At 67.2% G+C, this 223,313-nt stretch carries 200 protein-coding genes, 1 tRNA gene, 1 other RNA gene and 1 pseudogene (2 of these 203 only partly in view); 104 read left to right on the top strand and 99 right to left on the bottom strand.

From position 1 onward, the window contains the following. A protein-coding gene (locus ACZ5MJ_RS16020) for a GGDEF domain-containing protein (protein ID WP_464220659.1) crosses the window boundary here: on the bottom strand, positions 1-679 show its 5' portion. Its footprint begins 494 nt before the window's first position; 679 of the gene's 1,173 nt are visible here — the first part of the coding sequence; the start codon lies at positions 677-679; its stop codon lies off the left edge, out of view. 416 nt (positions 680-1,095) lie between these two features. Between ACZ5MJ_RS16020 and ACZ5MJ_RS16015 the strand changes: the two genes are divergently transcribed. Then, positions 1,096-1,431, top strand: coding sequence for an RcnB family protein (locus tag ACZ5MJ_RS16015; protein WP_464220658.1), 336 nt, complete (start codon positions 1,096-1,098; stop codon positions 1,429-1,431). Positions 1,432-1,509: 78 nt separating this feature from the next. Here ACZ5MJ_RS16015 and ACZ5MJ_RS16010 read toward each other — a convergent pair whose 3' ends face one another. Then, on the bottom strand, positions 1,510-1,758 hold the full coding sequence (locus ACZ5MJ_RS16010) for a hypothetical protein (RefSeq protein WP_464220656.1): 249 nt from the start codon (positions 1,756-1,758) through the stop codon (positions 1,510-1,512). 565 nt (positions 1,759-2,323) lie between these two features. On the opposite strand from ACZ5MJ_RS16010, the gene ACZ5MJ_RS16005 reads away from it, so the two are divergent. The 3 genes from ACZ5MJ_RS16005 to ACZ5MJ_RS15995 all read left to right on the top strand — a co-directional run bounded on the left by ACZ5MJ_RS16005 (position 2,324) and on the right by ACZ5MJ_RS15995 (position 5,618). Next, positions 2,324-3,544 carry a collagen-like protein gene (locus ACZ5MJ_RS16005; protein ID WP_464220655.1) on the top strand — a complete coding sequence of 407 codons (1,221 nt, stop codon included), beginning with the start codon at positions 2,324-2,326 and terminating at the stop codon, positions 3,542-3,544. 455 nt (positions 3,545-3,999) lie between these two features. Beyond that, the gene (locus tag ACZ5MJ_RS16000; protein ID WP_464220654.1) at positions 4,000-4,353 is read left to right on the top strand and encodes a hypothetical protein; all 354 of its coding nucleotides are present in this window, start codon (positions 4,000-4,002) and stop codon (positions 4,351-4,353) included. Positions 4,354-4,673: 320 nt separating this feature from the next. After that, positions 4,674-5,618 carry a glutamate/aspartate ABC transporter substrate-binding protein gene (locus tag ACZ5MJ_RS15995; protein WP_464220652.1) on the top strand — a complete coding sequence of 315 codons (945 nt, stop codon included), beginning with the start codon at positions 4,674-4,676 and terminating at the stop codon, positions 5,616-5,618. A 26-nt stretch (positions 5,619-5,644) separates the two neighbouring features. On the opposite strand, the gene ACZ5MJ_RS15990 is transcribed toward ACZ5MJ_RS15995, so the two are convergent. Next, positions 5,645-6,538 carry a MurR/RpiR family transcriptional regulator gene (locus tag ACZ5MJ_RS15990; RefSeq protein ID WP_464220651.1) on the bottom strand — a complete coding sequence of 298 codons (894 nt, stop codon included), beginning with the start codon at positions 6,536-6,538 and terminating at the stop codon, positions 5,645-5,647. Between the two features lie 665 nt (positions 6,539-7,203). Continuing rightward, a pseudogene (locus tag ACZ5MJ_RS15985) lies at positions 7,204-7,357 on the bottom strand (transposase); the annotation flags it as partial. A gap of 151 nt (positions 7,358-7,508) precedes the next feature. On the opposite strand from ACZ5MJ_RS15985, the gene ACZ5MJ_RS15980 reads away from it, so the two are divergent. The 6 genes from ACZ5MJ_RS15980 to ACZ5MJ_RS15955 all read left to right on the top strand — a co-directional run bounded on the left by ACZ5MJ_RS15980 (position 7,509) and on the right by ACZ5MJ_RS15955 (position 14,517). Continuing rightward, positions 7,509-7,940 (top strand): type IV pilin protein, encoded by a 432-nt coding sequence (locus ACZ5MJ_RS15980; protein WP_464220650.1) that lies wholly within the window; start codon positions 7,509-7,511, stop codon positions 7,938-7,940. Between the two features lie 2 nt (positions 7,941-7,942). Beyond that, positions 7,943-8,488: a GspH/FimT family pseudopilin gene (locus tag ACZ5MJ_RS15975; protein WP_464220649.1), complete on the top strand. Its 546-nt coding sequence runs from the start codon at positions 7,943-7,945 to the stop codon at positions 8,486-8,488. Further along, positions 8,482-9,279 carry a prepilin-type N-terminal cleavage/methylation domain-containing protein gene (locus ACZ5MJ_RS15970; RefSeq protein WP_464220648.1) on the top strand — a complete coding sequence of 266 codons (798 nt, stop codon included), beginning with the start codon at positions 8,482-8,484 and terminating at the stop codon, positions 9,277-9,279. Before ACZ5MJ_RS15975 ends, ACZ5MJ_RS15970 begins: the two co-directional genes overlap by 7 nt. Further along, positions 9,276-10,571 carry a pilus assembly PilX family protein gene (locus ACZ5MJ_RS15965; protein WP_464220646.1) on the top strand — a complete coding sequence of 432 codons (1,296 nt, stop codon included), beginning with the start codon at positions 9,276-9,278 and terminating at the stop codon, positions 10,569-10,571. Before ACZ5MJ_RS15970 ends, ACZ5MJ_RS15965 begins: the two co-directional genes overlap by 4 nt. A 27-nt stretch (positions 10,572-10,598) precedes the next feature. Beyond that, entirely contained in the window at positions 10,599-12,950 is a 2,352-nt protein-coding gene (locus ACZ5MJ_RS15960; protein ID WP_464220644.1) for a type IV pilus modification PilV family protein, read from the top strand. A 370-nt stretch (positions 12,951-13,320) separates the two neighbouring features. Then, positions 13,321-14,517: a pyridoxal phosphate-dependent aminotransferase gene (locus ACZ5MJ_RS15955; RefSeq protein WP_464220642.1), complete on the top strand. Its 1,197-nt coding sequence runs from the start codon at positions 13,321-13,323 to the stop codon at positions 14,515-14,517. On the opposite strand, the gene ACZ5MJ_RS15950 is transcribed toward ACZ5MJ_RS15955, so the two are convergent. From ACZ5MJ_RS15950 to ACZ5MJ_RS15930, 5 genes are read right to left on the bottom strand one after another with little or no spacing between them, the layout of a single operon-like run. Continuing rightward, a complete protein-coding gene (locus ACZ5MJ_RS15950) occupies positions 14,504-15,997 on the bottom strand; it encodes an efflux transporter outer membrane subunit (protein WP_464220641.1) in 1,494 nt (497 codons plus the stop codon). The genes ACZ5MJ_RS15955 and ACZ5MJ_RS15950 overlap by 14 nt on opposite strands. A gap of 11 nt (positions 15,998-16,008) precedes the next feature. Continuing rightward, positions 16,009-17,154 (bottom strand): ABC transporter permease, encoded by a 1,146-nt coding sequence (locus ACZ5MJ_RS15945; RefSeq protein ID WP_464220640.1) that lies wholly within the window; start codon positions 17,152-17,154, stop codon positions 16,009-16,011. After that, positions 17,151-18,134 carry an ABC transporter ATP-binding protein gene (locus ACZ5MJ_RS15940; RefSeq protein ID WP_464220638.1) on the bottom strand — a complete coding sequence of 328 codons (984 nt, stop codon included), beginning with the start codon at positions 18,132-18,134 and terminating at the stop codon, positions 17,151-17,153. The genes ACZ5MJ_RS15945 and ACZ5MJ_RS15940 overlap by 4 nt, the downstream gene beginning before the upstream one ends. Next, positions 18,131-19,138: an HlyD family secretion protein gene (locus ACZ5MJ_RS15935; RefSeq protein ID WP_464220637.1), complete on the bottom strand. Its 1,008-nt coding sequence runs from the start codon at positions 19,136-19,138 to the stop codon at positions 18,131-18,133. Before ACZ5MJ_RS15935 ends, ACZ5MJ_RS15940 begins: the two co-directional genes overlap by 4 nt. A 32-nt stretch (positions 19,139-19,170) precedes the next feature. Beyond that, the gene (locus ACZ5MJ_RS15930; protein ID WP_464220636.1) at positions 19,171-19,881 is read right to left on the bottom strand and encodes a TetR/AcrR family transcriptional regulator; all 711 of its coding nucleotides are present in this window, start codon (positions 19,879-19,881) and stop codon (positions 19,171-19,173) included. A gap of 206 nt (positions 19,882-20,087) precedes the next feature. Here ACZ5MJ_RS15930 and ACZ5MJ_RS15925 point away from each other — a divergent pair, with 206 nt between their 5' ends. Next, positions 20,088-21,470, top strand: coding sequence for a carbohydrate porin (locus tag ACZ5MJ_RS15925; RefSeq protein ID WP_464223739.1), 1,383 nt, complete (start codon positions 20,088-20,090; stop codon positions 21,468-21,470). Positions 21,471-21,485: 15 nt separating this feature from the next. Here the strand turns inward: ACZ5MJ_RS15925 and queF are convergent, their stop codons facing one another. Both queF and ilvA read right to left on the bottom strand, forming a co-directional pair. Beyond that, the gene (queF, locus tag ACZ5MJ_RS15920; protein WP_115013364.1) at positions 21,486-22,319 is read right to left on the bottom strand and encodes an NADPH-dependent 7-cyano-7-deazaguanine reductase QueF; all 834 of its coding nucleotides are present in this window, start codon (positions 22,317-22,319) and stop codon (positions 21,486-21,488) included. Between the two features lie 32 nt (positions 22,320-22,351). Further along, complete coding sequence (ilvA, locus tag ACZ5MJ_RS15915) at positions 22,352-23,890, bottom strand: threonine ammonia-lyase, biosynthetic (RefSeq protein WP_464220633.1); 1,539 nt, start codon at positions 23,888-23,890, stop codon at positions 22,352-22,354. 333 nt (positions 23,891-24,223) lie between these two features. Between ilvA and otsB the strand changes: the two genes are divergently transcribed. From otsB to ACZ5MJ_RS15895, 4 genes are read left to right on the top strand one after another with little or no spacing between them, the layout of a single operon-like run. Next, on the top strand, positions 24,224-25,009 hold the full coding sequence (otsB, locus tag ACZ5MJ_RS15910; RefSeq protein WP_464220632.1) for a trehalose-phosphatase: 786 nt from the start codon (positions 24,224-24,226) through the stop codon (positions 25,007-25,009). A gap of 13 nt (positions 25,010-25,022) precedes the next feature. Beyond that, on the top strand, positions 25,023-26,888 hold the full coding sequence (locus ACZ5MJ_RS15905; protein WP_464220631.1) for a glycoside hydrolase family 15 protein: 1,866 nt from the start codon (positions 25,023-25,025) through the stop codon (positions 26,886-26,888). A 49-nt stretch (positions 26,889-26,937) separates the two neighbouring features. Further along, entirely contained in the window at positions 26,938-28,329 is a 1,392-nt protein-coding gene (otsA, locus tag ACZ5MJ_RS15900) for an alpha,alpha-trehalose-phosphate synthase (UDP-forming) (protein ID WP_464220630.1), read from the top strand. Positions 28,330-28,363: 34 nt separating this feature from the next. Continuing rightward, a complete protein-coding gene (locus ACZ5MJ_RS15895; RefSeq protein WP_464220628.1) occupies positions 28,364-28,708 on the top strand; it encodes a 4a-hydroxytetrahydrobiopterin dehydratase in 345 nt (114 codons plus the stop codon). Positions 28,709-28,733: 25 nt separating this feature from the next. On the opposite strand, the gene ACZ5MJ_RS15890 is transcribed toward ACZ5MJ_RS15895, so the two are convergent. The 8 genes from ACZ5MJ_RS15890 to ACZ5MJ_RS15855 all read right to left on the bottom strand — a co-directional run bounded on the left by ACZ5MJ_RS15890 (position 28,734) and on the right by ACZ5MJ_RS15855 (position 36,880). Continuing rightward, the gene (locus ACZ5MJ_RS15890) at positions 28,734-29,339 is read right to left on the bottom strand and encodes a nucleotidyltransferase family protein (protein ID WP_464220626.1); all 606 of its coding nucleotides are present in this window, start codon (positions 29,337-29,339) and stop codon (positions 28,734-28,736) included. A 19-nt stretch (positions 29,340-29,358) separates the two neighbouring features. Then, positions 29,359-30,396 (bottom strand): XdhC family protein, encoded by a 1,038-nt coding sequence (locus ACZ5MJ_RS15885; RefSeq protein WP_464220624.1) that lies wholly within the window; start codon positions 30,394-30,396, stop codon positions 29,359-29,361. Then, complete coding sequence (locus ACZ5MJ_RS15880) at positions 30,369-30,923, bottom strand: CoxG family protein (RefSeq protein ID WP_464220622.1); 555 nt, start codon at positions 30,921-30,923, stop codon at positions 30,369-30,371. The genes ACZ5MJ_RS15885 and ACZ5MJ_RS15880 overlap by 28 nt, the downstream gene beginning before the upstream one ends. Then, entirely contained in the window at positions 30,914-32,170 is a 1,257-nt protein-coding gene (locus ACZ5MJ_RS15875) for a vWA domain-containing protein (protein WP_464220620.1), read from the bottom strand. The genes ACZ5MJ_RS15880 and ACZ5MJ_RS15875 overlap by 10 nt, the downstream gene beginning before the upstream one ends. Before the next feature lie 2 nt (positions 32,171-32,172). Continuing rightward, positions 32,173-33,069, bottom strand: a complete 897-nt coding sequence (locus ACZ5MJ_RS15870; protein ID WP_432259185.1) for an AAA family ATPase — start codon at positions 33,067-33,069, stop codon at positions 32,173-32,175. A 97-nt stretch (positions 33,070-33,166) separates the two neighbouring features. After that, positions 33,167-33,967 (bottom strand): FAD binding domain-containing protein, encoded by an 801-nt coding sequence (locus ACZ5MJ_RS15865; protein WP_432259186.1) that lies wholly within the window; start codon positions 33,965-33,967, stop codon positions 33,167-33,169. Positions 33,968-33,994: 27 nt separating this feature from the next. Then, positions 33,995-36,370, bottom strand: a complete 2,376-nt coding sequence (locus ACZ5MJ_RS15860) for a xanthine dehydrogenase family protein molybdopterin-binding subunit (protein ID WP_464220617.1) — start codon at positions 36,368-36,370, stop codon at positions 33,995-33,997. A 12-nt stretch (positions 36,371-36,382) separates the two neighbouring features. Further along, positions 36,383-36,880 carry a (2Fe-2S)-binding protein gene (locus ACZ5MJ_RS15855; RefSeq protein WP_432259188.1) on the bottom strand — a complete coding sequence of 166 codons (498 nt, stop codon included), beginning with the start codon at positions 36,878-36,880 and terminating at the stop codon, positions 36,383-36,385. Between the two features lie 281 nt (positions 36,881-37,161). Between ACZ5MJ_RS15855 and ACZ5MJ_RS15850 the strand changes: the two genes are divergently transcribed. Together ACZ5MJ_RS15850 and ACZ5MJ_RS15845 are read left to right on the top strand one after the other, a co-directional pair. Next, positions 37,162-37,740: a YqaA family protein gene (locus ACZ5MJ_RS15850; protein ID WP_464220615.1), complete on the top strand. Its 579-nt coding sequence runs from the start codon at positions 37,162-37,164 to the stop codon at positions 37,738-37,740. A 180-nt stretch (positions 37,741-37,920) separates the two neighbouring features. Continuing rightward, positions 37,921-41,895 (top strand): DUF3683 domain-containing protein, encoded by a 3,975-nt coding sequence (locus ACZ5MJ_RS15845; RefSeq protein ID WP_464220613.1) that lies wholly within the window; start codon positions 37,921-37,923, stop codon positions 41,893-41,895. A 122-nt stretch (positions 41,896-42,017) separates the two neighbouring features. On the opposite strand, the gene ACZ5MJ_RS15840 is transcribed toward ACZ5MJ_RS15845, so the two are convergent. Further along, the gene (locus ACZ5MJ_RS15840) at positions 42,018-43,046 is read right to left on the bottom strand and encodes a fimbrial protein (protein WP_464220612.1); all 1,029 of its coding nucleotides are present in this window, start codon (positions 43,044-43,046) and stop codon (positions 42,018-42,020) included. Between the two features lie 392 nt (positions 43,047-43,438). On the opposite strand from ACZ5MJ_RS15840, the gene ACZ5MJ_RS15835 reads away from it, so the two are divergent. The 15 genes from ACZ5MJ_RS15835 (at position 43,439) to ACZ5MJ_RS15765 (ending at position 58,748) form a co-directional block, all read left to right on the top strand. Then, positions 43,439-43,876 carry an HIT family protein gene (locus tag ACZ5MJ_RS15835; RefSeq protein WP_464220611.1) on the top strand — a complete coding sequence of 146 codons (438 nt, stop codon included), beginning with the start codon at positions 43,439-43,441 and terminating at the stop codon, positions 43,874-43,876. 123 nt (positions 43,877-43,999) lie between these two features. Then, positions 44,000-45,865: an ABC transporter ATP-binding protein/permease gene (locus ACZ5MJ_RS15830; protein ID WP_464220609.1), complete on the top strand. Its 1,866-nt coding sequence runs from the start codon at positions 44,000-44,002 to the stop codon at positions 45,863-45,865. 72 nt (positions 45,866-45,937) lie between these two features. After that, complete coding sequence (locus ACZ5MJ_RS15825) at positions 45,938-46,360, top strand: gamma-butyrobetaine hydroxylase family protein (RefSeq protein WP_464220607.1); 423 nt, start codon at positions 45,938-45,940, stop codon at positions 46,358-46,360. A gap of 34 nt (positions 46,361-46,394) precedes the next feature. Continuing rightward, positions 46,395-47,126, top strand: coding sequence for a bifunctional demethylmenaquinone methyltransferase/2-methoxy-6-polyprenyl-1,4-benzoquinol methylase UbiE (gene ubiE / locus ACZ5MJ_RS15820; RefSeq protein ID WP_464220605.1), 732 nt, complete (start codon positions 46,395-46,397; stop codon positions 47,124-47,126). 63 nt (positions 47,127-47,189) lie between these two features. Beyond that, positions 47,190-48,173: a Tim44 domain-containing protein gene (locus tag ACZ5MJ_RS15815; RefSeq protein WP_464220604.1), complete on the top strand. Its 984-nt coding sequence runs from the start codon at positions 47,190-47,192 to the stop codon at positions 48,171-48,173. A 128-nt stretch (positions 48,174-48,301) separates the two neighbouring features. Further along, entirely contained in the window at positions 48,302-48,982 is a 681-nt protein-coding gene (locus tag ACZ5MJ_RS15810; RefSeq protein WP_464220603.1) for a ubiquinone biosynthesis accessory factor UbiJ, read from the top strand. Positions 48,983-49,054: 72 nt separating this feature from the next. After that, positions 49,055-50,632, top strand: coding sequence for a ubiquinone biosynthesis regulatory protein kinase UbiB (gene ubiB / locus ACZ5MJ_RS15805; protein ID WP_464220601.1), 1,578 nt, complete (start codon positions 49,055-49,057; stop codon positions 50,630-50,632). Between the two features lie 31 nt (positions 50,633-50,663). Continuing rightward, complete coding sequence (locus ACZ5MJ_RS15800) at positions 50,664-51,281, top strand: methyltransferase domain-containing protein (RefSeq protein ID WP_464220600.1); 618 nt, start codon at positions 50,664-50,666, stop codon at positions 51,279-51,281. Positions 51,282-51,735: 454 nt separating this feature from the next. Beyond that, positions 51,736-53,172: a high affinity choline transporter 1 gene (locus tag ACZ5MJ_RS15795; protein WP_464220599.1), complete on the top strand. Its 1,437-nt coding sequence runs from the start codon at positions 51,736-51,738 to the stop codon at positions 53,170-53,172. A gap of 164 nt (positions 53,173-53,336) precedes the next feature. Continuing rightward, complete coding sequence (locus tag ACZ5MJ_RS15790) at positions 53,337-53,675, top strand: FmdB family zinc ribbon protein (RefSeq protein WP_464220598.1); 339 nt, start codon at positions 53,337-53,339, stop codon at positions 53,673-53,675. A 14-nt stretch (positions 53,676-53,689) separates the two neighbouring features. Beyond that, positions 53,690-54,403: a DUF502 domain-containing protein gene (locus ACZ5MJ_RS15785; protein WP_464220596.1), complete on the top strand. Its 714-nt coding sequence runs from the start codon at positions 53,690-53,692 to the stop codon at positions 54,401-54,403. A 65-nt stretch (positions 54,404-54,468) separates the two neighbouring features. Next, a complete protein-coding gene (aspS, locus tag ACZ5MJ_RS15780) occupies positions 54,469-56,277 on the top strand; it encodes an aspartate--tRNA ligase (protein ID WP_464220594.1) in 1,809 nt (602 codons plus the stop codon). A 220-nt stretch (positions 56,278-56,497) separates the two neighbouring features. After that, the gene (locus tag ACZ5MJ_RS15775) at positions 56,498-57,409 is read left to right on the top strand and encodes a hypothetical protein (protein WP_464220592.1); all 912 of its coding nucleotides are present in this window, start codon (positions 56,498-56,500) and stop codon (positions 57,407-57,409) included. A 77-nt stretch (positions 57,410-57,486) separates the two neighbouring features. Next, positions 57,487-57,969, top strand: a complete 483-nt coding sequence (nudB, locus tag ACZ5MJ_RS15770; RefSeq protein WP_432259205.1) for a dihydroneopterin triphosphate diphosphatase — start codon at positions 57,487-57,489, stop codon at positions 57,967-57,969. Beyond that, positions 57,966-58,748 carry an endonuclease/exonuclease/phosphatase family protein gene (locus ACZ5MJ_RS15765; RefSeq protein WP_464220591.1) on the top strand — a complete coding sequence of 261 codons (783 nt, stop codon included), beginning with the start codon at positions 57,966-57,968 and terminating at the stop codon, positions 58,746-58,748. Before nudB ends, ACZ5MJ_RS15765 begins: the two co-directional genes overlap by 4 nt. Before the next feature lie 2 nt (positions 58,749-58,750). Here the strand turns inward: ACZ5MJ_RS15765 and mobB are convergent, their stop codons facing one another. After that, entirely contained in the window at positions 58,751-59,281 is a 531-nt protein-coding gene (gene mobB / locus ACZ5MJ_RS15760) for a molybdopterin-guanine dinucleotide biosynthesis protein B (RefSeq protein WP_432259207.1), read from the bottom strand. Between the two features lie 94 nt (positions 59,282-59,375). Between mobB and clsB the strand changes: the two genes are divergently transcribed. The 7 genes from clsB (at position 59,376) to ACZ5MJ_RS15725 (ending at position 69,147) form a co-directional block, all read left to right on the top strand. Then, positions 59,376-60,728 carry a cardiolipin synthase ClsB gene (gene clsB / locus ACZ5MJ_RS15755; protein WP_464220589.1) on the top strand — a complete coding sequence of 451 codons (1,353 nt, stop codon included), beginning with the start codon at positions 59,376-59,378 and terminating at the stop codon, positions 60,726-60,728. 347 nt (positions 60,729-61,075) lie between these two features. Beyond that, the gene (locus ACZ5MJ_RS15750; protein WP_209768496.1) at positions 61,076-61,666 is read left to right on the top strand and encodes a TetR/AcrR family transcriptional regulator; all 591 of its coding nucleotides are present in this window, start codon (positions 61,076-61,078) and stop codon (positions 61,664-61,666) included. A gap of 76 nt (positions 61,667-61,742) precedes the next feature. Next, a complete protein-coding gene (locus ACZ5MJ_RS15745; protein WP_464220588.1) occupies positions 61,743-63,530 on the top strand; it encodes an acyl-CoA dehydrogenase C-terminal domain-containing protein in 1,788 nt (595 codons plus the stop codon). Positions 63,531-63,606: 76 nt separating this feature from the next. Further along, on the top strand, positions 63,607-66,030 hold the full coding sequence (locus tag ACZ5MJ_RS15740) for a 3-hydroxyacyl-CoA dehydrogenase/enoyl-CoA hydratase family protein (protein ID WP_464220587.1): 2,424 nt from the start codon (positions 63,607-63,609) through the stop codon (positions 66,028-66,030). A 21-nt stretch (positions 66,031-66,051) separates the two neighbouring features. Continuing rightward, positions 66,052-67,251, top strand: coding sequence for an acetyl-CoA C-acyltransferase (locus tag ACZ5MJ_RS15735; protein ID WP_464223737.1), 1,200 nt, complete (start codon positions 66,052-66,054; stop codon positions 67,249-67,251). Between the two features lie 125 nt (positions 67,252-67,376). Then, positions 67,377-68,336 (top strand): DegV family protein, encoded by a 960-nt coding sequence (locus ACZ5MJ_RS15730; protein ID WP_464220586.1) that lies wholly within the window; start codon positions 67,377-67,379, stop codon positions 68,334-68,336. A 34-nt stretch (positions 68,337-68,370) separates the two neighbouring features. Continuing rightward, a complete protein-coding gene (locus tag ACZ5MJ_RS15725) occupies positions 68,371-69,147 on the top strand; it encodes an enoyl-CoA hydratase (protein ID WP_464220584.1) in 777 nt (258 codons plus the stop codon). Positions 69,148-69,237: 90 nt separating this feature from the next. On the opposite strand, the gene ACZ5MJ_RS15720 is transcribed toward ACZ5MJ_RS15725, so the two are convergent. After that, a complete protein-coding gene (locus ACZ5MJ_RS15720) occupies positions 69,238-69,642 on the bottom strand; it encodes an acyl-CoA thioesterase (protein WP_464220583.1) in 405 nt (134 codons plus the stop codon). A 108-nt stretch (positions 69,643-69,750) separates the two neighbouring features. Between ACZ5MJ_RS15720 and ACZ5MJ_RS15715 the strand changes: the two genes are divergently transcribed. The 7 genes from ACZ5MJ_RS15715 (at position 69,751) to ACZ5MJ_RS15685 (ending at position 77,565) form a co-directional block, all read left to right on the top strand. After that, positions 69,751-71,649, top strand: coding sequence for an ABCB family ABC transporter ATP-binding protein/permease (locus ACZ5MJ_RS15715; RefSeq protein WP_464220582.1), 1,899 nt, complete (start codon positions 69,751-69,753; stop codon positions 71,647-71,649). A 132-nt stretch (positions 71,650-71,781) separates the two neighbouring features. Next, a complete protein-coding gene (locus tag ACZ5MJ_RS15710; RefSeq protein WP_464220580.1) occupies positions 71,782-72,774 on the top strand; it encodes a LysR substrate-binding domain-containing protein in 993 nt (330 codons plus the stop codon). A gap of 103 nt (positions 72,775-72,877) precedes the next feature. Next, the gene (locus ACZ5MJ_RS15705) at positions 72,878-74,185 is read left to right on the top strand and encodes a Glu/Leu/Phe/Val family dehydrogenase (RefSeq protein WP_432259215.1); all 1,308 of its coding nucleotides are present in this window, start codon (positions 72,878-72,880) and stop codon (positions 74,183-74,185) included. 264 nt (positions 74,186-74,449) lie between these two features. Then, positions 74,450-75,349 (top strand): glutamate/aspartate ABC transporter substrate-binding protein, encoded by a 900-nt coding sequence (locus tag ACZ5MJ_RS15700; protein ID WP_464220579.1) that lies wholly within the window; start codon positions 74,450-74,452, stop codon positions 75,347-75,349. A 63-nt stretch (positions 75,350-75,412) separates the two neighbouring features. After that, a complete protein-coding gene (locus ACZ5MJ_RS15695) occupies positions 75,413-76,141 on the top strand; it encodes an amino acid ABC transporter permease (protein WP_464220578.1) in 729 nt (242 codons plus the stop codon). Between the two features lie 9 nt (positions 76,142-76,150). Continuing rightward, the gene (gltK, locus tag ACZ5MJ_RS15690; RefSeq protein WP_464220577.1) at positions 76,151-76,834 is read left to right on the top strand and encodes a glutamate/aspartate ABC transporter permease GltK; all 684 of its coding nucleotides are present in this window, start codon (positions 76,151-76,153) and stop codon (positions 76,832-76,834) included. Further along, on the top strand, positions 76,831-77,565 hold the full coding sequence (locus ACZ5MJ_RS15685) for an amino acid ABC transporter ATP-binding protein (RefSeq protein WP_464220576.1): 735 nt from the start codon (positions 76,831-76,833) through the stop codon (positions 77,563-77,565). Before gltK ends, ACZ5MJ_RS15685 begins: the two co-directional genes overlap by 4 nt. A 47-nt stretch (positions 77,566-77,612) precedes the next feature. Here ACZ5MJ_RS15685 and ACZ5MJ_RS15680 read toward each other — a convergent pair whose 3' ends face one another. Both ACZ5MJ_RS15680 and ACZ5MJ_RS15675 read right to left on the bottom strand, forming a co-directional pair. Next, the gene (locus ACZ5MJ_RS15680) at positions 77,613-78,938 is read right to left on the bottom strand and encodes an IS4 family transposase (protein ID WP_202281445.1); all 1,326 of its coding nucleotides are present in this window, start codon (positions 78,936-78,938) and stop codon (positions 77,613-77,615) included. Positions 78,939-79,067: 129 nt separating this feature from the next. Then, positions 79,068-79,898, bottom strand: coding sequence for a class II glutamine amidotransferase (locus ACZ5MJ_RS15675; protein ID WP_042884080.1), 831 nt, complete (start codon positions 79,896-79,898; stop codon positions 79,068-79,070). Positions 79,899-80,037: 139 nt separating this feature from the next. Here ACZ5MJ_RS15675 and ACZ5MJ_RS15670 point away from each other — a divergent pair, with 139 nt between their 5' ends. The 10 genes from ACZ5MJ_RS15670 to ACZ5MJ_RS15625 all read left to right on the top strand — a co-directional run bounded on the left by ACZ5MJ_RS15670 (position 80,038) and on the right by ACZ5MJ_RS15625 (position 89,932). Then, entirely contained in the window at positions 80,038-81,111 is a 1,074-nt protein-coding gene (locus tag ACZ5MJ_RS15670; protein WP_464220573.1) for a tartrate dehydrogenase, read from the top strand. Beyond that, the gene (locus tag ACZ5MJ_RS15665) at positions 81,108-82,406 is read left to right on the top strand and encodes a glycerate kinase type-2 family protein (protein WP_464220572.1); all 1,299 of its coding nucleotides are present in this window, start codon (positions 81,108-81,110) and stop codon (positions 82,404-82,406) included. The genes ACZ5MJ_RS15670 and ACZ5MJ_RS15665 overlap by 4 nt, the downstream gene beginning before the upstream one ends. Before the next feature lie 44 nt (positions 82,407-82,450). After that, positions 82,451-83,485, top strand: a complete 1,035-nt coding sequence (gene pyrC / locus ACZ5MJ_RS15660) for a dihydroorotase (protein WP_464220570.1) — start codon at positions 82,451-82,453, stop codon at positions 83,483-83,485. Between the two features lie 22 nt (positions 83,486-83,507). Further along, a complete protein-coding gene (locus ACZ5MJ_RS15655; RefSeq protein ID WP_464220568.1) occupies positions 83,508-84,335 on the top strand; it encodes a DUF3025 domain-containing protein in 828 nt (275 codons plus the stop codon). 34 nt (positions 84,336-84,369) lie between these two features. Beyond that, positions 84,370-84,710, top strand: an RNA gene (gene rnpB, locus ACZ5MJ_RS15650) — RNase P RNA component class A. Positions 84,711-85,165: 455 nt separating this feature from the next. Next, a complete protein-coding gene (locus ACZ5MJ_RS15645; RefSeq protein WP_464220566.1) occupies positions 85,166-86,548 on the top strand; it encodes a cytochrome-c peroxidase in 1,383 nt (460 codons plus the stop codon). Positions 86,549-86,585: 37 nt separating this feature from the next. Continuing rightward, positions 86,586-87,995 (top strand): porin, encoded by a 1,410-nt coding sequence (locus ACZ5MJ_RS15640; protein WP_464220565.1) that lies wholly within the window; start codon positions 86,586-86,588, stop codon positions 87,993-87,995. A gap of 59 nt (positions 87,996-88,054) precedes the next feature. Continuing rightward, a complete protein-coding gene (locus tag ACZ5MJ_RS15635; RefSeq protein WP_464220564.1) occupies positions 88,055-88,612 on the top strand; it encodes an FMN-binding protein in 558 nt (185 codons plus the stop codon). Between the two features lie 20 nt (positions 88,613-88,632). Continuing rightward, the gene (locus tag ACZ5MJ_RS15630) at positions 88,633-89,469 is read left to right on the top strand and encodes an FAD:protein FMN transferase (protein WP_464220563.1); all 837 of its coding nucleotides are present in this window, start codon (positions 88,633-88,635) and stop codon (positions 89,467-89,469) included. A gap of 4 nt (positions 89,470-89,473) precedes the next feature. Beyond that, entirely contained in the window at positions 89,474-89,932 is a 459-nt protein-coding gene (locus ACZ5MJ_RS15625; RefSeq protein ID WP_464220561.1) for a hypothetical protein, read from the top strand. 30 nt (positions 89,933-89,962) lie between these two features. Here ACZ5MJ_RS15625 and ACZ5MJ_RS15620 read toward each other — a convergent pair whose 3' ends face one another. Further along, positions 89,963-90,385: an OsmC family protein gene (locus ACZ5MJ_RS15620; protein WP_115679386.1), complete on the bottom strand. Its 423-nt coding sequence runs from the start codon at positions 90,383-90,385 to the stop codon at positions 89,963-89,965. 726 nt (positions 90,386-91,111) lie between these two features. Between ACZ5MJ_RS15620 and rplM the strand changes: the two genes are divergently transcribed. The 5 genes from rplM to ACZ5MJ_RS15595 all read left to right on the top strand — a co-directional run bounded on the left by rplM (position 91,112) and on the right by ACZ5MJ_RS15595 (position 94,615). Further along, positions 91,112-91,540, top strand: a complete 429-nt coding sequence (rplM, locus tag ACZ5MJ_RS15615; protein WP_010813907.1) for a 50S ribosomal protein L13 — start codon at positions 91,112-91,114, stop codon at positions 91,538-91,540. 12 nt (positions 91,541-91,552) lie between these two features. Then, positions 91,553-91,945, top strand: a complete 393-nt coding sequence (gene rpsI / locus ACZ5MJ_RS15610; protein ID WP_012351769.1) for a 30S ribosomal protein S9 — start codon at positions 91,553-91,555, stop codon at positions 91,943-91,945. A gap of 255 nt (positions 91,946-92,200) precedes the next feature. Beyond that, positions 92,201-92,689 carry a bactofilin family protein gene (locus ACZ5MJ_RS15605; protein WP_464220559.1) on the top strand — a complete coding sequence of 163 codons (489 nt, stop codon included), beginning with the start codon at positions 92,201-92,203 and terminating at the stop codon, positions 92,687-92,689. A gap of 101 nt (positions 92,690-92,790) precedes the next feature. Continuing rightward, positions 92,791-93,159: an iron-sulfur cluster insertion protein ErpA gene (erpA, locus tag ACZ5MJ_RS15600; protein ID WP_010813904.1), complete on the top strand. Its 369-nt coding sequence runs from the start codon at positions 92,791-92,793 to the stop codon at positions 93,157-93,159. 130 nt (positions 93,160-93,289) lie between these two features. Further along, positions 93,290-94,615 (top strand): IS4 family transposase, encoded by a 1,326-nt coding sequence (locus ACZ5MJ_RS15595; protein ID WP_464220551.1) that lies wholly within the window; start codon positions 93,290-93,292, stop codon positions 94,613-94,615. A gap of 44 nt (positions 94,616-94,659) precedes the next feature. Here ACZ5MJ_RS15595 and ACZ5MJ_RS15590 read toward each other — a convergent pair whose 3' ends face one another. Next, positions 94,660-95,457 carry a phytanoyl-CoA dioxygenase family protein gene (locus tag ACZ5MJ_RS15590; protein WP_464220549.1) on the bottom strand — a complete coding sequence of 266 codons (798 nt, stop codon included), beginning with the start codon at positions 95,455-95,457 and terminating at the stop codon, positions 94,660-94,662. 90 nt (positions 95,458-95,547) lie between these two features. Here ACZ5MJ_RS15590 and ACZ5MJ_RS15585 point away from each other — a divergent pair, with 90 nt between their 5' ends. Continuing rightward, a complete protein-coding gene (locus tag ACZ5MJ_RS15585; protein ID WP_464220547.1) occupies positions 95,548-96,459 on the top strand; it encodes a LysR substrate-binding domain-containing protein in 912 nt (303 codons plus the stop codon). Positions 96,460-96,462: 3 nt separating this feature from the next. Here ACZ5MJ_RS15585 and ACZ5MJ_RS15580 read toward each other — a convergent pair whose 3' ends face one another. Then, complete coding sequence (locus ACZ5MJ_RS15580) at positions 96,463-97,593, bottom strand: anhydro-N-acetylmuramic acid kinase (protein WP_464220545.1); 1,131 nt, start codon at positions 97,591-97,593, stop codon at positions 96,463-96,465. Between the two features lie 11 nt (positions 97,594-97,604). After that, complete coding sequence (locus ACZ5MJ_RS15575; protein WP_464220544.1) at positions 97,605-98,996, bottom strand: peptidoglycan DD-metalloendopeptidase family protein; 1,392 nt, start codon at positions 98,994-98,996, stop codon at positions 97,605-97,607. 251 nt (positions 98,997-99,247) lie between these two features. Here ACZ5MJ_RS15575 and tyrS point away from each other — a divergent pair, with 251 nt between their 5' ends. From tyrS to ACZ5MJ_RS15555, 4 genes are all read left to right on the top strand, one after another. Then, the gene (tyrS, locus tag ACZ5MJ_RS15570) at positions 99,248-100,489 is read left to right on the top strand and encodes a tyrosine--tRNA ligase (RefSeq protein WP_078195293.1); all 1,242 of its coding nucleotides are present in this window, start codon (positions 99,248-99,250) and stop codon (positions 100,487-100,489) included. A 10-nt stretch (positions 100,490-100,499) separates the two neighbouring features. Beyond that, positions 100,500-100,961: a D-aminoacyl-tRNA deacylase gene (gene dtd / locus ACZ5MJ_RS15565; protein WP_078195294.1), complete on the top strand. Its 462-nt coding sequence runs from the start codon at positions 100,500-100,502 to the stop codon at positions 100,959-100,961. A 52-nt stretch (positions 100,962-101,013) separates the two neighbouring features. After that, entirely contained in the window at positions 101,014-101,661 is a 648-nt protein-coding gene (locus ACZ5MJ_RS15560) for a YbhB/YbcL family Raf kinase inhibitor-like protein (protein ID WP_464220542.1), read from the top strand. Positions 101,662-101,734: 73 nt separating this feature from the next. Further along, positions 101,735-102,409 carry a histidine phosphatase family protein gene (locus tag ACZ5MJ_RS15555; RefSeq protein ID WP_464220541.1) on the top strand — a complete coding sequence of 225 codons (675 nt, stop codon included), beginning with the start codon at positions 101,735-101,737 and terminating at the stop codon, positions 102,407-102,409. Between the two features lie 21 nt (positions 102,410-102,430). Here ACZ5MJ_RS15555 and ACZ5MJ_RS15550 read toward each other — a convergent pair whose 3' ends face one another. The 17 genes from ACZ5MJ_RS15550 to ACZ5MJ_RS15470 form a co-directional block, all read right to left on the bottom strand. Continuing rightward, on the bottom strand, positions 102,431-103,156 hold the full coding sequence (locus tag ACZ5MJ_RS15550) for a queuosine precursor transporter (RefSeq protein WP_464220540.1): 726 nt from the start codon (positions 103,154-103,156) through the stop codon (positions 102,431-102,433). Positions 103,157-103,324: 168 nt separating this feature from the next. Further along, complete coding sequence (locus ACZ5MJ_RS15545) at positions 103,325-103,909, bottom strand: BPSL1445 family SYLF domain-containing lipoprotein (RefSeq protein WP_464220539.1); 585 nt, start codon at positions 103,907-103,909, stop codon at positions 103,325-103,327. A gap of 44 nt (positions 103,910-103,953) precedes the next feature. Then, complete coding sequence (locus tag ACZ5MJ_RS15540) at positions 103,954-104,547, bottom strand: hypothetical protein (RefSeq protein WP_464220537.1); 594 nt, start codon at positions 104,545-104,547, stop codon at positions 103,954-103,956. A 206-nt stretch (positions 104,548-104,753) separates the two neighbouring features. Then, positions 104,754-105,821: a Holliday junction branch migration DNA helicase RuvB gene (gene ruvB / locus ACZ5MJ_RS15535; RefSeq protein WP_464220535.1), complete on the bottom strand. Its 1,068-nt coding sequence runs from the start codon at positions 105,819-105,821 to the stop codon at positions 104,754-104,756. Positions 105,822-105,879: 58 nt separating this feature from the next. Further along, the gene (gene ruvA / locus ACZ5MJ_RS15530) at positions 105,880-106,461 is read right to left on the bottom strand and encodes a Holliday junction branch migration protein RuvA (protein ID WP_464220533.1); all 582 of its coding nucleotides are present in this window, start codon (positions 106,459-106,461) and stop codon (positions 105,880-105,882) included. A gap of 76 nt (positions 106,462-106,537) precedes the next feature. After that, positions 106,538-107,779, bottom strand: a complete 1,242-nt coding sequence (locus ACZ5MJ_RS15525) for a glycerophosphodiester phosphodiesterase (RefSeq protein WP_464220531.1) — start codon at positions 107,777-107,779, stop codon at positions 106,538-106,540. 83 nt (positions 107,780-107,862) lie between these two features. Further along, positions 107,863-108,408, bottom strand: coding sequence for a crossover junction endodeoxyribonuclease RuvC (gene ruvC / locus ACZ5MJ_RS15520; RefSeq protein ID WP_464220529.1), 546 nt, complete (start codon positions 108,406-108,408; stop codon positions 107,863-107,865). A gap of 165 nt (positions 108,409-108,573) precedes the next feature. Then, a complete protein-coding gene (gene purH / locus ACZ5MJ_RS15515) occupies positions 108,574-110,148 on the bottom strand; it encodes a bifunctional phosphoribosylaminoimidazolecarboxamide formyltransferase/IMP cyclohydrolase (RefSeq protein ID WP_464220527.1) in 1,575 nt (524 codons plus the stop codon). A gap of 22 nt (positions 110,149-110,170) precedes the next feature. Beyond that, the gene (locus tag ACZ5MJ_RS15510; protein ID WP_022533577.1) at positions 110,171-110,404 is read right to left on the bottom strand and encodes a Fis family transcriptional regulator; all 234 of its coding nucleotides are present in this window, start codon (positions 110,402-110,404) and stop codon (positions 110,171-110,173) included. Continuing rightward, positions 110,401-111,465 carry a tRNA dihydrouridine synthase DusB gene (gene dusB, locus ACZ5MJ_RS15505; protein ID WP_464220523.1) on the bottom strand — a complete coding sequence of 355 codons (1,065 nt, stop codon included), beginning with the start codon at positions 111,463-111,465 and terminating at the stop codon, positions 110,401-110,403. Before dusB ends, ACZ5MJ_RS15510 begins: the two co-directional genes overlap by 4 nt. 263 nt (positions 111,466-111,728) lie before the next feature. Further along, entirely contained in the window at positions 111,729-112,967 is a 1,239-nt protein-coding gene (locus ACZ5MJ_RS15500; protein ID WP_464223736.1) for a UbiH/UbiF/VisC/COQ6 family ubiquinone biosynthesis hydroxylase, read from the bottom strand. Then, positions 112,948-113,427 (bottom strand): hypothetical protein, encoded by a 480-nt coding sequence (locus tag ACZ5MJ_RS15495; protein ID WP_464220521.1) that lies wholly within the window; start codon positions 113,425-113,427, stop codon positions 112,948-112,950. Before ACZ5MJ_RS15495 ends, ACZ5MJ_RS15500 begins: the two co-directional genes overlap by 20 nt. Beyond that, a complete protein-coding gene (locus ACZ5MJ_RS15490) occupies positions 113,424-114,827 on the bottom strand; it encodes an aminopeptidase P N-terminal domain-containing protein (protein WP_464220519.1) in 1,404 nt (467 codons plus the stop codon). The genes ACZ5MJ_RS15495 and ACZ5MJ_RS15490 overlap by 4 nt, the downstream gene beginning before the upstream one ends. A gap of 104 nt (positions 114,828-114,931) precedes the next feature. Beyond that, positions 114,932-115,675: an N-acetylmuramate alpha-1-phosphate uridylyltransferase MurU gene (gene murU, locus ACZ5MJ_RS15485; RefSeq protein ID WP_464220518.1), complete on the bottom strand. Its 744-nt coding sequence runs from the start codon at positions 115,673-115,675 to the stop codon at positions 114,932-114,934. Beyond that, positions 115,675-115,998 carry an AzlD domain-containing protein gene (locus ACZ5MJ_RS15480; protein ID WP_464220517.1) on the bottom strand — a complete coding sequence of 108 codons (324 nt, stop codon included), beginning with the start codon at positions 115,996-115,998 and terminating at the stop codon, positions 115,675-115,677. Before ACZ5MJ_RS15480 ends, murU begins: the two co-directional genes overlap by 1 nt. Beyond that, a complete protein-coding gene (locus ACZ5MJ_RS15475; protein WP_464220516.1) occupies positions 115,995-116,789 on the bottom strand; it encodes an AzlC family ABC transporter permease in 795 nt (264 codons plus the stop codon). Before ACZ5MJ_RS15475 ends, ACZ5MJ_RS15480 begins: the two co-directional genes overlap by 4 nt. A 2-nt stretch (positions 116,790-116,791) precedes the next feature. Beyond that, positions 116,792-117,826, bottom strand: coding sequence for an aminoglycoside phosphotransferase family protein (locus ACZ5MJ_RS15470; protein ID WP_464220515.1), 1,035 nt, complete (start codon positions 117,824-117,826; stop codon positions 116,792-116,794). A 227-nt stretch (positions 117,827-118,053) separates the two neighbouring features. Between ACZ5MJ_RS15470 and ACZ5MJ_RS15465 the strand changes: the two genes are divergently transcribed. From ACZ5MJ_RS15465 to trpS, 5 genes are all read left to right on the top strand, one after another. Then, positions 118,054-120,495 carry an LPS-assembly protein LptD gene (locus ACZ5MJ_RS15465; RefSeq protein ID WP_464220513.1) on the top strand — a complete coding sequence of 814 codons (2,442 nt, stop codon included), beginning with the start codon at positions 118,054-118,056 and terminating at the stop codon, positions 120,493-120,495. A gap of 9 nt (positions 120,496-120,504) precedes the next feature. After that, positions 120,505-121,977 carry a peptidylprolyl isomerase gene (locus ACZ5MJ_RS15460; protein ID WP_464220511.1) on the top strand — a complete coding sequence of 491 codons (1,473 nt, stop codon included), beginning with the start codon at positions 120,505-120,507 and terminating at the stop codon, positions 121,975-121,977. A gap of 30 nt (positions 121,978-122,007) precedes the next feature. After that, a complete protein-coding gene (gene pdxA, locus ACZ5MJ_RS15455) occupies positions 122,008-123,117 on the top strand; it encodes a 4-hydroxythreonine-4-phosphate dehydrogenase PdxA (protein WP_464220510.1) in 1,110 nt (369 codons plus the stop codon). A gap of 17 nt (positions 123,118-123,134) precedes the next feature. Beyond that, positions 123,135-123,968: a 16S rRNA (adenine(1518)-N(6)/adenine(1519)-N(6))-dimethyltransferase RsmA gene (gene rsmA, locus ACZ5MJ_RS15450; RefSeq protein WP_078195315.1), complete on the top strand. Its 834-nt coding sequence runs from the start codon at positions 123,135-123,137 to the stop codon at positions 123,966-123,968. Positions 123,969-124,037: 69 nt separating this feature from the next. Beyond that, positions 124,038-125,072 (top strand): tryptophan--tRNA ligase, encoded by a 1,035-nt coding sequence (gene trpS / locus ACZ5MJ_RS15445; protein ID WP_464220508.1) that lies wholly within the window; start codon positions 124,038-124,040, stop codon positions 125,070-125,072. 52 nt (positions 125,073-125,124) lie between these two features. On the opposite strand, the gene ACZ5MJ_RS15440 is transcribed toward trpS, so the two are convergent. The 15 genes from ACZ5MJ_RS15440 to ACZ5MJ_RS15370 form a co-directional block, all read right to left on the bottom strand. Beyond that, entirely contained in the window at positions 125,125-125,976 is an 852-nt protein-coding gene (locus tag ACZ5MJ_RS15440) for a DMT family transporter (protein ID WP_464223735.1), read from the bottom strand. A gap of 66 nt (positions 125,977-126,042) precedes the next feature. Beyond that, on the bottom strand, positions 126,043-126,450 hold the full coding sequence (gene gloA, locus ACZ5MJ_RS15435; RefSeq protein WP_464220507.1) for a lactoylglutathione lyase: 408 nt from the start codon (positions 126,448-126,450) through the stop codon (positions 126,043-126,045). 93 nt (positions 126,451-126,543) lie between these two features. Beyond that, positions 126,544-127,404 (bottom strand): M48 family metallopeptidase, encoded by an 861-nt coding sequence (locus ACZ5MJ_RS15430; protein WP_464220505.1) that lies wholly within the window; start codon positions 127,402-127,404, stop codon positions 126,544-126,546. Further along, complete coding sequence (locus tag ACZ5MJ_RS15425) at positions 127,401-128,165, bottom strand: lysophospholipid acyltransferase family protein (protein ID WP_464220503.1); 765 nt, start codon at positions 128,163-128,165, stop codon at positions 127,401-127,403. The genes ACZ5MJ_RS15430 and ACZ5MJ_RS15425 overlap by 4 nt, the downstream gene beginning before the upstream one ends. A gap of 31 nt (positions 128,166-128,196) precedes the next feature. Beyond that, positions 128,197-128,793 (bottom strand): D-glycero-beta-D-manno-heptose 1,7-bisphosphate 7-phosphatase, encoded by a 597-nt coding sequence (gmhB, locus tag ACZ5MJ_RS15420; protein ID WP_464220502.1) that lies wholly within the window; start codon positions 128,791-128,793, stop codon positions 128,197-128,199. 31 nt (positions 128,794-128,824) lie between these two features. Then, the gene (glyS, locus tag ACZ5MJ_RS15415) at positions 128,825-130,948 is read right to left on the bottom strand and encodes a glycine--tRNA ligase subunit beta (protein ID WP_464220501.1); all 2,124 of its coding nucleotides are present in this window, start codon (positions 130,946-130,948) and stop codon (positions 128,825-128,827) included. A 33-nt stretch (positions 130,949-130,981) separates the two neighbouring features. After that, positions 130,982-131,614, bottom strand: coding sequence for a hypothetical protein (locus ACZ5MJ_RS15410; RefSeq protein ID WP_464220500.1), 633 nt, complete (start codon positions 131,612-131,614; stop codon positions 130,982-130,984). Continuing rightward, positions 131,611-132,561, bottom strand: coding sequence for a glycine--tRNA ligase subunit alpha (gene glyQ, locus ACZ5MJ_RS15405; protein WP_464220498.1), 951 nt, complete (start codon positions 132,559-132,561; stop codon positions 131,611-131,613). Before glyQ ends, ACZ5MJ_RS15410 begins: the two co-directional genes overlap by 4 nt. 577 nt (positions 132,562-133,138) lie before the next feature. Continuing rightward, positions 133,139-134,749 (bottom strand): apolipoprotein N-acyltransferase, encoded by a 1,611-nt coding sequence (gene lnt / locus ACZ5MJ_RS15400; RefSeq protein ID WP_464220496.1) that lies wholly within the window; start codon positions 134,747-134,749, stop codon positions 133,139-133,141. Beyond that, positions 134,746-135,633, bottom strand: coding sequence for an HlyC/CorC family transporter (locus ACZ5MJ_RS15395; RefSeq protein WP_464220494.1), 888 nt, complete (start codon positions 135,631-135,633; stop codon positions 134,746-134,748). The genes lnt and ACZ5MJ_RS15395 overlap by 4 nt, the downstream gene beginning before the upstream one ends. A 133-nt stretch (positions 135,634-135,766) precedes the next feature. Next, the gene (ybeY, locus tag ACZ5MJ_RS15390) at positions 135,767-136,513 is read right to left on the bottom strand and encodes an rRNA maturation RNase YbeY (RefSeq protein WP_464220492.1); all 747 of its coding nucleotides are present in this window, start codon (positions 136,511-136,513) and stop codon (positions 135,767-135,769) included. Continuing rightward, positions 136,514-137,512: a PhoH family protein gene (locus ACZ5MJ_RS15385; protein ID WP_464220490.1), complete on the bottom strand. Its 999-nt coding sequence runs from the start codon at positions 137,510-137,512 to the stop codon at positions 136,514-136,516. Between the two features lie 44 nt (positions 137,513-137,556). Beyond that, entirely contained in the window at positions 137,557-138,909 is a 1,353-nt protein-coding gene (miaB, locus tag ACZ5MJ_RS15380) for a tRNA (N6-isopentenyl adenosine(37)-C2)-methylthiotransferase MiaB (RefSeq protein WP_464220488.1), read from the bottom strand. 93 nt (positions 138,910-139,002) lie between these two features. Further along, the gene (locus ACZ5MJ_RS15375; protein ID WP_464220486.1) at positions 139,003-139,398 is read right to left on the bottom strand and encodes a hypothetical protein; all 396 of its coding nucleotides are present in this window, start codon (positions 139,396-139,398) and stop codon (positions 139,003-139,005) included. Positions 139,399-139,520: 122 nt separating this feature from the next. Then, positions 139,521-141,206, bottom strand: a complete 1,686-nt coding sequence (locus ACZ5MJ_RS15370; protein ID WP_464220484.1) for a ClcB-like voltage-gated chloride channel protein — start codon at positions 141,204-141,206, stop codon at positions 139,521-139,523. Between the two features lie 299 nt (positions 141,207-141,505). On the opposite strand from ACZ5MJ_RS15370, the gene ACZ5MJ_RS15365 reads away from it, so the two are divergent. Both ACZ5MJ_RS15365 and ACZ5MJ_RS15360 read left to right on the top strand, forming a co-directional pair. After that, positions 141,506-143,104 (top strand): DEAD/DEAH box helicase, encoded by a 1,599-nt coding sequence (locus tag ACZ5MJ_RS15365; protein WP_464220482.1) that lies wholly within the window; start codon positions 141,506-141,508, stop codon positions 143,102-143,104. Between the two features lie 18 nt (positions 143,105-143,122). Continuing rightward, positions 143,123-144,169: a serine/threonine protein kinase gene (locus ACZ5MJ_RS15360; protein ID WP_464220480.1), complete on the top strand. Its 1,047-nt coding sequence runs from the start codon at positions 143,123-143,125 to the stop codon at positions 144,167-144,169. 49 nt (positions 144,170-144,218) lie between these two features. Here the strand turns inward: ACZ5MJ_RS15360 and ACZ5MJ_RS15355 are convergent, their stop codons facing one another. After that, positions 144,219-144,659, bottom strand: a complete 441-nt coding sequence (locus ACZ5MJ_RS15355; RefSeq protein WP_464220478.1) for a universal stress protein — start codon at positions 144,657-144,659, stop codon at positions 144,219-144,221. Positions 144,660-144,963: 304 nt separating this feature from the next. On the opposite strand from ACZ5MJ_RS15355, the gene ACZ5MJ_RS15350 reads away from it, so the two are divergent. From ACZ5MJ_RS15350 to ACZ5MJ_RS15335, 4 genes are all read left to right on the top strand, one after another. Then, positions 144,964-146,031, top strand: coding sequence for a CaiB/BaiF CoA transferase family protein (locus ACZ5MJ_RS15350; protein WP_464220476.1), 1,068 nt, complete (start codon positions 144,964-144,966; stop codon positions 146,029-146,031). 286 nt (positions 146,032-146,317) lie between these two features. Then, complete coding sequence (locus tag ACZ5MJ_RS15345; RefSeq protein ID WP_464223734.1) at positions 146,318-146,935, top strand: LuxR C-terminal-related transcriptional regulator; 618 nt, start codon at positions 146,318-146,320, stop codon at positions 146,933-146,935. Between the two features lie 83 nt (positions 146,936-147,018). After that, entirely contained in the window at positions 147,019-148,608 is a 1,590-nt protein-coding gene (locus tag ACZ5MJ_RS15340; RefSeq protein WP_464220474.1) for a L,D-transpeptidase family protein, read from the top strand. A gap of 30 nt (positions 148,609-148,638) precedes the next feature. After that, complete coding sequence (locus ACZ5MJ_RS15335) at positions 148,639-149,226, top strand: YcbK family protein (protein ID WP_464220472.1); 588 nt, start codon at positions 148,639-148,641, stop codon at positions 149,224-149,226. 105 nt (positions 149,227-149,331) lie between these two features. On the opposite strand, the gene ACZ5MJ_RS15330 is transcribed toward ACZ5MJ_RS15335, so the two are convergent. From ACZ5MJ_RS15330 to ACZ5MJ_RS15310, 5 genes are all read right to left on the bottom strand, one after another. Then, positions 149,332-149,408: transfer RNA gene (locus tag ACZ5MJ_RS15330), tRNA-Met, on the bottom strand. Between the two features lie 132 nt (positions 149,409-149,540). Then, complete coding sequence (locus tag ACZ5MJ_RS15325) at positions 149,541-151,241, bottom strand: MFS transporter (protein ID WP_464220470.1); 1,701 nt, start codon at positions 151,239-151,241, stop codon at positions 149,541-149,543. A gap of 251 nt (positions 151,242-151,492) precedes the next feature. Beyond that, positions 151,493-151,813, bottom strand: a complete 321-nt coding sequence (locus tag ACZ5MJ_RS15320) for a DUF4212 domain-containing protein (protein WP_464220468.1) — start codon at positions 151,811-151,813, stop codon at positions 151,493-151,495. Beyond that, positions 151,813-153,375, bottom strand: a complete 1,563-nt coding sequence (locus ACZ5MJ_RS15315) for a sensor histidine kinase N-terminal domain-containing protein (RefSeq protein ID WP_464220467.1) — start codon at positions 153,373-153,375, stop codon at positions 151,813-151,815. The genes ACZ5MJ_RS15320 and ACZ5MJ_RS15315 overlap by 1 nt, the downstream gene beginning before the upstream one ends. A 57-nt stretch (positions 153,376-153,432) precedes the next feature. Next, the gene (locus tag ACZ5MJ_RS15310) at positions 153,433-154,122 is read right to left on the bottom strand and encodes a response regulator (protein WP_464220466.1); all 690 of its coding nucleotides are present in this window, start codon (positions 154,120-154,122) and stop codon (positions 153,433-153,435) included. A gap of 237 nt (positions 154,123-154,359) precedes the next feature. Between ACZ5MJ_RS15310 and recA the strand changes: the two genes are divergently transcribed. From recA to ACZ5MJ_RS15270, 8 genes are all read left to right on the top strand, one after another. Beyond that, positions 154,360-155,424 (top strand): recombinase RecA, encoded by a 1,065-nt coding sequence (recA, locus tag ACZ5MJ_RS15305; protein WP_464220464.1) that lies wholly within the window; start codon positions 154,360-154,362, stop codon positions 155,422-155,424. Between the two features lie 104 nt (positions 155,425-155,528). Continuing rightward, on the top strand, positions 155,529-155,996 hold the full coding sequence (recX, locus tag ACZ5MJ_RS15300) for a recombination regulator RecX (RefSeq protein ID WP_432259283.1): 468 nt from the start codon (positions 155,529-155,531) through the stop codon (positions 155,994-155,996). A gap of 310 nt (positions 155,997-156,306) precedes the next feature. Next, a complete protein-coding gene (locus ACZ5MJ_RS15295; RefSeq protein WP_464220463.1) occupies positions 156,307-157,011 on the top strand; it encodes a DUF2889 domain-containing protein in 705 nt (234 codons plus the stop codon). A gap of 89 nt (positions 157,012-157,100) precedes the next feature. Beyond that, positions 157,101-158,267 carry an ADP-forming succinate--CoA ligase subunit beta gene (gene sucC / locus ACZ5MJ_RS15290; RefSeq protein WP_464220462.1) on the top strand — a complete coding sequence of 389 codons (1,167 nt, stop codon included), beginning with the start codon at positions 157,101-157,103 and terminating at the stop codon, positions 158,265-158,267. 97 nt (positions 158,268-158,364) lie between these two features. Continuing rightward, positions 158,365-159,246, top strand: a complete 882-nt coding sequence (gene sucD, locus ACZ5MJ_RS15285; RefSeq protein WP_464220460.1) for a succinate--CoA ligase subunit alpha — start codon at positions 158,365-158,367, stop codon at positions 159,244-159,246. A 245-nt stretch (positions 159,247-159,491) separates the two neighbouring features. Further along, positions 159,492-160,187, top strand: a complete 696-nt coding sequence (locus ACZ5MJ_RS15280; RefSeq protein ID WP_464220459.1) for a TerC family protein — start codon at positions 159,492-159,494, stop codon at positions 160,185-160,187. Between the two features lie 319 nt (positions 160,188-160,506). Next, positions 160,507-161,010, top strand: coding sequence for a pilin (locus tag ACZ5MJ_RS15275; RefSeq protein ID WP_464220457.1), 504 nt, complete (start codon positions 160,507-160,509; stop codon positions 161,008-161,010). A 98-nt stretch (positions 161,011-161,108) separates the two neighbouring features. Continuing rightward, positions 161,109-162,905 (top strand): PglL family O-oligosaccharyltransferase, encoded by a 1,797-nt coding sequence (locus ACZ5MJ_RS15270; protein ID WP_464220455.1) that lies wholly within the window; start codon positions 161,109-161,111, stop codon positions 162,903-162,905. A gap of 1 nt (position 162,906) precedes the next feature. Here ACZ5MJ_RS15270 and ACZ5MJ_RS15265 read toward each other — a convergent pair whose 3' ends face one another. After that, positions 162,907-163,422 carry a hypothetical protein gene (locus tag ACZ5MJ_RS15265; RefSeq protein ID WP_464220454.1) on the bottom strand — a complete coding sequence of 172 codons (516 nt, stop codon included), beginning with the start codon at positions 163,420-163,422 and terminating at the stop codon, positions 162,907-162,909. A 14-nt stretch (positions 163,423-163,436) separates the two neighbouring features. Further along, on the bottom strand, positions 163,437-163,850 hold the full coding sequence (locus ACZ5MJ_RS15260) for a hypothetical protein (RefSeq protein WP_464223733.1): 414 nt from the start codon (positions 163,848-163,850) through the stop codon (positions 163,437-163,439). Between the two features lie 335 nt (positions 163,851-164,185). On the opposite strand from ACZ5MJ_RS15260, the gene ACZ5MJ_RS15255 reads away from it, so the two are divergent. Then, positions 164,186-165,445, top strand: coding sequence for a GGDEF domain-containing protein (locus tag ACZ5MJ_RS15255; protein WP_464220452.1), 1,260 nt, complete (start codon positions 164,186-164,188; stop codon positions 165,443-165,445). Positions 165,446-165,514: 69 nt separating this feature from the next. Here ACZ5MJ_RS15255 and moaC read toward each other — a convergent pair whose 3' ends face one another. Beyond that, positions 165,515-166,000, bottom strand: coding sequence for a cyclic pyranopterin monophosphate synthase MoaC (gene moaC, locus ACZ5MJ_RS15250; RefSeq protein WP_464220450.1), 486 nt, complete (start codon positions 165,998-166,000; stop codon positions 165,515-165,517). Positions 166,001-166,097: 97 nt separating this feature from the next. Between moaC and ACZ5MJ_RS15245 the strand changes: the two genes are divergently transcribed. Next, entirely contained in the window at positions 166,098-167,921 is a 1,824-nt protein-coding gene (locus ACZ5MJ_RS15245) for a beta-barrel assembly-enhancing protease (protein WP_464220448.1), read from the top strand. 3 nt (positions 167,922-167,924) lie between these two features. Here the strand turns inward: ACZ5MJ_RS15245 and ACZ5MJ_RS15240 are convergent, their stop codons facing one another. The 6 genes from ACZ5MJ_RS15240 to ACZ5MJ_RS15215 form a co-directional block, all read right to left on the bottom strand. After that, complete coding sequence (locus tag ACZ5MJ_RS15240) at positions 167,925-168,515, bottom strand: DUF2946 family protein (RefSeq protein ID WP_464220447.1); 591 nt, start codon at positions 168,513-168,515, stop codon at positions 167,925-167,927. Between the two features lie 26 nt (positions 168,516-168,541). Next, positions 168,542-169,627 carry a YheT family hydrolase gene (locus ACZ5MJ_RS15235; protein ID WP_464220445.1) on the bottom strand — a complete coding sequence of 362 codons (1,086 nt, stop codon included), beginning with the start codon at positions 169,625-169,627 and terminating at the stop codon, positions 168,542-168,544. 43 nt (positions 169,628-169,670) lie between these two features. Next, positions 169,671-170,111 (bottom strand): YybH family protein, encoded by a 441-nt coding sequence (locus ACZ5MJ_RS15230; RefSeq protein WP_464220444.1) that lies wholly within the window; start codon positions 170,109-170,111, stop codon positions 169,671-169,673. A gap of 31 nt (positions 170,112-170,142) precedes the next feature. Then, on the bottom strand, positions 170,143-171,165 hold the full coding sequence (gene waaF / locus ACZ5MJ_RS15225) for a lipopolysaccharide heptosyltransferase II (protein ID WP_464220443.1): 1,023 nt from the start codon (positions 171,163-171,165) through the stop codon (positions 170,143-170,145). Positions 171,166-171,283: 118 nt separating this feature from the next. Then, entirely contained in the window at positions 171,284-171,478 is a 195-nt protein-coding gene (locus tag ACZ5MJ_RS15220; protein WP_078195358.1) for a zinc-finger domain-containing protein, read from the bottom strand. A 56-nt stretch (positions 171,479-171,534) separates the two neighbouring features. Further along, entirely contained in the window at positions 171,535-172,455 is a 921-nt protein-coding gene (locus tag ACZ5MJ_RS15215) for a branched-chain amino acid transaminase (protein ID WP_432259300.1), read from the bottom strand. 184 nt (positions 172,456-172,639) lie between these two features. Here ACZ5MJ_RS15215 and ACZ5MJ_RS15210 point away from each other — a divergent pair, with 184 nt between their 5' ends. Next, a complete protein-coding gene (locus ACZ5MJ_RS15210) occupies positions 172,640-175,654 on the top strand; it encodes a DEAD/DEAH box helicase (RefSeq protein WP_464220441.1) in 3,015 nt (1,004 codons plus the stop codon). 168 nt (positions 175,655-175,822) lie between these two features. Then, positions 175,823-176,842: a Bug family tripartite tricarboxylate transporter substrate binding protein gene (locus ACZ5MJ_RS15205; protein WP_464220438.1), complete on the top strand. Its 1,020-nt coding sequence runs from the start codon at positions 175,823-175,825 to the stop codon at positions 176,840-176,842. Between the two features lie 13 nt (positions 176,843-176,855). Here ACZ5MJ_RS15205 and ACZ5MJ_RS15200 read toward each other — a convergent pair whose 3' ends face one another. Then, on the bottom strand, positions 176,856-177,998 hold the full coding sequence (locus ACZ5MJ_RS15200; RefSeq protein ID WP_464220436.1) for a helix-turn-helix transcriptional regulator: 1,143 nt from the start codon (positions 177,996-177,998) through the stop codon (positions 176,856-176,858). Between the two features lie 685 nt (positions 177,999-178,683). On the opposite strand from ACZ5MJ_RS15200, the gene ACZ5MJ_RS15195 reads away from it, so the two are divergent. From ACZ5MJ_RS15195 to ACZ5MJ_RS15165, 7 genes are all read left to right on the top strand, one after another. Further along, positions 178,684-179,880: a phosphoglycerate kinase gene (locus tag ACZ5MJ_RS15195; protein ID WP_464220434.1), complete on the top strand. Its 1,197-nt coding sequence runs from the start codon at positions 178,684-178,686 to the stop codon at positions 179,878-179,880. Positions 179,881-179,973: 93 nt separating this feature from the next. Next, positions 179,974-181,410: a pyruvate kinase gene (pyk, locus tag ACZ5MJ_RS15190; RefSeq protein WP_464220433.1), complete on the top strand. Its 1,437-nt coding sequence runs from the start codon at positions 179,974-179,976 to the stop codon at positions 181,408-181,410. A gap of 55 nt (positions 181,411-181,465) precedes the next feature. Continuing rightward, a complete protein-coding gene (gene fba, locus ACZ5MJ_RS15185; RefSeq protein ID WP_464220431.1) occupies positions 181,466-182,530 on the top strand; it encodes a class II fructose-bisphosphate aldolase in 1,065 nt (354 codons plus the stop codon). Between the two features lie 103 nt (positions 182,531-182,633). Next, positions 182,634-183,542: a phosphoribosylaminoimidazolesuccinocarboxamide synthase gene (locus ACZ5MJ_RS15180; RefSeq protein WP_464220430.1), complete on the top strand. Its 909-nt coding sequence runs from the start codon at positions 182,634-182,636 to the stop codon at positions 183,540-183,542. Positions 183,543-183,627: 85 nt separating this feature from the next. After that, complete coding sequence (gene purE, locus ACZ5MJ_RS15175; RefSeq protein WP_464220429.1) at positions 183,628-184,125, top strand: 5-(carboxyamino)imidazole ribonucleotide mutase; 498 nt, start codon at positions 183,628-183,630, stop codon at positions 184,123-184,125. A 42-nt stretch (positions 184,126-184,167) separates the two neighbouring features. Next, a complete protein-coding gene (locus ACZ5MJ_RS15170) occupies positions 184,168-185,412 on the top strand; it encodes a 5-(carboxyamino)imidazole ribonucleotide synthase (protein WP_464220427.1) in 1,245 nt (414 codons plus the stop codon). Positions 185,413-185,447: 35 nt separating this feature from the next. After that, positions 185,448-186,437: an L-threonylcarbamoyladenylate synthase gene (locus ACZ5MJ_RS15165; RefSeq protein WP_464220425.1), complete on the top strand. Its 990-nt coding sequence runs from the start codon at positions 185,448-185,450 to the stop codon at positions 186,435-186,437. 66 nt (positions 186,438-186,503) lie between these two features. Here the strand turns inward: ACZ5MJ_RS15165 and ACZ5MJ_RS15160 are convergent, their stop codons facing one another. The 7 genes from ACZ5MJ_RS15160 to ACZ5MJ_RS15130 form a co-directional block, all read right to left on the bottom strand. After that, on the bottom strand, positions 186,504-186,830 hold the full coding sequence (locus ACZ5MJ_RS15160) for an AzlD domain-containing protein (protein WP_464220423.1): 327 nt from the start codon (positions 186,828-186,830) through the stop codon (positions 186,504-186,506). Beyond that, positions 186,827-187,654 (bottom strand): AzlC family ABC transporter permease, encoded by an 828-nt coding sequence (locus ACZ5MJ_RS15155; protein ID WP_464220421.1) that lies wholly within the window; start codon positions 187,652-187,654, stop codon positions 186,827-186,829. Before ACZ5MJ_RS15155 ends, ACZ5MJ_RS15160 begins: the two co-directional genes overlap by 4 nt. Before the next feature lie 210 nt (positions 187,655-187,864). After that, positions 187,865-189,469, bottom strand: coding sequence for a D-alanyl-D-alanine carboxypeptidase/D-alanyl-D-alanine endopeptidase (gene dacB / locus ACZ5MJ_RS15150; RefSeq protein ID WP_464220419.1), 1,605 nt, complete (start codon positions 189,467-189,469; stop codon positions 187,865-187,867). A 48-nt stretch (positions 189,470-189,517) separates the two neighbouring features. Continuing rightward, positions 189,518-190,105 (bottom strand): MarR family winged helix-turn-helix transcriptional regulator, encoded by a 588-nt coding sequence (locus ACZ5MJ_RS15145; RefSeq protein WP_464220418.1) that lies wholly within the window; start codon positions 190,103-190,105, stop codon positions 189,518-189,520. After that, complete coding sequence (locus tag ACZ5MJ_RS15140; protein ID WP_464220417.1) at positions 190,102-191,253, bottom strand: ABC transporter substrate-binding protein; 1,152 nt, start codon at positions 191,251-191,253, stop codon at positions 190,102-190,104. The genes ACZ5MJ_RS15145 and ACZ5MJ_RS15140 overlap by 4 nt, the downstream gene beginning before the upstream one ends. Before the next feature lie 58 nt (positions 191,254-191,311). Next, on the bottom strand, positions 191,312-192,565 hold the full coding sequence (locus ACZ5MJ_RS15135; protein WP_464220416.1) for a flavin-dependent oxidoreductase: 1,254 nt from the start codon (positions 192,563-192,565) through the stop codon (positions 191,312-191,314). 155 nt (positions 192,566-192,720) lie between these two features. Beyond that, a complete protein-coding gene (locus ACZ5MJ_RS15130) occupies positions 192,721-193,173 on the bottom strand; it encodes a PACE efflux transporter (protein WP_464220415.1) in 453 nt (150 codons plus the stop codon). A gap of 109 nt (positions 193,174-193,282) precedes the next feature. On the opposite strand from ACZ5MJ_RS15130, the gene ACZ5MJ_RS15125 reads away from it, so the two are divergent. Continuing rightward, positions 193,283-194,188 (top strand): LysR family transcriptional regulator, encoded by a 906-nt coding sequence (locus ACZ5MJ_RS15125; RefSeq protein ID WP_432259316.1) that lies wholly within the window; start codon positions 193,283-193,285, stop codon positions 194,186-194,188. On the opposite strand, the gene ACZ5MJ_RS15120 is transcribed toward ACZ5MJ_RS15125, so the two are convergent. The 4 genes from ACZ5MJ_RS15120 to ACZ5MJ_RS15105 are packed head-to-tail and all read right to left on the bottom strand — an operon-like array spanning position 194,175 to position 203,642. Next, positions 194,175-195,689, bottom strand: a complete 1,515-nt coding sequence (locus tag ACZ5MJ_RS15120) for an efflux transporter outer membrane subunit (RefSeq protein WP_464220413.1) — start codon at positions 195,687-195,689, stop codon at positions 194,175-194,177. The genes ACZ5MJ_RS15125 and ACZ5MJ_RS15120 overlap by 14 nt on opposite strands. 16 nt (positions 195,690-195,705) lie before the next feature. Continuing rightward, entirely contained in the window at positions 195,706-199,008 is a 3,303-nt protein-coding gene (locus tag ACZ5MJ_RS15115; RefSeq protein WP_464220412.1) for an efflux RND transporter permease subunit, read from the bottom strand. After that, the gene (locus ACZ5MJ_RS15110) at positions 199,005-202,166 is read right to left on the bottom strand and encodes an MdtB/MuxB family multidrug efflux RND transporter permease subunit (protein ID WP_464220411.1); all 3,162 of its coding nucleotides are present in this window, start codon (positions 202,164-202,166) and stop codon (positions 199,005-199,007) included. Before ACZ5MJ_RS15110 ends, ACZ5MJ_RS15115 begins: the two co-directional genes overlap by 4 nt. A gap of 9 nt (positions 202,167-202,175) precedes the next feature. Beyond that, entirely contained in the window at positions 202,176-203,642 is a 1,467-nt protein-coding gene (locus ACZ5MJ_RS15105; protein WP_464220409.1) for an MdtA/MuxA family multidrug efflux RND transporter periplasmic adaptor subunit, read from the bottom strand. A 339-nt stretch (positions 203,643-203,981) separates the two neighbouring features. Here ACZ5MJ_RS15105 and ACZ5MJ_RS15100 point away from each other — a divergent pair, with 339 nt between their 5' ends. Then, positions 203,982-204,725, top strand: a complete 744-nt coding sequence (locus tag ACZ5MJ_RS15100; RefSeq protein ID WP_464220408.1) for a response regulator — start codon at positions 203,982-203,984, stop codon at positions 204,723-204,725. A gap of 58 nt (positions 204,726-204,783) precedes the next feature. Further along, positions 204,784-206,055, top strand: coding sequence for an ATP-binding protein (locus ACZ5MJ_RS15095; protein ID WP_464220407.1), 1,272 nt, complete (start codon positions 204,784-204,786; stop codon positions 206,053-206,055). A gap of 27 nt (positions 206,056-206,082) precedes the next feature. Here the strand turns inward: ACZ5MJ_RS15095 and plsY are convergent, their stop codons facing one another. From plsY to ACZ5MJ_RS15065, 6 genes are all read right to left on the bottom strand, one after another. Next, the gene (gene plsY / locus ACZ5MJ_RS15090; protein ID WP_464220405.1) at positions 206,083-206,691 is read right to left on the bottom strand and encodes a glycerol-3-phosphate 1-O-acyltransferase PlsY; all 609 of its coding nucleotides are present in this window, start codon (positions 206,689-206,691) and stop codon (positions 206,083-206,085) included. Between the two features lie 111 nt (positions 206,692-206,802). Then, positions 206,803-207,294, bottom strand: a complete 492-nt coding sequence (locus ACZ5MJ_RS15085; protein ID WP_464220403.1) for an aminoacyl-tRNA deacylase — start codon at positions 207,292-207,294, stop codon at positions 206,803-206,805. A gap of 23 nt (positions 207,295-207,317) precedes the next feature. Beyond that, positions 207,318-208,256, bottom strand: coding sequence for a site-specific tyrosine recombinase XerD (gene xerD, locus ACZ5MJ_RS15080; RefSeq protein WP_464220402.1), 939 nt, complete (start codon positions 208,254-208,256; stop codon positions 207,318-207,320). Continuing rightward, positions 208,253-208,732 (bottom strand): methylated-DNA--[protein]-cysteine S-methyltransferase, encoded by a 480-nt coding sequence (locus tag ACZ5MJ_RS15075; protein WP_464220400.1) that lies wholly within the window; start codon positions 208,730-208,732, stop codon positions 208,253-208,255. Before ACZ5MJ_RS15075 ends, xerD begins: the two co-directional genes overlap by 4 nt. Positions 208,733-208,860: 128 nt before the next feature. Further along, positions 208,861-209,829 carry a tripartite tricarboxylate transporter substrate binding protein BugE gene (locus ACZ5MJ_RS15070; protein WP_464220398.1) on the bottom strand — a complete coding sequence of 323 codons (969 nt, stop codon included), beginning with the start codon at positions 209,827-209,829 and terminating at the stop codon, positions 208,861-208,863. 103 nt (positions 209,830-209,932) lie between these two features. Further along, positions 209,933-210,604: a chalcone isomerase family protein gene (locus tag ACZ5MJ_RS15065; RefSeq protein ID WP_464220396.1), complete on the bottom strand. Its 672-nt coding sequence runs from the start codon at positions 210,602-210,604 to the stop codon at positions 209,933-209,935. Between the two features lie 156 nt (positions 210,605-210,760). On the opposite strand from ACZ5MJ_RS15065, the gene ACZ5MJ_RS15060 reads away from it, so the two are divergent. Next, on the top strand, positions 210,761-211,654 hold the full coding sequence (locus tag ACZ5MJ_RS15060; RefSeq protein WP_464220394.1) for an AEC family transporter: 894 nt from the start codon (positions 210,761-210,763) through the stop codon (positions 211,652-211,654). On the opposite strand, the gene queG is transcribed toward ACZ5MJ_RS15060, so the two are convergent. Next, entirely contained in the window at positions 211,647-212,849 is a 1,203-nt protein-coding gene (gene queG / locus ACZ5MJ_RS15055) for a tRNA epoxyqueuosine(34) reductase QueG (RefSeq protein ID WP_464220393.1), read from the bottom strand. The genes ACZ5MJ_RS15060 and queG overlap by 8 nt on opposite strands. Positions 212,850-212,865: 16 nt before the next feature. Between queG and tsaE the strand changes: the two genes are divergently transcribed. Together tsaE and ACZ5MJ_RS15045 are read left to right on the top strand one after the other, a co-directional pair. After that, positions 212,866-213,378, top strand: a complete 513-nt coding sequence (tsaE, locus tag ACZ5MJ_RS15050) for a tRNA (adenosine(37)-N6)-threonylcarbamoyltransferase complex ATPase subunit type 1 TsaE (RefSeq protein ID WP_464220391.1) — start codon at positions 212,866-212,868, stop codon at positions 213,376-213,378. Next, on the top strand, positions 213,372-214,874 hold the full coding sequence (locus tag ACZ5MJ_RS15045; RefSeq protein ID WP_464220390.1) for an N-acetylmuramoyl-L-alanine amidase: 1,503 nt from the start codon (positions 213,372-213,374) through the stop codon (positions 214,872-214,874). Before tsaE ends, ACZ5MJ_RS15045 begins: the two co-directional genes overlap by 7 nt. A 202-nt stretch (positions 214,875-215,076) precedes the next feature. Here the strand turns inward: ACZ5MJ_RS15045 and ACZ5MJ_RS15040 are convergent, their stop codons facing one another. Together ACZ5MJ_RS15040 and ACZ5MJ_RS15035 are read right to left on the bottom strand one after the other, a co-directional pair. Next, positions 215,077-216,660, bottom strand: coding sequence for a hypothetical protein (locus ACZ5MJ_RS15040; protein WP_464220389.1), 1,584 nt, complete (start codon positions 216,658-216,660; stop codon positions 215,077-215,079). A 292-nt stretch (positions 216,661-216,952) separates the two neighbouring features. Next, positions 216,953-217,978, bottom strand: coding sequence for a bile acid:sodium symporter family protein (locus tag ACZ5MJ_RS15035; protein WP_464220387.1), 1,026 nt, complete (start codon positions 217,976-217,978; stop codon positions 216,953-216,955). A gap of 103 nt (positions 217,979-218,081) precedes the next feature. Between ACZ5MJ_RS15035 and ACZ5MJ_RS15030 the strand changes: the two genes are divergently transcribed. After that, entirely contained in the window at positions 218,082-218,999 is a 918-nt protein-coding gene (locus tag ACZ5MJ_RS15030) for a LysR family transcriptional regulator (RefSeq protein WP_464220386.1), read from the top strand. A 15-nt stretch (positions 219,000-219,014) separates the two neighbouring features. Here the strand turns inward: ACZ5MJ_RS15030 and ACZ5MJ_RS15025 are convergent, their stop codons facing one another. Beyond that, the gene (locus tag ACZ5MJ_RS15025; protein WP_464220384.1) at positions 219,015-219,794 is read right to left on the bottom strand and encodes a class I SAM-dependent methyltransferase; all 780 of its coding nucleotides are present in this window, start codon (positions 219,792-219,794) and stop codon (positions 219,015-219,017) included. A gap of 155 nt (positions 219,795-219,949) precedes the next feature. On the opposite strand from ACZ5MJ_RS15025, the gene ACZ5MJ_RS15020 reads away from it, so the two are divergent. Beyond that, positions 219,950-220,759 (top strand): MmyB family transcriptional regulator, encoded by an 810-nt coding sequence (locus ACZ5MJ_RS15020; RefSeq protein WP_464220382.1) that lies wholly within the window; start codon positions 219,950-219,952, stop codon positions 220,757-220,759. An 18-nt stretch (positions 220,760-220,777) separates the two neighbouring features. Here ACZ5MJ_RS15020 and ACZ5MJ_RS15015 read toward each other — a convergent pair whose 3' ends face one another. After that, positions 220,778-221,536 (bottom strand): 3-hydroxyacyl-CoA dehydrogenase, encoded by a 759-nt coding sequence (locus ACZ5MJ_RS15015; protein ID WP_464220380.1) that lies wholly within the window; start codon positions 221,534-221,536, stop codon positions 220,778-220,780. A gap of 1,034 nt (positions 221,537-222,570) precedes the next feature. After that, on the bottom strand, positions 222,571-223,313 hold the 3' portion of the coding sequence (locus ACZ5MJ_RS15010; RefSeq protein ID WP_464220378.1) for an IS110 family RNA-guided transposase. Its footprint extends 283 nt past the window's final position; the window shows 743 of its 1,026 coding nt (coding positions 284-1,026); its start codon lies off the right edge, out of view; its stop codon occupies positions 222,571-222,573.

Below are 223,313 nucleotides of genomic sequence, written 5' to 3'. Positions count from 1 at the left end.
GGTCGGTATCGCGTTCATGCCGCAGCCCGTCGATCACGTCCTGCGCGGTGGCGGCCAGCAGTGTCAGCGCCAGCGTGAGCAGCAGCAGGGCCAGCGTAGCCTGCAGCCACAGCCAGTAGGCCGTGCGGGGCAGCTCGGCAGCATCATGGGTCCCCACCGGGACAAGGGTCAGCACCGTGCGTGGCAGGAACTGGAGCGCGAACACCAGGAACACCCAGAACAGCACCCGGTCCACGGTGCGCCCGGTGCGCAGGCGGGCAAGCGGCGCGATGCCCAGCAGCAGGATCAGCGCGATGCCGACATTCAGGATGTAGATGCGGGCGACCAGGTTCGGCTGTACCAGGTCGAACCAGGCCAGCATCCCGAACAGGATGAGCGGCAGCGCCATCAGCGCGCAGCGATCGGGGCGCGCGCCAATGCGTGCCAGCATGCCGCGCAGCAACAGCACGCCGCTGCCCAGGTAGAACGCACCGGTGACGGTGGCGTTGCCGCCGCCGTTGCGCGGCGGCCAGATGATCTGCAGGCCGATCGCGATGGCGTACAGCAGGTAGCAGGCACCGACCTGCAGCAGGTAGTGCCGCGTGCGCTCATGGTTCCACGCCAGCAGGAAGCAGAGCGAAAGCAGCAAGGCGATGGCGGGATTGACCAGGGCCAGGAAATGACCGGCATCGTGCAACACGGAGAGTCCCCTGTTTTTGTGGTTCTCTGGCAGGGATGGAGCCCGCATGCGAAGCGCCGTGAGCAGCGCGTGAGCCAGGGAACGTGGCGAGCCGTTGCGTCGGTGCGGGCGCCGGACCTCGCCGGCAAAAAAAACCGCAGGTCGCGGCCCGCTCAGAGACTGCTCGGCACGCGCTCGTAACAAAGTGTTTCTTTCAGGTGCCATTCTAGTCATGGGTGCCGTCAGAGGCTCCCCCTCGAGGGGTGCCATCCGGCAAACAATTGTGAACAACCTGGCCGCCGCCTCGTGCCTTAACTGCCGCATTCATCAAGGTTGCAAGGGCTGGCGGATCCCCGATTGTCGGTATTTGTGACTAATCTGGTAGATGCTGTCGGATCCTCCGGCAGTTCGGTTTTCCCGTACGCAAGGAGATCACGATGAATATCAAGAAAGCGATGCCGGTGCTGTTGCTGGCGGCAAGCGTGCTGGCGGCGCCGTTCGCGATGGCGCAGGGCGGTGCCAGGTCCAAGCCGATGAAGGATATGGCCGCCTCCGAGCCGGCTGCGCAGACCTCGCCCTATATGCAGGTGCAGCAGTGGAAGAAGGGCGACCGGCTGCCCACCGAGTTCAGGGACCGCCAGTATGTGATCGACGACTACAAGCAGTACAACCTGCCCGCGCCGCGCAAAGGCACGCGCTGGGTCGGGATTGGCGCCGAGTATTACCAGGTGGCGCCCAACGGCGTGATCCAGCAGGTGGGATCGGGCTCCTGAGCCGGCCGGCCGCGGCGCTGTCCGCACGAAATCAAGAAAAACCGCCACGCCTGGGCGCGTGGCGGTTTTTTTCCGGTATCAGATACCCAGGATCTTCTTCGCTTCGAGCAGCGACTTCATCGCTTCGTCATGATTGCCGGCCTTGTGATAGGCCTCGCCATCGGCGCGCAGCCTGGCGACCTTGGCGGCGTCTTCCGGCGACAGGGCCGGCCTGGTCGACAGCTTGGCATCGATGGCCTTCATCTCATTGGGGCAGTTGTGGGCGAACGCCATGCCGGTGGCGCCGCACAGCAGGATTGCCGTGAGGATCGGAAAGAGTTTGCGCATGTTGGCCTCCGCGCAGAGCCGTTGGAGGAGTATTCAGCATAGTGCATCGCGGCCGCGCCGGAGCCTGGCCGGGAGGCGCATGAATGGCTGGTTGCCGCTGCGCTGTCAATATCCCCCATGAAGGGGTAAATGACGATTATTTGTTTCTCTTTTGAACGGGCCAGCGCCGGCTATCGCCAGGCCATCTCATCCGGAACTCAACCATTATTCAACCATCCGGGTGAGGCCACGTCCGGGCTTTGAGGCCTGCGCCGGCATCCATTGCCGCGGCGCCGAGAACGCTGACGGTACCTGGTCCCCGCGGCCTTATCAGCACGCCTTCGCGCTGCCTGGTGCGGCAGCCCAGGCTTTTTCTTGATTATTTTCCGCGGTCTTTTTGCCTTCTAAACGGATGTGCGAATTATCTGGCCTGGCGCAGGATTTCGCTCGTTTCGCCGGTGCGCTTCATTAATGAAACAGCCCATGCGAATGCACGATTTATCGGGGGCGTCGCGATCTCTAGATTTGATTCACCCGGCATCGATCCGGGGATCCAGTTCAAAAAAGAATCCGGGGGGCTTTCTTCATGCGACACATCGACCTCAAACGCGCAGCGATCCCGCTCGCCTGTATCGCCATCCTGCTCGGCGGTTGCGGCGGCGGCGGCGATTCAACATCGGCCAGCGCCGGGCCGTCGGCCAGCGTGCCCGGCCCCGCTGGCGCCAACGGCAAGACCATCCTGTCCGGCACCAATGCGCCGACCGCGGACGTCGGCACGGATGGTGACTTCTACATCAATGTCTCGAGCTCGACGCTATACGGCCCCAAGGCTGGCGGGGCCTGGCCTGCCGGCGTGTCGCTGATCGGCCCGCAGGGCGTGGCCGGTGCGCCTGGCGCGGTGCTGCTGCACGGCGCGGCCGATCCCACCGCGGCGGACGGCGGGGTCGGCAGCTTCTACCTGAATACGACCACCAGCACGCTGTTCGGCCCGAAGACGGCGGACGGCTGGCCGGCCGGGGTATCCGTGGTCGGACTGACGGGACCGGTCGGCCCCGCGGGTCCCGCGGGGGCTGACGGGGCGCCGGGGCCGGCAGGAGCGAAGGGGGACAAGGGCGATACCGGCGCGCAGGGAGCGACGGGAGCGACGGGAGCGACGGGAGCGACGGGAGCGACGGGAGCGACGGGTCCGCAGGGTCCGACGGGTCCGACGGGTCCACAGGGTGCGACGGGTGCGACGGGTGCGACGGGTGCGACGGGTGCAACGGGTGCCACGGGTGCCACGGGTGCCACGGGTGCCACGGGAGCGACGGGGGCGACGGGTCCGCAGGGAGCAACGGGAGCACAGGGTGCCACGGGAGAAAAGGGCGACAAGGGAGATCCCGGCACGGGCGGAACCGTCTACACCGCCAATTTCGCTGTCACCTCACCGCCTGGCGGCAAGGGGACCTACGTCATGACCGGCTCCGGGCTGACGCAGCAGAGTTCCGATCCCTATTTCGGCGCGGTGATGCCCGTGGCCTGCAGCGGCGGCTTTACGCTGACCGCAAGCCTGGCGGGCGCAGTGCCGGCCAACGCGGCGTACACGGTGACGGCATACCGTGTCGCCAGCGGCACGGCGCTGGACCAGCTCGATTCGCTGCCCCTCACCGATGCGTCCCAATGCGGGCTCGACAACGCCAACCGGACCTGCTCGGCGCCGGCCACCACACCGGTGGCGGCCAACGACATTGTCCAGGTGCAGGTCAGCGGCAACAACAGCTTCAACTGGAACGGGGGCTTGTACGTCAACCTGTACTGCAAGTCCTGAAACCGAGCCGCCTGGCGGCCGCACGGCCGCCGCCGGCAACAACCTCTGCCAGGGCTGCCAGCGCAGCAGCGCGCCAGCCACTGACTGCGCCCTGGTTTTCCCGCACGCCTTCCAGTGCTATTTTGGAGGGCGTCGTTTTTTGTCCGCCCCGTTCCGTACCATCCCGCTCGCCCCGACGCCCTGCAGGACCTGCCGCCGCGCATGCGGCCGTCCGGCTGGGCCAGCATGAGCCGGATGGCGCTGGGGCAGATGCGGCGCCACCGCCAGGACTGGCGCCAGGCGGCGCGCGCCCAGGCTGGCATGGCGGGCAAGCCGGGCGGTGGGCCCGCGGCAGGTGGCATCGACCACGCAAAATGCCGAAAATGCCGAAAATGCCGGTAGTGTCAGGCAGGCCGCGAGCGATTAAGCTGGCAGCCCTTGCATAAATTCATCGAGCCACGGGAGAGACGTCAATCATGCCGAGCCGCCAGCGAACCCTGACCCGCATTGCCGCCGTCGCCGCCCTGGCGCTGGCGTGCGGCGCCCATGCGCAGAAGCCGGACGGCGACAGTGCCGCCGCCGCCGCCATCAACGAAGCGGTGCAGCAGGGCACCACACCTTACCGTCCCGACCCGGCCGCGACGCCAGGCAGCATCCAGTCGGACGAATGCCGCGCCCTGGCCGCCCAGATCGCCAATGCGCCCAAGCGCGAATACCGCGCCACCCAGCCGGCCATCGAAACCGCGCAGGGCCGCGTGGTTCCGGAGCTACAGCGTGCCAGGCCGAAGAAGTCGCTGCAGCAGGCGTACCGGGAGAAGTGCGCGCAGTAAGCCGCGCGCGGTCGGCCACCCGGCCTCACCTGGCATCGCACCGCGGGCGGCACAACAGCCGCCCGCTGCTTTTTCTGCCGTTCCCTTCCCACGGCCGTTCCGGCCCGGCTTTTCCCGGCACAGGCCGATCGCCAGGCACCCGTTCGGCGCATGGCTGCCCCATGGCGAAGCACCCGCATGCCGCCAGCCATGTCTGTTTCACCGCGCCGGGGATAAATACATATGTTTCATAGTTATCCATGATGGAACACTTGTTGCTGTTTGCCTAGCATTCCGATGCGAAGGCGCATCGCGCGTACGCCACCCAAGGAGAGCCTGGTATGAAAGCAGCACAAGTCACCTGTCCGCGTAGTTCCCGGCACCGCCGACCCCTCGCGGCGCCGCTTGCCGTCGCCGTCCTGGCGCTGTTTGCGGGCTCGGCGCGTGCCGCCGACGTGGCGGCCAGCCCGACGCTCAGCAAGATCAAGTCCTCAGGCACGATCGCCATCGGCCACCGCACCTCGTCGATCCCGTTCTCGTATTACGACGCCAACCAGAAGGTGATCGGCTTCTCGCAGGACATCTGCGACCGCGTAGTCGATTCGGTGAAGCGCGAGGCCGGCGTTGCCAGCCTGCAGGTGCGCATGGTGCCGGTGACCTCGCAGAACCGGATCTCGCTGGTGCAGAACGGCACCGTGGACCTGGAATGCGGTGTCACCACCAACCTGAAGTCGCGTCAGCAGCAGGTGGCGTTCTCGACCACCTTCTTTGTGGCGGGCACGCGCTTGCTGGTGAAGAAGGGCAGCCCGGTGCGCGACTTTGGCGACCTGTCGGGCAAGGCGGTGGTGACCAACGCCGGCACGACCTCAGAGCGCATCCTGCGCCGGCTCAACGACGAGAAGCAGGCCAACATCACCATCCAGAGCGCCAAGGACTATGGCGAGTCGTTCCTGATCCTGCAGTCGGGCCGGGTGGCGGCATTTATGATGGATGACGTGCTGCTGTCGGGGGCGCGCACGCTGGCGCCCAATCCCGCGGACTGGGCGGTGGTGGGCACGCCGCAGTCGTTCGAGGCCTACGCGTTCATGATGCGCAAGGACGACCCCGGCTTCAAGCAGGTGGTCGACGGCGCCATCGCCGGGCTGATCCGCAGCGGCGAGATCAACAAGCTTTATGCCAAATGGTTCGCCGCGCCGGTGCCGCCCAAGCATGTGAACTTCGAGCTGCCGATGAGCGAGCCACTGAAGAAGGCCTACGCCAATCCCAACGATGAGGCTTTCGATTAAGAACCCGTTTCATCGTGAAACGGGTTCTAAGTCTGCCCGGCCGCCACGTAGGCGCCGGTGCGGTGCAGCTCGCCCTCGGCCTGCTCCAGCGCGCGGATCGCGCCCTTGCCCTTGCGCGCGAGCAGCTGTTCGACCAGCGCCTCGACCACGGCCACGCCGGCGGTGATCGACGGGAAGAACGACGGGCTTTCCACCGAGAACAGCAGCGTGCAGTCCGCCGCCAGCGCGATCGGCGCCACCGTGCTGTCGGTCAGCGCGATCACCTTGCAGCCGCACTCGCGCGCGGCCGCGGCCACGCGGATGCTCTCCTGCGAATATGGGGCGAAGCTGACCACCACCACCGCGTCCTTGGGCGCGAGGCCGCGCAGCTCCATTTCCAGTGTGCCGGCATCGGCGCGGATCAGGTGCACGGAACTGCGGAACAGCCGGTAGACATAGTGGAAGGTGAACGCGATCGGAAAGCAGGAACGGAAGCCCGCCACATGCACGCAGGCCGCTTGCGACAGCAGCTCGGCGGCCTGCGGCAGCGTCTTTTCGTTGCTGGCGGCGATCAGGTCGAGGTTGTGGTGCTGCGCGTCCAGCATCTCGCCCAGCATGCGGCTGGCGCTGCTTTCACGCACCACCTTGCGCGCACGGCGCGCGTACGGCTGGGTGCCGCCGCGCAACGCGTCGACAAACAGTTCGCGCAGTCCCTGCCAGCCCTCGAAGCCCAGATGCTGCGACAGCCGCACCAGGGTGGCCGGCTGCACCCCGGCGCTGGCCGCGATCTTGCGCATCGACAGCACCGGCACGTCCTGCGGATGGTCGAGCAGGTAGCGCGCGCCGCCCTGGAACTGCGTGCTGAGCGTCGGGAAACTGGCGCGCAGCCGGGCAAGCAGGGCCTCCAGGTCTTGCGGCGGGGTGGGGCTGTCGGACGACATTGGTACTCCGGACTGGGTTTGTAACGATTGTTGCACAGCGGGCCGCGGGCAGCATCACCTGGTTGCGTGACTGGCACGCGGTCATTGCTCGGCTTCGCTGCTGATTCCGGACCAGTTCATGTAACGTATAAGCCGCACCGGCTACCTGTTTGCCCCCGAGGAGGGCGGCGTAGTGCCAAAGTACCAAAGGTGCCAAGGCGGCAGGATGTGGCAATCGTCCAACGATTGACGTTGTGCCTTGACAACCTCCTGTCGAGTATTGACACAACTGTATAAAATCCTCAACATCTGAGCCACGTGGCAACTTAGAGAGCCCGTCAATATAAACAAAATAGGCGCTGCCGGCCGCATGCGGCTGCAGCATGCCAGAACGAGGTAATTTTCGGGAAGGACGTGGTAGTTCCGCCGCAGAGTGGAGCGCCAGGTCTGATTGCGCAACGAAAGAAGGGGTCAATATGAAACAGGTCATCAGAGGCGCGTCAGCCCTCTCGTCCGCATATCATCGCTGTCGACGACAGCCCTGAATCCGCCAATTCTTGCGCAACTGAACCCAAATTCCCGGTTCCACAAGAAATCCGTCGCCACTCTGGTGACAGGGCTTTGCGTGTAATCGTTGTAGGCTGGTCCTTGATTGCGCGGCGGACACAATTTTGTCTGCGCCCTTATCAGCGTGCATGCGCCAACCGCAGGCCGTCCAGCGCGAACAGCGTCGTGATCTGAACCGCGTTCTTGTATCAGCCCGCAGTATCTGACCTTCGTGAGGCCGAATTGCTGCTTGATCACCCGGAGCGAATGTTCAACCCTGGCTCGGCCGCGGGCATTGATGCGCCCGAGCCGCCTGGCGCTTCATCTCCGACTCATCGCTCAGGCACACGCATGGCTGCGCTTGCCATCCACTTGACGACGACTGCCGCGCAGAGTGGATCGGTCTGGCCTTGGCGCCATCACAATGAACTATTGAGTCAAGAAAATGCAGAGGCGCTTTAACCGTTACCGAGGTTTTACTCTCATTGAGCTAGCCATCGTGGTCGCCATCCTGGCTATCCTGGCAGCCGTCGCCATACCTTCCTATGAGAGATATGTGAGGAAAGGAAAGCGCGCCGATGCCCAGGCTCTGCTCCAGGCGGCGAGCCTTGCGCAGGAAAAGTATCGCTTGAACAATACCACCTACGCGACTGCGACCTCCAATCTGTCGCCGCCTTGCCCGACTTCAGGCGCCTGCCTCAGCGACCAGGGGAACTATACCCTCGCGACACCAACTGCGGTAACAGGAAGCTCGTACACGTTGACGGCAAACGCCTCATCGACATCGCAACTGGCCGATACGGGCTGCACTGCGATCGTCTATGCCGTTAGCGGAACCACAATCACCTATTCACCGGCCACATGCTGGGGCAAGTGATCATGAGAAGGCATCCCGGTGGATTCACGTTAATTGAGCTGATGGTCACGATTGCCGTGCTCTGCATTCTTGTCACCATGGCATTTCCGAACCTCAGTGATTACCTTGACAAGCAGCGTCTGATCAGCCAGATGCGGGCGATTTCAAATCTGGCACAACTGGCGCGTTCGGAGGCAATCAAGCAGTCATCGTCCGCCGCCTCTGGCTTGAAAACCGTATCCCTGACGGTGGGGCCATCCGCGCCCTGGTATGTCGGCATAGCGAATGGTTCCGCGGCATGCAGTGGGGCCACCTGTTTCATCAATGAAGCGGGAAACAACGTATCGCACACCGTGTCGGCCACCGAATGCACGGGCTGCACCATGACGTCGCCAGCTGCGCAGGCCGTCATCACCTTTGACCTGCGCGGGCTTGCCACCGGCGGCACCGATCAATCGATTACTCTGCAATCTCCCATGGGCAGGCAGCTCAGCCTGAACATCGGGCGACTCGGTCGAATTTCATTGTGCTCTCCAGGCGGGGCGGTAGGCGGGTACCCAATATGCTGAGCCCAATTTCAAGGCAGCAGTCGGGATACAGCCTCATCGGCCTGATGGTGGGCATGGTGGTCTCGTTGATCGTGCTTTGGGGAATGTCTGCGGTCTACCTGAATTTTTCCCGGGGCACACAGGTCACCACAACGGCGACCCAGTTGAACCAGGATATGCGTGCCGTGATGGACATCATGGTCAACGACATTCGACGGGCTGGATACTGGGGAAATGCCACAAAAGGCGCCAATCCGTTCACCGCGGCGGCCACTAACCTCGAGATATCGGGCAGCACCAGCTGCATGCTGTACAGCTACGATGCCACGTTCGCTGGCGGCACACCCGGAGTCGTGGACAGCAATGCCACGTTCATGGATTTCTTCGGGTTCCGGCTTTCGGGAGGCGCGGTGCAAACGCTGCTGCCGACGGCTAATTTAGCTAGTACCAGCACCAGTACGCAGTGTGGGACAGATGCCATCTGGGAGAACCTGACAGACCAGAGAGCCATCACGGTAACGGCTCTGACGTTCAACACCATCGGCTCCAAATGTATTTCATACCTGCCGACGACTTACGATCCGACTGATACCACTACTTTCACAGCCTGGACAACAACAGGTGGAAGTCTGCAGGCGTGCAGCCCGGCCGCGACTGGCGCGCCGGTAACCTATCCGCCTGCCACCAACACTTTTGTAGAAACCCGGCAGATCAATATTAGCCTGACGGCGCAAAGCAAAACCGATTCGACCGTAGTTCGAACTCTGAATGGAACGGTGCTCGTGCGCAACAACCGTGTCATCACGCCATGAAGTCACCTGCCCGGACGTCCCTCCCATTCGCATCGCGACAGCAAGCCACGATTCAACGGGGCGCGGCCACGCTCATCATGACCGTCATTCTGCTGTTGGCGGTGGGACTGATGGTGCTTTATACCAACCGGGCGGCCATCATGGAGCAGCGCCTCTCGGCCAATGAGATACGGACGAAACAGTCGTTTGCGGCGGCCAGTGCGGGCCTTGATCAGGCCCTGGCTTATATGCGCAAGGGCGGGATCGATCAGGACAAGAACGGCGTGCCAGACGTGATCACGCCGAACACGCTGACGAGCAGCAGCGGGACATCGAGTTATTACCAGGCACTTTACTGCGACCCGTTGGATATTCCTTATACGACCTGTCCGACAACCCATGCCACGGCCTTGTCCTGCACGCTGCCACCCGCGGCATTGCCGCAACCGGTCGTACCGATGGATCTGTCACGGGTAGGCATTATCAGCTGTGGCTGGAGCGATGACGACAGTTCGGTCCAGCGCATTGTGCAAATAGCGGGCTTCAGTCCATCTCTCGGCGGCAGCATCTCGACACCGGTTACGTCCAGGGGGACGGCCAATCTATTGACGGGCGGGGCCTCGATCCTCAATTACTTCAACGACCTGACAGTCTGGTCGGGGGGGGCGCTGCTCGGTCAGAGCAACACAGGCAAGACTTTCATTCGCAATGAAGTCAGCAATCCGACAGCCAGCATCAGTGATCCTTATCGAAATGTCGGGAACAGCCCCGGGTGCAATAACCCGCCCACCGGATATCAGTGTTCCACCCAAGGCTCCAACCTTGGTCACGACACGGTGAGCAACGACACAAAGCTTTCAAGCCTGAGCAGCGATGGTTTTTTTCAGTACTTCTTTGGCCAGACGCCCGTAGCGTACCGGGACAGCACAGCTACCTGGGTAGTGGACCCCGGAAGCGTGCTGGCCACATCGAATTCAACCAATCTGAACAGCATAGTCAATATGCAGGACAGCGCTATCTGGGTTGAAGGCAATGCCAGCCTGCCGGGCGATATCGGTACCCAGGATCACCCGGTGGTTCTTATCGTCAATGGTGATTTCAATATGAGTGCCAGTTCCGTGATCAACGGTTTGGTTTATGTGACTGGCAATATTACAGGTAACGGTTCGCCCACCATCTACGGAGCAATTGTGAGTGCCGGTTCCGCCAATGTCACCGGCAATCTGAAGGTTGTCTTCGACCCGAAAGTGCTTGGCGCGGCATCCAATCTTGGCCAGGCCGCAAGGCTGCAAGGCAGTTGGCGCGATTGGTAGGCTGGCTGACATCCGGACGGTTATTTTATGTATATAAGAAAAACTCCGCGCCATCATGGCTTCATCCTGATTGAAGCCATGATTGCGTTAATCCTCATCAGCATCGGTCTGCTCGCGGTATCAAAGTTGCAGACCTTGAGTCTCTCTGGTGCGGGCCAGGCCAAGTCGCGTTCGGAAGCGATGGCCCTGTCGCAGCAAAAGCTCGAGCAAGTTCGCAATATGCTGGTGAAGTCGGCATTCACAGGCACGCCGCTGGTCTCTGGCAATGCGACGGTGAGCGGCAGCAACGCTGCCTATACCATGACGTGGGCTGTATCAACGCCCAGCGGGGGCCTGGAGCAGCGTTTGGTTCAGCTGACGACCACATGGACTGACGGCCAGGGCGTCCAGCAGCGCCTGGATCTGAACAGCGTGGTAGCGTGGGATGATCCTGGCGGGCAGGGCAAGCTGACCGCTGGTTTGGGCGGCTCACTGATCTCGCCTACCGGCTCCGCTCAGCGGGGCAGCGGAACCTATACCGGTACCAGTGTGGCAAATGCTGATGGCACCAAGATTGCCGTTAATAACGGGACCACCTACCTCCTGGACAGCTCGAATAACATCCTGCTTTACCTGCCGCCCAAGAACAATGCCGCACAGTCATTTTCGACCATAACCGGCAAGATATTCTTTGATCAGAACGCCGGCAATGGCGTTCCGAGTTCAGCCAATGTGCGGGTTCGATTGTCAAGCGAAGGTGAGTGCGTCTATAACAATTCGCCAACCCTGATGACCGCTGTCACCAGCGGCAGCAATTCCTACAAATACTACACTTACACCTGCTACGTCGGTCCAGGCTGGTATGGAAACGTAGGCGTTATTATCGATGAGTCGGTCACGGGAAATGCCGCTAGTCCGACCATCTGCGTGGGCGACCCTGGGTTCAACGGTGGCGCGAGTGACGGCACGCTCATCAGCGCAAATCCGCTGGAGTCCTCGACCCGCAGCTATCGGGGGTTCAAGGGCACGGTGGGTGCCTATCTGTCGACCGGAATGGGTACCCAATCGGTCGTCGATCAGTCCGCCAATCCTGTCGTCAACAGGCCGTGGAGCGGAACCAAATACGGGGCATCTTATCAGCCTGATGGAACCGCCATTACCGGCCCATTCGACGGGCGCCCAAGGCCTTCGGCATACCCCAGTTCCTACAGCTCTGTGACGGCAGGCAGTGCGTCCGATTACTTTGAGCAGAACTTTCTGGTCACAAAGGTGACGGGTAACGGCACTTGCAACGCGAAGATGGCCGGCGGGGCATTCACCCGCAATGCAGGCAAATACGTTTGCATCAACCCTGACAACGACCCGGCGGCGGATGTGTGCCCCCCAATCTGGCCAGGCTTCGAGAGCCAGGTCGGCTCCGGCGGCACCAACTACGGCCTGACGGTGACCAAGACAGGAACCGGCACCGGCACGGTCACCAGTACGCCGGCCGGGATCAGTTGCGGGGCGACTTGCTCGGCAACGCTTGCCACAGGCACTTCCGTGACCTTGACGGCAGTGGCTGATAGCGGCTCGACCTTCACCGGCTGGAGTGGCGGGGCTTGTACGGGCATGGGGGCCTGTACTGTCCCAATGAACAGTGCAACGTCCATTACGGCCACCTTCGCATTGGGAGTGACGTTGACCGTCACGCCAGGCGGGACAGGCTCCGGCACCGTAACCAGTACGCCAGCAGGGATTAGTTGTGGGGTGACTTGCTCGTTCGGATTCAGTTCGGGTACGTCGGTGACCCTGGCAGCGGTGGCCAATAGCGGCTCCACATTCTCAGGCTGGAGTGGTGGATGTTCCGGCACAGGCCCCTGTACGCTTACGATGACAAGTGCAACCACAGTCACTGCAACCTATGCCGCGGTGACGAGCTATGCTTTGACGGTGACCAAGGCCGGAACCGGTGCGGGTACCGTGGATAGCTCGCCGGCGGGGATCAGCGGTTGTTCGTCCACCTGCTCGGCCTCTTACGGCGCCGGGACAGTGGTGACGCTGACACCGAAAGCGGCTGGTGGCAGTACCTTCACTGGTTGGAGCGGGGGTTGTACTGGTACCGGCTCTTGCTCGGTGACCATGAGCGCGGCACAGAACGTCACCGCGACGTTTTCCACGAATGCTACTTGCACCACGCCAATCACCGGATCGGCCGCCGACAAGCAAGGCACCGTCACTGCGAGTAGCGGGACTTGCTCGATGGATGGCAATGGCTCTTCTAATTACAGCTGTTCCTTGTCCGTCCCCCAAGGTACTGTTGTTACGCTGACCAATTCAAGAACGAACGGCCAGACGTACACCTATACGAAGACCGTTACCGCAAACTGTGCACCGCAGACCGGAGTGAATTTCCCTTGATCCCCGCGTGCAGCCGGATGCGGCGATGACATCCTGACGTGATTCTTCGACTTCTCATTTCGCTGCTGCTGTCGTGGCAGGCGGCCTCGGCTGCCGCTGCCGCTTCCGGCAGCCCTTCGGCCCACGTCAGCGGCCCGGCATCGGCCCCGCAGGCGGCAAGATCGGAGCGTTCGGAACAGTATGCGTTACGGCCGGCAAATGACGGCCAGGCGCGAGGCAGCTTTGGCCTGAAACTCCGGCCGGGCGGCGCTGCGCGCGATAACGATGGCAGCGCCCGTGACGGGCTTGGCTACCCCGCCAGGTAGAGGGGACGGCAATCGGCGCGGCTTTCCGGTACCCTAGCCATCTACCGCCAAGCCGAAAACGCCCCATGCCCCCCAGTCCCGACCCGACCATCCCCCAGGCCCGCGACACCGTCCGCCGCCTGCGCGCGTCGCGCATCCGTGAAGTCGCCAATGCCGGCATCGGCCTGCCCGATGTGCTGCCATTCTGGTTCGGTGAATCCGACCAGGCCACGCCGGACTTTATCCGCGATGCCGCGGCGCGCGCGCTGGCGAATGGCGCCACCTTCTACACACACAATCTTGGTATTGCTCCACTGCGCGGGGCGCTGGCCGACTACGCCAGCGCCTTGCACGGCGCCACGCGTTTGGAGAATGTCGCGGTTACCAGCGCCGGCGTGAATGGCCTGATGCTTGCGGCGCAGCTTGTGACCGGTCCGGGCGACCGCGTCGTGGCGGTGACGCCGTTGTGGCCGAATCTGGTCGAGATTCCGAAGATCCTCGGTGCGGCGGTGGAAACCGTATCGCTGGATTACGGCCCGCACGGCTGGACGCTCGATGTCGGCAAGCTGCTGGCGGCGCTTACACCCGGCACGCGCGCGCTGATGGTCAACTCGCCCAACAACCCGACCGGCTGGGTGATGCCGCGCGCCGCGCAGCAGGCCGTGCTGGACCATTGCCGCCGCCACGGCATCTGGATCATTGCCGACGAGGTCTACGAACGCCTCTATTACGGCGATGAAGCGGCCGGTGGGGAGCGCTGCGCCGCGCCGTCCTTTCTCGATATTGCTTCGCGCGACGAGCGCGTCATCCACGTCAACTCTTTCTCCAAGGCCTGGCTGATGACGGGCTGGCGGCTTGGGTGGATGGTGCTGCCGGCGTCGATGACAGATGATCTCGGCAAGCTGATCGAGTACAACACCTCGTGCGCGCCGTCGTTCGTGCAGGAAGCGGGCGTGGTGGCGGTACGTGAGGGTGAGCCGTTCACGCGCGCGCTGGTGCAGCGGCTGCGCGCGGCACGCGATCACCTCGTTGGCGCGTTGTCCGCGCTGCCCGGTGTCGACGCGCATGCGCCGGAAGGGGCTATGTACGTGTTCTTCCGCCTGCCGGGCGCGGGCGACAGCCTCGCGCTGTGCAAGCAGCTGGTGCGCGAAGCGCGGCTCGGGCTGGCGCCCGGCAGCGCGTTCGGCGCGGAGGGCGAGGGCTTCGTGCGCTGGTGCTATGCCTGCGATCCGGCGCGGCTGGATGAGGGGGTGCGGCGCCTGCGCGAGTTCATTGGCCGCTGACCTGCTGGTCTTCCTGCCACCACCCCCCACCGAGCGCCTGCAACAGCGCGGCTGAATCCGCCAGCCGGTTCGCGGTTGCCTGCGAGAGATCCAGCGAGGCCTGCCGCGATTGCCGCTCTGCATCGAGCACCGTCAGCTGGCTGACGCCGCCCAGCCGGTACTGCTCTGACGCGATAGCCAGCGTCGCCCGCGCCTGGCGCGCATTGTCGGCGCGGGCGCGCAGGGTGGCGGCGTCGGCTTCCAGTGCGCGCAGGGCGTCGGCAACGTTCTGCAGGCCCTGCAGGACGGCCTGCTGGTAGGCCGCCAGCGATTGCTCGTAGGCGGCTTCTGCCGCGCGCTTGCGCGCCAGCAGTTCGCCGCCATGGAACACCGGTTGCACCAGTCCTGCTGCAAGGCTCCAGACGTTGAGCCTGTTGAACAGGTCTCGCGCCGCGGTGGCCTGCGTGCCGCCGCTGGCGCTCAGCGTGATCTGCGGATACAGGTTGGCGGTGGCTACGCCGATATTGGCCGATGCCTGGTGCAGCAGCGCCTCGGCCGCGCGGATGTCGGGGCGGCGCCGTGCGAGCGTGGATGGCAGGCTGACCGGCAATGTGCCCGGCAGCTGCAGGTCTTCGAGGCGGAACTCGGGCAGCGCGGCAGCGGCGGGAGACTTCCCGACGTAGACGGCAAGCTGGTGCCGCGTGGCTTCGATCTGCTGCTGCAGCCCCGGGATCAGCGCCTGTGTCTGCGCCAGCTCGGAACGCTGGCGCTGCACGTCGACCTGCGCCACGCCGCCGGCGCGCAGGCGTTCTTCGGCAATGCCAAGCTGCCGCTGCTGTGATTCGGCGATGGCCACCGTATCGGCCAGCTGGGCGCGCAATCCGGCTTCGCGGATTGCCGCAGTGGCTACGTTGGCGGCCAGCGACAGGCGGGCGGCTTCAAATTCATAGCGCTGGTAGTCGACGGCGGCCTGCAGCCCTTCCAGCTCGCGCCGCTGGCCGCCGAACAGGTCCAGCACGTACGAGATCTGCACAGTGGCGCCGTACAGCGTGAATGGGCCGGGGCTGGGAATGGCATTGATGCCGAGCGACTGGAAATCGACCTGCTGGCGCGTGGTGTTGAGTTTGGCGTCCACCGTCGGCCAGCGCGTGGCGCCGGTGCGAGCGGAGAGGTTCTCCTGCGCCTCGCGCAGCCTGGCGCGTGCCTGCGCGAGCGTGGGGCTGTCGGCCAGGGCGGCGCGGATGGTCTGGTCGAGCGCGGCGCTGCGGAACAGCGTCCACCACTGCGCGGGCACGTCGGCGCCACTGGCCAGCACCTGCGCCTGTCCGTGCGGCAGGTCGCCCGGCATTTCGCTGGCTACTGTCGTTTGCGGTTGCGGGCCGGCCACATAGCCCGCATCGGCAGGCGCCTGCGGCGAATGAAAGTCGGGGCCAACTGCACAGCCGGCCAGCAGCGCGGCAAACGCCGCTGCGAGTATCGTGGGGGAGCGGAAGGGATACATCGCAGGCTCCTTCAGTCCAGCGTGCGGCGGTAGAAGCGTACCGCGATGGTCATCACGATGGCGATAAACAGCGCCATCGGCCAGACGTTGGGCCACAGCTCGGTCCAGCCGTTGCCCTTGAGCAGGATGCCGCGCACCATGCGGTGGAAATAGGTCATCGGCAGGATGTTGCCGATCCCTTGTGCCCAGCCCGGCATGCCCGCAAACGGGAACATGAAGCCGGACAGCAGGATGTTCGGCAGGAAGTAGAAGAAGGTGAGCTGCATCGCCTGCAGCTGGTTCTGCGCCAGCGACGACAGCGTGATGCCCACCGTCAGGTTGGCCGCGATAAACAGCAGCGCGGCCAGGTAGACCGCCAGCACCGAGCCGAAGAACGGCACCTCGAACACCCAGCGCGCGGCCAGCAGCACGATGGTCGACTGGACCAGCCCGATGAAGATGTACGGGACGATCTTGCCGGTCATCACTTCGATGGGCCGCACCGGCGTGGCCAGCAGGTTTTCCATGGTGCCGCGCTCGCGTTCGCGCGTCATGGCCAGGCCGGTCATCATCACCATCGTCATCGACAGGATCACGCCCATCAGGCCCGGAATGATGTTGTATTGCGTGATGCCCTCCGGGTTGTAGAGCCGGTGCACCTGCACGTCAAACGGGGGCTTGCCGCCGGCCAGCGGCGCCAGCGCTCCCTTCAGGTCCTGGCTGGCCACGCTGAACGGCAGCTGCGACAGCGCGGCGATGGCGGCGCTGGTGGCCGACGGGTCGGTGGCATCGGCTTCCACCAGCAGCGCGGGGCGTTCGCCGCGCAGCAGCCGGCGCGTGAAGTCTGGCGGGATGCTGACGACGAACTGGACATTGCCCTTCATCAGCGCCTCGCGGCCGGCTTCTTCGTCAGGCAGGGTGCCGACCATCCTGAAGTAGGTCGAGTTCTCCATGCCGGCGATAAAGGATCGCGTGAACTCGCTCTGGTCTGCAGCAATGACGGCAGCCGGCAGGTGGCGCGGGTCGGTGTTGATGGCGAAGCCGAACAGCAGCAGTTGCATGACCGGTATCCCGACGATCATGGCAAAGGTGACGCGGTCACGCCGCAGTTGCAGGAATTCCTTCAGCACGATGCTCCACCAGCGCTGCAAGGAAAAAGAGAAGCGGCCGGCTTTCATGTGTGCTCCTTTTTCCTCTGCCCGCCCGCAGCGCTCGCGTTCATATTGTCTTCGGCGCCGCCCATCATGTGGATGAACACGTCCTCCAGGCTGGTCTGGATCTGCTCCATGCGGCGGCCCGGGCCAGCCACGCGCGCAAGTGTTTCGCCGAGCAGCTTGCCGTCGCGCCCGGTGACATGCAGCGCCGTGCCGAACACCACCGTCTGGTCCACGCCAGGCGCACCCTGCAGTTGCGCCGAGAGCCCGGCCAGGTCGTCGCCCTCGATGCTCCAGGTCGAGAGGTTCTGGCTGGCCACCACTTCGTCCGCGGTGCCCTGCGCCAGCAGCTTGCCGTAGGCGATATAGGCCAGCTTGTGGCAGCGCTCGGCCTCGTCCATGTAGTGCGTGCTGACCAGCACCGAGATGCCGCGCGCGGCCAGCTGGTGCAGCTGCTCCCAGAAGTCGCGGCGGGCCTTGGGGTCGACGCCGGCGGTGGGTTCGTCGAGCAGCAGCAGTTCGGGCTCGTGCAGCAGGCAGGCCGCCAGCGCCAGCCGCTGCTTCCAGCCGCCCGACAACGCACCGGCCAGCTGCGCCGAGCGCGTGGCCAGGCCCAGGTCTTCCAGCGCGCGGTCTACGGCCTCGCGCCGGTTCCGCATGCCGTAGACGCGCGCGACAAAGTCCAGGTTCTCGCGGATCGACAGGTCGTCCCAGTAAGAGAACTTCTGCGTCATATAGCCGACGCGGCGCTTGATCTCGTCGGACTCGCTCAGGATGTCGTAGCCCAGGCAGGTGCCCTGGCCGGAATCCGGTGTCAGCAGCCCGCACATCATGCGGATCGAGGTGGTCTTGCCGCTGCCGTTGGGCCCGAGGAAGCCGAAGATCTCGCCGCGCGCGACCTGCATGCTGAGATCGTTGACCACGTGCTTGTCGCCGAAGTGCTTGTTCAGGCCGCGCACGTCGATGGCGAGTTCGGCAGCGCCGCCGTTCGCTCTGGTGTTCATTTCCGCGCCACCTCGACAGGCTGGCCTGGGCGAAGCTTGGGCGCATCGGCCGCGGACGGGCGGGCTTCGACCAGGAACACCAGCTTGCGGCGCGTCTCGTTGCTGTAGATCACCGGCGGCGTGTACTCGGCCTCGTTGGCGACATAGCTGATGGTGGCCGTCACCGGCGCGGCGCAGCCGTCGCAGCGGACCTGCACGGCCTGGCCGTTGCGCAACGCCCCGACCACCGTCTCCGGCACATAGAAGCGCACCTTGATGTTGCCCGGGGGCAGCATGCGCACCACCGGGCTGCCGGCGGGCACCCACTCGCCGAGGCGGTAGGGCGTGTCGTAGACCAGCCCCGCCTGCGTCGTGGCCACGGTCTTGCGCGACAGCTTCCACTCGGCTTGCGCCAGCGCGGCGCGCGCGGCGGCCACCTGCGCGGCCTGCGCGGCTTGCTGTGCATCGCGGCCCGGCAGCCGCGCCACGTCGATACTGCGCTGCAGCTCGCGTACGCGCGCGGCGTCGGCGCTGGCTTGCGCGCGCGATTCGTCCAGCTGCGCCTGCGCGATGCCGCCGATCTCGAACTGGCGCTGGTCGCGCCGCAAGGCCACGGCACTGCGCTGCGCCTGGGCCTGCGCCTGCGCCAGCTGGGCGCGGCTGACCTCGACTTCGACCGGGCGCTTGCCGGTTTTCAGGTCCTGCGACTGTGCTTCGGCCGCGCGCAGCTGGTCTTCGGCCTGCTGTCGCGCCGCGCGTTCGTCGTCGGACTCCAGCGCGAACAGCGCGGCACCCTGGCCGACCTGCTGGCCGCGCTGCACCGACAGCGTATCGAGCCGGCCGGCGAAGGGCGAGGCCACGCTGACGAATTCGCCTTCGACATAGCCCTGCCAGGTGTCGGGCGATTCCTTGCTGCACGCGGACAGCAGGCCGAGCGCGCCGAGCAGGGCGACGATGGCGGCAGGCGCAAGCGGCCGGCGGTGGCCGGCTGGCTGCGAAGGGAATATGGACTGGCGAGCTTGCATGAGAACTCCGGGGCAATCGTATGAGGCGGTGTTCAGGGCCGCGTGGCTGCGTCGCTTGGCCGTGGCGGCGCGAGCCCTTGTGCCAGCAGTGCGCTGACGTGCCGCACCAGCGCTTCGGTATCGACGGCATCGGCGCCGGGCAGACGGCGCCAGATATGCGTGGTGGCCAGCGGCAGCAAGGTCAGGCCGATCAGCGAAGGCATCACCAGTGCCGGCTCCAGTGCGGGATTCAGCTGACCGCCGGCGATCGCCGCCGCGATCGGCCCGCTCAGTGCGCCGGCCCGCTGCATGGCGAAGCGGTTCAGCACCCGGTCGTGCAACTGGCCGTCGACGCCCACCACCTCGCGGATCCACAGGCCTGGAAACCACGGCGTGGCAGCCGCGACGCGGATCAGGCGGCCGGCAATGCCGGCCAGCATGGCGACGGGATCGGCCGGCGCGGCAGGCTCCGCAGCGAAGACCTGGGTCACCAGCGGCTGCAGCCGCTCGTCGACGACGGCATCGAGCAACTGGTCGCGGTCGCGGAAGTAGTAGTGGACCAGTGCCGGGGTGACCCCGGCAGCAGCTGCGATGGCCCTGATCGGCGTGCCGGCGACACCGTGCCGCGAGAACAGGTCGGTGGCGGCATCGAGCAACTGGTCGCGCTGGACGGGATTGCCGGCCGCGGCAGGGCGGCCCGGGCCGCGCCGCTGTCGTGGTCCGGGTGCGTCGTGGGCCGATCGGGGGTTCCTGGAGGCTGCCATGGCATTGCTCGCATCGGTGTCTCAGCTTTATATTAATTTTTAAATTAATTAATTCAAGGCTGGTTACAACGTTGGATCCCGTTGCCTGGCTTGTTGCGTCGCAGCAATGCGCGGTAGACATGTCATATTGGCTTGGCTATGCTTCGTCCGCCGACAGGCCGGGCGCCCGCCCGGCGCAGTCCGTCTTCACAATTTCCCGCTTCCCGATGTTGTCCTGCCGATTCCCAGCGGTGCTGCCGCGCCCTTTCCATGCCAGATGCCTGGCCGCCCTGCTGGCGCTGGCCGGCTGCGTCCCGGCCATGGCGCAGGAGGGGGCGCCCGCCACGCCGGCGGAGCTGGCCACACCTGCGGAGGATGTCTTTGCCTTCCACGGGCAGGCCACCTACATCTGGCAGCGCAAGCCGGCCTTCAATGCCGCTTACTCAGGCCCGAACAGCCTCGACGCCGAACGCGCCAAGAGCTATTCCTTCAGCACCACGCTGGACCTGGGCCTGCGCCTGTGGCGTGGCGCGGAGTTCCATTTCAATCCCGAGGTGACGCAGGGCGTACCGTTCTCCGGACTGCATGGCATGGGCGGCCTGACCAACGGCGAGCTGGCCAAGGTATCGAGCACCAACCCGGTGTTCTATCGCGCCCGCGCGTTCGTCCGGCAGACGTGGGGACTAGGCGGTGGCAGCGAGGCGCTGGAGGCGGATTTCAACCAGTTCGCCCGCACGGTGGACAAGCAACGCGTGGTGCTGACGGCCGGCAACTTCGGCGTGCTCGATGTGTTCGACCAGAACGAGTTCGGCTCGGACCCGCGCACGCAGTTCATGAACTGGTCGTTCCTGACCTTCGGCGCGTTCGACTATCCGGCCGATGCGCGCGGCTATGACTGGGGCGTGTCGCTGGAGTACATCGGCGATGGCTGGTCGGCGCGCGTCGGGCGCTTCCTGCAGCCGCTGGAGTCCAACGGGCTGGAGCTCGACACGCGCATGTTCCGGCACTACGGCGACATCCTTGAGCTGGAAAAGCGCTACACGCTGGCGGGCCGTCCCGGCACGGCACGGCTGCTCTTCTTCCGCAACAAGGCGCGCATGGGCGCGTTCAGCGATGCGCTGCAGTTCGGCATGGCCAACAACACCACGCCCGACGTGGCCGACGTGCGGCGCGAGCACGCCAAGACCGGTGTCGGCCTGGCGTTCGTGCAGCAGGTCACCGATGCGCTGGGCATGTTCGCGCGAGCGAGCCTGTCGGACGACAAGACCGAAACCTATGCGTTCACCGAAGTCGGCAAGCAGGTCTCGCTCGGCGGCGTGCTGAACGGCAATGCGTGGGGCAGGGCGCGCGATGCGCTGGGTGTGGCGGTGGCGGTGAACATGCTCGGCCCGAACCACCGGGCCTATCTCGCGGCAGGCGGGCAGGGGGCGTTCCTGGGGGATGGTGCGCTCAACTACGGGCCGGAGCAGGTGTTCGAGATCTACTACAGCTTCCAGCCCTTCAAGTACCTGAGCATCAGCCCGGATTTCCAGTATGTGCGCAATCCGGGCTACAACCGCGACCGCGGGCCGGCGAAGTTCTACGGGGTGCGGTTTCACGGGGAGTTCTGACGCTCCCCGCCAGCCTTACTGCCGCGCGTTGCGCTTGTTATCCGGCCACGCCGTATTGAAGTTGGTGCGGAACGGATTGATATCGAGCCCGCCGCGGCGCGTATAGCGCGCGTAGACCGCCAGCTTGACCGGCTTGCACTGGCGCATCACGTCCATGAAGATCCGCTCCACGCACTGCTCGTGGAACTCGTTGTGGTTGCGGAACGAGATCAGGTACTTGAGCAGCCCTTCCTGGTTGATCGGCGCACCCACGTAGCGGATCTGCACGCTGCCCCAGTCCGGCTGGCCGGTGACCAGGCAGTTGGACTTGAGCAGGTGCGACACCAGCGTTTCTTCCACCGGGGTCTCTTCCTGGTCCGCGCTGAGCAGTTCGGGCGCGGGCTCGTAGCGGTCCACCTCGATATCGAGCCGGTCCAGCAGCAGGCCGTCGAGCTCGCCCATCTTCTGCTTGCCCAGGTCCGCTTCGGTCACCAGCCGCACCTGCACGGTGCCGCCGGTGGCTTCGGACAGGTCGTGGTGCAGCAACTGCTGCAGCGCCTCGGGCGAAGCAATCTTGGTCTGGTTGAACGAGTTCAGGTACAGCTTGAACGACTTGGACTCGATGATGTTGGGCGTGTCCGACGGGATGATGAAGCTGGCCAGCGCCACCTGCGGCTTGCCCTTCAGGTTCAGCCACGACAGTTCGTACGCATTCCAGATATCGACGCCGAAAAACGGCACCGGCTTGCCTTCGGGCAGGCCGATCTCGGTGCGCTTGGGCTGGCGCGGGATCGGGAACAGCAGCGAGGCGTCGTATTCGGTCTTGTAGGCCGATGGCTTGCCCAGCGGCGAGTGTTCAGGGAGGCTCATGGGGCGCTCAGCAGAGGCGTTCAGCGGGTGTTTCAGGACAGGAACAGCTTGTACACCGGGTTCTCGGTCTCGTCCCAGTGTACGTAACCAAGCGTCGAAAGGAAGGCGCGGAAGGCGCGCTTCTCGTTCTTCGGCACCTGGATGCCGACCAGGATGTTGGAGGTGTCCGCGCCCTGGTTGCGGTAGTGGAACAGGCTGATGTTCCAGTTCGGGCTCATGCTGGACAGGAACTTCATCAGCGCGCCCGGGCGCTCCGGGAATTCGAAGCGGTACAGCAGTTCATCATGCGCCAGTGCCGAGCGTCCGCCCACCATATAGCGGATATGCTGCTTGGCCAGTTCGTCGTTGGACAGGTCCAGCGTGTCGAAGCCGTGCTTGCGGAAGCTGGCAGCGATCTTGTCGTTCTCGGCGCGGCTGGCGATCTGCACGCCAACGAAGATATGCGCCATGCTGGTGTCGGCGATGCGGTAGTTGAACTCGGTCACGCTGCGCGTGCCCACCAGCTCGCAGAAGCGCTTGAAGCTGCCGCGCTCTTCCGGGATGGTCACGGCGAACACGCCTTCGCGCGCTTCGCCCACTTCGGCGCGCTCGGCGACAAAGCGCAGGCGGTCGAAGTTCATATTGGCGCCGCAGGCGATCGCCACCAGGTGCTGGCCCTTGAGCTTCTCACGCTCGGCATAGGCCTTCAGGCCTGCCACGGCCAGCGCGCCGGCCGGCTCCAGGATGCTGCGGGTGTCCTGGAACACGTCCTTCAGGCCCGCGCAGATGGCGTCGGTGTCCACCAGGATGATGTCGTCGACCAGCTCGCGCGTGATGCGGAAGGTCTCCTTGCCGACCAGCTTGACCGCCGTGCCGTCCGAGAACAGTCCCACTTCCTTCAGCTCGACGCGCTTGCCGGCGTCGACCGAGCGCTTCATCGCGTCCGAGTCGACCGTCTGCACGCCGATCACCTTGATCTCGGGGCGCACCGCCTTGATGTACGACGCGATGCCCGAGATCAGCCCGCCCCCGCCGATGGCGACGAACACGGCATGGATCGGGCCCGGGTGCTGGCGCAGGATCTCCATGGCGATGGTGCCCTGGCCGGCGATCACCTCGGGATCGTCGAACGGGTGGATAAAGGTCAGCTTGTGCTTCTTCTCCAGCTCCGCGGCGTGGTTGTAGGCGTCGCTGTAGGACTCGCCGTGCAGCACGATCTCGACCCACTGGCCGCCGCGTTCGCGCACGGCGTCGATCTTCACCTGCGGCGTGGTCACCGGCATGGCGATGATGGCCTTGCACTGCAGGCGCGCCGCGGACAGCGCCACGCCCTGCGCGTGGTTGCCGGCCGACGCGGCGATCACGCCACGCCTGAGCTCTTCGGGCGTCAGCGAGGCCATCTTGTTGTAGGCGCCGCGCAGCTTGAAGGAGAAGACCGGCTGGGTGTCCTCGCGCTTGAACCAGACCGCATTGCCGGTGCGCGCCGACAATTGATGCGCGTAGGTCAGTTCGGTCTCCTGCGCCACGTCGTAGACCTTGGCGGTCAGGATCTTCTTCAGGTAGTCGGGTTTGGCGGCGGACTGGCGGGTCATGGTCTTGGGGCTGGCCGGTGGGGCGCGGGTAGGGGCGCTGGATGGGGCGCCGGTAGGGCGCCGCAAAAAAGCCGGAAATTCTGGCGGAAACCGTCAATGATAAAGGATGGCGGCCCGGCGCACCGGCCAGGGCGGCGCACCCGCCGCCTTGGGCCCCGGTCCGCGCGAGGTTGGATGCGCCATTCGTGTGGATGACGCTTCACTCGCTGCCGGTGCGCAATGCCGGGTGGCGCGGGCTGGCCCCGGACTTGCGCCGACCCCGGGTTGCCCTTGCGCCATGTAGGACGGCGCCCGGTGGACGCCGGTCAAAACGACGTGTTACGGTTTAACGCGATGCCACAGCTACCGCTAATCGAACCCAATACCGCCCTGTTTCTCGACTTTGACGGCACGCTGGCCGACCTGGCCCCGCGGCCCGAACTGGTGCAGGTCGAACCCGAGCTGGTCGGCACGTTGCGCACGTTGTACCAGCGGCTGGACGGCGCGCTGGCCGTCATCTCCGGGCGGCCGATCCTTGAACTCGACCATTTCCTGCGGCCGCTGCAGCTGCCGGCCGCCGGCATCCACGGCGCCGAATTCCGCACCGACGGCGGCATGGTGTCCAAGACCCCGGCCCCCGGCCTGGAGCCCCTGATCCCCCACCTGGAAGCCCTGGTGCGCGCCTACCCGGCGCTGCGGCTGGAGCGCAAGTCGGTCGCGGTCGCGATCCACTACCGGCAGGCGCCCGAACTGGCCGGCATTGTCGACGCGGCGGTCACTGACGTACTGCGCCACGCGGTCGGCCTGGAGGCGCTGCCGGGCAAGATGGTGGTCGAGATCAAGCCCGCCGGCGTCGACAAGGGCGATGCCATCGCGGCCTTCATGAAGGCCGCCCCCTTTGCCGCGCGCGTGCCGCTCTTTGCCGGCGACGACATGACCGACGAACCGGGCTTTGCCGCCGTGCGCAAGCTCGGCGGCCTGGGCGTGCTGGTGGGCCAGCGCGAGACCGTGGCCAGTGTCAGCGTGCCGGGGCCGGCGGCGCTGCGCAGCTGGCTGCACCGTTCTGCGCGCGCACTGGCATCCGCCGGCGTGCCGCGCGAGGCCGGGCCACGCCCGGGCCTGCGCACAACGTCATCCTGAGGGAGGAATCGCCGTGATCAATCCGAGCAGCCCGAGCGAGCCGGGCCAGCCGCCGACAGAAGGCGTGAACAAGACCGTGGACGGCGGCGGCCGCTTTGCCAATCCGTCGCTGTCGCTGGGCATGATCGGCAACTGCGCCATCTCCGCGCTGGTGGACTGCCGCGGGCGCATCGTCTGGTCGTGCCTGCCGCGCTTTGACGGCGACCCGGTCTTCAATGCCCTGCTGGACCCCAGCGAGAACGCGGGCCATTTCTCGATCGAGATCGAGGACTTCCAGTCGTCGCGGCAGTGGTACGAGCCCAATACCGCGGTGCTGCGCACGCGGCTCTCGGACAGCCACGGCAACTGCCTGGAGATCACCGATTTCGCGCCGCGCTTCTTCCGGCTGGGGCGCTATTTCCGGCCGACCGCGCTGATCCGGCGCATCCGTCCGGTGCGCGGCGCGCCGCGCGTGCGCGTGGTGGTGGCGCCGCGCTTCGAGTGGGGCCGCAAGGCGCCGGAGATGACGCGCGGCAGCAGTCATGTGCGCTATATCGGCGGCGACATGACCCTGCGCATGACCACCGACGCCCCGCTGGCCTATGTGCTGTCGCACACGCCGTTCCTGGTCACGCGCGGGTACAGCTTCATCCTGGGCCCGGACGAGACCCTGGCGCACGGCGTGGAGGAGACCGCGCGCGACTTCGAACAGGAAACCACCGCCTACTGGCGCCTGTGGAGCCGCCGCCTGGCGGTGCCGCGCGAATGGCAGGACGCAGTGATCCGCGCTGCCATCACGCTGAAGATGTCGCTGTTCGAAGAGACCGGCGCCATCGTCGCGGCCATGACCACCAGCATTCCCGAGGCCCCGGGCAGCGGCCGCAACTGGGACTACCGCTTCTGCTGGCTGCGCGACGCCTTCTTCGTGGTGCGCGCGCTCAACAGCCTGTCCGAGGTCGGCACCATGGAGGACTACCTGCGCTGGCTGTCCAACGTGGTGATGCAGTCGCAGGATGGGCATATCCAGCCGCTGTACGGCATCGGCCTGGAGCGTGAACTGCCCGAAAGCATGCTCGACCACCTGCCCGGCTACCGCGGCATGGGCCCGGTGCGCGTGGGCAACCAGGCGCAGGAGCACTTCCAGCACGATGTCTACGGCAACGTGGTACTGGGCGCGGCGCAGGCCTTCCATGACCACCGGCTGCTGCATCGCGGCGGCCCGGCCGAGTTCCGCCGGCTGGAGGAGGTGGGCGAGCAGGCGGTGAAGGTGTTCGGCACGCCCGATGCCGGCATGTGGGAACTGCGCACGCGGGCCCGCGTGCATACGTCGTCGGCGCTGATGAGCTGGGCCGCCTGCGACCGACTGGCCAAGATTGCCGACAAGCTGCAGCTGCAGGCGCGCGCCGCCTACTGGCATGACCATGCCGACCGCATGAAGGAACGCATCCTGGCCGAGTCGTGGAGCGAAGAGCGCCAGGCCTTCGCCGAAAGCTTCGGCGGGCGCGAGCTGGATGCCAGCGTGCTGCTGATGGCCGAGGTCAGCTTCATCGACCCGCACGACCCCCGCTTCATCGCCACCGTCAAGGCGCTGGAGACGTCGCTGTGCGACGGCCCCTATATGCGCCGCTACGAGGCGCCGGACGATTTCGGCAAGCCCGAGACTGCGTTCAACATCTGCACCTTCTGGCGCATCGACGCGCTCGCCCGCATCGGCCGCCGCGAAGAAGCGCGCGAGATCTTCGAGGCGATGCTGGCCGCGCGCAACCCGCTCGGGCTGCTGTCCGAGGATACCCATCCCGTGACCGGCGAGATGTGGGGCAACTTCCCGCAGACCTATTCGATGGTCGGCCTGATCAATGGCGCCATGCGGCTGTCGGCGCCGTGGGACACGGTGATCTGAGCCGGCCCGCGGTGCGGCAAACAGAAGAAAGGACTCACGAAAAGCACTTATGCCAAGACTTGTAGCGGTATCCAACCGGGTCGCCGATCCCCGCAACGTGGCGGCGGGCGGCCTCGCCGTCGCGCTTTCCGAAGCCTTGCGCCAGACCGGCGGCATGTGGTTCGGCTGGAGCGGCAAGGCGCTGGAAACCGCCCAGGGCGGCACCCCGGGGGAGGGCGACCTGCACCTGCAGCAGGCCGGCAATGTCACGCTGGCCACCGTCGACCTGAGCCGCGAGGATCACGATGCCTATTACCTGGGCTACAGCAACGGCGTGCTGTGGCCGGTGTTCCACTACCGTCTCGACCTGGCGGATTTCGACTCCAACTTCCTGAACGGCTACCGGCGCGTGAACCAGCTGTTCGCGCGCAAGCTGGCACCGCTGCTGCAGCCCGACGACGTCATCTGGATCCACGACTACCACCTGATCCCGCTGGCGTCCGAGTTGCGTGCGAGCGGCTGCGGGCAGAAGATCGGCTTCTTCCTGCACGTGCCGCTGCCGCCGCCGCTGATCCTGGCCGCCATCCCGCAGCACGAGTGGCTGATGCGGGCGCTGTTCGCCTACGACTTGCTGGGTTTCCAGAGCCATGCAGACGTCGAGCATTTTTCGCGCTACGTGCAAACCGAAGCGCAGGCCGAGCCGATGGGCGAATACCGCTACCGCGCCTTCCATCGCACGGTGCGGGCGCAGGCCTTCCCGATCGGCATCGACGTCGACGAGTTCATGGAGCTGGGCCGCGGCGCGGACGCGCATGAGACCTACGAGATGATGTGCGCGCAGTATGCGCGCCGCCGGTTGCTGCTGGGCATCGACCGGCTCGATTATTCCAAGGGCCTGCCGCAGCGGCTCAAGGCGTTCTACCGCCTGCTGGCCGAGTATCCCGAGAACCGTTCGAGCGCGACGCTGGTGCAGATTGCCGCGCCCTCGCGCGAGTCGGTGGATGCCTACGTCGACCTGCGCCGCGAAATGGAGCAGCTGAGCGGCGCCATCAACGGCGAGTTCGGTGAACTGGACTGGATGCCGGTGCGCTATATCCACCGCACCACCGCGCGCAAGCGGTTGCCGGGCCTGTGCCGCGCCAGCCGCGTGGCGCTGGTGACGCCGCTGCGCGACGGCATGAACCTGGTGGCCAAGGAGTTCATCGCCGCGCAAGACCCGGAGGACCCGGGCGTTCTGGTGCTGTCGCGCTTTGCCGGCGCCGCCGAGCAACTGCGCGAGGCGTTGCTGGTCAATCCCTACGACACGCGCGCCACCGCGCAGGCGATCCAGCAGGCGCTGCACATGCCGCTGGCGGAGCGCCAGCAGCGCCACCGGAAACTGCTGGAGCGCATCCGCGCGCAGGATGTGCACTGGTGGAGCCGCGAGTTCCTGCGCGCACTGACTGAGACCGAAGGGGCCTGAGACGCGGGCTGTCTTCCGGTCGGGGAGCAAGACCATGAGCGAAGATCTGGCAGCGCAATCGTGCACGCCTTGCCGCGGCGGGGTGCCGCCGCTGACGCCGGATGAAGCCGAGGCGCTATTGCAGCAGGCGCCGGGGTGGGAGCTGGCCGATGGCGCGACGCGGCTCGAGCGGCGTTTTACCTTCGGCAATTTTGCCCAGGCACTGGCGTTTGTGAACGGCGTCGGGCAGCTGGCCGAGGCGCAGGGGCATCATCCTGAGATCAGCTTTGGGTGGGGGCATGCCACGGTGTCGTGGCGGACCAAGAAGATCAAGGGGTTGCACCGGAATGATTTCGTCATGGCGGTGAAGACGAGTGAGATAGCGCAGGGGATTGGGTGAGGTTGGTGGGGACCCAGTCACTTCGTCACTTCAAATCCGCGGGGGTGTCAATATCCCGGAAAGCGCCTTCGTCCTCGGTCAGAATCCGCGTAACAGGCTTGTCCTTCAACAACGCCCGCGCCCCCTCATCCCCATCCAGCTTCAGCAATTCCTCACGCCATGCCGCGCCAAAACCAACCGGATGCCCCCGTTGCCCGTTGCGCCAGGGCGCGGCGATGGTATCTGGCGTGGTGATCGTCAATGCCACCGCCCGGATCAGTTCCATCGGCAGCCAGGGCATGTCCGCCAGTGCCACGACCCAGCCGCGGGCCTCGTGCGTGGCCGCCACGGCGGCGCGCAGGGCGGCGCCCATGCCGGCTTCGGCATCGACCGATTCCACCACGCGGCAACCGCCGCGCCGCAGCTCCTCCGCCAGGGCCGGATTGCCCGGACGAATGACGGCGATCGATTGCGGCAGCGCCGCGGCCAGCGTGCGTGCGCTGCGCCAGGCCACCGAGCGGCCGCCGGGCAGCACCTCCAGCAGCTTGTTGCGCTTGCCCGCCGCATCGAAGCGGCGGCCGAAGCCTGCGGCCAGCAGGATGCCGGTGGGCAGGTCGGTGTGGAGCAGGGGGGCGTTGGGGGCGGCGGTCATGGCGGCAGACGCGAGGTCGTCAGGTGGGGTCGGAGGCCACGTCGCAGCTGCTGCCGGTGCCGGCAGCCATCTCGCGCGCGGCCTTGGCGCCTTCCACCTGCAGGATGTCGGGCAGCGATACGTGGTTCCTGGCGGCGATCACCTCGGCGAGGATCGAGATGGCGATTTCCGGCGGCGTGCGGCTGCCGATGTAGATGCCCACGGGGCCATGCAGCCGCGCCAGCTGCAGCTCGGTCAGGTCGAATTCCTTGAGCCGTTCGCGGCGCGCCTGGTTGTTGCGGCGCGAACCCAGTGCGCCCACATAGAAGGCCCGGGTGCGCAGCGCTTCCATCAATGCCAGGTCATCGAGCTTGGGGTCGTGCGTGAGCGCGATCACGGCGCAGCGCTCATCCAGCTTCATCTCGGTGACGGTGTCATCCGGCATGGTGCGCACCATGGTCACGCCGGGGATGTCCCAGGTCTCGGTGTATTCCTCGCGCGGGTCGCACACGGTGACCTGGAAGCCCAGGCCCACGGCGATCTGGCACAGGTATTTGGACAGCTGCCCGGCGCCGATCACCAGCATGCGGTAGCGCGGGCCATGGATGGTCAGCAGCGTCTTGCCGTCGAATACCAGGCCGTCGGTCGCATTGGCCGGGCCCAGCGTGGCGGTGCCGGTAGCCATGTCCAGCGTGCGCGCGACCAGGCGGCCGTTTTCCACGGCGTCGAGCAGCTCGGCGATGCCGCTGGCCGGGGTCAGTGGTTCGGTGACCAGCTCGATGGTGCCGCCGCACGGCAGCCCGAAACGGTGGGCTTCCTCGGCGCTGATGCCGTATTTGATCGCCTCCGGATGGTCGGCGGTGATGCCCTGGCGCCGCACGCGGTCGATGATGTCGTCCTCGATGCAGCCGCCCGAGACCGAGCCCACCACCAGGCCGTCGTCACGCACGGCCAGCATCGCGCCTTCGGGCCGGGGCGACGAGCCCCAGGTCCGCACTACCGTGACCAGCAGCACGCGATGGCCCTGCTGCTGCCACTGCACGCTGTTCTTCAGGACTTCGAGATCCACGCTGTCCATGATCGTTTCCGCTTCGGTTCCTCTGTCGGTTCATTGTCGCCGGCGGCGGCGGGGGCGCCATCGGCCGCTGGCGTGTCTTCTGCTTTGTCCGGCGTCACTGCCTCGGTGAAGCGCGCAAAGAAGGTGTCGGCCATCTTGCGTGCCGCGGCGTCCACCAGCCGCGAGCCGATCTGTGCGATCTTGCCCCCCACCTGGGCCTTGACGGTGTAGGTCAGCACGGTTTCATCACCGTCTGGTTCCAGCCGGACCTGCGCGCTGCCCTTGCCGAAGCCCGCGGCGCCACCCTGGCCGTCGAAACGGATGGTGTAGCTCTCGGGAGCCTGGATGTCTTCCAGCGCCATGCGGCCCTTGAAGCGCGCCTTGACCGGGCCCACCGCGGCCGTCAGGGCCAGCAGGTAGGCGTTGTCGCCGTCGGGCTCGATACTCTCACATCCGGGAATGCATTGCTTGAGCAGCTCGGTGTCGTTGAGCGCTTCCCATGCCACCTGCTGCGGGACCGGCAGGCGCTGGCTCTGGTTCATTTCCATGGCGGGGCTTCCTTGTGAGGCGTGGCGGGGGCAGGGGCGGCCGCCCGGGGCGGGCCGCCGTGGTCGGACAGCAGCGTCTCGAGCGCCAGCAGGCTGTCCAGGTTATGGGCGGAGCGCAGCGCGTCCACGTGCGGCAGGATGGCTTGCACGCCACGCGCCTGCGGGGTGAAGCCGGGGTAGCGCAGCAGCGGGTTGAGCCAGACGATGCGGTGCGCAAAGCGGCGCAGCCGCTTCATTTCATCGCCCAGCAGGTCGATATGCTCATGGTCCAGGCCGTCGGTGACCAGCAGCACGGTGGCGCGCCCGGACAGCGTGCGCCGCGCCCAGTGGCGGTTGAAGCTCGCCAGCGCGGCGCCGATGCGGGTGCCGCCGGCCCAGTCGCGCACCTGGCCGGTGATCACCGCGACGGCCTCGTCGGGGTCGCGTTCGCGCAGCGAGCGGGTGATGTTGGTCAGCCGCGTGCCGAACAGGAACACCGACAGCCGCTCGCGCGACTGCATCAGCGCATGGCAGAAGTACAGCACCGCGCGCGAGTACTGGCTCATCGAGCCGGAGATGTCGAGCAGCAGCACCACCGGCGGCTTGCGCTCGGCATGCTTGCGGAATTTCCAGCGCAGCCATTCGCCATGCTGGCGCACCGCCAGGCGCGCGCTGGCGCGCAGGTCGGCATGCGTGCCGCAGGGGGCGGCGCGCAGGCGGCGGGTGCGCTGCATGGCCAGGTGGGCGCGGCGCGTGCGCACCAGGTGCTGCAGCGCGCGCCATTCCTGCGCGGTCAGGGTCTCGAAGTCGCGCTGCGCCAGCCGTTCCTGGTCGGAAAAGGTCAGCGGCACGTGGATGCGCTCGGCCTCGCTCTGTGCCGGGCGCGACGGCGGCTCGGGCTGGCGCGCGGCCAACGCATCGGCCAGCCGGTTGCTGCGCTTCGGCGGCGGCGCACCGCTGTCGACGCGCGGCAGCAGCAGCGCGCGCAGCTTGCCCTCCCAGTCGGGGTCGCGCCAGAACAGGTCGAAGGCGGCATCGAACAGCGGGCGCTGGTCCGGGCCGGACAGCACCAGCGCCGCCAGCGCGGCGCGCACCTCGTCGCGCTGGCCGATATCGACATGGCGCAGCGCGTGCAAGGCATCGACCGCATGAGCCGGCGACAGCGCGAAGCCGCCGTCGCGCAACAGCCGCATGAAGTGCGTGACGTTGCGCGCCAGCACCGGCAGGGGCGGTGCGGCAGTTCGTACAGCGGCGTGCAGCGTGGCCACCTTCAGCCTCCCGGCGCGGCACCCGCCAGCAGCTCGGCCACGGTGGGGCCGTCCACGCGCGCCAGGTCGTCCTGGTACTTGAGCAGCACGCCCAGCGTGTCGCGCACGGATTGCGGATCGAGCTCGGTCGCGCCCAGCGCGGACAGCGCGCGGCACCAGTCGATGGCCTCGGCGATGCCCGGCGCCTTGAACAGGTCGATGCCGCGCAGCCGGTGGATGAAATCGATCGCCTGGGTCTGCAGCGCCGCGGCGGCCTCGGGCGCGCGCGCGGCCACGATCTGCAGTTCGCGGTCGCGCGCCGGGTAGCCCATCCACTGGTACAGGCAGCGGCGCTTGAGCGCGTCGTGCACCTCGCGCGTGCGGTTGGAGGTGATCACGATCAGCGGCGGGCGCTCGGCACGGATCACGCCGATTTCGGGGATCGATACCTGGAACTCGGACAGCACTTCCAGCAGGAAGGCTTCAAAGGGTTCGTCGGCGCGGTCGATCTCGTCGATCAGCAGCACGCGCGGCACGTCGGGCGCGGCGGGGTCGGGCAGCAGCGCTTCCAGCAGCGGGCGCTTGAGCAGGAAGTCGTCGTGGTACAGCGACTGCGCCTCGGGCCGCTCGCCGCGTGCCTCGGCCAGGCGCAGCGCCATGATCTGGCGCGGGTAGTCCCATTCGTACAGCGCGCTGGCGGCATCCAGCCCTTCATAGCATTGCAGCCGCAGCAGCCGCGTGCCGAGCACCCCCGCCATCGCATGCGCCATGGCGGTCTTGCCGACGCCGGGCTCGCCTTCCAGGAACAGCGGCCGCTGCATGCGCAGGGCGAGATAGAGCACCGTGGCGGTCTCGCGGTCGGCGAAGTATTGCTGGCGTTCCAGCTGGGCGATGGTGTCGTCGATGGAGGTGGGCAGCATGAGCAATCTTTTGTGCCGACGCGGAAAGGGCGCCGGCGGTTTGCTCCCCTCTCCCGCTTGCGGGAGAGGGGAGACAACATGCGGCAGTGGGGAAGCGCTATCCCTTCAGCGCCGCCTCCACCGCCCGCGCCGCCAGCACCGGGATCAGATGCGCCCGGTACTCCGCCGACGCATGCAGGTCGGCGTTCAGCGTCGACGCATCCACCTGCACTCCGCGCGCTGCCTGCGCCGTGAAACTCCCCGACAGCGCCTGCTCCAGCGGCTGGCAGCGGAATACGCTGTCGGCCGCGCCCGTCACCGCCACGCGCACCGTGTTGCCGGTGCGCGCCACCATCACGCCCACCAGCGCAAAGCGCGAGGCCGGGTTGCGGAACTTGGCGTAGGCAGCCTGGTCCGGGATCGGGAAGCGCACCGCGGTGATCAGCTCGTCCGGTTCCAGCGCGGTTTCATAGAGGCCCTTGAAGAAGTCGTCGGCGGCGATGGTGCGGCGGTCGGTGACCACGGCCGCGCCCAGCCCCAGCACGCCCGCGGGATAGTCGGCAGCGGGATCGTCATTGGCGAGCGCGCCGCCGATGGTGCCCATGGCGCGCACCTGGCGGTCGCCGATGCCGCCGGCCAGTGCCGCCAGCGCCGGGATGCGCTGGCGCACCTCGGCGTTCTCGGCCACGTCGGCATGGCGCGCGGCGGCGCCGACCACGATCTCATTGCCTTCGACGCGGATCCCGGCCATGCCGGGAATGCGCGCCACGTCGACCAGCACCGAGGGCTGCGCCAGCCGCAGCTTCATCGCGGCCAGCAGGCTCTGGCCGCCGCCGAGGAACTTGGCGTCGGGATCGGCCTTGAGCGTGGCCACGGCCGCCTTGGCATCCGCGGCGCGTTCAAAATTGAATGCGTACATGTCGGTTTCCTTTGCGGTGTGCGTGGATCACGGCCGGGCGGCCTGGATGGCCTGCCAGACCCGGTGCGGCGTGGCGGGCATCTGGATGTCCTTCACGCCCAGCGGGTCGAGCGCATCCACCAGCGCGTTGATGAACGCCGGCGGCGAGCCGATCGCGCCGGCCTCGCCGCAACCCTTCACGCCCAGCGGGTTGTGCGTGCAGGGCGTGCCGGCGGCGGTCTCGACGGTGAAGTCGGGCAGGTCGCCGGCGCGCGGCATGGCGTAGTCCATGTACGAGCCGGTCAGCAGCTGGCCGCTGTCGTTGTCGTAGACGCACTGCTCCAGCATGGCCTGGCCCAGCCCCTGGCCGATGCCGCCATGCACCTGGCCTTCGACGATCATCGGGTTGATGATGTTGCCGAAGTCGTCCACCGCGGTGAACTTGACCACCTGCGACTCGCCGGTGTCGGGGTCGACCTCCACCTCGCACACATAGGCGCCGGACGGGTAGGTGAAGTTGGTCGGGTCGTAGAACGCGTTCTCGTTCAGGCCCGGCTCCAGCTTGTCCAGCGGATAGTTGTGCGGCACGTAGGCGGTCAGCGCGACTTCGCCAAAGGTCTTGGTGCGGTCGGTGCCGGCCACGCGGAACACGCCGTTGCTGAACTCGATGTCGGTGTCGGCCGCCTCCAGCAGATGCGCGGCGATCTTCTTGGCCTTGGCCTCGATCTTGTCGAGCGCCTTGACGATGGCCGAGCCGCCCACCGCCAGCGAGCGCGAGCCATAGGTGCCCATGCCGAACGGCACCCGGCCGGTGTCGCCGTGCACGATCTCGACCTGGTCCAGCTGCAGCCCGAGCCGGTCGGCCACCACCTGCGCGAAGGTGGTCTCGTGCCCCTGGCCATGGCTGTGCGAGCCGGTGAACACGGTCACGGTACCGGTCGGGTGCACGCGGATCTCGCCCACCTCGAACAGCCCCGCGCGTGCGCCCAGCGCGCCGGCGATATTCGACGGCGCCAACCCGCAGGCCTCGATATAGCAGGAATAGCCCAGGCCGCGCAGCTTGCCGCGCTGCTTCGCCTCGTCGCGCCGGGCCGGGAAGCCCTTGACGTCGGCCAGCTCCTGCGCGCGCGCCAGGCACGGCTCGTAGTCGCCGGTGTCGTAGGTCAGGCCCACCGGCGTGGCGTAGGGGAACTGGCGGATGAAGTTCTTGCGGCGCAGCTCGGCCGGGTCGATCTTCATCTCGTGCGCGGCGGTTTCGACCAGGCGCTCGACCACATAGGTGGCCTCGGGCCGGCCCGCGCCACGGTAGGCATCCACCGGCGCGGTGTTGGTGAAGACCGCCTGCACTTCGGCGTAGATGGCGGGCGTGGCGTACTGGCCGGCGAGCAGCGTGGCATACAGGATGGTGGGCACGCTGCTGGCGAAGGTCGACAGGTAGGCGCCCATATTGGCGGTGGTATGCACCCGCATCGCCAGGAACTTGCCGTCGGCGTCGAGCGCCAGCTCAGCCTTGGTCACATGGTCGCGGCCGTGCGCGTCGGTCAGGAAGGACTCGGACCGGTCGGCGGTCCACTTGACCGGGCGGCCGATCTTCTTCGAGGCCCAGGTCAGTGCCACGTCTTCCGGGTACAGGAAGATCTTGGAGCCGAAGCCGCCGCCCACGTCCGGCGCGACGATGCGCAGGCGCGATTCGGGCAGCCCCAGCACAAACGCGCCCATCAGCAGGCGTTCGACGTGCGGGTTCTGGTTGGCCACATAGACGGTATAGCTGTCGTCCTGGCGCGTGTAGCTGGCATTGACCGCGCGCGGCTCGATCGCGTTGGGGATCAGCCGGTTGTTGACGATTTCCAGCGTGGTCACGTGCGCGGCCCTGGCAAAGGCGGCGTCGGTGGCGGCCTTGTCGCCGTGGCCCCAGGTGTAGCAGGTATTGGCCGGCACCTCGTCATGCACCAGCGTGGAAGCCCTGGCGGCATCCGCGGCGCCGACCACGGCGGGCAGCTCTTCATAGTCGACGTCGATCTTCTCGGCGGCGTCGCGTGCCTGCTGCAGAGTCTCCGCAATGACCAGCGCGACCTGGTCGCCGACGTGGCGCACCTTGTCGTGGGCAATCACCGGGTGCGGCGGCTCCTTCATCGGCGAGCCGTCGATGCTGTGGATCAGCCAGCCGCAGGGCAGGCCGCCGACCTTGTCGGCCGCCAGCTGGTCGCCGGTCAGCACGGCGATCACGCCGGGCGAGGCCAGGGCCTCGGTCTTGTCGATGGAGCGGATGCGCGCATGGGCGTGCGGCGAGCGCAGGAAGAATGCGTAGCTCTGCTGCGGCAGGACGATGTCATCGGTGTACTGGCCGTTGCCGGTCAGGAAGCGATAGTCTTCCTTGCGCTTGACGGGTGCGCCCACCAGGCGCTGGCTTTCGGGTGCGTTCATGGCCGGTCCCCCTTATTCCGCGCTGGCGGCGGTGCCCTGCATGGCCGCCTGGCCCTGCTGCACCGCGCGCACGATATTGTGGTACCCCGTGCAGCGGCACAGGTTGCCTTCCAGGTGCGCGCGGATGGTGGCGGCGTCGGCGCCCGGGTGTTCCCGCACCAGCGCGGTGGCGCTCATCACCATGCCGGGCGTGCAGAAGCCGCATTGCAGGCCGTGGCATTCGCGGAAGGCTTCCTGCATCGGATGCAGGCCGTTGCCGATCCTGTCGCCGGCCAGGCCTTCGATGGTGGTCACGGCGGCGCCATCCGCCTGGACCGCGAGGATATTGCACGACTTGACCGCCCGGCCATCCAGGTGGACCGTGCAGGCGCCGCACTGCGCGGTGTCGCAGCCGACGTGGGTGCCGGTCAGGCGCAGCTGTTCGCGCAGGAACTGGACCAGGAGGGTGTTGGGTTCTACCTGGGCGTCAACGGGCTTGCCATTGACCGTCAGGCGGATAGGAATCGCCATGCTTGTCTCCATGTGGGTGGACGCGCATGGCCAATTTCCCGAAAGGTCACTGCGCGGGACTGGCCACTGCGCGGTACTGCCGCTGGATACGGCTATTTCGTGATATGGGTGCTGATGGTGCGATATTCCCCGCGGCCGGCGAACGATCGGCCGCGACAGGCTCTAACAGTTAATCACAAAACCTGCGGCCCTGCCATGTGGATTGCCCGCAACCCGAAAGGGGGGCGGGCCGCGCTGCTAGAATGACTGCGCGCCATACGTGCGCATGCGAACCCGCTTACATGGAAGCTTTCTTCGCCTGGCTGTTCGAGACCCTTGCCTTGCCGAAGGTGGGGCTGCCTGCCATCTTTATCGTGAGCCTGGTCTCGGCGACGCTGCTGCCGCTGGGCTCGGAGCCGGCGGTGTTCGGCTACATCAAGCTCAATCCGGAGATGTTCTGGCCGGCGATCGTGGTGGCCACCGCCGGCAACACCATCGGCGGAGCGATCGACTGGTGGATGGGCTATGCCGCCAAGCTGGCGCTGGTGCGCTACCACCAGCGGCGCCGGGCGCGCCAGCACGAAGCCGAGCACGAGGCGCAGCGCGAGCATGCGCGCAAGCCGCCCAAGCCCAAGCTGGATGCCCGCTACTTCCGCTGGATGCGCCGGCTCGGGCCGCCTACGCTACTGGTCTCGTGGCTGCCTGGGATTGGTGATCCTTTGTGCACTTTGGCTGGCTGGCTGCGCCTTCCGTTCTGGCCCAGCCTGGCCTGGATGGCGGTAGGCAAGTTCCTGCGCTACCTGTTCATGACCGGCACCCTGCTGTGGATCCCGGACAGCTTTTGGCACAACATTGCGCAAATGTTCAAGGCCTGGTTCTGATCCGGTGCGCTGCCGGCACCGCCGTGTGGCGCCGTTGCCAGGCCGAAATGTCGCCTAATCCCTTGTTCCAACAAGGATTCCTCGATGTTGCGGTGCGGCGAAACCGGGCCTTGCAGTACAATCGCCCTTTAATGAACGATTCGCGCACAGTCCCCGTGCGCAGCAGGAAGCGGTCCCCCAATGAACGCCCCACTCGTGCTCGACGCCAAGCTCGCCGCGCAGGACGCCCCGCCGCGCCTGCGTGAAATTCCCTATAACTACACGTCCTTCTCGGACCGCGAGATTGTCATCCGCCTGCTCGGCGAGGAAGCATGGCGCATCCTGGACGAGCTGCGCAGCGAGCGCCGCACCGGCCGCTCGGCCCGCATGCTGTACGAGGTGCTGGGCGATATCTGGGTGGTCCGCCGCAACCCCTACCTGCAGGACGACCTGCTGGAAAATCCCAAGCGCCGCCAGATGCTGGTGACCGCGCTGCACCACCGCCTGAGCGAGATCGAGAAGCGCCGCGCCGCCGACCGTGCCGAGCACGCCGAGCCCGCCGCCGAGGACCGCTCGCACCGGGTGGAGCAGCTGGTGGTGTTCGCCAAGCAGGCGATCGAGGACTTCAAGAACGAGTTCGCCGCCGCCTACGACCTGCGCAAGCGCGCCCAGCGCGTGCTGGGCCGGGTCACGCAGAAGGACAACATCAAGTTCGACGGCCTGTCGCGCGTCTCGCACGTGACCGACGCCACCGACTGGCGCGTGGAGTACCCGTTCGTGGTGCTGACGCCGGATACCGAGGAAGAGATCGCCGGCCTGGTCAAGGGCTGCTTCGAGCTGGGCCTGACCATCATCCCGCGCGGGGGCGGCACCGGCTACACCGGTGGCGCCGTGCCGCTGACGCCGATGAGCGCGGTGATCAACACCGAGAAGCTGGAGGAGCTCGGCCCGGTCGAGGAAACCGACCTGCCCGGCGTGGCGCGCAAGGTCGCGACCATCTTCTCCGGCGCCGGCGTGGTGACGCGCCGCGTGGCCGATGCGGCCGACAAGGCCGGCCTGGTGTTCGCGGTCGACCCGACCTCGATCGATGCCTCGTGCATCGGCGGCAACGTGGCCATGAACGCCGGCGGCAAGAAGGCCGTGCTGTGGGGCACCGCGCTGGACAACCTGGCCTGGTGGCGCATGGTGGACCCGGAAGGCAACTGGCTGGAAATCACCCGGCTAGACCACAACCTGGGCAAGATCCACGACGTGCCGGTGGCCACCTTCGAGCTGAAGTGGTCCGACGGCAACCGCGCCCCGGGCGAGAAGGTGCTGCGCACCGAGACCCTGGCCATCGAAGGCCGCAGGTTCCGCAAGGAAGGCCTGGGCAAGGACGTCACCGACAAGTTCCTGGCGGGCCTGCCCGGCGTGCAGAAGGAAGGCTGCGACGGCATCATCACCAGCGCGCGCTGGATCCTGCACCGCATGCCGAAGCACATCCGCACCGTGTGCCTGGAGTTCTTCGGCCAGGCGCGCGACGCGATCCCCAGCATCGTCGAGATCAAGGACTTCCTTGACGCAGAGACGAAGAAGCCCGGCGGCGCCATCCTGGCCGGCCTGGAGCACCTGGATGAGCGCTACCTGCGCGCGGTCGGCTACGCCACCAAGAGCAAGCGCAACGCCTTCCCGAAGATGGTGCTGATCGGCGATATCGTCGGCGACGATGAAGACGCCGTGGCGCGCGCCACCTCGGAAGTGATTCGCATGGCCAACGGCAAGAGCGGCGAAGGCTTTATCGCCGTCAGCCCCGAGGCCCGCAAGAAGTTCTGGCTGGACCGCTCGCGCACCGCCGCCATCGCCAAGCACACCAACGCCTTCAAGATCAATGAAGACGTGGTGATCCCGCTGAACCGCATGGGCGAGTACACCGACGGCATCGAGCGCATCAATATCGAGCTGTCGATCAAGAGCAAGCTCAAGCTGGTCGACACGCTGGAAGCGTTCTTTGCGCGCGGCAACCTGCCGCTGGGCCGCAGCGACGACGCCAACGAGATCCCCAGCGCCGAGCTGCTGGAAGACCGCGTGCAGCATGCACTGACGCTCTTGCGCGAGGTCCGCGCGCGCTGGCGCTACCTGCAGGACCACATGGACGTGCCACTGACGCTGGCCAAGGCATCGCTGATCGGGCATGGCCTGGGACTGCTCGGGCAGGAGTTCGACGCGCGCCTGGCGCAGCAGCCGGACGCCACCGTGTTCCATCTGCTGCAGGACCGCACCATCCGCGTATCCTGGAAGACCGAGATCCGTGCCGAGCTGCGCAAGATCTTCAATGGCGGCGAGTTCAAGCCGATCCTGGACGAGGCCCAGAAGATCCACAAGCAGGTGCTGCGCGGCCGCGTCTTCGTGGCGCTGCACATGCACGCCGGCGACGGCAATGTGCACACCAACATCCCGGTCAACTCCGACGACTACGACATGCTGCAGGACGCGCACCGCGCGGTGGCCCGCATCATGGACCTGGCGCGTTCGCTCGACGGCGTGATCTCGGGCGAGCACGGCATCGGCATCACCAAGCTGGAGTTCCTCACCGAGGAAGAGATCGGCGACTTCCGCACCTACAAGCAGAAGGTCGACCCGCAGGGCCGCTTCAACAAGGGCAAGCTCCTGCCCGGCGCCGACCTGCGCAATGCCTACACGCCGTCGTTCGGCCTGATGGGGCATGAGTCGATCATCATGCAGCAGAGCGATATCGGCGCGATTGCCGAGAGCGTCAAGGACTGCCTGCGCTGCGGCAAGTGCAAGCCGGTGTGCGCCACCCACGTGCCGCGCGCCAATCTGCTGTACAGCCCGCGCAACAAGATCCTGGCGACCTCGCTGCTGGTCGAGGCCTTCCTGTATGAAGAGCAGACCCGCCGCGGCGTGTCGATCAAGCACTGGGACGAGTTCTCCGACGTCGCCGACCACTGCACGGTGTGCCACAAGTGCGTGACGCCGTGCCCGGTGAAGATCGACTTCGGCGACGTGTCGATGAACATGCGCAACCTGCTGCGCAAGATGGGGCAGAAGAAGTTCAACCCCGGCACCGCGGCGTCGATGTTCTTCCTGAACGCCACCAGTCCCGAGACCATCAACCTGACCCGCAAGGTCATGATCGACTGGGGCTACAAGGCGCAGCGCCTGGGCAACGACGTGCTGAAGAAGTTTGCGAAGAAGCAGACCGCCCATCCGCCCGCCACCGTGGGCAAGCCGCCGGTGCGCGAGCAGGTGATCCACTTCATCAACAAGAAGATGCCGGGCAACCTGCCCAAGAAGACCGCGCGCGCGCTGCTCGATATCGAAGACAACGAGATCGTGCCGATCATCCGCGACCCGAAGGCGACCACGCCGGAAACGGAAGCGGTGTTCTACTTCCCGGGCTGCGGCTCGGAGCGGCTGTTCTCGCAGGTCGGGCTGGCCACGCAGGCGATGCTGTGGCACGTCGGCGTGCAGACCGTGCTGCCGCCGGGCTACCTGTGTTGCGGCTATCCGCAGCGCGGCAATGGCCAGTACGACAAGGCCGAGAAGATCGTCACCGACAACCGCGTGCTGTTCCACCGCGTGGCCAACACGCTGAACTACCTCGACATCAAGACCGTGGTGGTCAGCTGCGGCACCTGCTACGACCAGCTCGCCGGGTATGAATTCGACAAGATCTTCCCGGGCTGCCGCATCATCGACATCCACGAGTACTTGCTGGAAAAGGGTGTCAAGCTCGAGGGCGTGACGGGTACGCGCTACATGTACCACGATCCCTGCCACACCCCGATCAAGACCATGGACCCGACCAAGCTGGTCAACGACCTGATGGGCGGCAACACCGGCCTGGGCAAGATCGAGAAGAACGAGCGCTGCTGCGGCGAGTCGGGCACGCTGGCGGTGACCCGCCCGGATATCTCGACCCAGGTCCGCTTCCGCAAGGAAGAGGAGATGACGAAGGGCGCCGACAAGCTGCGCGCCGACGGCTTCACCGGCGACGTCAAGATCCTGACCAGCTGCCCGTCGTGCCTGCAGGGGCTGTCACGCTACAACGAGGATGCTTCGGTGCAGGCGGACTACATCGTGATCGAGATGGCCAAGCACCTGCTCGGTGAGAACTGGCTTCCCGAGTATGTCCAGAAGGCCAATGCCGGCGGAATTGAGAGGGTGCTGGTCTGAAGCGCAAGGGGAGCCAGTCCTCGCTTAAGCGAGAACTGGCTCCCGAGCATGTCCCGGAGGCGAGCGCCGGCGCGAGAGAAAGCGTGCCGCTGCGGGGGCTGTTGTACGGCGATTCTGCGCTGCTATTGATAGCTCATGGTAAACGTCGCGGCGGCATTGGCCGTGCCCGGCGTCACCGTGCCTGTACGGATGTAGCGCGCAGTCAGCGGGACTTGCATGTTGCTGACGCCGGTCACCGTGCCGACGGTGAACTGGTGGAGGTTGCCGGCCACTGCCGACCCGGGCCCGAAACTCATCGGCGTGCCGTTGTAGAGGATTTGGTAGGCTACCCCACCGGCACTCGACCCGCTTGCCAGCGACAGGTTGCTGCCTGTGTTGCCGGGCTGCGTGGCATCGGTGAGCGTCATGGCGACGGCAGTCGGACCGGAGCAGCTGAGCAATAGCTTGAATCCGGTCTGACCGGCCGTCGAGCCGGTGGCCTGGAAGGCAGAGGCGCTGACCTTCGGCATGTTGACCGTCACGGAAGGGTTCTGCACGGTGCAGGCCGGGACGATGATCCGCGTATTGCCGCTGATCATCAGTTGGGCGACGGTCAGCGAGCCATAGCTGGCTTGCGCCAGCAGGGCAGGCAGCGTCACGGTGCCCGGCATCACCGGACCCGTGACGATCATTTGCACGCGGTAGCGGCTCATCGGGCCGTATGGGGTCCATACCTGGGTGGTAAGGGCTTGCGAGGTTGGCGGCGATGTCATCAGCGTGATGTCGAAGTTGGGTGAACCAGACATCCCGTTGGTCCAACCTGCCTTGATGCCAATGCCGGTGACAGTGGATTGGTACACATTGCCGTAGCCAGGCGCCAACTGCATCGGACTCGCAAGTCCGTACGTGAGTTGGAAGGTGCCCAGGCATGAAACCGAGACGGGGCCGGCCACGGTCCAGTTGCTGTCGTAGAGCACGGTTCCCACCGGCGTGTTGCGCGGTACACTGATTGTTGCCGGTAGCGAGATGGTTGCAGTGCCGGGATTGCCGCTTGCGACTCCGCAGTCGGCCGCCGCCGGGGAAGCAAGGCTCATGCTCCAGAGCAGGAGTGCGCAAAGTCTGAGGGCGGCGATCCATCGACTTGCCTGTTTGCGGTTCACACAGCCGGTCATGACTACTCATCTGATTGTTGCGGGGAAGCAATCACTATTCCAGCGGCGGAGACGGGAAACAATAAGCGAAGCCTGAAAACCCTGACTGTATTTCGGCACGCTGATTGATCTGCGATATGGCGCCTCCTGCATTCATCTGTATGCCGCCGGCTGGCCGGTTTGGGCGCGACGAGCGGCAGGCGCGGACGTCTTGTTGTCGATCAGTCCAGGTTTGCTAAGATGCCGGCACCGCGAGGCCGCCGTGTGCCTGAGCCGGCAGGCCGGACATGGCGCGGTGGTGGCGGTCCGGTCGCGATGCCGCCGCGACGCCCTTTCCTGAAACGCCTGCGCTTATGCGGAAACGACAGCGAGCCTGGTCGCGAACGGTAAATATCAATGGATAAAATCACCTCATGAGCGGAGTTCCCGACTGCCCCCTTTGCCGGTCCGACGGCGGCGAACTGGTCTGGATGGGCGACCGCGCCCGGCTGATCCTGGTCGAGCATGACCGTTTCCCGGGCTTCTGCCGCATCGTCTGGAACGACCACGTGGCCGAGTTCAGCGACCTGGACGAGGCCGACCAGGCCTGGCTGATGCGGCTGGTCGCGCAGGTGGAGCGGGTGGTGCGCGAGGTGATGACACCGGACAAGGTCAACCTGGCCGCCCTCGGCAACATGGTGCCGCACCTGCACTGGCATATCATCCCGCGCTACCGCTGGGACACGCATTTCCCCGAAGCCATCTGGGCCGCGCCGCAGCGCGCGGCAGACACCGTGCGCGTGCGGGAACTGGCCAGCCGGCTGCCTGCGCTGCGTACGGCGCTTTCGCTGCTCGAAGCGGGCGACGCCTGAGGGGCGCGCGGAACCCGCGCCTGCCCCTGACCGTCTGAATGCTGTTGCCGCCGTGGCCTGCCGCCACGGTATCCAGAACAACAAGCCCGGCCGGCATCCGCTGACGGGCCAAGCGCTGCCGCTATGTCCTCCACTCCGACTTCCGTCACCGTCCCGGGCCCGGCCGTCCCGGCCCGAGCCCTCAAGATCCAGAGCCGGCTGCGCATGAGCGCCACCTGGGCGCTGATCAAGCCTTACTGGAAATCCAACGACCGCGTCGCCGGGCTGGGCCTGCTGGCCCTGGTGGTGGCGCTCAACCTGGGTATCGTCTATATCAACGTGCTGCTCAACGAGTGGAACCGCGTGTTCTACAACGCGCTGGAGCAGCGCGACTACGCCTCGTTCAAGGTGCTGCTGGTGCGGTTCTCCTGGATTGCCGCATTCTTTATCGTCGCGGCGATCTCGCGCCAGTACTACACCATGATGCTGCAGATGCGCTGGCGTACCTGGATGACCGGCCGCTTCATGAGCCACTGGCTCGGGCACCAGGCCTACTACCGCATCGAGCAGACCCATGCCACCGACAACCCCGACCAGCGGATTGCCGATGACCTGCGCCAGTTCACCGATGGCGCGCTGTCGCTGTCGCTGGGCCTGCTCAATTCCGTGGTGACGCTGCTGTCCTTCGTCGGCATCCTGTGGACCGTGTCCGGCCCGATCAGCTTTGCGCTGGGCGGCACCGAATGGACCATTCCCGGCTACATGGTGTGGTTCGCGGCGGGCTACGCGGTGATCGGCTCGCTGGTGGCGCACGTGGTCGGCCGCCCGCTGATCGGCCTGAACTTCCAGCAGGAACAGTACGAGGCGGATTTCCGTTTCACGCTGGTGCGCCTGCGCGAGAACAGCGAGCCGGTGGCGCTGTACCGCGGCGAGCCGACCGAGCAGGCCGGCCTGCGCGCGCGCTTCGACCGCATCCGCGCCAACTGGAACCAGCTGATGCGCTATACGCGGCGGCTGACCTTCGTCAGTTCCGGCTATGCGCAGTTCGCCATCATCTTCCCGATCCTGGTGGCGGCGCCGCGCTACTTTGCGGGCAAGATGACGCTGGGCGGGCTGATGCAGACCAGCTCCGCCTTTGGCCAGGTGCAGGGCGCGCTGTCGTGGTTTGTCGACAGCTACGCCACGCTGGTGGGCTGGAAGGCGGCGGCCAACCGCCTGATCGACTTCCAGGAAGCGATCCGCGTGGCCGAGCGCCAGGACGAGTCGCTGCACGGCACGCGTGATATCGAAGTGGCACACACCGGCCAGCCGCAGGGCGGCATCACCGTCGAGGGCCTGGCGCTGGCGCTGCCGGTACGCGCCGCGCGCAGCGCGGCGGTGGGCCAGCGGCCGCTGGTGTCGCCGTTCTCGCTCTCGGTGGCGCCGGGCGAGCGCTGGCTGGTGAGCGGCCCGTCGGGCTGCGGCAAGAGCGTGCTGTTCCGCGCCCTGGCCGGGATCTGGCCGTATGGCAGCGGCACCGTGACCATGCCCGAAGGCGCGCGCATGCTGTTCCTGCCGCAGCGCAGCTACCTGCCGATCGGCACGCTGGCCGATGCGCTGGCCTACCCGGATCCGGGCACCGGGCACAGCACGGAAGTCCTGCAGGCAGCGCTGCGCCAGGCGCGGCTGGCCGCGCTGGCGGACCAGCTCGACGTGTTCGACAACTGGTCGCTGCGGCTGTCGCCGGGCGAACAGCAGCGCCTGGCCTTTGCCCGCGCACTGCTGCAGAAGCCGGACTACCTGTTCCTGGACGAGGCCACCAGCGCACTGGACGAGGACACCGAAGGCGCCATGTACCGGCTGATGGTGGAATCGCTGCCGCGGGCGGCGATCATCAGCATTGCCCACCGCAGCACCGTGGCGGCCTTCCACGGCCGGCGCCTGCGCTACGTGCCGCAGGACGGGGAAGCGGCCCAGGCTGCGCAAGCCGGCTTGCCTGGGGTAAGCTATCGGGTCGTATGCGAGGCGTGATGCAGTGCCGCATCGGCGCCATCACGCGGCAATCACCCCCTCAGGAGCGCCCCTAACCGGGCCGCGATCACCATGGCAGGCCTGGAAAAAGACACCCCCCATCCCACCGCGCTGACCGTCCACACGCAATCCCGCGTGCTGGAGATCGGCTTCGACAACGGCCGCAGCTTCCGGCTGCCGTTCGAGCTGCTGCGCGTGTATTCGCCGTCCGCTGAAGTCCAGGGCCACGGCCCGGGACAGGAAGTCCTGCAGACGGGCAAGCGCGAGGTGGGCGTCAACGCGGTGGAGCCGGTCGGCAACTATGCGATCCTGATCCGTTTTACCGACGGCCACGACACCGGCATCTATTCCTGGGACCTGCTGTACCGCCTCGGCGACAACCAGGATGCGCTCTGGCACGACTACCTGCAGCGCCTGGAAGCCGCCGGTGCCGACCGCGACACCCCGATGCCCGCCGCCGGTACTGCCGGCGGCCACGGCTGCGGCCATCACTGAGCCGCGCTGCACTGATTATCCTGGAGTCTGAAAGATGAGTGAAACCCACTTCGGGTTTGAAAAGGTCGACGAAGCGGAAAAGGCCGACAAGGTTGCCGGCGTATTCCATTCGGTGGCGAGCAAGTATGACGTGATGAACGACCTGATGTCGGGCGGCATGCACCGGCTCTGGAAGATGTTCACCATCGCCCAGGCCGGCGTGCGCCCCGGCCACAAGGTGCTGGACATCGCCGGCGGCACCGGCGACCTGGCCAAGGCGTTCGCGAAACAGGCCGGCCCGACCGGCGAGGTCTGGCTGACCGACATCAACGAGTCGATGCTGCGCGTGGGCCGCGACCGGCTGCTGAACAAGGGCATCGTCACTCCGGTGTGCCTGTGCGACGCCGAGCGGATCCCGTTCCCCGACAACTATTTCGACCTGGTGACGGTGGCCTTCGGCCTGCGCAACATGACGCACAAGGACGCCGCGCTGGCCGAGATGCGCCGGGTGGTCAAGCCGGGCGGCAAGGTCATGGTGCTGGAGTTCTCCAAGGTCTGGAAACCGCTGGAGAAGGCCTACGACGTCTATTCTTTCAAGGTGCTGCCATGGCTGGGCGAGCGCGTGGCTGGGGATGCCCCGAGCTATCGCTATCTTGCGGAATCGATCAGAATGCATCCGGACCAGGCCTCACTTGTACGCTTGATGGAACATGTGGGCCTGGAGAAGGTCGAATACTTCAATCTGACGGCCGGAGTGGTGGCGCTCCACGTCGGGCGTAAGTACTAACAAGACTTGAAATCGCCATGCCTCGCCCCAAGATGGGGTGAAACTGACAGGGGATAGCAGAATATGTCGTCATTTCGTGGAAAATTCCTGGTTGGGTCGCTGATTGCCGCGATTGCCTTCGGGATGGTGTTCGACGCCAATGCCAAGCGCATGGGCGGTTCGCGCAGCATTGGCAAGCAGTCGTCGACGGTCACGCAGCAGCGCCAGCAGGCGCCGCAGCCCGCTTCGCCGACCCAGCAACCGGCCCACCAGCCTGCCCAGGCAGCCCCGGCCACGGCTGGCGCCGCCGGCGCGGCCGCCGCGGCAGCGCCCAAGCGCAACTGGGGCGGGATCCTGGGCGGCATCGCCGCCGGCCTGGGTATCGGCTGGCTGTTGTCGCACTTCGGCCTGGGCGGGGCGGCACTGGGCTTCCTGTCCAACCTGGTCCTGATCGCGCTGGTGGCGTTCGCCGCGATCTGGCTGATCCGCAAGTTCCGTGGCGGCAGCCAGCGCAGCCAGGAGCCGGCCTATGCCGGCGCCGGCAACACCGGTCCGATCGGCAACATGGGCCGCAACGTCGAGCCGAGCCTGAGCCAGCCGACGCCGTCGGCAACCCCGGCTTCGAACCCGGTGATGCCGGCCGCCCCGGCCGCACCGGTGGCCGCCGATGCGGCAGCCCAGCAGCCGTGGGGCGTGCCGGCCGACTTCGACACCGAAGCCTTCCTGCGCAACGCCAAGGTCCACTTCGTGCGCCTGCAGGCGGCGTGGGATGCCGGCAACCTGGACGATATCCGCGAATTCACCACGCCGGAAATGTTCGCCGAGATCAAGATGGACCTGTCCGAGCGCGGCGCCGAGGTCAACAAGACCGACGTGGTCACGCTGGAAGCCAGGCTGCTCGGGATCGAGTCGGCGCCGGCCCAGCATCTGGCCAGCGTGCGCTTCTCGGGCATGATCCGCGAGCGCGCCGGCGAGGCGGCCCAGCCGTTCAGCGAGGTCTGGAACCTGGCGAAGCCCGCCAGCGGCGCCGGCGGCTGGCTGCTGGCCGGCATCCAGCAAGAGTCCTGATGCCGCACCCCGCGGCGGTGATAGGCCGGGGGGAGTAGCTTAGAATGGAGGCCCACGTGAAAGCGTGGGCCTTTTTGTTTGGAACGCCGCCACCCGCGGTGTCGCCGTCCGCCGCCAACCGCGCTGTCATGAATACTCTGCCTTCCGCCCTGGCCACGCCCGCAGTCTCGGCGCTGAACCACCTGCTTGAGCAGGAGCCGTGGGCCCGCAATCAGCTCGCGCCGTTTGCCGGGCGCGTGATCCGTTTCGATGCCGCCGCCTTCATGCTGTCGCTGAAGGTGACCGAACACGGCTGCACGGAACTGGCGCCGGCGGCCGAGGCGCCCGCGGTGACGCTGCGCGTGCCGGTACAGCAGTGGCCGCTGGTGGCCGCCGACGTGGCCGAAGGCGGCCAGGCCGCCGCCATGCGCCATGTGCGCATCGAGGGCGATGCCGAGCTGGCCAACACCGTCTCGACGCTGGCGCGCAACCTGCGCTGGGACGCCGCCGAGGACCTGTCGCGCGCGCTGCGCGGCATCCTGGGCGGACCGGTCAGCGACAGCGTGGCGCAGCGCGTGGTCGACGGTGCGCGCCAGGTCCATGAGCAGGCCACGCGCGTGGGCCGTGCCCTGGTGGACAACGTCACCGACTACCTGCTGGACGAACACCCGACCCTGGTGCGCCATGCCGCGCTGGACGACTTCGGCGCCGACGTGGGCCGGCTGCGCGACAGCCTGGCCCGCCTGGAAAAACGGCTGGAACGGCTGGAGCGCGGCGCTTCGCCGCCGGCGTCCGGCCTGTCTAGCAAACTGCCGTCGCCGCACCGCTGAGCCGGTTGCGCCCGCGCCCAGATTCCTCCACCGCCAACCTGACTGCCTGCCCGGCCCCGTGAAGACTCCCGAATGACCCGCCTCCTGCGCCTTGGCAAGATCCTCTTCGTCATCCTCTACTACGGCCTGGACGAGCTGGTGCTCTCGGGCTTCAGCAGCCGCAGGATCCGTTTCCTGGTGCGCGTCATCACTATCGGGCGCAAGCTCGACATGCCGCGCGGCGAGCGCCTGCGGCTGGCGCTGACGCGGCTGGGCCCGATCTTCGTCAAGTTCGGCCAGGTGCTGTCGACCCGGCGCGACCTGATGCCGGCGGACATCGCCGACGAACTCGCCAAGCTGCAGGACCAGGTGCCGCCGTTCGATTCGGTGGTGGCGGTCAAGATCATCGAGCGCGCGCTCGGCCGCCCGCTCGACCAGCTGTTCGAGACCTTCGAGCACCAGCCGGTGGCCAGCGCCTCGATCGCGCAAGTGCATTTCGCCACCCTCAGGGGCGGCCCCAGCCACGGCCGCGAGGTCGCGGTGAAGGTGCTGCGCCCCGGCATGCTGCCGGTGATCGACAGCGACCTCGCGCTGATGCGCGACATGGCCACCTGGCTGGAGCGCTTCTGGGCCGACGGCAAGCGGCTGAAGCCGCGCGAGGTGGTGGCCGAGTTCGACAAGTACCTGCACGACGAGCTCGACCTGATGATCGAGGCGGCCAACGCCAGCCAGCTGCGCCGCAACTTTGCCGACACCAATCTGCTGCTGGTGCCCGAGGTGTTCTGGGACTGGTGCAGCAGCACCGTGTTCGTGATGGAGCGCATGCACGGCATCCCGATCTCGCGCACCGAGTCGCTCAAGGCCGCCGGGGTGGACATGCACCAGCTGGCCGAAGAGGGCGTCGAGATCTTCTTCACCCAGGTGTTCCGCGACGGCTTTTTCCATGCCGACATGCACCCGGGCAATATCCTGGTGTCGGTCCAGCCCGAGACCTTCGGCCGCTATATCGCGCTGGACTTCGGTATCGTCGGCGCGCTGTCCGAGTTCGACAAGAACTACCTGGCGCAGAACTTCATCGCTTTCTTCCGGCGCGACTACCACCGCGTGGCGCTGCTGCACGTGGAATCCGGCTGGGTCCCGCCCGACACCCGCGTCGAAGAGCTGGAAAGCGCGGTGCGCGCCTGCTGCGAGCCGTACTTCGACAAGCCGCTCAAGGAAATCTCGCTGGGCATGGTGCTGATGCGGCTGTTCCAGACCTCGCGCCGCTTCAATGTCGAGATCCAGCCGCAGCTGGTGCTGCTGCAGAAGACCTTGCTCAATATCGAAGGCCTGGGCCGCCAGCTCGACCCCGACCTGGACCTGTGGAAGACCGCCAAGCCGTTCCTGGAACGCTGGATGCACGAGCAGGTAGGCTGGAAGGGCGCCTGGGAGCGGGTCAAGGTGGAAGCGCCGCTGTGGGCCAAGATGCTGCCCGACTTCCCGCGCCTGGCGCACCAGTTCCTGGAGCGGCGCGCGCTCACCAGCAACGGCGAGCAGGACAAGCTGCTGGCAATGCTGGTGCTGGAGCAGCGCCGCACCAACCGGCTGCTCGGCACCGCGGTGCTGCTGGTTGGCGGCTTTGTCGCCGGCATCGTGCTGACCCATGTGCTGGGGTGGGCCGGCTACTGGTAGCCTGCCCGGGACTGATCCATCAGAGGTAACCATGAGCGACACCGCCAAGCCCGCGCCGACCTTCGCCACCCGCAATGCGGCCGATCCGGCGTTCTGGGACGAGCGTTTCGAACAGGGTTTCACGCCCTGGGACATGCACGGCGTGCCCACTGAGTTCCAGGCATTCATCGCCGCCATGGCGCCATGCCCGACGCTGATTCCCGGTTGCGGCAACGGCTGGGAGGCGGCCTGGCTGCATGAGCGCGGCTGGCCGGTGACCGCCATCGACTTCTCGCCGCAGGCGGTGGCTTCCGCCAGGCGCGAGCTTGGGGCCGCCGGCGCGGTGGTCCGCGAGGCGGACTTTTTCGCGTTTGCGCCGCAGCCGCGCTGCGAACTGATCTACGAGCGCGCCTTCCTCTGCGCCTTGCCCCCGGCGCTGCGCGAATCGTACGCCGAGCGGGTCGCGGCGCTGCTCCCGCCCGGCGGCCTGCTGGCCGGCTATTTCTATCCGGGCGACATGCGCGGCGGACCGCCGTTTGCCATGCCCGCAACCGAGCTGGACGCGCTGCTGGCGCCGGCCTTCGACCGCCTCGAGGACCGGCCCTCGACCGCGCCGCTGCCGGTGTTTCAGGGGCAGGAGCGATGGCAGGTCTGGCGGCGGAGGGGATGATTGGGTTGGCGCTATGCGGGTGGGTTGGGGCTCCTGGCGGGCCTCCTGCTCGCTGGCTTGGGTATGTCGGGCGGATTCAGTGTTGTCATAGGTCGACAGCGCTGTTCCGCCCTGCTGGGCGAGTCACTTTCTGTCCGAACGACAGAAAGTGACTCGCCGGCTACGCCGGCGAAACAGCCCACGCCCGCCAGGAACGACACCCCCAATCACTTCCCAACAACACCCCTTCCCCCCACAGGAATTTTTTCAACCCACGCTTGCCTCCCTCGCTATAATCCGCGTTTTGATTCGGCTACGACCGCAGGCCGGGACCCGCTCCCAGGCCACCCATGCGGCCCCGACCGATGAATTGGACTCCGGGCAGGCGCAACGCAAGGATGCGCTATTGGACTGGCAGGCGCCGCCCGGCATTCGGTTTCTCGCCACAAGGGCACTTTCTGCATAGGGCAGCGGCATGCTGATCTGGTTCGTCATCATCTACTGGGTAATCTCGGTCGGTATCGGCCTGTGGGCGGCGCTGCGCGTACGCAACACCACCGATTTCGCCGTCGCCGGGCGCAGCCTGCCGTTCCACATCGTCACCGCCACGGTCTTCGCCACCTGGTTTGGCTCGGAGACCGTGCTGGGCATTCCCGCCGTCTTCCTGAAGGAAGGCCTGTCGGGCGTCGTTTCCGATCCCTTCGGCTCGTCGATGTGCCTGATCCTGGTGGGCCTGTTCTTCGCCCGGCCGCTGTACCGGATGAACCTGCTGACGATCGGCGACTACTACCACAACCGCTATGGCAGGCTGGCCGAGGTGCTGACCACGCTGTGCATCGTGGTGTCCTACCTGGGCTGGGTAGCGGCGCAGATCAAGGCGCTCGGGCTGGTGTTCTATACCGTCTCGGACGGCGCGCTGTCGCAGGAGGCTGGCATGATGATCGGCGCCGCCAGCGTGCTGGTCTACACGCTGTTCGGCGGCATGTGGTCGGTGGCGGTGACCGACTTCATCCAGATGATCATCATCGTGGTCGGCATGCTCTATATCGGCTACGAGGTCAGCGGCCAGGCCGGCGGCGTGGCGGCGGTGGTGTCGCACGCGGCGGCGGCGGGCAAGTTCGAGTTCCTGCCCTCGCTGGACCTGATCCAGATCGTCGGGTTTGCGGCCGCGCTGTTCACCATGATGCTGGGCTCGATTCCGCAGCAGGACGTGTTCCAGCGGGTGACATCGTCGCGCACCGAGCTGATCGCCGGGCGGGCTTCGGTGCTGGGTGGCGTGCTGTACTTCTGCTTTGCCTTTATCCCGATGTTCCTGGCGTACTCGGCGACCCTGATCGACCCGGACATGGTCAACAAGTACATCAACGCCGATTCGCAGCTGATCCTGCCGCAGCTGATCCTGCAGCACGCGCCGATGTTCGCGCAGGTGATGTTCTTCGGCGCGCTGCTGTCGGCCATCAAGAGCTGCGCCTCGGCCACGCTGCTGGCGCCGTCGGTGACCTTCGCCGAGAACATCCTGCGGCCGTATTTCCGCCACCTGGACGACCGGCAGTTCCTGCGCGTGATGCAGACCGTAGTGCTGGTGTTCACGGCGGTTGTGACGCTGTTCGCGCTGAACTCGCACCTGTCGATCTTCCATATGGTCGAAAATGCCTACAAGGTCACGCTGGTGTCGTCGTTCGTGCCGCTGGCCTTCGGCATGTTCTGGAAGCACGCCACCCGCCAGGGCGGGCTGGCGGCGATCCTGCTGGGCCTGTCCTCCTGGCTGACCTGCGAGGTCGCCTTTGCCGATGCCGTGGTGCCGCCGCAGATGGTGGGCCTGCTGTTCTCGATCAGCGGCATGATGGTCGGTTCGCTGCTGCCGCAGTGGATTGCAGATCACGCGCCGGTCAAGGAAGTCCATATCGCCTGACGCAGGGGGCACCGCAACCCCCTCATTTCCGGCAATCAGGCAGCACCGGAACGGTTTATAATTCAAGGCTTTGCATCGTCGCGCGGGATTTTCCCGCGGCCGCCATGGCCCCCGGCGATGTCCGCCTTTGTACCGATTCCGAAGTTTTCTCGCGAAATAACACCATGCCGATCTATGCCTACCGTTGCGACGCCTGCGGCCACGGGCGCGATGTGCTGCAGAAAATGAGCGATGCCCCGCTGACGGACTGCCCGTCGTGCGGCACCGCCGGCGCGTTCAAGAAGCAGCTGACCGCTGCTGGCTTCCAGCTCAAGGGCTCGGGCTGGTACGTGACCGATTTCCGCGGCGGCAGCGGCGCCGCCAGCGCGCCTGCGGCCACCGGCGCCACTGGCGGCGCGGCCGCGGCAGCAGCCAGCGCCCCGGCGGCGGCCGAGTCGTCGGGCAGCACCGCTTCGGCGGCGCCGGCCGCCGGCGGCTGCGGCAGCGCCTGCGCCTGCCATTGAGCCGGACCCGTCCCGTGGTCGCCAAGAAGACTTCCGCCCTGAAAACCTGGTTCCTGACCGGGCTGCTGGTGCTGGTGCCGCTGGGCATCACGCTGTGGGTGCTCAGCCTGGTCATCGGCACGATGGACCAGAGCCTGGCGCTGCTGCCCGAGGCCTGGCGCCCGGACCGGCTGATGTTCGGCAAGCGCGTGACCGGCCTGGGCGCGATCCTGACGCTGCTGTTCATCCTGCTGGTCGGCCTGCTGGCGCACAACTTCATCGGCCAGCGCCTGGTGCGCTGGTGGGAAGCGCTGCTGGGCCATATCCCGGTGGTGGGCCCGATCTACACCAGCGTCAAGCAGGTCTCGGACACGCTGCTGTCGTCCTCGGGCAATGCCTTCCGCAAGGCGCTGCTGGTGCAGTACCCGCGCGAGGGCTCGTGGACCATCGCGTTCCTGACCGGGCGCCCCGGCGGCGACGTGCAGAACCACCTGCAGGGCGAATACGTCAGCGTCTACGTGCCGACGACGCCGAATCCGACCTCGGGCTTCTTCCTGATGATGCCCAAGGCCGACACCATTGAACTCGACATGACCGTCGACGCCGCGCTCAAGTACATCGTCTCGATGGGCGTCGTGGCACCGGCGGAATTGCCGCGCAAGAACGGCAGCGCCCCCCGGCCGGCGGTCCCCGCCAATCCGGCCGGCAGGGCCAGCAACGAGGAAGCGGTCGAAACGACCGATCCTTGAGCATCCAATCTGATCACGGGCCGCCCGATGCGATCGGGCGGCCGCGTTTTACCGGGAATCTCCTTATGTCCTCCATGCGTACTCACTACTGCGGTCTGGTGACCGAACAATTCTCGGGCCAGGAAGTGGCCCTGACCGGCTGGGTCCAGCGCCGCCGCGACCATGGCGGCGTGATCTTCATCGACCTGCGCGACCGCGAAGGCCTGGTGCAGGTGGTGTGCGATCCGGATCGCCCCGAGATGTTCAAGGTCGCGGAAGATATCCGCAACGAGTTCTGCATCCGCATCACCGGCAAGGTGCGTGCGCGCCCGGCCGGCACCGAGAACGCCAACCTGACCTCGGGCAAGATCGAGGTGCTGTGCCACGAGCTGACCGTTCTGAACCCGTCGGTCACGCCCCCGTTCCAGCTCGACGACGACAACCTGTCGGAAACCACGCGCCTGACGCACCGCGTGCTGGACCTGCGTCGCCCGCAGATGCAGTACAACCTGCGCCTGCGCTACAAGGTGGCGATGGAAGTGCGCAAGTTCCTGGATGCGCAGGGCTTTATCGACATCGAGACCCCGATGCTGGGCAAGAGCACGCCCGAAGGCGCGCGCGACTACCTGGTGCCGTCGCGGGTGAACCCGGGCCACTTCTTCGCGCTGCCGCAATCGCCGCAGATCTTCAAGCAGATGCTGATGGTGTCGGGCTTCGACCGCTACTACCAGATCACCAAGTGCTTCCGCGACGAAGACCTGCGCGCCGACCGCCAGCCCGAATTCACGCAGATCGACTGCGAGACCTCGTTCCTGACCGAGCAGGAGATCCGCGACCTGTTCGAGGACATGATGCGCACGGTGTTCAAGAACGCCATCGACGTCGACCTGGACGCGAAATTCCCGGTGATGGAGTTCCGCGAAGCCATGGCCCGCTTCGGCTCGGACAAGCCTGACCTGCGCGTCAAGCTGGAATTCACCGAGCTGACCGAGGTGATGAAGGACGTCGACTTCAAGGTGTTCTCGGGTCCCGCCAACAGCGACAACGGCCGCGTGGTCGGCCTGCGCGTGCCGGGCGGCGGTGCGATCTCGCGCGGCGAGATCGACGCCTACACCCAGTTCGTCGGCATCTACGGCGCCAAGGGCCTGGCCTGGATCAAGGTCAACGAAGTGGCCAAGGGCCGCGACGGCCTGCAATCGCCGATCGTCAAGAACCTGCACGACGCCGCCATTGCCGAGATCCTGAAGCGCACCGGCGCCCAGGACGGCGACATCATTTTCTTCGGCGCCGACAAGGCCAAGGTGGTCAACGACTCGATCGGCGCGCTGCGCCTGAAGGTTGGCCATTCGGACTTCGGCAAGGCCAACGGCCTGTTCGAGGACACCTGGAAACCGCTGTGGGTGGTCGACTTCCCGATGTTCGAGTACGACGAGGACGACGCGCGCTGGGTGGCCATGCACCACCCGTTCACCAGCCCCAAGGACGAGCACCTGGAATACCTCGAGACCGATCCGGGCAAGTGCCTGGCCAAGGCCTACGACATGGTGCTGAACGGCTGGGAAATGGGCGGCGGCTCGGTGCGGATCTTCCGCTCGGACATCCAGAGCAAGGTGTTCCGCGCGCTCAACATCAACGACGAGGAAGCCCGCGCCAAGTTCGGCTACCTGCTGGACGCGCTGCAGTACGGCGCGCCCCCGCACGGCGGCCTGGCCTTCGGCCTGGACCGCATCGTCACGATGATGGCCGGCGCCGACTCGATCCGCGACGTGATCGCCTTCCCGAAGACCCAGCGCGCCCAGGACCTGCTGACCCAGGCCCCGAGCTCGGTCGACGAGAAGCAGCTGCGCGAGCTGCATATCCGCCTGCGCGCCACCGAGCCCAAGCCGACGGCCTGAGCTGCGCCAGTCAGCTGAAGCCCGCAAGGAAGCCGCGCAATTGCGCGGCTTTTTTGCATTGTGCGCAATGTCGGGTTGCCAGCACTGCGGTGAGGGCGGCGCATTGGTTTCGATTTGTTACCGGTCGGAACGAAGGCGACGCGCGGCGGGTCTGCTTTCTTTGACACGTAATTTGCCGAGGGGCCTCGCAGCGAAGGCTTCCGGCACTCGGGAGAAATTCGTGACCCTGGATATCGACCTGATCCGCCAGTTCCTGCTGGCCCATGACCAAACTATCCTGACCTGGCTGGCGGCCGGGTTGCTGATGATGCTGCTGGCGCGCTTCGAGCTGCGCCGCGCCGTGCGCCGTTCGGCGCAGGCCATGTCTGAATCCGTGGCCACCACCGTGGCGGCCTGCGTGCCCGACATTGCCCACGCGGTGCAGTCGGCCGCCCCCGCCGCCACCGCCGAGCCGGTGGAGATGCAGCGTGCCGAGGCGCTGCGCCGGCTGGCGCTGGATACCGTCGGGGTGGTAATGACGCGCGGACGCTGGCTGGACGAGCTCGGCAACCTGCGCCTGCCCGACGACGCACTGCTGGCCGGCCAGCGTGCCGATGGCGCCGACCCGCTGCTGGTGGTGGCGCCGCAGCCGGTGGTGCAGGCCTACCTGGATGCGCAGCGCGCGTTCGAGGACGAGGCCGCGCAGGTGCAGGCACTGCGCCGCGATGCCCAGCGCGTGCAGGAGGCGCTGCAGGCGCTGGATGCGGAAGTCGCGCATATCGAGCAGGAAACCGGCAGCATCGTGCTGCGCTTCGAGCAGGTCAACGCGCAGGCCGCGCAGGGCATGGATGGCGGCGATTACCAGCGCTTCCTGATCCAGAAGTTCAACACGCTGGGCCAGCGCGAGAAGGAAATCGCGCTGGAGCGCACGCAGTTGCAGGGCGAGGTCCGGCAACGCGCCGAAGCCCTGGCCGCGCACGCCCATGGCGCGTCCAGGCGCTACCGCCAGGCCCTGGCACCGCTGATGGACCAGCTGCGCGCTGCCTGGGGCCATGGCGACACGCCACAAGTGTTCGACACCTGGCAGCGCCACGGGACCGCCGAGCCGTATCTGGCACCTCATACCGCGCATAGCGCGCGCAACGCCGCCTGAGGGCAGGGCCGTCGCGCTTTCGCGTGGCAAGCGGGCGCGGCTGCGCTATCCTTGGGTTTGTCCTTTCGCCCAGACCCATGTCCTACAAGATCCCGGAATCCGTGCTGGTGGTGATTTACACGCCAGATCTTCAAGTCTTGCTGCTGGAACGCGCCGATCGCCCGGGCTTCTGGCAGTCCGTGACCGGCAGCCTCGACACCCTGGACGAACCCCTGGCCCTGACCGCCGCGCGCGAAGTGGCGGAGGAAACCGGCATCGTCGCCGGCGAGCACCAGCTGACCGACTGGGGCCATACCATCCAGTACGAAATCTACCCACAGTGGCGCCATCGCTACGCCGAAGGCGTCACGCGCAATACCGAACACTGGTTCGGCCTGTGTGTGTCCGAGGCTCTGCCGGTGGCGCTGGCGCCACGCGAGCACCTGCAATACAAATGGCTGCCGTGGCAGCAGGCGGCGCAGCAGTGCTTCTCCAGCAGCAATGCCGAAGCCATCCGCCAGCTGGCCTGGCGCGCGGCGGGGGCCGATGCGCGGCAGGCTGCCTGCGGAGCGCAGCCATGAAGCTGCGCGTGGTCACCTACAACATCCACAAGGGAGTGACCGGCATCTCGCGGCGCCCGCGCATCCAGAACGTGCGTGCCGGCCTGCATGCGATGGATGCCGACATCGTCTTCCTGCAGGAAGTGCAGGACCGCAACGACCGGCTGGTGGCCGCGGCGCTGTTCGATCCGGAGCACACCCAGCTCAACTACCTGGCCACCGACGCCTATCCGCACTCGGTCTACGGCCGCAACGCGGTCTATGACTACGGCCATCACGGCAACGCGATCCTGTCGCGCCACCCGATCCTGATGTCCGAGAATCTGGATATTTCCGACCACCGTTTCGAACAGCGCGGGCTGTTGCATGCGGTGGCGGATGTGCACGGTGTGGAAACTCACCTGATCTGCGTGCATTTCGGCCTGTTCGCGCGCAGCCGCGCGCGCCAGGCCGACGCGCTGGTGGAGCGCGTGCGCACCGTGGTGCCGGCGGGCGTGCCGCTGGTGATCGCCGGCGACTTCAACGACTGGAACCACCGGCTGGACGCGCAGATCTGCAATACGCTGGGCGCGGTCGAGGCCTCGCACGCGCGCGGGTCGCGGCTGCATACCTTCCCGAGCCATATGCCGTGGTGGCAGCTCGACCGCATCTATGTGCGCGGGTACGAGATCGAGCGCGCCCACGCGCTGACCGGCCGCGACTGGGCGCAGCGCTCGGACCATGTGCCGCTGGTGGCGGAACTGGAGCATCCGCCGGGCGAAGCGTTGGAGCCTCCCGCCCCCGCGGACAAGGCGGCCTGAGTTCAGCCCGCGCGGCCGGGGTAGTCGCGCTTGGGGAAGTCGCGGATAAAGGCGAACACCGCCTGCGGATCGTTCAGGTCCAGCACCGGCAGCGCGGTCATGGCGGCCACGGCGGCGGGATCATCGCTCGCCACCGCCACCACGCCCGGCACCTCGTCCCACAGCGGCGCGCGCCCCAGCGCCGGGCGATAGACCTCCAGCTTGGGAAAATCACTGCGCTTGTACCCCTCCACCAGCACCAGGTCGGTGTCGGGCGGCAGCACCGCGAGCGCATCGTCCAGTTCGGGCGAGGGCACGGCTTCCGGGTAGTGGCGCATCAGCGTCAGGTGGCGCGCGCCGACCAGCACGACATTGGCGCAGCCGGCCTCGCGCATGCGCCAGGAATCCTTGCCAGGCGTGTCGGGATCAAAGCCGTGGTGGGTGTGCTTGACGCCGGACACGCGCAGGCCGGCGCCGACAAAGCAGGGGATGAGCTGGTCCAGCAGCGTGGTCTTGCCGCTGCCGGAAGAACCGGTAATGCCGAATACCTTCACAATGGTTTCCGAGTGGGCGTCAGGAGTGGTCTGCCCGGGGCTGGCCGCCTGCGGGCAAGCATCGGCATCGACGATAGCAGAGTTCCGCGCGCCAATGTGCAGGCGGCGCCTTGGGCGCGGCAAACTGTCCGATAATCACGGCATGTCACGGATATCCCACTCCGCCCATGACGCGCACGCCGAAGCCCCCGCGCACGACCCGGCCGCGGCCGGCGAGCAGGCATCGCGCCACCACATGCTGCGCTGGGCCTGGCGCCGCGGCAAGCCCATCCACGGCAACGCCGTGCGGCTGCTCCATGGCGGCCAGGATTTCTTCCCTGCGCTGATCGCCGCCATCGACCAGGCCGCGTTCCAGGTCATGCTGGAAACCTACATCTATGCCGACGACGACGTCGGCCGCGCGGTTGCCGACGCACTGGTCCGCGCCGCCGCGCGCGGCGTGACGGTACGCGTCACGGTGGATGGCTTCGGCGCCGGCGACATGCCCGCGGAGCTGGCCGAGCGCCTGCGTGCCGGCGGCGTACAGCTGCGCGTCTACCGCGCGCTGCGCGGCTTCCGGCTGGCGCGGCGCCACCTGCGCCGGCTGCACCGCAAGCTGGCGGTGATCGACCAGCACGTGGCCTTTGTCGGCGGCATCAATATCATCGACGACCACAACCACGGCCCATTCGAAGGCGCCAACCTGGGGCCGCGCTACGACTTCGCGGTACAGGTCAGCGGCCCGCTGGTGGACCGCATCACGCTGTCTTCGGAGCGGCTCTGGTGGCGGCTGTCGCTGCGCGAGGCGCGTGGCAGCGAGCGCGCCGCCGCGGTGGCCGACTACCCGCTGGTCACCGACCTGCCGCCGCGCCCGGAAGCGACCGGCGGGGTGCGCGCCGCGTTGCTGCTGCGCGACAACCTGCGCAACCGCCGCACCATCGAGCGCGAATACCTGCGCGCGCTCGGCGCCGCGCGCCACGACGTCATTCTCGCCAACGCCTACTTCCTGCCGGGGCACAAGATGCGGCGCGCGCTGCTGGCCTGCCGCGCGCGCGGCGTGCGCGTGCGCCTGCTGCTGCAGGGGATGGTCGAATACCGCTTGCAGCACTACGCCACCCACGCGCTGTATGCGTCGCTGCTCGAAGCCGGGGTCGAGATCTACGAGTACGCCGAGAGCTTCCTGCACGCCAAGGTCGGCGTGGTGGACGAAGCCTGGGCCACGGTCGGGTCGAGCAATATGGACCCCTTCAGCCTGCTGCTCGCGCGCGAGGCCAACGTCGCCGTTTATGATGCAGCCTTCGCCGCTGAACTGCGTACCGCGCTGGAACAAGCCATTGCGCACCGCAGCGCGCGCGTGCTGCCGGACATGCACGCACGCCGCTCGCCGCTGCACCGGCTCGCCAACTGGGCCGCCTATATGCTGCTGCGCCTGGGCGTGATCGTTGCCGGCGTGACCGGGCGCTACTGAGCCCGCCACGCACGGTGTGCGTTTGTTGCCATGCGGCAGCAAACGGGCCGCAACCGGTTGCCGCGCAAGCCATGACGGACATGCTGCATTGCAGTCCGTTTAGAAACAGCGGTCTAATTAAAAGCTTGATGGTCGACTGCTGGGCCAGAATAATCTGAACGACCGTTCTTTTTTGGCTTAGACTGCGTGCATTCGCGGTATGCACCGGCAATTCCGCCGGTCGGCCGCAAGCACTGAATGCAACGTCAGGGTCATACGCGGGGCCGCAGCAGGGCCCCGCAGAACGGAGAAAAAACATGCGACACCAGTCAGCCCGTCTCGAATCCGCCGCCGCCTCCCCCGCGCCAATGCGCAAGGGCGAGATGACGCGCGTGGCGATTCTGGATGCCGCACTGGAATTGTCGTCCCGCGACGGGCTCGAAGGTCTGACCATCGGGCTGCTCGCGGAACGCATGCAGATGAGCAAGAGCGGCGTGTTCGCGCATTTCGGTTCGCGCGAGGACCTGCAGGTAGAGGTGGTGCGGGAGTATCACCGCCGGTTCGAGCAGGAGGTGTTCTATCCCTCGCTGCAGGAGCCGCGCGGCCTGCCCCGGCTGTGGTCGATGGTGCGGCGCTGGATGGAAAAGCGCATCCAGGAAGTGACGACGGGATGCATCTACATCAGCGGTGCCGTGGAGTACGACGACCGCACCGGCAGCCTGGTGCGTGACGAGCTGGTCAAGAGCGTCACGATCTGGCGGGCAGCGCTGAATCGCGCCATCAACCAGGCCAAGGAAGAGGGGCACCTGCGCGCGGATTGCGATCCGCGCCTGATGCTGTTCGAGATGTACAGCCTTGAACTAGGCTTGCATCATGACGCCCGTTTCCTGCGCCTGCCTGACAGTGCCGAGCTTGCCATGGTCGCGCTCAACAAACTGATTCAGTCTTACCGTACCTGAGGTCGCCCCGGTCGGGCCGTCGCGCGCAAGCGGGACGGGCGGCGTGGCGGCATCGTATAACTCCAAGGAGTCTCAGATGGGCCAGTACACCGCACCGTTGCGCGACATGCAGTTCGTGCTCCATGAATTGCTCGGCGCCGAAGCCGAACTCAAGGCGATGCCGCCGCACGCGGACATCGACGCGGACACCATCAACCAGGTCATCGAGGAAGCCGGCAAGTTCTGCTCGGATGTGGTGTTCCCGCTCAACCAGGTGGGCGACCGCGAAGGCTGCACCTACGTCGGCGACGGCGTGGTGAAGGCGCCTGCCGGCTTCAGGGAGGCCTACCAGCAGTTTGTCGAAGCCGGCTGGCCGGCGCTGGCCTGCGATCCCGAATTCGGCGGCCAGGGCCTGCCGATCGTGATCAACAATGTGGTCTATGAGATGCTGAATTCGGCCGGCCAGGCCTGGACCATGTACCCCGGCCTGTCGCACGGTGCCTACGAGGCACTGCACGCGCACGGCACGCCCGAGCTGCAGCAGACCTACCTGCCCAAGCTGGTTTCCGGCGTCTGGACCGGCACCATGTGCCTGACCGAGCCGCATTGCGGCACCGATCTCGGCATCCTGCGTTCCAAGGCAGAGCCGCAGGCTGACGGTTCCTACCTGATTTCGGGCACCAAGATCTTTATCTCGGCCGGCGAGCACGACATGGCCGAGAACATCATCCACCTGGTGCTGGCACGCCTGCCGGACGCGCCGGGCGGCACCAAGGGCATCTCGCTGTTCGTGGTACCCAAGTTCATTCCGGATGCCAGTGGCAACCCGGGCGAGCGCAACGGCATCAAGTGCGGCTCGATCGAGCACAAGATGGGCATCCACGGCAACGCCACCTGCGTGATGAACCTGGACGGCGCGCGCGGCTGGATGGTGGGCGAGCCGAACAAGGGCCTGAACGCCATGTTCGTGATGATGAACGCTGCCCGCCTCGGCGTGGGCGCGCAGGGCCTGGGCCTGACCGAAGTGGCGTACCAGAACTCGCTGGCCTACGCCAAGGACCGCCTGCAGATGCGTTCGCTGACCGGCCCGAAGGCACCGGACAAGCCCGCCGACCCGATCATCGTGCACCCGGATGTGCGCCGCATGCTGCTGACGCAGAAGGCCTATGCCGAAGGCGGCCGCGCCTTCAGCTACTGGACCGCGCTGCAGATCGACCGCGAGCTGTCGCACCCGGACGAAGCGGTACGCAAGGAAGCCGGTGACCTGGTCGCATTGCTCACGCCGGTGATCAAGGCCTTCCTGACCGACAACGCGTTCACCTCCACCAACGAGGGCATGCAGGTATTCGGCGGCCACGGCTACATCGCCGAGTGGGGCATGGAACAGTACGTGCGCGATGCCCGCATCAACATGATCTACGAAGGCACCAACACCATCCAGGCGCTGGACCTGCTGGGCCGCAAGATCCTGGGCGATATGGGCGCCAAAATGAAGGCCTTCGGCAAGATCGTGCAGGAGTTCGTCGAAGCCGAAGGCACCAATGAAGCCATGCAGGAGTTCATCAACCCGCTGGCCGACATGGGCGACAAGGTGCAGAAGCTGACCATGGAAATCGGCATGAAGGCGATGGGCAATGCCGATGAAGTGGGCGCCGCCGCCGTGCCTTACCTGCGCGTGGTGGGCCACCTGGTGTTCTCGTACTTCTGGGCCCGCATGGCCAGGATCGCACTGCAGAAGGAAGGCAGCGGCGACAAGTTCTACACCGCCAAGCTGGCGACGGCGCGCTTCTACTTTGCCAGGCTGCTGCCGGAAACCGCCGCTGAGATCCGCAAGGCGCGCGCCGGTTCGGCCACGCTGATGGCGCTGGACGCAGACCTGTTCTGAGTCGACTCCACCCGTCGTTCCCGGCCGGGAACGACGGCTTCGCATCTGTCCAACGCTCACTAATCCAGGAGCGAGCATGTCCAATTTCATCGTCAAGAAAGTCGCCGTGCTGGGTGCCGGCGTCATGGGGGCGCAGATTGCCGCGCACCTGATCAATGCGCGCGTGCCCGTGGTGCTGTTCGACCTTCCCGCCAAGGAAGGCCCCAAGAACGGCATCGCACTGCGTGCCATCGAGAACCTGAAGAAGCTGTCGCCAGCGCCGCTGGGCATCAAGGACGAGGCCGGCCTGATCCATGCGGCCAACTACGAAGACGATATCGCGCTGCTGAAGGAGTGCGACCTGGTGATCGAGGCGATCGCCGAGCGCATGGACTGGAAGCACGACCTGTACAAGAAGGTCGCGCCGCACCTGGCCGCGCATGCGATCTTCGCGACCAATACTTCAGGCCTGTCGATCACCGCGCTGTCCGACGGGTTTGATGCGGACCTGAAGTCGCGCTTCTGCGGCGTGCACTTCTTCAACCCGCCGCGCTACATGCACCTGGTCGAGCTGATCCCGACCGCGACCACGCAACCGCAGATCCTCGACCAGCTCGAAGCCTTCCTGACCACCACGCTCGGCAAGGGCGTGGTGCGCGCCAAGGACACGCCCAACTTTATCGCCAACCGCGTCGGCATCTTCTCGATCCTGGCCGTGTTTGCCGAGGCCGAGAAGTTCGGCATTCCGTTCGACGTGGTCGACGACCTGACCGGTTCCAAGCTCGGCCGCGCCAAGTCCGCCACCTTCCGCACCGCGGACGTGGTCGGCCTGGACACCATGGCGCACGTGATCAAGACCATGCAGGACACCCTGCACGACGACCCGTTCGCGCCGGTGTACAAGACCCCGGCCGTGCTCAAGGGCCTGGTTGATGCGGGCGCGCTGGGCCAGAAGACCGGCGCCGGCTTCTACAAGAAGGAAGGCAAGGCCATCAAGGTGCTCGACGCCAGGACCGGCCAGTATGTCGATGCCGGCAAGAAGGCCGACGAGATCGTCGTGCGCATGCTGAAGAAGGAGCCGGCCGAGCGCATCAGGCTGCTGCGCGAATCGACCAACCCGCAGGCGCAGTTCCTGTGGGCAGTGTTCCGCGACGTGTTCCACTACATCGCCGTGTACCTGGAGCAGATCGCCGGTTCCGCCGCCGATATCGACCTGGCGATTCGCTGGGGCTTCGGCTGGAACTCGGGTCCGTTCGAAGACTGGCAGTCGGCCGGCTGGAAGCAGGTGGCCGAGTGGGTGAAGGAAGACGTTGACGCCGGCAAGGCGCTCTCCAGCGCGCCGATGCCAGCCTGGGTATTCGCCGGCCCCGTGGCCGAGAACCAGGGCGTGCACGCTGCTGCGGGCTCGTGGTCGCCGGCGACGCAGTCGTTCGTCGCACGCAGCTCGCTGCCGGTGTATCAGCGCCAGGCATTCCGCGCCGCGATCAAGGGCACCGCCGCGGCCGATCCGCGCACGGCCGGCCGCACCGTCGAAGAGAACGACGCCGTGCGTATCTGGGTGAGCGAAGGCCAGGACGACGTGCTGGTGGTTTCGTTCAAGAGCAAGATGAATACCATCGGGCCGGATGTGATTGACGGCCTGACGCGCGCCATCGACCTGGCCGAAGCCGGCTACAAGGGCCTGGTGGTGTGGCAGCCGACCTCGCTGCAACTGGGCGCGCCGGGTGGCCCGTTCTCCGCCGGCGCCAACCTGGAAGCGGCCATGCCCGCCTTCATGATGGGCGGCGCCAAGGGCATCGAGCCGTTCGTGAAGAAGTTCCAGGACGGCATGATGCGCGTGAAGTACGCCTCGGTGCCGGTGGTGTCCGCGGCGTCGGGCATTGCGCTGGGCGGCGGCTGCGAGCTGATGCTGCATTCGGCCGCACGCGTGGCCGCGCTGGAAACGTATATCGGCCTGGTGGAAGTGGGCGTGGGCCTGGTGCCGGCCGGCGGCGGCCTGAAGGAAGCCGCGCTGGCAGCCGCGCGCGCGGCGCAGGCCGCGGGCAGCACCAACTACCTGCAATTCGTGACCAGCCGCTTCCAGAGCGCGGCCATGGCCAAGGTCTCGGCCTCGGCGCTGGAAGCGCGCCAGATGGGCTACCTGCAGCTGTCCGACAGGATCGTCTTCAACGTGCATGAATTGCTGTACGTGGCGCAGAACGAAGTGCGCGCGCTGGCCAATGCCGGCTACCGCGCGCCGCTGCCGACGCTGGTGCCGGTGGCGGGCCGCTCGGGCATTGCCACCATCAAGGCATCGCTGGTCAATATGCGCGACGGCGGGTTTATCTCGGCGCACGACTTCCTGATCGCCAGCCGCATCGCCGAAGCGGTGTGTGGCGGCGACGTCGAGGCTGGCTCGCTGGTGAGCGAGGACTGGCTGCTGGCGCTGGAGCGCAAGGCCTTTGTCGACCTGCTCGGCACCGGCAAGACGCAGGAGCGCATCATGGGCATGCTGCAGACCGGCAAGCCGGTGCGTAACTAACAGGGCAAGCGAGGAACCGACATCATGAAACAACTGCAAGACGCATACATCGTCGCGGCCACCCGCTCGCCGATCGGCAAGGCCCCCAAGGGCGCGTTCAAGAACACGCGCCCGGACGACCTGCTGGCCACCATCCTGAAGGCCGCGGTGGCACAGGTGCCGAACCTGGACCCGAAGCTGATCGAAGACGCCATCGTCGGCTGCGCGATTCCTGAAGCGCAGCAGGGCCTGAACGTCGCGCGCATCGGCGCGCTGCTGTCCGGCCTGCCCAACACGGTGGGCGGCATCACCGTCAACCGCTTCTGCGCCTCGGGCGTGAGCGCGGTGGCGATGGCGGCCGACCGCATCCGCGTGGGCGAGTCCGACGTCATGATCGCCGCCGGCGTGGAATCGATGAGCATGGTGCCGATGATGGGCAACTCGCCGTCGATGTCGCCGGAGATCTTCACCCGCGACGAGAACATGGGCATTGCCTATGGCATGGGCCTGACCGCCGAGAAGGTGGCGCAGCAATGGCAGGTCAGCCGCGAAGACCAGGATGCGTTCTCGCTGGCCTCGCACCAGAAGGCCATCGCGGCGCAGCAGGCCGGCGAATTCAGGGACGAGATCACGCCGATCGAAATCGTCGAACGTTTCCCGGACATCGCCAGTGGCCAGGTGAGCGTGAAGACGCGTACGATCTCGCTGGACGAAGGCCCGCGCCCGGAGACCTCGCTGGAAGGCCTGGGCAAGCTGCGCCCGGTGTTTGCCAACAAGGGCAGCGTGACTGCGGGGAACAGCTCGCAGACCTCTGACGGCGCCGGCGCGCTGATCCTGGTCTCGGAAAAGATCCTCAAGCAGTTCAACCTGGTGCCGCTGGCGCGCTTCGTCTCGTTCGCGGTGCGCGGCGTGCCGCCCGAGATCATGGGCATCGGCCCCAAGGAAGCGATTCCGGCGGCGCTGAAGGCCGCGGGCCTGACCCAGGACCAGATCGACTGGATCGAGCTGAACGAGGCGTTTGCCGCGCAGTCGCTGGCGGTGATGCGCGACCTGGATCTGGATCCGGCCAGGGTCAACCGCATGGGCGGCGCGATTGCGCTGGGCCACCCGCTGGGTGCGACCGGTGCGATCCGCTCGGCCACGGTGGTGCACGCGTTGCGCCGCCACAACCTGAAGTACGGCATGGTGACCATGTGCGTTGGCACGGGCATGGGCGCCGCAGGTATTTTCGAGCGCGTTTAAACGCGCCTGCGGGGCGGTCCAGGGGCATTGCCGCCCCGGACCGTCACGCCCTTCTGTCAGGTGAAGAAAGCAGTACCGGGGGCTGCCGCCCGCAACGCGGGTCACCAGGTAGGGGAGACAACAATATGCAGGAGACGACAGCCATCCTGGCCGATGCCGCGTGCGATCTGCCGCGCGACGTCATGGCCCAGCTGAAGGTCCACACGATTCCGTTCCGCATCCGCGCGGGCGAGTATTTCGTCGCCGATACGCGCGACGAAGACGCGCTGCCCGCGCTCTACCAGCAATACCTGGTCGGCCGCCAGGACCACTACGCCGAATCGATCCCGCTGCTCGAGCGCGAACTGGAAGAACACCTGCTGCGCAACGTGGTGGCCCACTGCGACCGCGCCATCCTGTTCACCATCGCCAGTTCGCGCAGCAAGCTCTATGCGCATGCGAGCGGCGCGGTGATCGGCACCGTGGCGCGCAGCGTGCGCCTGCGCAGGGAAGCCGGGCGCACGGGGCTGTTCGACCTGACTGTGGTCGATACCGGCGCGATCGGCCCGGGCCAGGCGCTGATCGTGCGCGAAGCCGCGCGCATGGCCGCCGCCGGCGCCAGCCCGCAGGCAGTGCGCGAAGCGGTCGAGACGCGCATGCGCGATGCCGCCCACATGTTCCTGGTGCCCGACGAGCTGCTTTACATGTACACGCGCGCGCGCCAGAAGGGCGAGGGCAGCATCACCTGGGGCCGCTACGTGATGGGCAGCGCCTTCAATATCCGCCCGGTGGTGCGCATGCACCGCGGGCACACCGAGGCCATCGCCAAGGCGCGCGGCTCCGAGGAGGGCGCGCGCCGCGTACTGCAGCATGCCGAGCAGTGCATCCGCGGCGGTGGCCTGATGGTGCCGGCAATCTCGGTCTGCTATGCCGGGCCGCTCGACGCGGTGCGCGCGATGCCGGCGTTCCAGTCGCTGGAGCGCACCGCGCGCGGCCAGGGCGTGGAACTGATGCTGGCGCCGATGAGCCTGACGGTGGCGCTGAATGTGGGCGCGCGCGCATTCGGCCTGAGCTATTTGTCCGAATCGCCACCGCCCTTTGAATAACCCTCCCAGCAATGCATCCACAGACGAGGACACCATGAGCATCCGCACCGGCATCGAGCAGGGCATCCTGACCATCGAGTTCGACCGCATCGACAAGAAGAACGCCATCACCGCGGCGATGTACCAGGCCATGGGCGACGCGTTGCGCGAGGCCGAGACCGACCGCAACGTGCGCGCCATCCTGCTGCGCGGCAAGGCGGAGATCTTTACCGCCGGCAACGACCTGGAAGACTTCATGCAGCGCCCGCCGACCGCGGGCGAAGGCGCGGAGCAGGCGCCCGTGTTCCAGTTCCTCCACCAGATCAGCCATGCCACCAAGCCGATCGTCGCGGCCGTCAGCGGCGCTGCGGTCGGAGTGGGCGCCACCATGCTGCTGCATTGCGACCTGGTCTATGCGTCCGACACGGCCAGGCTGTCGCTGCCGTTCGTGCAGCTAGGCCTGTGTCCCGAGGCCGCTTCCAGCCTGCTGCTGCCGCGCCTGGTCGGCTACCAGCGCGCTGCCGAAAAGCTGCTGCTGGGCGAAGCCTTCGGCGCGCAGGAGGCGCTGGAGATCGGGCTGGTGACGCGCGTGCTGCCGGTGGCCGAACTGCATGACTTTGCGCTGCAGCAGGCTCGCAAGCTGGCGGCGTTGCCGGCATCGTCGCTGCGCGAGACCAAGCGGCTGATGAAGGCGGGCGACTTGGCCGCGGTTGAAAAGCAGATGGCCGACGAGGGCGCGGTGTTCCGCCGCATGCTGGTGGCGCCGGAGGCGAAAGAGGCGTTTGCGGCCTTCTTCGAGAAGCGGAGGCCGGATTTTACGAAGTTCGAGTAAGCCCCACGTCTGTTCAATCCCGCTTGTCTGCTCCTCTCTCCCACAAATTGGAGAGGGGAGAAAACAGCCAGCAAGCGCTGGCTTATCCCCTCAAGCCGACGGCAACACCCGCGGCAGCCGCGATTCATCCGTGGCCACATACGTCAGCGTGGCCTCCGTCACCTTGACGATCTCATTGCTGTGGCGCATCCGTTGCGCGTAGACCTCGACCGCGACCGTGATCGAGGTGCGGCCGGTCTTGACGATGTCGGCGTAGAAGCTGACCAGGTCGCCAACCAGCACCGGGTGCTTGAACAGGAAGGAGTTGACCGCGACGGTGGCCACGCGGCCCTGGGCGCGTTCCACCGCCGGGATCGAGCCGGCGATATCCACCTGCGCCATGATCCAGCCGCCGAACACGTCGCCGTGCACATTGGCGTCGGCGGGCATGGGCACCACGCGCAGAGCGGGATTCTTGCCGGCGGGCAGGGCGGGGACGGTGTCGGGAGCGTTCATGACGGTGTGTGGTGGACTGCGGAAGGGGGCGCGGCGCGGCGAATGACCCTGCACCTGCCACGAAATGCGAACTCTGCGACAATCGCGCATTGGCCCGAATTCTAACGTATGCGCCGCTATTCCACGACCGCTGAGCCGGCCCCCGCTCCTGCTTCCAACACGCTCTTCCCCGGTCAGCGCGCGCCGCGCAGCGACTGGCAGACGGTGCGCAACCTGCTGCCCTACGTCTGGCACTACAAGTGGCGGGTGATGCTGGCGCTGGCATGCCTGGTGGCCGCCAAGGTGGCCAACCTGGGCGTGCCGGTGCTGATGAAAAAGCTGATCGACAGCATGAACCTGCAGCCAGGCGACCCGCGCGCGCTGCTCGCCGTGCCGGTGGGGCTGATCGTCGCCTACGGGGTGCTGCGGCTGTCGGCGACGCTGTTCACCGAGTTGCGTGAGATCCTCTTTTCAAAGGTAACGCAGAGCGCCGTGCGCGAGATCGCGCTGCAGGTGTTCCGGCACCTGCATGCGCTGTCCCTGCGTTTCCACCTGGACCGGCAGACCGGCGGCATGAGCCGCGACATCGAGCGCGGCACGCGCGGCATCCAGTCGCTGATCTCATATTCGCTGTACAGCATCCTGCCCACGCTGGTCGAGATGGGGCTGGTGATCGGCTTCTTTATCCTGCACTACGACATCTGGTTCGCAGCCATCACCGGCTGCGCGCTGGCGGGCTATATCGTCTTTACCATCGTGGTGACGGAATGGCGCACGCATTTCCGCCGCCGCATGAACGAGCTGGATTCGCGCGCCAACCAGAAGGCGATTGATTCGCTGCTCAATTTCGAGACCGTCAAGTACTTCGGCAATGAAGAGTACGAGGCACAGCGCTATGACGAGAACCTGCGCAAATACCGCACCGCGGCAATCCGCTCGCAGAACTCGCTGTCGTTCCTGAACTTCGGCCAGCAGGCCATCATCGCGGTCGGGCTGATCCTGATCCTGTGGCGCGCCACCGTGGGCGTGGTTGACGGCAAGCTGACGCTGGGGGACCTGGTGCTGGTCAATACACTGATGATCCAGCTCTATATCCCGCTGAACTTCCTCGGCGTGATCTACCGCGAGATCAAGCAGGCCACCACCGACATGGACCGCATGTTCGTGCTGCTGGGCACAAACCAGGAGGTGGCCGACGCGTCAGGCGCGAAGCCGCTGCAGGTCAACGGCGCGCAGGTGCGTTTCCGCGACGTGCGCTTCAGCTACGAGCCGGACCGGCTGATCCTGGACGGCGTGGACTTCACCATCGCGGCGGGCACCACCACCGCGGTGGTGGGGCACAGCGGCTCGGGCAAGTCGACGCTGGCCCGGCTTCTGTTCCGCTTCTATGATGCCAACGGCGGCGCCATCGAGATCGACGGCCAGGACATCCGCGCGATCACGCAGGACAGCCTGCGCCGCGCCATCGGCATCGTGCCGCAGGACACGGTGCTCTTCAACGACAGCATCTTCTACAACATCGCCTACGGCCGGCCCGATGCCAGCCGCGACGAGGTCATCGCCGCCGCGCGCGCCGCGCAGATCGACACCTTTATCCGCGAGTTGCCGCAGGGCTACGACACGCCGGTGGGCGAGCGCGGCCTGAAGCTGTCCGGCGGCGAGAAGCAGCGCGTGGCGATCGCGCGCACGCTGCTGAAGAATCCGCCGGTACTGGTTTTCGACGAGGCCACTTCGGCGCTCGACTCGCGCACCGAGCAGGCCATCCAGGCCGAGCTGATGCGGCTGGCGCAGAACCGCACCACGCTGCTGATCGCGCACCGCCTGTCCACCGTCGTGCATGCCGATCAGATCCTGGTGATGGACCACGGCCGCATCGTCGAACGCGGCACCCATGCCGAGCTGATGCGCGCGGGCGGCCGCTACGCCGAGATGTGGGACATCCAGGCCCGCGCCGCCGCCAAGGGCGGCGAAGCGGTGGTTGCGGATGCGCTGGAACTCGACGTGGGCGACGCCACGCAGGACGCCTGACAGGACATTTTTGCCACCGCGCTGGCCACGCTGGAGCCGGAAGACGTGCTGCGCGTGCTGGGCGCATCGCGGCTGAGCAGGCCGGCGACGCGCACGTGACGAACAGCCGGGCGCGGGTGGATAATCCGCGTCATGGAAATCAAATGGCTTGAAGACTTCGTCAGCCTGGCCGAGACGCACAGCTTCTCGCGCTCGGCCGAGCTGCGCCACGTCACGCAGCCGGCGTTCTCGCGCCGCATCCAGTCGCTTGAGGCGTGGGTCGGCACCGAGCTGATCGACCGCTCGAGCTATCCCACCAGCCTGACCCCGGCCGGCAAGGTGTTCTACGAGCAGGCGCTGGCCATGCTGGCGCAGGTCAGCGAGACCCGTGCGCTGATGCGCGGCCAGCGCTCGGCCAACGCCCAGGTGCTGGAGTTCGCGGTGCCGCACACGCTGTCGCTGACTTTCTTCCCGGAATGGCTCAAGGCGCTGGAGCGCAGGATCGGCACGGTGCCGTGCCGGCTGCGCGCGCTCAACGTCCACGACGCGGTGCTGATGCTGGTGGAGGGCGGCTGCGACCTGGTGATGGTCTACCACCACGCGCGCCAGGCCATCCAGCTCGATCCGGCACGGTACGACATGCTGGTGCTTGGTACCGAACGGCTGTCGCCCTACAGCGTGCCGGATGCCGCCGGCAAGCCGCAGTTCCGGCTGCCCGGGACCGACAAGAAGCCGGTGCCCTTCCTCAGCTACACGCCCAACGCCTTCCTTGGCCGCATGGTCGACCTGCTGCTGGCCGACACCTCCGAGGCGCTCAAGCTCGACAAATGCTACGAGACCGACATGGCCGAGGCGCTCAAGGTGATGGCGCTGGCCGGCCACGGCATGGCCTTCCTGCCCGAAAGCGCGGTGCACGAGGACGTGGCGGCGGGGCGGCTGGTACGGGCCGAGTCGGCGCGCGGGCTGCCGCTGTCGATCGACATGGAAATCCGCCTGTACCGCGAGCGGCCGGGCGAGAACGGCAACGAACGCCGCGCCGGGGCGCGGCGCAAGCGCCAGCTGGTCGACCAGGTGTGGTCGACCTTGTCAGCGGCCCAGGCGGCCCCGGCCAGCCAGCCGGCCGGGGCTCCGGTTTCCGCCAGATGACAAGGTTATGCAGATTTTGCATGACCGGATGAACAAACGGCATTGGATTCGGGCGGGGCGCCGCCCCTAAGCTTGCGGGCATTCTCCACCCCGGAACCCACTGATGTCTTCCGCAGCACCGACCAATATTGCTGGCCAAAAGCACGCACTCCCGTCTTACCTCAATGCCGACAATCTCGGCCCCTGGGGCATCTACCTGCAGCAGGTTGACCGTGTCACGCCTTACCTGGGCTCGCTGGCACGCTGGGTCGAAACCCTCAAGCGCCCCAAGCGCGCGATGGTCGTCGACGTTCCCATCGAACTGGATAACGGCACCATCGCCCACTTCGAGGGCTACCGGGTGCAGCACAACCTGTCGCGCGGCCCGGGCAAGGGCGGCGTGCGCTTCCACCAGGACGTGACACTGTCCGAGGTGATGGCGCTGTCGGCCTGGATGTCGGTGAAGAACGCCGCGGTCAACGTGCCCTACGGCGGTGCCAAGGGCGGCATCCGCGTCGACCCGCGCACGCTGTCGCACGCCGAGCTGGAACGCCTGACGCGCCGCTACACCAGCGAAATCAACATCATCATCGGGCCGAGCAAGGATATCCCGGCGCCGGACGTGAACACCAACGCCCAGGTCATGGCCTGGATGATGGACACATACTCGATGAACTCCGGCAGCACCGCCACCGGCGTGGTGACCGGCAAGCCGATCTCGCTGGGCGGCTCGCTCGGCCGTCACGAGGCCACCGGCCGCGGCGTGTTCGTGGTCGGCTCCGAAGCCGCGCGCAATATCGGTCTGGAAATCAAGGGCGCGCGCGTCGCGGTGCAGGGCTTCGGCAACGTCGGCGCCGTGGCGGCCAAGCTGTTCCATGAGGCTGGTGCCAAGGTGGTGGCAGTGCAGGACCACCGCACCACGCTGTTCGACCCGGCCGGCCTGGACGTGCCGGCGATGATGGAATACGCCTCGCACAGCGGCACCATCGAAGGCTTCCGCGGCGAAGTCCTGCGCACCGGGCAGTTCTGGGAAGTCGACTGCGACATCCTGATCCCGGCCGCGCTGGAAGGCCAGATCACGGCCGAGAACGCGCCGCAGATCAAGGCCCGCCTGGTGATCGAGGGCGCCAACGGCCCGACCACCCCGGAAGCGGACGACATCCTGCGCGAGCGCAATATCCTGGTGGCCCCGGACGTGATCGCCAACGCCGGCGGCGTGACCGTGTCCTATTTTGAATGGGTGCAGGATTTCTCCAGCTTCTTCTGGACCGAGGAAGAGATCAATCAGCGCCTGGTACGGATCATGCAAGAAGCCTTCCGCGCAATCTGGCAAGTGGCACAGGACAACAAGGTGACGCTGCGCACGGCGGCGTTTATCGTGGCCTGCACGCGGATCCTGCAGGCGCGCGAGATGCGCGGCCTGTATCCCTGACAGGGCACGGGAAACGGGACGGGCACTGCCATGGTGCAATGCAATAACCGTCCCGGATCCCTTGGTTCATGACCGCCAGACGCGGTCTCCGGCAAGCGCCGGAGACCGCGTTGTCGTATTCGGATGTTGTGCGCAGTGATTGCCCGGAAGTGGGCTTCTAGGAGAAAACCCAGTTGTATTGCGGCGGATGCTGCGCAATACTGTTTCACCAGTGGGGGTTTTATCTCTAGAATCCCGCTTTCTCTTCATGGTCAAGGAGATGTTATGAATTTTGCCAAGTTGGCTGCCCTGATGATTGCCGGGGGTGTGATGTGCGGGACGGCACAGGCAGCTGAACAACTGACGGGCACGCTGAAGAAGATCAAGGACACCGGCGTCATTACGCTGGGCGTGCGCGAGTCGTCGATTCCGTTCAACTACAACCTGGGCGGCGTACGGCAAGTTGGCTACTCCTACGATATCAACATGAAGATCGTGGAAGCCATCAAGGACCAGCTGAAGCTGCCGAGCCTGCAGGTCAAGGAAATCCCGATCACCTCGCAGAACCGCATCACGCTGCTGCAGAACGGCACCATCGACATCGAGTGCGGCTCCACCACCAACAACCTGGAGCGCCAGAAGCAGGTTGCGTTCACCAACTCCATCTTCATCATCGGCACGCGCATCATGGTGAAGAAGGACGGGGGCATCAGGGACTGGAACGACCTGAAGGGCAAGAATGTCGTCACCACCGCGGGCACCACGTCGGAACGCCTGCTGCGCAAGATGAACGATGACCAGAAGCTGGGCATGAACATCATCAGCACCAAGGACCACGGCCAGTCGTTCCTGACGCTGGAGTCCGGCCGCGCGGTCGCGTTCATGATGGACGACGCGCTGCTGTACGGCGAGCGCGCCAAGGCCAAGAACCCGGCCGACTGGATCGTGGTGGGCAAGCCGCAATCGCGCGAGTCCTACGGCTGCATGATCCGCAAGGAGGATCCGCAGTTCAAGAAGCTGTCCGATACCGTGATCACCGGCATGATGAAGGACGGTGCGGTCAACACCCTGTACACCAAGTGGTTCATGCAACCGGTGCCGCCGAAGGGCCTCAACCTGGACTTCCCGCTGTCGGATGACATGAAGGCGCTGATCAAGGCGCCTAACGACAAGGCGCTGGACTGACCTGCCGTTGACAGCAGTGCGAAACGGAAGGCATGTCCTTCCGTTTCTTTTTGAGGACGCAACATGAACTACAGTTGGCATTGGGGAGTCTTCCTCGAACAGGCCGCCCAGAACGAGACCTACCTCGACTGGATGATCTCGGGCCTGAAGGTGACGCTCGCGCTGGGACTCTCGTCCTGGGTCATCGCCCTGGTCATCGGCTCGGTGCTTGGCGTGCTGCGCACCGTGCCCAACAAGTGGCTGGCGGGCATCGCCGCCACCTACGTCGAAATCTTCCGCAACATCCCGCTGCTGGTGCAGCTGTTCATCTGGTATTTCGTCGCGCCCGAGCTGCTGCCCGGCGGCGAGGCGATCAAGCAGATGAACCCGTTTGCACAGCAGTTCGTCGCCGCCATGCTGTGCCTGGGCACCTTCACCGCCGCGCGGGTCTGCGAGCAGGTGCGCTCGGGCATCAACTCGCTGGCGCGCGGCCAGAAGAACGCCGGCCTGGCGATGGGCTTCTCGCTGCCGCAGACATACCGCTACGTGCTGCTGCCGATGGCATTCCGCGTGATCGTGCCGCCGCTGACCTCTGAATTCCTGAACATCTTCAAGAACTCGGCGGTCGCATCGACCATCGGCCTGCTGGAACTGGCGGCACAGGGCCGGCAACTGGTGGACTACACCGCGCGCCCGTATGAATCGTTTATCGCGGTCACGGTGATGTACGCGCTGATCAACGTGACGGTGATGCTGCTCATGCGCTGGGTGGAAGCCCGCACGCGCGTGCCCGGCTTCATCGGCGGCAAGTAAGGGGGCGCCATGGCTTATTCCTTCGATTTCACCTCCATCAACCCCGCCACGCTGCATGTGCTGGGCGAGGGCATGTTGGTCTCGCTCAAGATCACCGTCACCGCGGTGGTGGTGGGCATCGTCTGGGGCACCATCCTGGCGATGATGCGGCTGTCGTCGTTCCGGCTGCTGAACTGGTTTGCGCAGGCGTACGTAACCATCTTCCGCTCCATCCCGCTGGTGATGGTGCTGCTGTGGTTCTTCCTGATCATCCCGCAGGTGCTGCAGAACCTGTTCAACCTGTCGCCGGCGACCGACCTGCGCATGACGTCCGCGCTGGTGGCGTTTGCGCTGTTCGAGGCCGCGTACTATTCCGAGATCATCCGCGCGGGTATCCAGAGCGTGTCGCGCGGGCAGATGTTCGCGGCGCAGGCAATGGGCATGACCTATGGCCAGTCGATGCGGCTGGTGATCCTGCCGCAGGCGTTCCGCAACATGGTGCCGCTGTTGCTGACCCAGGGCATCATCCTGTTCCAGGATACGTCGCTGGTCTACGTCAGCGCGCTGGCCGACTTCTTCGGCCAGGCCTACGGCATTGGCGAACGCGACGGCCGCATCGTCGAGATGCTGCTGTTTGCCGGCCTGGTGTACTTCATCATTTGTTTCTCCGCTTCGCTGCTGGTCAAGCGTTACCAGAAAAAGGTGGCTGTATGATCGAAATCAACAATGTCTCCAAGTGGTACGGCGCCTTCCAGGTGCTGACCGACTGCACCACCAAGGTCGCCAAGGGTGAAGTGGTGGTGGTGTGCGGCCCGTCCGGGTCGGGCAAGTCCACGCTGATCAAGACCGTCAACGCGCTCGAGCCGTTCCAGAAGGGCGATATCCTGGTCGACGGCACCTCGGTGGGCAATCCCAAGACCAACCTGCCCAAGCTGCGTTCGCGCGTGGGCATGGTGTTCCAGAACTTCGAACTGTTCCCGCACCTGTCGATCACCGAGAACCTGACCATCGCGCAGATGAAGGTGCTCGGCCGCTCCAAGGACGAGGCGCTGGCCAAGGGCCTGAAGTACCTGGAGCGCGTGGGCCTGAAGAGCCAGGCGGAGAAGTATCCCGGCCAGCTGTCGGGCGGCCAGCAGCAGCGCGTGGCGATTGCGCGGGCGCTGTCGATGGACCCGATCTGCATGCTGTTCGACGAACCGACCTCGGCGCTGGACCCCGAGATGGTCAACGAAGTGCTGGACGTGATGGTGCAGCTGGCGCAGGAAGGCATGACCATGATGTGCGTGACCCACGAAATGGGCTTCGCGCGCAAGGTGGCCAACCGCGTGATCTTCATGGACCAGGGCAAGATCGTCGAAGACGCCGACAAGGAAGAGTTTTTCGGCAATATCGAAGCCCGCTCGGAGCGCGCGCGCCAGTTCCTGTCGAAGATACTGCATCACTGACCGGCCTGGCAGGGCAAGAAAAAGGGACGCCTCGGCGTTAATGCCGTTCAGTTAAGGTCCCTATTGAGGAAGCGAACGGCATAGCGTGAAGGGCGGGACTTGACGACCCGGTCGCATGAGCGACCGGGTCGTTTCACATTGGGCAGCGACTTTAGGCGCTCGCGTAGGCGCTGCAGGCAGGCGGGCAATTTCGCGTAGGCTGGCGTGACAGCTGCCCACATCATCTCGTGCTGGATGACATGGAAGGCACGCACGAAGCTCATGTCAGTCGGCGCGAGCTTCGCTTCTCGGGCGGCGCTGGCCATCTCGCGACGAATCAGGTTGTAGGCGATCAAGGCGCCCCAGATTTCCTGGCATACCCCATCGACGGTTCGGCTACGCAGGGTCAGCTCCATGCCGAGCATCGACTGCTTCAGTTCCCGGTAGCTCGTTTCGATCTGCCAGCGCCGCTCGTAACTGGCGACGATGTCAGCAGGTTTGAAGCGTCGGCGATCGAGCAGCGACGTCAGCAGAATTCGGCTACGTCCGCGTGCATCGATCGTTCGGATTGCCCGCGCCTGCCAGAACTCCGGCAGCGCCGGACACTTCTTGCGTGCCTGCGGCGAGACACGCATGCGTACCGTGGCGTCCTCGGCCGTGCCGGCCGTCACCTCCCAGCGCGTGTTGGACTTGGCCGGAATCAGGAAGTGGCGGTTGTGCCCGCCCATCGTCAGACCGCACAGGATCTCGGCAGCCAGGAAGCCTTTGTCGAATACCGTCAGCGAATCATCCGGTATCTGCGGCAACAAGCCTTTGGCGTACACCATCTCATTGCTGTCATAGCGACCGAAGCTGGCACCTGCCACCAGGTGCGTGGGGATCGCAGTCAGCGTCACCATGCGCACCTGCGGATAGCTGGCGACCCTGCGAGCGTAAGCTTGGGCGCCAAAGTGCTCGCGGTTGGCAGGGCTGTCGGCTGTGCGTAGCGTCGTGCCATCCATCGCCCACAGGCTGAGTCCCTTGAGGGCGTAGTCGCTGGCGTCCTGCAGACTCCAGGCGCGCGCTGTTCGTTCGAACAGCCAGGCCAGCGGCGCCTCGCCAACGCGCTGGCGGGCTTGCGTCGCCGCGCTCTTGCTGACGAACGGCGCCACCTCGTCAGGCAGGGCCAGTTCCAGATTGTCGAGCACTTCGCTGATCGACCAATGGCGGTACATCGCCAGCGCAATCACCAGCCAGACCACCTGTTCAGCGGGCAATCGACGGCGACGGATACTTGCCGTTCCCGTCGCGTCTACCGCGCGCTCGATCCACTCGTACGGAAGATGCTCGGCGAGCCGACTCAAGTCGGCCGGCTGTTGCGCTTCGAGCAGGAAGGTCAGGTGACTGGAAAGCATCGCGCCCGAAAGTTAACACTTCGGCGCAGCGTTTACAACTTCCTCTGACGCTACATACAAAAATGCCGTTCAGCTCTTAACTGAACGGCATTAACGCCTCGGCGTCCCTTTTTTTTCGTTCCCGGTGGCTCAGGTGCAGGCTGTATTTGCGGCGTTCTTCGCCTGCACCTCCGGCGGGATCGGCACCGTCAGCGTCATGGTGGGGCGCCCGTCCTCGAACATGATCAGCTCGCCCGGGGCAAAGCGGGTCCAGGTCTCGTTGTCGGTCAGCGGCTGGGTGGCGATCACTGCCACGCGGTCGTCCGGCGTGGTGACCTGGGCGAAGTCGATCGACAGGTCGGCATCGATCAGGTGCGCGGTGGAGAACGGCCACTGCCGCACCAGGTAGTACAGGTGGGTCGAGCAATGCGCGAACAGCGCCTGGCCATTGCACAGCAGGAAGTTGAAGACCCCGTGCAGCGTGATCTCGCGGGTGATGTCGGCCAGCGCATGGCCCAGCTCGTTCAGCGGCGGCTGCGAGCCCGGAAAGCGCTTGCGCAGGCCCTGCATCAGCGTGCAGAAGGCCAGCTCGCTGTCGGTGTCGCCCACCGGCTGGTAGACGCCGGACAGGAACGGCGAGAAACCCTTCAGGTCGCCGTTGTGGGCAAAGATCCAGTGCCGGCCCCACAGCTCGCGCATGAAGGGGTGGCAGTTCTCCAGCAGCACGGTGCCCTGCGTCGCCTTGCGGATATGCGAGATGACGTTCTTGGACTTGATCGGGTAGCGCTTGATCAGGTCCGCCACCGGCGAGGTGCCGGCGGACTGGTTGTCGATAAACAGGCGGCAGGCCTTGTCCTCGAAGAAGGCGACACCGAAGCCGTCGGCATGGTGGTCGGTCAGGCCTCCGCGCGCGGCAAAGCCGGTGAAGGAGAAGGTCACGTCGGTCGGCGTGGCGCAGTTCATGCCTAGCAGCTGGCACATATCGGGGCACCGGTCGGCAGCGGGCTGCCGCTTTGCAATAGAATGCAGACATTATCCCGCGCCCCCGGGCCGCTGCCAAGCAGCGGGGCCCGGACGGCGCGCGGCGGCCGGCCATCCTGCACGTACCTCCCCAATAACCATGCGCCAATACAAGATCGCCGTGATTCCCGGAGACGGAATCGGCACGGAAGTCATGCCCGAGGGCATCCGCGTGATGGACGCCGCGGCGCGGCGCTTCGGCATCGATTTCCAGTGGGATCACTTCGACTTTTCCAGCTGCGACTACTACGCCCGCCACGGCAAGATGCTGCCGGACGACTGGTTCGACACGCTGGTCAAGTACGACGCTATCTATTTCGGGGCGGTGGGCTGGCCGGATGCCGTGCCCGACCATGTCTCGCTGTGGGGCTCGCTGCTGCAGTTCCGGCGCTCGTTCGACCAGTACGTGAACCTGCGCCCGGTGCGGCTGATGCCCGGCATCAGGAGCCCGCTGGCCGGCCGCCAGCCTGGCGACATTGACTTCTACGTGGTGCGCGAGAACACCGAGGGCGAATACTCCAGCATTGGCGGGCGCATGTTCCCGGGCACCGAGCGCGAGATCGTGGTGCAGGAAACCGTGATGAGCCGCACCGGCGTCGACCGCATCCTGAAGTTTGCCTTCGAGCTGGCCCAGAAGCGGCCCAGGAAGCACCTGACGTCGGCGACCAAGTCCAACGGCATCTCGATCACCATGCCGTACTGGGACGAGCGCGTCGAGGCAATGGCCGCGAATTATCCCGGCATCCGGGTCGACAAGTACCACATCGACATCCTGACCGCGCATTTCGTCCAGCACCCGGACTGGTTCGACGTGGTGGTGGCCAGCAACCTGTTCGGCGACATCCTGTCCGACCTGGGCCCGGCCTGCACCGGCACCATCGGCATCGCGCCGTCGGGCAATATCAACCCGGACCGCACCTTCCCCAGCCTGTTCGAGCCGGTGCACGGCTCGGCCCCGGACATTGCCGGGCGCGGCGTGGCCAACCCGATCGGCCAGATCTGGTGCGGCGCCATGATGCTGGAGCACCTGGGCCATGAAGAAGCCGGCGCCGCGGTGCTGGGTGCGATCGAGAAGGTGCTGGCAGCCGGACCCGGGCACGCGCCGCTGACGCGCGACATCGGCGGCAAGGCCGGCACGGCCGACCTGGGCCTGGCCATCGCGGAGGCGCTGTGAGCACGGCCGATCCGCGCGGACTCTTGCTGGACAGCTTCCACGCTGCCGTGGCGGCGGCCGATCCGCTGCGGATCGTGGCGCAGCACCTGCCGCCCCCGCATGCCGGCGGCCGCACGCTGGTGGTCGGCGCGGGCAAGGCGGCGGCGTCGATGGCCGCGGCGGTCGAGCGCGCTTATGCCGGCAAGGCCACGCTGGAAGGGCTGGTGGTCACGCGTTACGCGCACGGACTGCCGACCGACCATATCCGCGTGATCGAGGCCGGCCACCCGGTGCCCGACGAGGCCGGCGAGCAGGCCGCGGCCGATATCCTGGCCAGCGTGCAGTCGCTGACGCCGCAGGACCGGTTGCTGGTGCTGGTGTCGGGCGGCGGCTCCAGCCTGCTGTCGCTGCCGGCCGAAGCCGTCCCGATGGCCGACCTGAAGGCAACGACCCGGGAACTGCTGCGCTGTGGCGCGCCGATCACCGAGATGAACATCGTGCGCAAGCACATCTCGCGCATTCAGGGCGGACGGCTGGCGCAGGCAAGCCACGCGCCGGTGACCACGCTGATCGTCTCGGACGTGGCCGGCGACGATCCCAGCGCGATTGCTTCGGGCCCGACCGTGGCCGATCCGAGCACCTTTGCCGAGGCACTGGAAATCCTGCGCCGCTGGGGCGCGCAGGTGCCGGCCAGCGTCCAGGCGCACCTGGAGCGCGGCGCGCGCGGCGAGGTGCCGGAGACGCCCAAGCCTGGCGACGCGCTGTTCGCCCAGGTCGACAACCGCATGATCGCCACCGCCCACGGCAGCCTGGAGGCGGCCGCGGCGCTGTTCCGCGAACGCGGCATCACGCCGGTGGTGCTGGGCGATACCGTGACCGGCGAAGCGCGCGAGGTTGCCCGCGTCTACGCCGCGCTGGTGCGCGAGATTCGCGCGTACAATGCGCCGTTCGCCGCGCCCGTGGTGCTGATTTCCGGAGGTGAGTGCACGGTCACTTTGCCGGCCGGCGGCGGCACCGCCAAGGCGCGTGGTGGGCGTTGCTCCGAGTTCCTGCTGTCGCTGGCGGTCGAGCTGGATGGCATGCCCGGCGTGCACGCCATCGCTGCCGACACCGACGGCATCGACGGTTCGGAGGACAATGCCGGTGCGCTGGCCGATCCGACCACGCTGGCGCGCGCCGAGGCCGCCGGCCTCCCGGGGCTGCGCCAGCTGGACGCGCACGACGCCTGGGGCCTGTTCGATGCCATCGGCGACCTTGTGGTCACCGGCCCGACGCGCACCAATGTGAACGACTACCGCGCCATCCTGATTCTCTGATTTCGACGAACGCCCGCCGCCGCCGCGGCAGGCCCAAGCTAGCCATGACCCAGAAGCTCACCATCACCCGCCCGGACGACTGGCACCTGCACCTGCGCGACGGCGCCGCCCTGGCAGCCGTGCTGCCCGACACCGCGCGCCAGTTCGCACGCGCCATCATCATGCCCAACCTGAAGCCGCCCGTGACCACGGTGGCGCAGGCGCAGGCCTACCGCGCCCGCATCCTGGCGGCGCTGCCGGCCGGCATGCAGTTCGAGCCGCTGATGACGCTGTACCTGACCGACAACACCACGGCCGAAGAGATCGCCGCGGCCAAGGCCAGCGGCTTCGTGCACGGCGTCAAGCTGTACCCGGCGGGTGCCACCACCAACAGCGACGCCGGCGTGACCGATATCCGCCGCTGCTACGCGGCGCTGGAAGCGATGCAGCGCGCGGGCCTGCCGTTGCTGGTGCACGGCGAAGTGACCGACCCGAGCATCGACATCTTCGACCGCGAGGCCGTCTTCATCGACCGCGTGATGACGCCGCTGCGCCGCGACATGCCCGAGCTGAAGGTGGTGTTCGAGCACATCACCACCAAGGACGCTGCCGAATACGTGCGCGATGCCACCGGCCCGGTCGGCGCGACCATCACCGCGCATCACCTGCTCTACAACCGCAACGCCATCTTCACCGGCGGCATCCGCCCGCATTATTACTGCCTGCCGGTGCTCAAGCGCGAAACCCATCGCGAGGCGCTGGTGGCGGCCGCCGTCTCGGGCAGCCCGCGCTTCTTCCTGGGCACCGACAGCGCACCGCACGCGCGCGGGCTGAAGGAGCACGCCTGCGGCTGTGCCGGCTGCTATACCGCGCTACATGCGATGGAGCTGTATGCCGAAGCCTTCGACGCCGCCGGTGCGCTGGACAAGCTGGAAGCCTTTGCCAGCTTCAACGGTCCCGCCTTCTACGGCCTGCCGCGCAACAGCGGCACGCTGACGCTGGAGCGCGAGGATTGGGAACTGCCGGCCGAACTGCCCTACGGCGACACCACCCTGGTGCCGCTGCGCGGCGGCGAGACACTGCGCTGGAAGGCCCGCTGAGTCCTGCGGCACAGCCTTGACCATGCAGGCACTTGCGGCGGACGAGTCCTTCGTCGCCGCGCTGGCCGGGATCGACTGGTCCCGGCCGTGGTTCCAGCCGTTTGCGGTGCGGGGTGCCGCACTGGCCGCGGCGGTGCGGGGCGGCGCCAACCTGCGCGTGCTGCTCGACGGGCACGCCGCCCGACTCGGCCTGCGCAATGCGCGCGGCCTGCCGCTGCGCTTTATCGCCCAGCAGGCCTTGCCTGAAGGCAGTGCCTATGAGGCGCATATCCACGCCACGGGCGAAGTCCCCACCCGGGACAATCTCCACGATTTCTTCAACGCGCTGATCTGGCTGCATTTCCCGCAGGCCAAGCGCGTGCTCAACCAGATCCAGGCCGAAGTCATCGCGCGCGAAGGCGTACGGACCGCGCGCGGCGGCGTGCGCGACGCCGCGACCCTGTTCGACGAAAATGCGGTGCTGTTCGTCAGTGCCGTGCCCGGTCTGGCCGATGCGCTGAAAGGGTTTGCGTGGCAGCGCCTCTTCCTCGAAGCCCGGCAGGCCTGGGGCAGCGCTTGCGCGGTGGTGCCGTTCGGCCATGCGCTGCTGGAAAAACTGGTGCAGCCGTACAAGTCGGTCACCGCACATGCGTGGGTGCTGCCGCTGGCGCCTGATCAGGCCGCAGGCCCGTCGCTTGATGCCATGCTGGCGGAATCCCTGGTGGGCGCGGCCCGGGTTGGCGCGCTGCGCGGTGGCCGCACCTTTGCGCCGCTGCCGGTGATGGGCATCCCGGGCTGGTGCGACGACAACGCCGAGCCTGGCTTCTACGCCGATACAGCCGTATTCAGGCCCGGACGTCGCGCCGGCTGAAGTCGCCGCCAATCGGTGTTAGACTGCGGGCCGCAAAGCAGGCCAGACAACCGCTGCTTGCATCGCAAGATGCAAGGGGAGGAAAGTCCGGACTCCACAGGGCAGGGTGTTGGCTAACAGCCATCCACGGCAACGTGCGGAATAGGGCCACAGAGACGAGTCTTGCCGCCGGGTTCGCCCGGCGGGAAGGGTGAAACGCGGTAACCTCCACCTGGAGCAATCCCAAATAGGCAGGCGATGAAGCGGCCCGCTGAGTCTGCGGGTAGGGAGCTGGAGCCGGCTGGTAACAGCCGGCCTAGAGGAATGGTTGTCACGCACCGTTGGCCGCAAGGCGGGCGGGGCGCACAGAATCCGGCTTATCGGCCTGCTTTGCTTCTTTTTCGGGATGACCCGGCCCGGCCGGCGGAAATCCCGCATCTCGGTCGTCGCGGCATTTGCGGACTGAATCCAATCTCCAGGTTATTTCCCGCAACGGTCGTGCGCCAGCGTTCCTGTGCATGCTCGTACCGTCACCTCCGGTTATGAAAGTAAGACATTTGAATCATTATTATAAAGTCTTATATATAGGACATTATTCCAGATATCAATGTTTTTAGGAGAAGGCAAGCCCGTTGTTCTTCTTTTAAATCCGCATGGAGTGCCCTGTCAGTGCGGCATGGTGGCAACACTTTGATGTGCCCGTGCGATTTTTTGCGGTGAAGCAATTCCGGCCCTGGCTCTTTTTCATATAATCCGTAACGAAAATTGTTCGTATTACTAGTACGAACCGTGATGTGACGCTTGAGCAGCATTATAAAAAGGCGTCCGCAATCCAAAGAGCCAGGAAATCCATGACAACGAAGAACGGCAGCGCACGTGCGCGCTGCCACAGGGGAGGCGCGCGTGCGCTGGCCGGGCTGGCTGCTGCACTGTGCGCATGGCTGCTGGCCGGCTGCGGCGGCGGCGACACAGGTGGCAGCGACGCTGCCAGCGTGGCACCCGCCGGCAGCCAGCTGTCCGCCATGGCGCAGGTCGGGGAGAAGATCTTTACCGATACCGCACTGTCGGCCTCAGGCAGGCAGTCATGCGCAACCTGCCACGTGGCAGGCCGTGCCTTTGCGGGCGACGATCCACTGGCCGTGCCGCTGGGCGGCCCCGGCATGGACCTGCCCGGCCTGCGCAATACGCCGGCGCTGGCCTACAACCAGTTCACGCCCACCTTCAGCATCGGGGCCGACGGCAAGGCCGTGGGTGGCTTCTTCCGCGACGGCCGCTCGCCGTCGCTGGCCGACCAGGCCGAGAAGCCTTTCTTCACGCCGTTTGAAATGGCCAACGCTTCGCCGGAAGAGCTGCTTGGACGGCTGCTGACGCGGCCCTACCTTGACCAGTTCACGGCGGTGTTCGGCAAGGCCTCCGTGCAGGATGCCACCACCGCGCTGCATAACATCGGCCAGGCGCTGGCCCAGTACCAGAAAGAAGATCCGGCGTTTCGCCAGTTTTCCAGCAAGTACGACGCTTACCTGAAGGGCAGCGCAGCGCTGACGCCGCAGGAGCTGAACGGCCTGGCGCTCTTCAACAATCCGGCCAAGGGCAACTGCACGGCCTGCCACGTATCCACGCCGACCGCCACCACGCCGGCGCTGTTTACCGACTTCAGCTACGACAACGTCGGCATTCCGCGCAACTGGAAGATCCCGGCCAATATCGACGGCAATACGCTCAGCTATGTGCCGAAGAACGGCACCGCGCTCGGTGAGCCCAATCACGACTACTACGACCTCGGCCTGTGCGGCCCGCTGCGCGATGACCTGGCCTCGCGCACGTCGCGCTGCGGCGCCTTCAAGGTACCCACGCTGCGCAATATCGCGCTGACCGGGCCGTACTTCCATAACGGTGTCTTCGACACGCTGGAGGAAGTCGTGGCGTGGTACATCACGCGCGATACCGATCCTGGCCGCTGGTACACCAAGGCGGACGGCACCCCGGACATCCAGTACAACGACCTGCCGACGGCCTACGCCGGCAATGTCAACGTCAGCGAGGTGCCCTATATCCCGGGCCTGGCGCCGACGCTGACCAACAGCGAGATGGCCGACCTCGTGCGCTTCCTCTGCACGCTGACCGATGGCTTCGATCCGGCCAATCCGTCGGCCTACACGATACCGGCCCAGTGCAACGCCACTGAGGCCAGCGTGGCCGCCACGCGCGCAGGCGCGGCGGCCGCCGGCAGGTAAGACACAGCTACACAGATAAACCAGGAAGGGGAGTGGGATGAAGAGGACCATGATTGCCGCCGCGGCGCTTGCCATGGCAGGCACGCCGGCGTTCGCCGCAACGGCAGGTGCCGGCGCGGCAACAGTGCAGCAGCTCGAACGCAAGGTCGACGAGATGGCCAGCCAGTTGCAGGCGCTGCAGGCCGAACTCAAGGCCATGAAGGCGCAGAACGCCACGCTGGCGTCGCAACAGCAGGCGCAGTCGCAGCAGCAGGCCGAGCAGACTGCCCAGGTGGCGCAGTTGCAGGCTTCGCAGGAGACCCTGCAGCAAGCCGCCGCCAAGCCTTCGCCGCTCGATAATCTGAGCGTATTCGGCTATGGCGAGATCGGCTATTCGCGGCCCAGCCGCAATACCAACGACACCCGGGCCGACCTCGGCCGGGCGGTGTTCGGCTTTGGCTACCGCTTTGACGAAAAGACGCGCTTTGCCTCGGAGTTCGAGGTGGAGCATGCCGTTGCGTCGTCGTCCGACGTTGGCGAGTTCGAGGTGGAGCAGTTCTACGTCGACCATATGTTCACCGACAAGGTGGGCATGACGGCCGGTGTGTTCCTGATGCCGGTGGGCCTGATCAACGAGCACCACGAGCCTACCGCCTACTATGGCGTGTACCGCAACTTCATCGAGACGCTGATCATCCCGTCCACCTGGCGCGAAGGCGGCTTTGCCCTGCATGGCAACACCGATTTTGGCCTGGACTGGAACGTTGGCCTCACTACCGGGCTTGATTTGTCCAAGTGGAATTTCACGCCGGAGACGCCGCTCTACAACTCCGCGCTGGACCTGCAGAACAACAAGGTGGCGCCGATGCAGGCCACCCACCAGGAAATGAGCCTGGCCAATGCGAAGAATGCCTCGCAGTACCTGTCGCTGAACTATCGCGGCGTGCCGGGGCTGCTGGTGGGCGGCTCGGTCTTCACGGGCAATGCCAATCCGGCGCCGGGCGCGGGCAGCCAGCGTGCCACGCTGTGGGAAGCGCATACGCGCTGGACGCCGGGCAAGTGGGACCTTGCCGCGCTCTACGCGCAGGGCCACATCAGCAACACTGCCCAGGTCAATGCGCAGTTCCCGGGCACGGCCAATCCGATGCCGGCGTCGTTCTACGGTTGGTACCTGCAAGCCGCCTACAACGTGTGGCAGCACGGCAAGTATCGCGCCGTGCCGTTCGCCCGCTACGAGCGCTACAACATGGGTGCCAGCTACGAAGGTATTGCCCCTGGCTTCTCGGCAACGCCGAGCGGCCCCGTCACGGCCAGCGGCGCAACCTTCGCCAAACCTTACGACACGGTCTGGACCGCTGGCATGAACTTCTACCTGAACCCGAACGTCGTGTTCAAGATCGATTATCAGTGGTTCCGTACCAATACCAGTTTCAACCGCCTCGACCTGGGCCTCGGCGTTTCGTTCTGACGCCCTGATCCGCAATTCCCGCGCGGCCCGGCCGGGTCGTGCGGGGCAAGGAAGCACCAATGCGCTATCAGCCTGTTCCCACCCTGCTTGTCTGCACCGCCGCGCTGTCGGCCGGCTTTGTCGTGACCAGCGTGCATGCCGCCGAGTACATGAGCGTTGCCGAGAGCCAGAAGCAGATGTTTGCCGACGCCACCGAGTTCACGCCCGTGATGGTGGCGCTCAACCCGGACCAGCTCAGGCAGCTGGCCGAGCGTGCGGGTGGCCCGGCCCGGATGGGTGCCTGGCGCATCTGGCAGGCACGCCAGGGCGCGAAGCTGCTGGGCTATGTGGTCGCCGATGCCGTCATCGGCAAGTTCGAGCTGATCAACTATGCCGTGGCACTGACCCCCGCCGGCGAGATCCGCGACGTCGAGATCCTGGCCTACCGCGAGAGCCACGGCTATGAAGTCCGCAACAAGCCGTGGCGCAGCCAGTTCAGCGGCAAGTCCGCGCGCTCGGCGCTGCGCATCGGCGATGATATCGAGAACATCAGCGGCGCCACGCTGTCCTGCACCCACATCACTGACGGCATCCGCCGCATCGCAGTGATGGCGCAGATGGCGCTGGGTCCGCAATAAGCAACGCCAGGCGCCACGTCATGCCGGAGCGCTTGCGCCGCGCCCGCCCGCTGCTGGGCACCCTGGTGGAGATCGAGGCGCGCGGTGCCGGGGCTGCGCTGGCCCTGGCGGCCGCCTTTGCGGCGGTGGAACAGGTGCATCAACTGATGAGCCGCTACAGTCCGGCCAGCGATATCGGACGGCTGAATGCAGCCCCCGTCGGGGTTCCGGTCAGGGTGGACGCGCATACGCTGCGTGTGCTGGAGCTTGCCGCGGCATTGCACACGGCCAGCGCGGGCGCTTTCAACTGTGCATACGATGGTGCGGCCGAGGTTGCGCGCGACCGGCCATCCTGGAGCATCGAGGGCGAGACGGTGCTCAGGCATGGTCCCGCGCAGCTAGACCTGGGCGGGATTGCCAAGGGTTATGCGGTGGATTGCGCGATCGAGGCCGCGCGCGCCGCACTACCCGGAGACCCGCTCAGCTACTTGCTGGTCAACGCTGGCGGCGATATGCGTCATGCCGGCACGGTGCCGGCACAGGTGGCACTGCGGGACCCCGGTGCGCCGGCGCGCACGGTGCTGGTCTGGAGCCTGCACGATGCCGCCATTGCCAGTTCGGCAGTCGGCGGCCTGGCGCCCGCACGCGGGCAGGCCCCGCGCATTGCTGGCCGACCCTGCAGTTCGCCGTTGCCGGCGAGCGCCGGCGCCAGCGTACTGGCGCCCAGCTGCATGCTTGCCGACGCCCTGACCAAGGTGGTGCTGGCGGCCGGCGCGCCCCGGCATCCGCTGCTGGCCAGGTTTGGCGCCTGTACGCTGGTCTACGGCGATGGCACACTGCCGGCTGGCGCCGTTCCACCTCCACACCCGCAGTCCTGACCCGATGCACGACCGACATTTCCTGACGCACCCGCCTCGGCAGGCCTTCCGCATCCACCGCCAGCGCCGCTTCGCGCTGTATGCGGCTTTCGGGCTGCTGCTGCTGACTGGCGCGGCGTGGCTGCTGCTGCGCTGGCTGGTGGCAGAACCGGAAGTGCAGGCACCCTGGATGGCCTGGAGCATGAAGGCGCACGGCGCCGCGGCGCTGGCAGCCATGTTCCTGCTGGGTACGATCTGGTCCGCGCATATCCGCCATGCCTGGATGCGCCGGCGCAACCGGCTTGCCGGCGGGCTGTTTGCCGCCGGCATGGCGTTGCTGGTCATGACCGGCTACGGCCTTTACTACTTCAATGGCGAGGACGTGCGCAGCATCACCGAGTGGCTGCACTGGATTGCAGGCGTGGCGCTCGGGCTGCTGTTCTGGCTGCACCTGCAGCTTGGCCGCAGGGTACGGCACGTGTAACGGCGCCGTCCCCGGAGCGGGATCCGGGGCTCAGCCCTCGACGATTTCCAGTGTGTGCGTGATCTCGGCCGTCTTGGCCAGCATGATCGACGCCGAGCAGTACTTCTCGTGCGACAGCTTGATCGCCCGCTCGACCGTGGCGGGGTTGAGGTTCTTGCCGGTCACCACAAAATGGAAGTTGATGCGGGTGAACACCTTGGGGTCCTCGCCGGCGCGCTCGGCCTGCAACTGCACGCTGCAGCCGGTGACGTCCTGGCGGCCGCGCTTGAGGATCAGCACCACGTCATAGGCGGTGCAGCCGCCGGTGCCCAGCAGCACCATTTCCATCGGCCGCGGCGCCAGGTTATGGCCCCCGCCCTCGGGCGCACCGTCCATGGCAACGATATGGCCGCTGCCGGTCTGGGCCACGAAGCTCATGCCGTCGGTGCCCATCCATGTCACTTTGCATTCCATTTTGTTCGTTCCTGTCGTTTGTGTTGTGTGTTTTCGATCACAAGCGCGTGATCATAAATCTTGCAATTCTCAGTATATGGCATCGTCAAGTTCACGTTCTCGATGCCGATAACCTTAGAAATCCTGAGGGTTTCCTCTAGTCAGCCAGATTCATGACACCCCATGTATTGGGTTAAGTATTTGATTTTTCAGTGAATAGAGCAGGGCCGCAGGGACCTTTCCGCTTTCCACAATACAAAATTGCATTTCGCAGTGCAGATTTCCCTTGCATCCGGACAAACCCTAGGTATAATTCCAATCATTGAACGACGGCACTGACAGCGCGCCAGAGTGCGAAACCGAAGCCATCGAGCCAAGCCTGCGCACCGCCCGCAAGTCTCTCCGTCGATCTCCAAGTGTCTCCTCCACCCTCCTCCTTTGGTGGATTCAAACCCAAGCTCAACCGCTTGGGTTTTTTTTCGCCCCTGCGCTCCAGCACGGGCGCATGTTGCCAAGTGCGCTGCACTGCCCTGGTTCGGCGGCCAACTGCATGGATCTTGACGAAAAGATCAGTCCTTGCTTGTGCGCTCCCTTCGGCTGCCAGTATAATCGTGGGCTTTTCCGTCATGCCCGCGGAGAAGAAAGCAGTCCCGGCCAGCCTTCACGGGCCAGCCACAAGACTTGCAGGGGCGAGCACAAGCCTTCGCGAGTCGGATTTCGGGCACGAACTAATAGTCAGGAAAAATCATGAAGACCTTTTCCGCCAAGCCTCATGAGGTAAAGCGCGACTGGTACGTGATTGACGCGACGGACAAAGTCCTCGGCCGTGTCGCCAGCGAAGTGGCACGCCGTCTGCGCGGCAAGCACAAGCCGGAATTCACTCCGCACGTCGACACGGGTGATTACATCATCATCGTCAATGCAGCCAAGCTGCGTGTCACGGGTACCAAGGAAACGGACAAGAAGTACTATCGCCATTCGGGCTACCCGGGCGGTATCTACGAAACGACGTTCGGCAAGATGCAGCAGCGTTTCCCGGGCCGTGCCCTGGAGAAGGCTGTCAAGGGCATGCTGCCGAAGGGTCCGCTGGGCTACGCGATGATCAAGAAGCTGAAGGTTTACGCCGAAGCCGAGCATCCGCATGAAGCGCAGCAGCCCAAGGCGCTGGAAATCTAAGGAGGCCAATCCATGATCGGTAACTGGAATTACGGTACTGGCCGCCGCAAGAGCGCTGTGGCACGTGTCTTCATCAAGTCGGGCAAGGGCGACATCGTCGTCAACGGCAAGCCCATCAAAGAGTATTTCGCTCGCGAAACCTCGCTGATGATCGTGCGCCAGCCGCTGGAACTGACCGCTCACGCTGAAACGTTCGACATCAAGGTCAACGTGACCGGCGGTGGCGAAACCGGCCAGGCCGGCGCAGTGCGCCACGGCATCACCCGCGCCCTGATCGACTACGATGCGACCCTGAAGTCGGCCCTGTCGAAGGCTGGCTACGTCACGCGCGATGCACGTGAAGTCGAGCGTAAGAAGGTTGGCTTCCACAAGGCGCGTCGTCGCAAGCAGTTCTCGAAGCGCTGATGCGTTGTCGCGGGTCCGGCACTGCCGGATCTTGCGAGACCAAAAAAACCGCACGCTGGCCGTGCGGTTTTTTTTCGCCCGCAGGTACGGAAATGCACGGCCTGCCGAAAAAAGGCGAGTGGGTGACCATACTTTTGTGGGGTATGGACTGCACGCGGCTACAATCACGCCCTGTCGCAATCGGCAAGTGCAGCTTGCCGGCGCGCATGCGCCACGGCCGGAGGGTTCGGCACGAACGGGAGAGGAGTGAAAGTCATGCTGTTTTCGAAAAAGAAGGGCCTTTCGATCGATACGCTGATCGGCGAAGACACCGCCATCGACGGCGACCTGGTATTCGCCGGTGGCCTGCGCCTGGATGGCCGCGTGCGCGGCAACGTCACTGCGGCGCCGGGCAAGCCGAGCATGCTGGTGGTCAGCGATAAGGGCATGGTCGAGGGCGAAATCAGCGTCGGCCACCTGGTGCTGAACGGCACCGTCAAGGGCCCGGTGCAGGCCACCGACCTGCTCGAACTGCAGCCGCATGCGCGCGTGCTTGGTGACGTGCGCTATGCGGCGCTGGAAATGCACCAGGGCGCGCTGGTCGAAGGCCGCCTGATGCCGCTGGTGCAAGGCGAGATCAAGGCACTGCCGAACCTGGTCGAGGCCGCGCCGGCGGTAGAAGTGACGGAAGCGGCTGATGGCGATGCCGCCACCGAAGACGAACCCGCCGCTGCCGACGCCAGTCCCACCGAAAAGGCCGCCTGAGCCGCACCTTGCAGGCCGGGAACCCCTTGAAAATGCAGGGTTTCGGCACGAACTTCCAGTAGCGCTTAGAATACAGGCGTATCTAAACAGGAGAACACCCCATGAACGCAGTCGCAGAGGCACCCGTTACCGAGGACGTGCCGGCACCGTTCGTCTTTACCGACAGCGCCGCCGACAAGGTCAAGCAGTTGATCGAGGAAGAGGGCAATGCCGAACTGAAACTGCGCGTGTTCGTGCAGGGCGGCGGCTGCTCCGGCTTCCAGTATGGCTTCACCTTCGACGAGGAAGTCAACGAAGACGACACCACCATGGTCAAGAACGGCGTCACCCTGCTGATCGACTCGATGAGCTACCAGTACCTGGTCGGCGCCGAGATCGACTACAAGGAAGACATCAACGGCGCGCAGTTCGTGATCAAGAACCCGAATGCCTCGACCACCTGTGGTTGCGGCTCGTCGTTCTCGGTCTGACCGACCCCGGTCCCTGGAAGAAACGCACCTTCGGGTGTAATGCCGTTCAGTTAAGAGCTGAGCGGCATTTTTGTATGTAGCGTCAGAGGGAGTTGTAAACCGTGCGCCGAGGTGTTAACTTTCGGGCGCGATGCTCTCCAGTCACCTGACGTTCCTGCTCGAAGCGCAACAGCCAGCCGACTTGAGTCGGCTGGCCGAACATCTTCCATATGAGTGGATTGAGCGTGCGGTAGAGGCGACGGGAGCGGCAAGTATCCGTCGCCGTCGGTTGCCCGCTGAACAGGTTGTCTGGCTGGTGATTGCACTGGCGATGTATCGCCATTGGTCGATCAGCGAAGTGCTCGACAACTTGGAACTGGCCCTGCCTGATGAGGTGGCGCCATTCGTCAGCAAGAGCGCGGCGGCGCAAGCCCGCCAGCGCGTTGGCGAGGCGCCGCTGGCCTGGCTGTTCGAACGAACAGCGCGCGCCTGGAGTCTGCAGGACGCCAGCGACTACGCCCTCAAGGGACTCAGCCTGTGGGCGATGGATGGCACGACGCTACGCACGGCCGACAGTCCTGCCAACCGCGAGCACTTTGGCGCCCAAGCTTACGCTCGCAGGGTCGCCAGCTATCCGCAGGTGCGCATGGTGACGCTGACTGCGATCCCCACGCACCTGGTGGCAGGCGCCAGCTTCGGTCGCTATGACAGCAATGAGATGGTGTACGCCAAAGGCTTGTTGCCCCAGATACCGGATGATTCGCTGACGGTATTTGATAAAGGCTTTCTGGCCGCCGAGATCCTGTGCGGCTTGACGATGGGCGGGCACAACCGCCACTTCCTGATTCCGGCCAAATCCAACACGTGCTGGGAGGTGACGGCCGGCACGGCCGAAGACGCCACGGTACGCATGCGTGTCTCGCCGCAGGCACGCAAGAAGTGCCCGGCGCTGCCGGAGTTCTGGCAGGCGCGGGCAATCCGAACGATCGATGCCCGCGGACGTAGCCGAATTCTGCTGACGTCGCTGCTCGATCGCCGACGCTTCAAACCTGCTGACATCGTCGCCAGTTACGAGCGGCGCTGGCAGATCGAAACGAGCTACCGGGAACTGAAGCAGTCGATGCTCGGCATGGAGCTGACCCTGCGTAGCCGAACCGTCGATGGGGTATGCCAGGAAATCTGGGGCGCCTTGATCGCCTACAACCTGATTCGTCGCGAGATGGCCAGCGCCGCCCGAGAAGCGAAGCTCGCGCCGACTGACATGAGCTTCGTGCGTGCCTTCCATGTCATCCAGCACGAGATGATGTGGGCAGCTGTCACGCCAGCCTACGCGAAATTGCCCGCCTGCCTGCAGCGCCTACGCGAGCGCCTAAAGTCGCTGCCCAATGTGAAACGACCCGGTCGCTCATGCGACCGGGTCGTCAAGTCCCGCCCTTCACGCTATGCCGTTCGCTTCCTCAATAGGGACCTTAACTGAACGGCATTACACCTTCGGGTGCGTTTTTTCTTTTCCGGGCCGGACTACCGCGCGGCGCGCCAGACCACGGGAAACCAGTCCTCGCGCACGCGCTCGCCGGTCTGCTGGTCGATGCCGGGGAACGGCGGCGAGGTACGCCCGGGCCGCTGCATGAAGCGCACGTCATCGCCCAGGAAGCGGGCCGAAAACGCGCGCCGCCGCCCGGTGCCGGTGTTGCCGGCTGCGCCGTGCACGGTGCGGAAGTCGAACACCACCGCATCGCCGGGCTCCAGCTCGGGGGCGAGCAGCGTGTAGCTGCCGTCTTCAACGTCGGGCATCTCCATGAAGGCATCGTCACCCCCATAGAAGTTCTCGTTGCTGGCCCAGCGCTTGGGCCGCACCAGCCGCGGCCAGCGGTGCGAGCCCGCCACCACGCGCAGCGTATTGGCCTGCGTCACCGGGTCGAGCGGGATCCAGTAGCTCGCGGTCTGGGTGCCATCGACGCAGTAGTAGGGCAGGTCCTGATGCCACGGCGTGGGCTTGGCCGTGCCGGGCTCCTTGACCAGGATGTGCTCATGGAACACCTGCACCGCCTGCGACCGCATGATGCGCCCGGCAATGGCTGCAGCCGGCGACTGGCGGATAAAGGCGTCGAACGGGGCGATGCGCTGCCAGTTGCAGTAGTCCTCGAAAAAGCGCCCGCTTTCACCAGGCCGCACGTTCTCGATGGCGAAGGGGCCTGGCTCGGCGAGGTTCTGCGCGAAGCCGTCGCGCAGCCGCTCGACCCAGTCGGCGAAGGCGCCGCGCAGCACCAGCACGCCGTCGCGCTGGTAGGTGTCGATCTGTTCCTGGGTGATATCCATGGCGATGTTGAGTGGGGGCGATGCGCCCAGTATCGCCATGCATAGGGGATAGGAAAAGCATATATTTCCTATGTTGCGTTATAGGAAATCATGATCCCTTTCTCCTTCCGCCAGCTTGAGTACTTCGTGGCCGCGGCCGAGCACGGCAGCATCAGCGCCGCCGCCCGCGCGCGCCATGTGTCGCAGCCGTCGGTGTCCACCGCGATCGCGCAGCTGGAAGACACGCTGGGCGAGCCGCTCTTCCGGCGCCAGGTCAGCCGCGGGCTGTCCCTGACCCCGGCGGGGCAGCGCCTGCTTGGGCGCGCGCGCGACATCCTGGCGCTGGCGGCCGGCCTTGCCGTGGATGACGGCACCGGCCGGGGGCTGAGCGGCCAGCTGTCGCTGACCTGCTTCCAGGACCTCGGGCCCTACTTTGTGCCGCGTCTGCTGGCGGGGCTGCGCCGGCGCCATCCCGGTATCTCGGTGACCCTGTTCGAAGCCGACCTGGCAACTGTCCATCGCACGCTGCAGGCGGGCAAGGCCGAACTGGCGCTGACCTATGAGTTGGGGCTCGACGCCCGCACCGAACGCCGCACGCTGGCGGAGCTGGCGCCCTACGCGCTGTTGCCCGCCGCCCATCCCCTGGCAGGCGGTACGGATGTCAGCCTGGCCGACCTGGCCGGCGAGCGGCTGATCCTAGAGGACATCCCGCAGACGCGCGAATACTTCCTGTCGCTGTTCTGGGCCCATGGGCTGCACCCGACACTGCACCAGTACACGCAGACCTTCGAGATGCAGCGCGGACTGGTGGCGCACGGCTATGGCGTGGCGCTGTCGTGCACGCGCCCGGCCGGCGACCATAGCTACGACGGCGTGCCGATCGCCTGCCTGCCGCTGCGCGAGCCGGTGACGCCGCAGCGCGTGGTGCTGGCGCGTTCGCCGGCCATGCGGGCCTCGCCGCTGGCGCAGGCGTTCATGGATTGGGTGGAGCAAGAGAGCGCTGGCGCGGTGCGCCAGCTGTAGTGCTCAGCGCGGATAGATCGCGCCCAGCACGCGCGGCCCGGCGGCGCCGGTCACGGTGGGCACGTTGCCGGGCAGGCGCAGCAGGCACTGGCGCGCCAGCCAGGCAAAGGCAATGGCTTCGACCTGCGACACCGGCACGCCGTAGTCTTCCGAGGTCTCGATGGCCACGCCGGGCAAGGCCTGCGCCAGCCGGGTCATCACGAACGCATTGCGGGCGCCGCCGCCGCAGACGATCAGGCGGCGCGCATCGGGCGCGCAGGTGCGCACGTCGCGCGCGATGGCCTCGGCCGTCAGCGCGGCCAGCGTCGCCTGCACGTCGGCAGGCGCGAGCTGTTGGAACGATGCAAGGCGGGCTTCGAGCCAGCCCGGGTGGAACAGGTCGCGCCCGGTGCTCTTGGGCGGTGCAGCGCTGAAGTAAGGCTCGGCCAGGCACTGCGCCAGCAGCGCGGCGTCGACGCGCCCGCTGGCGGCCCAGTCGCCGTTGCCGTCGAAGGGCAGGCCGCGGTGGCGGCCGATCCAGTAGTCGAGCAGCGCATTGCCGGGGCCGCAGTCGAAGCCGCTGACGGCGCCGCCTGCCGCGGGCAGGATGCTGATATTGGAGATGCCGCCGATATTGCAGGCAACGCGGGTTTCGGTCTCGCTGCCGAACAGCGCATGGTGCAGCGCCGGCACCAGCGGCGCGCCCTGGCCGCCTGCGGCGATGTCGCGGCTGCGGAAGTCCGCGACGACGTCGATATCGGCCAGTTCGGCCAGCCGCGCCGGATGCTGGCTCTGGCGGGTGTAGCCGATGCCGTCGTACAGGCCCGGCCGGTGGCGGATGGTCTGCCCATGGGCGCCGATGGCGGCTACCGAGGCGGCCCCGATGCGCGCCTTGCGCAGCAGGGCGGCGACGCAGTCCGCATACACCTGAGCCAGCGCATTGGCTGCCAGCGCCTCGCGATGGATCTCGTCCTCGCCGGGCTGCTGCAGGGCGCCGAAGGCCGCGCGCAGCGTGCCGGGGAAGGGCTGGCTTGTGGCCGCCAGCACCACGGGCCGGGTACCACTGAAATCCACCAGCACCGCATCGGCACCGTCCATGCTGGTGCCGGACATGATGCCGATATAGCGTTCGCTGCCAGGCAGGGGCTGGGTCACGGTGGGCGCGGTCAGTTGGAGGCGGTCAGCACGTTGTAGGTGCGCAGCGCATTGATGCGGCTGAGCAGCCCGCTGGTATAGGTCAGGAATTCCTGGCGCGACTTGCCGGTCAGCGCCGGCGACTCCATCAGCGTGATGGTCAGCGGGTTCTGCGGCACGTCGTTGAAGCGGAACTCGTAGTGCAGGTGCGGGCCGGTGGCCCAGCCGGTCGAGCCGACATAGCCGATCAGCTGGCCCTGGCGCACCGCCTGGCCCTGGCGCATGCCGGCAAAGCCGGACAGGTGCGCGTAGTAGGTCGAGTAGCCGTTGGCGTGGCTCAGGATGACAATATTGCCGTAGCCGTTCTGCTGGCCCACGAACTCGACCACACCGTCGCCGGTAGCCAGCACCTTGGTGCCGGTCGGGGCGGCGAAGTCCACGCCCTTGTGCTGCGCCCAGTCATGATGCAGCGGATGCTCGCGGCCGCCGAAGCCCGACGACACGCGCGAGAACTCCACCGGAGAACGCAGGAACGGCCGCTTCATGCTGCGCCCGTCGAAGGTGTAGTAGGCGCCGCCGTCCTTGCTGTCCTCGGGCGCGAACCACAGCGCCTGGTGCAGCTGGTTTCGGTTGATCAGCTCCACCGCGACCACGCGGCCGTTGCGCACGAAGGTGCCCTCGCGAAAGCCCGCTTCGTAGATGATGCGGAAGCGGTCGCCGCTGGCGATATCGTGGTGGAAGTCGATCACGCCGGAGAAGATCGACAGCATCTGCTGCACGACGTCGTCGGGCACGTTGGCCGCATCCATGGCCTTGAAGAAGCCGCCGGCGGAAATCGCGCCGGAAGCCATCTCGTAGTGCACGTCGTTGTCGACGCGCTCCACCTTGGCCTTGTAAGCGGCGGCGGTGTCGCCGTCGGCCGGGCGCACGCGCTCGATCACCAGCTCGCGCGAGGCCGCGGCATCGCCGCCGAGGTTGGCCTGCAGCGACACCAGCGTATTGCTTTCGTCGATCTCCGCCTGCACCGCCTGGCCCGGGTTCAGGTTGAACAGGCCGCGCGCGGTGGGGTTCTTGACGATGAACGCCTGCGCGTCGGCATCGTCCACGCCCAGCCGCCTGAGCAGGCTGCCAATGGTGTCGCCGCGCTGCATGCGCTCTTCGCGCACGTAGACGGCTTCGCTATCGGTAAGCTGTTCGAGTTGCTCGCGCACGTCGGGCATGCGCAGCTCCTGCTGCGTGCGCGGCGCGCGCGGATCGTCATAGGCGCTGCGCGGCGCAACACCCATCGCCGCGGCCATGCCGAGCGTGAAGATTACGCCTACCGAGGCTGTCAGTTGTTTGCGCCGCCGCGCGTGCTGGGGGTTGGTCGGATCGACGAGCACCACCAGCTCACGCGCGAAAACTTCGCGGAGTCTGGACCACATCACGTAAAATTCAACCTTGGTCTGAGCCCGCTGCCGGGGACGATGTGTCTCGTCTGCCTTCCTCCCCCGAGGTGCGGCGCGTGCTGTTCAGTATTCAGTGTTATCTGGCCGCCTGCTTTGCTTCACAAAGTGGCGGGTGGCGCACGGAAAAGACTCCCGTAGGCGCCGGGAATCGTGGATTATACCAAAGTCCGGCCCTGGCGGCTGTCGGGAAATTTCCTAAAATTTCAAGTATTTCAAAGACTTACGTCATGACTGAAGTTGCCTCGGGCCCCACGGCCAAATACCCCCTGACGCCGTCGGTGATGCAGGCCCTGGAAGTCTCCAAGCGAGGCTGCGACGAACTGCTGATCGAATCCGAATGGGCGCAGAAGCTGGCGCGCAGCGAGGCCACCGGCGTGCCGCTGCGCATCAAGCTGGGCCTGGACCCGACCGCGCCCGACATCCATATCGGCCATACCGTGGTGCTGAACAAGCTGCGCCAGCTGCAGGACCTTGGCCACCAGGTCATCTTCCTGATCGGCGACTTCACCTCGACCATCGGCGATCCGTCGGGCCGCAACAGCACGCGCCCGCCGCTGACGCGCGAGCAGATCGAGGCCAACGCACAGACCTACTACCGCCAGGCCAGCCTGGTGCTCGACCCGGCCCGTACCGAGATCCGCTACAACAGCGAGTGGTGCGATCCGCTGGGCGCGCGCGGCATGATCCAGCTGGCGGCCAAGTACACCGTGGCCCGCATGATGGAGCGCGACGACTTCACCAAGCGTTTCCGCTCCGGGATCCCGATCTCGGTGCATGAGTTCCTCTACCCGCTGATGCAGGGCTATGACTCGGTCGCGCTCAAGTCGGACCTGGAGCTGGGCGGTACCGACCAGAAGTTCAACCTGCTGGTCGGGCGCGAGCTGCAGAAGGAATACGGCCAGGAGCCGCAGTGCATCCTGACCATGCCGCTGCTGGTGGGCCTGGACGGCGTCGAGAAGATGTCGAAGTCCAAGGGCAACTACGTCGGCGTGACCGAGGCACCCAACGAGATGTTCGGCAAGCTGATGAGCATCTCGGACGACCTGATGTGGCAGTACTACACGCTGCTGTCGTTCCGCCCGCTGGCCGAGATCGACCTGATGAAGCAGGAAATCGCCGGCGGCCGCAATCCGCGCGACTGCAAGGTGCTGCTGGCGCAGGAGATCGTGGCACGCTTCCACAGCCAGGCCGATGCCGAGAAGGCGCTGGAAGACTTCAACCACCGCGCCCGCGGCGGCGTGCCGGACGATATCCCCGCAGTGAGCCTGAGCGGTGCGCCGCTGGGCATCGCCCAGTTGCTCAAGCAGGCCAACCTGGTGCCGTCCACCTCGGAAGCCAACCGCAATATCGAGCAGGGCGGCGTCAAGATCGACGGCGCAACGGTCAGCGACAAGGCCACCAGGGTGGCCGCCGGCACCTATGTGGTGCAGGTCGGCAAGCGCCGCTTCGCGCGCGTGACGCTGGCCTGAGGCGGCCGGGATGATCGCGCTGATCCAGCGGGTGGCCCAGGCCCGCGTCACGGTCGAAGGCCGCACCACCGGTGAAATCGGCGCCGGCCTGCTGGCGCTGGTCTGCGCCGAGCGCGGCGATACCGAGGCGCAGGCCGAGCGGCTGCTGGCCAAGATGCTGTCGTACCGGGTGTTTTCCGATGCGGCCGGCAAGATGAACCTGCCGGTGCAGAACATGGACGGCAACGGCAACCCCGGTGGCCTGCTGGTGGTGTCGCAGTTCACGCTGGCGGCCGATACCAACAGCGGCACGCGGCCCAGCTTTACGCCCGCTGCGTCCCCCGAGGACGGCCGCCGCCTGTACGAGCATTTTGTCGCGCAGGCGCGTGCCGCCCATCCGCAGGTGCAGACCGGCGAGTTCGGCGCGATGATGCAGGTCAGCCTGGTCAACGACGGCCCGGTCACCTTCTGGCTGCGCGTGCCACCGGCCTGAACAGATTCCAAGCTGCCGCGCCCCGGGCGCGGCACCAAGACAGGAGAGACAAATGAAACTCTGGAGCAAGTCCTTCAACGACAACGCGCCGATTCCCGGCGAGTTCGCCTTCTGCGTGCCCGATGCCGCCGCCCACGTGGCCCTGTCGAACAACCGCAATCCCGACCTGCACTGGGAAGACGCGCCGCTCGAGACACGCTCGTTCGTGCTGATCTGCCACGACCGCGACGTCCCCAGCAAGGGCGACGACGTCAACCAGGAAGGCCGCGAAGTGCCGGCCTCGCTGCCGCGCGTGGACTTCTTCCACTGGGTGCTGGTCGACATCCCGCCGGGCCTGACCTCGATCGCCGCTGGCTCGCACAGCGATGGCGTGATCGCGCGCGGCAAGCCGGGCCCCGAAGCCACCGGCGGCACCGCCACCGCGGGCGGCCTGCGCCACGGCATCAACGACTACACCGGCTGGTTCGCCGGCGATGCCGACATGAAGGGCGACTACTACGGCTATGACGGCCCGTGCCCGCCGTGGAACGACACGCTGATGCACCACTACGTGTTCACGCTGCATGCGCTGGACATTGACCGGCTGCCGCTGGACGGCACCTTTACCGGCGCCCAGGTGCGCGAGGCAATCCAGGGCCACGTGCTGGCGCAGGCAAGCCTCACCGGCACCTATACGCTGAACCCGAAGCTGGCGAAGTAACGCCGGACCGGTGCCGCGCCAGGCGCGGCACCGGCCTCAAGCAAGCACCGAAGGAAATCCCGAAGGAAATGGCATGTTGCAAAGCCCCGGGCCGCATTCGCTGGCCTATACCCACCTGATCGTGATCCGCCACGGCGAAACGGCCTGGAACCGGGAGCGCCGGCTGCAGGGCCAGCTCGACATTCCGCTGAACGAGACCGGCCGCGCCCAGGCGCGCGCGCTGGCCACGGCGCTGGCGGGCGAGCCGATCGACGCGGTCTATGCCAGCGACCTGTCGCGCGCGATGGAAACCGCCGCGCCGCTGGCCGAGGTGCTGGGGCTGCAGGTGCGCCCCGACGCGCGTCTGCGCGAGCGCAGCTACGGCACGCTGCAGGGCAAGACCTACGCCGAGGTGGCCGAGCACTTGCCCGAGGATTTCGCGCGCTGGCAGGCGCGCGTGCCGGATTACGCGCCGCCCGAAGGCGAGTCGCTGCTGGGCTTCCATGAGCGCGCGGTCGATGCGGTGCTGGCGCTGTCGCGCCGGCACCCGGGCGAGCGCATCGCGCTGGTGGCGCACGGCGGCGTGCTGGATTGCCTCTACCGCGAGGCCACCGGCATGACGCTGGAAGCCCCGCGCCAGCATGAACTGCTCAATGCCAGCGTCAACCGGCTGCGCAGCGACAGCACCCACCTGACACTGGCCCAGTGGGGCGACGTCAGCCACCTGGAGAGCCTGGCGCTGGACGAGGTGGACCGCCGCGTGCCCTAGGGCCTGTGCAGGCCCTGGACCCTAGACCCGGATCCGGAACGGGGTGAAGTCGGTATTGCGGTCGAAGTAATCCTCGTTCTCGGCCCGCTTCAGGAAGCCCACCACCTTGTACGTGACCGGCGTCATCACCACTTCCCAGCCGGTCTTCAGCACGTACTGCGCCACGGCTACCTGGATTACCTTCTCCAGCGGCCAGATGCCGTAGAAGGCGATCACATAGAACAGCGACGAGTCCACCAGCTCACCGGCCAGCGTGGAGCCGATGGTGCGCGTCCACAGCCAGCGCCCGGCAGTCCACAGCTTCATCCTGGCCAGCACGTAGCTGTTGGTGAAGCTGCCGCAGCAGAAGGCGATCAGCGAGCCGAGCGCGATCCGCCAGGTGTTGCCGAACACATCCTGCAGGCTTTTCTGGTAGTCCGCCATGAACGGCGCGACCGGCATGTTCAGCACCACCAGACTCATGAAGGTGGCGAAGGCCAGCGCGGCGAAGCCCGCCCAGACCACGCGCCGGTCGCGGCCATAGCCGTAGACCTCGGTCAGCACGTCGCCGAAGATATATGAGACCGGGAAGAACAGCACCCCGGCGCCGAAGGTCACCGTGCCGATCACGGGCAGCGTCATCTGCGCCGCCTTGGCCGCGCCGATCAGGTTCGAGCACAGCAGCACGGTGACGAAGGCCACCATGACGAAGTCGTAGTAGCGGTAGACGCGGCCAGGGTGGCCTGCGCTGGCGGGGATGGCGGACATGGGGGCTCACGGTTCCGGGTGCGCTGGCGCGCGGTATGTTGGGCGCGATTATGCCAGTGGGCCTGAGAGCCTGCCCGCGGCAGCCAGGCACCAATGAAGATCCCGGCCGTAGCCGGGATCTTCATTCCTGGAGCATCCGGGGCGGGCACGGCGGTGCCCGCGCTCCCATCAGATTTTCAGCTTCGAGATCTTGGATCCGTTCAGCGAGAGGTCAACCATCAGGCCCGCATTGGTCTGCACGAATCCGACCACCGGCTGCTGCGAGGTCAGCGTATCGAGCTGGCCGTTGGCGCCGATCTTGGCCAGGGCCACGTTGGCGTCGGCGCCCGCGGTCCAGCCGCTGCTGTTGATGAACTTGTTGTAAGCGTCCGGCGTCATGAACATGATGATGACGGCCTTCGACTGGCCGCCGGCGGTCAGGCCGACCGAAGCCTGTGCGGTGCTGTAGTAGCCGACCGTAGAGCCCTTCGAGCGCAGTGCGCCTTCGCCGTACTCGCCGCCGACCACCAGGCCCGCCGAAATCACGCGTGGGAACACCAGGATGCCCTGCGCGCGCTGGGCCAGCTCGCGCGCGCCGTTGGACGATGAATACAGCCGGTTCAGCGCGCCGTCCACACCTGCATCGATCTCCTTCTTCTTGGCGGCCGGGTCGCTCGAGGCGCTGGTACCGGTCGTGGTGCAGCCCGCGGCCATCACGGTGGCGACGAGCAGGCCCGATCCGGCAACCCGGGTAACAAAGTGGCGACGATTCATAGGTAACCTCCTGATGGGAAAAGTACCGCGTCTGGCTTAGTGGCTCAGTTTGCTGTGGCTGCCGCGGGTGCCTTGACCGCAATGGCCACGACTTCACGATAGACGATCCTGGCCATCTGGCCTTGCTTGATGGCCTTCAGGTCGATGGCGGGGTCTTCGATCTTGACGGTGCGCAGCGTCTCGCGCGGGCCGCGGAAGGTGATCAGGTGCCTGGCCGGGTCGACCTTGGTGATCTGTGCCGTCACCGTGGTGGTGATCTCGCGCACGATGCCGGGCTTGCCGCCCTCGGCGGCGCGCGTGGTGCGGTCGACCGATTCGGCCAGTGCCGTGGCCTTGCTGTCGACCGGTTCCAGCGAGGCGACCACGGCGGCGCCGCGTGCCACGGTCAGGATGTCGCCCTTGCGGATCTGGCCGAAGTTCTGGACTTCATCGCCACCCACCAGCTCGACCATATTGCCGCGCGGGCCCTGGACCAGCACCGCCTTGGTATTGGGATCGATATCGACGATCTTGCCGCTGATGACCGCTTCTTCGGCCACGCCGACCGGCGCCGGCGGACGCTGGGCGTCGGCGCTGCCGGCGGCGAACGCGGTAGCGGCGAGGGCTGCCGCGAGCAGGCTGGAAGACTGGCGGACCATGGCTTTCCTTGACAGATTCTGTGAAGGAGCCGTGCCCCGGCGGGCACGGCCATCGCAGCACCGGGCCGGTGCCGACAGAGCCATTGTGGACAAGCGGCCACGGGCCAGCAATCCACTTCGAAAAAATTTGGAACTGAAATTAAAACATTTAATTGGTCATGCCGAGGGGCGGAAACGGCACATATATGTTGTGCCGCAGCGCAATCTCAGGCGTCGCCGAGCAGCTCGCCCGCGCCGCTGCCCTGGGCGCCTTGCGGGCTGGCCAGTCCGAAATGCCGGTAGGCCGCCGCGGTGGCCACGCGCCCGCGCGGAGTGCGCTGCAGGTAGCCTTGCTGGATCAGGTAGGGCTCGAGCACGTCCTCGATGGTGTCGCGCTCCTCGCCGATGGCCGCGGCCAGGTTGTCCACGCCCACCGGGCCGCCGCCGAACTTGTGCAGCACGGCCTCCAGCAGCTTGCGGTCCATCAGGTCAAAGCCCACGCTGTCCACGTCCAGCATGGCCAGTGCGGCATCCGCCATCTGGCGGGTGATGGTGCCGTCACCCTTGACCTCGGCGTAGTCGCGTACCCGGCGCAGCAGCCGGTTGGCGATCCGGGGCGTGCCGCGCGCGCGCCGGGCGATCTCCAGCGCGCCCTGCGGGTCGATGCGGGCATGCAGCAGCTGCGCCGAGCGCGTGACGATGCGGGCCAGCTCTTCGGCGGTATAGAACTCCAGCCGCGCGACGATGCCGAAGCGGTCGCGCAGCGGGTTGGTCAGCATGCCGGCACGCGTGGTGGCGCCCACCAGCGTGAACGGCTGCAGGTCGAGCTTGACCGAGCGTGCCGCCGGGCCTTCGCCGATCATGATGTCGATCTGGTAGTCCTCGAGGGCCGGGTACAGGATTTCCTCGACGACCGGCGAGAGCCGGTGGATCTCGTCGATGAAGAGGACGTCGTTGGCTTCCAGGTTGGTCAGCAGCGCGGCCAGGTCGCCCGGGCGCTCCAGCACGGGGCCGGAAGTCTGGCGCAGGTTGACGCCCATCTCGCGCGCGATGATGTGGGCCAGCGTGGTCTTGCCCAGCCCGGGCGGGCCGAACAGCAGCACGTGGTCCAGCGCCTCGCGCCGGTTGCGCGCGGCGTGCATGAAGATATCGAGCTGCCCGCGCACCTTTTCCTGGCCGACGTATTCGTCCAGCAGCTTGGGCCGCAGCGCGCGCTCGAAAGCTTCCTCCTGCGACGAGGCGGGGGTGGCGGCGATCACGCGGGCGGGGGCGGCAAGCTTGTCAGTTTCGATCATGGCGGTCAGGGGCCCGGACAGCGGCAACAATCCGCCATTCTACGCGCCTATGCAGGTCTCAAGCCTTGGACAATGCCTTGAGCGCGAGCTTGATGCCCTCGGACACGCCGGTGCCGGCCGGCACCTGCTTGATCGCGGTGGCGGCTTCCTTCTCCGAGTAGCCCAGCGCCAGCAGCGCATTGAGCACGTCGACGGCGTTGTCCGGCACCGCCGGCGTGCCCGGCGCATGGCCCAGTTCCGCGCCCAGCTTGCCCTTGAGCTCCAGCAGCAGCCGCTCGGCGGTCTTCTTGCCGATGCCGGGAATGCGCGTGAGGCGGCCGGCTTCCTGGAGCGTGATGACTTGCGCCAGTTCCGTGACCGACATGCCGGAGAGCACCGCCAGCGCCATGCGTGCGCCGATGCCGGTGATCTTGATCAGCTCGCGGAAGGTGTTGCGCTCCGCCGCGCTGCCGAAGCCGTACAGCAGGTGCGCGTCCTCGCGCACGATCAGCTGCGTCAGCAGCGTCACCGGCTGGCCCACCGCCGGCAGGTTGTAGAAGGTGCTCATCGGCACGTCGACCTCGTAGCCGACGCCGTGGCAGTCGACCAGCAGGTGCGGGGGATTCTTCTCGATAAGGGTGCCGGCGATGCGTCCGATCATGGTGCGGGAGAGGGAATGGGGTGAGGTGTCAGGGAAGCGGCGGCCGCAAGTGTAGCCCAGCGGCCGCCCGGCCGGATCAGCGCGCGGGCGTGTCCACCGCGCGCCGGCCCAGCGCCGGGTCGTCGGTGAAGAAGCCGTCGATGCCGGCTGCGACAAACGCCTGCACTTCGCGCTCCATGCCGGACGGGCTGCGCGTGGCCTCGTCGCCGCCGGTCTGCAGCGCCTTGGGCAGGAAGCTGTTTTCCGGGCGGAAGGTGTACGGATGGACGAACAGTCCGGCGGCATGCGCCTGGCGCACGACCGCCGTCGGCGCAGCCAGCGCGCCCTGCGCATCGCGCGGCACCACGCTGTTTTTCTCGGGACCGATGCCGTCGGCGTAGGCAGCCACTTCGCGCAGGCCGGTCGCGCTCAGCATGTCGCCGAAGGTGCGGCCGTCGCCGGCCAGTTTCCAGTCGGCCGGGCCCTTGCGCGGATTGCCGATGAGCTGCACCAGCTTGATGTTGGGCAGGTTGCTGCCCAGCGTGCGCCGCAGCGCGCGCAGGCTGCCGCTCTCGAAGCACTGGATGAACACCGGCGCATTGCGCAGGTAGGGCTGTGCCCGCACCGCTGCCGCCAGCTTGTCCTCGAGCGGCAGTCCGATGCCACGGAAATAGCTCGGGTGTTTCAGTTCGGGATAGATGCCGATGGGTTTGCCGGTGCGCAGCGCGGCCTGCTCGGCCAGGTGCACGATCTCGTCGAAGGTCGGCACCTCGAACTGGTCGTTCAGGCGCGCATTGGCGGGGCGCAGGCGCGGGATGCGTTCACGCGCGCGCAGCGTCTTGAGTTCGGCCAGCGTGAAGTCTTCGGTGAACCAGCCGGTCAGGCGCTCGCCGTCGATCACCTTGGTGCGCTTGCGCTCGGCAAACTGCGGCAGTTCGGCCACGTTGGTGGTGCCGGTGATGTCGTTCTCGTGGCGGGCCACCAGCACGCCGTCACGTGTCATCACCAAGTCGGGCTCGATGGCGTCGGCACCGTCCTCGATCGCCTTCGCATACGACGCAAGCGTGTGTTCGGGACGCAGCGCGCTGGCACCGCGATGGGCGATCACCAGCGGCCTGGGTTGGGCGGCGGCCGCGGGCGGGGCGCTCGGGGCGGCTGCGGGAGCCGGGGGCGCGGGCGGCGTGGCGGGCCTGGGGCGCGGCGCGGTGGCGCAGCCGGCGACCAGCACGGCGCACGCCGCGGCGGCGGCAGGGAGCAGCCATTGTCGGGCGGCGGCAAGGGCCGGGAAGGGGCTGGCGGCGCGCGAGCGCGGCGCGCTCAGTCGGGACTGGCTGGGCATGCAGCTTTCCAGTGGTGGAACGAATGCCCGATTGTAAAAGACGGGCATGGCAGCGCGGCGAAAGCCGTGTCCCGCCGGCGTGCTCAGCCGACCAGCCGTCCGCGCCGCACGCGCATGCCCTTGCGCACCAGGTCGGGCGCCAGGCCCGCCAGCGTGCCCAGCGTGTCGCCGCCGTTGGCATGGCAGATCGCCACGCCGAGCGCATCGGCTGCATCGCTGCCGGGCTGGCCGGGCAGCATCAGCAGCCGTGTCACCATCTCCTGCACCTGCGCCTTGTTGGCGCGGCCATAGCCGACCACCGCCACCTTGAGCTGCAGTGCGGTGTACTCGAACACCGGCAGCCCGTAGCCCACCAGCCCGCAGATGGCCGCGCCGCGGGCCTGGCCGAGCAGCAGCGTCGATTGGGGGTTGACGTTGACGAAGACCTTCTCGATCGCCGCGCAGTCGGGCGCGTAGGTGCGCGACACTTCGCTGATGCCGTCGTACAGCGTTTTCAGCCGTTCCGGCAGGGTCGCATTGCCGTCGCTCTTGATCGTGCCCGAGGCCACGTAGGCAAGCTTGTTGCCGTGCTTCTCGATCACGCCGAAGCCGGTGGTGCGCAGGCCGGGGTCGATGCCTAGGATTCGCATTGGGTGGGGAGGGTGGATGTCGCTGCTAGTGTATTGCTTTTTGCCGGGGCGTTCGCGCTGGCGTTGCTGGCGCACCAAGCAAAAAGCGGTTTCGCTGCCCGCAAGGGAGCGAAACCGCTTCGTTGGCCGGCGGCCTTGCAGCGCAAGACCGCGAGCGTGCCGTGCTTAGTGGCGGAAGTGGCGCGTGCCGGTCAGCACCATGGCGATGCCGCGCTCGTCGGCGGCGGCGATCACTTCGTCGTCGCGCATCGAGCCGCCCGGCTGGATCACGCAGGTGGCACCGGCGTCAACCACCACGTCCAGGCCATCGCGGAACGGGAAGAACGCGTCCGAGGCCACCGCCGAACCCGCCAGCGTCAGGCCGGCGTTCTGCGCCTTGATGCTGGCGATGCGGGCCGAATCCACGCGGCTCATCTGGCCCGCGCCCACGCCCAGCGTCATGCCGCCGCCGCAGAACACGATGGCGTTGGACTTGACGAACTTGGCCACGCGCCAGGCGAACATCAGGTCATCCATTTCCTTGGGGGTCGGGTGGCGGCGCGTCACCGCGCGCAGCTCGGACGGCTGCACGTTCTTGGCGTCCGGGCTCTGCACCAGCAGGCCGCCGCCTACGCGCTTGAAGTCATACTGGTTGATGCCCTTGCCCAGCGGGATCTCCAGCAGGCGCACGTTCTGCTTGGCGGCGAACACGGCACGGGCGCCGGCGCTGAACGACGGGGCAATCAGCACTTCGACAAACTGCTTGGCCACGGCTTGCGCGGCGGTCTCGTCCAGCTCGACGTTGAAGGCGATGATGCCGCCGAAGGCCGAGGTCGAGTCGGTCTTGAAGGCCTTGTCATAGGCTTCCAGCGCGTTTGCGCCCAGCGCCACGCCGCACGGGTTGGCGTGCTTGATGATGACGCAGGCGGCGCCGTTGGCGGCGTCGAACGACTTGACGCATTCCCAGGCGGCGTCGGCGTCGGCGATGTTGTTGTAGGACAGTTCCTTGCCCTGCAGCTGCACATAGTTGGCCAGCGCGCCGTCCACGGCCTTCAGGTCGCGGTAGAAGGCGGCCGACTGGTGCGGGTTCTCGCCGTAGCGCATTTCCTGGACCTTGTCGAAGGCCAGGTTCAGCGTCTGCGGGTAGGCGCTGCGGGCCTGGTGCGACTTGTCGGCGCCGAGGCTGGTCAGGTAATTGGTGATGGCGCCGTCGTACTGCGCGGTGTGCGCGAACACCTTGGTGGCCAGGCGGAAGTTGGTGTCGTAGCCGACGCTGTTGGCGTTGGCGCGCATTTCGTCGAGCACCACGGCGTAGTCGGCCGTGTCCACGATCACGGTCACGTCGCGATGGTTCTTGGCGGCCGAGCGCAGCATGGTCGGGCCGCCGATGTCGATGTTCTCGATCGCGTCGGGCAGGGTGCAGTCATCCTTGGCCACGGTCTGCTGGAACGGGTACAGGTTGACCACCAGCAGGTCGATGGTCGGGATGCCGTGCTCGGCCAGCGCGGCCATGTGCTCGGGCAGGTCGCGGCGCGCGAGGATGCCGCCGTGGACCTTGGGGTGCAGCGTCTTGACGCGGCCGTCGAGCATTTCCGGGAAGCCGGTGTAGTCGGCCACCTCCGTCACGGGCAGGCCGCTGTCGGCCAGCAGCTTGGCGGTGCCGCCGGTGGAAAGCAGCGTGACGCCGAGCGCGTTCAGTTCGCGCGCGAAATCGACGATGCCGGTCTTGTCGGAAACGGAGAGTAGGGCTTGCTTGATCATGGCTGTGGGAGACGCTTCAAATTCAAAGTAAACCGTGCTGCTGCAACTTCTTGCGCAGCGTATTGCGATTGATGCCCAGGTAGGCGGCCGCCAGCGACTGGTTGCGCTCGGCGCGCAGCATCACGGCTTCCAGCAGCGGCCGTTCGACGGCCTCGAGCACCATGTTGTACATATTCGACGGCTCTTCGCCGTCCAGGTCGCGAAAATAAGTGTCCAGGCTTTCCCGGATGCACTGGTCGATAGCGTTGCGGCTCATGCGGCGAGCAACTCCCCGTTTTTGTTGTTGTTGTTCGCTTCGTCTTTGTCTTGCGTGGCGTCGTCCACGTACACCAGCCGGTCAGAGATCTGCGCCTGCTCGTCGAAGAACGCATTGACCGCCACCAGCTGCTCGGCGGTGCTTTCCAGCGTGTTCATGCGGTGGCGGAACAGGTTGGCACCGCGCAGCCCGCGCGTGTACCAGGCAATATGCTTGCGTGCGGTACGCACGCCGGTGAACTCGCCATAGAAGGCGTAGTGGTCTTCCAGGTGCGCGTTCATGATGGCGCGGATCTCGGCCACTTCCGGCGACGGCAGCATCTCGCCGGTCTTCAGGAAGTGCTCGATTTCACGGAAGAGCCAGGGCCGGCCCTGTGCCGCGCGGCCGATCATGATCGCGTCCGCGCCGGTCAGTGCCAGCACTTGTTTTGCCTTCTGCGGCGTAGTGATATCGCCGTTGGCGACCACGGGGATCGACACCTCTGCCTTGACCGCGGCAATGGTCTCGTACTCGGCGTCGCCGTGGTACAGGTCGGCGCGGGTGCGGCCGTGGATGGTCAGCATGCTGATGCCCGCGTCCTCGACCATGCGCGCGATGCGCAGCGCATTGCGGTTCTCGCGGTTCCAGCCGGTACGGATCTTGAGCGTGACCGGCACCCGGTCGCCCACGGCGCCGACCACTGCCTGGACGATGCGCACCACCAGCGGCTCGTTCTGCAGCAGGGCCGAGCCGGCGGCGACGTTGCACACCTTCTTGGCCGGGCAGCCCATGTTGATGTCGATGATCTGCGCGCCGCGGTCCACGTTATAGCGCGCGGCCTCGGCCATCATCGACGGTTCGGCGCCGGCGATCTGCACGGCAATGGGCTCGACCTCGCCGGCATGGTTGGCGCGGCGCATGGTCTTCTCGCTCTTCCACAGCTGTGCGTTGGACGCGACCATTTCGGACACCGCATAGCCCGCGCCGAGCTGCTTGCACAGCTGGCGGAAGGGCCGGTCCGTCACGCCCGCCATCGGGGCGACAAACAGGTTGTTGCGGAGTTGATGAGGTCCGATCTGCACGGCGTGGGTGACGATAAGGCGGCGGTTCTGGTGGCCCGTCCTGGCGCCCCGACGGATCGGGAGCCTGCTCTGCGGCGGAAGACGAAACAGAGACGAAACGGAAAAACATGCCCCTGCCGAAACTGCTGCCGGCGGTGGATCGGGACATGTGCGAGGGCAGGATTCTACCGCCAATCGTGCCCGGTTGCCCAAGATTTGAGCATCCTCGGCGCATTGGGATGCAGCCAGTGGCGCAAGCGCCACTGGCCGAGCGCAGGTGGTGGTTAGCGGCGCATGCCGAACATCATGTGGCGCGCCAGCGCGTGCCGCAGCGGTGGCAGGCAGGCCAGCGCGGCCAGCGACGCCCCGCGGGCATGGGCCGCCAGCGGATAGGAAATCCCGAACACGCGCGGCAGCAGGTCGGTGACGCCGATGGTCACGGCGCGGTCCACGCGATGCCGGCCGGCGAAGGCCTGCAGCGCCTGCGGCGTGCACGCGCTGCGCAGCGAGTCGGCCAGCGCAAAGGCATCGCGCAGGCCCAGGTTGAGCCCCTGTCCGGCCACCGGGTGCAGCGTCTGCGCGGCATTGCCGACCGCCACCACGCGGCCGTTGACCGTCACCGGCGCGGCATTCAGGCCCAGCGGGAAGGCATGGCGCTTGCCCGCCAGCGTGAACTGGCCCATGCGGTCGCCAAAAGCGCGGCCCAGCTCCACGGCGAACTCCGCTTCCGGCAGCGCGATGCGCCGCGCCGCCTCGTCCGGCGGGCAGCACCACACCAGCGCGTAGCCCGGCGCGCCGTGTTCCTCATGCGGGAGCAGCGCCAGCGGGCCCTCCTCGGTAAAGCGTTCCCAGGCCCAGCCCGGTTGCGGGCGCGAGCAGGTCACATGGGCAATCACGGCGGTCTGGCGGTAGTCGCGCGTGCGCGCGCCGCGGCCCTGGTGCGCGGCCTGTTCATGGAACAGCCCGCCCTCCGCCTGCACCGCCACCCGTGCGGCAAGGCGCACCGCCTGGCCATCATGGCCGGTGCCGGTCAGGTGAACGATACCCGTATCGGCCTCGCCGGCAGCGCGCGGCGCCGGATCCTGTTCGATCTGGCCGATGCGGGTTTCGAACACGCGCTGCAGGCGGCCCTCGCCAGTGGCCTGCGCGGCGTGGGCAAGCGCACGCTCCAGCACATTGCACAGCTCGCCGTAGCGCACCACGTAGCCCAGCGCCGGCACGTCGTAGTCGTCATGGTGCAGCCGGACATGGCCGAAGCGGCCGCGCTGCGAAACATGGATATGCTCGATCGGGCTGCCCGGGACCGGCCAGGCGCCGATCTGCTCCAGCAACTGGCGGCTGCCGTGCGACAGCGCTATTGCGCGCGGATCGCGCGCGGCGCGCGCCGGGGTGGCGGCATCGACCAGCGTGAGGCGCCAGTCGGTCGTGCGCAGCAGCTGGCAGGCCAGCGCCAGCCCGACCGGCCCGCCGCCGACGATGGCGATATCGCGAAGGCCCTGGAAATCAGGCGGCACGGCCGGCATCGTCACTGCCTCCAGCAGGCTCCTCATCGGTCCCCGGTTGGGCTTGTGCGCCCCGCTTCCAGCAGATCGCATCCGAGCGCGACTTGCCTGCCGCGGCGTCGCGCAGCGCATTGTCGAGCTTCTGGTCGTTGAAGCCCGGCAGCGCGCGCAGCCGCTCCACCAGTGCCGCATGGTTGGCCGCGTCGAGCGGCACCACGCAGCCCTGGCCCGAGTCGGGCGTGCCGATCAGGATCAGCCAGGCCGTGCCGGCCCAGGGGGTGCGGTCGGACACGCGCACCACCACGCGCTCGAGCGCGTCCCAGGCGAGCTCCTCGCGCTGGCCGTCGGGCCGGTGCACCACCACGCGGTCGTCGAACAGGTTGATGATGAAGGGTTCGGACGGATCGGGCCGGCGGGTGTTGCCTGCATTGCTGCCGGCGCGGGCCTGGCCCGGAAAGATCCTGCGCAGCCAGCCGATCATCGCAGACCTCCGGCGGCGGATGCGTTGTCGCGCATCAGTGCTTCGATCTCGTCGGCCAGCACCGGCACGCCGCGCGTGATCAGCTCGCAATCGCCATCGGTGACCACGGCGTCATCCTCGATGCGGATGCCGATATGCCAGTAGCGCTCGGGCACATCCTCGGCCGGGCGCACATAGATGCCCGGTTCGATGGTCAGCACCATGCCCGCCTGCAGCGGCCGCCACGGACGCTCGCCTTCGCCGTTGTGGCCAGAGACGCGGTATTCGCCGACATCATGCACATCCATGCCGAGCCAATGGCCGGTACGGTGCATGTAGAAGCGGCGGTAGCTGCCGCTGGCCAGCACGTCTTCGAGCGTGCCTTCCTTGTTGCGGTCGAGCAGGCCGGTATCGAGCATGCCCTGCGCCAGCACGCGCACGGCGGCGTCATGCGGCACGTTGTAGGGCACGCCGGCTCGGGTCTCGGCGATGGCGGCGTCCTGCGCCGCCACCACCAGGTCGTACAGCTCGCGCTGCGCCGGCGAGAAGCGGCCGGAGACCGGGAAGGTGCGGGTGATGTCCGAGGCGTAGCCGTCGAACTCGCAGCCGGCATCAATCAGGCACAGGTCGCCGTCCTTCAGTTCGGCGGGGCCGGCCCGGTAGTGCAGCACGCAGGCGTTCGGGCCGGCCGCGACGATCGAGTTGTAGGCCACGCTCTGCGCGCCATGGCGGCGGAATTCATAGAGCAGTTCCGCTTCCAGGTGATATTCGCGCAGGCCGGCGCGGGTGGCCTGCATCGCGCGCACATGGGCACCCGCTGAAATCGCCGCCGCGCGGCGCATGGTGGCCAGTTCGCCCGCGTCCTTGAACAGGCGCATTTCATCGAGCAGTGTGCGGATGTCGATGGCGACCGACGGCGCGGCCACGCCGGCACGGCCTTGCATGCGCACGGCGTCGAGCCAGCGGCGCATCTGCATGTCGGTGCGGGTCGAATCGGCCAGCGGGTACGCCAACTGCACGCGGTTGGCCAGCAGCGGCGGCAGCGCGGCGTCGATCTCTTCGACCGAATGCGCTTCGTCGAAACCGAATGCCGCGCGCGCGCCTTCCGGGCCAAAGCGGAAACCGTCCCAGATTTCGCGTTCTTCATGCTTGGGGCGGCAGAACAGGATGCTGCGGTCGGCGTCGGCGGGATCGCCGGGCGCGCCGGCCACCAGCACCAGCACCGCTTCGGGTTCGGTGAAGCCGCTCAGGTAATAGAAATAGCTGTCGTGCCGGTACGGGTAGTCGCTGTCGCGGTTGCGCATGGCTTCCGGCGCCGTGGGCAGGATCGCCACGCCACCGCCGCCGGCGCGCAGGTGCTGCAGCACACGGGCGCGGCGGTCGCGGCAGGCGGCGAGGAGGGCGTTGTCGGGTGCGGACATGGTAGGGCCTGGGATGAGGAGGATCAGGCCGATTCTACCGCCGCTGGCGCCTTGCTGGCCGCGGGATCTTCCGGGCGCCTTGCCAGCCTGCCCAGTCAGTCGACTTAGCGCCCGTGCGCCGCCACCGGCGCTGCTGCCGCAAGCGCCGCATCCAGCTCGGCCAGCTGCGCCGGCGTGCCCACGTTCTCCCAGCGTCCGTCGAAGCGTTCGCCGGTAGCGGCGCCGGCCTCGATGGCCTCCCAGTAGTAGGGTGTCATCGGCATTTTGGTGCCAGGTTCGATGGCGGTGAAGAGGCGCGTGTCGTACAGGCCGATATTGCCGAATGTCAGCCGTTCGCCACCGTTGGCCAGGGCCCCGTCGAGCGTCAGCAGGCCGTTCGGTTCCAAGGTGAAGTCGCCGTTCGGGTGAAAATCCGGGTTGGGCACCATCACCAGGTGCATGCGCGGGGCGGGCGCGCCGGCCATGTCGTGCGCGCGAGGCAACAGCCTGCGGAAGTCGTAGTCGCAGAAAATGTCGCCCGACACGGCCAGGAAGATCTCGCCGCGCTCCGGGTGCGCGGACAGCAGCGGCAGGGCCTGTGCTATGCCGCCAGCGGTTTCCAGCGCAGTGCCCTCGGCAGAATAGGCCAGCCGCACGCCGAAGCGGCTGCCATCTCCCAGCGCGGCTTCGATCTGTCCGCCCAGCCACGCGTGGTTGATGACGATATCGCGCAGGCCGGCGCGCGCCAGCGCCTCGATTTTCCAGACGATCAGCGGCTTGCCGCCCACCGCCAGCAGCGGCTTGGGACAGGTGTCGGTCAGCGGACGCATGCGGTCGCCGCGGCCGGCGGCGAAGATCATGGCCTTCATCAGAAGAGAGCCTCCAGGGCAAGCAGCGTGGCCATGCCGCCGGCAATGGTCCAGCCCACGCTGCGGGTTCGTGCGGCGATCAGGATGGCGACCACGCCGGCCACCAGCCTCGCGTTGGTTGGGGTCAGGGCGAGTTCGCCATGCTGCATCAGCAGGTCAGGGGCGATCAGCGCCGACAGCATCGCTGCCGGCACGAACTGCAGCGCGGTGCGGAACCAGGGCGGCAGGCGCACGCGGCCTTCGACGGCAATGAACGACAGCCGGATCAGGAAGGTCGCCAGGCCCGCGGCCAGGAAGACCCAGAGCAGGGTCATGGAATTCATGCGGTCTCCTTGCCGACCGCACCCGGCTTGCCGGCATGGCTGACCGCGCGGGGTCCGGGCCGGTTGCCGCGCCCCAGCACCAGCATGCCCACGGCAATGCCGCCCAGCGCCGCCACCATCAGGCCGAGCTTGTGCGGCAGGCTGTAGCAGGCCACCGCCAGCACGCTGGCAGCCAGCGCCGCGGCGACGTGCGAGCGGTGCTTGAGGCCCGGCACGATGATGCCGATGAAGGTCAGCGGCAGGAAGAAGTCCAGCGGCCAGTCGCGCGGTACCTGGGCGCCGACCAGCACGCCGGCCAGTGTCGACAGCTGCCAGCTGGCCCACAGCGCGAAGCCGCCGCCGAAGTAATACCAGTGGCGGTAGCGGGCGCGCGGGCCGGTATCGCCCAGCCGGTGCGTCATCGCGGCAAAGGCCTCGTCGGTCAGCAGGTAGGCGATCAGCGCTTTCCAGCGCCGCGGCAGGTGCGCCAGCGTCGGGGCAATGGTGGCGGAATACAGCGCGTGGCGCAGGTTGACCATGGCCACCGTCAGCGTGATCACGACCGCCGGGGTGCCGGCGGTCCACAGCTGCGTCAGGATCATCTGCGAGGCGCCGCCGAACACGATCGCGCTCATCGCACAGGCCAGCCACGCGGGCATGCCTGCACCAACGGCCAGCACGCCGTAGATCAGGCCGAACGGCACCACGCCCAGCAGCATCGGCGCGAGCGCGCGCGCGCCGGCCAGCCATTCGCCGGCGGCGGTGATGGCGGGCGCATCGTTGTCGTGCGGAGCGGGGGCGTCGCCGGACATGGTCAGAACGTATAGCCGGCCGGGCTGGCCACGCCTTCGAGCGCGTCCAGCAGCCGGATCAGCTTGCGCAGTTCGGTATAGCGGCCGGCCACCTGGCGTGTGTACTTCATGACCAGCGGCAGGTTGGCCAGGTAGCCGTCCTTGCCGTCGCGGTGGTATAGGCGGGCAAAGATGCCCAGCACCTTGAGGTGGCGCTGCAGGCCCATCCACTCGAAGTCGCGGTAGAACTCGCCGAAGTCGGCGTTGACCGGCAGTCCGGCCTTGCGCGCGCGTTCCCAATACCGGATCAGCCAGTCCAGCTGCTGCTCTTCATCCCATTCGATATAGGCATCGCGCCACAGCGAGACCGCGTCGTAGGTGATCGGGCCGATCACCGCGTCCTGGAAGTCCAGCACGCCCGGATTGGCGGTGCCGTCGAGCGCCATCAGGTTGCGCGAGTGGAAGTCGCGGTGCACGTAGACCTGGGGCTGCGCCAGGTTGTTGGCAAGTAGCGCCTCCATCACTTCTCGCAGGTCGGCCTGCTGGGCGTCGGTCAAGGTCGCACCCAGGTGCTTGGCCACATACCACTGCGGGAACAGGTCGAGCTCGCGCTGCAGCAGCGCGCGGTCGTAGGCGGGCAGTTCGCTGGGGCGCGTGGCGGCCTGGATGCGGACCAGCGCGGCGGCCGCGTCGGCATACATGCCATGGGCGGTGGAATCATCCAGCTGCGACAGGTAGGTCTGGTTGCCAAGGTCGGCCAGCAGCAGGAAGCCCTGGTCCAGGTCTTGCGCCAGCACCGTCGGCACGGTCACGCCAGCGGCGCCGAACAGCCCGCACACATGGATGAAGGGGCGGCAGTCCTCGTGCGCGGGCGGGGCGTCCATCACGATGGCGGTGGGATGCGCCGGGTGGCCGGTGCGGACGCGGAAATAGCGCCGGAAGCTGGCATCGGCCGAGGCCGGGGCGCAGGAATCGGGATCGGCGGACCATGCCGGTCCGAGTCCGGACACCCAGGCCTTGAGTTGGTCCAGGCGCGGGTCGTGGGGGAGAGCTGCCATACAGATACGTGTGGGGAAGGGGCGCGGCGTGGAACGAAAATGAAACCCGTAAATGAAACCGGAAGTAAGCGGGAAGAGCACCCCGGGTTGCCCCGTATAATACCCGACCAGACCCGGGCGCCGGGTGGCCTCCGGGAGGGGCCCTCGTTGCCCCGCAGCCTGCCTCGGCGGAGGCTGGCGGCTTGCAGGCGAGCCGCCGCTGACGCCCAGACTGACAACCCGTGCGAATGACCGAACAACGACGATCACCGAACAACAGGGCCTTGCCTTCGCCTGCCCCCACCAGCGTTCCTGCCCGAGCCAGGCGCGCCGGCGGCCTGCACGCGGGCGCGCTGCGGCCGTTGGTGCTGGCCATGGCCGGCCTGTCAGCCGGCGCTCATGCGCAGATGTCCGGCTCGGCGATCCCCGACCTCGACCAGGTCGAGCCGGTGTTCGAAGCCGCACCGAAAGCGCTGCCGCTGCCGGTGGAATCCGGCGAGCTGGTGCCGCGCCTTGCCGAGCCCGGCAAGAAGGGCGATTCCAATCCCGACGCGCCCACCTTTATCGAGGGCGACCGCATGACCGGCTACAACGAGCGCGGCGTCGAGCTGGAAGGCCATGCCGAACTGCGCCGCGACGGCGGCGTGGTCAAGGGCGACAAGCTGACCTACGACCAGGACTCCGACGAAGCCTTCGCGCAGGGCAACGTGCGCATGTCGCGCAGCGGCACGCTGGCGGTCGGCCCCGAGGCGCGGCTCAAGGTCGAGGCCAATGAAGGCTACATGCTGTCGCCGGACTATTACTTTGAGCAGACCGGCGGCTCCGGCAAGGCCGAGCGCATCGATTTCCTGGACAAGGATCGCAGCACCGCCAAGCACGCGTCGTACACTACCTGCTCGCCCGACAATGCCGACTGGTACTTCAGCGCGAACCGGATCGATCTGGACAGCGACCGCCAGGTGGGCGTGGCCTACGGCGGCGTGCTCAATTTCTTCGGCGTGCCGATCGCGGCAGCGCCGGCCTTCAGCTTTCCGCTGAACGCCGAACGCCGCAGCGGTTTCCTCTCGCCGCTGATGGGCTACGGCTCGCGTTCGGGCTTTGACCTGACCACGCCGTACTACGTCAATATCGCGCCGAACCGCGACCTGACCCTGTTTCCGCGCGTGATGACCGAGCGCGGCGTGCAGCTCGGCGGCGAGTACCGCTACCTGGGCCAGGGCTACAGCGGGCGGCTGCGCGCCGAGTTCCTGCCGAACGACAAGAAGACCAGCACGGACCGCTGGGCCTACTCGATCCAGCACAACCAGATCCTGGCCAAGGGGCTCAGTGCCTACCTGAACGTGAGCCGGGTGTCGGACAACCAGTACCCGGACGACTTCACCCGCAGCGTGTCGCAGTCGACGCTGCGGCAGTACAACCAAGAGGGCGGCGTCATCTACAACTGGCAGGATTTCACGCTGCTGGCGCGGGTGCAGAAGTTCCAGACGTTGCGCCCCAGCGAACCGTCCTACGAACGTGTGCCGCAGCTCAATGGCAAGTACATCCGCTATGACCTGGGCGGCTTCGATGTGCAGGTGGAAGCGGACTACACGCGTTTCCGCATTCCACTGACGTCCACCGGCTTCCAGCAGCCGCAGGGCGAGCGCATGTATCTCCAGCCGAGCATCAGCTACCCGATCGTGCGGGCAGGCTGGTACGTGACGCCGAAGGTCATCTTCAACGCGGCGCAATACCAGATGGAGTCGGCCTCCAACACGCCCACGGCGCAGAACAATTTTTCGCGCGCGATACCGACCGTCAGCCTGGACTCGGGCATGACCTTCGAGCGCGAAGCGCCGACCGTCAGCCGCCTGTTCGGGGTGAACTACGTGCAGACGCTGGAGCCGCGCCTGTTCTATGTGTACACGCCATTCAGGGACCAGAGCCAGTTTCCGCTGTTCGATACGGTGCAGGCGGATTTTGGCTACGGCACGATATTTACCGAGAATCCGTTCTCCGGCTATGACCGCATTGCCGACAACAACAAGCTGACCGCTGGCGTGACCACGCGCCTGATCGAGGCCGATACCGGCATCGAGCGCTTCCGCGGCACCCTCGCGCAGCGCTATGACTTCACCGGCCAGCGCGTGCAGATCAACGGCACGCTGACGGATCCCATGGCAGGTTCCTCGGACCTGCTGGCCGCCACCACCATCCAGATGTTCCGGGGCTATTATCTGGACGCTGGCGTGCAGTACAACCCGGACTCGGACCGGATCAACTACGGCAACGTGGCGTTTTCATACCGCCCCGAGCCGCGCAAGGTGTTCAATGCGGGCTACCGCTACCGGCGCGCGACCTCGGTGACCGACAATACCGCGATTGACCAGTTCGAGCTGTCGAGCCAATGGCCGATCACGCGCCGTGCCTATGGCCTCGCGCGCTTCGCCTTTGACATGAACGCCAACCAGATGGTCGACGCGCTGGCCGGCGTCGAATACGCCGCGGACTGCTGGGTCGGCCGCGTGGTCTACCAGCGTTACCGCAACACCACGCAGGGCTACACCGGACGGATCTTCCTGCAGGTGGAGTTCCGTGGCCTTTCCAAGATCGGTTCCAACCCGCTGGATATCCTCCGGCTGAACGTGCCGGGCTACGAGCCCGTGTCCGCCAGGCCGGTGCCGACCACCCAGTTCGATCACTATGAATGACGGATTACGATGAAACGTCAAGAATTCGCCGTGTTTTCCTGTTTGCTGACGTCCTGGCACCGCCTGCTGCTGCCGGCCGTGCTGGCTGCGATGACGGTGCCCGCCGCCGCGCAACTCAAGGCGCCCGGGGGGCCGCGCACCAGCGGCATCTTCGTGCCGCAGGCGTCTGACGTCACGGCGCCGTCAAGCCAGCCCAAGCTGGGTGTGCCGCAGGCCGATGGCCAGAAGCGCTCGCAGCTGGTCGATGAGGTGGTGGCGGTGGTGAACAACAGCGTGATCACGCGGCGCGAACTGCTCGACCGGGCCGACGAGATCGAAGGCCAGTTGCGGACCGCCGGCCGTCCGCTGCCCGCGCGTGCCGACCTGCTGGGAGAGGTGCTCGAGCGGCTGGTGATCGAGCGCGTGCAGACCCAGGCCGCGCAGGATGCCGGCATTCGCGTGACCGACCAGGAGGTCGACCGCGCCATCGAATCGGTGGCGCAGCAGAACCAGATGAATGCGACCGATCTGCGCCGCCGCGTGGAGGCCAGCGGGATGACCTGGACCAAGTACCGCGACGAGCTGCGCAAGCAGGTGCAGGTGATCCGCCTGCGCGAGCGCGAGGTCGATTCCAAGGTGCAGGTCTACGACGGCGAAATCGACAACTACCTGGCGGCCCGCGGCGGCCAGGGCGCTGCCAGCGGCCCGACCGAATACAACGTGGCGCAGATCCTGTTGCGCGTGCCCGAGGATGCCTCGGACGCGCAGAAGCAGGCGCTGCGCGCCAAGGCAGAGGAGCTGCTCAAGCAGGCCCAGGGCGGCGCCGACTTCGCGCAGCTGGCCAAAGCCAATTCCGAAGGTCCCGAAGCGGCCCAAGGCGGCGCGATGGGCTTCCGCGAGATCGGCCGCCTGCCGGCGCTGTTCGCCAACGCCGTGGTCGACCTGCAGACCGGCGGGGTCGCGCCGCAGGTGGTGGAGAGCGCCGCCGGCTTCCATGTGGTCAAGCTGGTGGCCAAGCGCGTGGCGCCGGCATCCGGGCCGGCCGCGGCCTCGAAGATCACCCAGACCCAGGTGCGCCACATCCTGATCCGCACCGGCCCCAACATGCCGGAGGCCGAGGCGCGCCGCCAGCTCGGCACGCTGCGCGACCGCATCACCCACGGCGGCGACTTTGCCGACGCGGCCAAGCGCTTCTCGCAGGACGGTTCGGCGCAGAACGGCGGCGATCTCGGCTGGGTCTCGCCGGGCGAGCTGGTGCCCGAGTTCGAGCAGGCCATGAGCCGGCTGCGCCCGAACGAGATCTCGGAACCGGTGGTCACGCAGTTCGGCGTGCACCTGATCCAGGTGCTGAACCGCCGCGAGACCGAGCTGTCGCCCGAGAAGCAGCGCGACTTCGCCCGTGCCGAAGTCCGCGAACAGAAGCTGCGCGCCGCCTATGATGACTGGGTGCGCCAGCTGCGTTCGCAGGCGTACGTGGAGTATCGGGTCAACCGGCAGCGCTGAAGCGCCGGTCCCCCGATCCGCTGACCTGACATGCCCGATCCGCTTGCCCTCGCCATTTCGACCGGAGAACCCGCCGGCATCGGCCCCGATATCACCATCGGGGCGCTGCTGCAGCTGGCGGGCGCCAACAATGGTGTCGGCGGCGGGCAATACCGCTTCCATGTGCTGGGCGATGCCCGCCTGCTGGCCGACCGCGCCGCGGCGCTGGGCGTCACGCATGCCTGGGAGCGGCGTATTGCCGACGGCGACGTGGTGCTCGAGGACATTCCGCTGGCGGTGGCGTGCGAGGCCGGGCGCCTCGACGCACGCAACGGCCCCTATGTGCTGAAGCTGCTCGATGCCGCCATCGACGGCTGCCGGGCGCGGCGCAAGGCCGCACCCCGGTATGCCGCGATGATCACGGCGCCGGTGCAGAAGAGCACCATCAACGACGCCGGCGTGCCCTTCACCGGCCATACCGAATACCTGGCCGAGCGCGCCCGCGTGCCGCGCGTGGTGATGATGCTGGCCGGCCCGCAGCCGGCGCACGACGATGCCATGCTGCGCGTGGCGCTGGCCACCACCCACCTGCCGCTGCGGGCGGTGCCCGATGCGCTGTCGGTGCCGTTGCTGGTACAGACGCTGGCGATCATCGATGCCGACCTGCGCCGCTACTTCGGCATCGCACGGCCGCGCATCCTGGTCACGGGCCTGAACCCGCACGCCGGCGAAAGCGGCCATATGGGCCACGAAGAGATCGACATCATCATGCCCGCGCTGGCGCAGGCGAAAGATGCCGGCATCGACGCGCGCGGGCCCTTTCCGGCGGACACGCTGTTCCAGCCGCGCCACCTGCGCGATGCCGACTGCGTGCTGGCGATGTACCATGACCAGGGGCTGGCGCCGCTGAAGTACGGCACCTTCGGCCATGGCGTGAACATCACGCTGGGGCTGCCCTTCATCCGCACCTCAGTGGACCATGGCACCGCGCTCGACCTTGCCGGCACCGGCCAGGCCGAGCACGGCAGCATGATCGAGGCCATCCGCAGTGCGGTTACCATGGCTGGCCACGCCAACGGCCGGCATTCCGGCAGCCAGGGCAGCCAGGGCGCCACGGGCCATTCCGGCCACACCCATTCCGGCACGCAGCCGCCAGGCTGAAGCCGGACGAATAAATCATGCGTTCAAACGTGCACCAGGGCCATGTGGCCCGCAAACGATTCGGGCAGAACTTCCTGGTCGACGACACCATCATCCACGGCATCGTCAATGCCATCAGCCCGCAGGCCGACGACGTGCTGGTCGAGATCGGGCCCGGGCTGGGCGCGCTGACCGACCCGCTGCTCGAACGGATCCCGCAGATGCAGGTGGTTGAGCTGGACCGCGACCTGGTCGAGCGCCTGCGCCGCCGCTACGGCGAGCGCCTGCAGGTCCACGCCGGCGATGCGCTGGCGTTCGACTTCGACAAGCTCGCCGTGCCGGGGCGCCCGCTGCGCATCGTCGGCAACCTGCCGTACAACATTTCCAGCCCGCTGCTGTTCCACCTGATGGAGTTCGCCGACCACGTCCGCGACCAGCATTTCATGCTGCAGAAAGAGGTGGTGGAGCGCATGGTGGCCGAGCCCGGCAGCAAGGCCTTCGGCCGGCTGTCGATCATGCTGCAGGTGCGCTATTACATGGAACACGTGCTGGATGTGCCGCCGGGCGCCTTCAACCCGCCGCCCAAGGTCGATTCCGCCGTGGTCCGCATGATCCCGTGGCCGCGCCACGGCGACGGCCGGCTGCGCTCGCCGCATGCCGATTGCGACATCACCGTGCTGGGCGACGTGGTCACTGCCGCGTTCTCGCAGCGGCGCAAGGTGCTGCGCAATACGCTGTCGTTCCTGCGCGACCAGGTCGACTTCGACGCGATGGGCTTCGACCTTGGCCGCCGCGCCGAGGAAGTGCCCGTCGGCGAGTATGTCGAGCTGGCCCGGCGCCTGGGCGACAAGGCGTCCGGGCAGGCCGCCTGACCGAGCCCGAATCCCAGAATTCCGACGAATCCAGAATCTCCCGCGACCATTTCCGTGCAAGACCGCCCCATGACAGCCCAGACCCAAACCAACCGGCGTCCCGTGATCCTGACCGGCGACCGTCCCACCGGCCCGCTGCACCTCGGCCACTATGTCGGCTCGCTGAAGAGCCGCGTGGCGCTGCAGGATACGCATGAGCAATACCTGCTGCTGGCCGACACCCAGGCCATGACCGACAACGCGCACGATCCCGACAAGGTGCGCCGCAACGTGCTGGAGGTGGCGCTGGACTACCTGGCCGTCGGCATCGACCCGGCCAAGACCACCATCACCGTGCAGTCGCACCTGCCCGCGCTGGCCGAACTGACGCTGATGTACCTGAACTTCGTCACGGTGGCGCGGCTCGAGCGCAACCCGACCATCAAGGAAGAGATCCAGGCCCGTGGCTTTGGCCGCGATATCCCGGCCGGCTTCCTGTGCTACCCGGCGTCGCAGGCTGCGGACATCACCGCGTTCAAGGCCCATGTGGTGCCGGTGGGCGAAGACCAGGCGCCGCTGATCGAGCAGACCAACGAGATCGTGCGCCGCATCAACCACCAGGTCGGCCGCGAGCTGCTGCCCGAATGCAAGGCCCTGATCCCCGAGTTCGGCCGCCTCCCCGGCGTGGACGGCAAGGCCAAGATGAGCAAGTCGATGGGCAACGCGATCGCGCTGGGTGCCTCGCCCGAGCAGATCAAGGCCGCGGTGCACAGCATGTACACCGACCCCAACCACCTGCGCGTGTCGGACCCGGGCCAGGTCGAGGGCAACGTGGTGTTCACCTACCTGGATGCGTTCGATCCGAACACCGAGGAAGTCAAGGCGCTGAAGGAGCACTACCAGAAGGGCGGCCTGGGCGACATGGTGCTCAAGCGCCGCATCGAGGGCGTCCTGCAGGACATGCTGGCCCCGATCCGCGCACGCCGCGAAGAACTGGCCAAGGATCCGGACTATGTGTTCGACATCCTGCGCCAGGGCACCGCGAAGGCGCGCACGCTGACCCAGCAGACGCTGGACGAAGTGCGCGACGCGCTCGGCATGTTCTCGTTCGAGGCACGCCGCTGAGTGTCACGAAGCGGCGGCCCCGGCCGCCGCCGCATTGCGCCAGCCGCGCCGCTCAGGCGCGGCGGTTGACCAGCACGATCCCCGCCAGCACCAGCACGGCCGCCACGGCAAAGCGCGGGCCCACCGCGTCGTGCATCAGCACCACGCCGAAGGCAACCCCGAACAGCGGCGTCAGGAAGGAAAACACCGACAGCCGCGACGCCAGGTAGCGCTGCAGCAGCCAGAACCAGGTCAGGTAGCTGGCAAACGCGATCAGCACCGACTGGTAGAACAGGCTCGCCAGCACCACCCCGTCGATGCGCACGGTGACGGTCTGGCCGGCGGCGATGGCCATCGCCAGCAGCATCACCGCGGACACCGCCAGCTGGTAAAGCAGCGTCTTGCTGGCCGGGGCGCTGGCCAGCGGGCTGGCGCGCACCACCACGGTGGTGGCGGCCCACAGCGCGCCGGCCAGGATGCCGAGCGCATCGCCCGGCAGCGTGCTGCCATGCGCTGACGGGGCGGCAATGCCATCGGCAAAGGCCAGCGCCATCCCCGCGAAGGCGAGCGCCACGCCCAGCCATTGCCCGGTGTGCAACCGTTCGCCCGGCACCGCGAAATGCAGTCCCAGCGCGGTGAAGATCGGTGCCGTGTACAGGAACACTGCCATGCGCGAGGCCGTGGTGTGCCCCAGGCCGACGAAAATGCAGAAGAACTCCGCGCCGAACAGCAGCCCGGCCAGCAGGCCGGCGTTCAGCGTGCCGTCGCGCCGCCACAGCGGCGTGCCGCGCCAGGCGGCAAAGCCGAACACCAGCAGCGCCGCCACGGCCGAGCGCACCCCGGCCTGCAGCACCGCGCCCATCAATGGCGCGGTCACCTTGATCACCACCTGTTGCAGCCCCCAGGCGGCGCACAGCACCACCATCAGGCCCACGGCGACGCCGTCGAGCGGCTGCCGGGTCAGGGTTTGCGTGCTCACCGTGATCGTGCGTCAGGGACGGCTGGCGTCGCGGGTGGAATGGCGCTCGATCAGTTCGATCTTGTAGCCGTCCGGGTCGTCGACAAAGGCGATCACGGTGGTGCCGCCCTTGACCGGGCCGGCCTCGCGCGTGACCCTGCCGCCGGCTGCGCGGATGCGCTCGCAGGCGGCCGCGGCGTCGTCGGTTTCCAGCGCGATATGGCCGTAGGCCGTGCCCAGGTCATACTGGTCGACGCCGTAGTTGTAGGTCAGCTCCAGCACCGCGGTTTCGCTCTCGGGGCCGTAGCCGACGAAGGCGAGGCGGTACTTGTACTCGGGGTTGTCACTCTCGCGCAGCAGCTGCATGCCGAGCACGCGGGTGTAGAAATCGATGGAGCGCTGCATGTCGCCGACGCGCAGCATGGTGTGGAGGAGTCGCATTTGAGGGCCTTCAACTGTTTTAGGTATGGGAAGGCGCCATTTTAGTGCGTTTGGCCGAATCCCACCGGCGCGCTCCCGCTCCTACCCAGGCCCTCAGAACGTGGGCAACAGCTCGGGCGGGTGCGCGCGCAACTGGGCGCGGGCGTCGCGGAACTCGGGGAAGATCGATTCCACGGTCTGCCAGAAGCGCGGGCCGTGGTTCATTTCCTTCAGGTGCGCCAGCTCGTGCGCGGCGACATAGTCGATCATCGACAGCGGGAAATGCATCAGGCGCCAGTTCAGCCGGACCTTGCCGTCGGCGGTGCAGCTGCCCCAGCGCGTGGCGGCCGAGGTCAGCGCAAAGCCGGTGTGGCGCACGCCCAGCTTCTGCGCATAGATGTCCAGCCGCTCGGCCAGCAGCCGGCGCGCCTGCTGTTGCAGCCAGCCCTGCACGCGGTCCTTGATCTGCTGCTCGTCGGCATGGCCCGGCAGCGCCAGGTGCAGCACGCGTCGGTCGGCATCGAACAGCAGCGCGCCGATCGGCGACTCCAGCGACAACGTCAGCGGCTGGCCCAGGAAGGGCAGGCTGGCACCGTCGCGCCATTGCACCGTGGGCAGGATGCGGCGCGACTCGCGGTGGCGCCACTCGCCCAGCTTGTTGAAGATCCAGCGCTGCTTTTCCAGGATGGCCGCCTCGATGTCGGCCAGCGTGACCCAGCGCGGCGCCGTGATCGACAGGCCGCGGTCGTCGATGGTGAAGCCGATGGTACGGCGCGCCGAGCGCTTGAGCGTGTAGTGCAGCGGCCGTTCGCCGATATGCAGCAGGCGTGCGTTGGGCTGCGGCACCGGCCAGGCGGGCTGTTCCGGCGGTTCCTGTGCCAGGGGCGCCGCGGGCTGCGGTGCCTGGGGGGACTCCGCCAGCGGCAGCTCCAGCTGCGCGCCGTCGGCGTCGGTGGTGGGTCGCAGCAGCTTCATGCGGCCGGCCCACTCCGAGGCGCGGTCCGGTAGCTGTCGGGGTCGATGCGGCGCATGTCCTGTTCGATCCAGTCCGCCACCTCCTGGTTGAGCTGGTCGGCCGTCTTGTTGGCCGACGCGATCGGCGGGCCGACCGAGATCGTCACCATGCCCGGATACTTCAGGAACGAATTGCGCGGCCACACCCGGCCCGAGTTGACCGCCATCGGCAGCACCCAGGCGCCGGTTTCCACCGCCAGGCGCGCGCCGCCGCTCTTGTAGCGCGTCTTGACCAGGCCCGACGGCGTGCGCGTGCCTTCCGGGAACATGATGATCCAGGCACCTTCGGCCAGCCGATCGCGGCCCTGGCGCGCGGCCGAGGCAAAGGCGCGGGTGCCTTCCTTGCGGTTGATATGGACCATCTTCAGCATGCCCAGCGCCCAGCCGAAGAACGGCACCAGCAGCAGTTCGCGCTTGAACACGAAGCACAGCGGCTTGGGCATCAGCGCCACGTAGGCCACGGTTTCCCACGCCGACTGGTGCTTGGACAGCAGCACCACCGGCTTGTCGAGCATGCCGTCCATGTGCTCATGGCCCTGGATGCGGTACTGGATGCCGCAGATGCCGCGCGCGGCCCAGATCACCAGCAGCGGCCAGCCGCGCACGAAACGGAAGCGCTGGTCGGCATTCATGAACGGGAACACCAGGAAGCAGGTACAGGCGTACGGCGGCGTCAGTACCAGCAGGTACAGTGCGAACAACAGGGAACGGATAAACGTCATGCGGGGGCGCGATCAGGAAATGGGGGCGGGGTCAGCCGGCGCCGTGGGCGCTCTGGGCAGGCGGGCGCTGCCCGCCGCCGTTGCCGGTCAGCCAGCGCGCAAACGCGCGCAGGTCGTCGTGCACCTGTGTGCCGGGCGGCAGGCCACCCTTGTCGAGCGTCTTCAGGCCCTTGCCGCTGCGCACCAGGTGCGGCGCGCAGCCGACCGCCACGCCGGCGTCGAGGTCGCGCAGCGAATCGCCAACAATCGGCACGCCGCGCAATTCGATGCCGAAGCGCTCGCTGATCTGCTCCAGCATGCCCGGCTTGGGCTTGCGGCACTCGCAGCCGTCCGCGGCCGTATGCGGGCAGAAGAACACCGCATCGACGCGCCCGCCCAGGCGCGCGAGCGAAGTGTGCATCTTCTCGTGCATGGCGTTGAGCGCGCTCATCTCGAACAGCCCGCGGCCGATGCCGGACTGGTTGCTGGCGATGACCACGCGGTAGCCCGCCTGGTTCAGCGCGGCAATGGCTTCCAGGCTGCCGTCGATCGGCACCCACTCATCGGGGGTCTTGATGAACTGGTCGCTGTCGAGGTTGACCACCCCGTCGCGGTCCAGGATGACAAACTTGGGCGGCGTCTGCGGCATGTGCGGCTCCGTGTATGGCTGCGGGCGGCGCTCAGGCGGCCAGCTTGGAGATGTCGGCCACGCGGTTGGCCAGCGCATGCAGCGAGGCCAGCAGCGCCAGGCGGTTGGCGCGCAGCTGCGCGTCCTCGGCCATCACCATCACGTCGTTGAAGAAGCGGTCGACGGCGTCGCGCAGCTGGGCCAGGTCGCGCAGCGCGGCGGTGAAGTCGCCGCTGGCGAAGGCCGCTTCCACGGCGGGGCGCACGCGCTCGATGGCGGCGTGCAGCGCGCCTTCGGCCTCTTCCTGGAACAGCGCCGGAGCGACCGTGCCGAGCGGCTCGGTGTTCTTGCGCAGGATGTTGGTGATGCGCTTGTTGGCGGCGGCCAGGGCCTCGGCCTCGGGCAGCGCGGCAAAGGTGCGCACCGCTTCCATGCGGCCCAGGATGTCGTGCAGCTGGTCCGGGCGCAGGCTGACCACGGCCTCGACCTCATTGGTGGTGTAGCCCTTGTCCTTCAGGTAGCCGCGCACGCGGTCGTAGAGGAAGTCGATGATCGCCTCGGGCGCCGGCTTGACCGCCGCGACGCCGGCAAAGGCCTGTTGCGTCTGCGCCAGCAGCGACGCCAGTGACAGCGCCAGCGGCTTCTCGATCAGCATGCGCAGGATGCCCAGCGCGTGGCGGCGCAGTGCGAACGGGTCCTTCTCGCCGGTCGGCTGCAGGCCGATGCCCCAGATCCCGACCAGGGTTTCGAGCTTGTCGGCCAGCGCCACGGCGGTGCTGACCGCGCCGCCGGGCAGCGCGTCGCCGGCAAAGCGCGGACGGTAGTGTTCGGAGCAGGCCAGCGCCACGTCCTCGGCTTCATCGTCGTGGCGGGCATAGTACGTGCCCATGGTGCCCTGCAGCTCGGGGAACTCGCCCACCATGTCAGTCAGCAGGTCGGCCTTGGCCAGTTCGGCGCCGCGCATCGCGGCGGCCTTGTCGGTCGGCACGCCGGCGGCGTTGAGCGCATCGGCGATATGGCCGGCAATCTGCTGCAGGCGCTGCACCCGGTCCAGCTGGGTGCCGATCTTGTTGTGGTAGACCACGCCGGCCAGCTGCGGCACGCGCGAGGCCAGCGTCTTCTTGCGGTCCTGGTCGAAGAAGAACTTGGCGTCCGCCAGGCGCGGGCGCACCACGCGCTCGTTGCCGGTGATGATGGACTGCGGCGTCTCGGTGGCCAGGTTCGACACGATCAGGAAGCGGTTGCGCAGGTGGCCGTCGGCATCGGTCAGCGCAAAGTACTTCTGGTTGGTCTGCATGGTCAGGATCAGGCATTCCTGCGGCACCGCCAGGAAGGCCTCTTCGAAATGGCAGGCGTAGACCACCGGCCATTCCACCAGCGAGTTGACTTCATCGAGCAGCGACTCGGGCATGATCACCTGGTCGGCGCCGGCTTCCTTGAGCAGCGCGGTGCGCATGCGCTCGCGGCGCTCGGCATAGCTGGCGACCACGCGGCCGGCGGACTCCAGCTGCTGCGCGTAGTCATTGGCGTGCGCGATCTCGATCGCGCCACGCGACAGGAAGCGGTGGCCCTGGGTCAGGTTGCTGGCCTGCAGCCCCAGCAGCGTCACCGGCAGGATCTCGGCGCCGAACAAGGCGATCAGGCTGTGCGCCGGACGCACGAACTGCACCGTGCTGCCGTCCGGGCGCTGGTAGCTCATGACCTTGGGAATCGGCAGCCTGGCGATGGTGTCTTCCAGCGCTGCCTGCAGGCCGGCGGCCAGTTCGGCGCCGCGCGCGGTGTAGCGGTAGAAGAAGGCCTCGGCCTTGCCGTCGGAGGCGCGCTCCAGCGACTGCCAGTCGATCTCGGCGACGCCGACCGACTTGGCCAGCGCGGCCAGCTTCTTGGCCAGCGGCGCGGTGGGCTCGCCGTTGGCGTCCAGTGCCACCGACAGCGGCAGGACCTTCTCGCGCTGCTCGCGGTCCGGCGCGCTGCGGCGCACGCCGGATACCAGCGCGGCCAGGCGGCGCGGGGTCGCGAACGGCGTCACGGTGGCGCCCGGCTCAAGCAGGTCGCGCTCGCCCAGGCCGGCGAACAGGCCCTGCGCGAAGGCGTCGCCCAGGCGCGCCAGCGCCTTGGGGGGCAGCTCTTCGGTGAACAGTTCGATCAGCAGCGAGTCGGTCATGGGTTGCGACATGAATCGTATCCAACAGGTTGTGGCGCGCGCCGCTTATGAGCAGCGCGGCGAAAGATTAGGTTCTACTCCGGACAGCAGCCACAGGCCGTTCTGTTGCCGGAATTGCAGCGTGGTGTAGGCGCATTGCGCGGCCGCCGCGGCGCTGGCCGCGCCGTTGCCGCCGCCACGGCTGCCCGCGGCCGGGAAGCGCACGTCGATGCGGCGCTGGCGCTTGTCGTAGCGGATCTCGTCGATGCGCCCGCCCACCCAGAAATCGATCTTCGGCGGCAGTTGCGCGGCCGAGTAGTACGTCTTGATCGTGCGGCGGGGGCGGCCGTTGTGGATTTCCATCTCCACCCAGGTCAGCGGGTAGCGGATCGCGCTTTCATAGGCGCGCAGCGGCACGCGGTGCCACCCCAGGTCGCGCTGGCCGGACAGGTCGCACGAGAACGAGCGCACCAGCTGCGTCCACTGGTCGAGCGCGTTCAGCGACGGGCGCCATTGGCGCGCCATCGCCATCTGCAGCGCCTGCGGGTCGGCCTCGCATACGTTGCTCAGTTCGGCCGGCAGCATCAGCGCCTGCGCGCTGGGCGCCGCCTGCGCACGCGCGCCCATGGCGTTGCCCGCCGCGGCCAGCGCGGCGAGGGCCATGGCGCAGCACAGCGCGCTGCGCGCCAGCAGCCTCATGCCCGGGCTCCGCCGCCGTTGCCGCACATCGGGAAGCCCAGGGCTTCGCGCGAGTCGTAGTAGACCTGCGCCACCTGGCGCGACAGATTGCGGATGCGGCCGATGTACGCCGCGCGCTCGGTCACCGAGATCGCGCCGCGCGCATCGAGCAGGTTGAAGGTGTGGGCGGCCTTGAGCACCTGTTCGTAGGCGGGCAGCGCCAGGCGCGTGCCGGCGGCCTGGCCTTCCCCGGCGCCTTCGCCATTGCCCATCAGGCGCTTGGCCTCGCCTTCGTGCTCGGCGAAATGGCGGAACAGGATTTCGGTGTTGCTGTGCTCGAAGTTGTAGGTCGACTGCTCGACTTCGTTCTGGTGGTACACGTCGCCGTAGGTCAGGCGGCGCGTCTCGCCGTTCTCGACCCACTCGGTCCAGACCAGGTCGTAGACGTTTTCGACCTTCTGCAGGTACATCGCCAGCCGTTCGATGCCGTAGGTGATCTCGCCGGTGATGGGCTTGCAGTCGATGCCGCCGACCTGCTGGAAGTAGGTGAACTGCGTCACTTCCATGCCGTTGAGCCAGACTTCCCAGCCCAGGCCCCAGGCGCCCAGCGTGGGGTTCTCCCAGTCGTCCTCGACAAAGCGGATGTCGTTCTGCTTCAGATCCAGGCCGAGCGCCTCGAGCGAGCCCAGGTACAGCTCCAGGATATTTTCCGGCGCGGGCTTGAGCACCACCTGGTACTGGTAGTAGTGCTGCAGGCGGTTGGGGTTCTCGCCGTAGCGGCCGTCCTTCGGGCGGCGCGACGGCTGCACGTAGGCGGCGCGCCAGGGCTCGGGCCCGATCGCGCGCAGGAAGGTGTGTACGTGGGAAGTGCCGGCGCCGACCTCCAGATCGATGGGTTGCAACAGCGCGCAGCCCTGCCGGTCCCAGTAGGCCTGCAGGGTCAGAATCATTTGTTGGAAGGTCAGCATATGAAGACTAGGTAGAGGCACCGGGCGGGGTTGCGCCCGCCCGGCATGCAGGCCGCGCAGCGCGTGCCGGAGCCGCCGCATGCGGATTTTGCCAAACCCTGAATTCTATCGGCTTTTTGGCGGGACGCCCCGTTTGCCGGGGGCGGATAGGGCACGCACCGATGCCGGAGGAGGTGCGGCGATGTCGGTCCTGCGCAACGCATCGGGAAAATACTGAGGCCGATTTCAGGTCTGGACGCTGCTGGCCGATAACGTTTTTGTATACAGTACGAGTCAGCAACCCGTTTCAGAGTGTTGCGATAGACAGTCCGTGCCGGCATGGCGGGCACGGCGGCTGCCGGACGCACCGCGGTAGCCGTTTGTCGGTAACTGATATTGATGGGGACTTGGGATCATGACATTTCTTTCTCGCAAACCTTACCTGGTCGCAATCGCGGTCATGATCGCCGCGGCCACCGTGTCCGTGGCGACCGGGCTGCTGAACTGATCCGGCCGGCGCTGACCTGACGCGCCACGACCGGCACCGGGCCAGCGGCGGCGATCCCGCCGCGTCCGGTGCCTGCTCTTCCCTGTGCCCTCAGCCTGTGCTGCGCACCTTGCGCACGCGCCAGGCCGCCATCCCCAGCACCAGCACAAACAGCGCCAGCACCGGCGCATTGCCCCAGCGGATATAGGGTGTCAGCCCCTGCATGCCCTGCACCTCGGCCGCCAGCGTGCCGACCGTGAAGGTCGCCAGGCGTTGCTGCACCGAGCCGTCCGGGCGTACCACCGCGGTCATGCCGGTATTGGTCGAGCGCAGCATCGGCCGGCGCGTTTCCAGGGCCCGCATGCGCGAGATCTGCAGGTGCTGGTCCAGCGCGATGGTGTCGCCGAACCATGCCAGGTTGGTCAGGTTGGCCAGCACGTTGGCCGGCACCGGCTGCTGGCGCAGCGTCTGCGCGATTTCCTCGCCGAACAGATCCTCGTAGCAGATATTGGGCGCCACGCGCACGCCGCGCACCGGCAGCGACGCCTGGTCGAGCCCGCCGCGGCGGAAGTCGCCCAGCGGCATCTTCATCATGTCCACGAACCAGTGGAAGCCCAGCGGGATGAATTCGCCGAACGGCACCAGGTGGTGCTTGTTATAGCGGTACAGGCGCTCGGTTTCCGGGCCCAGGCCGAACACGCTGTTGGTGAAGTCGACCGGCGAATCGGCGCCCGCGGCGCCGAACAGCACGGTGGTGCCGCTGGCCAGCGCGTAGTCGCGCACGGCCACGGCCACGTCGACTGGCAGGTCTTGCAGGATGACCGGGAACGCGGTCTCGGGCGTCACCACCAGGTCGGCCGGCGCGGCGGTGATCATGTCGCGGTACAGCTCGATCGAGCGCTGGATGCCGACCGGCTCGAACTTGATGTCCTGGGCCACGTTGCCTTGCAGGAGCCGCACCGAGAGCGGCTTGCCCGCGGGGGTGGTCCAGGCCAGCGGCGCCAGCGCCGCGCCCGCGGCGGGCAGCACCAGTGCCAGCGCCAATGCGCCCAGCGCCCGGCCGCGTTCGCCTCGGCCCAGTCCGCGCACGGCAGCCGCCAGCAGCGCCGCCACCGCGGCCGCCAGGGCGCCGATGCCGTACACGCCGACCAGCGGCGCGAAGCCCGCCAGCGGGCTGTCGGTATGGGCATAGCCGCCCGACAGCCACGGGAAGCCGGTGAAGACCACGCCGCGCAGCCATTCGCTGAGGCCCCAGGCGGCGCCGAACGCCAGCGGCGCCAGCAGCGTGGCCCTGGGCAGGCGCGCCGTCAGCCGATGCCACAGCGCACCGGCCAGCGCCGGGTAGAGCGACAGGTAGCCCGAGAACAGCACCACCGCCAGCGCAGCCATCCACGCCGGCATCTCGCCGTAGACGTGCATGCTGATATAGAGCCACCAGATGCCGGACAGGAACCAGCCCAGCCCGAAGGCATAGCCGGTGGCGGCGGCCGCGCGCGCGCGCGGCGCGTCGGCCATCAGCGCGGCCAGGCCGGCCAGCGACAGGATCTGCAGCCACCACCAGTCATGTGGGGCAAAGGCCTGGGTGTGGGCGACGCCGAGCACGCCGGCCAGCAGCAGCCGCGCCACGGCCGCGGTGCGCGAACGTGCGCGCGTACCAGGCACGCCCGACGAGCCGGCGTCGGCAGCGGCGGCGCCGTTGAGGATCGGGGCGGAACGCTTCATGCGCCGGCCGCGCTCGCGCTGTCAGCGTTGGATTCGCGGTGCACCTGTAGCAGGTGCACCTGCCGCGCGTCGGCGCGCAGCACCTCGAAGCGGATCGGCGGCAGGGTGATGATTTCGCCGCGGTGGGGCACGTGGCCCACATGGTTGGACAGCAGCCCGCCCACGGTGTCGACATCGTGATCGGAGAATGCGGTGCCGAAAGCCTCGTTGAACTGCGCGATCTCGGTCAGGCCGTGCACGCGCCAGCTGCCGTCGGGCATCGGCAGGATGTTGTCCTGGTCTTCGTCCAGGTCGAATTCATCCTCGATATCGCCCACGATCTGCTCCAGCACGTCCTCGATCGTCACCAGCCCGGCCACGCCGCCGTACTCGTCGACCACCATGGCGATATGGTTGCGGTTGATGCGGAACTCGCGCAGCAGGATGTTCAGGCGCTTGGATTCGGGGATGAACACCGCCGGGCGCAGGGTCTCGCGCAGGTCGAAGGCGGGATCGGTGTAATAGCGCAGCAGGTCCTTGGCGAGCAGGATGCCGATGATGTTGTCGCGGCTGCCTTCGTAGACCGGGAAGCGCGAGTGCGCGGTCTGCTGCATGAAGGGAATGAACGCCTCCGGGGCGTCCGCGATATTGACCATATCCATCTGCGCGCGCGGCACCATGATGTCGCCTGCGGTCAGTTCGGAGACCTGGAACACGCCCTCGATCATCGACAGCGAGTCGGCATCGATCAGGTTGCGCTCATGCGCTTCCTGCAGCACTTCGAGCAATTCCGCGCGGGTGTCCGGCTCGGGGGAAATCAGGTCTGACAGGCGTTCGAGCAGCGATCTGGGTCGATCGGCCGGCTTCAGGTAAGCGGGCTTCGAACTGGGATAGGGGTCGTTCATTTCGCGGCGAGCGCGTGGTGGAGATCGTCTGAAGGATACACTAAAAGCCTGACCGTCCCGTGACGGCGGGCGGCGGCTGGTACTGCAATGTGCTGCAGGCGGCGCTCGGTCGGCGCCGCCTGTGACAGGGGGATCACGCGGCGCGGTCGTCCCGGTAAGGGTCGGCGTAGCCCAGGGACTGCAGCGTCTCGGTCTCGATCGCTTCCATCTCCTCGGCCTCGGCGTCTTCCTCGTGCTCGTAGCCCTGCGCGTGCAGCACGCCGTGCACGATCAGGTGGGCATAGTGCGCCTCCAGCGGCTTGCGCTGCTCGCGCGCTTCGGCTTCCACCACCGGGCAGCACAGCACGATATCGCCCGTGACCGGGTCGGCCTCGTTCTCGGCATAGGCAAAGGTCAGCACGTTGGTGGCGTAGTCCTTGCCGCGATAGGTGCGGTTCAGCGTGCGGCCTTCTTCTTCGCCGACAAAGCGGATGGTCAGCGCGGCATCGGCGTACAGCGCCGACTTGACCCAGGTTTCGATCTTGCGGCGCGCCGGCAGGCCATTGCCCTTGCCGACGCCGTCGCCGTGCTGCACGTCCAGCTCCAGCGCCGGCGGCGTGGCCGGGGTGCCGGTGGTGGTGGTCAGCGGCGTGGCGGTCACGGCCACCGACAGCGCGTCATGGTTGTCCGGGCGCACCAGCAGGCCGGCCTGCTGGTTGGTGTCGGTGTGCTCGGCCAGCAGCGCCACCACGCCGTCGGCGGCCTGCGACAGGTCCAGCGTCAGGCTGCGGCCGTCGGGCAGCTGCACGCGCAGCGCGTGCGCGGCGCTCTTGCGCGCGCGGCCTTCGTTATCGAACAGGGTCAGGCTGACGCCGGAAGAGTTGGATTTCTGCGGTTTCAATTACGCGTCCTTGTGCTGGGCGTGGTATTCGTCATAGGCATCGACGATGCGCGCCACCAGCGGATGGCGCACCACGTCGATGCTGGTAAAGCGGGTGCAGGCAATACCGCGCACGTCGCGCAGCACGTGCTGCGCTTCCACCAGGCCGCTCTTTTGCCCGCGGGGCAGGTCGATCTGGGTGATGTCGCCGGTGATCACCGCCCTGGAGCCGAAGCCGATGCGCGTCAGGAACATCTTCATCTGCTCGGGCGTGGTGTTCTGCGCCTCGTCCAGGATGATGAAGGCGTGGTTCAGCGTGCGCCCGCGCATATAGGCCAGCGGCGCGATCTCGATCATCTGCCGCTCGAACATCTTCTGCGTGCGGTCGAAGCCGAGCAGGTCGTACAGCGCGTCGTAGAGCGGGCGCAGGTAGGGGTCGACCTTCTGTGCCAGGTCGCCGGGCAGGAAGCCCAGGCGCTCGCCGGCTTCCACCGCCGGGCGCGTCAGCACGATGCGCTTGACCGCGTCGCGCTCCAGCGCATCGACCGCGCACGCCACCGCCAGGTAGGTCTTGCCGGTGCCGGCCGGCCCGACACCCAGCGTCAGGTCGTGCGACAGGATATTGCGCAGGTAGTCGCGCTGTGCCACGGTGCGGCCCTGCAGGCCGGTGCGGCGGGTGTGCAGCACCGGCGATTCGTCGCCGATCTCGCGCGCCTCGACATCGTCGCCATTGCCGGGCAGGTAGCTGCCGTGGGCGGAGAGCTGGCGCGTCTCGACCAGGCCCAGCTGCACGTCGTCGATCGACAGGGCCGTGCGCGCCTGGTTATAGAAGCGCTCCAGCGCCAGCGCGGCGTCCTGCGCGTTGTTGCCGCGAATGGTCATGCGGTGGCCGCGGCGCTGGATGTTCACATCCAGCGCCTGCTCGATCTGGCGCAGGTTTTCGTCGAGCGGCCCGCACAGGTTCTGCAGCCGGGTGTTGTCGTCCTTGGGAGCGACGAATTCTGCGGAAGGGATTTTCATCGTTGGCGATGGCCTCGCTGGGGGCTGGCTGAATACTGGCTGGATTACTGGCGCACCACGATCTCGCCGCGCAGCGAGTGCGGGAACGCCTGCGTGATGCTGACATCGACCAACTGGCCGACCAGCCGGTCGCGGCCGGCCTGCGGCACGCCGGGCAGCGCAAAGTTGACCACGCGGTTGTTCTCGGTGCGGCCGTGCAGCTCGGTCGGGTCCTTGCGCGCCGGGCCTTCCACCAGGATGCGCTGCACCGTGCCGACCATGTTCCGGCTGATGCGCTGCACGTTTTCCTCGATGGTGGCCTGCAGGCGCTGCAGCCGGCGCAGCTTGACCTCGTGCGGGGTGTCGTCGTGCAGGCTGGCCGCGGGCGTGCCCGGGCGCGGGCTGAAGATGAACGAGAACGAGGTGTCGTAGCCGATCTCCTCGATCATTGCCATCAGCTTCTCGAAGTCGGCATCGGTCTCGCCGGGGAAGCCGACGATAAAGTCCGACGACATCGACATGTCCGGGCGCAGCACGCGCAGCTTGCGGATGATGCTCTTGTACTCCAGCACGCTGTAGCCGCGCTTCATCGCCATCAGGATGCGGTCGGACGCGTGTTGCACCGGCAGGTGCAGGTGGTTGACCAGTTTGTCGCAGCGGCCATACAGCTCGACCAGGCGCGAAGTGAATTCCTTCGGGTGGCTGGTGGTGTAGCGGATGCGCTCGATGCCGGGGATCTCGGCCACGTATTCGATCAGCAGCGCAAAGTCGGCGATCTCGGTGGTGTCGCCCATCTTGCCGCGGTAGGCATTGACGTTCTGGCCCAGCAGCGTGACTTCACGCACGCCTTGCCCGGCCAGGCCTGCGACCTCGGCCAGCACGTCCTCGAACGGGCGCGACACTTCCTCGCCGCGGGTGTAGGGCACCACGCAGTAGCTGCAGTACTTGGAACAGCCTTCCATGATCGAGACGAAGGCGCTCGGGCCTTCCACGCGCGCCGGCGGCAGGTGGTCGAATTTCTCGATCTCGGGGAAGGAGATATCCACCTGCGACTGGCCGGTGCTCTGGCGGCGCGCGATCAGGTCGGGCAGGCGGTGCAGCGTCTGCGGGCCGAACACCACGTCGACATAGGGCGCGCGCGAGACGATGCTGGCGCCTTCCTGGCTGGCCACGCAGCCGCCCACGCCGATCACCAGGTCGGGTTTGACGGCCTTGAGCGCCTTCATCCGGCCCAGCTCCGAGAACACCTTCTCCTGCGCTTTTTCGCGCACCGAGCAGGTGTTGAACAGGATCACGTCGGCGTCTTCGACGTTGTCAGTGGGTTCCAGCCCCTGGCTGGCGTTGAGGACGTCGACCATCTTGTCCGAGTCGTACTCGTTCATCTGGCAGCCGTACGTCTTGACGAAAACTTTCTTCATATGCCGATCTCAGTGGTTGACCTGGGGGCATCAGGGTGTTGCAACAACACGGCCGGCGCGCGGGGCACGCCGGTCGCACTTCCGGGGTCACGATTATTTCTTCAGCGCCTTCTGTTCCGGCTCGCTCAGTACCCAGGCGGTCAGCAACTGGCCGTACAGGTCCAGCTGGTACCGCACCGGCAGCTTCTGGCCCGCCACCGCGGCGCTGGCCAGCAGCTGGTTGTCGGTGCCGAACAGGCGCAGGCCCGGCGCGACGCCGACGGTCTTGCCATCGAGCGTGGCCGTCTGCGGCGCACCGGCCGACGGCGTGGCAACGACCAGCCTGGCCGCCTGGGCATCGTCCGGGATCACGCGCACCGGTTGCGCCAGCGCGCGTGCCGCGCCCAGCAGCAAGGCAGCGCCGCAGGCCAGCCCGGCCAACAGCTTGCGCGTGCGCTTGGGTGGCACGGACTCCGGCGCCTCAAGGCGCGCATCACGACCTGCTGGCATGGAGAGAACTCCGACAAATAGGGCGAAGCGGTTGGGAAATGGCCCGAAGGCGGCCCGAAGGCGGGCGCAACCTGCCATTTTACCCCGCCCGGGGCCTGGCTGGTACGCCGGGGCGACCAGCCTCAGAACAGGCAGGATGCCTCTTGCAGCACACGCTGCTTGGACACCGTGCCCATCAGTTCGCGGCCGGCACCGTCGCGGACCAGCGGGATGCGGTTGATGCCGTGCTCGGCAAACACCGCCAGGGCGTCGCGCAGCCGCGAGTCCGGCGTAAGCGCCGGGAAGTCGCGCTCGGCCAGCGCCAGCACGTCGTCCGGCGCGCCCTCGCGCTGGGCGCGCTGCAGCGCATGGATCGACAGCGCGCCCATCAGGCGGCCGTCCGCTGCCACCAGGTAGAGGTAGCGCGTGCCGGCCTCGGCAAACTTGTCGGCGGCGGCCGCCAGCGTAGCGTTCGGGTCGAGCACCGTATCGGTCGGGTCGCACAGCCCGGCCAGCGTCAGCGTGCGGGCATGTTCGGCCGCGGCCGAGGCCTGCGCGCGCTCGGCGATCACGCTGTACAGCGACAGCGTCTGGCAGCGCGAGGCGGTGTAGTACGCCGCCACCGCGCCGATCATCGACGGCAGCAGCAGCGCGGGCGCCAGCGTCATCTCGAACACCATCAGTACCGACATCAACGGCGCCTGGCTGGTGGCGGCCAGGAAGGCGCTCATGCCCACCAGCGGCAGCAGCGGCGCCGCACCGGCCGCCGTTCCGTGCATGCCGATCGCCAGTAACTGGCCGAGGGCCGCACCCACGAACAGCGAAGGCGTGAACACGCCGCCGACCGCCCCCGAGCCCATGCTGATCACCGTGGCCGCCAGCTTGGCCAGCAGCACGCCGGCCACCGGCACGCTCAGCGGCTGCTCCTGCAGGATGGTCTGGATGGTGGAGTAGCCGTTGCCGACCACCTCGGGCACCGCCATCGCCAGCACGCCAACCAGCGCGCCGCCCAGCGTCAGCCGTGCCACCGGGCCGCCAGGCACCGTTGCAAAGCGGCTGCGCGCAAAGCCTGCCGCGCGCATGAACAGCGCGCCCGCGATGCCGGCGCCCACGCCCAGCGCGGCCGCGGCCAGCAGGATGTGCGGGCGCAGGTCGGGGGCGATATCCAGGCCGGGGTAGAGCGGCTGCAGGCCGCCGTGCCACTGGCTGACCATGGCGCCGGCCACCGAGGCCAGGAAGAGCGGCATCAGGCGCTGCACCGCGAGCGCCCCGAACACCACTTCAGCGACGAAAACGGCAGCGGAGAAAGGGGTGTGGTAGACCGTGGCAAGACCCGCCGCGGCCCCGCAGGCGGTCAGCATGCGGCGCATGTTCGAGCCGCCGCCGCGCTCCAGCCGGGTCGACGGAAACAGCGATCCGCACAGCGCCGCCAGCTGGATCATCGCGCCTTCCTTGCCGACCGAGCTGCCGCTGACGATCGAGAAGAACGACGAGAGCGCGCGCAGCAGGGTGATGCGCACCGGCAGCCGGCCGCTGCCGTTGGCTACCGCTTCCATGTAGTCGGTGGCGCCGCCGTGGCTGCCCGCCAGGCGATTGGCCAGTACCAGCAGGCCGCCCGCCAGCGCGCCGCCCACGGCCGGCACCACCACGCGCCATGCCAGCGCCAGCGTGGCAAACACGGCCACCACGTCGGCATGGCTGGAAAACAGGACCACGCCCGCGCCTTCCAGCGCCTCCTTGAACAGCGTCGTGGCGATGGCCGCGACAATCCCGACCGGGATGGCCGCGAACAGGGTGACTTCCTGGTCTTCGAGGAAACGCAAGCGCATGGCGGCTTTCCGGGCACATGCGGAACATGTGCGGGAGCTGAGATGGGGCGGGCAGAGGTCGTCATGATAGCGCAGCGCCACCTGTTCGGACCCGATGTGCGCCGGCACGCATGCGGGGCCGAATCCGGTGCAGAACCCGCTTGTCCCGGACTGGTACACTACCGCTCTTTCCTTCGCGGGCGGGCCGGTGCCCTGCCAGGCCGGCTTCCCGGCGTTCGCGTTCCGATTCTGTTCCGATTACCAGGAGCCATCCGGCGTTTGGCGCACCGCGTGCGCAGCGATGGCCCAAGCAGCAATTCATGTCTTTTTCTGAACTCGGCTTGTCCGACAAGATTGTGCGTGCCGTAGCCGAACAGGGCTACACCACGCCGACCCCCATCCAGGCCCAGGCGATTCCCGCCGTCCTCAAGGGGGGCGACCTGCTAGCCGGCGCACAGACCGGCACCGGCAAGACCGCCGGCTTTACGCTGCCGATGCTGCAGCTGCTGTCCGAATCCGCGGCGCGCGCCGCCCAGGGCGCGCAGCGTCCGGGCCGCGTCGCAGTGCGCGCGCTGGTGCTGACCCCCACGCGCGAGCTGGCCGCCCAGGTCGAAGAGAGCGTGCGCAATTACGGCAAATACCTGCGCCTGCGTTCGATGGTGATGTTCGGCGGCGTCGGCATCAATCCGCAGATCGAGCAGCTCAAGCGCGGTGTCGAGATCGTCGTGGCCACGCCCGGCCGCCTGCTGGACCACGTGTCCCAGCGCACCATCGACCTGTCGCAGGTCGAGCTGCTGGTGCTGGATGAGGCCGACCGCATGCTCGACATGGGCTTTATCCACGATATCCGCAAGATCCTCAACGTGCTGCCGGCCAAGCGCCAGAACCTGCTGTTCTCGGCAACGTTCTCGGACGATATCCGCGCGCTGGCCGACCGCCTGCTGAACAACCCGGCCTCGATCGAGGTGGCGCGGCGCAATACCACCGCCGAAACCGTGGACCAGCGCGTCTACCCGGTGGACCGCGAGCGCAAGCGCGAACTGCTGGCCCACCTGGTGCGCCAGCACGACTGGCACCAGGTGCTGGTGTTCACGCGCACCAAGCATGGCGCCAACCGCCTGGCCGAGCAGCTGACCAAGGACGGCCTGTCGGCACTGGCGATCCACGGCAACAAGAGCCAGTCGGCGCGCACGCGCGCGCTGTCGGAATTCAAGGCCGGCACGCTGCGGCTGCTGGTGGCGACCGATATCGCCGCGCGCGGCATCGACATCGACCAGCTCCCGCACGTGGTCAACTTCGACCTGCCCAACGTGCCCGAGGACTATGTGCACCGCATCGGCCGCACCGGCCGCGCCGGCGCCGAGGGCGAGGCGATCTCGCTGGTCTGCGTGGACGAGCTGGCGCTGCTGCGCGATATCGAACGCCTGATCAAGCGCAAGGTCGAGCAGACCGTGCTGCCGGGCTTCGAAGTGGACCCGAGCATCGCGCCCGAGCCGATCCAGAAGGGCCGCCAGCAACGCGGCGGCGGTGGCCAGAGCCAGGGCCAGGGCCAGGGCCAGGGCCGCGGACGCGCCCAGGCACGCCCGGCCGGCAACGACGGCGAGGGCGCCCAGCGCCAGCGCCCCGCGCGCGAAGCGCAGGGCGGGCCGCGACAAGCGCAGGGCGGCCAGCCGCGCATGCGTGCCGCTGATGGCGGCCAGCGCGGCAACGGCGCAGCCAACGGCAACCGTGGCGCCCAGCCCGCCGGCGGTGCGCGCAATCCCGCTCCGCGCCGCGACGGCCAGGAGCCGGCACGCCAGCAACGGGCCGCGGCCCAGCCCGCGCGCCAGCCGCAAGACGCCGCCCCGGCACCGGCACGCAATCGCCGCCCGGCGCCGCAGGCCGCGCTGCTCGGCGGCAACCGCAAGCCGGCGCGCTGAGCGGGCCAGGCCGACACCATGCATAGGTCCGACGCCCCGGCAGATTCCGGCGTTCCTTATGCCGGCCTGACGCCGGAGCTGATGCTGGACGCGCTGGAAGGCGCCGGCCTGCGCCCCGACGGGCGCCTGCTGGCGCTCAACAGCTACGAGAACCGCGTCTGGCAGGTGGGCATCGAAGATGCCACGCCGGTCATCGCCAAGTTCTACCGCCCGGGCCGCTGGACCGACGCGGCCATCCTGGAAGAACACGCCTTCGTGCAACAGCTGGCCGATGCCGAGGTCCCGGCCGTGCCGGCCATGGCGCTGGCGCCGGGCGACGCCGGCACGCTGCTGCATCACGCGGGCTTCCGTTTCGCGGTCTTCCCCCGCTGCGGCGGCCGCGAGCCTGCGCTGGACCGCTCCGACACGCTGACCTGGCTCGGCCGCTTCATCGGCCGCATCCACGCGCTGGGCGCAACCCGGCCCTACCAGGCGCGGCCGGCGCTCGATCTCGATACCTTCGGCATTGCCCCGCGCGACTGGCTGCTTGCCAGCGGCTGCATTCCCGCCGACCTGCTGCCCGCCTGGCAGTCGGTGACGGACCTGGCACTGGACGGCGTGCGCCGCTGCTATGAGCGTGCCGGCGAGGTGCGGCTGCTGCGCACCCATGGCGACTGCCATCGCGGCAACGTGCTGTGGATCGGCGAGGACGACGCCCGTGGCGGCACCCATGGCGCGCCGGGCCCGCATTTCGTCGATTTCGATGACAGCCGCATGGCGCCAGCGATCCAGGACATCTGGATGCTGCTCGAAGGGGACCGCGCGGCCATGCAGGACCAGCTGGCCGACATCGTCGCCGGCTATGAAGACTTCGCCGAATTCCAGACGCGCGAACTGTGGCTGGTGGAGGCGCTGCGCACCCTGCGGCTGCTGCACTACAGCGCCTGGCTGGCCAGCCGCTGGGCCGATCCGGCCTTTCCGGCCGCGTTCCCGTGGTTCGGCACGGCGCGCTACTGGCAGGACCGCATCCTGGAACTGCGCGAACAGGTCGCGCTGATGGACGAAGCGCCCCTGTGGGGCGCTTGAGGCTTGCCGGGCGGCGGCGCCATTCAGGCACCTGCCGTCTGCTGCTGGCTTAACTCTTCTTTTCCGGCGCCTTGACCAGCAGCACCGCGCACTCGGCCTGGGCCAGCACGCGGCCCGCCACCGAACCGATCACCGCATCGAAGAAAGCCCCCCGGCCATGCGTGCCCATGACGATGGCGGCGGCGTCGACTGAGCGCGCATAGCCGACGATGCGTTCCGGCGCGAAGCCATGCAACGGGTGCCGCTCGAACGGCACCTTGGCCGCGGACAGGATGTCGCAGACTGCGGCCATGGCCTTGTCGCTGGCCTCCTTGTGCCAGTCGTCGATGGTTTCCTTGCTGACGAAGGCGCGCACCTGGCCGCTCACTTCCGGTGCCACATGCACGACGTGCACGGTGAAGCCGCTCTGCAGCAGCTTGCCTTCGACGATAAAGCGGGCTGCGGCGTCGCTGAAGGCCGAGCCATCGGTAGCGAGCACAATATTGGTCATGGGGGAATCTCCTGGATGGGGGCTATCGGCAGGCGGTGCGGCCATGAGGCGGCAACGCCATCTGGAACCATCATGCCACCTAGTGTCCTGCCAGGACCCGACTTAGATCAAGTCGGAACGGGACACTATCCGGCCGGCTGTCGGAATCCGTCAATCCGGCTGAAGCATTTGGCCATTGCCCCGGCAACACGGTGGCGCGTAGCATGCTCCCGAGCCCCACGGCGGGCACGACGATCCCCATACCACAATGCAAGCCGCCTCCCGGCCATGGCGCGGGCGAGCGGCAATTCCGGAGACGACGATCATGAGTGAGCGTGGCAACCTGCTGCCCCTGCGCGGTATCAAGGTAGTGGAATTCGAAGGCATCGGCCCCGGCCCCTTGTGCGGTGCAATGCTGGCCGGCCTGGGCGCCGAGGTCACGCTGGTCACCCGCCCGGTCGCGCCGGATGCCCGCCGCATCCTGCGTGGCCAGGACGTGCCGCCCGACATGGAACTTGAGCACGGCAAGCGCGTGGTGCAGCTGAACCTGAAGGCGCCTGAGGACGTGGCCGCCGCGCTGGACCTGGTGGCAGGCGCCGACGCGCTGATCGAAGGGCTGCGCCCGGGCGCGATGGAGCGCCTTGGCCTGGGCCCCAAGGCCTGCCACGCGCGCAATCCGCGCCTGGTCTACGGCCGCATGACGGGCTGGGGCCAGACCGGCCCGCTGTCGCAGAGCGCGGGCCACGACCTCAACTACATCGCGCTGACCGGCCTCCTGTCGATGGCCGCGCGCGATGATGCCCTGCCGATGGTGCCGCCGACCGTGGTGGGCGATGCCACCGGCGCGCTCGGCCTGGCCTTCGGCATCACCAGCGCCATCCTGAGCGCGCGCGCCAGCGGCGAGGGCTGCGTGGTGGACGCCGCCATCACCGATATCGTCGCCATGCTCGGCTCGCTGGTGCAGGTGTCGCGCGCCGCCGGCACGCTGGGCGGCCCGCAGCCCAGCCCGTTCCATGATTCGCCGTTCTATGACGTGTTCCGCTGCGCCGACGGCCGCGCCATCACGCTGGGCGCGCTCGAGCCGCAGTTCTACCGCGAACTGCTCGAGCGGCTCGAACTGACCGACATCGACCCGTCCGCGCAATACGACCGCGCCCAGTGGCCGGCGGTGAAGGCGCGCATTGCCGCGTGCATCGCCGCCCAACCGAGCACGCACTGGGAGTCGGTGCTGGGCGGCACCGACGTGTGCTTCGCGCGCGTGCTGACGCTGGACGAGGCCGCGCGCCATCCGCATAACCAGGCGCGCGGCACCTATCGGCTGTACCAGCAGGGCGAGCGCGAGGTGCCGCGCTCGGCGCCGGCGCCGCGCTTCCTGCCCGCCGGCACGGAATGACCCGGGCCGCGGCGCCTCGTTTCTGCAAGAGCTGCGCGAGCTGATGGTGCACAGCGCGGTCTATTGCGGTTTCCCCGCGGCACTGGATGCAAGCCGCAAGCTGAGTGAAGTGCTCGACGCCGCCGGCGCCTGACGCGGACCGCGTCATTGAAGGAAAAGCCTGACCCTCGTGCAGAATTTGCTGCGTCTGCGCAGCGAGGATTCGGCGCTTCAAGATCCTGCCGGCCCCTTAACCTTGGCACAGCCAGTCCATCGCCAGTTGTTAAGGAGCCTCGAATTGCAGCATGTGCTGATCGTCGACGAACCCTCGAAGTTCCGCGCCATGCTATGCGCCGAACTTGCCGCCGTGCTGGAGCCGGGCGAGGTGCTGGAAACCGACGGCGTCAGGGAAGGTTTCCGCCTCGCCCGCGAGCACCGGCCGGACCTGGTGCTGGTGGATGTCGAGCGCTTCGGCAATCCCGGCATCGACTTTGTCCGGCGGATTTCGGCGATGCTGCCCACCGTGCCGCTGCTGGTGCTGTCCGGCACCGACGCCACGCAGGCGCCGGTGCGGGCGCTGCGGGCCGGCGCGCACGGCTTCGTGGTCAAGCAGCGCGGCCTGGCCGAAGTGATGCAGGCCGTGCGCGGTGTGCTGAGCGGCTACCTGGTGTTTCCCATGCAGACGCTGGAGACCGTGCGCCAGCTCGGCGAGCAGCACGACATCGGCGTGCCGCGGCTGAGCAACCGCGAAATCACCATCCTGCAATACCTGGCGCGCGGCCATTCCAACAAGTCGATCGCGGCGCAGTTGCTGATCAGCAGCAAGACCGTCAGCACGCACAAGACCAATATCATGGCCAAGCTCAATGTCGGCTCGCTGGTGGAGATGGTGGACTATGCGCGCCGGCATCAGCTGGTGTGGTGAGCGCCGCGTGAAGGGCTTGCCGCGCCGCGCCAACATCGCGGGTAGACTGTGGGCATGTGTGACGAAGCCGAGCTATCCGTCCGATGCCCCAGCCTCTGAATGCCTTTGTGCGCCGCCTGGGCGCTGCCGCGATTGCCTGCGCCGCGTGGCTTGCCATGCCGGCGTTCGCCAACGAACCGATGTGGTTTGAACAGGGCCGCCCGGTGCCGGAAGCCCGTCAGGCGGTCGATGCGCTGGCCGCGGCCGCCGCCGACGGCCTTGATCCGCGCGACTACGACGCCGACGCCTTGCGCCAGGCCGTGACCCAGGCCGCCAGCGGGCCGGCGCTGCCACCCGACGCCGCCGCGCGCCTGGATGGCGCGTTGAGCGCCGCCATGGAGCGGATGCTGGCCGACCTGCACGGCGGACGCATCAATCCGCGCACGGTCCATGCCAACTTCGCCCCGCAGGCGGCGCATCCTTTCGATGCCGCCACCTGGCTGCGCGACGCCGTCGCCCAGCACCGCTTGCCCGATGCCATTCGCCAGGCAGCGCCCACGTTCCCGCTCTACGGCACGCTGCGCGAGGCCCTGGCCCGATATCGCGAAATCGCGAAGCAGCCGGTCTGGCTAGAGCCGCTGCCGCCATTGCCGGCAAGCAGGCTGACACCTGGCCAGCCATGGGCGGGTATCGCCGCGCTGAGCGCACGCCTGGTCGCGCTGGGCGACCTGCCCGCGGGCACCGAGGCGCCGGCTCGTTACCAAGGCGCGCTGGTCGATGGCGTCAAGGCGTTCCAGTCGCGCCACGGCCTTGAGGCCGACGGCGTGATCGGCGCGGGCACGCTGGCGCAGCTCAACCTGCCCATCGCCAGCCGCGTGCGGCAGATCGAGCTGACCATGGAGCGCCTGCGCTGGACCCCGCTGGACGGCCCGCGCATGGTCGTGGTCAATGTGCCGGAGTTCATGCTGCGCGCCTACGAGATCCGCGACGGCAAGCTCGACATCAAGCTGGAGATGAAGGTGATCGTCGGCAAGGCACTGGACACGCGTACGCCGTTGTTCGAGGAGAACATGCGGTATATCGAATTCAGCCCGTACTGGAACATCCCGCCGTCGATCGCGCGGCGCGAGACAGTGCCGCGCCTGCGCCGCGACCCGGCTTATTTCAACCAGCAGGGCCTGGAGTTCGTGACCGGCGACGGCAAGGCGGTGACCACGTTGTCCGACGAGAACCTGGACGCGGTGCTGAACGGCCGCATGCGCATCCGGCAGCGGCCGGGACCGCTGAACGCGCTGGGCGATATCAAGTTCGTGTTCCCCAACAACGAGAATATCTACCTGCACCACACGCCTTCGCCGCAGCTGTTCAAGCGCGACCGGCGCGACTTCAGCCACGGCTGCATCCGCGTGGAAGCCCCGGTAGCGTTGGCGCAGTTCGTGTTGCAGGATATGCCGGACTGGAACGAGAACCGGATCCGCGAAGCGATGACCCGAGGCAAGTCCAACACGGTACGCCTGCAGCAGCCCCTGCCGGTGGTGCTGGCCTACGGCACGGTCATTGCGCGCGCCGACGGTCGTGTATCCTTCTTGGCTGACATTTACGATCAGGACAAATTGCTGGACAAGGCACTGCAGCAACGCAACGGAAGGCCCCGGCAAGCAGCTATCGTAAGCGCCTCTGGCACCATGCACTGAGGCGCCACCCGCACATTCAGAGGAAGTACCATGACTGATGCGACGCGCAAGGCACGCCGCCACTTTCTTCATGCCACCGGAACGCTGGCACTCGCCGCTGGCCTGATGCCGCTGGCACCGCGCCAGGCGCTGGCCAGCCTGCCTGCGAACCAGGGCCTGGCAGGCCTGCCAGATGCCCGCGCGCTGGCTTTCGACCACACGCATACCGGCGAGCACGTGTCCTTGGTCTACGCCGTGGGCGACCGCTTCGTTCCCGAAGCGCTGACCACGCTCAACGGCTTCCTGCGCGACCACTACTCCGGCCAGGTCGGCACGATCGACCCGCAGCTGTTCGACCTGCTGTTCCAGGTCCGCCGCGAGCTTGGCACCGACCAGCCGTTCCAGGTCATCTCCGGTTACCGCAGCCCGGCCACCAACATGCGCCTGCGCAACACGCGCGGCGGCGGCGTGGCCAAGCACAGCCTGCACATGGACGGCAAGGCCATCGACATCCGCCTGGCAGGCGTGCCGCTGGCGGACGTGCGCGACGCGGCCAAGTCGTTGCAGGGCGGGGGTGTCGGCTTCTACGAGTCCGACCAGTTCGTGCACATCGATACCGGGCGCGTGCGTTACTGGTAAGCGTTGTACGTGGTCGCCCAAAATGCGCGGCCCGCTTTTCCGTCCTGGCAATTCCCCAAAGCAAAAAGCCGCGACCCCTTGCGGGATCGCGGCTTTTCAAATAGATGGTGGCGAATCAGGGACTCGAACCCCGGACCTGCGGATTATGATTCCGTCGCTCTAACCGACTGAGCTAATTCGCCAACGAAGACTGAGATTATACCTAGGGTTTCGAGGCTGTCAACACCTTACCGTGAAGATTTTGCACGAAGGCTTCGTGCTTAAAAAATGGCAGGCCGGATGGCCTGCCGCTTCCGTCAATGCCGCACGACCGGTCAGTCGTTGGCGTAGATGTTCACGTCCTTGGTCTCGCGGACGAACAGCGCGCCTACCACGAAGGTGACGGCAGCGATGATGATCGGGTACCAGAGGCCGTAGTAGATATTGCCGTTCTGGGCCACCAGCGCGAACGAGATGGTGGGCAGCAGGCCGCCAAACCAGCCGTTGCCGATATGGTAGGGCAGCGACATCGAGGTGTAGCGGATGCGGGTCGGGAACAGTTCCACCAGCATGGCGGCGATCGGGCCGTAGACCATGGTGACGTAGATCACCAGGATCGTCAGGATGACCAGCACCATGATGGTATTCATCTGCGCCGGATCAGCCTTGGTCGGATAGCCGGCAGCCGCCATCGAATCGCCCACTTCCTTCTTGAAGGCGGCGATCTGCTTCTTGCTGGCGTCGTCGAAGCTGTGGCCGGCCGGGACCAGCGTGCCGTTCAGCGAGCTGATTTCCTTGTCGCCGATCTTCACCGTAGCGGTGGTGCCGGCCGGAGCGTTCACGACTTCATAGCTGGCGGAAGCCTGGGCCAGGGTCCGCTTGGCGATGTCGCAGGAGCTGCGGAAGTCCACCTCGCGGGCGATCGGGCTGCCCTGGAACGAGCACTGCTTCGGGTCGGCGGTGACGACGATCTGGGCGGTCTGCTGGGCACGCTCGAGTGCCGGGTTGGCGTAGTGCGTCAGGGCCTTGAACAACGGGAAGTAGGTCAGCACGGCCAGCGCGCAGCCCACCATGATGATCCACTTGCGGCCGATCTTGTCCGACAGCGAGCCGAAGAAGATAAAGAACGGCGTGCCGACCACCAGTGCGCCGGCGATCAGCAGGTTGGCCGACTTGGCATCGACCTTGAGCACCTGGGTCAGGAAGAACAATGAGTAGAACTGGCCGGTGTACCAGACCACGGCCTGGCCGGCAGTCAGGCCCACCAGTGCCAGGATCACGATCTTCAGGTTGCGCCATTGGGCGAACGACTCGGTCAGCGGCGCCTTGGACGTCTTGCCCTCGGCCTTCATGCGCTGGAATGCCGGCGATTCGCTCATCGACAGGCGGATGTACACCGACATGGCCAGCAGCAGGATCGAGACCAGGAACGGAATCCGCCAGCCCCAGACATCGAAGTTCGGGCCGGTCAGTTCACGGCACAGCAGGATCACGATCAGCGACAGGAACAGGCCCAGCGTGGCGGTGGTCTGGATCCACGCGGTGTAGGCGCCGCGCTTGCCGTGCGGAGCATGCTCGGCCACGTAGGTGGCGGCACCGCCGTACTCGCCGCCGAGTGCCAGGCCTTGCAGCATGCGCAGGGCGATCAGGATCACCGGAGCCGCCCAGCCGATGGTGTTGAAGCCGGGGAGCAGGCCGACGATGAACGTCGACATACCCATGATCAGGATCGTGATCAGGAAGGTGTACTTGCGGCCGATCATGTCACCCAGGCGCCCGAACACCAGTGCGCCGAACGGACGCACGATGAAGCCTGCCGCGAAGGCGAGCAGCGCGAAGATGAAGGCCGAGGTCGGATCCAGGCCGGCAAAGAACTGCTTGGCGATCACGGCTGCCAGCGAGCCGTACAGGTAGAAGTCATACCACTCGAACACCGTGCCCAGCGAGGAGGCCAGAATCACCTTCCTCTCTTCATGCGTCATCGGTGCGTTTTGGGCGCCCCCACCGGGCACCGCAACGTTCTGCGCGTTAGCCATCTTGTCCCCTCCGTCGGTCGAATGGATCTCCGGCGGGCCGCCGGCCGTTGCGTGCGCAACGGCATCCCGCGGCCGTGCTGCCGAAGTTGCAAGGATTGTGGGTCGCGAAACTTACTGCGTTCTGACAGATTCGCGCGCAGAAGTGCTGATTGCGTCGGGGTATACGCTAGCCGCCGACGGGCATTTTCATGCTGCATTGCGGTGGGTTATCGCCGCGACAGACTGGTATTTTCAGGGCGTCGGCAATGCCGCTATGCAGCATCCGAGTGTGCGCCGCGCGAGGCGCCCTGCGAAGGAGGGGCGGGGGCGACCGGGTGTTCGTCGGCGTCCTCGTCGGCCCGGTTCATGAGCCAGGCGTAGAGCGCGGCCATCAGCACGTAGATGATCAGCGCGCCTTGCGCGCCGACCCAGAACGAGAATGGCCAGCCGAAGAAATCAAACCGGAGTTCGCGCGCATACCAGCTGGCGACAAAGGTCACCACGAACCAGATGACGAGCAGCATGCCGATCCAGCGCAGGTTGCGGTGCCAGGCCTGCCGCTCGGCAGGAGGAATTTGCGGGTGCTTGTGCATCAGGAGGGCTCGATGTCCGGGCGCCGCAGCGTGATCCGGAAATGCGCGCCAGCCAGGCGCGGTTCCTGCTGGTAGACATGATCGGTGATGTTGACCTCGCCGCCGTGCTGCTGCACGATCTCGCGCACGATGGCCAGGCCCAGGCCGCTGCCTTCGGTGTTGGTGCCGAGCACGCGGTAGAAGCGCTCCATCACGCGGTCGCGCTCGGCCGGCGCAATACCCGGGCCGGTATCTTCCACATCCAGGTAGGCGAACGGCTCGAAGGCGTCGGCGCTGACGCGCACCGTGGCATGCCCGCCGCGCGGAGTGTAGCGGATGGCGTTGTCGAGCAGGTTGTTCAGCATCTCGGTCAGCATCAGGCGGTTGCCCTGGATCATCACCGGATGATCGTCGGCATCCAGCCCCAGGTCGATGTCACGCGCCCAGGCCTGCGGCAGCCAGTCCTTGACCACCTCGCGCGCGAGCGCCGCGAGGTCCAGCGCGGCCATGCCGCCGGTGCCCGCCAGGTTCTCCATGCGCGCCAGCGACAGCAGCTGCGTGACCAGGTGCGCGGTGCGCTCCGAGCTGCCCGCGATCTGCGCCAGCGAGCGCCGCAATTCTTCGGGCGACTGCTCGCGCTGCGCCAGCTCGGCCTGCATGCGCAGGCCCGCCAGCGGCGTCTTCATCTGGTGCGCGGCATCGGCGATAAAGCGCTTCTGCGTCTGCACCGACTGGTCCAGGCGCGCCAGCAAGTCGTTGAACGAGCCCACCAGCGGCGTGATTTCCTGCGGCGCGGCGCGCTCGTCGATGGGGCTGGTATCGCCGGGGGTGCGCGCGCGGATGCGCTGCTGGATCGCGGTAAGCGGCGCCAGCCCGCGCGACAGCCCGAACCACACCAGCACCACCGCCAGCGGCAGGATCACGAACTGCGGCAAGATCACGCCCTTGATGATCTCGTTGGCCAGCCGCGCGCGCTTGTCCAGGGTCTCGGCCACCTGCACCAGCACCGGCTGGGTGCCGCTGACCTGCTTCAGGTCGATATAGGTATAGGCTACGCGCACGTCATTGCCGGACACGCGGTCATCGCGCAGCGACACCAGGCCGGCGTGGCCCTGGTCGTCCTCGGAGGGCAGCGGCAGGTCGTGGTCGCCGGCGATGTACTCGCCGCGCTTGCCGACCACCTGGTAGTAGATGTTGTCGGTCTCGTCCGCGCGCAGGATTTCGCGCGCCGACAGCGGCAGCTGCAGCGTGACGCGGCCGTTGACCTCGCGCACCTGCTGCGACAGCACGATGGCGCTGGCCTCCAGCGCGCGGTCGAAGGGGCCGTTGGCGATCGACTTGGCCACCAGGTAAGTCACCGCGATGCTCATCGGCCACAGCAGCAGCAGCGGCGCCAGCATCCAGTCGAGGATCTCGCCGAACAAGGAGCGCGGCGCCGGATGGGCGGAGCTTTCCTCAAGATGCGGCAGGGCGTCGGCCAGGTCCTGGTCGGTGGCGTCCGCCGCGTTTGCACCGGAGGCGGTGGAGGAGGGCGGTGGCGCGGCGCGCGGCACGCGCCGCCAGGGCAGTCGCAGCAGGCTCATCTCGGCGAAATTGCGCTCAGGTCAGTCGCGTGGCCTGCGGTGGCGTCGGTCGGTGGATCAATGCGGCGTGGCCACCGCCGGCTGGAATTTCTCCAGGCAGTAGCCCAGCCCGCGCACGGTGGCGATGCGGATGCCGCCCACCTCGATCTTCTTGCGCAGCCGGTGCACGTAGACCTCGATGGCGTTGTTGCTGACTTCCTCGCCCCATTCGCACAGGTGGTCCACCAGCTGCTCTTTCGATACCAGGCGGCCGCTGCGCGTCAGCAGGATCTCCAGCAGGCCGATCTCGCGCGCGGACAGCTCCAGCATCTGGTCGTTGAGATATGCGATGCGCCCGACCTGGTCGTAGGCCAGCGGCCCATGCCGCATCAGCGTGGCGCCGCCGCCGGCGCCGCGCCGCACCAGCGCGCGCACACGCGCTTCCAGCTCGGACAGGGCAAAGGGCTTGGCCATATAGTCATCGGCGCCCAGGTCCAGGCCCTTGACGCGCTCGTCGACGCTGTCGGCGGCGGTCAGGATCAGCACCGGCAGCATGGCGCCGCGCGCGCGCAGGCGCTTGAGCACTTCCAGCCCGGACATGCGCGGCAGGCCCAGGTCCAGGATCAGCAGGTCGAAGGTCTGGGTCGATAATGCGGAATCGGCTTCCAGGCCGTTGGCGACATAGTCGACGGCGTAGCCCGAGTGACGTAGCGAGCGCGTCAGGCCGTCGGCCAGCACGTCGTCATCTTCGGCGATCAGAATGCGCATGGTTGTCTCCACCCTGGCCGGCATAGCCGGCACCGGATGCGCAACGGGCGCAGACGGCGCGATGGGGCTTGCCAAGCATACTGTTTTTTTATACAGTACCCGCACGTTCCGCTAGGGCCGCCCGGGGAGACCCCCTGGAGTGCGGCCGCGCAGACAGCCGGGCCGGCGCCGATGCCGGCAAATGCCGGTGCCGCGCCACATGCGGCCTATTTATACACCATTGACTCAAGGACGACCATGGACGACAAGAAGGCAGGTGCCGGCGTGAGCGCCGAGAAGCAAAAGGCGCTTGCCGCCGCGCTCTCCCAGATCGAGAAGCAGTTCGGCAAGGGCTCGATCATGCGCCTGGGCGACGGCGAGGTCGAGAAGGACATCCAGGTGGTTTCCACCGGTTCGCTCGGCCTGGATATCGCACTTGGCGTCGGTGGCCTGCCGCGCGGCCGCGTGGTCGAGATCTACGGTCCGGAATCCTCGGGCAAGACCACGCTGACGCTGCAGGTCGTGGCCGAGATGCAGAAGCTGGGCGGTACCTGCGCCTTTATCGACGCCGAGCACGCGCTGGACGTCAGCTACGCCGGCAAGCTGGGCGTGAACGTCGGCGACCTGCTGATCTCGCAGCCGGACACCGGCGAGCAGGCACTGGAAATCACCGACGCGCTGGTGCGCTCGGGCTCGATCGACCTGATCGTGATCGACTCGGTGGCGGCGCTGGTGCCCAAGGCCGAAATCGAAGGCGAAATGGGCGATTCGCTGCCCGGCCTGCAGGCCCGCCTGATGAGCCAGGCGCTGCGCAAGCTGACCGGCACCATCAAGCGCACCAACTGCCTGGTGATCTTCATCAACCAGATCCGCATGAAGATCGGCGTGATGTTCGGCTCGCCGGAAACCACCACCGGCGGCAATGCGCTGAAGTTCTACGCCTCGGTGCGCCTGGATATCCGCCGCATCGGCTCGATCAAGAAGGGCGACGACGTGATCGGCAACGAGACCAAGGTCAAGGTGGTCAAGAACAAGGTGTCGCCGCCGTTCCGCGAGGCCTTCTTCGACATCCTGTACGGCCAGGGCATTTCGCGCCAGGGCGAGATCATCGACCTGGGCGTGGACGCCAAGATCGTCGAGAAGTCGGGTGCGTGGTACAGCTACAACGGCGACAAGATCGGCCAGGGCAAGGACAACGCGCGCGAATACCTGCGCGAGAACCCCGATATTGCCGACGAGATCGAGAACAAGGTGCGCGCGGCGCTGGGCGTGGTGGCCATGAACCCCACGGCCGCAGCCACGGCGGTAGCGGTCGAAGACTGACCGCACCGGCGGCCACTGCGCCATCCGGAAGGCCGGGGCATCGCCGATGCCCCGGCCTTTTTGCTTGGCAGGCCCGAACTCATGCCCACAGATCCCGGAAACGCATGTCAACCCGTCCCCCGCTTTCGCTGAAGGCCCGCGCCGTCGGCTACCTGTCGCGCCGCGAGCACAGCCGCGCCGAGCTGGCGCGCAAGCTGGCGCCGCATGCTGAATCGGCCGAGCAACTGGAGCAGCTGCTGGACGCGCTGGAGCGCGAGAACTGGCTGTCGAACCAGCGCTTTGCCGACAGCCTGGTGCATCGCCGCGGCGCCCGCTACGGCACCGCGCGCGTGATGCAGGAAGCCAAGACCCACAAGCTCGGCAGCGAGGAGCTTGGCGAGTTGCAGGAGCGCCTGCGCGCCACGGAAGTCGAGCGCGCGCGCGAGGTCTGGCGCAAGCGCTTCGGCACCCCGCCGGACACGCCCGAGGCCAGGGCAAAGCAGATCCGCTTCATGGTGGCGCGCGGATTTTCGCGTGCGGTCGTCAGCAAGATCATCCAGGGTGCGGACGAAGACTACGGCGACGAGGGTTGAATGCCGGCGTGTGGTGCTGGCGGCATTTTCTGGCCGGAGTACCTGCACTGGCATCAGGGTGTATCCGCTGCATCGCACCATGCCCGGGCCGAGGTGGCGACGATTTTGTTGCCACGCCGGAGCCGGTGTCCGCTGGTGCATTGCGGCAAGGCGCCTTCCCATGCGGGCCGCCATGGTTGGCCGACAATCCCGCCGCGACAGTTGCCGCGCAAGGATGTTCCCGGCCAACGCGGCGCGGCATGTTAAACTCCCCGGGTTATTCGGTGCTCCGGCGCCGCCGTTCCCCAGCCCCCGTATTTCCAGCCTGGCCATGCCTCTGTCCCAGCCCGTCAACCGCTCCCAGCGTCACCGTCGCGCCATTACGGCCGAGGCGTACCAGAGAGAGGACGGCTTGTGGGATATCGAGGTGCGCCTGACCGACACCAAGCCTCGCGACATCGAACTGGCCGGCGACCGCGTCCGGCCGGTGGGCCAGCCCCTGCACGACCTGTGGCTGCGCATCACGATCAACGAGGCCATGACGGTGCTGGATGCCGAGGCCTGTTCGGACTGGGTGCCGTATCCGTCCCATTGCGACACGATCGGCCCGGCCTACCGCAAGCTGATCGGGCTGAACCTGCTCAAGGGCTTCCGCAAGGCGGTGCGCGAGCGCCTGGGCGGCATGCACGGCTGCTCGCACCTGACCGAGGCCGCGGGCGTGCTGCCCAGCACCGCGATCCAGGCCTTTGCCGGTGAAGTCATCGATATCCGCGGCAACGGCGAGGACGATCCAAATCCGGAGCCGCCCTATCAGTTGAACGGCTGCCATGCCCTGCGTTTCGATGGCGAGGTGGTCCGTCAGTTTTACCCGCGCTGGTATGGTCACCAGCCGAAGCCCAAGGTACGGGCCGAGGCCGCGCCTGCCGTCGCAATGGCGCCTCAGGTGCCAGCCGCGGCCAATGGCGACCGCGGTGGTGACGCAAACGACGGCAACGACGCTGTCCCGGCCGAGCGGCCGACCGGCACCTCCGGCTGATTCTCAGGATTGGCCAGCCCGACGAGAGAGTTCGTCTTCATTCAGATTCTTCCCTTCTACCTTTTACGCCTACCCGAAAGGAAACACGCATGAATATCCATGAGTATCAAGGCAAGGAAATCCTGCGCAAATACAATGTGCCGGTTCCGCGCGGCATTCCCGCGTTCTCGGTTGACGAGGCCCTGAAGGCCGCAGAAACGCTCGGCGGCCCGGTGTGGGTCGTCAAGGCCCAGATTCATGCGGGTGGCCGCGGCAAGGGCGGCGGCGTGAAGGTTGCCAAGAGCATCGACGACGTCAAGACCTACGCTTCGAACATCCTGGGCATGCAGCTGGTCACGCACCAGACCGGTCCGGAAGGCAAGAAGGTCAACCGCCTGCTGATCGAAGAAGGCGCCGACATCAAGAAGGAACTGTACGTTTCGCTGGTGGTGGACCGCGTTTCGCAGAAGGTCGCGCTGATGGCCTCGAGCGAAGGCGGCATGGACATCGAAGAAGTCGCTGCCCACAGCCCGGAAAAGATCCACACCCTGATCATCGAGCCGTCGATCGGCCTGACCGACGCGGAAGCCGATGACATCGCCCGCAAGATCGGCGTGCCCGACGCGAGCGTGGCGCAAGCCCGCCAGGCCCTGCAAGGCCTGTACAAGGCGTTCTACGAAACCGACGCTTCGCTGGCTGAAATCAACCCGCTGATCCTGACCGGCGACGGCAAGGTCATCGCCCTGGACGCCAAGTTCAACTTCGACTCGAACGCCCTGTTCCGTCATCCGGAAATCGTCGCCTACCGCGACCTGGACGAAGAAGACGCCAACGAAATCGAAGCTTCGAAGTTCGACCTGGCCTATATCTCGCTGGACGGGAACATCGGCTGCCTGGTGAACGGCGCCGGCCTGGCCATGGCCACCATGGACACCATCAAGCTGTTCGGCGGCGAGCCGGCCAACTTCCTCGACGTGGGCGGCGGTGCCACCACCGAGAAGGTGACCGAAGCCTTCAAGCTGATGCTGAGCAACCCGAACGTGGAGGCCATCCTGGTCAACATCTTCGGCGGCATCATGCGCTGCGACGTGATCGCCGAAGGCGTGATCTCCGCGTCCAAGGCCGTGCACCTGACGGTGCCGCTGGTCGTGCGCATGAAGGGCACCAACGAGGACCTCGGCAAGCAGATGCTGGCCGACTCGGGCCTGCCCATCATCTCGGCCGACACGATGGAAGAAGCCGCCCAGAAGGTGGTGGCCGCTGCCGCTGGCAAGTAAGCCGTCGCACGAACGCAACCATACGCGAACGCGAGCGGTGCGCCGGGCTCACTGAGCCCTTGCGCGCGCCGCTCGTAGAAAAGCAAAGGATTACAGCATGTCGATTCTGATCAACAAAGACACCAAGGTCATCACCCAGGGCATCACCGGCAAGACCGGCCAGTTCCACACCCGTGGCTGCCGCGACTACGCCAACGGCAAGAACTGCTTCGTCGCAGGCGTGAACCCGAAGAAGGCCGGCGAAGACTTCGAAGGCATTCCCATCTACGCCAGCGTCAAGGACGCCAAGGCCCAGACCGGCGCCACCGTGTCGGTCATCTACGTGCCGCCCGCAGGCGCCGCTGCCGCGATCTGGGAAGCCGTTGACGCCGACCTGGACCTGGTGGTCTGCATCACCGAAGGCATCCCCGTGCGCGACATGATGGAAGTCAAGGACCGCATGCGCCGCGAGAACAAGAAGACCCTGCTGCTGGGACCGAACTGCCCGGGCCTGATCACGCCGGACGAAATCAAGATCGGCATCATGCCGGGCCACATCCACCGCAAGGGCCGCATCGGCGTGGTGTCGCGCTCGGGCACGCTGACGTATGAAGCCGTGGGCCAGCTGACCGCGCTGGGCCTGGGCCAGTCGTCGGCTGTCGGCATTGGTGGCGACCCCATCAACGGCCTGAAGCACATCGACGTCATGAAGATGTTCAACGACGATCCGGAAACGGACGCCGTGGTCATGATCGGTGAAATCGGTGGTCCGGACGAAGCCAACGCGGCTTACTGGATCAAGGACAACATGAAGAAGCCGGTGGTTGGCTTCATCGCTGGCGTGACCGCGCCTCCGGGCAAGCGCATGGGCCACGCCGGCGCGCTGATCTCGGGCGGTGCCGACACCGCCCAGGCCAAGCTGGAAATCATGGAAGCCTGCGGCATCAAGGTGACCAAGAACCCGTCCGAAATGGGCCGCCTGCTGAAGGCAATGCTGTAACTGCCGAGTGCTTTCGAGCGCGTCGTCCCGCCCGCGCGGGAATGACGAGACATTGCCCCCGCCCCGTGCGGGGGCAATGTCATTCTGGCGGGACGGTTCCTAGGGTATTTCCCAAGTCGTCTCGCCGGGGTTTGAAACCGAATCGAAAGGTTCGTACGATAAATATTCATGTCTGTGTTTTCAGACATCCGAATCGCCATCATATGGCGGGCCGGGCCCATAGATAGAACTCGAGGAGCCTCCCCGTGGAACTGCTGTCTTCCACCACATTCTGGATTGCGTTGGGATCGATCATCCTGACCAACATCGTCCTGTCCGGCGACAACGCCGTGGTGATCGCGCTTGCCTCGCGCAACCTGCCGCCCGCCCAGCAGAAGAAGGCCATCTTCTGGGGCAGCGCCGCCGCCATCATCATGCGCGTGGTGCTGACCGTGGCCGCGGTCAAGCTGCTGAGCCTGCCGTACCTGAAGATCATCGGTGCCGTGCTGCTGGTCTATATCGGCGTGCAGCTGCTGACCGGCGACGACGACGAGGACGGCCATGACGCCAAGGACAATATCTGGGCCGCCATCCGCACCATCCTGATCGCCGACCTGGTGATGTCGCTGGACAACGTGGTCGCCGTGGCCGCCGCCGCCCAGAAGGGCCCGGAAGGCAGCCAGCTGATGCTGCTGATCCTGGGCCTGGGCCTGTCGATCCCGCTGATCGTGTTCGGCAGCACCATCCTGCTCAAGGTGATGGAACGCTTCCCGGTCATCATCGTGCTGGGCGCCGCGCTGCTGGGCTACCTAGCCGGCGAAATGCTGGTCAGCGACCCGGTCGACGCAGCCTGGTTCGAAGTCCACGTGCCGCACGCCCACCTGGTATTCGGCGTCGCCGGCGCGATCCTGGTGGTGCTCATCGGCAAGCTGCTGAGCCGCCGCCAGGCACAGACTGCCTGACGAGACTTCGCCTGGGTGAGCAGGGCGGCCTGATGGCCGCCTTTTTTCGTCAGCGCCGCCGCGATGCGGTTGCTGGCCTTCTGGCCAACTAACTCATGTAAGTGATCGCATATTTTGTCGGTCTGGTCCGTGATGGCGGGCAGGGGTGACAATTTTTGGCGCAACCGGCGAGACTTCCCCTGACGGGTGACGAAAATTGTCGCTTTTCTACGCCTTACGAATGGGGGATCCGCTGGCACGCTTACTGCTCAATCGTTCCCGCGTCACGAAAAACGAAGACGTGCAACGCTTAACCAAAATCTCTTCGAGGGGTCAAATCATGCAACGGGTGCAACTTAAGAAACTGGGCCGCCGCGTCCAGAAGGGTTTTACGCTGATCGAACTGATGATCGTGGTGGCGATCATTGGTATTCTGGCGGCGATTGCGATTCCGCAGTATCAGGACTACACGATCCGGGCGCGCCTGGCAAAAGTGCCTAGCGCGGTTGAGCCGCTGAAAATCGCGGTAGCTGAATATATGCAGTACAACGGTGGCGATCCCAGCGCAATTGTGGCGGACTCCTGGACAGGTGCTCAGACAGCTGGCGGCTTGGGCCTTACGGCGGCGCCGACGGCCACCAGCGAAATCGCGAGTTACAACCTCACCACGAAAACTGGGGCAATTGTCGTGACGCTTGCGGCCACCGGTATTGGTACGTGCGCAAATGGTAAGACGATCACGTACACGCCGGCCCCCAATGCCGGAAGCAACGTCTTGACGTGGACCGTATCAACGAATGCCGCCGCGGCACCGTGCACAACGGAAATTGCTAAGTGGAAGTAATTTAAAGAGTTAGGAATCAGCAGGCGCCCCTATCGGGGCGCTTTTTCTTTTCCCCTTCGGCAAGCTATCATGCGCCTTTTCTCCAACAAGGCGCTCCCATGCCGCCGTCGAAGACTGATCTACCGGCGGCTGCCGTTGCCCTAGCGGTTGCTGTTCCGCTGCTGGTTTCCAAGCATACCCTGCCGCTCGCAACGTTCTACGGCGAATGGGTGGCAGCTGCGCTTTGCGTGCTTTGTCTTTTACTCGAGCATCAGCGATCGTCAACAAGCAACAGATCGCTGCCTTGGGTTGCAGTATTTCCGCTTTGGCTCCTCGCTATTAGCCTCGTGCACGTTGCCACAGCCTTGCCTGATGTCTCTGGCAGTCGCCTTCTCACGCAAATCGCACTAACTCTCGGCGTGGCGGTCATGATTGCGGTGTGGCGCTACCTTCAGTCATCGCCCCCAAATGTACGGCTAGCCATGGCTGCCACCCTCGCCACAGCCTTCGTTCTGGCCGGTCTCTTGGGCACGCTGGCCCAGTGGATCCAGCTCTTCCACCTAGAACCCCGCACCCTCGGCCTCGTCTCCACCTACTTCTACGACACCAACCGCCGCCTCTGGGGCAACCTGAACCAGCCCAACCACCAGGCCACCGTCGAAGGCCTGGCGCTGGCCGCATCAGTATGGCTGGCCTCGCGTGGCCGCCTGCGCTTCCCGATGTGGCTCGCAGCCGTGGCCCTGCTGGTAAGTGGCATCGTGCTCTCCGGTTCGCGCACCGGCGTGCTGCATGTTGGCCTGGCTGGGCTCTACGCGCTGATCGCCGCGTGGCTCGCGCGAGACGCTCGACGCGACCTGGATCCGATGCAGCGACCAATCGGTCTGCTCGTCGCCGCAGTCGCGATGGTGGCCATGCTGCTGATCCTGCAACCTGCGATCCGCGCGGCAGGCCATGCGTTTGACTGGCACCTGTTCGATACCATCGCGCAGCTTGAAGCCGAAGACCAGATGTCCGCGCGCGGTGCGCTGTGGACGCATGCGCTGGCCATGTTCCGCTCCCACCCGTGGTTCGGCGTCGGCTGGGGCGAGTTCGGCTGGGCGCAGTTCCAGCAGCTGCCGCAAGTCGGCGTCAAGGTGGAGATGTCCCTGCACGCGCACAACGCCATTCTCGACTTGCTGGCGAAGACGGGGATCGCCGGCACCGCCGGCGTGGGCGTGATCCTGCTGGCGTGGCTATGGCGCGTGATTCGTGTGCGCCTGTGGCACGGCGACAGCGAAGAGCGCAAGCAGACCGTGCTGGTGCTGACCTGGCTGGCGATGCTGTGCGCGCATTCGATGCTCGAATACCCGCTGCATTACCTGTATTTCTTCCTGCCGTTCTGCTTCATGCTCGGTTGGCTGGAGCCGTCGGGCTTCGGGCGCTGGCGCGTGCCGATGCCATTGGCACGGGGGCTGGCGCTGGCGTTTGTCGTGGTGGCTACGGTTGTGCTGGGCACCATGTGGCAAGACTATCGCCGCGCCGAAGCGCGCGAATATGCCAGCAGCGAGGGCCGCAATACCTTGCCGATGCCGCGCTTCTGGTTCCGCCAGCATGCGCAGGCCGATGCCGCCGGGCAGGCCACCATCACGCCGGCCAATGCGGCGGAGCTGTTGCCCGCGCACATCGCAGCCGTCCATCTGTTGCCGACGCCGACCATGATCTCGCGCACCGCGCTGCTGCTGGCGCTGACCGGCGATCCTGCGCAGGGCCGCCAGTGGATGGAGCGGTTGCGCTGGTATTACCTGGGCGATGAAGCCGCGCAGTATGCGGCGATCGCGCAGGATTGCCGGGCCCTGAAGCCCGGCGAACGCCCCCAGGCGTTCTGCGCCTGGGTGGGCGATCGCTCGCGGCGGTTCTCCGAATGGGGCCGCAACTGACCTAGTAGTACGGGTATGGGCTGTAATAGGCCGGCGGCGGGGGCGGCGGATAGTAGTACCGTGGCGCCGGACGCGGCGCGGCGGCCACGCGCCCGGGGATCGGCACGCGGTTGCCGTTGGCGTACATGCACTGGATGTAGGCGGCATCGTATTGCCGCTGCGTGCCGTAACCCGAGTACTGCGCATTGCCCGCGCCAACCGCGGCGCCGGCCAGCAGGCCGACGCCAGCGCCCACAGCCGCGCCCGAACCGCCATTGAAGGCCGCGCCGGCCGCGGCGCCCAGCGCGGTGCCGACCACGGCGCTGCCGACAGCCGCATTGTTGGCGGCCTGCGCGGATGAGACCCCGCCGACCTGGCCGAGGGCGAACTGCCGGCAGTTGTAGTCGTCGGCGCGGAATTGCTCGAAGTTCTTGCCGGTGCCCGGCAGCGCCATCACGCTGGGGCCGGCAGGCATCACGGCGCAGGCGCCGAGGGTCAGGGTGGCCGCGGCCAGCGCGGCACGGTTCAAGGCATGCATGATGTCACCCCGCATCAGGAGTTGGCCGGCGGCTGCGCCGGCACGCGTTGCCAGCCGCCGGGGCAGGACTGCACGTAGGGGTAGTAGCCGTCCGGCTGGCTGCAGTGATACCACCAGCTTTGCGACGGTTGAACACCCTCCGGGCCGGGGGCGGGAACCGGACCGTTGGGACCTTGTTCGATGTATTCCTGCGGCGCCGCCGGCACCGCGACCACGGCCGGCGGATAGTAGGGATAGGCGGGATAGCCGTACGGGTAGCCGCCATAGAACACGCCGGGCCCGACGTAGACGCCGACGCCGACGCGGGTCTTGATGAAACCGCCGCGTCCGCCATGGTGATCGAAATCGGCCCGCCCGGCGAGGGCGGCGCCGCTTGCGGCCGTGGCCGCCAGTGCCAGGGCGATCTGGCAGAGCATGCGCCCGTTCATGGTATCCACCCTTTCCCCGCCGCGCCGGTGGCATGCCACGGACAGGGTCAGCAGGCCGCGGTCATTGCCGGCCTGCAATCATATTGAATACCAAATTGTCGCGCGCTGGCGTCGGGGCGGTGTACCTGGAAATGTGGCGTTACCATTATTACGGGGGAACGACGATGGCGTAAGGCATCGTGTACAAGGGCGCGATCCGATCAGTCAGCCCAGTGCCAATGTCGAATAACCGATGAAGCATTTCGGGATCGGTATCAACGGCCAGGAAGCCAGGTCACGCCGGTGTCGGCGGAAATGTAATAAAGTGTTTCAAGCAAAACCTAGCAGACAAGACCTTGAACGCCGAATCCCCATCTGAATCTGGAATCCACCCGCTGCGCGTGGAGTTCCGCAGCGCTGAACTGGAACTTGCCTTCCAGCGTCACCATCTGGGCCACAGCCGAACTTCGCTACGCCTGACATTGTTCTTCTGTTCCACCTTCTACCTGGCCTTTGCCATGACGGATGTGGCGGCGCTGGGATATGGGCATGTGGCATTGATGCTGTTCGTTGGCCGCACCCTTGTCGCGATCACGGCAATCCTGGGCTGGTTCCTGATTCGCGAACACCCGGAACCCATAGCGGGTCTCTGGTTTGTGGCAAGCGCCGCTGAAGTGGTCGGGATGGCAACGTTCATGCTCATCGTCTGGAACCGCCCGGACGAGATCGCATGGCATGCAATGTCCCTGTGCATCATGTTGATCGTCGTCTACCTCTTCATCCCCAATCGGCTGGTCATCGCGCAGGGTATTGCCATTGCGACCACGGTGGCTTTCATCCTGATTGCCTTGGAAAAGGGAAATCTGACTCCCTCTGACGCACTGACCATGTCGATGCTCTTGCTGCTTGCCAACAGCTTCGGACTGGTTGCAGCCCGCCGCTACCATCGCTTATGGCGCGACGAGTACCGTGTCCTGATTGACCTGAAGCATCTGTCGGTACGCGACCATCTCACCGGGTGCTACAACCGGCGCCATCTGCATGAAACGCTACTGCCGATGGAAGTCGCGAGGGCACGGCGGCATAAACACTGGTTGACCCTTGTGGTATGTGATGTAGATCACTTCAAGTCGATCAACGACGCCTATGGGCACCAGACTGGCGACGCCGTCCTGCAGCACATTGCGACGGTGCTGCGGGCGCTGACCCGCAGGCACGTTGACAGCACCGTGCGCTACGGCGGCGAAGAGTTCCTTCTGGTCTTGTCGCAAACCGACCTTGACAATGCCTTGCACGTTGCGGAACGGCTACGTGCGACGATCGCGGGTAGCCCGACGAATGATGGTCCCGGTCGCAGCATTGCCACCACGGCGAGCTTTGGCGTGTTGGCCGTCGATTTTTCGGTTGCAGGAGAAGACGTGACCGAAGGGGCCTTGATCGCCGCCGCCGATGCCTTGCTCTATGAGGCCAAAGCCTCCGGGCGCAACAGTATCCGGTACCGTCAATGGTCGGACGAGTCCGCGGGCAAGGGCGCGAATTCCCTTCCGCTCGCGATATTTGATTCGGCGGCGTCGGAAAGGTACCCGCGTCATGCCGATTGGGCGGATGCGCCGTAGATGAGGCGGCGACGATCGCGCCATCAGGGCGACCTGATCTGAATGGCGCAGTTCAGGCTTATAAAACAATTACTTGCCCGAATCAGCCACCCAGTCGCCCGACTTGCCCCCATGCTTCTCCAGCAACTTCACATTGCCGATCACCATGCCCCGGTCCACCGCCTTGCACATGTCGTAGATCGTCAGCAGCGCCACCTGCACTCCGGTCAGTGCCTCCATCTCCACGCCGGTCTGGCCGCGGGTTTCGGTGCGCACGGTGCAGGCGACGGTGGCGGTGGCTTCATCCAGGGCGAAATCGACGGCGACCTTGGTCAGGCCGATCGGGTGGCACAGCGGGATCAAATCGGCGGTGCGCTTGGTGGCCATGATCGCCGCCACGCGGGCGATGCCGATCACGTCGCCCTTCCTGGCGCTGCCGTCGCGCACCAGTGCGAAGGTGGCGGGCTGCATGGTGATGGTGCCGGTGGCCACCGCGACGCGGTGGGTGCTGGCCTTGTCGCCGACGTCGACCATGTGGGCTTGTCCGGCGGTATCGAAATGGGTGAGCTGGGTCATGATCGGAAGCTTCGGTACGAACTGCGTGCAAGGGGCCGCCGGCGCCATTGGGAAGCATCCGATGGGAACGGCCACGGGAGGCCGCTATCATAGCAACATGCCAAAACACCCATCGCTTCGCAGGTCTGCCGCAAGCGGCCCTGGCGCCGTGGCGGACGCTGTTCCAGCCGGTTCCTCGTCACATCGCGGCGCCGACGGTCATTGCCGTGCGGGCGGCGCCTGGACGCCATGGCGGCGGCCGCTGGCGGCGCTGCTGGCGCTGACGTTCGCGGCGCCGGCCTGGCCCCAGGGTACGCCGCGATCGGCGGCGGCACCAGCCACGCCCGTGGCCGCCAGCCGCCAGCCAGTGCCCGCCATCGCGGACGACGCCAGCGACCAGGTCTACGACAACCTGAACCGCAGCGTGAAGGCAGGCCAGAAATCAGAGTTCGGCCTGCGTACCAACAATGCGGTGGTCGAGGCCGGCGGCGTGCAGTTGCCGGACCTGGGCGACCCGTCCACGGCTTCGCTGTCGCCCGACATGGAAAAGCGGCTGGGCGACCGCATCATGCGCGATATCCGGCGCGACCCGCAGTACGTGGCGGACCCGCTGCTGTCCGATTACCTGAACGCGCTCGGCTACCGGCTGGTGCAGGCGGCGCGGCGCCAGAATATTTCCGGCTCGACCGGGGCGGGCACGTTTGCCACCGGCTTCGACCTGTTCGCGGTGCGCGACCGCAGCATCAACGCGTTTGCGCTGCCGGGCGGCTTTATCGGCGTGCATACGGGGCTGCTGGTGCAATCCGATACAGAGTCGGAGCTGGCCTCGGTGCTGGGCCATGAAATCGGCCACGTGATGCAGCGGCATATCGCGCGCGGCATCACCTCGCAGGACCAGTCGATGTGGATTGCGCTGGCGTCGATGGTGCTGGCGGGCCTGGCCGCGACGCGCAGCCCGGATGCGGCAGCGGCGCTGGCGATGGGCGGGCAGGGCGCGGCCATCGCCAACCAGTTGTCGTTCTCGCGCGGCGCCGAGCGCGAGGCTGACCGGGTCGGCTTCCAGATCCTGACCGCGGCGGGGTTTGACCCGCAAGGCATGCCTGATTTCTTCATGCGGCTGCAGCGTGCGTCGGGGACCGCGGAGAACTCGGTGCCGTCCTATGTGCGGACCCACCCGCTGACCTCCGAGCGGATTGCCGACATGCAGGACCGCGTCAGGCATGTCGCGGCGCGCAAGGTGTCCAACACGCCGGAGTACGAATTCGCCCGCATGCGGTCTCGTGTGATCCAGGAGATCTCGCCCAGCGATTTGCAGAACCTGCGCGCCGCATTGCAGTCGCAGATGTCCGGGGCCTCGGCGTTGCGCCTGCCGGCGGTGTATTACGGGATTGCGTTCACGGAGCAGCGCCTGGGCCGCTACGCCGCCGCCGAGCAGGCGCTGGGCGAGGCGCGCCGCCTCTACGGCAATATCCCCGGCGCCACCTCGGGCAGCCCCATGCTCGACGTGATGGCGGTGGAACTGGCGCGCGCGCAGGGCCGCGTGCCCGAGGCGCTGTCCCAGGCCAGTGCTTCGATGAAGGCGTTCCCGCTGTCGCACGCGGTGGCGATTACCTATGCCGAGACCCTGATCGGCTCGGGCCGCTATGACGACGCCGTGCGCTTCCTGCGCGAGCGCACGCGCCAGGAGACCGGGCGCAGCGATTGGTGGGAGATGCTGGCGCGCGCTTACGCGGGGCAGGGCAAGCGTCTGCAGCAGCACCAGGCGCTGGCCGAGAAGTACGCGATGGACGGCTCCTACCAGGCCGCCATCGAGCAATTGCAGATCGCGCGCAAGGCCGGCGATGGCGACTTCTACACGCTGTCCGAGGTCGATGCGCGCCTGCACCAGCTGGAGCGCCAGTTCCGCGAGGACAAGCAGGACAACAAGGGCATACCGAACTAGTGTTCAGCCAGCCGGCGGCGCCGGCTGGCGCACGAAGCCGAAGCGCTTCGGCACCTCGTCTTCCGCCACGGGCTCGATCGGGATAGCGCGGCCGGCGTGGTGGAACACGCCCAGCGCCGCGCCGCACGCTTCGCCATGCCAGGTGCTGGTGCCGCTGAACAGTTCCAGGTCGTGGTCGTGCAGCAGGGCGGCCTGCTGTGCCGGCGCACTGCCTTGCGCCATGCCCCCGACCGCGCCAGCCAGCACCACGTTGCCGTGCTCGTCGGCATAGCAGGCCTGCAGCGTGAAGGCCTGCTGCGTGGTGGTGCGAAACTCGCCCGCATGCAGCCGCACGATCCACGGCGCATAGCCGAGCGACACGAACACGCGCTGCGGCCCGTTCTGGAAGTACCAGGCGCCGCGCTCGTCGCAAAGGTAGTTGCGTTCGATAAAGCCGATCAGCGCTTCGTTGCGGATGGGGTCGCCCGACAGCCCGTGCTGCTGGGCGTACTCGTTGCGCAGACGCCACTGGCCGCGGCGGTCCAGCGCCAGCCAGCCGTAGGCGTTGGGCACGTTGGGCCAGCGTGCCATCGCTTGCCTGACGATCTCGTCCATCTCTGTCTCCCCGGCGGACCCCCGCCTTACATCATGCTGTCGAAAAAGCGCAGGATCCGCGCCGGCAGCCATTCGATATGGCCGCTGAAGCGCCCGTCGGGCAGCAGCGGCAGCTGCCGGCGCCAGCCCTCGGGCGGGGTCATGAAGCCGACATGGCCGCCGTGCTCGGGCTGCTCCAGCCATACCTGCGGGCTGGCGTCGGCCGGGCCGGGCAGGTGCCGGGCCGGCAGGAAGGGATCGTTGCGCGCATTGAGCACCAGCGTGGGCACGGCGATGTCGCGCAGCACGGGTTTGCTGGCGGCGCGGCGCCAGTAGTCGTCGGTATCGGCAAAGCCGTGCAGCGGCGCCGTGACGACGTTGTCGAAGGCGTACAGGTCGCGGCTGGCCAGCATCGTGTCGCGGTCGAACAGCCCCGGGAACTGCCCCAGCTTGGCCAGCGACTTGCGTTTGAGCGTCTGCAGGAACATGCGCGTGTAGACCAGGTTGAAGCCGGCCGACAGCGCCGCGCCTCCGGCAGCCAGGTCCAGCGGCGCGGAGATCGCCGCGGCCGCATGCACGTGGCCGGCGCCGGTGCCGTCTTCGCCCAGGAAGCGCAGCAGCGCGTTGCCGCCCAGCGAGATCCCCACCACCAGCAGCTTGCGCCCGCTGGCGCAGTGGCGCTGGCGCATGCGCTCCAGCACCCAGCGGATCTCGGCCGAATCGCCCGAGTGGTAGAAGCGCGGTGCCAGGTTGAGTTCGCCCGAGCAGCCACGGAAATGCGGGACCACGCCCTGCCAGCCGCGCAGGGACAGCGCATGCATCAGCGCCTGCGCGTAATGGCTGCCGGAATCGCCCTCCAGGCCGTGGAACATCACCACCAGCGGCGTATCCGGCTGCACCGGATGGGTGGTCCAGTCGAGGTCGATGAAGTCCTGGTCGGGGGTGTCCCAGCGCTCGCGGCGGAAGCTGACGCGCGGTGGCCGGCGCGTGAAGCGCGCGGGAATGATGGTCTGGGCATGGCCGCCGCGCAGCCACCAGGGCATCGGCGCGTCATCGGCGTAGCCATGCGCGGGTGCGGTGGCGGGGTCAGCCTGGCCGGCGCGTGGCAGGCGGTGGTGCGGAAGCTGCGTCATGCCGGCGTGGTGTTGCAGCAGGCCGCGGCGCGGCCCGGCAGATTCAGTGCAGCGCCTGCCCCGGCGCGGCTGCCACGGTGGCTACCTGCACCGCATTGGCCGGGCTGCAGTGGATATGGGCCAGGCGCCAGCCTTCGTGGTTCTGCATCAGCACATAGGTGGTGTGCACAAACAGGTCGGCCTCGACGCGGTCGCTGCCGAAGCGCAGCGCCTCGGTCACGTCGAAGATCGATACGGCCATCGACGCATGGCTGCTGGTTTCGATGGCGTCGACCAGCACCGGCTGTTCTTCCAGCAACTGCGAGAAGGCCTGGCGCAGCTGTTCATGGCCGATCAGGCGCTGCCCGTCGGGCAGCACGCAGGTGATCGAGTCTTCGTCCAGCCACAGGCGCAGCGCGCCTTCGGCGTCGCGCAGCTTCAGCGCTTCGCGAAAGGCTTCGACGATGTCTTCGGCGGAATCGAACAGGCGGGCAAAGCGAGGCATGTTGGCAGTAGACGTGGCAAGGGCGGGGAAGTCAGGGCCGGTGCAGCAGCTTGCGCAGCTCGACGAACACCATTTCTGGTTCGATCTCTTTCAGGCAGCGCAGGTGGCCCAGCGGACACTCGCGCTTGAAGCAGGGACTGCACTCGAGCTGCAGCCACATGATACTCGCTGCCTGTGACAGCGGCGGCGCGTGGCGCGGATCGCTCGAACCGTACACCGCCACCTGGGGGCGGCTCAGCGCCGCGGCGACGTGCATCAGGTCGGAATCGTTGCAGACCGCGGCTTCGGACAGCGCCAGCAGGTCCACCGCATCGTCGAGCGAGGTCTGGCCGCACAGGTTGCGCACGAACGGGGCCTCGCTGGCGATTTCCGCGGCGATCCCGGCGTCCTTGGCCGAGCCCAGCGCGATCATCTGCGCGTACGGGTAGGAACGCCGCAGCATCTGCGCCAGCCTGGCGAAATGGCCGGCCGGCCAGCACCTGGCCGGGCCGGACTCCGCGCCAGGACAGAACGCGATCACGCGCGTGTGCGGGGCCAGGCCGAAGCGCTCGGCGGTGGCCGCCACGCGCGCCGGGTCGACCCGCAGGCGCGGCTCGGGCAGGTCTTCGGGCAGGCGTGCGCCGGGCTTGAGCGCGAGGCGCGCGTAGTGCTCCGCCATCGGCGGGCGCTGGTCGCGCGGCGGGTTGGCGTGGCGCACGTTGAGCATGCCGAAGCGCGCTTCGCCACGGTAGCCGACCCGCAGCGGAATGCCGGCCAGCCACGGGATCAGCGCCGCCTTGAGCGAGTTCGGCAGCACGTAGCCGAGGTCGTAGCCTTCGTTCTTCAGTTGCTGCGCGAACATCAGCCGCGCCGACAACTGCAGCTTGCCGTGCGCGAGGTCGGACGGGAACACGCGGCCGATCTCCGGCATGCGCGCGAGCACCGGCGCGACCCCCTTGGGCGCGAGTGCGTCGATGACCAGACGCGGATGGCGTGCCTTGAGCAGCGCAAACAGCGGCTGCGCCATCAGGGCGTCGCCGATGCTGTTGGGGGCGATGACGAGGGCTTTCTTCATGGGCGGGGCGCAAGGAGCCGGCACGGGCGCACCGGCGCGGACGCCGGGAACGCCAACGCTCCGGGGCGCCTGGGGGCGGCCCGGAGCGTCGGGATCGTGCGATTGCAGGAGGCTCGGGTCAGTGGTGGCCCTTCAGCACGGTGCCCGGCTTGAGCTTGTAGACGGTGCCGCAGTAGGGGCACCTGGCCTCGCCGGTGTCTGCCACGTCGAGAAACACGCGCGGATGGTAGTTCCATGCCGGGGTGTTGGCGGTCGGGCAATGCAGCGGAATATCTTCAGCGCCGATTTCGATGATGGTGGCGGTTTGCGTCATGGTGTTGCAGGGATTGATGCTTATTGTTCGATGAAAACAGTGGGTGTGCTCGGGCTTCAGACCAGCGTCAGCCACTTCTTGTACTTTTCGTCGGTGCCGCCCACGGCGGCGAAGAACGTGTCCTGGATGCGCTTGGTCACCGGGCCGCGGCGGCCTTCGCCGATGACGCGGTCGTCCAGTTCGCGGATCGGCGTGACTTCGGCGGCGGTGCCGGTGAAGAAGGCCTCGTCGGCGCAGTACATCTCGTCGCGGGTGATGCGCTTTTCACGCACCTCGATGCCCAGGTCGCGCGCGATGGTCAGGGTGGCGTCGCGGGTGATGCCGTCCAGGCACGAGGCCAGGTCCGGGGTGTAGATCACGCCGTTGCGCACGATAAAGACGTTCTCGCCCGAGCCTTCGCTGACGTAGCCGTCGGTGTCCAGCAGCAGCGCTTCGTCGTAGCCCAGGCCGGTGGCTTCCTGGTTGGCCAGGATCGAGTTGATGTAGTAGCCGCTGGCCTTGGCGCGCACCAGCGATACGTTGACGTGGTGGCGGGTGAAGGACGAGGTCTTCACGCGGATGCCGCGCTCCATGCCTTCCTCGCCCAGGTAGGCGCCCCACGGCCAGGCCGCGATGGCGACATGGATGGTGTTGCCCCGGGCCGACACGCCCAGCTTTTCCGAGCCGATCCACACCAGCGGGCGGATGTAGCAGGATTCCAGGTTGTTGGCGCGCACCACTTCGCGCTGGGCGGCTTCGAGCGTGGCCTCGTCGAAGGGCATGGCCATCTGGAAGATCTTGGCCGAGTTGAACAGGCGCCGGGTGTGCTCCTTCAGGCGGAAGATGGCGGTGCCCTCGGGGGTCTTGTAGGCGCGCACGCCCTCGAACACACCCATGCCGTAGTGCAGCGTATGCGTCAGCACGTGGATCTTGGCGTCGCGCCATTCGATCAGCTTGCCGTCCATCCAAATCTTGCCGTCGCGATCCGCCATCGACATGTCTGTTCTCCCTGCGCCGTGGAAATGGCAAAAGCAATATTGTAAGCCCGGGGGGCATGGGTCACAACGCGGCGCGGGCGCCGCGGCGGTCTAGAATCCTCTTTTCCGGGCGTTTCTGCCCCGTTCCGTGCACTGTGCCGCCGGCTCGGCAGCCGGTTAGCCCACCATCCTCGCCACATTCGCCGTGCCTCTGACCACACATTCCGGCCCTGATGCCCAGCCTGACCCGACGCCCGACGCCAGTGGCGCGCCCGCGCCGCAGGCCGGCTGGCAGCAGGCGCTGGATGCGCTGCGCGCGCTCGCCGGCACCGAGCCTGCCGCCGGCGCCGAAGCCGCGCGGCGCCTGCTGTGGGCGCTGACGCTGGATGCCGACGGCGTGCCCGGCACGATCGAGCCGCTGGAACAGGTCCGCGGCGCGCGTGGCTGGGGCAAGCCCAGGCCGGTGGCGCTGGCGCGGGTGGCCGAGGACGACCGGCTGGAGCCCTGGGACGCCCGCGTGGCCCGGGCCATCCGCCGCGACCAGTCGCACAACCGTCGCTACGTGCTGGACCGCGCCATGGCGGTGATGGCGCTGGTGGGGCACCCGGGCGTGGTGCTGGCCCACGCGCCCACGCAGACACTCGAGGTGGTGGAGGACACCCCCGCGCTGGAGGCCGTGCACAGCGCCGGCCGCTACGTGCTGCGCATGTTCCCGCCGGTGCGCGAAGCCCCGGCGCTGGAGGCCTTGCTGCCCGCCGCCGCGCGCCAGGAGGCCGAGGCGCTGCGCCAGGTCACGGTGGTGCGCGATGGCCCGCACCGGTTGCGGGTGATCCGCTATACCCCGGCGCAGTTCGAGGCCGCCCGGCTGATCGGCAACGGCCTGGCGATCCCGGAGGACGGCCACGCCCGGCTCGACCAGACCCTGCGCGCGCTGGCCGGACAGTTCCAGATCCAGGCCGATGCCGCGGGCGGCACGCGCGCAGTGCAGGCCGAGGCGCGCCTGCGCGCCGAAGTGGCGCCGGTCGGGCGCGGCATCTCTTTGCGGCTGGTGGTGACGCCGCTGGGCCCGCTCGGGCCACGGCTCGCGCCAGGCGCCGGACGCGAGCGGCTGATGGCCGCGGTGCGCGGCGAGACCCTGGCCACGCAGCGCGACCTGGACGCCGAACTGGCCAGCGTGGCCGAAGTCTTCGCCGCGCTGCCGCAACTGGTGGCACTGTCGCCGCCGGGCGGGGAATACACCTGGACGCTGGACGATCCGGAGGATGCGCTTGACGTGGTCGAGGCGCTGCCGACCCTGCCTGCCGTTCAGGCCGTTGAGTGGCCGCGCGGCAAGGAGATGCGGGTGCTGCCGGCCGACCTGCCGCAGCTGGGCGTGCAGATCGAGAGCCGCGGCGCGTGGTACCGGCTGGCCGGCGAGCTGCGCGTGGCCGAGGGGCTGGTGCTGGAACTGGGCAAGCTGATCGACTGGACCGGCAGCCATGCCGGGCGCTTCGTGCCGATGGGGCAGGGCGTCTACGTGGCGCTGACGCGCGCCTTGCGTGGCCGGCTGCGCGACCTGGCCGGCGTCGGCGAGCGGGTGCCCGACGGTATCCGCGTGCCGCAGATGGCCACGCCCTGGCTGGACGATGTGCTGGCCGGCGCCGGCATCGATCCCGACGCGCACTTCCGCCAGCGCATCGCCCGGCTGCGCGCCGCGCGCGAGGCCGACATCGCGCTGCCTGCCACGCTGGCGGCCGAGCTGCGGCCCTACCAGGAGGCCGGCTACCGGTGGGCCATGACGCTGGCGGCCTCGGGCCTGGGCGCCTGCCTGGCCGACGACATGGGCCTGGGCAAGACCCTGCAGGCGCTGGCGGTGCTGGTGGCGCGCGCCGGCGGCGGCGCCGCGCTGGTGATTGCGCCGACCTCGGTGTGCGGCAACTGGGCCGCCGAGGCGCGGCGCTTCGCACCCACGCTCAATGTCCATGTCTATGCCGAGGGCGAGCGCGACACGCTGCTGGCACAGGCCGGGCCGCATGATCTTGTCATTGTCTCGTACACGCTGCTGCAGCAGGCCAGCAAGGACTTCTGCGGGCGCGAATGGCATACCGTGGTGGCCGACGAGGCTCAGGCCTTCAAGAACGCGGTCACGCGGCGGGCCCAGGCGATGTTCGCGCTGCCGTCGGGCTTCCGCATGGCGCTGACCGGCACGCCGGTGGAGAACCGGCTGGCCGAGCTGTGGTCGGTGATGCGGTTCTGCAATCCGGGGCTGCTGGGCTCGCTGGCCCGTTTCAACGAGCATTTTGCCAACCCGATCGAGCGCGCCGGCATGCGCGAGGCGCGCCTGCGCCTGCGCCGCATGATCGCGCCCTTCGTGCTGCGCCGGACCAAGGCGCAGGTGCTGGACGAACTGCCGCCGCGCACCGAGCTGGTGATCCGCGTCGAGCCCGAGCCGGTCGAAGCCGCGCACTACGAGGCGTTGCGCCGCCAGGCCCAGACCGAGGCCGAAGCCGCGCTGGCGCGCGCGGAGGCGGCCCGCAAGGCCACCCAGGGCGCGCCGGCCGGGGCCCGGGCGCGGGCCCTGGCGCAGGCCCAGCACCAGGCGCAGGCGCGCATCCACGTGCTGGCGCAACTGATGCGGCTGCGCCGCGCGGCGTGCGATCCGCGCCTGGTGACGCCGGAACTGAGTGGCCAGCTCGGTGGCCAACTGACCGAGGGCGCCAAGGTGCGCGCCTTTGTCGACCTCGCCAGCGGGCTTGCCGCCAGCGGCCACAAGACCCTGGTGTTCAGCCAGTTCGTCGATTTCCTGCAGCTGCTGCGCCAGGGGCTGGAACGCGCCGGCCTGGCGCTGCAATACCTGGATGGCGCCACCCCCGCGGCCGAGCGCACGCGCCGCGTGGCCGCCTTCCAGTCAGGCGAGGGCGATGTCTTCCTGATCAGCCTGAAGGCCGGCGGCTTCGGCCTGAACCTGACCGCGGCCGACTACGTGATCATCGCCGACCCCTGGTGGAACCCCGCCGCCGAGGACCAGGCCATGGGCCGCGCCCACCGCATCGGCCAGCAGCGCCCGGTCACGGTGTACCGGCTGATCAATGCGGGCACCATTGAAGAGCGCATCGTCGACCTGCACCGCGACAAGCGCGCGCTGGCCGATGGCCTGCTCGAGGCCGACGACGACAGCGCGGCGGGCACCGGCGCGCCGCTGCCGGACGTGGACGAACTGGTGGGGTTGCTGCGGCGCTGAGGCGTTGGCGGGGCAACACATATGCCCCGAAGGCATACCTTCAAGTGAACTCGGTCGTTTGGTTTTGGCAGGAACCTTGCTATCGTGTGGCGCTGGCCCGGGGCTCAGATCCCGGCCACTGTGCCGACCCGCCGCGCCGGGTCTTACCTTGCTGATACTGGTGCCCCCATGCCTACTTCGTCCCGCCTGCTGCCGCGCTTGTCCTTCCGTTCCGCAACCGGCCTGGCCGTGCTGTGCGCCGCCGCTGCCGTCAGCACGGTCAGCACGCCCGCCCGCGCGCAAGGCGAGTGGCCGGCGCAGCCGGTGGCGATCCTGATGGGCTTCACCGCGGGCTCGGGCGTCGACATCGTCGGTCGCACGCTGCAGGAATCGCTGCAGAAGTCGCTGAAGACCACCATCGTCTACGACTACCGGCCGGGCGCCGGCGGCAACGTCGCCTCCGAGGTGGTGGCGCATGCCAGGCCGGACGGCTACACGCTGCTGCTGGGCACCGCCGCCACGCACGGCATCAATTCGGCGCTGTACAAGAGCCTGCCGTTCGATGCCGAGGCCGATTTCACCCCGATCGCGCCGCTGGTCGAGGTCTCCAACGTGCTGACCGTCAACCCGGCGGTGCTCGATGTGAAGTCGGTCAAGGAATTCATCGAGAAGGTCAAGGCCAACCCGGGCAAGTACAACTTTGCCTCCACCGGCAATGGCACCGGCACCCACCTGGCGTTTGCCGAGTTCAACGCGCGCGCCGGCCTGGACATGGTCCACGTGCCCTACAAGGGCGGCCCCGACGCGCTGCAGGCGGTGGCGAAGGGCGAGGTCTGCTGCATCTTCAACCAGGTGCAGAGCGTGCTGCCGCAGTACCGCGCCGGCAAGGTGCGCCTGCTCGGCGTGACCACGAAGCAGCGCGTGCAGGTGATTCCCGAGGTGCCGACCATTGCCGAGAGCGGCCTGCCCGGCTTCAACAGCACCATCTGGTTCGGCTTCTTCGGGCCGAAGGGGCTGGACCCGAAGATCGCGCGCAAGATCAATGATGCGGTCAAGGTGGCGCTGGAAACGCCGGCGATCCGCCAGAAGCTGATCGACGCCGGCAACACGCCGCGGGTCGAGACCGTGGACCAGTTCAAGGCCACGGTGAAGGCCGACCGCCAGAAGTGGGCGGGGGTGGTCAAGACCGTGGGCGCGTCGATCGACTGACGCGCGGCGGCCGCTAAGTCCGCACCCCCAGCCGAGTGAGCAGGTGCGCCAGTTGCGCCTGCGTGCCGGTCCCGGTCTTGGTGAAGACCGCCTTCAACTGCGTGCGCCCGGTCTCGCGCCGGATCCCGATCAGCTCGCATGCCTCGGGCAGGCCAATGCCCGATGACAACTGCAAGGCCAGCCGGATCTCGGCCGGCGTGAGGCCGTAGAGGTCGCGCAGGACGGCCGGCAGCGTCATCGGCGCGGCGCCGGGCTCATGGATGGCCACCAGCACGCTGGGACGTTGCCAGTCCATTGCCAGGTGATGGGCAGGGGGCAGCGGCAGCAGGATCACCTGTGCCTGGCGGCCGGCGCCGTCGGCCGCGCGCAGCGCCTGCGCCGGCTGCGGATTGGCCGGGCTGTACACGGCCCGCAACGCGTCCGCGAACGGGCGCGACAATTGCCAGCTTTCTTCTTCTCCCACGGTTGCGGCGGGCGCTGCCATGGCGCTGGTTTCGATCGACACCGCCGGCAGCAGCCGGCGCACCCAGGTCTCGCCGATGCTGTTGGCCAGCAGTGGCTTGCCGTCGTCGCGGAACACGATCACGCCGAACGGCAGCCGCTCCATCAGCTGCGACGACGCATGCGCCAGTGCCGACACCTGGAGGGTGCGCTCGCGCAGCACCATGGCCTGGCGCATGTGCGGGATCGCCCAGTCGAGCGCACGCGCGTCCTCGGGCGAATAGTGGTCGTGGCCCCGCGGGCGCTGCAGCGACAGGAAGACGTCGTAGTGCGGCTGGCGCTCGATCAGGCAGGCCATCACCGAGGACTGTCCGATCTGCTGCAGGAATTCACCGTAGAAGGGCGAATGGCGCATCGCCTGCGCGCCCAGATCCCGGGAATCGATATACCAGTTGCCGACCGACATGCGCCTGGTGATCGGCAAGGCAGGGTCGATGGCTGCGTACTGTTCGCGGTAGGCGGCCACGGCCTCCGGCATGGGGTTGACCTCCTGGCTCACCAGCACGCGCTCGTGGACCGTGTCGAGCACCAGCAGATGGGCATGGGTGCTGCGGCTGGCCTGGCACAGCGCGCCCAGGCTGCGCTGCCAGGCGTCTGCGTCGAAGATCCCCTCGTACAGCGCGCGAATGGTGTCGTGCATCTGTGTGTCGCTCATGGCTTCCCTTCTTTTTATTTCTTATACTTTTAACATTTTTTTCGCATGGTGGCGGGCGTGCGCCCGGCCAGGCAGGCCACGCAGGCAGGTCATAGCGGTGGAAGAAATCGCGGTAGAACGGATGGCGGGCCATGGTGCCTTCGCCCGGTTCGCGCGCGCCGATACACCGGTCGCCCGGCTGCATGCGCGGTGCCCGCCAATTCCGTCAAGGCGCGCAGCCTGTTGTGCCAGGCTCCGGGATCGAGAATGCCCTCGTACAAGCCACGGATCGCTCCGTGCATGTCGGCTGCTTTCATCTGACTACCCCCTGCATTCGCGACAGATAATGCGCGGCGCCTGCCGTGCGTCCGCCCGCACACCGGCATGCTTTATTGTTCTGGCTGCTTGTTATTGGCCGCCTCTTGTCATGGCCGCTTCCGGGACCGGCTCTGGCGTATCTGTGTGTCTGCGTGTCTGTTGTAGCAGACGTTACATACATTACCGCACTCGGGGGACATGAGGGAAACGGGAGTCACCCCCCTTTCGTGGGGGTACGGGTTGCCGCGGCGCAAGCGCTCCGCCTGATTGTGATTCTCGGGGCGCATCACCGGTCCGCCACGGTCCGGAATCGGCAAAGCGTTGATCGTGATCAGGTAAAATGCCTGATTCCCCGAATTTGCAGCGAAATCTCGCGCCATCCACCGTCATGACCTCTGTCCTGCGTCTTTCCGATCTGATTTCCCAAGGCAAAATCTCCGGCAAGCGGGTGTTCATCCGCGCCGACCTGAACGTGCCGCAGGACGACGCCGGCAATATCACCGAAGACACCCGCATCCGCGCTTCCGTGCCCGCCATCGAGGCCTGCCTGGCCGCCGGCGCCGCGGTGATGGTCACGTCCCACCTGGGCCGCCCGACCGAGGGCGAGTTCAAGCCCGAGGACTCGCTGGCGCCGATCGCCACGCGCCTGTCGGAACTGCTGGGCAAGCCGGTCAGGCTGGTGCAGGACTGGGTCGACGGCGTCGACGTGGCGCCGGGCCAGGTGGTGCTGCTGGAAAACTGCCGCGTGAACAAGGGTGAAAAGAAGAACAGCGATGAACTGGCCCAGAAAATGGCCAGGCTGTGTGACGTCTACGTGAACGATGCCTTCGGCACTGCCCACCGCGCCGAAGCCACCACCCATGGCATCGCCAAATTCGCACCGATCGCCTGCGCCGGCCCGCTGCTGGCCGCCGAGATCGACGCGCTGGGCAAGGCGCTGGGCCAGCCCGCGCGCCCGCTGGTGGCGATCGTGGCCGGCTCCAAGGTCTCGACCAAGCTGACCATCCTGAAGTCGCTGGCCGACAAGGTCGACAACCTGATCGTCGGCGGCGGCATCGCCAATACCTTCATGCTGGCCGCCGGCCTGAAGATCGGCAAGTCGCTGGCCGAAGCCGACCTGGTCGGCGATGCCAAGGCCATCATCGACATCATGGCGGCCCGCGGCGCCTCGGTGCCGATCCCGGTCGACGTGGTGTGCGCCAAGGAATTCAGCGCCAACGCCGCGGCCACGGTCAAGGACGTCAGGGAAGTGGCCGACGACGACATGATCCTGGACATCGGGCCCAGGACCGCCGACATGCTGGCCGAGCAGCTCAAGGCCGCCGGCACCATCGTCTGGAACGGCCCGGTGGGCGTGTTCGAATTCGACCAGTTCGGCAACGGCACCAAGGTGCTGGCCCAGGCCATCGCCGACTCGAAGGCATTCTCGATCGCCGGCGGCGGCGACACGCTGGCCGCGATCGCCAAGTACGGCATTGCCGACCGCGTGGGCTATATCTCTACCGGTGGCGGCGCGTTCCTGGAATTCCTGGAAGGCAAGAAGCTGCCCGCATTCGAAGTGCTGGAGCAGCGCGCCGCAGGCTGACGCATCCGTCCCGGGCCTGGCGGCGCCCCAGCGGCCCGCCGGTCCGCGCTAGTGGGCCCCCGGGCCATTGGCCCTGAACCAGGAAATCCGCGCATGACCCGTTCCACCAAGATCGTCGCCACCATCGGCCCCGCCTCCAGCTCGCTGGAAATCCTGACGCGCATGATCGCGGCGGGGGTCGACGTGGTGCGGCTGAACTTTTCGCACGGCACCGCCCAGGATCACCTCGACCGTGCCCGGATGGTGCGCGAGGCCGCGCAGGCATGCGGGCGCGAAGTCGCCATCATGGCCGACCTGCAGGGTCCCAAGATCCGCGTGGGCAAGTTCGAGCACGGCAAGATCACGCTCAAGCCGGGCGACCCGTTCATCCTTGACTCGAACTGCCAGCTTGGCAACGAGCAGCGCGCCGGCCTGGATTACCAGGACCTGCCGCGCGACGTCGGCCCGGGCGACCTGCTGCTGCTCAACGACGGCCTGATCGTGCTGGTGGTGGAGCGCGTGCTCGGCAGCGAGATCTTCACCACCGTGCGCGTGGGCGGCGAGCTGTCCAACAACAAGGGCATCAACCGCCAGGGCGGCGGGCTGTCGGCGCCGGCGCTGACCGCCAAGGACATGGACGATATCAAGACCGCCATGGCCCTGGGCGCGGACTACGTCGCGGTCAGCTTCCCCAAGAACGCCACCGACATGGAAATGGCGCGCCAGCTGGCCGCCGTGGCCGGCCAGCCGCACGGCCACAAGGCTCGCATGATCGCCAAGATCGAACGCGCCGAGGCCATCCGCCCGGGCGTGCTGGAAGAGATCCTGCAGGCTTCCGACGGCATCATGGTGGCGCGCGGCGACCTGGCCGTCGAGGTGGGCAATGCCGCCGTGCCGGCGCTGCAGAAGCGCATGATCAAGCTGGCGCGCGAGGCCAACAAGCTGACCATCACCGCGACCCAGATGATGGAGAGCATGATCGTCAACCCGGTGCCCACGCGCGCCGAGGTCTCGGACGTGGCCAACGCCGTGCTGGACGGCACCGACGCGGTGATGCTGTCGGCCGAGACCGCCGCCGGGCGCTACCCGGTGGAGACCGTTGAGGCCATGGCCGCGGTTTGCGTCGAGGCCGAGAAGTCCGAGGTGGTGCAGCTCGATACCGATTTCCTCAACCAGACCTTCTCGCGCATCGACCAGTCGGTGGCGATGGGGGCGCTGTTCACGGCCTATCATCTGCAGGTGAAGGCGATCGCCGCGCTGACCGATTCCGGCGCCACCGCCCTGTGGATGAGCCGCCACCGCATCCACGTGCCGATCTATGCGATGACGCCCAACCTGGCCTCGCAGCGCAAGATGCAGCTCTACCGCAACGTGGTGCCGCTGCCGCTGCAGTCCAGCGCCGACCGCGATACCGCGCTGGAGCAGGCCGAGGAACTGCTGCTGGCGCAGGGCGTGGTGCAGCGCGGCGATTTCATCGTGCTGACCATCGGCGAGCCGATGGGCCAGCCGGGCGGCACCAACACCCTGAAGATCGTCAGGGTGGGCAGCTGAGGACGCCGACAAAAGAATAAGCGGAAGACACCCCATTTTTATTTAGGAGTTAGACATGCCACTCGTTTCGATGCGCCAGCTGCTGGACCACGCTGCCGAGAACAGCTACGGCCTGCCGGCCTTCAATGTCAACAACCTCGAGCAAGTGCAGGCCATCATGCAGGCTGCCGACGAGGTCAACGCCCCGGTGATCATGCAAGCCTCGGCCGGCGCGCGCAAATACGCCGGTGAGCACTTCCTGCGCCACCTGATCGAGGCCGCGGTGGAGGCTTATCCCCATATCCCGGTGGTGATGCACCAGGACCACGGCCAGTCGCCGGCGATCTGCCAGGGCGCGATCGACCTGGGCTTCTCGTCGGTGATGATGGACGGCTCGCTGCGCGAAGACGGCAAGACCCCGGCCGAATACGAGTACAACATCGACGTCACCCGCAAGGTGGTGCAACTGGCCCACGCGGTCGGCGTGACCGTGGAAGGCGAACTGGGCTGCCTGGGTTCGCTGGAAACCGGTGAAGCCGGCGAAGAAGACGGCATCGGCGCCGTTGGCGTGCTGGACCACTCCATGCTGCTGACCGATCCGGAGCAGGCCGCCGACTTCGTCAAGGCCACCCAGCTGGACGCCCTGGCCATTGCCATCGGCACCTCGCACGGCGCCTACAAGTTCACCCGCAAGCCCACCGGCGACATCCTGGCGATCAGCCGCATCAAGGAAATCCACGCCCGCATCCCCAACACCCACCTGGTGATGCACGGCTCGTCGTCGGTGCCGCAGGAACTGCTGGAAGAGATCCGCAAGTTCGGCGGCGACATGAAGGAAACCTACGGCGTGCCGGTCGAGGAAATCCAGGAAGCCATCAAGTACGGCGTGCGCAAGATCAACATCGACACCGACATCCGGCTGGCCATGACCGCCGCGATCCGCCGCTTCCTGGCCGAGAACCCGGGCAAGTTCGACCCGCGCGAATACCTGAAGCCGGCCCGCGAAGCCGCCAAGCTGGTGTGCAAGGCGCGCTACATCGCCTTCGGCTGCGAAGGCCAGGCCAGCAAGATCAAGCCGGTCGGCCTGACCGACGTCGCGCAGCAGTACAAGTCGGGCAAGCTGGCGCAGGTCGTGCAGTAATGTCCCTTGTCCGCCTTCCGCGCAAGCGGAAGGCGGGTTGCAGTTCCGGCCGCCGCGGCACGCATCCAGCGCCCGGCGGCTTCGCCGTTTTATCGGAACCATCATGTCCAACGCTCTCTACCAGTCCTCCATCAACTCGCTGCCGCTGCTGGGCCACGGCAAGGTGCGCGACAACTATGCCGTCGGCAATGACAAGCTGCTGATCGTCACCACCGACCGCCTGTCGGCGTTCGACGTCATCATGGGCGAGCCGATCCCCGACAAGGGCCGCGTGCTGAACCAGATGGCCAACTTCTGGTTCAGGAAGCTCGCGCACATCGTGCCGAACCACGAGACCGGCATCGCGCCCGAGACCGTGGTCGCAGCCGGGGAAGTGGAGCAGGTGAAGGGCCGCGCCGTGGTGGTCAAGCGCCTGAAGCCGATCCTGGTCGAAGCCGTGGTGCGCGGCTACCTCGCCGGCAGCGGCTGGAAGGACTACCAGGCCACCGGCAAGGTGTGCGGCATCGAACTGCCGCCGGGCCTGCAGAACGCGCAGAAGCTGCCCGAGCCGATCTTCACGCCGGCGGCCAAGGCCGAGATGGGCGAGCACGACGAGAACATCTCGTTCACCGAGGTCGAGGCCCGCATCGGTATCGCGCTGGCGCGCCAGATGCGCGAGATCTCGATCCGCCTGTACAAGGAAGCGGCCGAGTTCGCGGCCACGCGCGGCATCATCATCGCCGACACCAAGTTCGAGTTCGGCCTGGACGACAACGGCGTGCTGACGCTGATGGACGAGGTCCTGACCGCCGATTCGTCGCGCTTCTGGCCGGCCGATTCGTACCAGGTGGGCACCAACCCGCCGTCGTTCGACAAGCAGTTCGTGCGCGACTGGCTGGAGGCCGTGCGCATCGACGGCAAGCCCTGGCCCAAGACCGCGCCGGCGCCGCAGCTGCCCGACGAGGTCATCGAGAAGACCGCCGCCAAGTACCGTGAGGCGCTGACGCGCCTGACGGGCGAAGAACTGCAGTAAGTTGCTATCCATCGGCTTTCCAAAAGCCAATGGTGTTCCCCTCTCCCCATAAGGGGAGAGGGGAACAAACAAGCGAGGATCAAACGTGAGCAAGCAAGACAAGCCGCTGGTCGGCGTAGTGATGGGCAGCAGTTCCGACTGGGACGTGATGCAGCACGCGGTGGCCATGCTGAAGGATTTCGGCGTGCCGTTCGAGGCCCAGGTGGTGTCCGCGCACCGCATGGCGGACGACATGTTCCGCTATGCCGAGACCGCGCGCAGCCGCGGCCTGCGCGCCATCATCGCCGGTGCCGGCGGGGCCGCGCACCTGCCCGGCATGATCGCCGCCAAGACCATCGTGCCCGTGTTCGGCGTGCCGGTGCCGTCCAAGTACCTGCGCGGCGAGGATTCGCTGCTGTCGATCGTGCAGATGCCCAAGGGCGTGCCGGTGGCCACCTTCGCCATCGGCGAGGCGGGTGCCGCCAATGCCGCGCTGCACGCGATCGCCACGCTGGCCACCACCGACGAGGCGCTGGCCGGCGCGCTGGACGCGTTCCGCACGAAGCAGACCGAAGCCGCGCGCGCAATGACGTTGCCGTTGTAATGCTGCCGCTGTAATCATCCGGACCTCCCACGGAACCGAGCAATGCCTACCGATATCCATCCCTACCTCTCCGAAGCCCATACGCCGGAATCGCGCGCCGAGTTCGGCGTCGACCGCCCCGACGCGCCCATCCTGCCCGGCGCGTGGCTCGGCATGCTGGGCGGCGGCCAGCTTGGCCGCATGTTCACGCATGCGGCGCAGGCGATGGGATATCGCGTGTGCGTGCTCGACCCGGACCAGGACAGCCCGGCGGGCTCGGTGGCGGACAAGCATATCTGCGCGCATTACACCGACGAAGGCGCGCTCGCCGAGATGGGCAAGCTGTGCCAGGCGGTGAGCACCGAGTTCGAGAACGTGCCGTCGCTGTCGCTGGACCGGCTGGAGCAGCTGGGCGTCTTTGTCGCGCCGCGCGGCTACTGCGTGTCGATCGCGCAGAACCGCATCGGCGAGAAGAAGTTCTTTGCCGCGTGCGCCGAGCGCACCGGCGTGTCGCCGGCCCCGCACTGGGTGATCCAGCACGATGCCGATATCGACCAGCTGCCCGACCACGTGCTGCCCGGCATCCTCAAGACCGCGCGCATGGGCTATGACGGCAAGGGCCAGGCGCGCGTGAAGACGCGCGAAGACGTGCGCGCCGCGTGGAACGCCATGCAGCACGTGCCGTGCGTGCTGGAGCAGATGCTGCCGCTGGCCTATGAGGTATCGGTGCTGGCCGCGCGTGCCGCGGACGGCGCCACCGCCACCTGGCCGCTGGCCGAGAACGTGCATCGCGACGGCATCCTGTTTTCGACCGAGATGCCGTCGACCAGTGTCTCGCCGGACATCGCCGACCGCGCGCGCGCCGCGGCCGCGGCCATCGCTACGGAGATGGGCTATGTGGGCGTGCTGTGCATCGAGTTCTTCGTGCTGACCGACGGCTCGCTGGTCGCCAACGAGATGGCGCCGCGCCCGCACAATTCCGGCCATATCACCATGGACGCGTGCGAGACCAGCCAGTTCGAGCAGCAGGTGCGCGCCATGGCGCGCCTGCCGCTGGGCCGCACGCGCCAGCACTCGGCCGGCAAGATGCTGAACCTGCTGGGCGACGTGTGGTTCGAGTTCGGCCTGGAACGCACGCCGGCCTGGGACGAAGTGATGGCGCAGCCCGGCGCCAAGCTGCACCTGTACGGCAAGAGCGATGCGCGCCCGTCGCGCAAGATGGGGCACGTCAACTGCGTGGGCGAGCATGCCGAAGCGGCCGACGCCGCCTTTGCCGCCGCCGCGCGGGCGCTGCACATCCCGCTCTGATATCCCGCTCTGAAGCCATAGCTCCAAGGAATACGATGTCGCCGCGCATGCCCACGGCCGCTGAACTGGACGAAGCTGCCCGCCTGCTCGAGGCCGGGCAACTGGTCGCCTTTCCCACCGAGACCGTCTACGGGCTTGGCGCCGATGCCGAGAACCCCGAGGCGGTCGCTCGCATCTTCGCGCTCAAGGGCCGGCCGTCGAACCATCCGGTGATCGTACACGTGGTCGACGGCGCCGATATCGGCTACTGGACCGACGAGGTTCCCGAGGCCGCGCGGCAGCTGATCGACGCCTTCTGGCCCGGCCCGCTGACGCTGATCCTGAAGCGCGCCGCGCATATCCACCCGGCCGTCGCCGGCGGCCAGGACAGCATCGGCGTACGGTGCCCCTCGCACCCGGTGGCGCAGGCGCTGCTGGCGCGCTTCAAGCGCGGCCGCGGCGGCATCGCCGCGCCGTCGGCCAACAAGTTCGGCCAGGTCAGCCCGACCACCGCGCAGCATGTGCGCGATGAATTCGGCGACGCGGTCTATGTGCTGGAAGGCGATGGCGTGGAGGTCGGGATCGAATCGACCATCGTCGACCTGTCGCGGCTGGACCAGGGCATCGGCCCGGTGCTGTTGCGTCCGGGGGCGATCACCGCGGCGATGATGGCGCAGGTTCTGGGCGCGGCCCCGCTGCCGCCCGATGCCGCGGCCCCGCGCGCTTCAGGCACGCTCAAGGCGCACTACGCGCCGCACACGCCGCTGCTGCTGGCCGATGCGCAAGCCGCTTCGGCGCAGCTGGCTTTGCTGCCGGAGGATGCGCGCGTGGCGTGGGTGGGCCGGGCGCCGCTGGTGGACCAGCGTTGTACCTGGGTGCAGGCGCCGGCTGACGCGGCCGCCTATGCGCGGGAGTTGTACCGGCTGCTGCGCAGGCTGGACAAGCAGGGCTATACGCAGCTGATGTTCGAGGCGCTGCCGGAAGGGCAGGACTGGGCCGGGGTACGGGACCGGCTGGAACGGGCCGCGGCGGCGTTCGGGGATTAAGACGCAAGCAAAAACGGCTTCGCGCTCCATGGGAGGCGAAGCCGTTTTCTTTTAAGGTGGAAGCACTCAGCCGCCCAGCAGCCTCAGCGCCGTATAAACCGCCATCCCCACCACGATCATCCCCACCATCTTCCGGGTCAGCACGTAGAACAACGTGGCGGCAATCCCGGCCATCAGCTTGTAGTTGGTCAGTGCCACGGTGAAATGCCCCTGCCAGGTCATCAGGTCAGGCAGGATGATGGCCGCCAGCGCCGCGGCCGGCGCATAGCGCAGCGCCCGCTGGATGCGGTCAGGCACGCTCACATGTTCGCCGGCCATCAGGAACAGCGCGCGCGTGATCACGGTGACCAGCGCCATGCCGACCAGCGCGATCCAGATTTCGGTATGGCTCATGCGCGGTCTCCCGGCGGCACGTCCGCCGCATTGGTCGCGGGACCGGCCGCAGGCGCGCGCTTGCGCCGATTGATGCCGCGCAGCGTCGCGCGTGCCATCAGCTCATCGCTGGCCATGCCCGCCGCGAGCGCGCCGACCACCGCCACCACCAGCCCGAGCCGGTACGGCAGGTCGAAGCACAGCAGCGCCAGCACTGACGAGATCACCACCGCCATCAGCGTCGAGCGCGAATTGATGGTGGCGATCATCACCGGGATCAGGGCCATCGTGCCCGCCAGCCCCAGTCCCCAGCTGTCCGGGAACACGCTCGCCAGCACGATCCCCAGGATCGACGACACCTGCCACATGGCGAAGTTGGTCAGCGCCATGCCCCAGAAGTAGCCTTCCTTGCCCGGCTCATGGCCGGGCGTGCTGTACTTCTGCATGAAGTAGACGAAGTGCAGGTCGCCGTTGAAGAAGCCCAGCACCGTGCGCCGCGCCAGCGTCAGGTAGCTGAAATGCGGCTGCATGGCCGCGCTGAAGATCACGAAGCGCAGGTTCACCATGGCCGCGGTCAGCCAGATGGTCCACAGCGGCAACCCGGCCGCGAACAGCGGCAGCACCGCCAGTTGCGCCGAGCCGGCATAGGCCAGCAGCGACATGCCGATGGCCTCGGGCACGGTCAGCACGGATTTGCTCATCGCCACGCCCGTGACCAGGCCCCAGGAAAACACGGCGGGCAGGGATGGGGCAAAGCGGCGCGCGCCGTCGATAAAACCGGCGCGCTCGGCCGGTGCGAAGCGATGCCAGAGGCGCAACCACACCGGGGGTTGTCGGGAAGTCATGTCAGAGGAAGAGGGGGCAATACAGGCCCGGGGCCGAGGGCCGGCCCGGAAGGCTGCCGCCGCAGAACGCGGCCGGCACCCTGGCATTATAGGGTGGGATCGCGAGCTGGTAAGTGGCCGCTTAACAAAATGCGGCCGCGGCGTTGGCGGCAGGCCACGGCGCCGCGCCGTGGCCTGCCGCCAGGGTGCTTCAGGGGGCCTTGAGCGCCCTCAAGGTGCGCCGCGATACACCCACTGCAGCAGCGCGTCGTGGGCTTCCTGCGCCTGCGCGGCGTTGGGATGGTTGATCATGCTCACCACCACGTAGCGGCCGCCGTCGGCAGCATCCACATAGCCGGCCAGGGCGCGCACATCGGCCAGCGTGCCGGTCTTCAGGTAGCCGCTGCCGGCGGCATTGGCGCGCGTCAGGCGGTTGCGCAGCGTGCCGTCGACGCCCAGTACCGGCAGCGAATCGATCAGCGCCGGGCCCACGCTGCTGGCCGCGGCCTGCTGCAGCAGGCGTGCCATGTCGTAGGCGCTGATGCGTTCCGCGCGCGACAGGCCCGAGCCGTTATCCAGCACCAGGCCGGGCATGTCCAGCCCCTGGCGCGCCAGCCAGCGCTGCACCACGCGGGTCGAGCGTTCGGTGCTGGCCGGGCCGCCGCGGTCGATCTCGGCGCCGATGGTCAGGAACAGCTGGCGTGCCATCACGTTGTTGGAGTACTTGTTGATGTCGCGCACGATGTCCGCCAGCGGCAGGCCGTAGTGGCGCGCGAGCAGCACCGCGCCGCGCGGCACCTTGCCGCTGCGCAGCCCGGGCAAGTGGGCAAAGCTCCCGCCGGCGCGCTGCCACTCGGCGACAAAGCCGCCCCAGGTGAATTCCGCATGCGACAGCGTGGCGATATTGAGCACGTGTTCGCCGCAGTCGCTGGCATAGCCGCCGGAGAACGAGGCCAGCACGGTGCCGTCGGCTTGCGGCAGCACGGTCGGGCTGGCGCTGCTCTGCCAGTCGCCGCAGCGGCCGCTGGTCAGCGTCAGCCGGTTGTCCAGCTTGAGCTGGGCCAGTTCCGGCGTGACGCTGACCGCCACGGTCCGGGTGGCCGGGTCCGGCGTCAGCGTGAACGACAGCGTCTTGAAGGCATAGAGCAGCGCGTCCGGGCCGACGTTGTAGGCGCGCTGCACCTCGCCGTCGATGGTGCCGTTGCCGTCCAGGCCATCGGCAAAGTAGCTGCGGTCCAGCACCAGGTCGCCATTGATGGCGGTGGCGCCCGCGGTGCGCGCCTTGGCCACCAGCTTGGCCATTTCCTCGGGCACCAGCTTGGGATCGCCGTGGCCGCGCAGGTAGACGTTGCCGGTGATGGTGCCGTCGGCGGCAGGCAGCGCGTCGGCATAGAGCGAGGTCTGCCAGCGGTAGTCGGGCCCGAGCAGCTGCAATCCGGCGAAGGTGGTGACCAGCTTCATGGTCGAGGCCGGGTTCATCGGCTGCTGCGCGTTCCAGCTGGCGCGGGCAGTGCCGGCGCCCAGCCTGACCACGTAGAAGCTGGCCGCCGAGGCCGGCACGCCGGCGCGGCGCAGCGCCGCGGCCACCGGGGCCGGCACGCCGGCGCGTACCAGCGCCGGATCGGCTGCCGCCTTCGGAGCCTTTGCAGGATTGGCGGCTTTCGCTGCCTTGGTGGGCGGCCTGGCTTGCGCCGGGGTGAGCGCCGGACCGCCGGCCAGCAGCACGGTGGCAAGGATGGGCGAGAGCAATGGCGACAGGCGGCGCAGCAGGGCGCCGGGTCGCGATGCATGAGGCGATGGGTTGAGCGCGGCGATTGTTCTTGGCATGGCGGCCATGTTAACGCATGGCCACCGGCAAGCGGATGACAGGTTTGCCGGCTGCGCTCAGCCGGTGCGTGGCGGTGCCAGCCGTGCCAGCAGCGACTTCAGCGTGGCCTGCTCGGCCTCGGTCAGTGCCGAGCCAGCATGGGCGTCGTGCGCCACTACTGCCTGCGTGGCCGCTTCCAGTGTGCGGCGCCCGGCCGTGGTCAGCACCAGGCTGTAGGCGCGCCGGTCGCCCGGTGCCGGGCGGCGCGCCACCAGGTTCATCTCTTCCAGCGCATCGACCAGCAGTACCGCGCCCGAGCGCGCGATGCCGAGGATCTGTGCCAGTTCGGTCAGCTTCAGGTGCGGGTTGCGCGAGATGATCACCAGCGCCGAGAAGCGCGGCGGCGTGATCTGCCATTGCGCCAGCGAATGCACGAAGTCTTCGTAGATGCGGATCTGCGCGCGGCGGATGGCGTAGCCGATCAGGCTGTCGAGCACGCCGTAGTCGACATTCGGCACATGCGGGTCGAAGCCAGCCTCGGCACCGTAGCTTGCGGCCGGATCCGGCGCAAGCGGGTCCCGCGCCTTGCGCCGCGCAGGCGCGGCGGTGGTGCTGCCCGCGCGCGCGGGGGCGGCGGGCGGTGTGCCGGATGCGTCGGAGCTCATTTGAGCAGTTTCCAGTTGCCGTTCTCGATTGTCAGCATAACGCGCCCGCGCTGGTCGAAGCCATAGTGGTCTTGCCCACTGTAATTGAGCACGCCGTGCGAAACCACGATGTCGCGCTCGGTCTCCAGCGCCGTGCGCAGCGCCAGGCGGAACGCCGGCGTTCCCGGCCTGGCGTGCCGGAGTGCCACCGGCACGATGCGTTCCAGCACCAGCCCGGCATCGTAGGCATGGGCGCCGAACTGTGTGCGGCTGTCGGCCCCGTACTGCTGTTCATACCGCGTGACGTAGTCGAGTCCCGGCTTGCGCACCGGGTCCCCCACCGGCAGCTGCTCCGGCACGATGACCGGCCCGGCCGGCAGGATCGCGCCATTGACCAGGCGCCCGCCGATGCGGATCAGGTCCCTGGTGGCCGCGCCGTGGGTCTGGTAGATGGTGCCGCCGTAACCGCGCTCGCGCAGCGTGGTGTGCGGCAGCGCGGCGCCGGTACCGGCGCCGGCGATCAGGATGGCATCGGGTTTGGCAGCAATCAGCTTGATCGCCTGCGCGGTCACGCTGGTATCGGCGCGGCCGTAGCGCTCGGTGGCGATCAGGCGGATGCCGTTGGCCGTGGCGGCTTCGGTGAAGTCCTTCAGCCAGGTCTCGCCATAGGCGTCGGCAAAGCCGATAAAGCCGATGGTCTTGACGCCGTTGGTCTTGGCGGTGGCGGCCACGGCATTGGCCATCAGCCGCACCGGCTGCGCCAGCCGGAAGGTCCAGGCACCGCGCCCGGGTTTCAGTTCGATCGGCGAGAACGCCAGCTGCACGGTCTGGGCTTCATCGGCCACCTCGGCAATGGCGATCGACGGCGCCACCGCGGACGAGCCCAGGATGATGTCGACCTTGTCCTCGGAGACAAAGCGGCGCGCCACCCTGGCGCCCTGCGTGGGATCCGAGGCATCGTCCAGCACGATGTAGCGCACGGCCTCGCCGCCGATCTTCTGCGGCAGGTAGGCCAGCGAATTCTTCTGCGGGATGCCCAGCGACGCCGAGGGGCCGGTGGTGGACAGGCTGACGCCGACGGTGATGTCGGCGAGCGCGCTGCCGGCGCCGAGGGCGAGGGCGGCGGCCAGTGCGAGGCGGGCCAGCTTGGTGGTGGTCAGGGGCGCCATGATGTCTCCTCTCTCGATGGTCTTGTTCTGTTGTGTTCTGCCAAGCCTGCTGCGGATCTTACCGGTTGCCCTGCATCGACAGCCGGTCGAATCCCGCCAGCTGCTTGTAGCGCAGCGAAATCGCCTCCAGTTCGGCGCGCGGGATCACCTGTCCGATATCGGCAAAGCCCTGCGGGGCGCGTTCTTCGGCCAGCTGCATCACCTGCTCGGGCCCGTTCATGCGGTTGCGCAGCACGATGCCGGCGGTGCGCGGCAGGCGCTCGGCCTCGTATTCGCGCAGCGCATAGGCGGTGTCGGGCGTACCCAGCAGGCTGTCGACCAGGTAGTGCGCATCCAGGACGGCCTGCGCGCTGCCGTTCGAGCCGATCGGGTACATCGGGTGCGCGGCGTCGCCCAGCAGCGTGACGCGGTCGAAGGTCCAGCGCGGCAGCGGATCCTTGTCGACCATCGGAAATTCGTAGATCGCCTCGGCACCGTCGATCAGCGCGGGGATGTCGATCCAGTCCCATTGCCAGTCGGCAAAGGCGGCGCGAAACACGGACTTGTCGACCTGCTTGTTCCAGTCGCTGCGCGGCGGGGTGTCGGGCACGCTGTCGGGCACGCGCAGCTCGGCAATCCAGTTGACCAGCGAGCGGCCCTGGCGGCGCAGCGGCTCGGAGATGGGATAGGCCACGAACTTCTGGTCCTGGTGCCCGGCCATGAACATCGAGCGGCCGTCCAGGTAGGGCGGGGCCTCGGTGACCGCGCGCCACAGCAGGCGGCGCGAAAAGCGCGGCAGGTCGCCGCTGGGGTAGAAGTGGCGGCGCACCGCCGAGTGGATGCCGTCCGCGCCGACCAGCACATCGGCGCTGGCCTCGACCTCGGCATTGTCGCTGCGCCTGCGCAGCGCGAAGCGCGCCTGGCCGCGCGCGCCGGTGTCCAGCACGGTCTCGAAGCTGTGGCCGGTATGTACGGCGTCGGCGCCCAAACGCTCGACCACGGTGCGGTGCAGCAGCATCTGGAATTCGCCGCGATGGATCGAGAACTGCGGCCAGTCATAGCCGGCCGCGAGCCCGCGCGGTTCATGCCAGATGCGCTGGCCCAGCTTGTTGTAGTAGGAGAGCGACGAGGTCTCGATGGCGATGTCGGCCAGCGCGTCGCGCAGTCCCAGCTCCGACAGGATGCGCACCGCGTGCGGCAGCAGATTGATGCCAACGCCCAGCGGCCGCAGCGTTTCGCTGGCCTCCCAGACCTCGGCCTCGATGCCGTGGCGGTGGCACAGCAGCGCCAGCGCCAGTCCGCCGATGCCGCCACCGGCGATTGCGATCTTCATGGTGTCTCCCCGCGTGCAGGATGCGCCGGTATGCAAGCGCGGACGCGCTGCTCCGGCCGAAGTGATTTTGTTATGGAGTATAACAATTCGACCAGTTGCGGCAAGACGGGAAAGCCCCCCGGAGTGATGCCTCCGGGGCCGGGAAAAACCCGCGCTCAGCCGAGCGCGGCGCCTTCAGGCTTGGCTTGTGCCTGCAGCGAAGGCACCGGGAAGACAATGTCGTACAGCCAGTTGTACACCAGCGCGTAGAGCATGTAGAAGCCGGCCACGGCGATGTCCATGATGAGCGCCTCGACCAGGCTGATGTCCAGGTACCACGCCACCGACGGCAGGAACACGATCAGCAGGCCGAGTTCGAACAGCACGGCGTGCAGCACGCGCACCGGCACCGACTTGCGCAGCTGGCCGGTGAAACGCAGCATGCCCTTGTCGAACAGCACGTTGTACAGGTAGTTCCAGCCGGTGGCGATCAGCGAGGCAACCGCGCCGATCAGGCCCATCTGGTGCAGCTCATAGCCGAAGGCCCAGCTGGCCAGCGGCGCGAAGATCAGCAGGCCGACCACTTCGAAGCCGACAGCATGGCGGATCCGGTCCCAGGTAGTGCGCATGGTTTCTCCTTGCAGCGAAAACGCGATGGCGCCTAGTCTATCTGCTGGGCAGGGATTGCCAAGTTGGATACTATCGCTAAAACGGATAGATACATCGGCAAAGATACTTATGAGCCTCTCCATCGAGCAATTGCAGGCTTTTGTCGCCGCGGCCGACACGGGTTCGTTCTCGGCCGCCGCGCGCCGGCTGGGCAAGGCGCAGTCGGTCGTCAGCGCGGCGGTGTCCAATCTGGAGATCGACGCCGGCAACGCGCTGTTCGACCGCTCCGGCCGCTATCCTGTGCTGACCCCGGCAGGCGAGCGGCTGCTGGCCGAGGCACGCGTGATCCTGGAGCGCTGCGAGCATTTCCGCGGGGTGGCCAAGAGCCTGGGCGAGGGCGTGGAAACGCGGCTGGTGCTGGCGGTCGACGAGCTGTATCCGGAAGAAACGCTGGGCATGCTGCTGGTGGAGTTCTCCAGCCGCTTCCCGGCGGTGGAGCTTGAGCTCCTCTTCCCGCTGATGGAAGACGTCAGCCGGCTGGTGCTGGAGGGCGGTGCCGACCTCGGCATCATGTGGCGGCAGGAGGTGCTGCCGCCGGCACTGGGCTTCCATGCGCTGGGCTGGGTGCCGATGCAGATCCTGTGCGCACCCGGGCATCCGCTGGCCGGCCAGCGCGTGGACTGGGAAGAGCTCAAGCGCTACCGCCAGCTGATGGTCGCGACCCGCACCGACAGCGAAGAGAAGATGCGCCTGCGCGTGGCCGCTGACGTGTGGTGGGTGGAAAGCCAGTGGGTGATCGTTGAACTGGTCAAGCGCGGGCTGGGCTGGGCCTTCGTGCCGTGGCACGTGGTGGCCAACTCGCCGGCGGCGGCGCAGCTGGTGTCGCCGCCGCTGGCGTTCCAGCAGCAGGACTGGCCGGTGGCGATGGAACTGGTCTGGCACAAGCAGCGGCCGCTGGGCAAGGCCGCCACCTGGCTGCGCGAGCGCATCTGCCGGCAGCCGCTGCCGCGCGCGCCGGCGGCTAGCGCCGGCTGATGGGCTGGCTGGCGGGCTGACTGACCGGCGCACTGACGGGCTGCTCCGTGCCGCCCTGTGCCGATCCGGCCTGCGCGCCAGGCGCATGCCAGCCGCCGCCCAGGGCCTTGATCAGCACCACCGCCGCCGTGTACTGGCGGCCGGTGATCGTCAGCGCGGTGCGCTCGGCGGTGTAGGCGCTGGTCTGCGCCGTCAGCACGTCGAGCAGGCCGGCGGTGCCGGCGCGGTAGCGGTTGTACACCAGCGCCAGCGCCTCGCGCGCCGAACGCAGCGCGTCGTTCTGCACCACCGCTTCCTGTTCCAGCAGCCGCTGCGCGGCGAGGTTGTCCTCGACTTCCTGGAACGCGCCCAGCACGGTCTGGCGGTAGTTGGCCACGGTCTGGTCGTAGGCGGCCACCGCCTGCGCCTTGACCGCGCTGCGCAGGCCGCCGTCGAACAGCGTGCCGGCCAGCCCGCCGCCGATCGACCAGATCCGGTCCGGCAGCGACAGCCAGCGCGCCAGCGTGCTGGCGGTCAGGCCGCCGCTGGCCGACAGCGACAGGGTCGGGTAGTAGGCCGCCTGCGCCACGCCGATCTGCGCATTGGCCGACGCCATGCGGCGCTCGGCCGCGCCGATGTCGGGGCGGCGCTCCAGCAACTGCGACGGCACCGCGGCGGGCACGCGCGGCGGCGCGGCGCCGAAGTCGCCGGCCGCCAGCGTCAGCGCCGCGGGCGGCTTGCCGACCAGGACAGCAATGGCGTGCTCCAGCTGCGCGCGCGTGACCTGGATGTCGATCTGCTGCGCCTGCGCGCTCTTGAGCTGCGTTTCGGACTGCAGCACGTCCGAGCGCTGCGCGGTGCCGGCGGCGTACTGGTTCTGCACCAGCTGCAATGACCTCTGGTAATCGGCCACGGTGCGGTCCAGCAGCGCCTTCTGCGCATCGGCCACGCGCAGCAGGAAGTAGCTCTGCGCCAGCGTCGCCTGCGTCGACAGGAGCGTCGAGGCCAGGTCGGCCTGGCTGGCCTGTGCGCTGGCCTCGCTGCCTTCCACCTGGCGCCGCACGCGGCCCCAGACGTCGATTTCCCAGGTTGCGCCCAGGCTCACGTTCTGCGCGTTGATCGTATTGCCGCTGGCGCCGCGCGCGCGCGAGGCGCCGGCCTGAGCGTTGACGGTCGGGAAGAAGCCTGCACGCGCGGCCTGCAGCGACGCCACCGCCTGCCGGTACTGTGCTTCGGCGGCCTTGATGTTCTGGTTCGAGACCTGTACCTGCGACATCAGTGCATCGAGCTGCGTATCGCCGAACACGGTCCACCAGTCGGCGCGCGCCAGTGCATCCTGCGGCTCGGCGGGTTTCCAGTCGCCGGTCCAGGCGGGGGTGCCGGCATCGGCCTCCTTGAACGATTCGGAGACCGGCGCGTCGGGGCGCTTGTAGTCGGGGCCGACGGCGCAGCCGGCCAGCAGCAGCGCGCAGGCCAGCGGCACCGGGAGGGCGTGGGTCAGGAAGCGGGAGAGAGCTGTCATGGCGAGTTTCGAAAATCTAGACGGCGGCCGGCTGGTCGGGCGTGCCCGCATTGCCGCGGCGGCGCTGGCGCCAGGCCTTCACCTTCAGGCGCCAGCGGTCCAGCGTCAGGTAGACCACCGGCGTGGTGTACAGCGTCAGCAGCTGGCTCACCACCAGCCCGCCGACAATGGAGATGCCCAGCGGCGCGCGCAGCTCGGCGCCGTCGCCGCGGCCGATCGCCAGCGGCACCGCGCCCAGCAGCGCGGCCATGGTGGTCATCAGGATCGGGCGGAAGCGCAGCAGGCAGGCGCGGTAGATGGCGTCGCGCGGCGACAGCCCCTCGCGCCGCTCGGCTTCGATGGCAAAGTCGATCATCATGATCGCGTTCTTCTTGACGATGCCGATCAGCAGGATCACGCCGATCAGCGCAATGATGCTGAACTCGGTCTTCGAAGCCAGCAATGCCAGCAGCGCGCCGACCCCGGCCGAGGGCAGCGTCGACAGGATCGTCAGGGGGTGCACGTAGCTTTCATACAGCACCCCCAGCACGATATAGATCGTGATCAGCGCGGCCAGGATCAGGATCGGCTGGCTCTTGAGCGAATCCTGGAACGCCTTGGCGCCGCCCTGGAAGTTGGCCTGCAGTGTCTCGGGCACGCCGATGCGGGCCATCTCGGCCTTGACCGCATCGGTGGCCTGCGACAGCGAGTAGCCTTCGGCCAGGTTGAACGAGATGGTCGACGCCGCGAACTGGCCCTGGTGGTTGACGCCCAGCGGCGTGCTGGTCGGCTCCACCTTCGCGAAGGCCGACAGCGGCACGCGGCGCCCGTTGCCGGTGACCACGTAGATGTCCTGCAGCGCGTGCGGCCCCTGCAGGTATTCCGGGCTCAGCTCCATCACCACGCGATACTGGTTGAGCGGATGGTAGATGGTCGACACCAGCCGCTGGCCGAAGGCGTCGTTGAGCACCGCGTCGATCTGCTGCGCGGTCACGCCAAGCTTGGATGCCGTATCGCGATCGATGACGACCGAGGTCTGCAGCCCCTTGTCGTTGGTGTCGGTATCGACGTCCTCCAGCCCCTTCAGGTTCGAGATGGCCGCCCGCACCTTGGGCTCCCAGTCGCGCAACACATTCAGGTCGTCGGACTGCAGCGTGAACTGGTACTGCGAGCTGCTTTGCCGGCCGCCGATGCGGATGTCCTGCACCGATTGCAGGAACAGGCTTGCGCCGGGTTCCTTGGCCAGCTTCACGCGCAGCCGCGCGATCACGGCATCGGCGGTTTCCGTGCGCTCCGTGAGCGGCTTGAGCGTGACGAACATCTGCCCGGTATTGCGTTGCGAGCCGCCGGTGAAGCCGGTCACGTTGACCACGGCCGGATCGGACTGGACGATCTTGATAAAGCTGTCGAGCTTGCCGCGCATGGCCTGGAACGAGGTGGCCTGGTCGGCACGGATAAAGCCGATCAGCCGCCCGGTGTCCTGCTGCGGGAAGAAGCCCTTGGGCACGATCACGTACAGCCAGACATTGAGCGCGATCGTGGCCAGCAGCACCAGCCACACGATGGTGCTGTGGCGCAGCGCCACGCCCAGCGTGCGCGCGTAGCCGTCGTGCATCCACTTGAAGGCGCGTTCGCTGGCGCGGAAGAAGCGGCCTTCTTTCTCGGGCTCGATGGGGCGCAGCAGGCGCGCGCACATCATCGGCGTGGTGGTCAGCGACACCACCAGCGATACCAGGATGGCCACCGACAGCGTGATGGCAAATTCCTGGAACAGCCGCCCGACGATGCCCCCCATCATCAGCAGCGGGATAAACACCGCGATCAGCGACAGGCTCATCGACAGCACCGTGAAGCCCACTTCGCGCGCGCCGCGCAGCGCGGCGGCGAGCGGCTTCATGCCTTCCTCGATATGGCGCGAGATGTTCTCCAGCACCACGATGGCATCATCGACCACGAAGCCGGTGGCGATGGTCAGCGCCATCAGCGACAGGTTGTTCAGCGAGAACCCCGCCAGGTACATCACCGAGAACGTGCCGATCAGCGACACCGGCACCGCCACGCTGGGAATGAAGGTGGCGCGGACGTTGCGCAGGAACAGGAACACCACCATGATCACCAGCGCCACCGAGATCATCAGCGTGTGCTCGACTTCGCGCAGCGAGGCCCGGATGGTGGGGGTGCGGTCCATCATCACATCCATCGAGATGGTGGCCGGAATCATCTTCTGCAGCTGCGGCAGCATCTCGGTGACGCGGTCGACCGTCTCGATGATGTTGGCGCCCGGCGAGCGGTTGAGCACCAGCAGCACCGACGGCTTGCCGTTGGCGGAGCCGGCGTTGCGGATGTCCTGCACCGAGTCGACCACATTGGCCACGTCCGACAGGCGCACCGGCACGGCAAAGGCGTTGGGGCCGCTGGTGGCGCGCTTGCCGCCGGTCGCGCCGCTGGTGATGGTGGTGGTGCCGCTGCTGGTGGTGAGCGTGGTCACCGTCACGCCGTTGACCACCTTGGTGCTGACGCCGCCGCTGGCCGTTGCGCTGGCCGTGCTCGCGATCAGCGCGCCGGCCGAGGCCGACGAGAAGGTGCCCGGCGTGGCGTAGCGGATGATCAGCGGCATGTAGTCGTCCGCCTTCATCGCCTGGTCGTTGGCGTAGACCTGCCAGTTATTGGTGTTGTTCTCCAGCGTGCCCAGCGGCCGGTTGGCATTGGTTGCGCTGATGGTGTTGCGCACGTCCTCCAGCGAGACGCCGTACTTGTTGAGCGCGGTGGGGTTCAGTTCCACCCGCACCGCCGGCAGCGATGCGCCGCCGATGGTGACCTGGCCCACGCCTTCCACCTGCGACAGCTTCTGCGCGAGGATGGTGGAGGCCGCGTCATAGAGCTGGCCGCGTGTCATGGTCGGCGAGGTCAGCCCGATGATCATGATCGGCGCGTCGGCCGGATTGACCTTGCGGTAGGTCGGGTTGCTGGGCAGGCTGGTGGGCAGCGTGGCGCGCGAGGCGTTGATGGCCGCCTGCACATCGCGCGCCGCGCCGTCGATATTGCGCGACAGGTCGAACTGCAGCGTGACGCGCGTCGAACCCAGCGAGCTGCTGGAGGTGATTTCCGTCACGCCGGCGATCGTGCCCAGCGCCCGTTCCAGGGGCGTGGCCACGGTGGCGGCCATGGTCTCCGGACTGGCGCCGGGCAGCGAGGCCGACACCGAGATGGTCGGGAAGTCCACCTGCGGCAGCGGCGACACCGGCAGCAGGCGCAGCGCGGCCAGGCCCGCCAGCAGGATGCCGATGGTCAGCAGCGCGGTCGCGACCGGCCGGTGGATGAAGGCGGCGGACAGGTTCATCGCGCCCCCGGCCCCTGCGGCAGCGTGGGTGGCGCCGACGGGGGCTCGTCGCCCGTGCCGCCTTCTTCGGGATCGCCGAAGCGGCGCTTGCGCCAGTCCTTCATGCGGTAGGCGATACGGTCGAAAGCCAGGTAGATGACCGGCGTGGTGAACAGCGTCAGCACCTGGCTGACCAGCAGGCCGCCCACCATCGTCACGCCCAGCGGGTGGCGCAGCTCGGAACCGATGCCGGTGCCCAGCATCAGCGGCAGCGCCGCCAGCAGGGCCGCCATGGTGGTCATCAGGATCGGGCGGAAGCGCAGCAGGCAGGCCTGGAAGATCGCATCGCGCGGCGCCATGCCGCCTTCGCGCTCGGCCTCGAGCGCGAAGTCGATCATCATGATGGCGTTCTTCTTGACGATACCGATCAGCAGGATGATGCCGATGATCGCAATGATGCCCAGGTCCTGGCGCGCCACCAGCAGCGCCAGCAGCGCGCCGACGCCGGCCGACGGCAGCGTGGACAGGATGGTCACCGGGTGGATGGTGCTCTCATACAGCACGCCCAGCACGATATACATGGTCACCACGGCCGCCAGGATCAGCCACAGCGTGTTGGACAGCGAGGCGCGGAACGCCAGTGCCGCGCCCTGGAACTCGGTCTGCATCGAGATCGGCAGCCCAAGCTCCTGTTCCACCTTGGTGATCTTGTCTACCGCCGCGCCAAGCGACTCGCCGGGCGCCAGGTTGAACGAGATTGTCGCGGCCGGGAACTGGCCCTGGTGGTTGATCACCAGCGGGCCGGTGCGCTCGGTGATGCGCGCAAACGCGCCCAGCGGCACCTGTCCGCCCGACGACGACGGCAAGCGCAGCTCCGACAGCGACTGCGGGCCGGTGCGGAAGCCGGGCATGGTTTCCAGCACCACGCGGTACTGGCTGGACTGCGTGAAGATGGTGGACACCAGGCGCTGGCCAAAGGCGCTGTAGAGCGCGCTGTCGATCACGGCGGTGGTGATGCCGAAGCGAGCGGCGGCGTCGCGGTCGATCTCGACGTAGGCGCGCAGGCCGTTGTTCTGCTGGTCGCTGGCCACGTCGCGCAGTTCGGGCTCCTGCTTCAGGCGCTCAACCAGCCGCGGCACCCAGGTCGCCAGCGTGGCGGGATCCGGGTCCTCGACGGTGAACTGGTATTGCGTGCGCGAGACGCGGTCTTCGATGGTCAGGTCCTGCACCGGCTGCATGTACAGCGACACGCCGCCGAGCTTTTCCACCGCCTGTTGCAGCCGCTGCGTGACCACGCTGATCGGGTCGCGCTCGCCCTTGGGCTTGAGGTTGATCAGCATGCGCCCGGTGTTGAGCGTGGTGTTGGTGCCGTCCACGCCGATGAAGGACGAGAGGCTCTCCACCGCCGGGTCTTCCAGCACCACCTTGGCCACGGCTTCCTGCTTGCGGCCCATGGCCGCGAACGAGGTGGTCTGCGACGCCTCGGTGATGCCCTGGATCACGCCGGTGTCCTGCACCGGGAAGAAACCCTTGGGCACCAGCAGGTAGAGCAGCACGGTCAGCACGAGCGTGGCAACCGCCACGATCAGCGTCGACTTCTGGCGGTCCAGCACCCATTCGAGCGCAACGCCGTAGCGGTGGATCACGTTGTCGAAGAAGCGGCCGGTGGCGCGGTGGAAGCGCGACTGCTCGGCTTCGGGCACATGCTTGAGCAGGCGCGCGCACATCATCGGCGTCAGCGTCAGCGAGACCACCGCCGAGATCAGGATCGACACCGCCAGCGTGATGGCGAACTCGCGGAACAGGCGCCCGACCACATCGCCCATGAACAGCAGCGGGATCAGCACGGCCACCAGCGAAAACGTCAGCGAGATGATGGTGAAGCCGATCTGCTTCGAACCCTTGAGCGCGGCTTCCATCGGCGGGTCGCCATCCTCGATGTAGCGCATGATGTTCTCGATCATGACGATGGCGTCGTCGACCACGAAGCCGGTGGCGATGGTCAGCGCCATCAGCGTCAGGTTGTTGATCGAGAATCCCGCCAGGTACATCACGCCGAAGGTGCCGACCAGCGACAGCGGCACCGCCACGCCCGGGATGATGGTGGCGGACACATTGCGCAGGAAGACGAAGATCACCATCACCACCAGCGCGATCGCCAGCAGCAGTTCGAACTCCACGTCATGCACCGACGCGCGGATGGTGGTGGTGCGGTCGGTCAGCATCTGCACGTGCACCGACGCCGGCAGCGCATTCTGCAGCTGGGGCAGCATTGCCTTGATGCGGTCCACCACCTCGATCACGTTGGCGCCGGGCTGGCGCTGGATGTTCAGCACGATCGCCGGGTTGGTGTTGGCCCATGCCGCAAGGCGGCTGTTCTCGGGGCCGTCGACGATATCGGCCACGTCGGTGATGCGGATCGGCGCGCCGTTCTGGTAGGCGATGATGATCTGCCGGTACTCGTCGGCCGACTTGAGCTGGTCGTTGGCGTCAATGGTGGAAGCACGCGCCGGCCCGTCGAAGCTGCCCTTGGCGCCGTTGACGTTGGCCGCGCCGATGGCGGTACGCAGGTCGTCGATCGACAGGCCCAGCGACGCCAGCGCGGTCGGGTTGGCCTGAATGCGCACGGCCGGCCGCTGGCCGCCGCTGATGGTCACCAGGCCCACGCCCTGGATCTGCGAGATCTTCTGCGCCACGCGCGTATCGACCATGTCCTGCAGCTTGGGCAGCGGCATGGTGTCCGAGGTCATGGCAATGGTCATGATCGGCGCGTCGGCCGGATTGACCTTGCTGTAGACCGGCGGCATCGGCAGGTCGGCCGGCAGCAGGTTGCCGCCGGCATTGATGGCGGCCTGCACCTCCTGCTCGGCCACGTCGAGCGAGAGCGACAGCTCGAACTGCAGCGTGATCACCGATGCGCCGCCCGACGAGGACGACGACATCTGCTTGAGCCCCGGCATCTGGCCGAACTGCCGCTCCAGCGGCGCCGTGATCGACGAGGTCATCACATCGGGGCTCGCGCCCGGGTAGAGCGTGGTGACCTGGATAGTCGGGTAGTCCACCTCGGGCAGCGCGGACAGCGGCAGCAGGCGGTAGGCCACCAGCCCGGAAAGCAGGATGGCCAGCATCAGCAGCGCCGTGGCGACCGGGCGCTCGATGAAGAGGCGTGACGGGTTCATGCGCGATCCTTACTGCTGCTGGCCGCGTGCGCCCGGCGCGCTGGCGCCGGCTTCGCGATGGCGGCGCGGTTCGCCGGCCGCACCGGAAGCACCGGACGCCGCGGCCCCGCTGGCGTCGGCGTGCGCGCCGCTGGCACCGCCGTCCCGGTTGCGCCGGCCGCGCCCGCGCGGCTGGCTGGCCGGCACCAGCGCGGCGGCGCGCGCGGCCGGATCGACGGCCTCGACGGTCATGCCTTCCTTGAGGCGGTCGGCGCCGTCCACCACCACGCGCTGGCCGGGCTCCAGGCCCTTGAGCACCGCGTTGCGGTTGCCGTCGCCCGGGCCGAGTGTGACCACCTGCACCTTGACCTTGCTGGCGTCGTCCACGGTGTAGACAAAGGTGCCCTGCTGGCCGCGCTGGATCGCGGCCACCGGGATCACGGTGGCGTCCCTGAGCGTATCGACGCGCGTGCGCACGTTGACGAACTGGTTGGGGAACAGCATGCCGTCTTCATTGGGGAAGACCGCCTTGAGCTTGACCGTGCCGGTGGTGGTGTCGATCTGGTTGTCGGTGGTCAGCAGCGTGCCTTCGCCCAGCTGGTTGCGCACCTGGCGGTCCCAGGCCTGTACCGGCAGCTTCTCGCCGGCATTGAGCTTCTTCAGCACCGAGGGCAGGTTGTCCTCGGGGATGGTGTACATCACGGCGATGGGCTGGATCTGCGTGATCAGCGCGATGCCGTTGGTGTCGCTGGTATTGACGATATTGCCCGGGTCCACCTGGCGCAGGCCGATGCGGCCCGACACCGGCGCCACGATCCTGGTGTAGCCCAGCTGCAGGCGCGCGTTGGCGACATTGCCCTGGTCGGTCTTGACCACGCCCTCGTACTGGCGCACCAGCGCGTCCTGGGTATCGACCTGCTGCTTGGAGATCGAGTCCTGGCCCAGCAGGGTGCGGTAGCGCTGCTGGTCCAGCCTGGCGTTCTGCAGCAGCGCCTGGTCGCGCGCCAGCTGGCCCGCGGCCTGGTCCAGCGCCGCCTGGAACGGGCGCGGGTCGATCTCGGCCAGCACGTCGCCGGCCCTGACCATCTGGCCTTCCTTGAACAGCACCTTCAGCAGCGGGCCCGAGACTTGCACGCGCACGGTGACGTTGGCCACGGGGGTGACATTGCCCAGGCCGTTGAGCACCACGTCCATATCGCGCCTGGCCACGGTGGCGACCACCACCGGCGAGCGCGGCATGCCGGCGCCACCAGGGCCACCAGGGCCACCGCGGGCACCCGGGCCGCTGGCGCCACGCTGTGCGCTGGCTGTCCCGGCCGCACCGGCGGGCGCCTGGTTACGGTGGGCGTGCCAGTACCAGGCGCCCCCGGCGAGCAGCAGCACCAGCACGCCGGCGATCAGCGGGCGCCGGCCGGTGCGCCGCGGCGGGGTGTCCTCGGGCGGACGCGAAGACGGGGTCGGGGAGGGGGTAGGTTGGCCTTGTTCGGGGTTGGACATGTCCGCAATCCTGGGGCGGCGCGCGCGGCGCGCCGGCAATGTTCGGTCTGGCAAGTGACGATGCATGCAGTATGCCGCAACGCCAGGTGCGCCGGCCACGTCGCGTGGGAGGGCACGCCGCGGGGTGGCCGGCAGGCCGGGAAGTGCCGTGTGGCGCGCAATGCCGCGGCGCCGGTGGCAGGTCATGCCGCAAGGATAATGTGCTGGCCCGGGCGCCCGTGTTTCATGGCCCGGGGCTTTTATTACAGCGGATTACCAGCGCCCCGGGTGTAACCTCCGGAAACAAAACCGCCCGGCAAAACCGGCATGTGTGGCGCCGGGGCTGACTATCATGTGCCTATGCGTACGAACCAGCCTACCCAGATCCTCGTCGTCGACGACGATCCCGAACTTCGCGACCTGCTGCGCGAGTACCTGAGCCAGCAGGGTTTTGCGGTCTCGGTGATGCATGACGGCGACGGCCTGCAGGCCCGCCTGGAGCGCGAACGGCCGGCGCTGATCGTGCTGGACCTGATGATGCCCAAGGTCGACGGCCTGACCGCGCTGCGCAACCTGCGCGCCAAGAACGACGATATCCCGGTGATCCTGCTGACCGCCCGCAGCGACGAGATCGACCGCATCGTCGGCCTGGAGATCGGCGCCGACGACTACCTCGGCAAGCCGTTCTCGCCGCGCGAGCTGCTGGCGCGCATCAATGCCGTGCTGCGCCGCAAGCTGGCGCGCCCGGCGGCGGCGCCCGAAGACCGCGAGTCTGTCATCTTTGGCCCGTTCCGCGTCAATTTCCGCCAGCGCATGCTGACCCGCGCCGGCCAGGCGCTGTCGATCAGCGATACCGAGTTCGCGCTGCTCAAGCTGCTGCTGATGCATCCGCTGGAAGTGCTGTCGCGCGAGCGCATCGTCGAGCTGATGTACGGCAGCGCCAGCGGCATCAGCGACCGCGGCATCGACGTGCAGATCTGGCGCCTGCGCCGGCTGCTGGATGAGGACGCGCAGCGCCCGCGCTATATCCAGACCGTGCGCGGGCGCGGCTATACCTTCGTGCCCGACGAAGCGGAAGAGATTCCCGCAGGGCTCCCTGAATAATGGCCGCGGCCGCCACGCGCTGGCGCCGCTAGCGGATCCGCCACAAGACTGTTTTCCGATGAAGTTGCGACGTATCGATACCCTGTTCGGCCGCATTGCGCTGCTGATTGCGGCCGTGCTGGTGATCAGCCATTTCTCCTGGCTGACTATCCTGCGCATGGACCGCCGCCAGCAGCAGGTGGACTATTCGGTGGAGCAGATGCTGTTCCAGCTCGACAGCATCGAGCGTGCCCTGGATGCGCGCCCGCCGGCAAAGCTGCCCAGCCTGGTGCAGACTGCCAACACTGCCGATGCCGACTTGCACGCCACCGCACCCAAGGGCGGGCGCTCGCGCCGGCTGGTGGAGCAGTTCATCAGCCGGCTGCCGCAAGGCACCGAGATCCGCGTGGAAGATGAGACCACGCCGCGCATCTGGATCAAGTTGCCCAGCCGCGCCGACTGGATTGCCATGCCGATCCTGTGGGTCCACAATCCGCCGCCCGACAACCGGCTGGTGCCCGGCGTGATGCTGGTGGTGGGCGTGGCGATCGTCTTTGCCGTGCTGATCGCGTGGCAGATCCAGCGCCCGGTGCGCGACATGGCCAACGCGGCCGAGCAGCTGTCGCGCCAGCACGCCGTGGCGCCGCTGCGCGAGCGCGGCCCGCATGAGCTGCGCCAGCTGATCGAGCGCTTCAACCGCATGGTGGGCGACCTGGCGCGCATCGAACAGGAGCGCAACACCATGCTGGCCGGCATCGCCCACGACCTGAAGACGCCGCTGGCGCGGCTGCGGCTGCGCGCCGAGATGCTGGCCGATCCCAAGGCCGCAGCGGGGGTCACGCGCGACGTCGATTCCATGGCGGCCATCGTCGAGCAGTTCCTGAGCTTCGCGCAGACCAGCGAGCCGACCGCGCGGCCGGTGCCGGTGGACCGGCGCGTCAACGAGCTGGCCGCATCGCTGGCCGAACAGGAGCGCCAGGTGGTGCTGTCGCTGGGCGCGGGCGAGGGCTTCCGCATGATCGCCACGCAGCTGGACCGCATCGTCGGCAACCTGGTCGACAACGCCTACGCCTACGGCAAGCCCCCGGTGTGCATTGCGACCTCGCGCACGCCGGAGGGTTACCTGCTGGTGGTGGAGGACCAGGGCGCGGGCATTCCCGATGGCGACAAGGATCGCGCCACGCTGCCCTTCGTGCGGCTGGACCCGGCGCGCGGCGGCAATGCGCATTCCGGGCTGGGGCTGGCGATCGTGGACCGGCTGGTGCGGCAGGCTGGGGGAAAGCTGAACCTGGTGAATGCCGATGGTGGCGGGTTCAGGGTCGAGATGCTGTTCGGGGCAGCCGCGGCCTGAGTCGGGATCAGGGCTGCCTCACGGCCTTCAGACCTTCTTCTTCTCTCCGATCCGGCTTTCCTTCCCGGCCAGCAGCTTGGCGATGTTCTGCCGGTGCCGCGCAATCAGCAGCACGCTGATCAGGAAGATCGCTCCCGTCATCACATCGACGCCGTTGATCAGCACATGGAAGAACGGCGCGAAGATCGCCGCCACCAGCGCCGCCAGCGACGAGTAGCGGAAGAAGAACGCGATGATCAGCCAGGTGGCCAGCGTGCCCAGGCCCAGGATCGGGTCGATGGCCAGCAGGATGCCGGCCGCGGTGGCCACGCCCTTGCCGCCGGCGAAGCGGTGGTAGACCGGGAACAGGTGCCCCAGGAAGACCGCCAGCGCCACCATGGCCAGGCCGGTTTCGTTCAGCCCGTAGGCCGGCCCGAAGCGCGCGGCCAGCCACACCGCCAGCCAGCCCTTCAGGGCATCGCCGATCAGTGTCAGGATTGCGGCCTTTTTGTTGCCGGTGCGCAGCACGTTGGTGGCGCCGGGATTGCCGGAGCCGTAGGAGTGCGGGTCCGGCAGGCCCATCAGCTTGCTGACGACCACAGCGAAGGAAACGGAGCCGATCAGGTAGGCGGCGAGGGCGAAAAGCAGATTGGCCATGTGCAGTGGGGTGTTTTCAGGCTGGCGCGATTGTAGCGCGGCGGGGGCCTCGCTACGTCCGTGACTTCCCGGATTGGCATGGAGGCTTCTCTCGATATCGCTGCCGGAAACTCAGTCACGCAGCGCGCACTGCACCGGCTGGGCGTCTACCAGCCCCGGCAGCAGCTTCGGGTCCAGGCTGACCAGGTAGCCGCGCCGTCCGCCGTTGATATAGATGCGCGCCAGTTCCAGCACGGTTGCTTCCACATAGACCGGCATGCGCTTGCGCGTGCCGAAGGGCGAAGTGCCGCCCACCATGTAGCCGCTGTGGCGCTGGGCCACGTCGGGCTTGCATGGCTGCACGCTCTTGCGCCCGGTCTGGCGCGCCAGGTTCTTGGTCGAGACCGAGCAGTCGCCGTGCATCAGCACCACCAGCGGCTGCGCGCGCTCGTCTTCCATGATCAGCGTCTTGATGACATCGTGTTCGGGCACGCCCAGCTGGCGCGCCGATTCACCGGTGCCGCCGTGCTCGACGTAGTCATACGGATGCTCGCCGAAGGCGACGCCGTGCTTGCGCAGGTACTGCGTGGCGGGGGTTTCGGAAACGTGCCTGGTCTTGCTCATGACAGTGGACGGTGCCCGCCCGCTCAGCCGCGCGGATGATGCTGCTGATGCAGCTCGCGCAGGCGTTCGCGGGCGACGTGCGTATAGATCTGGGTGGTGGAGATATCGGCGTGGCCCAGCAGCAGCTGCACCACGCGCAGGTCGGCGCCGTGGTTCAGCAGGTGCGTGGCAAAGGCGTGCCGCAGCGTGTGCGGCGACAACGGCGCATGCACGCCGGCATCGCGCGCATGGCGCTTGATCAGGTGCCAGAACGCCTGCCGCGTCATGCCTTCGCCGCGCTGCGTGACGAAGAGCGCGTCGCAGGCGCGCCCGGCCAGCAGCGCGGGGCGCGCGCTGGCCAGGTAGCGGCGCAGCCAGTCGCCGGCCTGCTGGCCGAACGGCACCAGCCGCTCCTTGTCGCCCTTGCCGCCGACCACGCGCGCCACGCCTTCGTTCAGGCCGATCTCGATGGTCTTCATCTGTGTCAGTTCCGACACGCGCAGTCCGCTGGCATACATCAGCTCAAGCATGGTGCGGTCGCGCAGGCCCAGCGGCGTGTCGGTGTCGGGCGCTTCGAGCAGCGCGTCGACCTGGGCCTCGGTCAGGGTCTTGGGGTAGCGCGGCGGCTGCTTGGCCGGGCGCAGCAGCAGGCAGGGGTCGGTCTGGACCAGGTGCTCGCGCAGCGCCCACTGGTAGAAGCGCCGGAATACCGCCAGGCGCCGGTTGGCCGACGAGGCCCGGGTCTGGGTGTGGCGCGCGCTGAAGTAGGCCGACAGCGCGTCGTCGTCCACGCCCGGCAGCTCGCCCCGGTGTTCGTGCTGCAGCCAGCGCGCCAGCAGGGTCAGGTCGCGCCGGTAGGCGTCGATGGTGTTGCGCGAGAGGCCGTCTTCCAGCCACAGCGCGTCGCAGAAGCGGCTGACCAGCGCCACGTCGGCATCGCTGGGGGCGGCTGTCTGCGCGGGTGCCTGCGCGGCGCCGCTCATATCAGCATGGCGCCCTCATGGCGCAGCAGCCAGCGTTTGACGTCTAGGTAGAAGCCGTCTTCGGCATGGTGCGAGAAGCCGCCGATGCCGCGCGCCGAGACTACGCGATGGCAGGGGATCACGATCGGGAAAGGGTTCTGCCCGCAGGCCTGGCCGACCGCGCGCGGCATTGCGCCGATGGCGCCGGCGATGGTGCCATAGGTGGTCACCGCGCCGCGCGGCACCGCGCTGATGGCCTGCCATACGCGCTGCTGGAAAACGCTGCCGGCCGGGGCCAGCGGCAGGTCGAAGGTGGCATCGGGGTTGGCGTAGTAGGCCTCCAGCTGCGCCGCGAGCTGTTGCGTCAGCGCATCCGCGGGGGCGCGTGCCTCGACGTGCTCGGGAAGGTACACGATGGCCCGGATGCGCGCGCCGTCCGTGCGCACCCCGATCTTGCCGAACGGGGCGGGGAGGATGGCGTCATAGGTGGCGGGCATGGCGGTCAGGCTGGGGCGAATGCTGGATTTTAGTGCTTTTTGCCGGGGCAAGAGTCCGCGCAGGCGTTCGGGCAAGAAAAAGGGCCGCCTCGCGGCGGCCCTTGGCGGGTGGCGTCGTGCCGGCCGGATTACTGCTCCAGCTTGATGTTCTGCACCTTCACAAGATTCTTCATCTTGTCGAATTCCTTCTTGATCTCCATAGCATGCTGCGCCGGCGTATTGCCCGACGGCTCGGCGCCGGCGGTGCGCAGGCGCTGCTGGAAGTCCTTGTCCTGCAGGGCCTTGACGGCGGCTTCGTTGAGCTTCCTGATGACGTCGTCAGGCGTGCCTGCCGGTGCCACCAGGCCGTACCAGGCCGGGTCGTTCGGCTCCTTCAGGCCCATTTCGCCAAAGGTCGGCACGTTCGGCATCGATTCCAGGCGCTTGTTCCAGGCCACCACGATCGGACGCAGCTTGCCGGCCTTGATGTAGGGAATCGACGAGGGCAGGTTGTCCACCATGATCGGCACCTGGCCGGCCAGCACGTCGTTCAGTGCCGGGCCCGCGCCGCGGTAGGGGATATGGACCATGAAGGTCTTGGTCGAGACCTTGAACTGCTCGCCCAGCATGTGGCCGAAGCCGCAGGTGCCCGACGAGGCGTAGGAATACTTGCCCGGGTGGGCCTTCAGCACGGCCAGGAATTCCTTGTAGTCCTTGGCCGGGAAGTTCGGATTCACGGCGATCACGTTGGCCACGTTGGCCAGGTTGGTGATGGGCTTGAAGTCCTTGATCGGGTCGTACGACAGCTTGGGGTTGCAGGCCGGGTTCACGGCCATGGTCGAGACCGTGGAGATGCCGATGGTGTAGCCGTCCGGCGCGGACTTGGCAATCGCGTCCGCGCCGATCGAACCGCCCCCGCCGGCGCGGTTTTCCACCACCACCGGCTGGCCCAGGATGCGGCTCATCTGGTCCGCCGCGCCGCGGCCGACGATGTCGGTGGTGCCGCCGGGTGCGAACGGAATGATCAGCCGGATCGGCCTGGTCGGGTAGCTCTGGGCTTGCGCCGCGGTGGCGGCGGCCGCCAGGGCCAGGGTCAGTGCGAGTTTGCCAGCTTGCATGAGATCATGTCTCCCGTCGGAAATCCGGGCAGGGTGCCGCCCGGAAGCAAAAAAACCGTCGCAGTGCCACAGGTGGGGCCGTGCGTCGGCAGCGTAATCTGGCTCAGCCGCCCAGCAGCCCGCGCTTGACGTCGGCGTCGACCGGGCGCTCGCCCAGGAACACGCGCAGCACGGCCTGGTAGAAGTCTTCGCCGGGAATCGGCCGGCCGCGCGGCGTGCCATTGATGGCGACGACGGTGCCCGTCTGCGGGGAAAAATCCAGGTTGATCACGTCGCCCTTGTGCGCGGTGCCGACCTCGCCCAGGGTGCGCTCGAACTGTCCCAGCCGTGCCGACAGCTCCTGCACCTGCGACTCGCTGTGGTTGTTGCGGATGCCCTGGCGGATGGCGCGCATGAAGGCCGGCGGCTCGGTCTCGCGCAGCATGCGCAACTGCAGGCGCTTGGCGCCGGGCGTGCCCAGCACGACCGCCGCATTGCGGGCCCGTTCCTGCAGGTACAGGGCGGCCACATAGCCCTTGGCCAGGAATCCCGCGCGCAGCGCGGTGCCGTTGAGCTGCAATGCCTTGCCGCCCACCCGCGCCGCATCGTCAAAACGGATCCCTTCGATCTCCACCGATCGCGCCGGCTCGAGGACAGCGCCCGCGCCCGTGGCGGCGCATAGCGCGACCAGCACGGCGGCCAGGCGCAGGCAGCGGCCCGGGTGCAGACCAGGGCGGGAGCGGGTTCGGAGGTGGGTGTCCGGGCGCGGTGGCGCGGACCGGGTGCGGGACAACATGGCGGCAGGCGTACAACTTGGCATGCCATGCTGACCCAAATCTGGAAAAATACCTATCCGTATCTGCCCTAGCCTGCACATTCCGGATTTTTCGCCGTTATCTGCCGCCTCCGCAGTCGCCGCCGCGTCATGCCACCGCCACCACAACAACGATAAATGTCTTCTGCCCTCCTGCTGGTCCCCGACTTCAGCCTGATCCTTATCGGCTGGCTGCTGGTGCGCTACTCCCCCTTCGACCGTGCCTTCTGGGGCGGCGTGGAGCGCCTGGTCTACTTCGTACTGTTCCCGGCGCTGCTGCTGCAGTCGACCAATACCGCGGTGCTGGATTTCTCCTCGACCTCGGCCATGCTGGGGCTGGCGCTGCTGGTGATGGCTACCGGCATGGCCGGCGGCTACGCCGTCAAATGGGTCTTGCGGCCGGACGCGCTCAGCTTTGCCTCGGGCCTGCAGACCGCATTCCGCTTCAATTCCTATATCGGGCTGGCGCTGGCGTCGCGCCTGGGTGGCTCCGAGGGGCTGGCGCTGATGGCGGTGATCGTCGGCTGCACGGTGCCGCTGTGCAACGTGGCAGCGGTGTGGGCGCTGGCGCGGCACGGCCAGACCGCGCTGTGGAAGGAGCTGGCGCGCAACCCGCTGATCCTGGCCACCGCCGGCGGCCTCGCCACCAACCTGCTGGGGCTGCACGCACCCGAGGTGCTGGGGATGACGCTGAACCGGCTCGGTTCGGCCTCGACCGCGCTGGGGCTGATGACGGTGGGTGCCGGGCTGCAGATGAGCGGCGCCACCGGCACTGCCGGGCCGGTGGCATGGTGGACCGGGATCAAGCTGCTGGCGATGCCGTGCGTGGCCTGGCTGGTCGGACGGCACCTGCCGCTGACCGCGCTGCAGTACCAGATCGTGGTGCTGTATGCCTCGCTGCCCACCGCGTCCAGCGCCTATATCCTGGCGGTGCGCATGGGCGGCAACGGGCCAATGGTGGCGGCGACGATCTCGCTGATGACGGTGGCGGCGATCGTGACCACGCCGCTCTGGCTGGCGCTGGTCAGCTGATCTGCGGCGGCGTCTCGCCCTGGGCCAGGGCCCAGTCGATATGCTCGCGCACCAGCGGCGAGGCCGTCTCGCGCCGCTCCAGCAGCGCCGCGCGGATGCGCGCGGCCAGTGCCATGTCCTGCGCGCGCGCGCCCGACAAGGCCGCGCGCAGGCTGTTGCCCAGGCCCACCGCCAGGTTGCGCAGCCAGCGCTCATGGCCGATGCGGCGGATCGGGCTGCCTTCGAGCCGCTGGTTGAATTCCGCTTCGGTCCACTGGAACAGCGCCACCATGTCGGGCGCGTCCAGCCCGTTGCGCACGTCGAAGTCCGGCACCGAGGCCACATGCGCGAACTTGTTCCACGGGCAGGCCAGCTGGCAGTCGTCGCAGCCGTAGACGCGGTTGCCCATGGGCGCGCGGAACTCCACCGGGATCGGGCCCTTGTGCTCGATGGTGAGGTAGGAGATGCAGCGGCGCGCATCCAGCCGGTAGGGCGCGATGATGGCGCGCGTGGGGCAGATGTCGATGCAGCGGTGGCAGTTGCCGCAGTGGCCGGACTCGGGCGGGTCGGCCGGCAGCGGGATGTCGACCAGGATCTCGCCCAGGAAGAACATCGAGCCGCCGTCGCGGTCCAGCAGCAGCGTATGCTTGCCGCGCCAGCCGAGTCCGCCCTGGCTGGCCAGCGCCACTTCCATGACGGGTGCGGAATCGGTAAAGACGCGGTAGCCGAATTTTCCGATTTCGGCCTCGATCCGGCTGGCCAGTTGCTGGAGACGGCTGCGCAGGACCTTGTGATAGTCGCGGCCGCGCGCGTACAGCGACACCACCGCGGTGGCCGGATCGTCCAGCCGCGCCAGCTCGTGGCGGCGCCAGCCGGCGGCGGAGGCAGGAATGTACGGCATGCGAGCCACGATCGCGCGTACCGTGCCGGGCACGAGTTCGGCCGGGCGGGCGCGCCGCAGACCGTGGTTCGCCATATAATCCATGTCGCCGTGGTAGCCCTGCGCCAGCCACGCCATCAGCCCGGGCTCGGCATGGCTGAGGTCGACATCCGCGATGCGTACCGAGGCAAAGCCCAGTTCCGCGCCCCATGCGCGGATCGACGCGGCCAGCGCCGCAAGTTCCCCGGGGCCCGCGGCCCGATGGCCGGTGGTGTCCGAAACTGAAACTGGGGCGGGCGGCGCATCTGCCTGCCCTGAGGCTGCACGGTCGATCATTCCTGAATTGTACGCAATGCCCTTGCTCGAAGAACGCACCCTGACGCTGCCCGACGAAGCCGCCACCGCGCGCCTGGGCGCCGCGCTGGCCGCCGCCGTGCAGGCCATGCCGCCGCGCACGGTGCATGTGCAGTTGTCCGGCGACCTGGGCGCCGGCAAGACCACGCTGACGCGCGCGATCCTGCGCGCGCTGGGCCATGCGGGCAAGGTCCGCAGTCCCACCTACACGCTGTGCGAGCCCTACGAGGTGGCCCGCGCCGACGATTCGCCGCTGACTGTCTACCACTTCGACCTGTACCGCTTTGCCGATCCCGAAGAGTGGATCGACGCGGGTTTTCGCGACTGCTTCGCCGAACCGGCCTTCAACCTGGTCGAATGGCCGGAAAAGGCCGGCCGCCTGCTTGGGGAACCGGATCTCCATGTGTTGCTCCAATCGGACATGGCCGGGGCCGATGACGCCGGCGAGCGGCGGATCGCGATCATGCGCGCCTATACTCCCACTGGACTTACCTTGCTGAACGCATGCTGATCAAGCGACTTGCCACCGACCGCCCCGATGGACCCGACGGCCTGCTGCAGGCGCGCCGCAAATGGATGGCGCAGGCACTGAAGCTCGGCGCGGGCACGGCCGTGCTGACCCTTGCCGGCCCGCAGATCGCGTTTGGCGCCGGCATCGTCGCGGTACGCGTGTGGCCCGCCGAGGACTACACCCGCGTCACCATCGAATCCGATTCCCCGCTGGCCGCGGTGCACCAGATGATCCACGACCCTGACCGGCTGGTGGTGGACATTGACGGCCTGGACCTGTCGCCCACGCTGCGCGAACTGGTGGCCAAGATCACCCCGAACGACCCGTATATCCAGACCGTGCGCGTGGGCCAGAACCGCCCGCGCGTGGTCCGCATGGTGTTCGACCTGAAGGAAAACGTGGCGCCGCAGGTGTTCACGCTGGCGCCCATCGGCAGCTACCGCAACCGGCTGGTGTTCGACCTGTACCCGGTCAATCCGCCCGATCCGCTGTGGAAGCTGGTGCGCGACACCGAGGAAAAGCAGCGCCGCTTCGCCACCACGGAACCGGCGCCCGGCACTGACGGCATCGCCGGCGCCCCGGCCGGTGCCGAGGAAGACGCAATCGGCGCGCTGGTGCGCCGTTTCGACGAAAAGGGCGACGTGCCGCCCACCACCGCGCCGCTGCCGCCGCCGGTGGCCTCGGCCCGGCCCAGGCCATCTGCACCGCCGGTGCCGACCCCCAATGCCCCGGCGGTGCCGCCGGTCGCACGCGACAACCCCACCGCCGAGCGCCCCTTCAAGATGCGCCGCCTGCTGACCGTGGCGATCGATCCCGGCCACGGCGGCGAAGACCCGGGTGCGATCGGCGCAGCGGGCTCGCGCGAGAAAGACGTGGTGCTGCAGATCGCGCACCGGCTGCGCGCCAAGATCGACGCCCAGCCCAATATGCGTGCGATGATGACGCGCGACGCCGACTTCTTCGTGCCGCTGAACGTGCGCGTGCAAAAGGCGCGCCGGGTGCAGGCCGACCTGTTCGTGTCGATCCATGCCGATGCCTTCCTGTCGCCCGAGGCGCGCGGCGCATCGGTGTTCGCGCTGTCCGAGCGCGGCGCGTCCAGTACCGCGGCGCGCTGGCTGGCCAACAAGGAAAACGCCGCCGACCTGATCGGCGGCGCCAATATGGGCAACAAGGATGCGCAGGTCGCGCGCGTGCTGCTGGACCTGTCCACCACCGCGCAGATCAACGACAGCCTGCAGGTCGGCAAGGCCGTGCTGGGCGAGATCGGCGGCATCAACAAGCTGCACAAGGGCAGTGTCGAGCAGGCCGGGTTTGCGGTGCTGAAGGCGCCGGATATCCCGTCGATCCTGATCGAGACGGCCTTCATCAGCAATCCGGAGGAAGAGCGCAAGCTCAACGACAACGCGCACCAGGAGCAGCTGGCCAATGCGATCCTGAAGGGGATCCGGTCGTACTTCGCGCGTAATCCGCCGCTGTCGAAGAATCCGTCTGTGTGAATCTGGCGGGCGCAAAAAAAACCGGGGCATGCCCTAGGCGGTCGCTTAAAATGTTGATGGATTTCTCAATGGCCATCTCTGTACTAGCGGAGATGGCCATTCTCTTAGGCAAAATTTCTTCCACAAGAGAACACGGGCGACAGAACGCAGTTTTCACTGCGCCGCTCGAGGTCCTAGAGGTCTCGAGCTGAAAACCACACTCCTATCCCGTTGGCAATGACGCCACACCAGGCTCGCAGACGGTCTGCGGGGAAGGGGTTTCGACCTGGCAGAGGAACCAATTGCGGAGGTTTTCACCCCATCGCTGTCGGTTCTTGCCTAGAGCCCGAGCGACATCTCTCCATTGAGCCCCTGCCAGGGCCGTCTTGCTCTGCTTTGGGGTGGCTGGCAGGTGCGAAAAGACGAGTCGCTCGTTGTGCCTCTTGACGAAGCACTGGGCACCCACTGTCTTCCAGGGGGTACCGTACAAAGCTTGCCGGCCCAACCAAAGCGCGGCGGACTCATCCATGCCGATTCGATTGGGACGGCCATATTTGGTGAAGCCTCCAACCGAACTGTACGAAGGGTTCACCAAATAGAGCCGAACATGGGCTTTTTCACAGGCACGGGTCATTAGCTCTGCGAACTGTGAGCTTGCAAACGAGCTCAGCATCTCGTTGTATCGCTTGTTGACGCCGCCGGCGCGCAAGCCAGCCTTCTTCGTCGCGAAATCCAGGTTCTCGATGGCTACCGCTATGCCTAGGCGCTTGGCGAGACGGACAAGCTCAGCGACGGTTGTTCCGATGATTTGCTTACGTACCGAATCGGAAAGGCCTTTCAGGTCCCAGTTGAGAAAGCCGCCTTGAGGATGGCCCTCCCGTAACCGGTTGCCATCGGGCTTCACCATGGCCCAGGCAACGCCCCGGGCATTCAAATCCAGTCCAAGGACACCAGCCTCTCTAGTGCGAGCGGTCTCTGGGTTGAAACCGGTGGGAACGTCAACGCTCGCCTGCAGATACCAAATGCGCTCGCAGGCCGGTGATAGCCTTTGCAAGAGCCGCATTGTGACAGGCCGCTTTCCAAAGGCGTCAATCAGCGCTGCGCGGGCCGCACCCCGATGCGAGGCAAAGTCGACCCCGTCAATCACAATGAACCGGCATTTCATGCGAAGGGGCATCACCTTTTGCGGCCCTCCGCTGCGAGGAATGCCCAAAGCGTCCATGCGTTCATGCGCAAGCTTGTCCGTCAACCGGACGCGCAACTGGTTGGTATCCGGCAGCCACTGTAGTTCGCTATTACCGCTGGGTTTAGCCGTATATCCTATCGACCAGACCTGACCGTTTCGGGCTGTGTCCCAGGCCTCGTGCCAATCCTCGACCGAGGCGAACGGCGTGGTCTCGGTGTTGTGTTCGCCGGGCCGCTGCCGAAGCAGCTTTTTCGAGCCAAAACAGAGACTGTAGCGGCCTTCATCCATAGCTTTAAGCAGCGAGGACAGCTTGCCGCGCTTGGCAGTCAGAACGCGTGCTTTTTGTGCGACCCAGTTGCGGCAAAATTCGAGTTCGCTATCGATTTCCCGTAGGCGGGCTAGCGTCGTAAGGTAGCGGTTTGAACGGGCTTTCCCCGGCTTCGGTGCGACTTTATCGCGTTGAGCGCGTAGCTTGGCCTGCCGTTTTGACAGGGCCAGAATTTTCTTGCCTTTGTCCGCTAGTGCGCGTTCGCGTCGCTGAACGGCCAGCTCAAGCTGATCTCGTTCGTACTTTTTGAGTTCGACCAAGCCTGCATGGCGCATTTCGGCTTGCGTCAGCATGGAATCGGCTTGATGCGAGGTAAAGCCTTCCCTCGTTAAGCTGGCGTAGGCGGTCGTTCGCGTGAGGTTTTGTCGATACAGAAGACTCCAAGCCTTACGCGCGCCCCACGACCAGCGCTCCGAGTTAACCGCCAACAAGGCTGCTAACTCGGGGGGGCAGATCGAGGCGGGTTTCAAAGGTGTGGAGCAAAGGCCTATCTGGGGTACTGTACGGATATACAGCACTCTATGCTTTTCTCGTTACCCACGTCAACACTTTAAGTGACCCCCTTGGGGCATGCCCCGCAGTGCCTCAGGCCCGCGCCGCGGCCCGGTCCTCCAGCAAGGCATCGCGATTGGCATAGCGCGACGCGATCACCGAGCAGACGATCAGCTGCAGCTGGTGATAGACCATCAGCGGCAGCACCAGCAGGCCCAGCGCCGGATGGCCGGCAAACAGGATCTTGGCCATCGGGATGCCATTGGCCAGGCTCTTCTTCGAGCCGCAGAACACCGCGGTGATTTCATCCTCGACAGAAAAGCCCAGGCGGCGCGCGGTCAGCGTGGTGAAGCCGAGCACCACGAACAGCAGCACCGCGGCGATCAGCATCACCGCGCCGATGGTCTGCCACTGGTACTGGTGCCACAAGCCTTCTGCGGTGGCGTCGCAGAACGACGAATAGACGATCAGCACGATCACGCCGCGATCGATCTTGTTGGTGATGTGCTTCTTCTTTGCCAGCCAGTTGCCGATCAGCGGGCGCAGCAACTGCCCCAGCGCGAACGGCAGCAGCAGTTGCAGCGCCACGCCGGTGAGGGCCTTGCCCAGCGGCATCGATGCGCCGCTGGCGCTGATCACCAGCCCCATCAGCAGCGGCGTCACCAGCATGCCGATCAGCCCTGAGATGGTGGCGTTGAAGATCGCGCCGGACACATTGCCGCGCGCCATCGAAGTCATCGCCACCGACGACGACACCGTCGACGGCAGCGCGCACAGGAAGAACACGCCCAGCAGCAGGTCGGGCGGCAGCGTATGGCGCAGCGACAGCATCAGCAGCGCGCCCACCATCGGGAACACCACGTAGGTGAAGATTTGCACGAAGACGTGCAGGCGCCAGTGCTTGGCGCCCGCCACCAGCTTGTCGCGCGACAGTGCCGCACCATGCAGGAAGAACACCAGCGCCACGCCGAAACTGGTCACCACGCCCAGGTGCAGCGGACCTTTGCCGGCGCCGATTCCGGGGGCGACCAGCGCGACGGCAATGGCCGTCAGCATGACCAGGACAAAGCCGTCGATCAGGTCATAGAGCTTCTTGAGGTTGCGGACAATACGGGACATGACTGCGGGTGGATCCTGCGATGTTAGGGTTTTGCCTAGTATTGGACGATAGCCGGGTCTAGAATGCAAATTCATTTATAGAATCTATTTATCCGGCCGTTGCATGAATTACACACTGCGCCAGCTGCGCGTCTTCCTGGCCGTCGCCAATAGCGGCGGCTTCAGCCGGGCTGCGGATGTGGTCGGCCTGACCCAGCCCGCGGTCAGCCGCGGCGTGGCTGAGCTGGAAGAAGCACTTGGCGTGCGCCTGCTGGACCGCACCACGCGCGAGGTGGTGCTGACCGACGCCGGCCATGCGCTGGCCCCGGCGCTGGAGCGCCTGCTCGGCCAGCTTGACGACACCCTCGAGGAAACGCGTCAGCTTGGTGAACGCTATCGCGGTCGCGTAGTGATAGCCGGAGCCCCGACCATCTCGGCCCGGCTGATGCCGCTGTACGTGGCCGCCTGCGCCGCCCAATACCCGGAGATCCGCCTGACCGTGCGCGACAACGTCCAGGCCGACGGCCTGGAGCAGGTGCGCGCCGGCGCGGTGGACTTTGGCGTGCTGATCGATCCGCTGGTGCGCGACGGGCTGCTGGTGGAGCCGGTGGCGACCGACCCGTTCTGCTTTGTGTGCCGGCGCGACCATCCGCTGGCGCAGTCCACGTCGGTGCCGTGGTCGGCGCTGCATGGCATGCGGCTGGTGCTGCTGGACTTTGCCTCGGGCAGCCGGCCGCTGATCGACCGCGTGTTCGGCCGCCATGGCGTGGTGCCGCAGGTGGTGCAGGAGCTGGGCCATTCGGCCAGTGTGTTCGGCATGGTCGAGGCCGGCATCGGCGCCTCGGTGCTGCCGTCGTTCTCGCTGCCGCTGCCGGCCGCGTCGCCGCTGGTTTGGCGCCCGCTGGTGCCGCGCGAGGAGCGCAGCATCGTCATGGTCCGGCGCGAGGACCGCTCACTGTCGCCGGCCGCGGCGGCAGTGTGGGATCTGGTGCGCCGCCTGACCGTGCGGGCCGAGGCGCCCGCGCTGGGCGCCGCGGCCTGACCCGGTCACGCTCCGTCAACGCGCGGTGACCATCACCGCCTCCAGTTCAAAGCTGCCGTCGGCCTGCACGCGATAGTGCTCGCGGACTTCCGCGGGCGCCACCTGCCACAGGTGGCGGATGGCATCGACCGCCACCGGCGCCGTGCGCATGCGCTTGACCCAGCTGTCGAACTCGATGCCGATGCGCCAGATCTCCGATACGGCGATGGCGTCGGCGCCAAAGCCCGCCGCTTCGAACATCGCCCGCCAGTCCGCCGGCGTGTAGTCGCGCACGTGCGAGGGGTCGCGCAGCAGTTCGACCGATTGCAGCCAGGTATCGCGCAGCGGGTCCGGCGCGCCGGCAATATCGATCAGCACCACCTTGCCGCCCGGCTTCAGCACGCGGCGCATCTCGGCCAGGGCCGCCGGCACGTCGCGCCAGTGATGCGCGCTCATGCGCGACACCACCGCGCAGAAGCTGGCATCGTCGAACGGCAACTGCTCGGCCGCGCCCAGGCGTGTGCGGATATTCGACAAGCCGCGTTCACGCGCCGCGGCCTCGACCACGGCCAGCATGTCCGCCGACAGATCGTAAGCCGTCACTTCGCCTGCAACCGCCGCGGCGGCGAAGCTGGCATGGCCGGCGCCGCAACCCAGGTCGAGCACGCGGCTGCGCGGGCGGTTGGTCTCGGGGATCAGGGCGGCCAGTTCGTCCTTCAGTTGCTGCAGGTCCGCGCCGCTGGCGTGGACGGCGCTGGTGAGGTAGGCGCTGGCGGTGGCGCCGAACTGGGCGGCGACGAGTTCCTGTTGCTGCATGGTGCTGGGCTCCTTGGGCCACGCCCTGGTGGGCCGGCAGTGTTCTTGTCGGGAGGAGGGGACTTGCCCGCAAGGCGGGTTCGGCATACTGTAGGCGGGCCATATTCCCGGTACAAGTCACCGATTTATCCTGGTATAAGTGTCACCAGCCTGTTATGCCCTTGCCTGTCGAGCTTGCCGATCCACCCCCCGCATCGCCATCGTCGCGCGAATCCGTGCTCGGGGCTTTCCTGCGCGCGCACCGCGAACGTCTGGCGCCAGCTGACCTGGGGCTCGCGCCTGGCCGGCGCCGCCGTACGCCTGGCCTGCGCCGCGAGGAAGTCGCGCAACTGGCGGGCCTGAGCACGACCTGGGTGACATGGCTGGAGCAGGGCCGGCCGGTGTCGCTGTCGGCCCGCGCGCTGGCCAGCCTGGCCGCCGCGCTGCGGCTGTCGCGCGCGGAGCGCGCCTACCTGTTCGAGCTGGCAGGCCGCCGTGACCCGCAACAAGCGGCGGGCGAAGCCGTGCCGCCGGCGGTGCTGGCCAGCGTGCATGCCATCGGGGGCCCGGCCTACCTGCTCGACCGGCAATGGACCGCGCTGGCTTGGAACGACGCCGCCGCGGACCTGTTCATCGGCTGGCTCGACGGCAGCGCCGAGCGCAACCTGCTGCGCGCGATGTTCCTGTCACCGGGGCTGCACGCACTGGTGGAAGACTGGCCGCACCGCGCGGCACGGCTGGTGGCAGAATTCCGTGCGCACAGCATCCGCCACGCCGACGAGGCGCCGACGCGTGCATTGATCGATGGGCTGCTGGCAGAGAGCGCGGCCTTCCGCGATGCCTGGCTGTCGCAGGACGTGGAAGACCGCGAGGGCGGGCGCCGCGGCTTTCGCCATCCGCGGCAAGGCGTGCTGCAGTTCGAGCAGCTCACGCTGGTGCCCGCGGCGGCGCCGGGGCTGATGCTGGTGATGCTGCTGCCCGGCTGAGCGGGCAGCGCCAGTCAATTACTTCGGCTGCATCCGGATCGCGCCGTCCAGGCGGATCACCTCGCCGTTGAGCATGGTGTTCTCGATGATCGAGCGCGCCAGCTTGGCGTACTCGGCGGGGCGCCCCAGCCGCGGCGGGAACGGCACCATCCTGCCGAGCGCGTCCTGCACTTCCTGCGGCATGCCCAGCAGCATCGGCGTCTCGAAGATGCCCGGGGCGATCGTCATGCAGCGCACGCCGTCGCGCGACAGGTCGCGCGCGATCGCCAGCGTCATCGCCACCACGCCGCCCTTGGATGCGGCATAGGCCGCCTGGCCGATCTGGCCGTCAAAGGCCGCCACCGACGCGGTATTGATGATCACGCCGCGCTCGCCTTCGCTGTCGGGGGTGTTCTGCACCATGGCCGCGGCGGCCAGGCGGATCATGTTGAAGGTGCCGACCAGGTTGATGCGGATGGTCTTGTCGAAGGCGTCAAGCGGGTGCGGGCCGTTCTTGCCGACGGTCTTGTTGGCGGTGGCGATGCCGGCGCAGTTGACGATGCCGGAGAGGCGGCCCAGCGCCTGGGCGGCGGCTACCACGGCCTGGCCGTCGGCCTCGGAGGTGACGTCGCAGCGGACGAACTGGCCGCCCAGTTCCGTTGCCAGTGCCTGGCCGGTGGACTCGTTCAGGTCGGCGATCACGACTTTGGCGCCGGCTTCGGCCAGCATGCGGGCCGTGCCCGCGCCCAGCCCGGAGGCGCCGCCGGTGACGATGAATACGTTGCCCTGGATTTGCATTTGGGGTGTCTCCTTTGGGGTTTGTTTGCCGTTTACGTAAACGTCAATTGGTTGGCGGTATTTTACGGGGTGGTGGGGGATGTGCAAGGGGGGGTGTTATGCGGTCGGACTCCTGGGTATGTCGGTCGGGTTTGATGTTGTCGTAGGTTGGACCGCCTGGTTCCGCCCTGCTGGGCGGGTCACTTTTTGTCCGAGCGACAAAAAGTAACCAAAAAACGCGTCGCCTCAGGCGGCTGGCCATCCATTCCTCGGCGTGGGTGGTTCCAGCGGCGGTGATTTCCGTTCGACGGGGTAGGTGGCTCAGGCCTGCTACGCTCCCGGGATGTGCCTGCTTCCACGGACTATTGGACGAACCCGACTTTAGGCGATTGGCAGCCTGCTAAACACCGCGTCGGTAGGACGCCTACGGCTGCGCTGCGCGCACTCAGTATCGCAGGACGGGGGCTCGGGCACGGAGTGCGTCGCTGCGCTCGCACGGCGCTGTCGCGGATGATGCCGGGCCAAAGGAAAACATCAGGACGTGGCCGCTGGTTCTGTCACGTTAGGACGTGCGCGCAGCGCAGCCGAAGGCGTCCGACCGACGACTTGGTCAGCAGGTTGCCAATAGCCTAAAGTCGGGTTCGTCCAATAGTCCGTGGAAGCAGGCACAGACAGGGTGCGTAGCAGGGTCGAACCACCGACCGCATGGACGGGAAACCACCGCCGCTGGAACCACCCCCACCGTGGAATTGGTGGCCAGCCGCCAGAGGCGACGCGTTTTTTGGTTACTTATATGAACGCGCCCCGGTTTGCAAGGTAAAGCCAACATCAGGCTTGGACAGGATTGGCTGCAGACTTATATCCGGCCTTGCGGTGCAGGCCTGGCCTGCAGGCCCTGATGGATTTCGCCGGGAGTGTCCCTATCTTTTCGCCGTGCTTTGAGCACCAGTAACCAATTGGGCTTGCACTCCCGCGGTCCAACCTGTTTTGCCATCACGCTGACATTACCGCCGCAACCTGTGGACGGGTTCCTTCCTTGCTAGCTCTGCCTGCCGTTAGGCAGGCCTGACCGAGACGTAGTCTCGGTCATAGGTTCGGTCGTGGGCCAACAGGGCCCAGATGGTACGCACCGTCTTGTTAGCCAGGGCAACAGCCGCGACGTTTTTCGGCCGTCGCTGGGCGAGGGTTAAGCTCCAGCCGGGCTGATTCTTGCGTCGCAGATGAGTGAGGACCACCCGCGCGCCGTGAATCAGCAAGGTGCGCAGGTAGGGGTCGCCGCGTTTGCTGATGCCGCTCAGCCAGACCTTGCCGCCGGTGCCGGTCTGTTTGGGCACCAGGCCAAGATAAGCCGCCAGTTGGCGCCCGGACTTGAAGGTGTGCGCGTCGCCAATGGTGGCGACCATGGCCGTGGCGGTAAGCATGCCGATGCCGGGAATGGCCAAAATCGTTTTACAGGCCCGATTCTGCCGACCCCAGGCATCAATGCGTTGATCCAGGCGAGCTATCTCTTGATCGAGCCGTTCGATGCTTTGCAATTGTTCGCGCACGAACTCAAACAGCAAGGGCGGCACGTCCTGTTCGAGTTCGTCCATTCGTTGCACGATTTCCTGCAGGCCAGCCCGCAGCCCCGGACGGATCCGGATTCCGAACTCAAACAACGTGCCGCGCAATTGGTTGACCAGCATGGTGCGCATCTTCACGCGCAGCTGGCGCATGGCATGCAGGCTGAGCACGCACTGCTGCGGCTCGGTCTTCGGTGCCACGAATGGCATCCCGGGCTGCTGCGCCGCGGTCCAGA

The organism is Cupriavidus sp. LA-1 (genome assembly GCF_055385985.1).
This window is presented reverse-complemented; position numbering and strand designations above follow the sequence as displayed.

Excerpts from the sequence above, each read along its gene's own strand:
- dacB (WP_464220419.1), bottom strand. The coding sequence starts at position 189,469 with ATGGCCGCCATGCCAAGAACAATCGCCGCGCTCAACCCATCGCCTCAT.
- ACZ5MJ_RS15160 (WP_464220423.1), bottom strand. The coding sequence starts at position 186,830 with ATGAGCCATACCGAAATCTGGATCGCGCTGGTCGGCATGGCGCTGGTC.
- ACZ5MJ_RS15100 (WP_464220408.1), top strand. The coding sequence starts at position 203,982 with ATGCGTACGAACCAGCCTACCCAGATCCTCGTCGTCGACGACGATCCC.
- miaB (WP_464220488.1), bottom strand. The coding sequence starts at position 138,909 with ATGAAGAAAGTTTTCGTCAAGACGTACGGCTGCCAGATGAACGAGTAC.
- ACZ5MJ_RS15575 (WP_464220544.1), bottom strand. The coding sequence starts at position 98,996 with ATGTGGTCCAGACTCCGCGAAGTTTTCGCGCGTGAGCTGGTGGTGCTC.
- xerD (WP_464220402.1), bottom strand. The coding sequence starts at position 208,256 with ATGAGCGGCGCCGCGCAGGCACCCGCGCAGACAGCCGCCCCCAGCGAT.
- ACZ5MJ_RS15060 (WP_464220394.1), top strand. The coding sequence starts at position 210,761 with ATGTCTTCTGCCCTCCTGCTGGTCCCCGACTTCAGCCTGATCCTTATC.
- ACZ5MJ_RS15960 (WP_464220644.1), top strand. The coding sequence starts at position 10,599 with ATGTATATAAGAAAAACTCCGCGCCATCATGGCTTCATCCTGATTGAA.
- ACZ5MJ_RS15655 (WP_464220568.1), top strand. The coding sequence starts at position 83,508 with ATGCAGGCACTTGCGGCGGACGAGTCCTTCGTCGCCGCGCTGGCCGGG.
- ACZ5MJ_RS15105 (WP_464220409.1), bottom strand. The coding sequence starts at position 203,642 with ATGTCCAACCCCGAACAAGGCCAACCTACCCCCTCCCCGACCCCGTCT.
- ACZ5MJ_RS15595 (WP_464220551.1), top strand. The coding sequence starts at position 93,290 with ATGCTCTCCAGTCACCTGACGTTCCTGCTCGAAGCGCAACAGCCAGCC.
- ACZ5MJ_RS15865 (WP_432259186.1), bottom strand. The coding sequence starts at position 33,967 with ATGTACGCATTCAATTTTGAACGCGCCGCGGATGCCAAGGCGGCCGTG.
- ACZ5MJ_RS15430 (WP_464220505.1), bottom strand. The coding sequence starts at position 127,404 with ATGAAGCTGCTGCGACCCACCACCGACGCCGACGGCGCGCAGCTGGAG.
- ACZ5MJ_RS15355 (WP_464220478.1), bottom strand. The coding sequence starts at position 144,659 with ATGACCAATATTGTGCTCGCTACCGATGGCTCGGCCTTCAGCGACGCC.
- ACZ5MJ_RS15545 (WP_464220539.1), bottom strand. The coding sequence starts at position 103,909 with ATGAATCGTCGCCACTTTGTTACCCGGGTTGCCGGATCGGGCCTGCTC.
- ACZ5MJ_RS15795 (WP_464220599.1), top strand. The coding sequence starts at position 51,736 with ATGCTGATCTGGTTCGTCATCATCTACTGGGTAATCTCGGTCGGTATC.
- ACZ5MJ_RS15035 (WP_464220387.1), bottom strand. The coding sequence starts at position 217,978 with ATGTCCCGTATTGTCCGCAACCTCAAGAAGCTCTATGACCTGATCGAC.
- ACZ5MJ_RS15460 (WP_464220511.1), top strand. The coding sequence starts at position 120,505 with ATGAAACGTCAAGAATTCGCCGTGTTTTCCTGTTTGCTGACGTCCTGG.
- ACZ5MJ_RS15360 (WP_464220480.1), top strand. The coding sequence starts at position 143,123 with ATGCATAGGTCCGACGCCCCGGCAGATTCCGGCGTTCCTTATGCCGGC.
- ACZ5MJ_RS15095 (WP_464220407.1), top strand. The coding sequence starts at position 204,784 with ATGAAGTTGCGACGTATCGATACCCTGTTCGGCCGCATTGCGCTGCTG.
- ACZ5MJ_RS15220 (WP_078195358.1), bottom strand. The coding sequence starts at position 171,478 with ATGACGCAAACCGCCACCATCATCGAAATCGGCGCTGAAGATATTCCG.
- ACZ5MJ_RS15320 (WP_464220468.1), bottom strand. The coding sequence starts at position 151,813 with ATGCACAAGCACCCGCAAATTCCTCCTGCCGAGCGGCAGGCCTGGCAC.
- ACZ5MJ_RS15475 (WP_464220516.1), bottom strand. The coding sequence starts at position 116,789 with ATGTCCGGCGACGCCCCCGCTCCGCACGACAACGATGCGCCCGCCATC.
- ACZ5MJ_RS15625 (WP_464220561.1), top strand. The coding sequence starts at position 89,474 with ATGCACGACCGACATTTCCTGACGCACCCGCCTCGGCAGGCCTTCCGC.
- ACZ5MJ_RS15950 (WP_464220641.1), bottom strand. The coding sequence starts at position 15,997 with ATGTATCCCTTCCGCTCCCCCACGATACTCGCAGCGGCGTTTGCCGCG.
- ACZ5MJ_RS15200 (WP_464220436.1), bottom strand. The coding sequence starts at position 177,998 with ATGAGCGACACACAGATGCACGACACCATTCGCGCGCTGTACGAGGGG.
- ACZ5MJ_RS15170 (WP_464220427.1), top strand. The coding sequence starts at position 184,168 with ATGCCTACCGATATCCATCCCTACCTCTCCGAAGCCCATACGCCGGAA.
- ACZ5MJ_RS15955 (WP_464220642.1), top strand. The coding sequence starts at position 13,321 with ATGCCCCCCAGTCCCGACCCGACCATCCCCCAGGCCCGCGACACCGTC.
- ACZ5MJ_RS15605 (WP_464220559.1), top strand. The coding sequence starts at position 92,201 with ATGCTGTTTTCGAAAAAGAAGGGCCTTTCGATCGATACGCTGATCGGC.
- ACZ5MJ_RS15340 (WP_464220474.1), top strand. The coding sequence starts at position 147,019 with ATGCCCCAGCCTCTGAATGCCTTTGTGCGCCGCCTGGGCGCTGCCGCG.
- ACZ5MJ_RS15830 (WP_464220609.1), top strand. The coding sequence starts at position 44,000 with ATGTCCTCCACTCCGACTTCCGTCACCGTCCCGGGCCCGGCCGTCCCG.
- ACZ5MJ_RS15980 (WP_464220650.1), top strand. The coding sequence starts at position 7,509 with ATGCAGAGGCGCTTTAACCGTTACCGAGGTTTTACTCTCATTGAGCTA.
- ACZ5MJ_RS15840 (WP_464220612.1), bottom strand. The coding sequence starts at position 43,046 with ATGACCGGCTGTGTGAACCGCAAACAGGCAAGTCGATGGATCGCCGCC.
- ACZ5MJ_RS15155 (WP_464220421.1), bottom strand. The coding sequence starts at position 187,654 with ATGACTTCCCGACAACCCCCGGTGTGGTTGCGCCTCTGGCATCGCTTC.
- ACZ5MJ_RS15410 (WP_464220500.1), bottom strand. The coding sequence starts at position 131,614 with ATGAGGCTGCTGGCGCGCAGCGCGCTGTGCTGCGCCATGGCCCTCGCC.
- ACZ5MJ_RS15790 (WP_464220598.1), top strand. The coding sequence starts at position 53,337 with ATGCCGATCTATGCCTACCGTTGCGACGCCTGCGGCCACGGGCGCGAT.
- plsY (WP_464220405.1), bottom strand. The coding sequence starts at position 206,691 with ATGGCCAATCTGCTTTTCGCCCTCGCCGCCTACCTGATCGGCTCCGTT.
- ACZ5MJ_RS15800 (WP_464220600.1), top strand. The coding sequence starts at position 50,664 with ATGAGCGACACCGCCAAGCCCGCGCCGACCTTCGCCACCCGCAATGCG.
- ACZ5MJ_RS15395 (WP_464220494.1), bottom strand. The coding sequence starts at position 135,633 with ATGAACGACCCCTATCCCAGTTCGAAGCCCGCTTACCTGAAGCCGGCC.
- ACZ5MJ_RS16005 (WP_464220655.1), top strand. The coding sequence starts at position 2,324 with ATGCGACACATCGACCTCAAACGCGCAGCGATCCCGCTCGCCTGTATC.
- ACZ5MJ_RS15335 (WP_464220472.1), top strand. The coding sequence starts at position 148,639 with ATGACTGATGCGACGCGCAAGGCACGCCGCCACTTTCTTCATGCCACC.
- ACZ5MJ_RS15560 (WP_464220542.1), top strand. The coding sequence starts at position 101,014 with ATGAAACTCTGGAGCAAGTCCTTCAACGACAACGCGCCGATTCCCGGC.
- ACZ5MJ_RS15215 (WP_432259300.1), bottom strand. The coding sequence starts at position 172,455 with ATGTCGATGGCGGATCGCGACGGCAAGATTTGGATGGACGGCAAGCTG.
- fba (WP_464220431.1), top strand. The coding sequence starts at position 181,466 with ATGCCACTCGTTTCGATGCGCCAGCTGCTGGACCACGCTGCCGAGAAC.
- dtd (WP_078195294.1), top strand. The coding sequence starts at position 100,500 with ATGATCGCGCTGATCCAGCGGGTGGCCCAGGCCCGCGTCACGGTCGAA.
- ACZ5MJ_RS15675 (WP_042884080.1), bottom strand. The coding sequence starts at position 79,898 with ATGTGCCAGCTGCTAGGCATGAACTGCGCCACGCCGACCGACGTGACC.
- ACZ5MJ_RS15555 (WP_464220541.1), top strand. The coding sequence starts at position 101,735 with ATGTTGCAAAGCCCCGGGCCGCATTCGCTGGCCTATACCCACCTGATC.
- ACZ5MJ_RS15970 (WP_464220648.1), top strand. The coding sequence starts at position 8,482 with ATGCTGAGCCCAATTTCAAGGCAGCAGTCGGGATACAGCCTCATCGGC.
- ACZ5MJ_RS15885 (WP_464220624.1), bottom strand. The coding sequence starts at position 30,396 with ATGGACAGCGTGGATCTCGAAGTCCTGAAGAACAGCGTGCAGTGGCAG.
- ACZ5MJ_RS15870 (WP_432259185.1), bottom strand. The coding sequence starts at position 33,069 with ATGCTGCCCACCTCCATCGACGACACCATCGCCCAGCTGGAACGCCAG.
- ACZ5MJ_RS15120 (WP_464220413.1), bottom strand. The coding sequence starts at position 195,689 with ATGACAGCTCTCTCCCGCTTCCTGACCCACGCCCTCCCGGTGCCGCTG.
- ACZ5MJ_RS16015 (WP_464220658.1), top strand. The coding sequence starts at position 1,096 with ATGAATATCAAGAAAGCGATGCCGGTGCTGTTGCTGGCGGCAAGCGTG.
- glyS (WP_464220501.1), bottom strand. The coding sequence starts at position 130,948 with ATGTCGCAACCCATGACCGACTCGCTGCTGATCGAACTGTTCACCGAA.
- ACZ5MJ_RS15130 (WP_464220415.1), bottom strand. The coding sequence starts at position 193,173 with ATGCGCACTACCTGGGACCGGATCCGCCATGCTGTCGGCTTCGAAGTG.
- murU (WP_464220518.1), bottom strand. The coding sequence starts at position 115,675 with ATGAAGGCCATGATCTTCGCCGCCGGCCGCGGCGACCGCATGCGTCCG.
- ACZ5MJ_RS15310 (WP_464220466.1), bottom strand. The coding sequence starts at position 154,122 with ATGCGCATTCTGATCGCCGAAGATGACGACGTGCTGGCCGACGGCCTG.
- ACZ5MJ_RS15205 (WP_464220438.1), top strand. The coding sequence starts at position 175,823 with ATGCCTACTTCGTCCCGCCTGCTGCCGCGCTTGTCCTTCCGTTCCGCA.
- otsB (WP_464220632.1), top strand. The coding sequence starts at position 24,224 with ATGCCACAGCTACCGCTAATCGAACCCAATACCGCCCTGTTTCTCGAC.
- ACZ5MJ_RS15235 (WP_464220445.1), bottom strand. The coding sequence starts at position 169,627 with ATGACGCAGCTTCCGCACCACCGCCTGCCACGCGCCGGCCAGGCTGAC.
- ACZ5MJ_RS15025 (WP_464220384.1), bottom strand. The coding sequence starts at position 219,794 with ATGCAGCAACAGGAACTCGTCGCCGCCCAGTTCGGCGCCACCGCCAGC.
- ACZ5MJ_RS15230 (WP_464220444.1), bottom strand. The coding sequence starts at position 170,111 with ATGCCTCGCTTTGCCCGCCTGTTCGATTCCGCCGAAGACATCGTCGAA.
- ACZ5MJ_RS15015 (WP_464220380.1), bottom strand. The coding sequence starts at position 221,536 with ATGCAAATCCAGGGCAACGTATTCATCGTCACCGGCGGCGCCTCCGGG.
- ACZ5MJ_RS16000 (WP_464220654.1), top strand. The coding sequence starts at position 4,000 with ATGCCGAGCCGCCAGCGAACCCTGACCCGCATTGCCGCCGTCGCCGCC.
- ACZ5MJ_RS15350 (WP_464220476.1), top strand. The coding sequence starts at position 144,964 with ATGAGTGAGCGTGGCAACCTGCTGCCCCTGCGCGGTATCAAGGTAGTG.
- pyk (WP_464220433.1), top strand. The coding sequence starts at position 179,974 with ATGACCCGTTCCACCAAGATCGTCGCCACCATCGGCCCCGCCTCCAGC.
- erpA (WP_010813904.1), top strand. The coding sequence starts at position 92,791 with ATGAACGCAGTCGCAGAGGCACCCGTTACCGAGGACGTGCCGGCACCG.
- ACZ5MJ_RS15550 (WP_464220540.1), bottom strand. The coding sequence starts at position 103,156 with ATGTCCGCCATCCCCGCCAGCGCAGGCCACCCTGGCCGCGTCTACCGC.
- ACZ5MJ_RS15125 (WP_432259316.1), top strand. The coding sequence starts at position 193,283 with ATGAGCCTCTCCATCGAGCAATTGCAGGCTTTTGTCGCCGCGGCCGAC.
- ACZ5MJ_RS15500 (WP_464223736.1), bottom strand. The coding sequence starts at position 112,967 with ATGCCGGCCGTGCCGCCTGATTTCCAGGGCCTTCGCGATATCGCCATC.
- ACZ5MJ_RS15845 (WP_464220613.1), top strand. The coding sequence starts at position 37,921 with ATGAACGCCCCACTCGTGCTCGACGCCAAGCTCGCCGCGCAGGACGCC.
- ACZ5MJ_RS15640 (WP_464220565.1), top strand. The coding sequence starts at position 86,586 with ATGAAGAGGACCATGATTGCCGCCGCGGCGCTTGCCATGGCAGGCACG.
- trpS (WP_464220508.1), top strand. The coding sequence starts at position 124,038 with ATGACAGCCCAGACCCAAACCAACCGGCGTCCCGTGATCCTGACCGGC.
- ACZ5MJ_RS15730 (WP_464220586.1), top strand. The coding sequence starts at position 67,377 with ATGCAGGAGACGACAGCCATCCTGGCCGATGCCGCGTGCGATCTGCCG.
- ACZ5MJ_RS15850 (WP_464220615.1), top strand. The coding sequence starts at position 37,162 with ATGGAAGCTTTCTTCGCCTGGCTGTTCGAGACCCTTGCCTTGCCGAAG.
- gloA (WP_464220507.1), bottom strand. The coding sequence starts at position 126,450 with ATGCGACTCCTCCACACCATGCTGCGCGTCGGCGACATGCAGCGCTCC.
- glyQ (WP_464220498.1), bottom strand. The coding sequence starts at position 132,561 with ATGCTGACCTTCCAACAAATGATTCTGACCCTGCAGGCCTACTGGGAC.
- ACZ5MJ_RS15635 (WP_464220564.1), top strand. The coding sequence starts at position 88,055 with ATGCGCTATCAGCCTGTTCCCACCCTGCTTGTCTGCACCGCCGCGCTG.
- ACZ5MJ_RS15895 (WP_464220628.1), top strand. The coding sequence starts at position 28,364 with ATGAGCGAAGATCTGGCAGCGCAATCGTGCACGCCTTGCCGCGGCGGG.
- ubiE (WP_464220605.1), top strand. The coding sequence starts at position 46,395 with ATGAGTGAAACCCACTTCGGGTTTGAAAAGGTCGACGAAGCGGAAAAG.
- ACZ5MJ_RS15890 (WP_464220626.1), bottom strand. The coding sequence starts at position 29,339 with ATGACCGCCGCCCCCAACGCCCCCCTGCTCCACACCGACCTGCCCACC.
- ACZ5MJ_RS16010 (WP_464220656.1), bottom strand. The coding sequence starts at position 1,758 with ATGCGCAAACTCTTTCCGATCCTCACGGCAATCCTGCTGTGCGGCGCC.
- ruvB (WP_464220535.1), bottom strand. The coding sequence starts at position 105,821 with ATGATCGAAACTGACAAGCTTGCCGCCCCCGCCCGCGTGATCGCCGCC.
- rplM (WP_010813907.1), top strand. The coding sequence starts at position 91,112 with ATGAAGACCTTTTCCGCCAAGCCTCATGAGGTAAAGCGCGACTGGTAC.
- ACZ5MJ_RS15030 (WP_464220386.1), top strand. The coding sequence starts at position 218,082 with ATGAATTACACACTGCGCCAGCTGCGCGTCTTCCTGGCCGTCGCCAAT.
- ruvC (WP_464220529.1), bottom strand. The coding sequence starts at position 108,408 with ATGCGAATCCTAGGCATCGACCCCGGCCTGCGCACCACCGGCTTCGGC.
- aspS (WP_464220594.1), top strand. The coding sequence starts at position 54,469 with ATGTCCTCCATGCGTACTCACTACTGCGGTCTGGTGACCGAACAATTC.
- moaC (WP_464220450.1), bottom strand. The coding sequence starts at position 166,000 with ATGACCCAGCTCACCCATTTCGATACCGCCGGACAAGCCCACATGGTC.
- ACZ5MJ_RS15965 (WP_464220646.1), top strand. The coding sequence starts at position 9,276 with ATGAAGTCACCTGCCCGGACGTCCCTCCCATTCGCATCGCGACAGCAA.
- ACZ5MJ_RS15045 (WP_464220390.1), top strand. The coding sequence starts at position 213,372 with ATGCTGATCAAGCGACTTGCCACCGACCGCCCCGATGGACCCGACGGC.
- ACZ5MJ_RS15935 (WP_464220637.1), bottom strand. The coding sequence starts at position 19,138 with ATGCAAGCTCGCCAGTCCATATTCCCTTCGCAGCCAGCCGGCCACCGC.
- ACZ5MJ_RS15765 (WP_464220591.1), top strand. The coding sequence starts at position 57,966 with ATGAAGCTGCGCGTGGTCACCTACAACATCCACAAGGGAGTGACCGGC.
- ACZ5MJ_RS15945 (WP_464220640.1), bottom strand. The coding sequence starts at position 17,154 with ATGAAAGCCGGCCGCTTCTCTTTTTCCTTGCAGCGCTGGTGGAGCATC.
- ACZ5MJ_RS15115 (WP_464220412.1), bottom strand. The coding sequence starts at position 199,008 with ATGAACCTGTCCGCCGCCTTCATCCACCGGCCGGTCGCGACCGCGCTG.
- ACZ5MJ_RS15370 (WP_464220484.1), bottom strand. The coding sequence starts at position 141,206 with ATGCGCTTGCGTTTCCTCGAAGACCAGGAAGTCACCCTGTTCGCGGCC.
- recA (WP_464220464.1), top strand. The coding sequence starts at position 154,360 with ATGGACGACAAGAAGGCAGGTGCCGGCGTGAGCGCCGAGAAGCAAAAG.
- recX (WP_432259283.1), top strand. The coding sequence starts at position 155,529 with ATGTCAACCCGTCCCCCGCTTTCGCTGAAGGCCCGCGCCGTCGGCTAC.
- ACZ5MJ_RS15630 (WP_464220563.1), top strand. The coding sequence starts at position 88,633 with ATGCCGGAGCGCTTGCGCCGCGCCCGCCCGCTGCTGGGCACCCTGGTG.
- ACZ5MJ_RS15145 (WP_464220418.1), bottom strand. The coding sequence starts at position 190,105 with ATGAGCTCCGACGCATCCGGCACACCGCCCGCCGCCCCCGCGCGCGCG.
- ACZ5MJ_RS15265 (WP_464220454.1), bottom strand. The coding sequence starts at position 163,422 with ATGCATGCCTTGAACCGTGCCGCGCTGGCCGCGGCCACCCTGACCCTC.
- ACZ5MJ_RS15260 (WP_464223733.1), bottom strand. The coding sequence starts at position 163,850 with ATGAACGGGCGCATGCTCTGCCAGATCGCCCTGGCACTGGCGGCCACG.
- sucC (WP_464220462.1), top strand. The coding sequence starts at position 157,101 with ATGAATATCCATGAGTATCAAGGCAAGGAAATCCTGCGCAAATACAAT.
- queF (WP_115013364.1), bottom strand. The coding sequence starts at position 22,319 with ATGAGCCTCCCTGAACACTCGCCGCTGGGCAAGCCATCGGCCTACAAG.
- ACZ5MJ_RS15725 (WP_464220584.1), top strand. The coding sequence starts at position 68,371 with ATGAGCATCCGCACCGGCATCGAGCAGGGCATCCTGACCATCGAGTTC.
- ACZ5MJ_RS15240 (WP_464220447.1), bottom strand. The coding sequence starts at position 168,515 with ATGGACGAGATCGTCAGGCAAGCGATGGCACGCTGGCCCAACGTGCCC.
- pyrC (WP_464220570.1), top strand. The coding sequence starts at position 82,451 with ATGACCCAGAAGCTCACCATCACCCGCCCGGACGACTGGCACCTGCAC.
- ACZ5MJ_RS15245 (WP_464220448.1), top strand. The coding sequence starts at position 166,098 with ATGCCAAAACACCCATCGCTTCGCAGGTCTGCCGCAAGCGGCCCTGGC.
- tsaE (WP_464220391.1), top strand. The coding sequence starts at position 212,866 with ATGCCCTTGCTCGAAGAACGCACCCTGACGCTGCCCGACGAAGCCGCC.
- ACZ5MJ_RS15740 (WP_464220587.1), top strand. The coding sequence starts at position 63,607 with ATGTCCAATTTCATCGTCAAGAAAGTCGCCGTGCTGGGTGCCGGCGTC.
- ACZ5MJ_RS15085 (WP_464220403.1), bottom strand. The coding sequence starts at position 207,294 with ATGAGCAAGACCAGGCACGTTTCCGAAACCCCCGCCACGCAGTACCTG.
- ACZ5MJ_RS15720 (WP_464220583.1), bottom strand. The coding sequence starts at position 69,642 with ATGAACGCTCCCGACACCGTCCCCGCCCTGCCCGCCGGCAAGAATCCC.
- ACZ5MJ_RS15040 (WP_464220389.1), bottom strand. The coding sequence starts at position 216,660 with ATGCTGACGCAAGCCGAAATGCGCCATGCAGGCTTGGTCGAACTCAAA.
- ACZ5MJ_RS15275 (WP_464220457.1), top strand. The coding sequence starts at position 160,507 with ATGCAACGGGTGCAACTTAAGAAACTGGGCCGCCGCGTCCAGAAGGGT.
- ACZ5MJ_RS15075 (WP_464220400.1), bottom strand. The coding sequence starts at position 208,732 with ATGCCCGCCACCTATGACGCCATCCTCCCCGCCCCGTTCGGCAAGATC.
- ACZ5MJ_RS15375 (WP_464220486.1), bottom strand. The coding sequence starts at position 139,398 with ATGCCAGCAGGTCGTGATGCGCGCCTTGAGGCGCCGGAGTCCGTGCCA.
- ACZ5MJ_RS15270 (WP_464220455.1), top strand. The coding sequence starts at position 161,109 with ATGCCGCCGTCGAAGACTGATCTACCGGCGGCTGCCGTTGCCCTAGCG.
- ACZ5MJ_RS15195 (WP_464220434.1), top strand. The coding sequence starts at position 178,684 with ATGACCTCTGTCCTGCGTCTTTCCGATCTGATTTCCCAAGGCAAAATC.
- ACZ5MJ_RS15325 (WP_464220470.1), bottom strand. The coding sequence starts at position 151,241 with ATGGCTAACGCGCAGAACGTTGCGGTGCCCGGTGGGGGCGCCCAAAAC.
- nudB (WP_432259205.1), top strand. The coding sequence starts at position 57,487 with ATGTCCTACAAGATCCCGGAATCCGTGCTGGTGGTGATTTACACGCCA.
- ACZ5MJ_RS15990 (WP_464220651.1), bottom strand. The coding sequence starts at position 6,538 with ATGTCGTCCGACAGCCCCACCCCGCCGCAAGACCTGGAGGCCCTGCTT.
- ACZ5MJ_RS15495 (WP_464220521.1), bottom strand. The coding sequence starts at position 113,427 with ATGATCGGCTGGCTGCGCAGGATCTTTCCGGGCCAGGCCCGCGCCGGC.
- ACZ5MJ_RS15835 (WP_464220611.1), top strand. The coding sequence starts at position 43,439 with ATGAGCGGAGTTCCCGACTGCCCCCTTTGCCGGTCCGACGGCGGCGAA.
- ACZ5MJ_RS15685 (WP_464220576.1), top strand. The coding sequence starts at position 76,831 with ATGATCGAAATCAACAATGTCTCCAAGTGGTACGGCGCCTTCCAGGTG.
- ACZ5MJ_RS15880 (WP_464220622.1), bottom strand. The coding sequence starts at position 30,923 with ATGGAAATGAACCAGAGCCAGCGCCTGCCGGTCCCGCAGCAGGTGGCA.
- gmhB (WP_464220502.1), bottom strand. The coding sequence starts at position 128,793 with ATGCCGCAGACGCCGCCCAAGTTTGTCATCCTGGACCGCGACGGGGTG.
- ACZ5MJ_RS15940 (WP_464220638.1), bottom strand. The coding sequence starts at position 18,134 with ATGAACACCAGAGCGAACGGCGGCGCTGCCGAACTCGCCATCGACGTG.
- queG (WP_464220393.1), bottom strand. The coding sequence starts at position 212,849 with ATGATCGACCGTGCAGCCTCAGGGCAGGCAGATGCGCCGCCCGCCCCA.
- ACZ5MJ_RS15855 (WP_432259188.1), bottom strand. The coding sequence starts at position 36,880 with ATGGCGATTCCTATCCGCCTGACGGTCAATGGCAAGCCCGTTGACGCC.
- ruvA (WP_464220533.1), bottom strand. The coding sequence starts at position 106,461 with ATGATCGGACGCATCGCCGGCACCCTTATCGAGAAGAATCCCCCGCAC.
- ACZ5MJ_RS15470 (WP_464220515.1), bottom strand. The coding sequence starts at position 117,826 with ATGGCAGCTCTCCCCCACGACCCGCGCCTGGACCAACTCAAGGCCTGG.
- pdxA (WP_464220510.1), top strand. The coding sequence starts at position 122,008 with ATGCCCGATCCGCTTGCCCTCGCCATTTCGACCGGAGAACCCGCCGGC.
- ACZ5MJ_RS15020 (WP_464220382.1), top strand. The coding sequence starts at position 219,950 with ATGCCCTTGCCTGTCGAGCTTGCCGATCCACCCCCCGCATCGCCATCG.
- ACZ5MJ_RS15525 (WP_464220531.1), bottom strand. The coding sequence starts at position 107,779 with ATGCCCAGCCAGTCCCGACTGAGCGCGCCGCGCTCGCGCGCCGCCAGC.
- ACZ5MJ_RS15670 (WP_464220573.1), top strand. The coding sequence starts at position 80,038 with ATGCGCCAATACAAGATCGCCGTGATTCCCGGAGACGGAATCGGCACG.
- rsmA (WP_078195315.1), top strand. The coding sequence starts at position 123,135 with ATGCGTTCAAACGTGCACCAGGGCCATGTGGCCCGCAAACGATTCGGG.
- ACZ5MJ_RS15065 (WP_464220396.1), bottom strand. The coding sequence starts at position 210,604 with ATGTTGTCCCGCACCCGGTCCGCGCCACCGCGCCCGGACACCCACCTC.
- ACZ5MJ_RS15385 (WP_464220490.1), bottom strand. The coding sequence starts at position 137,512 with ATGAAAATCCCTTCCGCAGAATTCGTCGCTCCCAAGGACGACAACACC.
- ACZ5MJ_RS15315 (WP_464220467.1), bottom strand. The coding sequence starts at position 153,375 with ATGAGCCTGCTGCGACTGCCCTGGCGGCGCGTGCCGCGCGCCGCGCCA.
- ACZ5MJ_RS15995 (WP_464220652.1), top strand. The coding sequence starts at position 4,674 with ATGAAAGCAGCACAAGTCACCTGTCCGCGTAGTTCCCGGCACCGCCGA.
- ACZ5MJ_RS15110 (WP_464220411.1), bottom strand. The coding sequence starts at position 202,166 with ATGAACCCGTCACGCCTCTTCATCGAGCGCCCGGTCGCCACGGCGCTG.
- waaF (WP_464220443.1), bottom strand. The coding sequence starts at position 171,165 with ATGAAGAAAGCCCTCGTCATCGCCCCCAACAGCATCGGCGACGCCCTG.
- ACZ5MJ_RS15510 (WP_022533577.1), bottom strand. The coding sequence starts at position 110,404 with ATGAGCCGCAACGCTATCGACCAGTGCATCCGGGAAAGCCTGGACACT.
- ACZ5MJ_RS15180 (WP_464220430.1), top strand. The coding sequence starts at position 182,634 with ATGTCCAACGCTCTCTACCAGTCCTCCATCAACTCGCTGCCGCTGCTG.
- ACZ5MJ_RS15070 (WP_464220398.1), bottom strand. The coding sequence starts at position 209,829 with ATGCAAGCTGGCAAACTCGCACTGACCCTGGCCCTGGCGGCCGCCGCC.
- tyrS (WP_078195293.1), top strand. The coding sequence starts at position 99,248 with ATGACTGAAGTTGCCTCGGGCCCCACGGCCAAATACCCCCTGACGCCG.
- ACZ5MJ_RS15165 (WP_464220425.1), top strand. The coding sequence starts at position 185,448 with ATGTCGCCGCGCATGCCCACGGCCGCTGAACTGGACGAAGCTGCCCGC.
- ACZ5MJ_RS15620 (WP_115679386.1), bottom strand. The coding sequence starts at position 90,385 with ATGGAATGCAAAGTGACATGGATGGGCACCGACGGCATGAGCTTCGTG.
- ACZ5MJ_RS15680 (WP_202281445.1), bottom strand. The coding sequence starts at position 78,938 with ATGCTTTCCAGTCACCTGACCTTCCTGCTCGAAGCGCAACAGCCGGCC.
- sucD (WP_464220460.1), top strand. The coding sequence starts at position 158,365 with ATGTCGATTCTGATCAACAAAGACACCAAGGTCATCACCCAGGGCATC.
- ACZ5MJ_RS15745 (WP_464220588.1), top strand. The coding sequence starts at position 61,743 with ATGGGCCAGTACACCGCACCGTTGCGCGACATGCAGTTCGTGCTCCAT.
- ACZ5MJ_RS15815 (WP_464220604.1), top strand. The coding sequence starts at position 47,190 with ATGTCGTCATTTCGTGGAAAATTCCTGGTTGGGTCGCTGATTGCCGCG.
- ubiB (WP_464220601.1), top strand. The coding sequence starts at position 49,055 with ATGACCCGCCTCCTGCGCCTTGGCAAGATCCTCTTCGTCATCCTCTAC.
- ACZ5MJ_RS15705 (WP_432259215.1), top strand. The coding sequence starts at position 72,878 with ATGTCTTCCGCAGCACCGACCAATATTGCTGGCCAAAAGCACGCACTC.
- ACZ5MJ_RS15295 (WP_464220463.1), top strand. The coding sequence starts at position 156,307 with ATGCCTCTGTCCCAGCCCGTCAACCGCTCCCAGCGTCACCGTCGCGCC.
- ACZ5MJ_RS15860 (WP_464220617.1), bottom strand. The coding sequence starts at position 36,370 with ATGAACGCACCCGAAAGCCAGCGCCTGGTGGGCGCACCCGTCAAGCGC.
- ACZ5MJ_RS15140 (WP_464220417.1), bottom strand. The coding sequence starts at position 191,253 with ATGGCGCCCCTGACCACCACCAAGCTGGCCCGCCTCGCACTGGCCGCC.
- ACZ5MJ_RS15925 (WP_464223739.1), top strand. The coding sequence starts at position 20,088 with ATGTTGTCCTGCCGATTCCCAGCGGTGCTGCCGCGCCCTTTCCATGCC.
- ACZ5MJ_RS15135 (WP_464220416.1), bottom strand. The coding sequence starts at position 192,565 with ATGAAGATCGCAATCGCCGGTGGCGGCATCGGCGGACTGGCGCTGGCG.
- ACZ5MJ_RS15695 (WP_464220578.1), top strand. The coding sequence starts at position 75,413 with ATGAACTACAGTTGGCATTGGGGAGTCTTCCTCGAACAGGCCGCCCAG.
- lnt (WP_464220496.1), bottom strand. The coding sequence starts at position 134,749 with ATGAAGCGTTCCGCCCCGATCCTCAACGGCGCCGCCGCTGCCGACGCC.
- ACZ5MJ_RS15810 (WP_464220603.1), top strand. The coding sequence starts at position 48,302 with ATGAATACTCTGCCTTCCGCCCTGGCCACGCCCGCAGTCTCGGCGCTG.
- rpsI (WP_012351769.1), top strand. The coding sequence starts at position 91,553 with ATGATCGGTAACTGGAATTACGGTACTGGCCGCCGCAAGAGCGCTGTG.
- ACZ5MJ_RS15975 (WP_464220649.1), top strand. The coding sequence starts at position 7,943 with ATGAGAAGGCATCCCGGTGGATTCACGTTAATTGAGCTGATGGTCACG.
- ACZ5MJ_RS15365 (WP_464220482.1), top strand. The coding sequence starts at position 141,506 with ATGTCTTTTTCTGAACTCGGCTTGTCCGACAAGATTGTGCGTGCCGTA.
- ACZ5MJ_RS15700 (WP_464220579.1), top strand. The coding sequence starts at position 74,450 with ATGAATTTTGCCAAGTTGGCTGCCCTGATGATTGCCGGGGGTGTGATG.
- ilvA (WP_464220633.1), bottom strand. The coding sequence starts at position 23,890 with ATGACCCGCCAGTCCGCCGCCAAACCCGACTACCTGAAGAAGATCCTG.
- purH (WP_464220527.1), bottom strand. The coding sequence starts at position 110,148 with ATGATCAAGCAAGCCCTACTCTCCGTTTCCGACAAGACCGGCATCGTC.
- clsB (WP_464220589.1), top strand. The coding sequence starts at position 59,376 with ATGTGCAGGCGGCGCCTTGGGCGCGGCAAACTGTCCGATAATCACGGC.
- ACZ5MJ_RS15425 (WP_464220503.1), bottom strand. The coding sequence starts at position 128,165 with ATGACGTTTATCCGTTCCCTGTTGTTCGCACTGTACCTGCTGGTACTG.
- ACZ5MJ_RS15930 (WP_464220636.1), bottom strand. The coding sequence starts at position 19,881 with ATGGCAGCCTCCAGGAACCCCCGATCGGCCCACGACGCACCCGGACCA.
- otsA (WP_464220630.1), top strand. The coding sequence starts at position 26,938 with ATGCCAAGACTTGTAGCGGTATCCAACCGGGTCGCCGATCCCCGCAAC.
- ACZ5MJ_RS15585 (WP_464220547.1), top strand. The coding sequence starts at position 95,548 with ATGATCCCTTTCTCCTTCCGCCAGCTTGAGTACTTCGTGGCCGCGGCC.
- ACZ5MJ_RS15465 (WP_464220513.1), top strand. The coding sequence starts at position 118,054 with ATGACCGAACAACGACGATCACCGAACAACAGGGCCTTGCCTTCGCCT.
- ACZ5MJ_RS15590 (WP_464220549.1), bottom strand. The coding sequence starts at position 95,457 with ATGGATATCACCCAGGAACAGATCGACACCTACCAGCGCGACGGCGTG.
- gltK (WP_464220577.1), top strand. The coding sequence starts at position 76,151 with ATGGCTTATTCCTTCGATTTCACCTCCATCAACCCCGCCACGCTGCAT.
- ACZ5MJ_RS15645 (WP_464220566.1), top strand. The coding sequence starts at position 85,166 with ATGACAACGAAGAACGGCAGCGCACGTGCGCGCTGCCACAGGGGAGGC.
- ACZ5MJ_RS15480 (WP_464220517.1), bottom strand. The coding sequence starts at position 115,998 with ATGAATTCCATGACCCTGCTCTGGGTCTTCCTGGCCGCGGGCCTGGCG.
- ACZ5MJ_RS15540 (WP_464220537.1), bottom strand. The coding sequence starts at position 104,547 with ATGGTCCGCCAGTCTTCCAGCCTGCTCGCGGCAGCCCTCGCCGCTACC.
- ACZ5MJ_RS15490 (WP_464220519.1), bottom strand. The coding sequence starts at position 114,827 with ATGTCCGCACCCGACAACGCCCTCCTCGCCGCCTGCCGCGACCGCCGC.
- ACZ5MJ_RS15710 (WP_464220580.1), top strand. The coding sequence starts at position 71,782 with ATGGAAATCAAATGGCTTGAAGACTTCGTCAGCCTGGCCGAGACGCAC.
- ACZ5MJ_RS15715 (WP_464220582.1), top strand. The coding sequence starts at position 69,751 with ATGCGCCGCTATTCCACGACCGCTGAGCCGGCCCCCGCTCCTGCTTCC.
- ACZ5MJ_RS15440 (WP_464223735.1), bottom strand. The coding sequence starts at position 125,976 with ATGGTGGTGCTGTGCGCCGCCTGGGGGCTGCAACAGGTGGTGATCAAG.
- ACZ5MJ_RS15750 (WP_209768496.1), top strand. The coding sequence starts at position 61,076 with ATGCGCAAGGGCGAGATGACGCGCGTGGCGATTCTGGATGCCGCACTG.
- ACZ5MJ_RS15825 (WP_464220607.1), top strand. The coding sequence starts at position 45,938 with ATGGCAGGCCTGGAAAAAGACACCCCCCATCCCACCGCGCTGACCGTC.